Origin of the sequence: Plantibacter sp. VKM Ac-2885 (assembly GCF_015351205.1) — a bacterium.
Lineage (GTDB): Bacteria > Actinomycetota > Actinomycetes > Actinomycetales > Microbacteriaceae > Plantibacter > Plantibacter auratus.
In genome coordinates this window covers 681,343-899,545 of the sequence record NZ_JADKSK010000001.1, presented here as the reverse complement: position 1 = coordinate 899,545, position 218,203 = coordinate 681,343, and the positions used below count along the sequence as shown (strand labels likewise).

Below are 218,203 nucleotides of genomic sequence, written 5' to 3'. Positions count from 1 at the left end.
CCATGCTACGTTCGATGGTCTCCCAGAGCCGCAGGTAGCCGGCGCCGCCGAACGACACCGCCTGCGTCTTCGCCAGTTCGAGGAAACGCTCGAGGGCATCCTCGACCTGATGCTGTTGTCGATAGGGCACGTCGACGACGTGGTGGGTCTCCATATCACGAGGCTACTTCACGGAGCGGTGAGATTAGTACGCTAGCTGTCCATTCGCGTTCGCCCCGATCGTCGGGGAGAATGGACGTATGTCGGTACCCGAAGAACTCGTCGTCCTGCTCGCCGAGGACGGCACCCGCATCGGCACCACGCCGAAGGCGACCGTCCACACGCTGGAGACGCCACTCCACCTCGCGTTCTCCTGCCACGTCATCGGGCCCGACGGACGCATCCTCGTGACCCGGCGCGCGCTCTCGAAGCTCACGTGGCCGGGCGTCTGGACGAACTCGTTCTGCGGACACCCCGGCCCGGACGAGGACAGCGTGGACGCCGTGCTGCGTCGGGCGAGCGCCGAGCTGGGCCTGCCGATCTCCGCGCCGGAACTGGTGCTGCCCGACTTCCGGTATCGCGCCGTCGACGCCTCGGGCGTGGTCGAGTACGAGATCTGCCCGGTCTACGTCGCCTACACGGACGCGACGCCCGAGCCGAACCCCGACGAGGTCATGGAGTGGGCCTGGGCCGAGCCCGAATCGCTCCTGGCGTCCGTCGAGCAGGCGCCCTTCGCGTTCAGCCCCTGGCTGACGCTCCAGCTGCCGCTCGTCGTGCCGCTGCTCGCGGAGTCCGCGGCCCGCTGAGGCGCCCGGATCTGCGCGGATCGAGCCGGTTTCCGAACAGATTCAGGCGACTGAGCGAGGTCAGGCTCCGCGGAGCGCTTCGACGGCCGCGGCGATCCGCTTGTCGCGCGTCGCATCCGTCTTCGCCAACGCGACCGGCTCGGCCAGCGCGCGCTGTCGGCTGAACGACAGGGCTCCGTAGGCGGCGAGCGCCGGCTCGTCTCCCGCGAGCGCCGTCTCGAGCTCGGGCGGCAACGGGAACACGCGCGGTGCGTCGTCGACCTCGAGGTCCACGTCGACCTCGTCGCCTCCCGCGACCCCGGCGGCGGCGCGGTTGGCGGCGCTCAACGCGATCAGGTACCGGCCGCCCATCGGGGTGATGGTGCTGCGGTACGTGGTCGCACCGACGGTGACGACGACGGGCACGCGCTTGCCACGATCCAGGCCCTCGACGACGGCGTCGGGGACGAGGATGCCGGTGTTGTTGCCCTGGAGTTCGATGACGGTGCTGAATCTCATGCGCTCAGTATGGCCCGGGGTCGCCTCGCGGTGAAGACCAGGATGAGGGAGCCGGCGACGACCGCGATCCCGAGCACTTGTCCGAGGCTCAGCGCCTCGCCGAGGACCACGAGGCCTGCCAGCACGGCGACGACGGGACTCAGGAGGCCGAGGAACGACACGGACCCGACGGGCAGCGCTGCGATGCCACGGAACCACAGGGCGTACGCGAGGGCCGTGCCGACGAGGGAGAGGTAGCCGTACCCGCCGATCGCCGCTGCGTCCGGCGCGTCCGACGGAAGTCCCTCGACGAGGAGCAGCACCGGCACGAGGACGAGACCGCCGGCGACGAGCTGCCAGGCGGTCAGCGCGAGGCCGGAGACCGGTGCGCCGCTGCCGGCGTTCGGGTCGAGGTCCGGGCTCGTGCGCCGGCGTGCGCCGATCCGGCGGCCGACCTCCGGTCTCCCCCACCGCTTGCTCAGCACCGATCCGAGCGACATCGAGACCGCCCCCGCGAGTGCGGCGACGACGCCGACCGCGTCGAGACGCGCGTCGGCCTGCAGCACGATGAGGGCGACGCCCAGCACCCCGGCGAACCCGGCGACGACGCGACGTACGGTCAACGCCTCCCCCACCAGCAGGCTCGCGAGCACGGCGACGAGCACGGGCCCGATCGCCCCCATGGTCGCGGCGACCCCGCCGGGCAGTCGGTAGGCGGCGAGGAAGAGGAACGCGAAGAAGGCACCGATGTTGAGCGTGCCGAGCACGAGCGACCGCCACCACCAGCCACCGACCGGCAGGGTTCGCGTGATCGCGAGGAGCAGGAGGCCCGCAGGCAGCGCCCGGAGCACGGCTGCCAGCAGCGGTCGTCCCGGCGGGAGCAGTTCGCTCGTGACGAGGTAGGTCGTCCCCCAGCTGATCGGGGCGATGGCGGTGAGGGCGGTGATATGGAGTCGATTGCTAAGCACTGAGCAATAATAGCTCAGCACTAAGCGAATTGCTACGCTGGCTGCATGAGCACGCGCGTCGACGACATCCTGGGCCAGTGGCGGACCGAGCGACCCGATCTCGACGTCTCGCCCATGGCCGTCATCGGACGACTGTCGCGAGCAGCGACGGCGGTCGACGCACGCCTCTCCTCGACCTTCGCCGAGCACGGTCTCGACAGCGCCTCGTTCGATGTGCTCGCCACCCTGCTCCGCGCCGGCTCACCGCACGAGCTCGCGCCGAAGGACCTCGCCCATTGGTCGATGGTGACGTCGAGTGCGATCGCCCAGCGCGTGAACAAGCTCGTCGAGCGCGGTCTCGTGACGCGCCGCCCGAGCGAGCAGGACGGTCGCGGGACGGTCGTCGCCCTCACCCCGGCCGGCAAGCGCCTCGTCGAAGCGGCCCTGCCCGATCATCTCGCCGCCGAGGAGCGTGTCCTCGACGGCTTCTCCACGGCCGAGCGCGAGCAGCTGGCGTCGTTCCTGGAGCGCCTGGCGCGCACCGACCCCTGAGTGTCGCGGTGGAGGGTGGAGACGGATCCGCTCAGGCGATGCGGCGACCCTCGTTGTGCTCCTGCAGCCACCAGGTCGCGCCCTCGTCGTCGGACACCCAGCTCTCCCAGGTGTACGAGTCCTCGGTGATGCCGCTGAAGTTCCACCGGATGAGCTTGTCGTCGTTCCGTGTGCCGTCCTGGCGGATGCCGTCGGCGCGGTGCGGCGTCGCGACGAGCTGGCAGAACTCGCCGCGCCGCGGCTCGACGTAGTTCACGCGCCAGGCACCCATCAACCGGTCGTAGACGCGGAGAGCCGTGCTGACCGTCTCCCAGCCCGACGGTTCCGCGTCGTTCGCGACGAGCTGGACGTCCTGCACGGCGCGCCCCTCGAGGATGTACGACACGATCCAGCGGAAGTCGGACTCGACCCACTCGCCACTCTCGTCGTCGAGGCGCTTCGAGTGGACGTCCCAGGATCCGACGAACTGCCCGAACCGGACCATGCGACGCGGGTAGAGCGGCGTCGGCCCGTCGGCGGTGATCGCGCGGGCGAAGTCGGGTCGCTCTGACGTGCTCATGGCGGGGCCTTTCTGCTGGTCCACCTGCTCGCCCGTCGTCGGGACGCCCGCCTCAGTCCTGCGTCAGCGCTGCGTCTCGCCGACGTCGGTCCGGTGGAAGTTCTGGAAGGAACGGGAGGCGGTGGGTCCACGCTGTCCCTGATACCTGGAACTGTACTCGCTCGACCCGTACGGGCGCTCGGCCGGTGACGTGAGCCGGAAGAAGCACATCTGACCGATCTTCATCCCCGGCCAGAGCTTGATCGGCAGCGTCGCGACGTTGCTGAGCTCGAGGGTGACGTGGCCCGTGAAGCCCGGGTCGATGAAACCGGCGGTGGAGTGCGTGAGCAGCCCGAGACGACCGAGCGAGCTCTTGCCCTCGAGGCGCGCGGCGACGTCGTCCGGGAGGGAGACCCGCTCGTACGTGGACCCCAGGACGAACTCGCCGGGGTGCAGGATGAACGGCTCGTTCGGGAGCGTCTCGATGAGGCGCGTCAGCTCCGGCTGATCCTCCGCGGGATCGATGAAGGGGTACTTGTGGTTGTCGAAGAGGCGGAAGAAACGATCGAGGCGGACGTCGATGGACGACGGCTGGATCATCTCCGGCGAGTAGGGGTCGAGCGCGATGCGGGAGGCGTCGAGTTCGGCTTTGATGTCACGGTCCGAGAGCAGCACGGTGACAGTGTATCGGCCGGGAGCCCGAAGCCTCGGGCCGGTGACGACGCCCGGATTCGCTACGATGCTCGCACGGTGACGACCTCCGCGACCCGGCGGAGACGGGTCGCGCCGCCCCAGCGACCTGGAGGCCTCCGATGACCAGACCGCACGTCCTCATCCTGCAGCACGTCCCCTGGGAGCGACCGGCGGTGCTCGGGGAGGTGCTGACGGCGTCGGGGATCGGTTGGACGCTCGACACCATCGTCGAGCGTCGTGAGCTGCCGCCGGCGCGCGAGATCACCGGGTTCGACGGGCTCGTCCTCCTCGGCGGCCCGATGGGCGCGCTCGACGTGGAGGAGCACCCGGGTCTCGGGCTCGAAGCGCAGCTCGTGCGCGATGCGGCGGTGCTCGGCATCCCGGTGTTCGGGGTCTGTCTCGGGCATCAGCTCATCGCGACGGCCCTCGGAGCCACGCTTCACTCGGCGGCCGCGCATGAAGTGGGTGTCGGCGACGTCGAGCTCCTGACCGAGAGCGAACTCGGCATGCGTGGCGAGCGACTGCCGGTGCTGCACTGGCATGGCGACGTCGTCGAGGCTCCATATGGCGCGACGGTCCTCGCATCGTCGCCGTCGACGCCGAACCAGGCGTTCCGGATCGACGACCGGGTCTTCGCGACGCAGTTCCACCTCGAGGTCGACCCGCCGATGCTCGACCGGTGGCTCGCGGAACCGCTCATGCTCCGCGATCTGCCGTTCATCGCCGGGACCGCGGAGGAGGCGGCCGACCGGCTGCGGTCCGAGGTCGCCGCGGTGGCGGGGCCGATGCGCGAGGCCGGGGAGCGGTTGTTCGGGGCCTTCGCCGACGCGGTGCTCCGTCGGACGAGCGTCGACCCGTCCCTGCGGTAGGACTCGGATCGCGCCCCGGACACACCACCCCGGACACAGCGAAGCGGCCGGCCCCCGGAGGGACCGACCGCTTCGTGAACTCGAGTTCGAGTTAGAGGGCCTTGCGACCCGTGATCGTCCTGATCAAGAACGCGATGATCGCGATCGCGAGCAGCACGAGGCCGACCCACAGCAGGAAGTTGAGGGACTGGACGAACCCACCGGTGATGGCGAGAACGATGGCAACGACGATGACGATGATGAGCAGGATGTTCATGGTGAAGCTCCTTTCGCAGAACTCCGTCCACCGTATGGGGGCCTGACCATTCCGTCGCGGGGGTTGACATCGCCGGAAGTCGTTCCGCTACGCGCGCGGAGCGCCCCCGCGTTGCACGCCTCCACCCTCCTGCGTTTCGGCCTGCGCCAGCGCGGTGCGCTGACGCCAGCGCGGGCCACGCGCGTGAGCGCGGGTCTCCGGAGGGTCGCGCTCACGCGCGTGCGCCGCAGTCAGGCCTGATCCCAGGGGCTCGGACCAGCGCACCGCGCTGGCACCGATTCGGTACAGCTCGGTCGGCAGCACCGCGCTGACCAGGGATTCCCGAGCTGCGGGTCGCCCCGGCGAGCTCCGCTAGAGGAGCCCCGGCTGGTCCGCGGGGTCGCCGTCACCGGGCTCGGAGCCCGGGTCGTCGACCGTCGGCGCCGCCATCGGGTCGTCGCTCTCCGGCGCGTTGTCGGGCAGCGCTCGGGAGATCGCCTCCTGCGCGTCGCCGATCGGGTCGTCCATCTCGTCTCGTGGGTCGCTCATGCTGATTTCCTTTCCTCGTGTCCCGACGGTAACGCGGGACGCCTCACAGCCACACCCCCTGGCAGAACGGCCCGGTTCGTCCTACGAGCAGAGTGCCCGGGCCCGTCAGACCGGTGTCGATGACGTCGTCGACGCCGCTTCCGCGAGTCGCTTCGCCGCTGCGAGCACGCGTGCACTCGCGAACGGCTCGACCGTCGGCGCCCCGGCCGCGTCGAACACCTCGATCCCGGAGGCGTCGCGGTCGGACCGCGACCAGCCCGGCGACCCGTCTCGGACGAACGCCACGACCGCGCCGTGGATCCGATCCGCGAGCTCTTGCGGCGCATGCGGGCCCGCCACCCGGGTGACGTCCGGGTCGTCGAGCACGTCGAAGATGAACGGAACGTCGAGGCAGTGCTCCGCGATCCCGCTCACCGCCGAGCGCCACACGAAGTCGGAGACCCAGGTCTCGGCGTCGTCCCGCAGCGTCAGCCAGCGGATGACGCGTTCCCGGAACATGACGTCGCTCACGAAGCGCCCCGCGACGAGTCCCGTGCGTTCGCCGGGCTGGGTCGCGACGTATGCCTCGGCGAGCGGTTCCGGCACGCCCATCAGTTCCAGGGCTCGCGTCGGCGCCACGGCGTCGAAGTCGTCGAGTCGACCGGTGAAGAACCCGGCGAACTCCTCTCGGGTCGCGCTGACGAGCAAGGGCTTGTCCGCGCCTCGTCCCGCGGCCATGCCGGCTTCGACGGTGTCGACGACCAGCTCGCCGTCGACGACCGGGCCGAGGCCGAGGCGGCCGTTCATCGTCGTCATCCCGCGGAGTACGGACTCCGGGTCGGTCGCACCGCCGGGGACGAGTTCGAACCGCTGGGCCTCGATCAGCGTCGCCTCCGGGACGCTCGCGAAACCGGCCAGGGTCGCGGGCACCCCGAGGTGCTCGGCGAGTCGCGCGGTCAGGGCCTGAGCCTCGACGAGCGGCACGTCGCCGGGGACTCCGGACACGGAGATCGCCCGCTGGAACAGGTGTTGCGCGGACGGGACCGTGAGCAGGGTCATGACGGACCCGCCGCCCGCGGACTGGCCGGCGATCGTGACCCGCTGCGGGTCGCCGCCGAACGCCGCGATGTTGTCGCGCACCCACTCGAGCGCGAGGATCCAGTCGAGGACGCCGCGGTTGGCGGGAGCGTCGGGCAGCCAGCCGAACCCGTCGAAGCCGAGGCGGTAGGACACCGAGACCGTGACGACGCCGTCGCGGTTGAATGCCCTGCCGTCGTACCAGGGGCTCGCCGGCGACCCGGCGATGAAGCCGCCGCCGTGGATCCAGACGAGGACGGGTAGACCGGCACTGTCTGCGGCGGGTGTCGGGTCGGGCGTGAAGACGTTGACGTTGAGCGTCGAGTCGCCGGGGATCGACGGTTCCGGGATCGTCGTGATCTCGGCCATGGCCTTCCGCTGCGGTGTCGCGCCGTAGGCGGTCGCGTCGAGGAGGCCGTCCCAGGGGGCCTTGGGCTCGGGGGCCTGGAATCGTCTCGCTCCGGTCGGCGGCTCGGCGAACGGGATGCCGAGGAAGGCGACCGATCCGTCGGCGCGGCGCGTCCCGCGGACGGCTCCCGAGGTCGTCTGTGCGGTGGGCTGCTCTGGGCTGGAATCGGTCGTCATCGGCGGATCCTCCGGGTACTCGGCCGCGCGCTCATCCGACGAGCGTCGCGTGGTGACCCGCCCAGTATGCCGCGTCACCCCCCGAATCCCGTCCGATGTTCGGGCTTCACCCAGCCGACCCACCCGATGCGCCAGCGCGGTGCGCTGACCCGAGCGCGCCCCGGACACGTGAGCGCGGGTCTCTGGAGACCCGCGCTCACGTCCGATGCACCGCGCTCACGTCAGCGCACCGCGCTGGCCAACCCGACGGGTGCGGGGTTGGCCAGCGGGGTTACGCGACGATTGCCGCGCGGAGGGCTGCCGCGGAGGCCGCCGGGTCGTCGGCCGAGTAGATCGCACCGCCGGCGACGGCGACCTGCGCGCCCGCCTGCTGCACCGACGCGATCGTCGACACGTTCACGCCACCGGCGACCGAGAACGGCACGGCGGCAGCTTCACCGTCGGACAGGAGCGTCTGGAAGGTGAATCCTTCCTCCGCCTGCTCGTCGAGACCGGCGTGCATCTCGACGAATGCGGCACCGAGAGCGGTGACCTCCTTCGCGCGCTGCACCTTGTCGGCAACCCCGATGAGGTCGACGACGACGGACTTCCCGTGCGCCTTCGCGGCCTTCACGGCGCCGACGATGGTGCTGTCACCGGCCGTCCCGAGGACGGTGACGATGTCCGCACCGGCGGAGAAGGCGATGTCGGCTTCGAGCTCGCCGGCGTCCATGGTCTTGAGGTCGGCGAACACGATCTTGTCGGGGTGGGCGTCCTTGACCGCGGTGACGGCACGCAGGCCCTCGCTCTTGATGAGGGGCGTGCCGAGCTCGAGGATGTCGACGTAGGGCGCGACCTTTCCGGCGAGTTCGAGGGCTGCCTCGGTGGTGAGGACGTCCATGGCTACCTGGAGCTTCATGTGGTGCTGCTTTCTGTCGTGATGGGATGCGTCCGACGTCTGCCGGGCGCGTAGGAAGGGATCGGGGCGACTATTCGAGGTTCGCGTGGCGCGGCCACAGCTCCTCCGCGCTGACATCGGCGGACTGCCAGAGCGCGTGGAAGAACGCGTCGCCGAGCAGCATGACCGCCTGCTCGAAGAGGCTCCCCGAGTACTGCACGGAACGCGTGCCGCCGTGGTCGGTCTTCTGCGCGGCGGGGACGACGATCGTCTCGGCGGCCAGCTCGGCGAGCGGGGATCCGGGGTCGGTCGTGATGGCGATCACCTGGGCCCCGACGGAGACGGCCGTGTCCGCGGCACGCACCACACCCGTCGTCGTACCGGAGCCGCTGGCGACGAGCAGGACGTCACCCGAGGTGATGGCGGGCGTCGTCGTCTCGCCGACGACGTGCACGGTGAGCCCGAGGTGCATGAGGCGCATGGCGGTCATCCGGAGTGGGAGACCGGAACGACCGGCACCGGACACGAACACGCGGTCCGCCGTTCGCAGGCGGTCGAGTGCGCCGGCGAAGGGAGCCGGATCGGCCTCCAGCAGGCTCGACACGGTGCGATGCAGCTCGGCGTCGATCGCGATGAGCGCTCCCTGGACCGTCGAGGTCGCAGGCGTCGCCGACGTGGATGGAGGGACGGAGGGGTTCGACATCCCTCCATCCTGGGCGTGATCGGGTAGGTACACCGCTGCTCGCCCGAACGGTTCCACCTACCCGAACGGGTGGGTATGGGCCGATGGGATAGGGTGCGGACATGATCGAACGCGCTGTCACCTACCCGGTCGAGCTGCTCGACGGCCTGGCCTCCGTCGCATCCAGCTCGCTGTTGCGCATCGCCGGTGCGTTCCGGGAGGTCCTCGAGCCGGTCGTCGCCCATTCCGCGCTCGTGATCTTCACCGAGGACTGCACCGGCCGCCCCCGGAAGAAGGCCGGCGACCCGGCGATCGTCGAGGGCGTCACGATCGCCGAGCTCGACGCGGTCCGACAGCGCACCCCGCGCGGCCCGGTCACCACGGTGACCGCTGATGCCGGACCACACGCCGACCGGCCGACGTCAGCGGTGATCGCAGGAGCGGAACGTCCGATCGCGGCCTGGCTGGCCGACACCGGCGCCCTCCTCGTCCTGACCGACCCGCAGGGACCGATCGACGACCGCCTCGTCGGCGCCCTCTGGGAGGTCGTCGCGGCCGGTATCCGACAGCAGGTCGCGACGGCAGCCCCCGACTACCTCCGCGACTCGCGGGCCGCGTCGAGCGAGCGGGCCGGCGCGATCGCGGAACTCACCGACGCCCATGCGACGACGCTGGAGTCGATCCTCGCCGTCACCCGGTCGCGCCAGACGTCGGCGGAGGACGCCCGTGCAGCGGTGACCGAGATCGCCTCGGCCGCCATGGTCGAGCTGCGGGCGGTGTCCGACCGCGACCGCCAACTGGCCGAGGAACCGGTCGCGCGCGCCTTCGCCAGACTCCGCGAGGACCTCCGCCCGCTGGCCCGCTTCGGCGGCCCCGAGGTCCAGTTCATCGAGCCGCCCGTCGACGGTCGGGCCCTGCCCGGCGAGGTGGCGCATGCGGGACGGGCGATCGTCCGCGGCACGGTCCTCGCGCTCGTCGAGCAGTCCTCGGTCGGGCGGGTCCGGGTGCAGTGGGACTGCGACGGCAGCAACCTGCTCATCGGCATCCGCGACGACGGCCCCGGCGAGTTGACCGTCGACACCCCGAGCGTGCAGCAGCTCGGCGCTCGCGTCGCGGCACTCCGCGGCCGTCTCGATGTCCAGGCGACGCCCGGGTGGGGCTCGGAGCTGCACGTGACGCTGCCGCTCGACCCGCCGCCCGCGACGCAGACCCGCGCAGACTCGGCCGCCGCGCTGACCGAGCGCGAATGGAGCGTGGCCGAGCTAGCCGCCGGAGGAGCACGGAACCGGGCGATCGCCGAGACCCTCACCATCAGCGAGAACACCGTCAAGTTCCACATCGCGAACGTCCTGCGGAAGCTCGGCGTCGCGAGCCGTGTCGAGCTGGCAGCCGCCTTGGCTGCCAGCCGCTGATCCCCTCCGGGCTCCGCCGCCGCCTACCGCTTCGAGCTCGTGCGGCCCCGGTCGCGATCCCGGTCGCCGAACCGTCGCGTGATGAGCGCCCACCCGAGGATCCAGCTCCCGAGCGCCGTGACCAGCCACACCACCAGCGGTGCGAGCACCCAGGCCAGGACACCGCGGATGTGGAGGCCGCCGGGGAGGATCGACGCGACGAAGAGCGACACGAGCGTCGTCACGAGTCCGATGCCGCCGAGGATCGCCGAGGATCGCCGAAGCGTAGCGCCGCGCGAGGCGGAGGATGAACGGCCCGAGGACGCCCTGCGCGATCGTGAAGACGACGACGGCGATGATGAAGCCGCCGAGCGACAGACGGACGCCGGGCACGACCCAGTCGGCGACGAGCAGCCCGATCGCCGAGGACAGCAGACTGACGGCGATGCTCAGCAGGAAGCGGGTCATGTGCCGACCATAGCGCTGGGGTGTCGGCCGCGTCGAGCGCGCGACCGAGGGGAGGCGGATCGTCGCCTGGCGGACGGCCGGACGACGACATGCCTCCCCTCGGGAGCGCCGGGACGGCTCAGTCGAGCGCGAGTACCCGACCGGTGCCGACACCCTCGACGGCACGGACGAATGCGAGGCCGACCACGTCGGACGCGACGGGCGGGAAGCCCGGGAACGCGTCGTGGTACCCGGTTGCCTCGGCCAGCACCGTGGGGCTGACGGCGTTGATGCGGATGCCGCGCGGGAGTTCCGGGGCGGCACCGATCACGAAGGACTCGACCGCTCCGTTGGCCATCGAGGCCGCAGCGCCCGTCGCGATCGGCTCGCGGGCGAGGATGCCCGTCGTGAGCGTGAAGGAGCCACCGTCGCGGACGAACGGGGTCCCGATCCGCACGACGTCGAGTTGGCTGAGCACCTTGCCGAGGAAGGCCGCACGGTAGTCGTCGCGCGTCAACTCCTCGACGGGCTTGAACGGGACCGATCCGACGGCGACGATCACCGCGTCGACCTCGCCCACCTCGGCGAACAGCGCCTCGACCGACGCCTCGTCGGTGGTGTCGACGGCAGGCGCCGTCGAGCGCGACACCGCGATCACCTCGTGACGTTCCGCGAGGGCGTCCTGCGCCGCTCGTCCGACATGTCCACTCGCACCGATCAACAGGATTCTCATGCGGGCGACGCTAGCACCGGCGTCGGACGCCGGCTCCGTCAGTTGGCGTCGTCCATCCCGGTGACGTGGACGGCGTAGCCGTGGCACCCTGCACGAGTCCAGTCGTAGGCGTCGCCGAGCGGGGTGTCGCCGTACTCCGCCAACTCGGCCGCCGGGCCGTCCTCCGAGAGGACCATCGTTGGCCGTTCTGGGTCGAGCAGCGCACGATTGTTCGTCCACGCGTACCAGAATCCCTGATCAGCCATGCACTTCGCGATGATCTGCTGCTGTGCCTCCCAGATCCCGTTGTTCGCCTCACCCCAATCGTTGGTCGGCGGGATCACGATGGACGCCGGGTCGGTGGTCGCGTCGTACCAGCCCTCCGGCGTCTGCGAGTAGTCGACGCCGGCCGCCGGCGAGACGGGTTCGCCAGCGCCCGGCGTCGCTGTGGGATCCGCGGGCACCACGGGTTCGACGGGCGGGAGTTCGTCGAGCGAGGCCGCGGCTTCGATGACCGCTTCGAGGGACCGAGCGTCGTCAGCGGCCGCCTGGGCGTTCGACACCCCGATGAACACGCCGCCCGCTGCCACCGCGAGCACCCCGCTCATCGCGATGCCGAGCCCGATCCGTCGACGGAGCATTCCGGGACTCCGGCGGACGGGTGCCGCCTCCTGCGCCGCGTCCGTCCCGTCGTGGATCTCGTTCCCGCTCATACCGTCTCCCCCTGCATCGACGCCGCTGCGTCCCGTTCCGTCGTTCGGCGACCCCCCGGCCACCACCACACCGCGGCTCCGATGAACCCGAGCGCCGCACCCACGCCGATCGCCACGCTCATCACCCACCACGGTTCGAGCCCGGCCCCGTGCGAGCTCAGGCGGGACACGATGAGCACGCCGGTCGCGCTGACGCGGTACATGATGTCGCCCGCGAGCACGCCGATGAGGACCGCTGCGGGCGCCAGGAGCCCCGCGCCGAGCCATCGACTGCGTCGCCGCAACGACAGCACGAGCCCGACCATGCCCAGGACCGAGGCGATCGCCACACCGACCACACCCGCCGGCACCTCGACGACGTCGCCGATGACGAGCGCACGGAGGATGCGGACGAGGAGGAACAGTGCCGCTCCGGTGACCAGGACGCCGCCCGTGACCACGAGGGCTGCGAGGACGTCGCCGGCCCGCCGCATGCCGAGCGGCATCGGATCGACGCCGCGTCCCGCGCGCAACTGCCCGGAGCGCCACGAGAGGTCGTGCGGGATCCCACGGATGGCCCGCAGCATGATGTCACGCCGGAGCCGTTGCGGCGTGACGCCCGCCTCCTGGGCCCAGACGGCGTGCTCGTGCAGGTCGGATGCGATCTCGTCGCGCCGCTCCCCGGCGACGTCGGGCGAGAGGTCGCGGGTGTACCACCCGCACCAGTTCAGGACCCGGTGGGCGGCCGTGCGGTACTCCGGCGTCCGGATGGCGGTCACGCGATCGCCCCCTGCGTCCACGCCGCACCCGCCGGCCTCGCCACGGCGGCCTGCTCTCCGGCGATCCTCGCGTGCTCCCGATCCCGGGCCGTCGCGCCTTCACCGGTGATCCGGTACAGCCGCCGGCGGGGGCGACCCTCCGCCTCCGCGACCTCCGGGTCCTCCCAGGTCGCCTCGATCAGGCCGGCGTCCGCCATTCGCGACAAGGCTTTGTAGAGCGTCCCGTGGGCGGTGAGGGCGGCGTCCCCGGCTTCGGCGAGCTGCTTGGCGAGGGCGAACCCGTAGAAGCTCCCCTCGGTCGACTGCAAGACGGTGCCGACGTCGAGGATGTCGAGCTCGAGCGGGAAGAGCGTGCCGGGTCGTCTGCGTGCCATGGAGCCACTATAGGAAGATAGGTTCCGATACGTCAACTCCGGATCCGCGGACGCACCGGTCGAGGACGACTAGCTCCCGTCGCGGAGGTCCGTCGGGGGTGCTGCTCCGAACGCGATCTCGTCGAACCGCGCCTCACAGGGTGGACCGAGCGGCGCCTGCGAGAGGAAGCCGATGCGCACCGGGGCGTCGCTGTGCAGACGGAAGACCCGGACGAAGTCCCACGTGACACCGTCGGTCGAGCTGTGGAACGCCCATGCCTCGCCGAGACGACTGACGCGCATCCACACGTGGTCGGCCGTGACGTGCGTCGAGTTCACGTCGTCCGACCAGGTGTTCGTCACGACGCTCACCACCATCGCCTGCCCCTGCGGCGACTGCTCGAAGCAGAGCTTGGCCCAGTGCTCGTCGTCGATCCAGAGTGCGAGGGCACCGGCGTCGAAGGTGCTGCGCTCGCCCACGACCGCGACCCGTGCCGAGAGCGTGAAGTGGTCGGGTGCGTCGAAGGCGAGCGCCGTGGCACGCAACTCACGCGGCCCACCGAGCGAGCTGTTGCTCCAGTCGACGCCGGCGGAGGAGGTGAGGGTGAGCGCTCCGGCATCGGCGTCGAACGATGCGATTCCGGGGGTCGAGGTCCAGGCGAGGTCGGGAAGCCCGTCGATGCGGGTCACGTCGGTGTGCATGACCCGACCCTATCGGGACCGCACGTTCCCCTGAGTCGCGCGGATCTGCTCAGCATCCGGCTGATTCCGCGCAGATCCGGGCAGCTCAGCGAGGCGCCGGGACGTCGACGACGCGTTCCTCCCCGACGGCCACGGCGAGCGAACCGTTGGAGGCCGACGCCACGTCGGCCTGGAGCCGCTCCAGCTCCGCCGGCGGGACCCACAGTTCCAGCTCCGCCCGCGCCCCGTAGGTCTGATCGCCGAGCGTCGCGCCGTGGCTACCGGCCCAATCGCGCAGCAGGTTGTCGTACCGCCCGGCGTCGGCGTGCGGGACGACGAGGGTCGCGCGGGTCAGCGTCTCACGGCGCACGAGCGCGGCGAGGTCGAGCGTCTCGGAGGCCGCGGACGAGTACGCACGGACGAGCCCGCCCGCCCCGAGCTTGACGCCGCCGAAGTACCGCGTGACGACGACGACCACGTCGGTCAGCTCGCGCCGCCGGATGACCTCGAGGATCGGCATCCCCGCCGTGCCGGACGGTTCACCGTCGTCGGACGAGCGGGCCTGGTCGCCGAGCAGCCCGGTGACCATCGCGACGCAGTGGTGTCGTGCGTCCCACGTCTGCTTCTTCACCCGCGCGATGACCGCTTCGGCGTCCTCCGGGGAGGCGACCGGATGCGCCAGGCCGAGGAAGCGCGACTTCTTGATCACGAGTTCGTGCTCGACCGGCGCGGCGATCGTCGCCGGGTACTGCCGCGCGGTGGTCATCCGTCCGAGCGTACTCGGCCACTGCGCTGGAGGGGCCGGCCGGCTACGGACGCAGCACGTCGTCGGCCGGGTGGGCCTGCACGTGCCCACGGACGACGATCAAGCCGATCACGGCCACGAGCATGATGAGCAGGTTGGCCGGACCGGCGATCGCCAGGAACACGCTCTGACCGGCGGCGGCTCCCGCGTGGTCGATCCCACCGGTCGAGAGGAAGAGCGTCGGGTCGTAGAGTCCGTGGATCAGGATCGGCCAGATGAGGTTGCCGGTCACCCGGAGCGTCAGGTACATGCACACGCCGAATCCGAAGGTGTAGACGACGGTCACGAGCACGGTCGTGACCGGTTGGCCCGACAGGAGGTTGGACGCGTGCAGCAGCGCGAAGACCAGCGAGGAGATCACCATCACGATCCACTCCGAACCTCCGGCGTCGCGCAGCATCTTCACGACCAGACCGCGGGTCAGGATCTCCTCGGCGAACCCGATGAACACGCCGGACAGCATCGCGACCACGACCACGGAACCCTCGTAGCTCCCGTAGTCGATGCCGAGCAACCGCAGGACGACTGCGGCGAGGATCACGATCGGAGCAGCCCACATCCACCAGCGTCCGCGGATCGGCTGCTTCGCGAAGAGCTCCCGGAACCAGCCGACCGAGAGCACGAAGCCGGCCAGAAGGACGGAGCCGATGATGAGCGGCAGCATGAGCCCGAAGAACACGCTCTGCGGGGTCGCGAAGAGGTCCTCGCCGATCTGCGAGCCGAAGAGCTGACCGACGACCCAGCCGGCCCCGAGGTAGAGGGCGAGGTAGACGATGGCCAGCAGGAATGCCCGGCCGATACCGCCCTTCGCCCAGAAGTCGCGCCATCCGCTGGTGGTGAGTGTCCGCTGACCTCTGTGCCCGTGACCTCTGTGCTCGCCCATGCGTCGATCCAACCACTCAACGGGCCCGAGCGTCGGACAATCCGGGAGGTCAGTCGGCGAGCGCCGCCGCGGCGTTGCTCCAGACCGCGTAGAGGACGAAACCGCCGAGGGCGAGGAGCCCGAGCACCGGTTGAGCGAGGACGATGACCGCCCAGGCGGCCAGGAGGACAAGCGAGAGCAGCGAGGTGCCTGGCCGACGGACGGTCCGGACGAGCCCGCCGAGCAGCTGTGCCCGGAACCGCAGGCCCGGAGCGGCCGCCAGCCCGGCGAACACGCCGAAGGCTGCGACGACCGCGAGCAGCAGCACGACGACGAGCAGCGGCCCGAGCAGCATCGCGAACGGCGTCCCCCACACGGCGACGATGTCGATCACGACGACGAAGGTGAGCGCGCACACGAGCGACCACACGGCGAGCGCCGGTCGCCACGTCCGCAGGAGGCCGATCCCGACCTCCCGCAGCGGCCCGGCATCGGCGGCGTCGCGCGACCGCTGGAACGACCAGCAGCCGGCGGCGAAGGCGGGGCCGAGCGGGAGCGAGCACAGTAGCAGGAACGGCCAGCTCGTGAGCGGCTCGGCGACGAGGACGATCGCGGCCGCCAGCGGGAGCGCGCCGATCCCGACGCCGACGCCGACCATGAGGGATCGGCACACGACGCCGAACACCGACTCGAAGGTCTCCCGGCGCGGCTGCAGCAGTCCGCGCACGCCGCCGGCACGGCTGTCCGCCCGCCGCTCGGTCACCGCGGTCATCCCTTCATCCCGCTCGTCGCGATGCCCTGGATGAAGTAGCGCTGGCCGAGGAGGAAGATCAGCACGATAGGGATGACGGAGACGACGGACCCGGCCATGATGAGCGCGTACTCGGCGTCGTACTGCCCGACGAAGGAGCGCAGACCGAGCTGCACGGTCCAGAGGTCGTTGCTCGTCAGGTAGATGAACGGACCCATGTAGTCGTTCCAGGTGGAGACGAAGGTCAGCAGCGCGAGACTCGCGAGCGCCGGCTTCGTGAGCGGCAGGATGATCCGCCACCAGATCGCGTACTCGTTGAGGCCGTCGATGCGGGCGGCCTCGCTCAGTTCGTCGGGGATGGTCAGGTAGTACTGCCGCATGAGGAACACGCCGAAGGCGCCGAACGCCTGCAGCAGGATGATCGAGAGGTGCGTGTTCACGAGGCCGGCGTTCTGCATCATGATGTACTGCGGGATCATGTAGGCCTGCCACGGCACGGCGATCGTCGCGATGTAGGCCACGAACAGGACGTCACGTCCCTTGAAGTGCATCTTCGAGAAGCCGTAGGCGGCGAAGCTCCCGGTGAGCACCTGCAGGATCGTGATCGTGACCGACAGGAACAGGGAGTTCTTGAGGTAGGTCAGCATCGGGATGCGGGTCCAGATGTCGACGTAGTTCTGCCAGACGAACTCGGTGGGGATCCACTGGACGGGGATCGAGAACACCTCGTTGTTCTGTTTGAGCGACGACGAGACCATCCAGAAGAACGGGACGAAGATGATCGCGGTCAGCACGGTGAGCATCACGTAGATGAGCACGCGGCGCAGCGGCGAGATCGGACCGTGGCGGCGCACCCGGGTGCGCTTGCCTCCGGCCCCGGGGAGCACGGGCGGGGTGATGGCGTCGGTGACCTCGGCGATCGCGACCTCCGCCGACGACGGGACCGTGGACGAGGCACGCGTGGTGGCGCTGGTCGACATCAGCGTTCCTTCCTCTGCTGCAGCTTGAACTGGACGACGGTGAAGACGAGCACGATGACGAACAGCACGAGCGAGATCGCCGAGGAGTAGCCGAAGCGGTTCTCGGTGATGCCCTCGCGGTAGATGAGCTGCGAGAGGACGAGCGTGGACCGGCCGGGCCCGCCTCCCGTCATGACGACGATGAGGTCGAACACCTTGAAGCTCGCGATCGTCACCATGATGAGGACGAAGAACGTCGTCGGACGGAGCGACGGGATCGTGATGTTCCAGAACCGCTGCCAGGCGTTCGCACCGTCGACCTCGGCGGCCTCGTAGTACTCCTGCGGGATCGCTTGGAGCCCCGCGAGGTAGAGCACCATGTAGTAGCCCATGTCGCGCCACACGCTCGTGATGATCACGGCCGGCATCGCCCACGCGGAGCTCGTCGTCCAGCCGGGCGGGTCGGCGACACCGATGAGCTCGAGGAACTGGTTGATCGGGCCGGCGGTGGGGTTGAAGAGCATGTTCCACACGACGGCGACGGCGACGAGCGAGGTGATGTACGGGAAGAACATCGCGGTGCGGAAGAAGCCGAGGCCGCGGAGCTTGCGGTTGAGGAGCAGTGCCAGGCCGAGCGACGCGAGGATCGTGAGCGGGATGTGGCCGGCCGCGTAGTAGGCGGTGTTGCCGAGCGCGATCCAGAAGGACTCGTCACGCATCATGCGGGCGAAGTTGGCGAACCCGACCCACTCGGGCGGCGAGTACGAGTCCCACTTCATGAACGCGATGACGAACGCCGCGCACATCGGGATGAGGGTCAGGAGCGCGAAGCCGATGAAGTTCGGCAGGATGAAGCTCCAGCCGACGAGCGCATTCCTGCGGACGCGGCTGCTGGAGCGGGTGCGTTGCGGTGGGGCTGCGATCGCCATGACGAGCCTTTCGAGGACGGTGGTGCGGGGTCGGTGGGGACGCGCCGGGCGGACGCGGGGATCGCGGGGCCGAGCGTGCCGGCCCCGCGATCGCGACTAGTCGACGAGGACGTCGTTCTTGACGCGGTCCTGCATCTTCGTGATGGCGTCGTCGACGTCCGACTCGCCGACCATGATGAGGTCGTGCTCCTCGTCGAGGATGGAGCTGACGTCGGAGGAGTACTCGCTCACCGGCATCTCGAGGACGACGTCCTTCGGCTCCTGGAACGCCTTGACCGAGAGGTCGTCGGTCGGGAGGGCCGTGAACGCCGCGGTGACGTCGTCGGACTGGTACGCGGGGACGACCCCGATCGCGGCGATGGCCTTCGCGCCGGCCTCGCTCGCGGCGAACTCGAGGAAGGTCTTCGCGGCGGCCTGGTGCGTGGAGTTCTTGTTGACGGCGAACGCGGTCGGCGAGCCGAAGGTCACCGTCTCCCCACCGGCCTTGAGCTGCGGCATCTGCGCGACACCCCAGTCGACGTCGGTCGCGCCCGTCTCGATCGACTGCGCGATGCCTGCGATGTACCAGGTGCCCATCGGCATCATCGCGGCCTTGCCGGTCTCGAACATGGTGCGGTAGCTGATCTGCTGGGTCTTCGCCGTGCCGTAGTCGAGCGCGTAGCCCTGCTCCTGCAGGTCGAGGGTGAGGTCGTACTGGTCCTGCATGAAGCCGTAGTCGCCGCTGATCAGGTCGCCGCCGGTCTGGGCTGCGGCGATCGACTGGACGACGGAGCGCCAGTAGTGGTTGTACGTGCCGTAGACCTTGGAGTCGCCGTCGCCCGAGGTGAGCTTCGCCGCGATGTCCGCGTACTCGTCCCAGGTGAGGTTGTCGGGGTGCTCGATGCCGGCCGCGTCGAAGATGGCCTTGTTGTAGTACAGCAGCCAGAAGTCCTGTCGGTACGGCGCCGCGTAGTAGGTGTCGTCGAGGGCGAACGGCTCGATCCCGGCGAGCTTGTCCGCGCCGATGTCGTCGACGACGTCGCCCACATCGACGAGCTGGCCACGGTTCGCGTAGCGCGCGTAGTCGGTCACGTTCTTCATGGTGAGGACGTCGGTCTTGTCGCCGCCCGCGAGCATCGTCGTGACCTTGTCCGAGTAGTCGTCGGCGAGGATGTCGACGGGCTCGATCGTGATGTCGGGGTGCTCGGCCTCGAAGGCGTCGAAGAGCGCCTTGAACTCGGGCGTCTGATCGTAGTTCCAGACGGAGACGCTGAGCGTGACGGGTCCGTCCTCGTCCTGCTGGGCGGAGCCGGCACCCGAGCAGCCGGTGAGGGCGAGGCCGGCTACTGCGGCGATCGCGGAGATGGTCAGGATGGGTCGCTTCATTGCGGATGCTCCTCGGTGAGTAGTGGTGCTGTCGGTGGTGATGGCGGTGCTGGTGGCGGTGCAGGTGGCGGTGCTGGTGGAACAGGGATGCTGCGGGATGGAGAGGTCGGTGGGCGTCAGTGCGACGCGGGCAGGTCGAGCGAGGTCGTCGCCCCGTCCGGCCAAGTGATGGTGCGGCCGGTGGACCCGGCGTCGCCCGCGATCGCCGGGGCGACGACGCCCGGCTGCGTGGCGCCGTCCAGGAGGAGCGCGAACGCGTGCCAGTGGTCCGGGCGGACGGGTGCGTCGGTCTCGCACCACGGCGTGCCCGAGCGGGGTCCGAGCGGGGTGGCGTCGTCGAGGTCGCGGACGCCCGACCGGAGCGCGCCGGTCGGGAACGGGTCGCGCTCGTTCGGGAACGCGACGACGGCCGAACGCACACCGTCGGTGACGGCGACCGCCGAGGTCGGGTCGGTGGCGACGGCCAGGTCACGACCGCTGACGGTCCACCCGCCGACACGCAGTGCGCCGAGCGGAACCTGGTCGCCGGCGCCCGGGACGACGCGGACGAACCGCACCTCCCACGGGCCCCGGACGGCCGAGCAGAGGTCGATCCGCGCGCCGGTGCGGGTCCGCTCCGCCGCGTGGCCGTGCCCGTGGTCGGGACCGTCGACGTCGGCGTCGATCCAGCGTGCGACGCCCGACGACGTCGCCCAGCCGGTGGACGACCCGTCGGAGGTCGGCAGCGTCGTCAGCCCACCCCGGGAGAAGCCGGAACGGTGACTCGGGGAGCCCTCGGCGTCCAGGAGCACGACCGATCCGTCGAACGGGTCGCGGGCATCGGCCGAGAGCACGGGCGCGTTCGCCGTCGAATAGCCGAGACGCGCGTACAGCGGGGCGTCGCGTTGGGCGACGCCGTCGTTCGCATGGTCCGTCCCGTGGTTGACGACACGGACGATGCCGTCGGCGGTCGTCCCGCTGACGATCCAGCCCGGGGCGACGATGGTGCGGAGGACGTCGCCCCGCTCGATCGGCAGTGGTTCCTCGATCGCAGTCCACACCGGATGGTCGGCCGGGAGCGCGAGCCCGAGCATGCCCTTCGATGCCCAGTAGGGCGACCCGGGGCCGGAGTAGGACTGTGCGAGCTGCCGCCACTCCTGGTGCCAGCCGAGCGTCAGGATCCCGCGGTCGTCGGGGGCGCCGGCGGCGTCGAAGTGCGACACGACTCCGCTGGCCGCCCGACGGACGAGTCCCGGCGAGAGCGCGGTCGATCCGGCCATCGCACCGGCCCAGAACGGCGCCGCGGCGGCGAAGCGGTAGATGAGACTCCGCCCCTGGACGAGCGGTGAACCGTTCGCGCCGACGAGTGCGACGGCATCCTCCAGGTAGCGGTCGAGGTGGGCGTCGTAACGGTCGAGTCGAGCCTGATGCGGGTGGCCCGGCGCGAGCATCGTGCGCCACAGCACCGGGTAGAGGTGGAGCGCCCACCCGGTGTAGTGGTCGTAGGCGCGCGTGCCGCCGTCGGCGAACCAACCGTCCTCACGGAAGAACCCGTCCGCGATCGCGAGGTCCTCCTCGAGGTCCGCCTCGAGGTCCGCCTCCGAGAACGGGCCACCGACCGTGCGCAGGAACTCCTCGACGACGATGCGGAACCACACCCAGTTGATGGGCGGGTACGGCTGGCCGATGACGGTGGCGAGCCAGTCGATCGTCGTGCGCTTGGTCCGGTCGTCGAGACGGTCCCACAGTTCGGCACGGGTGAGGTGGAGTCCGATTGCGATGGCTGCGGCCTCGACCTTGGCCTGGTCGACCTCGTCCGGCCGCGGCCACCGCTCCGGGGAGTCCGGGTCGGTGCCCGACGCGAGGCCGGCGGCGTAGCGCTCGACGAGGTCGCCTGTCCGTGCAGGATCACCGGCGATGCGGAAGGCGGCGAGCATGAACGTCCGCGCGAACCCCTCCAGTCCGTCGATGTCGGAGCCGTAGCCGCCTGGCGCACCCGGGAACAGGATGCGGGCACGACCGGGCGAGGTGAAGGGTTCGGCACCGCCGAGCAGCCGGTCCGCGAGGTCCTCCCAGTGCCTGCGCGTCCAGCCGGTCGACGGTGACAGGGTGCGGTCCAGGGCGAGTGTCTCCGACACCGGGGCGGTCAGGAGCGCGACCATCAGGCGCTCACCCCCAGGTCGGCGACCCGGACGGCTTCGCGCGGGTCCTCGCCGTTGAGGAACCGCTCGAGGTCGTCGAGCGCCGCGTCCGTCATGCGCAGCGTCTCCCGGCCCAGGGAGCCCGCGATGTGCGGGGTGATCGAGACGTTCGGGAGGTCGAGCAGCGGCGAGTGCACGGGCAGCGGTTCCGGGTCGGTGACGTCGAGGATCGCGTCGAGGCGTCCACTCGCGCACTCCGCTGCGAGGGCGTCGGTGTCGAGCAGGCTCCCGCGGGCCGTGTTGATCACCGTGGCGCCGTCCGGGAGCGCTGCGAGCTGAGCAGCCCCGATCATGCGCTTCGTCTCCGGGAGCTCCGGGGCGTGCAGCGAGAGCACGTCGACGTTCGGCAGGAGCTCGTCGAGCGGGACGAGGCGGGCTCCGGCCGCGGTGACGGCCGTGGCGTCGGCGTAGGGGTCGGCGACGAGCACCTCGACCGCGTCGAGCTGCTGGAGCAGGGCGACGACGCGACGGCCGATGCGCGAGAAGCCGACGACGCCCACGCGGCGTCCGAGGTTGGACAGGTTCGTGGTCTCGAGCAGCGTGCGCCACTCGCGACGGTGCGCCCGAGGGTCGCGGGCGAAGACCTGTGCCCGCTTGCCGGCGAGCACGATCGAGGCGAAGGTGAACTCGGCGACCGGGATGGCGTTCGCCTCGGCGGCCGTGGTGACGACGATGCCGCGCTCCCAGACCGCGTCGGTCACGAGTGAGCGGACCGTGCCGGCGCAGTGGAAGACCGCGCGCAGCCGGGGCATGCGGTCGAGCCGCTCCGCCGTGAGCGGCGGGGTGCCCCACGAGGTGATGAGCACCTCGACCTCCGCGAGCCGTGCGGCGAGCGCCGGGTCGTCGAGGTCGCCGGTGGTCTCGTCGTCGCGGACCTCGCACAGCTCGTGGAGCCGGGCCAGGCGGGCGTCGTCGAAGAGCGTCGAGAACACGTCGGGCCACATGGCGACCAGGGCTGCGGGGCGCGCGGCGTTCGACATCTGGTGCTCTCCTTCGAGTGGGCCGCGGTTGCATGCGGTTGTCAGGTAGTGAATACTCCAATCCGATCGGAGTCAAAACAGTCGATCACAAACGAACAAGCTCGATCGAAGATGATCATGGAGACGTCGTGAATCCACCCTCGCAGACCGCACCCGCAACACCGGCCACCGATGAGCTGCGTCGGTCGCACGGCCCATTGGTGACGGCGTGGTCACAGCGCCCAGCGACCGCACTGCGGTCCATCGTGCCGGACGGCGACTGGAGCTCGATCGACCGACGGCTGCTCGACGCGTTCGTGGCGCAGGCCGCCACCGAAGCAGCGCGGGACGACCGTGCCGCGACGCCCTGGCCGCAGCCGCTCTTCTCGCAGTACAGCGCCTACCCGCTCGCCGGGGAGCGCATCTCCTACGAGACGGCGGTCGGCGACCGACTCGCACGCCTCTCCCGCTCCGTGGTCCTCGCCGCCGCGTCCGCAGCCGGTGTCGCGGTTCCGGCGCCGCACGACCCACTCGCCGAGGTCGCCGACGGCCTGTGGCTCCTCGCGGAGCAGACGACCTGGTGCTGGGCGGCCCACGACGACGCGTTCAGTCGGTTCGGGACGGTCACGCCGTCGCTCGACGAACCGTTCCTCGACCTCGGCGCCGGTGAGGCGGTCGCGGCCGTCGCCTGGGCGATCGCCGTCCTCGGCGACGAGCTCGACGAGCGCTACCCGGGCCTCACCGACCGGCTGCGAGCCGAGGCCGAGCAGCGGGTGTTCCGACCGTTCCTCGACCGCGACGACTGGCACTGGCTCGGCCTGGATGTCGACCCTGACGGCGAGCCGGTCGTCCTCCACAACTGGAACCCCTGGATCCTCGGCAACACGATCGCGGCGGCGGCTGTGCTCTGCAGCCCCGACCGCGCCGAGCTCGTCATCGACCGAGCGGTCGGCGGCATCGACCGCTACCTGGCGGGCCTCCCTCGGGACGGCGCGATCGACGAGGGCTGGGAGTACTGGTGGAACGGGGCGGCTCGCGCCCTCGAGGCGGTCGAGACCCTCGATCGTCTCGCCGGCGGTCGCCTCGCGCTCGACGACCTCGACCTGCTGCCCGAGTCACTGCGCTTCCCGCTGCGGATGCAGCTGTCCGCCGACTGGTACGTGAACGTCGCGGACGCCCGAGCACGCGGTGACCGCTCGCTCCCGTTCGACCTGCTGCATCGCTGGGGTCGGCGACTCGAGCTGCCGGACGTCGTCGCGTACGCCACGGCCCATCGCGATCCCGGCGCGCCCGTCGGCACGGACCGGGCCGGACTCGGGCGTCTCGTCCGCGTCTGCCTCGATCGTGCGTGGGCGGTCGCGGACGCCCGGAACGCGACGTTGCCGCTGCCAGCATCGGTCGACCTGCCGTCGATCGGCGTGGGTCTCGCCCGTGAGCACGACGGGCGATCCGACGGACTCGCGGTCAGCCTCAAGGGTGGCCACAACGACGAGAACCACAACCACAACGACCTCGGCAGCGTGATCGTCGCGCTCGACGGCGTCCCCGCGGTCATCGATCCCGGGCGGCCCACCTACGACGCGCGGACCTTCGGCCCGGACCGCTACGACATCTGGTGCATGCGCAGCGACTGGCACAGCGTCCCGGCACCGCGCGGTCTGCTGCAGCAGCACGGACCGGAGTTCGCGGCGCGCGATCGCCGGGGCGGAGACCAGGGCGCACAGGCGAGCTGGTCGATGGACCTCGCCGCGGCCTACGGGCTGGCGGAGCACGAACACTGGCGCCGGACCGCGACGCTCGACCGCACGGCGTCACGGGTCGTGATCGAGGACGTCTGGACCCTCGACGACCCGGCGGGCACGGCCGTCACCCTCATGCTGTGGGGTGACGTGACCGAGGTCGATCAGGCGAGTCTGCGCGTCCGTCGACCGGTCGCCGACGTCCGGGACGTGATGCTCCAGCATGACGCGACCGAGGTCGCGATCGAGGTCGTCCGGCTCGACGACCCGATGATGCGGTCGTCCTGGGGCGAGACGATCACCCGCGTGCGGCTGCTGCCGCGTCCCGATGCGGATCGTCTGCTCGTCACCGTGGAGGCCGCACGATGAGCGACGACGGCGACCGGGGAGCACCGGCCGGCGCCGGACCCTCGCAGGTCTTCGGCATCGAGCGCCGCGAACGGATCATGGACGAGGTCCGACGCAACGGTTCCGTCGTCGTCCGCGAACTCGCCGTCATCCTCGGCGTCACGGAGCTGACGATCCGACGCGACATCACGGCGCTCGCCGACCTCGGGCTCGTCACGCGGGTCCACGGTGGCGCCACCGCCCGGAGCTCCCTCGATCAGACGGTCGCGCGATCCGCCGACGCCGCCGGCCCCGCCAGGTACCGCATCGGCATGGTCGTGCCGTCGCTCAGCTACTACTGGCCGCAGATCGTCAACGGCGCCCGCGCCACGGCCGCCCTCAGCCGCTCGCAGCTCGTGCTCCGCGGCTCGTCCTACGATCCGGCCGACCAGCGCCGGCAGATGGCCGCGCTCGTCGAGACGGGTGGGATCCACGGGCTCATCGCCGTGCCCGACACCGCGGGCCAGGACGGGTACGCCCTCCTCGCCTGGCTCGACGCACTGCCGATCCCGGTCGTCCTGGCCGAGCGTCGCGCGCCGTCTTCGCTCGCGCTGCGCTCACTGGAGTGGGTGACGACGGACCACGAGTTCGGCGCGGTCCTCGCCGTCCGCCACCTGTACGAGCAGGGGCACCGTCGCATCGGCATCGCCGCGGCGCGGCACTCCCCCACCTCCGACCACCTGCGGCGCGGGTGGGCCAGGGCGTCCGCGGACCTCGGGCTGGACACGGGCCTGACGGTGAACGCCGAGATCGACGACGTCGAGAACGGCGCGAGGGACGCCCGGCTGGGTGCGCTCGTCGACGAGTGCCTCGCCACGGGGACCACCGCGCTGTTCGTGCACGCCGACCCGCAGGCGATTCTGCTGGAGCACCACTGCCTCGACCGCGGCGTGCGGATCCCCGAGGGCCTCGCCATCGTCGCTTACGACGACGAGGTCGCGGAGAACGGCGAACCGCCCATCACCGCGCTGCGCCCGCCGAAGCAACACATCGGTCGCATGGCCGTCGAGACGATGGTCGCCCGCCTGTCGGAGGGCCGTCGCCGCCCGACGCAGCGCACCCAGGTCCTCCCCGAGCTGCAGGTCCGAGCCTCGTCCCTGACCGCCCCGTCCGCCTGAATCGCCCGAATCTGCACAAAATCAGCCGGATCTCGCGCAGATCCGGGCGACTCAGCGGGTCAGCCGACGCCGTTCAGGACCGAGGAGGCGAAGGAGGCGGCACGGACGCCGAGCGTCGCGATGCGCTCCTGGCGGGCCGCCTCCGCGTCGAAACCGACGTAGGCGAGCGGTGGCAGCTTCCGCACGTTGGCCGAGCACTGGAAGTCGGCGCAGACGAGCGTGCCGACCGTGTCGCCGTTCTTGCCGGCCTGTCCGGCCCGCTTCGCGCTGTAGAACACGACGTCGTTGCTGAGCGTGATGTCCTGGCACCACGCGCACTGCGGCCGGGTGCGGGGCATCGCGTCGGCCTGCCGGAGCAGGATGCCGACGGGTTCGCCGTCGACGATCGTGACCACGTAGGCGCGTCGCGGTAGCTTCTTGTCGCGCCACCCGAGGAAGTCACGCACCTCGAAGTCGAGCGTGTCGAAGTCGACGGGCAGGCTCACGTCACTGACCTCCTTGCGCGACGCGTTGACGAAGGAGGCTCGGATCTGGGATTCGTTCAGGGGGATCATGGGTTCACCGGTTCCGGCTGGGCCGTCGTGGAGACGGCGGAGAGACCCTCCGCGCGTCGGTGCGCTGCGGTGGGTGCGTCAGGGTGCGCGGCCCCGTCGTCGTCGCTCGGACGAGCGCGACGGACGAGGCCGACGTCCTCACCGGGTGGGCGAGGTGGTCGACCGGGTGCGCTGCTCTCTCGGGCCGGCGTTGCGGACGCCGACGACCTCCAGACGCCCGACACGGGGCGGAGCGATGAGCATGGACACACAGGCACTGTATCAAGCGATGGCGCGCTCGCTCCCCTGGTCCGCACGTTCAGGCTCCTGGCGCGGCAGGATGGACGCATGACCCTCGACGTCGCCCTCCTCCGCACCGCGTTCCCCTCCCTCGCCTCGGGCATCGCCCACTTCGACGGCCCCGGCGGCACCCAGACGCCGCTCGCCGTCGGCCAGGCCATCCTCGACACCCTCACCGGGCCGCTGTCCAACCGGGGCTCGTCGGTCGCCTCCGAGCGTCGGGCGGACGACGCCGTGACCGCCTTCCGTGCCGCGTGCGCCGACCTGCTCGCCGCAGAGGAACGAGGCATCGTCTACGGTCGCAGCGCGACCCAGCTCACCTACGACTTCTCCCGACACCTGTCGCGCGGCTGGATCGCCGGCGACGAGATCGTCCTGTCCCGACTCGACCACGACGCGAACGTCCGCCCGTGGGTGCAGGCTGCGGACCGCGCGGGTGCGACCGTGCGCTGGATCGATCTGGACCCGGCGACGGGCGAACTCGACCTCGCCGACCTCGACGACCTCATCACCGAGCGGACGAGACTCGTCGCCGTGACCGCCGCGTCGAACCTCCTCGGCACCATCCCGCCGGTGCGGACGATCGCCGACCGGGCGCACGCGGTCGGCGCGCTCGTCTGGATCGACGGCGTCCACTACACAGCGCACCACGTCGTCGACGTCGAGGCCCTCGGCGCCGACTTCTTCGTCTGCTCGCCGTACAAGTTCTTCGGGCCGCACTGCGGTGTCCTCGCCGCGTCGCCGGCCTTGCTCGAATCGATCCACCCCGACAAGCTGCTGCCGTCGACGAACGTGGTGCCCGAGCGCTTCGAGTTCGGCACGCTGCCCTACGAGCTCATGGCCGGCGTGACGGCGGCCATCGGCGTGCTCGCGTCGATCGACCCCGGTGACGCCACGACGAGGCGCGACCGTCTCGTGGCCTCCGCCGCAGCCGTCCACGAACGAGAACTCGCGCTACGCACCCGCATCGAGGAGGCTCTCACAGAGCTCGGCCCGCTCGTCGAGCTGCACTCGCGAGCCGCCGAGCGCACGGCGACGCTGTTCATGACGTTCCCGGGCAGGCGTGCAGCCGACGCGGCCGCGTTCCTCGCCGCTCGCGACGTCCTCGCACCGGCTGGCTCGTTCTACGCGGTCGAGCCGTTCGCGGCACTGGGCCTCGACGACGTCGGCGGCCTCCGCGTCGGCGTCGCCCCGTACACCTCGGACGAGGACGTCGACCGCCTGCTCGACGGCATCAGGGCCTTCCTCGCCGACTGAACGGCTCGCGGGCTGACCGGCTCGCGGGCTGAACGGCTCGCCGGTTGAACGGTTGGCGAGGCGCCCCGGCGACAGCGACCTCAGGGCCGCTTGCCGCCCTCACGTCGCAGCACGACGAACCCGGCGACCATGACGACCGCCCCGAGGACGAGGGTGATGATCCGGAAGAACCCGAAGTCGTCGACACCGAAGATCAGGGGTCCGGCCAAGAGGAACGTGGCGCCGACGAAGTACCAGACGGAGGTCGTCCCACCGTTGAGCGACGTGGGCGGCGGCGTCGATTCGGGCTCCGCCGAGGCGGGACCGTCCTGAGGCACCTCGTCCCCGTGTGGTGCAGGTTCGGGCTGCGTCGATCCGGTCATCATTCGCTCCGATCCGCGTCGCGCTCGGTGGTGTCCACGACGTCGAGCCCCACGCTACGCAGCCCTCGAGCCCGGCGAATCCCCCAGGTGACGGAGATCAGGCCTCGCTGGCGAACATCCGGCCGTCGGGGTCGAGCTTCGTCAGGAGGGCGGCGGAGATCTCACCGAGCTGCTCGATCTGCGCCGGCGTCAGTGCGTCGAGCACGAGCGACCGCACGTGCTCGACCTGGCCCGGCGCAGCCTGGACGACCTTGTCCCAGCCCGCATCGGTGAGCGTCACGTTCGTCGCCCGTCGATCCTCCGGGCACGGCGTCCGCGCCACGAAGCCGGCCTCCTCCAAGCGCGTCAGCACCCGCGACAAGCGGGGCAGCGTCGCGTTCGTCCGTGCCGCGAGCGCCGAGGTGCGCAGCGTGCGGTCCGGCGTCTCGGACAGCATCGCGAGCGTGAAGTAGTCGAAGTGCGTCAGGTGCTCGTCCCGGGTGAGCTGGAGGTCGAGGGCAGCCGGCAGGAGTTCGAGCACCGCGGCGAAGCGCACCCAGGAGCGTTGCTCGTCGTCGCTCAGCCATCGCGTGTCGGTCATGTCTCCAGCGTAGCAATAGTTGCGCCTACAACTAACCGGTGTTACGTTAGTTGTATCAACAACCAATTGACCCGTGACCAGGCGGCCACGAGAAGGAGCATCGTCATGACGAACGTCACCATCTTCGGAACCGGCAACATGGGCAGCGCCATCGCCGGCGTCCTCGCAGCAGGCGGCGCCTCCGTCGACCACCTCGGGTCGGCCGAGACCGGCACGATCACCGGCGACATCGTCGTCCTCGCGGTCCCCTACCCGGCCCTCGCGACGATCGTCGAGCAGTACGCCGACCAGCTCGCGGGCAAGGTCGTCGTCGACATCACCAACCCCCTCGACTTCTCGACCTTCGACGCCCTCACCGTCCCCGCCGGCAGCTCGGCTGCAGCGGAACTGCAGGCGAAGCTCCCGACGTCCCACGTGCTCAAGGCCTTCAACACGAACTTCGCCGCGACCCTCGCCGCGAAGCAGGTCGGCGATGTGACCACCACGGTCCTCATCGCCGGGGACGACGCCGACGCCAAGGCGGCACTCCAGCAGCTCGTGACCGCCGGTGGCCTCGAGGCCGTCGACGCCGGGTCGCTGAAGCGCGCGCACGAACTCGAGGCGATCGGCTTCCTGCAGCTCGCGCTGGCGGCGTCGGAGAAGATCTCCTGGACCGCGGGGTTCGCGCTCGTCAAGTAGTCGTCGGATCGTGATCCGGGAGCAACGATCCTCCCGGATCACGACGGACTGGAGGACGATGGGCGCATGACCTTCCGCGCCCTCGCCCCCGGCCAGCGTTCCAGCGTCCTGCTCGGCGGGCCGCACGATGACGCGCCCGTGCTCCTCTTCGAGACCGACGAGCTCCTCGTCGAAGCACCGAACTGGTCCCTCGACGGCCGGACGCTGCTCCTCAACGGCAACGGGCGGCTCTGGGCGCTCGCGGTCGATGACCCGACCGCGGGGCTCACGCCGATCGAGTTCCACGGCCTTCCCGAGCTGAACAACGACCACGTCCTCGACCCCGATGGCGAGCACATCCTCCTCTCGGCGATGGACGGTCACATCTACCGCGGCGCGCTCTCCGGCGGGCCGGTCACGAAGCTCACCGCTGACGACGACCGGTGGCACTTCCTCCACGGCGTCTCGCCCGATGGCACGCGGATCGCGTACGTCGAGCTCGAAGGTTTCGAGCACCCCGGTCGACTCGCGATCGCTCCGGCGGTCGAGGGCGGCGGCCCCGTCACCGTCCTCGACACGGGCGACGGCCACCTCGACGGTCCGGAGTGGTCTCCCGACGGCCGGTGGCTGCTCTGCAACACGGAACACTTCGGCTCGGCCCCGGGCCATGCGCAGCTCGCACGGATCCCCGACGGCGGCGGCGAGCTCGAGCGACTCGTCGTGAGCGACACCGTCGACTGGTTCCCGCACCTCTCCCCCGACGCCCGCCTGGCCTCGTACATCGCCTTCCCCGCCGGCACGATCGGACACCCCGCCGACCTCGACGTCGAGGTCCGGCTCGTCTCGACCGACGACTGGGCGACCCCGCTCCGCCGCTACCCGCTGTTCGGCGGGCAGGGCACCCTCAACGTGAACAGCTGGGCACCCGACAGCTCACGGTTCGCCTTCGTCGCCTACCCGATCGACGACTGAGTCGCCCGACGCTGCACGGTTTCGACGAAGAATCGCACCGATCAGGGCAACTCGAGGGGCTCGTCGATAGGGTCGGAGCGTGACCGATGCCAGCAGCGCCCACTCCCAGACGCTCTCGCGCGGCATCCGGATCCTCGAGGTCCTGGCCGATGCGCGCACCCCGCTCACGATCGACGCCCTGAGCGCGACGCTCGGTCTGCACCGCAGCGTCACCTACCGGCTGCTGCGCACGCTCGAAGACCACCGCCTGGTCGTCCGCGACGGTACGGGACGGATCGCACTCGGATCGCGCCTGGCAGCCCTCGCCGCCGGCGTCTCCCACGATCTGCAGGCCGCCGGCCTGCCGGAGCTGACGGCGATCGCGAACGAGCTCGGCATGACATGCTTCCTCACGGTGCTGGACGGCGACGAGATCGTCACCCTCGTCAGTGTCGAGCCACGGCACACGATGGGGTCGATCGCCCAGCGGCCCGGCACCCGGCACCCGGTCGGCGTCGGCGCTCCCGGCAAGGCGATCGCGTCCCGTCTGCCTGCGTCCCAGTGGCCGGACGCCCTCGACGATGACCACCGCGCCGAGCTGGCGGTGGTCCGCGAACAGGGCTGGGCATCGAGCCACGACGAGGTCATCACCGGCCTCCGCGCCATCGCCGCCCCGCTCGCTGTGCACGGCTCGCCGGCCTCCGCCCTCGCGGTCGTCTACGTCTCCAGCAGCCGACCCGAAACCGAGATCGCGGCCCGCCTCATCGAGGGGGCCGCGACCATCGCGTCGTCGGTCTGACCGCGGCTACCTCCGCGCGCCGTAGACCTGACCACGGCTCTGCTCGTCCTCCGCCTCGCCACCGAGCGGGATACCCGTGCGGTCACGGAGGAGGAGGGTCGCCGCGAAGGCGATCACGATCATGCCGGCGATGTAGAACGCGACACTCGTCGACGACCCCGTGACCTGCACCAGCCAGGTCGCGATCGTCGGCGCGAACGCGCCACCGAGGATGGCCCCGATCGCGTAGGTGACCGACACCCCCGTGTACCGGATCGACGCGGGGAACAGTTCGGCGAAGTACGCCGCCTGTGGCCCGTAGGTGAAGCCGTTGCCGATCGTGAACAGCGCGAGCCCGAGGAACAACAGCCTCGGGTCACCGGTGTTGACGAGCGGGAAGAGCACGAAGACGGTGGCCAGGAACGCGACCCAACCGATGATGTAGGTGTTGCGTCGGCCGATCCGGTCGGAGAGTGAACCCGCGAACCACGTGACGATGAGCCAGACGATGGCCGACCCCGTCACCGCGAGCAGCACCGGCGTCCGCTCCATGCCCACCAGGCCACCGTCGGCGAGCGGCGTCGTCGCGTAGTTCTGGATGTAGCCACCCGTGGTCATGTAGCCGGCGGCGTTGTTGCCGGCGAAGGTGAGCGCCGCGAGCAGCACGAGCAGCCAGTGGTGGCGGAAGAGCTCGACGATCGGGACCCGGCGACGCTCCTTGTTGCGGGCGAGCGCCACGAAGACCGGGCTCTCGTCGACCTTCCGGCGCACGACGTAGCCGACGATGATCAGGACGAAGCTCAGCAGGAATGGGATCCGCCAGCCCCACTCGAGGAACGCCGCGCCGGGCGAGATCACGCCCGTCATGAGGGCGAGCATGCCGGAGGCGAGGAGCAGTCCGATCGGGACGCCGATCTGCGGGAAGGCACCGAACCGGCCGCGGCGACCGGTGGGGGCGTGCTCGACGGCCATGAGGACGGCGCCACCCCACTCCCCGCCGGTCGACAGCCCCTGCAGGATACGCAGGAGCACGAGCAGGGCGGGGGCGACGATCCCGATCTGGTCGTACGTCGGCAGCAGACCGATGAGCGTTGTGGCAGCACCCATGAGAAAGAGCGTGATGACGAGCATCTTCTTCCGGCCGATGCGGTCGCCGAAGTGCCCGGCGACGAACGCGCCGAGCGGCCGGAACAGGAAGCTGACGCCGACCGTCGCGAACGACAGCAGCAGCGCGGCCTGCGGTCCGGCGGGCTGGAAGAAGAGCTGCGAGAAGACGAGTCCAGCGGCGCTCGCGTAGAGGAAGAAGTCGTACCACTCGACCGTGGTGCCGATGACGGTGGCGAAGGCCACGCGCCGGAGTTCCGCGGGCGTCGTCGCTCGCGCCAGTGATGCGGTTGTCATTGTCTCGAGACCCCTTTGTCCGTCGCGGCCCGTCATTGGACCGCCAGAATGTACACCACATCGTATACAATCGTGGTCACCGCGCAAGAGGCAGTCGATGACGACGCACCGTATCGTGATCGCAGGCCGCAGTCGACGCAGATGAGGACGGGACGCGATGCAGGATCACGAACGACAGGCGATCGCCGACGAGCTGGCGGCGGCGCACGAGGAGCGGAGCGTCATCCCCCTCCTCACCGCCCGGCACCCCGGCATGACCATCGAGGACTCCTACGCCGTGCAGGCGCTCTGGGCCGAACGCCGCATCGCCGCCGGTCAGCGCGTCGTCGGCCACAAGATCGGCCTCACCTCGAAGGCGATGCAGCAGGCCACCGGGATCACCGAACCCGACTACGGGGTCATCCTCGACGACCAGGTCTTCGACTCGGGCGCGACGCTCGACTTCGACGCCTACTCCAACGTCCGCGTGGAGGTCGAGCTGGCCTTCGTCCTCGGCCGCCCACTGCAGGGCCCGCACTGCACGATCTTCGAGGTGCTCGACGCGACCGATCACATCGTCCCCGCGCTCGAGGTCCTCAACTCCCACATCGAACTCGACGGTCGCACGATCGTCGACACCATCGCCGACAACGCGGCGCTCGGTGCCATGGTGCTCGGCGGAACGCCCGTCCGCCCCGACGCGATCGACCCGCGCTGGGTCTCGGCCCTGCTGTACCGCAACCAGACCATCGAGGACTCGGGCGTCGCCGGCGCCGTCCTCGGACACCCGGCACTCGGCGTCGCGTGGCTCGCCGGCAAGCTCGCCCAGCACGGCGGGAGTCTCGCCGCCGGGGAGGTCATCCTGTCGGGATCGTTCACGAGACCGATGTGGGTCGAACGGGGCGACACCGTCCACGCCGAATACCAGGGACTGGGAGCCGTGACATGCCGATTCGAATGACCCTGCCGCCGACCTTCGGCGAGCGCCTGCGCACCGCGGATCGCCCCCTCATCGGAATGTGGGTGGTGTCTGGCAGCCCGATCGCGGCGGAGATCGCGGCGGGCAGCGGGCTCGACCTGCTCCTCATCGACGGCGAGCACTCGGCGAACACCCTGGAGAGCATCCAGCTACAGCTGCAGGTGGTGGCCGCCTTCCCGGTGTGTCCACTGGTGCGGGTGCCGTTCGGCGACGCGGTCGTCATCAAGCAGGTGCTCGACCTCGGGGCACAGAACCTCATCGTGCCCATGGTGTCGTCGGCCGAGCAGGCGGCGGCACTCGTACAGGCCGTGCGGTACCCGCCGCAGGGCGTCCGCGGGGTCGGCAGCGCGCTCGCGAGGTCCTCCCGCTGGAACCGGATCGACGACTACCTCGCGCAGGCGAACGATTCGGTGTCGCTCACGGTGCAGATCGAGTCCGCGGAGGCCGTCGAGCAGGCGGACGAGATCCTCGCGGTCGACGGCGTGGACGCGGTGTTCGTCGGTCCGGCCGACCTCTCGGCGTCGCTCGGACTGCTCGGCCAGCAGGGGCACCCCACCGTGGTCAGCGCTGTCGAGCGGGTGCTCGATGCCGCCGCCGCCGCGGGGAAGCCGGCCGGCGTGAACGCCTTCGACCCCGTCATGGCGGCGCACTACCTCGACCGCGGGGCGTCCTTCGTCCTCGTCGGTGCGGACGTGTCGCTCCTCGCCCGCGCATCCGAGCAGCTGGCCGAGCGCTTCATCGACGGCCGGAGCGACGCGACCCGCAGCGACGGGTACTGACCCTTCCCCACTGTGTCCGGATCGTATACGATTCTGGATACCGACAACGAGGACGTGTGATGAGCAGCCACCAGGGCATCGAAGGCCTCCCGAACAGCGGGGGCGGCAAGATCATCGCCGTCCACCTCAACTACCCGTCGCGAGCGGCCCAGCGCGGCCGCACGCCGGAGCACCCCTCGTACTTCCTCAAGCCGTGGTCCTCCGTCTCGAGCACGGGCGGCACCATCGAGCGCCCGGCCGGCGCGGAACTGCTCGCCTTCGAGGGCGAGATCGCGATCATCATCGGGTCCGCGGCCCGCCGCGTCCGCGTCGAGGACGCCTGGCAGCACGTCTCGGGCGTCACCGCGGCGAACGACTTCGGGCTCTACGACCTCCGCAGCGCAGACAAGGGGTCGAACCTGCGATCGAAGGGCGGCGACGGCTACACGCCGCTCGGCCCGTCCGTCATCTCCGCCGAGCAGATCGATCCGGCCGCCCTCCGCGTGCGCACCTGGGTCAACGGCGTCGTGGTCCAGGACGACACGAGCGACACGCTGCTCTTCCCCTTCGCCCAGCTCATCGCCGACCTCTCGCAGCTCTCGACGCTCGAGCCCGGCGATGTCATCCTCACCGGCACACCCGCCGGCTCCTCCGTCGTCGTGCCCGGCGACGTCGTCGAGGTCGAGGTCGACGCACCGACCGCACCCGGCACCCCGACGAGCGGTCGACTCGTGACGACGGTCGTCGAGGGCACCGAGCCCTTCGGCGGGTTCGGCGCGAAGCCGGTCGTCGACGACCATCAGCGGATCGAGGCCTGGGGGGACGCTGTGGCGGCGGGTCTGCCTGCACCGGCTGAGCCTCTCACCGCTGCATCGCCCGCCGAACCGCTCGACCCCGCGGTCGCCGAGCAGCTCGCCTCGGTCTCGACGGCGACGCTGAGCGCCAAGCTGCGGGCCCGCGGGTACACCGAGGTCTTCATCGAGGGCGTCCACGCCTCACGACCGGGCACGCGCATGGTCGGCGTGGCCCGCACCCTCCGCTTCGTCGCCTACCGGCCCGACCTCTTCGCCGAGCGTGGGAACGGCTTCAACGCGCAGAAGCGCATCTTCGACACCGTCGAGTCCGGCGAGGTCATCGTGATCGAGGCACGCGGTGAGCGCGGCACGGGCACCGTCGGCGACGTCCTCGCACTTCGGGCGCAGCAACGGGGATCGGCCGGGGTCGTCACCGACGGCGGCATCCGCGATGCCGAGCAGGTCGCGGCGTTCGACCTGCCGACCTTCTCGCAGGGTCCGCACCCGTCCGTCCTCGGGCGCCGCCATGTGCCGTGGGAGACCGATGTCGCGATCACCTGCGGTGGGGCGACCGTCCTGCCGGGCGACGTGATCGTCGGGGACGGTGACGGCGTCATCGCGATCCCTCGGGCGCTCGCCGCCGAGGTCGCCGCGGAGGCGGTCGTGCAGGAGGCGGAGGACGCGTGGATCGCCGAGCAGGTCCGTGGCGGTGCCGCCGTCGACGGACTCTTCCCGCTGAACGCCGAGTGGCGGGCACGATACGAGAGCGAGCAGGGACAATGAGCGGACCGCACCCGACGACCGGGCAGGAGGCGTCGCTCAGCAAGTCCGAGCGCGCCTACCGGTTCATCCGCGAGGCGATCGACGAGGGGCGCTTCGTCCCCGGGTACCGGCTGGTGCTCGGCCAGATCGCCGGCGAGCTCGACATCAGCGTCGTCCCGGTGCGCGAGGCGATCCGGCGGCTGGAGGCCGAGGGGCTCGTGACGTTCGAGCGCAACGTCGGCGCGCAGGTCGCGATGCTGCACGAGACCGAGTACCTCTTCACGATGCAGACGCTCGCCCTCGTCGAGGGCGCGGCGACCTCGATGAGTGCCGCCTACCTCACCGACGACCACCTGGCCCGCGCCCGCGAGATCAACGAGCGGATGCGCCGCACGCTCGACGACTTCGACCCGCACGCGTTCACGGCGCTGAACCTGGAGTTCCACACCGTCCTCTTCGAGGAGTGCCCGAACCCGCACGTCCTCGACCTCGTCCACCGCGGCTGGCGGCGGCTGAACGCGCTCCGCGATTCCACGTTCAGCTTCGTGCCCGGCCGCGCGCGGGAGTCGGTCGCCGAGCACGACGGCATCCTCGAACTCATCGCCGCCGGCGCGCAGCCGCTCGAGATCGAGATCGCCGCCCGCGACCACCGCACGGCGACCCTCGACGCCATGCTCGCGTACCAGGCGGAGCACCAGCCGCCCACCGCGGCCCGCCCGACGTCGTCACCGCCGTCCACCACCGACCGGAGGAACCACCCATGACCCAGCACGTTCCGGCAGCGTTGCCCGACCGTATCCGGCATTACATCGACGGCGCGTTCGTCGACTCGGTCGACGGCGACACCTTCGACGTCCTCGATCCGGTGTCGAACGAGACCTACGTCCAGGCCGCCGCCGGCAAGCAGGCGGACATCGACCTCGCCGTCGCCGCAGCGAAGCGGGCCTTCGACGAGGGTCCGTGGCCGCGGCTCCTCCCCCGCGAGCGCAGCCGGATCCTGCACCGGGTCGCCGACGCCGTCGAGGCGCAGGACGCCCGCCTCGCGGAGCTGGAGAGCTTCGACACCGGACTGCCGATCACGCAGGCGCTCGGTCAGGCGAAGCGCGCCGCCGAGAACTTCCGATTCTTCGCCGACCTGATCGTCGCCCAGCACGACGACACCTACAAGGTGCCCGGGCGGCAGCTCAACTACGTCAACCGCAAGCCCATCGGCGTCGCGGGGCTCATCACGCCGTGGAACACGCCGTTCATGCTCGAGAGCTGGAAGCTCGCTCCGGCCCTCGCGACCGGGAACACGGTCGTCCTGAAGCCGGCGGAGTTCACCCCGCTCTCGGCGAGCCTGTGGGCGGACATCTTCCGCGACGCCGGCGTGCCCGACGGGGTGTTCAACCTCGTGAACGGGCTCGGTGAGGACGCCGGCGACGCCCTCGTGAAGCACCCGGACGTGCCGCTCATCTCGTTCACCGGCGAGAGCAGCACCGGTCAGCTCATCTTCGCGAACGCCGCGCCGTTCCTGAAGGGGCTCTCGATGGAGCTGGGCGGCAAGTCGCCGGCCGTCGTGTTCGCCGACGCCGACCTCGACGACGCCCTCGACGCGACGGTGTTCGGGGTGTTCTCGTTGAACGGCGAGCGCTGCACCGCCGGAAGCCGCATCCTCGTCGAGCGGAGTGTCTACGACGACTTCGTCGAGCGCTACGCCGAGCGGGCCCGCAACATCGTCGTCGGGCACCCGAACGACCCGGCCACCGAGGTCGGCGCGCTCGTGCACCCGGAGCACTACGAGAAGGTCATGGGCTACGTCGAGATCGGCAAGACCGAGGGCCGCCTCGTCGCCGGTGGTGGTCGCCCCGAGGGGTTCCCGACCGGCAACTACGTCGCGCCGACGGTCTTCGCCGACGTACCGCCGACCGCCCGCATCTTCCAGGAGGAGATCTTCGGGCCGGTCGTCGCCATCACCCCGTTCGACTCCGACGAGGAGGCACTCGCGCTCGCGAACGACACGAAGTACGGGCTCGCCGCCTACATCTGGACGAACGACCTCAAGCGGGCCCACACCTTCTCGCAGAACGTGCAGGCCGGGATGGTGTGGCTGAACTCGAACAACGTGCGCGACCTCCGCACGCCGTTCGGCGGGGTGAAGGCCTCGGGGCTCGGGCACGAGGGCGGCTACCGCTCGATCGACTTCTACACCGACCAGCAGGCGGTGCACATCACGCTGAACCAGGCGCACTCCCCACGCTTCGGGACCGGCGGGCCGCTGCAGGCCGCGCACTGACCGCTCCCGGTCGACTTCCACCCAGCAACCGAGATCAGCAAGGACGCAGATCATGTCGAACCCCATCACCCCGTCGTCGGCCGAGCCCGTCGTGACCGCCGCCGACCCGATCGCCGTGCCGGTGAACCGCATCCCGACGCCCGCCGCCACCCCGCCGGACATCCTCCGCTGTGCGTACATGGAGATCGTCGTCACGGATCTCGCCGCGAGCCGGAAGTTCTACGTCGACGTCCTCGACCTCGTGGTCACGGAGGAGGACGAGACGACCGTCTACCTGCGGAGCTTCGAGGAGTTCATCCACCACAACCTCGTGCTGCGGCAGGGGCCGGTGGCGGCGGTCGCCGCGTTCAGCTACCGGGTGCGGAGTCCTGAGGACCTCGACCGCGCGGTCGCCTTCTACACGGAGCTCGGGTGCCGGGTGGAGCGTCGGGCCGAAGGCTATGTGAAAGGCATCGGCGACTCGGTGCGCGTCGAGGATCCGCTCGGGTTCCCCTATGAGTTCTTCTACGACGTGGAGCACGTCGAGCGGTTGGCGTGGCGCTACGACCTGTACACGCCAGGCGCGCTCGTGCGGCTCGACCACTTCAACCAGGTGACGCCCGACGTGCCGCGCGCGGTCGCGTACATGGAGGACCTCGGGTTCCGCGTCACTGAGGACATCCAGGACGAGGCCGGGACGACGTATGCGGCGTGGATGCGGCGGAAGCCGACCGTGCACGACACGGCGATGACGGGTGGTGACGGACCGCGCATGCACCACGTGGCGTTCGCGACGCACGAGAAGCACAACATCATCGCGATCTGCGACAAGCTCGGCGCGCTGCGGATGTCGGACGTCATCGAGCGCGGCCCCGGCAGGCACGGCGTCTCGAACGCGTTCTACCTGTACATCCGCGACCCCGACGGACACCGGATCGAGATCTACACCCAGGACTACTACACGGGCGACCCCGACAACCCGGTGGTCACGTGGGACGTGCACGACAACCAGCGTCGCGACTGGTGGGGCAATGCCGTCGTGCCGAGTTGGTACACGGACGCGTCGCTCGTCCTCGACCTCGACGGCGAGCCGAAGCCGGTGGTCTCCAGGACCGACGACTCCGAGCTCGAGGTCACCATCGGTGCCGACGGCTTCTCCTACACCCGCAAGGGCGACGAGGCCCAGGGCTTCAAGCTCGGCAACACGCTCTAGGCCTCGGTTCATTCGCCCATCTTTGGGCGACGCAATGTCCGCTCGCCCAAACATGGGCGAATGAACTGAGCCGGTCGCGGCACTTCCCTATGCTGGCTGGATGATGAGCCCGGTCGGCTACACCTCGTTCACCGGATCCGCACCCGACGGCGTGTGGGGTGAGGTCACGCAGCTGTTCGTCGCGGCGTTCACCGCCGAGCCGTACAACGAGGACGCGATCGACCTCGCGACCATCCGGCAGTGGGGCCCGGAGCATCTCGGGCACCGCGGCGGACGCCTCGTCATCGCCACGGTCGACGGCCGGGTCGTGGGCTTCGCGCTCGCCCACGGCCTCGATGCCGACCCGGCCTGGCTCGGCATCCTGGCGCAACTGGCCGACTCCAGCAGCACGGCTGCGACTGCGCTCGCGCGGCCGGAGGACGCCGTCGTGGTCCACGAACTCGCCGTCGCGGAGGATCAGCGCGGACGTGGGGTCGCCCGCGGCTGCCTGGCCGCGCTGCTGCAGGACCGGACGGAGACACAGACCTTCATCGGCGTCTACGAGCGCGCGAGCGACGCGGCAGCGATGTACCGCAGCTGGGGACTCAGCGAGCTCGGCCATGTACCGATGCCCGGCGACGCGATCGCCCTCCGCGTCCTGACCGCACCCACAATCGAGCTGGTCTCGCGCCTCCGATCCGCCACCACGGATTCGGCACGGAGGACCCGGCGGACGCTCTGGCTCAGCCCCTGGGAGTGGGGCTGTTGCGGCGGGCCGCTGGAAACCGGCCAACGGGTGACCCTCTCCGTCTGGCCCGTCGACGACGGACAGCGGACCTGGCTGATTGAGGCGATCGGTGCGGACCTCACGGCGCAGATCGACGGTGTCGAGATGCACCACGAGGAGAGTCCCGCGCCGGAGCGCCTGACGGGCAGGCTGGCGAAGCTGTCGAGGGTGTCGATCCCCTCGCGCCTCATCCACACCAAGCGACCACCGCTGCCGCCCGGAGTCTCTTCCACCCCGGCTCGCTTCTTCGGCTCGCCGGACAGCCCGATGATCGCGGCGATGCGACCCTCCGCGTACGTCACCCACCACGAGACCGTCCCCGGACCGCTCGTCGTCGAGGAGACACCGCGGATCCCACTCACGCGCGGGATCGATCACCCCGACGCCCAGGCAGGGGCAGAGGCAGCGGCGGCCGCGGCACGCGCAGCGGCGCAGGCGGCGGAAGCGGCCGCCCGAGCGGCGCAGACGACGGACCCGCCGCCACCGGGCGAGGTCGAGCCCCGGCTGGTCGGCTATCTCGTCGAGCTCGACCTGGACGTCGACTGAGCCGGACCGGCGTGGCTCAGCCCGCGCGCCCCAGGCCCCGCAGCGTCGCGTCGATCAGGCGTTCGGCGCGCTCCGGCGTCATCCGGTCCGACTGCTCCGCTGCTCGCGCGACCGCGATGCCGTCGAGCACCGCGAGCAGGAGCGCCGCGTCGTCCGCGGCCAGGCCGTCATCAGGGAACGCGGCGACGAGCAGCCGCAGGAGGACCTCCTCGGTGCGAGCCCAGTCAGCGGCGTGTATCACGCGCACCTCGGTCTCCGTGCTCGCCCGCGCGGCGAAGGCGACCCAGACGATCCCATCGGTCAGATCGTCACCCTCGATACAGGCGATCTCACGACAGAAGATCCGAAGTCGCTCCTCCTCGGAGTTCACAGCCCCGAGCCGCGCTGCCACGCGCTGACGGAACCGCTCGTTGACCTCGGTCATCGCCGCGACGACCAGTCGGTCCTTCGTCGGGAAGTGATGCTGGACCGCGCCGACGGAGACACCGGCCTCGCTCGCGACCGTGCGGATGGTCAGCGCATCGGCTCCGCGCGACGCCATGATCCGCAGCAGTGCATCGAGGATCCGATCCCTGTTCGTGTCCTGCTCGGTCATCGCCTCCGCTTTCGCCATCGCCCACTCGACAGGGTACGGTCTTCACATGACCAATACGAGCGTATTGCCGCCAGCGCCGCCGACCTCCCGACGCATCGCCGCACTCGACGTGGTCCGCGGACTCGCCATCCTCGGCACGCTCGGCACCAACATCTGGGTGTTCTCGCACCCCTGGGGTCTGCTCGGGATGCTCTCGGCACCGGTGACCCCGGAGACCGGCCCCGCGGCGGGCACGATCCAGCTCGCCCTCATGGCACTCACGCAGGGCAAGTTCCTCGCCCTCCTGACCCTGATGTTCGGCGCGGGACTCGCGATCCAGCACGCCACCGCACGCCGACGCGAGCAACGCTGGCCCGGTCGTTACCTGTGGCGCGCCACCCTGCTGCTCATCGACGGTGCCGTGAACTACGTCCTCATCGCGGAGTTCGACGTCCTCATGGGCTACGCGGTCACCGGCGCCATCGTCGCCTGGCTCCTGCTCACGAGGCCCCGCGCCCAGCGCGCCATGATCGCCGTCTTCGGCGCGCTGCACGTCCTTCTCATCAGCGCGATCGTCGCGTTCATCGCCACGACGCCGGCGGTCTCGGGCGACCTCCCTCTCCCCGCCGGACCGAGCCCCTACGCCACTGAATCGTTCCTCGGCCTGGCGGTCTTTCGGCTCGACAACATGGGGGTCTTCCGCGCGGAGCCCGTGCTGATTGGATTCCTCACGCTCGCGATGTTCCTCGCCGGCGCACACCTCTTCCAGGCCGGGGTCTTCGGTGAGACCGGTGGTCGACTCCGACGCCGCCTGATGATCATCGGTGCCTGCGCGCTGCCGGTCGACCTGCTGCTGGGGATCGCGGGCGGCACCGCGGGGCTCCTCGCCGAACGCTACCTGGCTGCGCCCCTCGTGGCGCTCGGCATCCTCGGCGCCACCGTCGAGCTCTGTCGTCGCTTCGGCACCGACGGCTGGGTGGCCTCGCGTCTCCGCGAACTCGGGAAGGTCGCGCTGAGCGCCTATCTCCTGCAGAACCTCCTCGGCGGCGCGATCTTCTACGGGTGGGGCTTCGGCCTCGCCGAACTCACCGCTCCGTGGCGTGTCCCGGTCACCGTCGCCGCGTTCGTCGTCATCGCCGCGCTCGTGACCGGCTTCGCCCACCTCTGGCTCCGGCGGTTCGCACTCGGTCCCGTCGAGTGGCTCTGGAAACGCGGCGCGGAGCTCGGGACGAAGCAGCCGGAGGGCCGACCCTCGCTACGGTGAGACCATGACCACCGTGCACCTGACCGGCCAGTTGATCTGCGCGACACCGACCGACGTGGCGATCGTCGAGACCCATCTGCCGGAGCATGTCGCTCTCACCCGAGCCGAACCGGGGTGCGTGTCGTTCGAGGTGACGCCGACGGACGACCCGCTCGTCTGGGACGTCGCCGAGGTCTTCGAAGACGACGGGTCGTTCGCAGCACACCAGGCCCGCGTCGCGTCCAGCGCGTGGGGACGCGCGACCGCGGGCATCGAGCGCCACTACCAGGTGACCCGGTCGCCAGCGGGTCAGACCGTCATGGACGTCGGCGACGACGACCTCGCCGACCTCCGCCGCAGACTCCACGACACTCGCTGGCCTGACCGTTGGCCGACCGCCGGTTGGGAGGCCGGCACCGACCAGGACGAGCTGCGACGGCTCGTCACCTACTGGGCGGACGACTTCGACTGGGCAGCACAGCAGCGGGACATCAACGCCCTGCCGTGGCACCGGGCCGAGATCGATGGGGCCACCATCACCTACCTCCGGTTCGACGCCGAAGCCCCGGGCGGCCTCCCCGTCGTCCTCACGAACGGATGGCCGAGCACCGCTCTCGAACTGGTCGGACTCGCCAGGCGCCTCGCGACACCGTCCCGCTTCGACGGGGACCCGGCGAGCGCCGTCACCGTCATCGTGCCCGCGCTGCCCGGACTGCCGTTCTCGCCGCAACGGCCGACCTTCGGCGATCAGACCCACGAGCTGTGGCACACCCTCATGCACGATCACCTCGGCTTCGCCCGGTACGCCGCCCATGGAGGCGACCTCGGGGCCGGGATCACCTCTCGGCTCGCGCAGGCGCATCCCGAGGCGGTCGCCGGCATCCACCTCCTCGCGGTCGCCGCGCCGCTCGAGGTCGACGCCGAGACGCTCACCGAGGAGGAGCGGGCGCATCTCGCCCGGGTCGAGGCCTGGGACGCCGAGGAGGGTGCGTACGAGCATCAGCACCACACGCGTCCACTCACGCTCGCTCCCGCACTGTCCGACTCCCCCGTCGGCCTGCTCTCGTGGATCCTCGAGAAGCATCGGGCCTGGAGCGATTGCGACGGCGACGTCTCGTCCCGGTTCAGCGACGAGTACCTCGCGACACTCGCCTCCGTCTACTGGTTCACGAACGCGATCGGCACCTCGCTCCGCCCGTACTACGAGTCCGCGACCGGGATCACGACCCGTGTCGACCGGGTCGACGTGCCGACCGCGGTCGCGCTGTTCCCGCACGACCTTGCGAGCCCACCGCGCAGCTGGGCCGAGCGGAGCTACGACGTGCGACGGTTCACGACGATGCCCCGAGGCGGCCACTTCGCGCCGCACGAGGAGCCCGAGCTCCTCGCGGAGGACATCCGGGCGTTCCTGACGACGCTGTAGCGGACGGCAGCGCGACGCTCGTCGTTGCCGGGAGGCTGCCCGACATGTCTCCAGTTCGTGATTGATCGGTCCGCGCGTCGTCCCCGACGCTCGTCGTCCCGATCCTGATCACCCCGCGCGCCGTCGAGCGCGCCCGTTTCACTGGAGTCCTTCTCATGTCGTCCACCCGGACAGCGCGTTATCTCGACGTGCTCGCACTTCCCCATGTCCCGTTGACCTTCGGGTCCGCTCTCGTCGGCAGATCCGCCTACGCGCTGGTGCTGCTGCCTCTGCTCTACGCGGTCTCCGAGGCGACGGGTTCGATCGCCCTCGCGGGTGTCGCGGTGGCCGTCTACGGCGCCACGGCGAGCCTCCTCGCACCGCTTCGGGCCTGGTTCATCGACCGCCACGGCGCGCGTCGCGTCCTGGCCATCCTGATCCTCGTCTTCGGTGGCGCCATCGCGGGCCTGGCCGTCGCGTCGCTCACCGCCGCTCCCGGAGCACTCCTGATCACGCTCGCGGGACTGGCGGGCGCGTTCGCTCCGCCTCTCGGCCCGACGATGCGTGTCGCCTGGGGTCGGCTCACGCCCGACGGTGAACTCCTGCGCAAGGCACTCAGCCTGGATGCGGTCATCGAGGAGCTCCTCTACCTCGCGGGACCCGCGGCGGCCGGGTTGGCCCTCGCCGTCATCACCCCGGGGACGGCGCTCCTCGTGCCCGCCGGATTCGTCCTCATCGGCGGACTCCTCTTCGTGAGCACGTCGACCGTCGGCAGCATGGCGCCGCAGTATCGCAGCGTCCCCCGGCAGGACCGTGGGCGGTCACTCCTGCTCGACGCCCGCTTCATCGCCATACTCCTGCCGGTGCTGGTCGCCGGGGCGGTCTCGGGCACCATCAGTGTCGCCGTACCGGTCGTGCTCGCGGAACACGGTGGTGCGGCCGCCGCGGGCATCGCCCTCGGGCTCTTCGCCGGCGGGAGCGCCCTCGGCGGGCTGCTCTACGGAACGCTCTCGGTCCCGGGGTCGGCCGTCCGCCAGCTGGTCGCACTCGCGGGGGCGCTCCTCGTCTCGGCATCGCTCATCGCCGCGGTGACCGGCTTCCTCGCCGTCAGCGTCGTCCTCGCGGTCGCCGGGCTGTTCTTCTCGCCGATCATGATCGTCTCCTACGTCGCCGCGCACGCAGCCGGTGGGCGGTACCAGCAGAACGCCGCGACGACCTGGGTGAACGCGGGACACAACATCGGTGCGGCAGCGGGCAGTGCGATCGCCGGCGTCCTCATCCAAGCGACCGGTGCACCCACCGCGGTCGTCGGCATCAGCGCGGCGGCAGCCGTCATCGTCCTCGTCGCGGCGGCGCTCGCCAGGCTCACGCCGGGTGAGTCGTCCACCGGGGGCGACTCACTGCAGGCGTGACCCGGGCCCATCTGTACGGTGAGAGCATGAGCACCGTCCGAGACGCCTACGCCCGTCGGTCCGCCGAGTACGCGAAGCTGCTGGGCACGATGGCGTCAGTGCACCCATCGGACCGGCAGCTCGTGACCTCCTGGGCCGACCGGGTCGCCGGTCCCGCGCTGGATGCCGGCTGCGGCCCGGGGCATTGGACGGCCTACCTCGCCGCGCGCGGGCTCGACATCCGCGGCATCGATCTGGTCCCCGAGTTCATCGCGCACGCGCGCGCCGAGCACCCGGAGACGCGGTTCGACCTCGGCAGCCTCGACACCCTCGACGCGGAGACCGGCTCGGTGGGCGGCGTCCTCGCCTGGTACTCACTGATCCACCACCGTCCCGACACCATCGACGCCTCGCTCGCGGAGTTCGCTCGCGTGCTCCGGCCGGGAGGTGAACTCCTGATCGGTTGCTTCGAGGGGCCGGCGGTCGAAGCGTTCGACCACGCTGTCGTGACGGCCTATCGCTGGCCGATCACGGAGCTGGCCGAGCACGTGCGCCGGGCGGGCTTCGAGGTCATCGAGACGCACACCAGGACGAGCTTCGATCAGCGACCACACGGGGCGATCCTGGCCAGGCGAGCCGACACGGTGAGGTGAGGCAGTTCGTCGCCCGGCCCGAGGCTGAGCGACGATCCGCCGCATCTCACTGCCGCTGCAGTTCCAGAGTACGCCGGGCACCGGGGCTTGCCGCAAGACCCCCTCCGGCCTCCAGAATGGGTGGCCGGGTCGCCTCCGACCACGAGAACGGGGTCCTCATGCACGACGTCATCATCAGCGGTGGAGGCCCGACCGGCATGATGCTGGCCGCCGAACTCCGCCTCCACGGCGCCGACGTCCTCGTCCTCGAGCGGGACGCCGAGCCGAGCCCTGTCGTGCGGTCGTTGGGCCTCCACCCGCGGAGCATCGAGATCCTCGACCAGCGCGGCATCCTCGACCGGTTCCTCGCCGAGGGCACGCGGTACCCGGGCGCCACCGGTCACTTCGCCGGCATCGTCCCGCCGCGACCCGTGCCGCTCGACACCACGCATGATTACGTCCTCGGTCTCCCGCAGCCGGTGACCGATCGACTGCTGACCGAGCGCGCGGTCGAGCTCGGCGCCGAAGTGCGTCGCGGGAGCGCACTTGTCGGCCTCGAACAGGACGACGACGGCGTCACCGTCGAGCTGGACGACGGTGAGCGCCTGCGGGCACGGTGGCTCGTCGGGTGCGACGGCGGGCGGAGTACCGTCCGAAAGATCCTCGGCATCGGCTTCCCCGGCGAGCCCGCGCAGACCGAATGGATCCTCGGGGAGATCCAGGTCGCCCTCCCGGCCGACGAGGTCGCCGCCATCGCCGAGGAGGTCCGGAAGACGCACCGCGGCTTCGGCATCGGGCCGGTGTCCGACGGCTTCTTCCGCGCGGTGGCGCCCGCCGACGCTCCCGCCGACGAACACCTGGCGACTCCCACCATCGAGGAGTTCCGGGCCCGGCTCGAGCGCTTCGCCGGGACCGACTTCGGCGCACACTCCCCGCGCTGGCTGTCGCGCTTCACCGATGCGACGAGACTCGCCGAGCGCTACCGGGTCGGCCGCGTGCTCATCGCCGGTGACGCCGCCCACGTGCACCCGCCCCTCGGCGGGCAGGGCCTCAACCTCGGGATCCAGGACGCGTTCAACCTCGGATGGAAGCTGGCCGCCGAGCTCGCCGGCTGGGCACCGGCCGACCTCCTCGACACCTACGCGACGGAGCGCCGCCCGGTCGCCGACGACGTCCTCACGCTCACCCGAGCGCAGAGCGTCCTCCTGTCCCCCGACCCCGGCCCGCAGGCGGTGCGTCGGCTGTTCTCGGAGCTGATGCGGTTCGACGACGTGGCCCGCTTCCTGGGCGAGCGGATCGCGTCAACCGGCATCCGGTACGACGTCGGAGGTCCTGTCGCAGCGGAGGACGACGGGTCGCTGCTCGGTCGACGGCTCCGTGACCTCCCTCTGACCGACGGCGGGCGTCTGTTCGCTCTCCTCCACGAGGGTCGCGGGCTCCTGCTCGATCAGACCGGGACCCACGGGCTGTCCGGTTGGGCGGACCGCGTCGACCGGGTCGTCACCACGACCCCGGAGTTCGCGGCCACGGCGGTGCTCCTGCGCCCGGATGGTCACGTGGTCTGGCTGGCCGACGGGCGGGAGCCGCTCGAGCCGGCCCTCCGGCGCTGGTTCGGCGAGCCGACGCAGTGAGGTGAGGCGGTTCGTCGTCCGCCCCGAGGCTCAGCGACGATCCGCCGCATCTCAGCGAGCGCTCAGTCGTGGTCGATGGAGGCGACCGCGTCGGCCACCTGCGACTTCCCCTCGGCCACGCGGTCGTCGTCGTCGGTGACGATCCCGATCGTCTCCTCGATCCGACCTCCGACGGCCTGGATGATGGCCGCGGGCTGCGGCGCCTCCGGCTCCTTGTCATCGCTCCCGTCCGAGTCCTCGGGGTAGACCCGGAGTCGGTCGTCGTCGCCGTCCGCCACCGTGCGTCTGGCGTGGTCGACGCAGAGCTTCGCGACCTCCTCGGCGTGCGCGTACATGACGGAGTGCGCAGCACCCGGAATCTCCCAGAGGCGTGAGGAGGGCAGGAGTTCACCGACCCGCTCCACCCACTCGCGCGGCGCGACGGCGTCGTACTCGCCGCGGATCACGAGCGTGTGCGCCTGCACCTTCGGCAGGGCCTCCTCGATCGGGTAGGTCAGCATCTCCGGCAGGACCCGCGAGAACCATTTGAACCCGCAGAAGACGTAGGCGCTGACGGCGAGGACCTTCACCGTGAGCGGTTCGTGCCAACTCGACTGCAGGAACCGGACCGCCTGGGTGAGCACGCGGCGCTGGCCCGGCACGACGACTGGCCCGATGAGGATGAGGGTCGACAACTCGGGGCGCCGGGAGACGAGGTCGCTGACCACCTGACTGCCCATCGAGTGGCCGACGATGATCGGGTCCTTGAGATCGAGCTCGTCGATGACCCGACCGACGAGGTCCGCGTACTCGCGGATCGTGAGCGTCGACGAGGGGTGCGGCACCCCGCCGAAGCCGGGGAGGTCGAGCGCGTGCACCGGCCCGAACTCGTTGAGGTGCGGCGCGAGGCGCTCGAAGTAGGTGGACGAGACACCGATGCCGGGGATGAGGATGAAGGAGCGATCCCCGCTGGATCCCACGGAGTTGACCCGGACGTAGACGTCGCCGTCGTAGACGCGATCGACCCGCACACTCCGCTTGCGACGCTTGCGTTCGATCCTCGACATGCCCCAAGCGTACAAGCGGGCGACGCCTGCACCGCCGGAGCTGTCAACCATGCGGGATTCGGATCGGCGAGCGCGATGATGGAGGCGACCGGAGCGGCAGTCCCACGCTCCCCGAGAGGTGGCACCACGATGACCGTTCCCCGCGTCCTGATCTCCGGAGCCAGCATCGCCGGCCCCGGCCTGGCGTTCTGGCTGAACCGCTACGGCTGGGAGACGACGGTCGTCGAGCGCGCGCCGGCGTTCCGCGACGGCGGCCAGAACATCGACGTGCGGGGCGCTGCTCGCGAGGTGCTGCGACGCGCGGGCCTCGAGGACGCGGCACGCGAGGCGACCACCGGCGAGCGCGGCACCCGGTTCGTCGGTGACGCCGGTGAGACGATCGCCGAGTTCCCGGTGTCGGACTCCGAGACCGACGGCGCGACCGCCGAGGTCGAGATCCTCCGCGGTGACCTGGCCCGCATCTTCATCGACGCGACAGACGGCACCACCACCTATCGGTACGGCGACCACATCACCGGACTCGACGACGACGGCGAACGGGTCCTCGTGTCCTTCGCACATGGCGAGGACGAGGCGTTCGACCTCGTGATCGCGGCGGACGGCATCCGATCGTCGACCCGCGAGCTGGCCTTCCCCGGCGAGGCGGTGACCAGATCCCTCGGCCTCGAGATGACCTACCTCACGATCCCTCGCGACGACGCCGACGTGCCGTGGTGGCAGTGGTACTCGGGCGTCGGCGGCCGCAGCGTCACGCTCCGACCTGACCGGCACGGCACCACCCGTGCGGTGTTGACGGAGGTCACGTCCGACCGCGGCGACGGCGTCGTCCCCGCGCGCCGCGACCTCGACGCGCAGCGACGGCATCTCAGGAACCGGTTCGTCGGACTCCCCTGGCAGGCGAACCGGATCCTCGAGCACCTCGACGACAGCGACGACGTCTACTACGAGTCCATCGGCCAGGTCAGGACGCCCCGCTGGGCATCCGGGCGGGTCGCACTGCTCGGTGACGCGGCCTGGTGCGCGTCGCCCGTCAGCGGCATGGGGACGAGCCTGTCGATCGTCGGCGCCTACGTACTGGCCGGTGAGCTGGCCGCGCACGTGCACCACCGGGACGCCTTCCGCGGGTACGAACGCATCATGCGCCCCTACGTCGAGCAGGCCCAGTCGCTGCCGCCGGGCACGCCGCAGCTCGCCAATCCGACGTCGAAGGCCGGCGTCGCGGCCTTCCGCACCGCACTCCGTGTGGCCGGGTCGAAGCCGGCGAAGCTCGTCGGTGCGCAGTTGTTCTCCCCGCCGGCCGACAAGATCGACCTGCCCGAGTACGAGCACCTGGCATGACGACCTCCACCGGCGAGCCCCGGCCGATCGCCTCGAGCGCACCGGCACTGTCCGGCCCGGTCGTCGCCGCGCAGGAATGGCGGGACCTGGCGTTCGTCCACTGGCGCGTCCCGGCGAGCGCCGTCGCGCCGCTGCTCCCGCCCGGGGTGGTCCCCGACGTCTTCGACGGCTCCACCTGGGTCGGACTCATCGCCTTCCAACTGGGCGACGCGAGAATCGGCCCACTGCCGCCGTCGCCCATCGGCGGTTCCTTCACCGAGGTGAACGTCCGGTTGTACGGGGTCGATGCCGAGGGGCGTCGTGGCGTCGTGTTCCGGTCGCTGGAGGCGTCGAGCCTGCCGGCGGTCCTCGCGGCTCGCGCGATGTTCGGCCTGCCCTACCAGTGGGCGCGGACCGCGCAACGGCCGACGGACGACGGCTGGGAGTACGCGTCGCGGCGGATCACCGGGTCGCCGACGACACGAGGTCCGGGCTTCCAGCTCGGCGTCGACGTCGACCGGGCGACGGCCGTCGACGACGAGTTGTCACAGTTCCTGACGGCGCGGTGGGGGCTCTTCCAGAGCCGCTTCGGTCGGACGCAGTGGTTGCCGAACGAGCACGAACCCTGGGTCCTGCACCCGGCGCGCGTCACCTCGTTGCGCGACGAGCTCTGTGCGGCGGCGGGCCTGCCGGGTGTCGTCGAGCACGAGCCCGACTCGGTCCTCTTCAGCCCCGGCGTGACCGCCCGATTCGGCATCGGCTCGTTCCTCGCCCGCTCGTAGTCGATGCTGACCTGTGGATAACCCGGTCTCGACCTTCCGCGCCACGTACGCTGCTGGGAATCGACGGACGGAGCGTGGACTTGAGACGACGGGTCTTCACGGCCGCCGTGCTGATTCTCGGCTGCTCGCTCGGTGTAGCAGGTCGGAGTCTGCTTCCTCCGTTCGTGATCGACCGTCCGTTCTGGAGGGACTTCTTGACCGGGCCCGCAATGGGCGGCCTGTTCGCGCTGGCCGGAGCCGTCATCGCGTTTGCAGCTGCCGCGGTCGCAGCTCGAATCTCGCGCCGCGCCGCGCAACGCCAGGAGTGGTGGGCACGCGCCGAGTGGGCTCTGAATCTGGCGACATCCGACCGCGGCTCCGAGCGCGACGTCGGGTTGGCAGCAGTCGAAGTGTTGTTCCAGGACGCGACGCGGACCGAAGCCGCACTCGTCAACGCGGTCACATCGGCACTCCTGTTCGAGCCACGCGTGGACAGGAACGACCGATGACGCTCACAATGAATCACGGAGGGACATGCAATGGACGAGCAAGCTGAGCGGCGCACGCATGAACTGAACGGTCTCGAGGCGCGTATCGAGTCCGGCAAGGCAGACCCGGTGACGGACTCGCAGCGTGCCGTAGCCGCGCGAATCCGGGTTGCGTACGACAAACGGCGGGGACAGGAGACCGCGGAGTGGATCAAGCGATTGGCGCGGAGCGCCTGAGCGCCTCGACCTCAGCCGCGCCGAGTCAATGTGAGACTGCGGCGAGCACGGCGGGGTCCTCGCAGCCGCGCGCGAAGCCTCGGATGCGGCGGTCGATGTCGCGCTGCAGGACGATCGCACCGATGCGCTCGGCGATCGGTGCCAGCCACCGCGGCTTGCACGTGAAGTTGTAGCGCCAGACGGCGAGGGTGCGCTGGTCGTCGCCCTCCACCGGGCTGAAACGCCAGCCGCCGGCGAGCCGCTCGAAGAACCATGAGCCCTTCGTCATCTTCATGCCGACGTTGGTCGGCGGGTGGTACGAGACGTACTCGCTGACCATCCGGAACCCGAACCGCTGGACGGTGAAGGTGCGGACGCCCTTGGCGGCCTCCTTCGCGCCGTCGAGGAAGTACTGCCGCCGGATGAACGGATCCCAGCGCATCCTGGTCTCGCCGGTGGTCTGGGAGATCGCGAACGCGACGTCGGGCGGGACAGGCACGGTGCAGCGGGATTCGACGACGGGCATGCCCCATCCTGGCACGAGTGCTTGACGAGTATCGCTTGTTCGTGTTCAATCAGTCACATGAGCCGATCGACCGCCGAGGACCAACGCGTCCGCACCATCGCGAGTGCGGTGGAGGTCTTCTCGATCGCCGGTTACCGCGCCACCCCCGTCGCGGACGTCGCCGCGGCGGCCAAGATCTCCCCCGCGTACGTCTTCCGCCTGTTCGACGGCAAACTCGGCCTCTTCGTCGCCGCGGTCGAGCACTGTTACGAGCAGGTCGCGAACGCGATGTCCGCAGCCGTCGAGGACCACCCGGAGTGGAGCCCGGACGACAAGCTCGACGCGATGACCCAGGCGTACATCGAGCTCATCCGCGACCGCAGCCTCATCGCCCTCCAGGTGCACGCGCAGAGCGCCTGCGACGTCCCCGAGATCCAGGAGGCAGTCCGCTCCGGGCTCGCACTCGTGGTGCGCGTCATGTCCCGTGACTCCGGGGCGGACGCCGGCGCCGTCCAGCGCAGTCTCGCCTACGGGCAGCTCTGCCACCTCGTCGTACAGGCGGGCCTCGGCGACGTCGACGCCGACTGGGCGCGCGTCGTCGACCACGGCATCCGGCACGACTGATCGACTCAGAGCCACCGACGGCACCCGCTGCTTTTCGTACCCACAGTTGTGACTGTTCAGTCACACACACCCATCACGAGATCGGAACACACCATGAACACGACACCATCCGCGACCACCACCCAGGTCGTCCTCCCAGGCCTCGTCGAGCCGTCCGGCCTCGAACTGGCCACTGTGCCGACGCCGACACCCGACGCCGGTCAGCTCCTCGTCGAGATGGAGGCGACCGGGGTCTCCTTCGCCGAGCAGTCGATGCGCAAGGGCCGGTACTTCGGCCAGCCGGCGTTCCCGTTCGTCCCGGGGTACGACCTCGTCGGACGGGTGCTCGAGGTGGGCACCGGTGGCGACGCGACCCTCATCGGCAGGCGGGTCGCGACCCTGACCAAGACGGGCGCATGGGCGACCCATGCCGTCGTGGCCGCGCGCGACAGCATCCTCGTGCCGGACGGCGTCAGCTCCGAAGACGCCGAGACGGTCGTCGTGAACGGCGTCACCGCCTGGCAGATGCTGCATCGCGCGGCGCGGGTCCAGCCGGGCCAGACCATCCTGTTGTTCGGTGCGAACGGCGGTGTCGGCGGAATCCTCATCCAGCTGGCGCGGCTCCACGGCGTCCGGGTCATCGGTGCGGCGTCACCCCGGCATCACGAGGCACTCCGCGCGGCGGGCGTCATCCCCGTCGACTACGCGGATCCCGAGCTCGCGACACGCGTTCGCGAACTGGCGCCGGACGGGGTCGCCGCCGTCTTCGACAACGTCGGCGGCGAGACGACCCGCACGGCCTTCGGGCTCCTCGCGCGCGGCGGTACGCTCGTGACCTACTCGATCATCTCAGCGGTCGGCGGCACGGGACCGCTGATGGCTCCGTTCCTGCTGGCGATCGGTCAGGCGCTGCTCTGGACCGCGCTCCCGAACGGCCGCAGCTCGACCTTCTACGACCTGTGGGCAGGCCACCGTCTCCGTCCCGCGCGCTTCCGCCGCCACCTGGAGGCCGACCTCGGCGAGGTCTTCCGACTCCTCGAGCACGGCGACATCACCGCCAACATCGCCGCCCGGTTCCCCCTCACCGAGATCGTCGCCGCCATGGAACTCGCCGAGTCGCGGACCCTCAACGGGAAGGTGGTCCTGCACCCCTGAGCCGGGCCGCAGGCTGAGGTGAGGCAACTGGTCGCCCGGAACGCTGGCAGGCGACCAGATGCCTCACCTCAGCGACGGAGCGCGGCGGGCAGCACCCGGTCGACGAGCTTGAGCAGCACGGCGAACACGATCGCGACGACGAGCACCATGAGCGCGTTCCGGACGGCGCCGTCGAAGCCGAGCTGCGTCGCATCGAGGAAGGGGTAGGGGTACCAGCCGGTGATGCCGCCACGGATGAAGGTGAAGACCACCCAGGCGAGCGGCCAGAGGAACGCCCAGGCGACGGGGCTCCAGGTGAAGCGCGGACGCGGACCGAACACGAGCCAGGCACCGAGCGTGAGCCACGGCGAGAGGTAGTGGAACCCGATCGTGATGACGAGCGCCCACCCCGTGAGGTTCACCTGCGGCGCGAGCACCACCGCGTAGACGATGCCGGTGATGACGATGCTGAGCAGGGCGTCGAGCCGCGCCACCCGCCAGAGCCGACCGTCACGCAGGGGGTCGATCGCCAGCAGGACGGACACCGCGAGCACGATGAGGTTGCTGAGGATCGTGAACGCACTGAAGATGCGAGCGAAGCGGGTCGCCAGTCCGACGGACATGTCCACGCCACCCGAGCGGGCGTCGGCGCCGCCGGTGATGACGAGGACGATCTGGATGACGAGCGAGATCGCGATGATCACGGCGATCAGGAGGTACACCACGCGGCTGGCGGTGACGACGGCTGCGGACGGCGCGACCTGCGTGGGATGGACGGTGGTGCTCACCCGCCAACCCTAACCAGCCCGCCGCACCCCACCTCCCTCAAGCCCTGACGCGTGCGCTTTCAGGCCAACAGCGGCAGTCGCCCGACGATCCGGTCCACCCGGTTGCGCGGCCCGACCAGGGCGACGGCCAGCGGGGCGAGTGCGTCCGGCGCGGTCGCCGCCACCGCCTCGAGATACTCGTCGTAGACGCGGGTGAGCTGGGCCGCCTCCGGCATGTCCACGACGAGCACACCGTCCGAGCCCGCCGCCTTCGCCCGGATCGTCGCCAGTTGCTCAGCCGGAGCGGACAACACACTGCACCCGGCCCACGGCAGTCCGGGATGAGCCGAGCCGTCGGCATCGAGGGCGTCCGGCCCGAGGAGTCCCTGCACGCTGGCTCCGATCGCAGCCGCGACGCAGGCCGCCGCATTCACGGCTCGACCGGCCGGGAGGTCCTGCTGCACGACGACGACCCACTTCAGCCGGGCGGACCGCGTGGGCGCCGCCGTGTCGATCTCCTCCGGCGCGAAGCCGACGAGCTGTTCTTGCGTCATGTCTCTCCCTGATGTCGTACGCGGATCGACCCTCAGGCTATGCGTGCGAACCCGCGGTCGTTCCGAGCCCGTACATCGTCCGGCCGAACTGGCACAATCGACCGCATGGACGAACTTGATACGGCGATCCTGCGCGAACTCCAGCGCGACGCCCGGCGCACCAACCGGGACATCGCTGCCGCGGTCGGCGTCTCGCCCACCACCGCGCTCGACCGGACCCGCGGCCTGTACCGCCGCGGCGTCATCCGCGGCGCGCGACTCGACGTCGATCTGCCGTCGCTCGGTCGCTCGGTCCAGGCGCTCATCGCGATCCGGATCCGACCGCCGTCGCGCGTCAACATCGACGCGTTCCGCAGCTGGGCGATCACCCTCCCCGAGACCATCGGCGTGTTCGTCGTCTCCGGGAACGAGGACTTCCTACTCCAGGTCGCCGTCACCGACAACGACGCGCTCTACGCCTTCGTCATCGACAAGCTGACCGAGCGCGAGGAGGTCGCGGACGTCCGGACGAGCGTCGTCTACGAGCACGTGCGACCGCAGGTGGTGATGCCTGCGGAGGCGACGAGCTGAGCGACTGTTGGTGACAGATCAGCCGACGTGCTCGCCGAGGAACCCACGGACGTCGTCGATCTCGGCCTGGTGGATCCCGTGGGCGAGCCCCGGGTAGGTGCGCTCGGTGAGGGTCGTGTGCAGCGGCAACCAGGCGTGGGTCCGCGCGACGGCCGGCGCGGCGATGACGCGGTCCTCGAGACCCCGTCCCCAGAACACCGCGGGCTTCGTCGCCGCCAGCACCTCGTCGCCGGGCTGCGGCGCACTCAGCACGAACCCGGCGAGGATGACCGGCGCCACGACCCGCTCGGGACGCGTGCGGAGCAGTTGCGAGGCCATGAAGCCGCCCTGCGAGAAGCCGATGGGCACGATGCGCGCCTCGGCCGACACGTGCTCGTCGATCCAGTCCCAGACGGCGTCCGTAGCGCGGGCGATCGGCTCGGGGTCAGGGTTGCCCGGCGTCGTGATCTCGAACCAGGCCGCCCCGCCGTGACCCATCTCGAGCGGCGCGCGCAGCGACACCCAGGGCATCCCGAGCGCGAGCGGCCCGACGAGGCCGGTGAGGTCGTGTTCGTTGGAGCCGTAGCCGTGGAGGAGCACCGCGACGGCGGGAGCGGACGTCGCGGCGTCGGCCCAGTCGGCGGAACGGACGTCACGCAGTGCGGTGGTCATCGGGACAGCAGCTCCTCGGTCGACAGGTCGGGCAGGGCCACGGTCACGCGGGTCCCCCATGGGTCGGAGACGGTCACGGAACGACCGTCCGCGTCGAAGGGGATCGTGCGGGCGCGCAGCCTCGCGGCCAGCGTATCGAGGTTCGCGAGGTCGGGGACGGTGATCGACACGTCGCCGAGGCCGAGGGCGGCCGCGCGCGGACCGGCGCCCTGGCTGTTCCAGACGTTCATCGCGATGTGGTGGTGGTACCCGCCGGCGGAGGCGAAGATCGCGCCGGGGTACTCGGTCTGCGTCGTCTCGAATCCGAGGGCGTCGACGTAGAAGGCTCGGGCGGTGGCGAGGTCGCCGACCTGCAGATGCACGTGCCCGACGGCACCGGCCAACGACGGCCCGGCGTCGAGGGCGTCCTCCGTGAGGTGCCGCTGCAGGTAGGCGTTCGGGTCGAGGTAGGTGGTGGTCATGGCGATCTGGTCGCCCGAGCGCACCCAGCTGCTGCGCGGGCGGTCCGTGTACAGCTCGACGCCGTTCCCCTCGGGGTCGGTGAAGTAGAACGCCTCGCTCACGAAGTGGTCGCTCGACCCGACGAACTGTCCGCGGGGGTCCTGCGCGGCCCGATAGACCGTCGCCGAGAGGCTCGACTCATCCTCGAACAGGAACGCGGTGTGGAACAGGCCGGCCTGCCGCCGGTCGACGGCCGGCAGGTCGGGCGTGTGCACGAGCCGGACGAGCGGGGTGTCGCCACGACCGAGCACCCGGTGCACCTCGCGGTCGCGGCTGCGCTCCTCGAGCGGCTCCATCGCGAAGGCGTTGGCGTAGTAGCCGGACATGAGGTCGAGGTCGCCGACGCGGAGCGTGACCGCGCCCATCGACGTCTCCGGGGCGAGCAGACGCTCGTCGAGCACAGCGGACATTCGGTCTCCGATCGGGTGATGGGGGTCGGTACAGGCTACCCCGTTTACTTGTAGATGTAACCAATTCCGGGTCGCCCTATTCCGCGATCTGCCGACACGCCTGTCAAGCCCTTGTCTCGCGCGCGCGAGGGGTGTGGGCTGGAGGACCACAACGAGAAGAGTGCTCACATGACCGATGCCAGCAGCGCGGCCGACCGCAGACGGAGTCGCCGCGGACTTCCTCCCATGAAGACCCTCCTCACCGACCTCCGCGAGGACGTCGTCCGCCTCGTCACCGGCGAGATCGCCCTGTTCAAGGCGGAGATGACGAAGAAGGCCAAGGATCTCGGGATCGGCGCGGGGATGCTCGTCGTCGCCCTGGTGCTCGTGCTCTTCGGCTTCGGGACGCTCATCGCGGCCGCCGTCCTCGGACTCGCCACCGTGCTCCCCGCCTGGCTCGCCGCCCTCATCGTCGGCGTCGTCCTCATCCTCGTCGCCGGGATCCTGGCACTCGTCGGCGTCAAGAAGCTCAAGGCCGGCGCGAAGCCCGTCCCCGAGCGCAGTGTCGAAGCCCTCACCGGCGACCACCTCGCAGATCAGCAGCACGACTCGAAGCACGACACCAAGGAGGCCGCAGCATGAGCGACCAGGATCTCGCCCGCCCCACTCCCCCCGAGGGCGCCGGACTGAACACCCTGCAGCTCGACGTCGAGCAGACGCGTGAGCACCTCGCGCAGACGCTCGACCTCCTCTTCCAGAAGTTCGACGTCCGCACGGCCGTGGCATACCACCTCCGCACCACCGCCATCGTCGTCGCCTCGGTCGCGGTCGTCGGTGCCGGCGTCCTGCTGTGGCGTGCGAACCGAGGGCACCGTGTCTGAACCCACCAAGGAGGACCGCCTCGAGCGCAGCACGCCGGACGATCCGCGGAACCGCGATGCGGACCACGCGGAAGAGACGATGAACCCGCAGCGCGTCTCCGTGCCCTGGGGCTACGTCCTGAAGCGGACGCTGCACTCCTTCACCTCGAACCAGTGCACCGACCTCGCCGCGGGGCTCACGTACTTCGCGATCCTGTCGCTCTTCCCGGCCGTCCTGGCGCTCGTCTCGATCCTCGGCCTCTTCGGGCAGAGCCGCAACGGCACCGACGCCCTCCTCGAGATCGTCGGCAACCTCGCCCCGGGCGACAGCCTCGGCTTCCTCACCGACGCGGTGAACCAGTTCGTCGAGTCACCCGCGATCGGCTTCGCGCTCATCGCCGGTATCGGCGGTGCCGTGTGGTCGGCATCCGGCTACGTCGGCGGCTTCGGTCGTGCGCTCAACCGCATGTACGGGGTCGAGGAGGGTCGCAAGATCTGGTCCCTGCGTCCGACGCAGCTCGGCGTGACCCTCGTCGTCCTGCTCGTCATCTCGGTGATCGCCCTCGCACTCATCGTGTCCGGCCCGGTCGCGCAGGCCATCGGACAGGCGGTCGGTCTCGGTGAGACGGGCCTCACGGTCTGGTCGATCGCGAAGTGGCCGGTCATGGCCGCCGCGCTCGTCTTCGTCATCGCCGTGCTGTACTCCGCGACGCCGAACATCAAGCCGGAGAAGTTCCGTTGGATCAGCATCGGTGCGCTCGCGGCGCTGCTGATCCTGCTCATCGCCTCGGTCGGGTTCGGCTTCTACATCGCGAACTTCAGCAACTACGACGCCACCTACGGCTCGCTCGCCGGCATCATCATCTTCCTGCTGTGGATCTGGATCGCGAACCTCGCGCTGCTGTTCGGCGCTCAGCTCGACATCGAGATCCAGCGCGGCCGTCAGCTCGCCTCGGGCGTCGCCGCGGAGCAGGAGCTGCAGCTGCCCCTGCGCTCGGACGCCGCGATCAAGGCACTCGCCGACCGCGACGCGAAGGACGCCCTCGAGGGCCGTCGGGTCCGGCGTGCAGCGGACCGCACGGACTGACCCAAACAGCCCGCGAACTGTCAGAAACGGCTAGTCGGACGGTGGTCCGACTAGCCGGAACTGACAGTTCGCGGGCTGCTGTGGGGTGGGACGGGGTTACGGCGTGGGCATACCGCCGTTGACGTTCAGGGTCTCACCGAGCACGTAGCTCGACTCCGCCGACGCGAGGAACACGTAGGCGGGCGCGAGCTCGGCCGGCTGGCCCATGCGGCCGAGCGGGGTGTCCTCGCCGAACTCGGCGATCTTGTCCTGCGGCTGACCGTCCGACACCTGGAGCGGCGTCCAGATCGGGCCGGGCGCGACCGCGTTGACGCGGATGCCCTTGGGCGCGAGCTGCTGCGCCAGTGCCTTCGTGAAGGCGTTGATGGTCGCCTTGGTCGACGCGTAGTCAACGAGGATGTCAGAGGGCGAGTACGCCTGGATCGACGTCGTGTTGATGATGGACGAGCCTGCCGGAAGGTGCGGGAGGGCGGCCTTCGAGAGCCAGAACATCGCGTAGACGTTGGTCTTGAAAGTGTCGTCGAACTGCTCGTCCGTGAGGGTGGTGAGGTCCTCGTTGAACATCTGCTTGCCGCCGTTGTTCACGAGGATGTCGAGTCCTCCGAGGCCCTCGACCGTCTGCGCGACGAGGTCGCGGCAGTAGGACGGGTCGCGCAGGTCGCCCGGCAGGGTGAGGACGGTGGCGCCGGCCTCGCGGACGATGCCGGCGATGCGCTGCGCGTCCTCTTCCTCCTCCGGGAGGTAGGAGAGGGCCACGGAGGCACCCTCGCGGGCGAAGGCGATCGCGGTGGCGGCACCGATACCGGAGTCGCCGCCGGTGATGAGCGCCTTGCGGCCGGTGAGACGACCCGAGCCGCGGTAGCTCTCCTCGCCGAGGTCGGCCTTCGGGTCGAGCTTCGCGTCGAGGCCTGGCTCGGGCTGGTGCTGCTTCTCGGCGGTGATGTGGGCGTAGAGCTTCGCCGGGTCGGTGAAGGTGTACTGGTCGTTGGCCATGGTGATGGTCCTCTCGTTCAGTGTTCGGTCGTGGTCGGACAGGTCGGAATGGTTCAGGTCAGATGCGGTCGGTCGCCGGGTCGGTCGCCGGGTCGGGCACCGAGGTCGATCGGCGTCCGTAGGAATTGACGGGTCGGCCGGTCGCGAGTCCGTCGAATCGGAAGATGCCGCCGCTGAGCGGTGCTTCCACCAGGTCCGCCTCGGTGAGGTTCTCGCGGGCCGTCCCGACGAAGAGCGTCGTGAGCTCGGGCCCACCGAAGGCCACCGAGGTGACGCCCGGGGCCGGCACGCTCAGCTCGTCCTCGACGGTGCCGTCCGGGCTCCACCGGAGCACGCGACCACCGCCGTTGACGCCGTTCCAGAATCGGCCGTCGGTGTCGAGCGCGAGGCCGTCGGAGTCGTAGCCGACGAGGAAGGGCTCCAGCGGCCCGAGTCGGCCGTCTTCTCCGGTTCTCGCCCGGTAGACCGTCTTCACGGTGGTGTCGGTCACGTAGACGGTGCGACCGTCGTCGGACCACTCGAAGCCGTTGGTGACGCCGAAGCCGCCGAGCAGCGTGCGGAGTCCGGTGTCGTCGAGCAGGTACAGGGCGGCATTCGGTTCGCCGGTGGTGACGTTCATGGAGCCGACGAGGAACCGGCCGAACGGGTCGACCTTCGCCTCGTTGCTGCGCAGACCGGCGTGGACGTGGTAGAGCTTCGCCAGGGTCTCGGCGATGAGCCCGTCGTCGTCGAGGGTGACGATGCGGTCACCGAGTGCGGCGATGTAGCCGCCCGCGGCACGCGGCTGCACGGCGCTCAGCGGCGGTGGGAGCTCGGTGACGCGGTCGTCACTGCCGTCCACGGCGCCATCCATCCGTCCGCGGTGGAGCGTGCCCGCGGTGATGTCGACCCAGACGACCTCGTCGGTGCGGGCGTCCCACCAGATGCTCTCGACGAGGATCGCGGGGGTGTCTCGGAAGACCTGTGGGTGAACATCCATTGCCTCCACGGTACGGATCCGGACGAGTGTCCCCGCGGGGCTTGCTTTCCCAGCATCGGGCGGGTACCCGCGTGCGTGGGCAGGCCCGGGAGCGCTCAATCCTGCTCGGTGAGCTCCTTGATCGTGAGGGCCGCGTTGATGAGCGCGAGGTGGCTCAGCGCCTGCGGCAGGTTGCCCCAGTGCGCTCCGTCGGCCGGGTCGATCATCTCGGCGAGGATCCCGACGTCGTTGGTCATGCCGACGAGCTCGTCCATGGCCGCGATCGCCTCGTCGTGACGACCGACGCAGGCGAGCGCGGAGGCCCGCCAGAACGCACAGGCGACGAAGGTGTACTCCTCCTGCTGCACGCCCGAGTACCGGTACAGCAGCGCCCCCTCGCCGAGTTCGGCCGTCAGCGCGTCGATGGTCGAGGACATCCGGTCACCGCGGTCGAACCCGCTCATCGCGTGCAGCAGCACGGAGGCGTCGAGATCGTCGCTCCCGGGGAACATGACGTACGCCCCGCGTTCCTCGTTCCACCCGTGCTCGTCGATCCACTCCCGGATGCGGGCCTGCTCGGTGCGCCAGCGGTCGGCACTGCCGGCGACCTGCCCGAGCTCCGCCAGGTGCACCGCATCTCCGAGCGCCTGCCAGCACCCCATCTTCGACGACACGTAGTGCTCCTCCTGGGGCAGCTCCCACATGCCGGCGTCGCGGTTCCGCCACAGGTCGCAGGTGCGGTCGGCGACCTCGGCGAGGAGACGGCCGGTCTCCACGTCGAGGACGTTGCCGGCGTCGACGTAGGTGCGGCAGATCGCGAAGAGGTCGCCGTAGACGCCGAGCTGCAGCTGCCCCTGGGCAGGGTTCCCGCTGACCACCGGACCGATGCCGCGCCAGCCGGCGACGTCGTGCTCGACCACACCGTCGGGCACACCGCCCTCGAGTCCGTAGAAGATGTGCAGCTCCGGCCCGTTCTCGCGGATGGTGCGCAGCAGCCACGACACGGCGGCGTGCGTCTCCTCACGGAGGCCGAAGCGGACGAGCGCGTGCGCGGTGTAAGCGAGGTCGCGCACCCAGGCGAAGCGGTAGTCCCAGTTCTTGGCTCCGCGCGGGTTCTCCGGCAGCGAGGTCGTGGCGGCCGCGGCGATGGCACCGGTCGGACTGAAGATGAGCAGTTTCAGGGCGAGAGCACTGCGCTGCACCTGATCCGCCCAGGGGCCTTCGTAGGAGAAGGCCCGGGACCAGGCGCGCCAGTTGTCGATGGTCCGATCGATGCCGACGTCGACGTTCGCCGGGACCGGCAAGTGGATCGGCTCACCGTGGGTCGCGACGATGATCAGCAGGTGACGGGACTTCTCGGTCGTCGTGAAGCGACCGGAGAGCTCCGTCGGCATGGCTCCGTCGACCTCGACCGCCTCCGGCCCGTACTCGTCGCCGACGACCGCGATCGTCGTCGCGCCGGAGCGGATGATGGGGCCGCGCGTGCTGTCCTCGATCCAGGGCGAGGCCGTCCCCAGCGCCGTCCCGGGCCGGACGCGCCAGGTGAAGTCGACGCTGCCGGACACCCCGTCGATCCGGCGCGCGAGTTCGGCCCAGGGCAGGCGACCCGCGATGCCGGTGACGAGCGCGTCCGTGATCGTCGCACGCCCGTGCTCGGTCGTGAAGGTGGTGCGCAACACGTTGGTGCCGGACACGTAGCGCCGCGTGACGGTGTACTCGCCGACCGGCTCGAGCTCGATGCACCCGCCGGAGTCGTCGTCGAGCAGCCGGGCGAACACCGGCATGGAGCCGAGGTCGGGGATCGGCAGCCAGTCGACCTGGCCACGGAGTCCGATGAGGGCGACGGTGCGGCCGTCCCCGATCGGTGCGTACGAACGGAGATCCTCGCCAGCTGCGGTCATGCGATTCACCCTACGAGCCGCGCCTCCGAATCGCCGGGGCTGGCGGCCCCGCCACGCGGCTGCTAGCGCGGGACGCCCGGTGCCGGGCGGGCGTCAACCCCTGGAGGCGGATCGCCCGGATCGGCTTGGCTGGACGGACCGCAACCACAGCATGCTGGCACGCACAGCAGCACAGGGAGGAACACCATGAATCAGCCCGCTCAGCAGCAGCAGCCGCCCGGGACCGAGGGTGAACTCACCCCGCAGGCCGACCATGGCGAGACCAGCTATCGGGGTTCGGGCAAACTCGAGGGCAAGGTCGCCATCATCACCGGCGGCGACAGCGGTATCGGCAAGGCGGTCGCCATCGCCTACGCCCGCGAAGGGGCGGACGTCGTCGTCAGCTACCTCGATGAAGACGAGGACGCGGCCGACACGGTCCGCTGGGTCGAGGAGGCCGGCCGGACCGCCCTTAGCATCGGTGGGGACCTCACGAGCCCCGAGCACTGCCGTGGGATCGTCCGCACGACGGTCGAACGCTTCGGCAAGGTCGACATCCTCGTGAGCAACGCCGCGTACCAGATGACGCGGGAGAGCCTCGCCGAGATCCCGGACGAGGAGTGGGACCACACGCTCGCCACGAACCTGAGCGCGTTCTTCCACTTGAGCAAGGCGGCCGTCCCGCACATGGCTCCGGGTTCCTCGATCATCGCGACGAGCTCGGTGCAGGCCGACTCGCCGTCGCCGCAGCTCATGCCCTACGCCATGACCAAGGCGGGTCTCGCGAGCATGACCGCGTCGCTCGCTCAGATGCTCGGCGGTGACGGGATCCGCGTGAACGCGGTCGCCCCCGGTCCGATCTGGACGCCCCTGATCCCGTCGACGATGCCGCCGGAGACGGTCGGGTCGTTCGGGACGGACACCCCGCTCGGCCGTCCGGGGCAGCCCGCCGAGGTCGCTCCGCCCTACGTGCTGCTCGCCTCGGACGAGGGGAGCTACATCTCGGGCGCCGTCATCGCGGTGACCGGCGGCAAGCCGATCCTCTGAGGACCGGCGCGCCGGGCGCCGCTCAGGCGTCGGGCGAACGCTCCGAGCGCTCGATCTCGGCGTGGATGCGGCGCAGCGCGAACAGCAGGTTCTCGCCGCCCGCATCCTCCGCCGGGTCGTCGTCGTCCGGCTCCCGACCCGCCGCACCGTTCGCACCAGCGTGGGCCGAGCGAACCGCCCGTCGCAGCGTCGTCAGCGCCCGGTCGGAGGCACGCAGCGCCTCGGAGAGCCGCTCGTCGTCGATCGCGGCCTCGACGAGGTCGGCCGAGGCGTCGATCGCATCGGCGAGCGCACTCCGGACGCCCTCGTCGAGGTCGACCGGCACCGGGATCCCCCAGAGCGCCGCACGCAGGGCGTCACCGATCTCCACGACCACCGGCGCGATCCGCTCGAGGGCGGCGAGCGCCCCCTCATCCCCGCGGAAGTCGTGCCGGTTCCACCGCGTGCGCGGATTGGCCCGGCGGCTCTCCGCGGCGTCCTTCATCAGCCCGCGCGCGGCGTCGACGTCGTGCCGGATGGCGAGCAGCGAGCTGTCCCAGGACGGCGGGTCGTCCGGGGTCGGTGCCGACTCGGATCGAAGGGTGTCCGACATGCTCCGGAGCGCACCGACCATCCGCGACCTCGCGGCCGAGATCCCCGCTGCCGACTCGCGGACGAACAGCGGCGGCATGATGAGCAGGTTCACCAGGAGCCCGACGAGCACGCCGAGGGCCATCTGTACGAGGTAGCCGACCGAGAAGTCGTTGGCGTTCGCTCCGCCGATGATGAGGACGAAGAGTGCCGCGATGGGGACGTAGTCACGGCCCTGTCCGAGCCCCGGCAGGCCCGCGAGCAGCGTGCCGACACCGACCGACAGCGAGACGGACACCCAGCCGGGCGCGGGCGAGATGATGAGCAGCCACGCGAGTCCGATGCCGAGGCCCAGGCCAATGAGGGTCTGCAGGCTCGAGCGCACCGAGTCCATGAGCGTCGGAGTGAGGCTCACGAGGGCGCCGAGCGGCGCGTAATAGGAGAAGTCGCCGAGCTCGCCCGGCAGCAGGCTGCCGAGGAACCAGGCGGCGGTGGCCGCGATGGCCACCTTGAGCGCGAGCATGAGGCGCCACGGACGCAGCGCGGGCATGATCCACGCGCCGACCCGTTGCTTCGGTGTGCGGATGCTCCCCGTCGGGGTCTCGCGCCCGGTCACCTCATCGCCGCTCATCACAGCCGCCATGGTGGTCTGGCCCTGTCGAAGCGTCAACCCCCACGCGCCGATCAGCTCCGCGGCCTAGCGTTGGTCTGGTCATCTCCGATGGCGACAACCAGGAAGGAAGCGAACATGACGAACGCATCTGCATCATCCTCACGTCCCGACGCGGAGGAGATCCCCGACGGTTCGGGCTCCGACGGTTCCGAGCCGAACGACGGCGAGGACACGGCGTCGGGTGGCGGCGCCGACGACAAGTAGTCGTCGCCGGCCCTTGGTCGTCGATGAACGACCGGGCGGCGCTGCCGACGACGCGTGGTCGTCGGGCGCCGCCCAGGGTCACCGCCTGCAGGTCAACGACTGCGGGTCGCCGTCCGGTTCTCCGCGCTGATCATCCACGCGAACTGCTCCAGCTGCTGGATGATCGCGTGGAGGATGTCCGCGCTCGTCGGGTCCTCATCGTCGACTTCGTCGTGGACCCGACGCATCGTGCCGACGACCGCCTCGAGTCGGACGGTGATCAGGTCGATCGTCTCTGAGGTGTCGATCTCGCCCTGCGGGTACTCGGGCAGCGTCGTGGTCTCGGCGACGATGTCGCTGCGGCCGTCCGGCACGGCGTGCAGGGCACGCATGCGCTCCGCGACGGTGTCGCTGAACTCGCGCGCGGCGTCGATGATCTCGTCGAGCTGCAGGTGCGTGTCGCGGAAGTTGCGTCCGATGACGTTCCAGTGCGCCTGCTTGCCCTGGATCGACAGCTCGATGAGGTCGACGAGGACGGCCTGCATGTTGGCGTCGAGTTCCTTCGACGCGACGAAGCCCTTCTCGGCGTTCTGCCGACGGGTGGGCTTCGGCCCGGATCCTCCGGGAGCCGATCGGGTCGTGCTCTCGGTCTTGCTGGTCTTCTCTGCTGTTGCCATGGTTGGCACCTCCTGCACGGCAGGTTACGCACCGTACCTGTCGATCCCGGGGCCCTTGACATCGACGCCGAAGCGTCCCATCCGCGCCCGCGCGGCCGCCAGCTGGGTTTTCGGAGCCGGGAGTCTTAAGGTGAAGCGACACCGCGATAGACACCGCGTGACGCACGACGAGGAGAGCACGGCCCGCCATGGGAAAACTGATCTACGGTTCTGAGGTCTCGATCACCTTCGAGGACCGGCTGCTTGCGCACCTGCAGTTCGTGATCGGTGCGAAGCTCCGCCGGAACGAGGCCTTCTACTTCGGTTGGAAGGACGACCCGCGCGCCGGCGACGGACGCAGCGTCATCTGGATCCACCCCTCGGTGCCGTTGCGTTTCAAGTACTCGGGCAGCGTCCCGATCGACCTCAACCGCGCGTGGATCGACGCGCTCAACGTCACGGCGAACTCCGCCCACGGCCTCTCGGTCATCGCGGAGCCCGCTCCGAGCCGGACAGGACAAGTCGCATGAGCCGCATGGAGATCGTCTACCAGGGACTTCCGTACTCGATCGCCGTCTCCGACCCGGACGAGTTCCGCGCCGAGGTGCTCGACAGCATTTCCGCCGGACAGTTCCGGTGGCTGCAGGTCGACCGCGGTGAGGGTCAGCTGGAGCCCATCACCATCCTGATCGGCCCCGGGATCGGCATCGCGATGGGCACACCGGACGGTCCTTCCCAGGACACGCCGTCCTCGGCACTCCCCCAGGGACAGGACCCCGACCTGCTGTCCTGACCGCCTCGGCAGCGGAAGCTGGCATAGCGCAGCCGACACCTGGAAATCAACAGTTCAGAGCGACGATTTCAAGTTTCCTACACTTGTTCGGCGGACATTGAAGTGGGTCTCCAGGCTGGCCGCTCGACACCGGCGCATCTCGCCGTGTCGATCGTCGGAGGCCCGGAGAAGGGCACAGCACATGGGCGCGATCGTATACGGCACGGGCGAGAACCGGTTCCACCTCGAAGACCGGATGCTGGCTCACGTCAAGACCATCACCCTCATGAAGCTCCGCCGGAACGAGTCGTTCTCGGTGACCCTGCGCGACACCTCGACGGAACGCGGCCGCGTCACGCTCTGGCTGCACCCGTCGATCCCGCTGCAGTTCAGCTTCGACTCGGACGAGACGTTCGAGATGGACCGGCCCCTGCTCGAGGACCTCATGCACGGCGCCAACGGCGGCGAGGTCACCGTCCGCGCTGACGCGGACGAACTGGCGTAGTCATCGGGACCGCTCACGGGTGCCGCACGAAACAGGAGGGACTTCGTGCGGCCCCGTGAGGGTTCCGGCGGCCGACAGCTCAGGCGGCGATCGTGAAGCGGACCGCGTGCAGCGCATCGGCCCGTGAGGAGCCGCCCACCCGCAGCTCGAACTCGCCCGCTTCGACGACCCGTCGTCCTCTGGCGTCGACGATGGAGCAGTCGGCGACGGGCAGTTCGATCGTGACCGTCGCCGTGTCGCCCGGTTGGATCGCGACCTGGCGGAACGTCTTCAGCTCCTGGTCGGCCCAGCTGACCGAGGTGACGAGGTCGCTGACGTACACCTGCACCGTCTCGAGGACGGGTCGCGAACCGCTGTTGTGCACCTCGACCTCGGCGCGCACAGTGTCGTCACGCCCGTAGACGGCCCGGTCGAGGCGCGGCTCCCCGTACTCGACGCTCGAGTAGGACAGTCCGTCGCCGAACGCGAACGCAGGCTCCTGGGTGAGGTCGGCGTAGCGATCGCCGTGCTGGCCGCGGATCTGGTTGTAGTACGTCGGCTGCTGGCCGGCGTGCCGCGCGAAGGAGATCGGCAGGCGACCGGTCGGCTCGATGAGACCGAGCAGGAGTTCCGCGATCGCGCGCCCACCCTGCATGCCCGGGCTCGCCGCCCACACGATCGCGTCGGCGTGCAGCGCGGACGGCGGCAGGACGAGCGGCTTCGAGGCGAGCAGGACCACGACGAGCGGCTTCCCGGTGGCCGCCAGGGCGTCGAGCAGTGCCACCTGTCCGCCGATGAGTTCGAGCGTCGCGGTGGAGCGGCCCTCCCCCACGAGCTCGATGCGGTCACCCACGACGGCGACGACCACGTCGGCGTCCTGGGCCAGCGCGACGGCTTCCGCGATGAGCGCATCGTCGGGTTCCGCGGGCGTGACGAGCGGTGGACGCGGCTGGCCGTCGGGGAAGGTCGCGCCCGCTGGATCGGGCGAGAGCGTGAGGATGTCGGCTCCGAACGCGGTCGTGACCGTGCTCCCGGCGGGTGCGACCGCACGCAGGCCGTCGACCACGGTGGTGATCATCTCGCGCGGCTGGCCGTCGGGCAGCCAACCGGCCTGGCCGGAGTTGCCCGCCCAGTCGCCGAGCTGCATCTGCGCGTCGTCCGCGAGCGGACCCACGACGGCGATGCGCTGCGGCCCGGCCTCGGACGTCGCGATCGCCCTGCCTGCCTCGTCCGCCCGATAGCCGCCGGCGAGCGGCAGCACGCCCTCGTTGCGGAGCAGGACGAGCGAGCGACGCGCGGTCTCGAGGTTGAGCTCGGTGTGCTCCGGCGAGCCGATCACCGCGAGCTGCTCGGCGGCGTCCGGGTGCCGCGGGCGCTCGAACAGGCCGAGCGCGAACTTCAGGGTGAGGATGCGTCGGACCGCGCGGTCGAGGTCGGCCTCCTCGAGCAGCCCGCGCTCGAGCGCCTCCAGGGCACCTTCGAAGAAGCCGGGCGTGGTCATCACCATGTCGTTGCCGGCGCGGATCGCGGCAGCCGAGGCGTGCACGTAGTCCGGGCTGACGTGCTGCTCCCACACCATGCGGCCAACGTTGTCCCAGTCGGTGATGAGCGTCCCCTCGTACCCCCACTCACCACGGAGGACGTCGTTGAGCAACCACTCGTTGACCGTGATCGGCACCCCGTCGATCGACTGGTAGCCGAGCATGAAGCTGGCGCAGCCCTCGCGGGCGACCCGCTCGAACGGCGGGAGGAACCATGACCGCAGTTTGCGCGGCGAGATGTCGGCTTCGCTCGCGTCGCGCCCACCCTGCGTCTCGGAGTAGCCGGCGAAATGCTTGGCCGTCGCGAGGATGGCGGTCGGGTCGGACAGGCCGTCGCCCTGGTAGCCGCGCACCATCGCGGAGGCCAGCTCACCGATGAGGAACGGGTCCTCACCGAAGGTCTCACCGACGCGCCCCCAGCGGAGGTCGCGGGCGATGCAGAGCACCGGCGAGAACGTCCAGTGGACACCCGTCGCGGCGACCTCGACGGCCGTGGCCCTGGCCACCCGCTCGAGCAGCCCGGCGTCCCAGCTCGCGGCCATGGCCAGTTGCGTGGGGAAGATCGTCGCGCCGAGGTGGAAGGAGTGACCGTGGATGCAGTCCTCCCCCACGATCAGCGGGATCCGCAGTCGCGTCCGCCCGACGAGTTCATGGGCGACCGCGAGACGCTCCGGTGACGCGTGCAGGATCGAGCCGACGTGGGTCTCGAGGACGTGCGCCTCGATGTCGTCGCGGGCGTCGAGCTGCATCATCTGCCCGACCTTCTCGCGGACGGTCATCCGCTCGACGAGGTCGTCGACGCGGGCCGCGATCGGCAGCGCGGGGTCGAGGTAGCGGGCGTCCTCGAGGTGAGGGGCGGTGTCGGTCTTCATCGTTCGGTGGCTCCAGCGCGTTCGGTGTGGGTCGTGTCGGTGATCGTGGACGGGCCGGTCGTCTCAGTGCGGACGGCGGTGACGCTCGCCCCGGGCTTGATGCCGCGCTTGCGCAGGGCCCTGGCGCGTTCACCCGCCGAGCGGAGCCTCGGGTTCACGTACTCGTCGATCCCGAAGTTGATGAGCGACAGCGCGACGCCGAGCAGGGCGATGCAGACACCGGCGGGGACGTACCACCACCAGAAGTCGGGGAACGCACCGTTCTGCTGCGCCCAGAACAGGATGGTGCCCCAGTTGAGGTTCGTGATGGGGATGACGCCGATGAACGCGAGCGTGGTGAGCCCGAGTACTGCAGCGGTGACCGTGCCGACGAAGCTCGAGGCGATGATGGCGGTGAGGTTCGGCAGCATCTCGACGGTGATGATCCGGAAGAGGGACTCCCCGTTCGCCTTCGCCGCCTGGATGAAGTCGCGGTTCCGCAGTGACATCGTCTGCGCGCGGAGCACCCGGCCGCCCCATGCCCACCCGGTGAGCGCCAGGACCCCGGCGATGAGGAACAGGCTCGGGTTGTCGTACTGGGACGCCACGATGATCATGAGCGGGAGACCCGGGATGACGAGGAAGACGTTCGTCAGCGCGGACAGCGACTCGCTCGTGAACCCCGAGACGTACCCGGCGGTGACGCCGATGGCGACGGCGATGATCGTCGCGAAGATCCCGGCGAGGAAGCCGACGAGGAGCACGCCCCTGGTGCCGTAGATCAGCTGGCTCAGGACGTCCTCACCCATGTGCGTCGTGCCGAGCAGGTGCGCGGCCGACGGAGCCTGGCGCAGCGCGGTGAAGTCCTTCTCGAGCGGACCGTACGGCGCGATGAGGTCGCCGAAGACCGCGACGAGGACGAAGAACCCGAGGATGCAGAGCCCCGCGATCGACTTGCCGTTCCGGAACATCGCGAACGACGACGCGAACCGGGCGGCGAACGAGCGACCAGCGGGCGTCGGCTTGGGCGCCTCAGCGGTGGCGAGGGCCTCGGTGGTGGGGATGGTCATGTCAGGACTCCATCTGGCGGGTGCGGGGGTCGAGCACCGCGTAGGCGACGTCGGCCAGGATGTTCGCGACGAGGACGGTGAGCGTGATGACGAGGAAGAGCCCCTGCATGAGCGGGTAGTCCTTCGCCGTCGTGGCGTCGAGCAGCAGCTTGCCGACGCCCGGGTAGGAGAAGACCATCTCCATGACGATCGTGCCGCCGACGATGAAGCCGAGCGACAGGGCGAAGCTCGACAGCTGCGGCAGCATCGCGTTGCGCGCCGCGTAGTCGACGAGCACCCGCCGGGTCGGCAGTCCCTTCGCCTGGGCGACGGTCACGTAGTCCTCGTCGAGGACGGTGACCATCATGTTGCGCATGCCGAGGATCCAGCCGCCCAGCGAGGCGAGCACGATCGTCGCCGCCGGGAGGAAGCCGTGCGCGATCACCTGCCCGAAGAAGTCGAGCGAGAACTCGGGCCTCGATCCCTTGCCGTAGGCGTGGGAGGCGGGGAACCAGCCGAGCAGGGTGGAGAACACCGCGATCGCGATGAGGCCCATCCAGAAGTACGGCACCGTCGAGAAGAAGGTGGACAGCGGGACGATGAAGTCCGCCTTGCTGCCGCGTCGCCATCCGATGAGGGCGCCGATGGACGTCCCGAGGACGAACGACAGGATCGTCGCGATCCCGACGAGACCAACGGTCCACGGGAGGGCGGCGGCGATCACGTCGGTGACGGGCGCGAGGCCCTTCGAGAAGGACCGTCCGAGGTCGCCTGAGAAGAGGAGCCGCCAGTAGTCGAGGTACTGCTCGAGCATCGACCTGTCGGCGTCGAGTCCGAACAGGGTGCGCAGTGAGTCCGCTGCCTCGGGGCTGATGCGGCCCTGGTTCTTGGCGATGTACGCCGAGACGGGGTCGCCCTTGAGCATCCGTGGCAGGAAGAAGTTGATCGTGATCGCGGCCCACGCGGTGAACGCGTAGAAGGCGGCGCGACGGAGGAAGAAGGTCATGCGATGGTCTCCGTTCCCGCGAAGTGGCGGTCGGGGTCGGGCGACGCGTTGCGGAGGGCGAGCGTGTACGGGTGTTGCGGGCGGAGGATCACGTCGTCGGCCGGGCCTCGCTCGACCACCTCGCCGTGGTGCAGGACCATGATCTCGTCGCTGAAGTGCCGCGCGGTCGCGAGGTCGTGCGTGATGTAGAGCACGCCGAGTTGTGACTCACGCTGCAGCTCGGCCAGGAGGTTGAGGACGCCCAGCCGGATGGAGACGTCGAGCATCGAGACGGGCTCGTCGGCGATGAGGAGGGACGGACGCGAGGCGAGCGCACGGGCGATGGCGACCCGCTGGCGCTGACCGCCGGACAGTTCGTGGGGCCGACGGTCGATCGTGCCGGCCGGATCGAGCTGCACGCGCTCGAGGAGGCGGTGCACCTCGTCCTCGACCTCGGCCTCGGGGACGACGTGGTCGAGGCGAAGCGGTCGCTCCAGGTGGTGGCGGATCGTGTGCGACGGGTTCAGTGAGGCGAACGGGTCCTGGAAGACCATGCGGACCTGCTGACGGTAGCGGCGGAGTGCACGACCACGACGCGGGATCGCCTTGCCGTCGAGCAGGATGTCGCCGCTCGTCGCCCGTTCCAACTGGGTGAGGATCTTCGCGATGGTCGACTTGCCGCTGCCGGACTGTCCGACGAGGGCGAGCGTCTGGCCGGACCGCAGGGTGAAACTGACGTCGTCGAGCGCGAGCATGTGGCCGGAACCACGGACCCGGTAGCGCTTCGAGACGTGCGAGAACTCGAGGGTGGTCATGCGGTCACTCCTGCCTGGGTGGCCGACGTGGCGGCACCGGTCCCACGGACGAAGTCGCCGCGCTCGCCGGTGAGGCTCGGGAAGGACGCGAGCAGCTTCCGCGTGTACGGGTCCTTCGCCTGTCGGTAGATGCGTTCCGCCGTGTCGATCTCGACGAGTCGGCCGGCGCGCATGACGGCGATGCGATCGGAGATCTCGAGGAGCAGCGGGAGGTCGTGGGTGATGAAGATGACCGAGAAGCCGAACTCGGTGCGGAGCTCGGAGATCTGTTGGAGGATCTCGCGCTGCACGAGCACGTCGAGCGCGGTGGTCGGCTCGTCCATGATCATCAGCTGCGGTTTCAGGGCGAGCGCCATCGCGATCATGACGCGCTGGCGCATGCCGCCGGAGAGCTCGTGCGGGTAGGACTTCAGGCGGTCGCGGCCGACCCCGACGATGTCGAGCAGCTTGCCCGCCTCCTCGCGGCGTTCGGCTCGCGACAAACCCCGGCGGTGCGTGGTGAAGACGTCGTCGAGCTGCCGCCCGATCGAGGTGACCGGGTTGAGGGCGTTCATCGCGCCCTGGAACACCATGGAGGCCTTGTCCCAGCGGAACGCGCGCATCTCCTCCTCGCCCAGCCGGCCGAGGTCGATGTCCTCGCCGGACTCGTCGTGGAAGACGGCGGTCCCACCCGTGATGACCGCCGGTGGTTTGAGGAGCCGTTGCAGGCCGTAGGCGAGGGTGGTCTTGCCGCAGCCGGACTCGCCCGCGAGGCCGAGGATCTCGCCGCGGCGGAGGGTGAGCGAGACGTCGCGCACGGCTTCGACGGGTGGTTCCACGTCGTAGGTGACGCTGAAGGAGGACACCGTCAGCAGGTCGTCGTTGGTCACTGCATGAGTCCGTTCTGTGCTGATCGCGGTGCATGCCGTTGCGCATGCGGGAGGTGACGGGCGGGGCGGATGAGCGCCCCGCCCGTCGGTGTGGTGCCCGTGTCTACTTCGCGGCTTTGAGCTGCGTGAGGATGTAGACCGCGGTCGGCTGCGTCGGGTCGGCGGGCGCGTAGGGATCGTCCTCGCTCGGCCATCCGGTGTAGTTCCGCGTGTTGTACGAACCGATGAACGGGCGCGTGCCGATCGGCATGGCCGGGACGTCGGAGACGAACAGCTTCTGCACGGTCTCAAGGGCGGCTGCGCGCGTCGCGTCATCCGTCGCGTTGGCGTAGGCGGCGAGCGCCGCGGTTGCCTCCGGGCTGTCGTACCGACCGAAGTTGAAGTCGGCCGCCTCACCCTCGGCGACGAGCCAGCGGCCGTCCATGATGTCGGAGTACAGGTCGTACGGCGTCGCGCCGGTGTCGGTCCAGTGCAGGATCGCCTGGAAGTCGCCGTCCGACTTCGCCGCCCACCAGGTGTCCTGGTCGGGGGTGTCGACCGTGGCGGTGACGCCCAGCGTCTTGACCGAGTCGGCGATGAGGCTGATGCCGGTCACGTAGTCGTTCCAGCCCTGCGGCACCGACAGCGTGAAGGTGACGGCCTCGCCGGACGGGTCGGTGAGGACGTCGTCCTCCCAGGTGTAGCCGGCGTCGGTGAGGACCTGCTTCGCGGCCTTCGCGTCGACGGTGTAGTCCTCGCCCTCGAACTCGGAGGCGATGAACGCGTCGCCCGCCGGGGTCGGGAGACCGGTCACCGAGCTGAGCTCGGGGACGCCGCCCTCACGGGCGATCTGCTGGTGCTGCTCGCGGTCGATGACGAGGTTCACCGCCTGGCGGAACGCGGGGTCGTTGAACGGCTTCGTCTGCGTGTTCACGAACATCGCGTCGACGGCGAGACCGGCGGCCGCCCAGTAGACGTTGTGTTCCTTGTCCTTGTCGAGGTACGCGGACTGCACGTTCGGGATGAAGGCCTGCGCCCAGTCGGCGTCGCCGTTCGCGAGGGCGGTGGTGAGGGCCGTGTTGTCGTTGTACGACACGTAGTAGAGCGTCGGCACGGCCGGCTGCTCACCCCAGTAGTCGTCGCGGGCGGAGAGTTCGACGCTCTCGGTGCTGAAGCTCGTCAGCGTGTACGGACCGGTGCCGACGGGCTCCGGGTTCTCGAAGGTGGCGGGGTCGTCGACGGACTCCCACACGTGCTTCGGGACGATCTGCTTGAGGAGCACCTTGTCCTGCTTCACGAACATGGGGTTCGTGAACGACAGGGTGACGGTGTCGCCTTCGGTCGCGACCGAGGTGAGGCCGAGGGCCGAGTTGTCGAGTTCGGGGTGGTCGATGAACTGCTGGAAGGTGAACGCGATGTCGTCGGCGCTGAACGCCTCGCCGTCGTTCCAGGTGACGCCCTCGCGAGCGGTCAGCGCGACGGACGTGTAGTCGTCGGACCAAGCGATCTCGGAGGCGAGCCACGGCTTCACCTCGGCGCTCGGGTCGACGAGGTTGACGATCGCGAGCGGCTCCAGGATCGCGTTGATGTAGCCGAGCTTCATCGCGGACGAGTCGCCGACGTAGGGGTTGTTGGACTCGGTGGCGATCGAGCCGTCCGGCTTCGCGATCGTCAGGGCGGCGCCGCTCTCGGGGCCGTCGCTCGACCCGCCGCCACCGGTGCATCCGGTGAGCAGCAGGACTGTGGCCGCGAACGCGGCCAGCAGTGGGGTTCTCAGCTTCATCGCTTTCTCCTCTTGGGTGTGCGCTGCGGCAGTGCGGCGCAAGTCGGGATTCGGTGATAACTTACTGACCATTCAGTAAGTTGGCAAGCGCGGTAGTGTCGGGCGCATCGAGGCCCCCGCGGAACGGACACCATGAGCACGGTGAAACGACAGAACACGGCGAAACGACCGGCCCCGCCACGCCCGGCGACCGTGGCGAGGCGAGCCGAGGTCGTCCGCTCGGCGCTCGACGTCTTCGGCGCCAAGGGGTACGCGAACGGCACCCTCATCGACATCGCCGAGCTCGTCGACATGACGCCGGCGGGCATCCTGCACCACTTCGGATCGAAGGACCAGCTCCTCCTCGAAGTGCTCAGCTACCGGGACGCGACGGACGTGCAGGACCTCGACGACCAGCACATCCCCGGCGGTATCGACCTGTTCAAGCACCTGATCCGCACCGCAGCCGCGAACGCGCAGCGCGCCGGGATCGTGCAGGCGTTCGTCGTCCTGTCGGCGGAGTCGGTGACCGAGGACCACCCGGCCAGGCACTACTTCGACGACCGCTACCGGACCCTGCGGCGGGAGATCGCGGAGGCGTTCGAAGTGGTGTGCGCCGAGCGGGGCGTGGATGCGCCCGAGACGATCCACCGTGCGGCGGCGTCGATCCTGGCGGTCATGGACGGCCTGCAGGTGCAGTGGCTCATCGACCCTGCGGACGTCGACCTCGCCGAGACCAGCGAGTACGCGATCCGGGTCATCGTCGAGTCGGTGCTCGGGTCGGGCGCGCTGGACGACTGAGTCGCCCGAATCGGTCCGTTTTCCGGCCGTTTTCGAGCGCTTCCGGGCAACTGAGTGGGCCGAGCAGGATTCGAGAAGCGCCGTGGGGCTCGCAGGGCTACCGTGAGAGGCGGACCACAGCCCCGGACGGAAGGACGTCGACATGGCCGAGAAGCAGTCGAGCACGAAGAGCGGATTCAGCGCCGAGGAACGCGCGGCGATGAAGGAGCGCGCCAAGGAGCTGAAGGCGGCCGCGAGTCGCGAGGAGGCACTGCAGGCCGTCGTCGACGCGATCGCGGACATGGAGGACGCCGACCGCGCGATCGCCGAGCCGTTGCACGAGCTGATCATGGGCGGCGACTCCGGCCTCGCGGCCAAGACCTGGTACGGCATGCCCGCCTACGTCGGTGCCGACGGCAAGGCGGTCGTGTTCTTCCAGGCGGCGGCGAAGTTCAAAGCGCGCTACGCGACCATCGGGTTCAACGACTCCGCGAAGCTCGACGACGGCGACCTGTGGCCGACCGCGTTCGGGGTCACCGCGTGGAACGACGCCGTCGCGAAGCGCGTCGCGGACCTGCTCACCCGGGCCGTCTGACCCCGTCCGGCCGCTGGGCCGGTCGCTCGTCGAGTGCCCTACTCCGGTCCCTGACCCTGCAGAAGGCCCCGCGGACCCGCGAATCGGGCACCCTTCCCCCGGTCCCGGAGCCTGTCGAAGGGCCCACGAAGAACCTCCCGCTCCGGTGATCCTGTCCCGGTCCCTGAGCCTGTCGAAGGGCCCACGAGGGACCTCCTGCTCAGGTGATCTTCTCCCGGTCCCTGAGCCTGTCGAAGGGCACACAGAAGAACCCCACGAATCGGGCGACGCTCCTCCGGCCCCTGACCCTGTCGAAGGGCACGCGGAAGAACCCCCCTAATCCGGGCGCCCTTCCACCGGCCCCTGATCCTGTCGAAGAGCACACAACCTCGCCAATCCGGCAGACCTCTTCCGGTCCCTGAGCCTGTCGAAGGGCACACGAGGAACCCCAGGAATCCGGCGCCCTTCCACCGGTCCCTGACCCTGTCGAAGGGCCCACGGAATACCCCGCCAATCCGGCCAACCTCCCCCGGTCCCTGAGCTTGTCGAAGGGTCCACGAGCACCTTCCACAACTATGCCAACTCAGCATCTGGAATGTCAGTGGTCCATGGTGGACTTGTTCCATGACCGAGACCACCGCCTCCGCAGTTCGAGCTGGTGACGAGTACGCCGCGCAGTTGGCGGAGTTCTCGGATGCCTTCGCGGACATCCACCGCCGCCGCGCGGCTCTGGACGCCGAGGAGGCCCGGCTCCTCGCCCGCTCTGCCGCCTACGCGGACGCCTTCGCCGACGCCACGGTCCCGGCGATCTTCCCGCCGGCCGAGCGCCTTGCGCTCTCCCGCCGCTCCACCTGCGCGGCCCTCGCCATGGCGACCCGAACGCCTGAGCAGACGGTCCAGCGGGCGACGAACGACGCCGAGCGGCTCGTGAACGACGCACCCGCCGTGCTCGCGTCCCTCGAGGCCGGGCGCATCTCGGCCCGGCACGCGCAGACGATCATCGACCAACTCAGTGACGTGCCGATCGCTGGGCGGGCAGCGTTCCTCGCGGAAGTCCTGCCGGTCGCCGAGCAGACGACCAACGCGAACCTCCGCAAGCGCGCCCGCACGCTCCGCGAGCGACTCCACCCCGAGTCCATCACCGCACGCGCCCGGCGGTCGGAGGCCGACCGCCGGGTCGAGTTCGAGCCCGCAGCCGATGGCATGGCGTGGGTGCACCTCTTCACCACCGCCCCGATCGCCCAGGGGCTCGTCGAGCGGGTCGAAGCAGCGGCGGCGAAGTCGCGAGCAGCAGGAGATACGCGCACCTGCGCACAACTGCAGGCCGACGCCCTAGCGGCGCTCGCGCTCACCGGAGTCACGCCAGACGACGTCATGTCGAGCCCGGTCCTCCCGCACCCCATCGAGGTGCAGGAGCACATCAAGCCGACCGTGCAGATCACCGTCCCGGCGCTCACCATGGCCGGCGTCTCCGACGCACCCGGCATGCTCGACGGCTACGGTCCGATCGACCCCGAGACCGCCGCCCGTATCGCGGTGAACGCCCCCAGCTTCACCCGGATCCTCGTCCAACCGGAAACGGGTGCGGTCCTCTCCGTCGGGCGGAACCAGTACCGGGTCCCGGCCGACCTCCAGCGGGCGGTCCGGCTGCGGGACGGCACTTGTCGGGCACCGGGCTGCGGCAGACGGGCCAGAGCGTGTGATCTCGATCATTCGGTCGCGTGGGAGGACGGCGGGACGACAGGTGTCGGCAATCTTGCCTGCCTGTGTCGACATCACCACCGCATGAAACACCTGCCCGGGTGGAACCTCGAACACAAACCCGGCGGGGTCCTCGACTGGACGACACCCGATGGGAAGCAGTATCGGACCGAACCCGATCCCGCGCCGTTCTGAGCGTGTCCACGTGTCGAAGGGTTCCTCGTGGGCACTTCGACAAGCTCAGTGACCGGGACCGGTGTGCCCGGAACGATGGGGCGTGCTCGTGGGCACTTCGACAGGCTCAGTGACCGGCAGAAGTGTGCCCGAACCGTTTCGGTCCCTGAGCTTGTCGAAGGGCGGCCGAGCCGCGCCACCTCGGTCAACCGAAGAGGTTCACCCGGATGAACCCGGTCCCTGAGCCTGTCGAGGGGTCCTCCGTGGGCACTTCGACAAGCTCAGTGACCGGCAGAAGTGTGCCCGAACCATTTCGGTCCCTGAGCTTGTCGAAGGGCAGCCGAGCCGCGACACCTCGACACACGGAAGAGGCACGCGCGGGTGACTTCCAGCCCGTCCCTCACCGCCCAGGCAGAGCCGGCCCGGTCGGTCGCCCTGACACCGCGAGCAAGAGGTCGAGCGCCGATCCGCGGACCTCGTCGCCCGCACCCCAGCTCACCCCGGCGTCCTCGGCGACGAGCCGGAGGCCCCGAGCGCGTTCCTTGCCGCCGCCCATCGAGACGCCGGTCCGGACCTGGTACTCCAACGCCACCAGGACCGCGGCTGTCGGGTAGTCCGCGCGGATGCCGAGCGGTCGACGGACGTCCTCGCCGTGCACGATGGCCTCGACGAGCCTGGTCGCGAGGTTCGCCGGCGGGGTGCATGTCAGCTCGGTGGTGTCCGCCAGGGCGCGGAGCGTCTCCTGCGGGTCGTTCCTCCGCTCCCGCTCGACCCCGCGTGCGTTGTCCAGGTCGAAATCGAACCGCGCCGCGATGAGCCGACGGGCGAATCCCAGCCGCGTCGTCTTCGCCGAGTCGACGAGATGAGCCACGACGTCATGCACATCCCATCCCGTGCACAGCGACGGCGTCCCCCACTGCTCGTCCCCCAGCACCGACAGGTCCGCGACGAGCCGCCGACGCTCCTCGTGGACGAGCGGCCAGACGGTCCCTGGCGAGACCCTCATCCGCGCCGATCCACCCACCATCAGCGGTAGTGCTGCTCGCCCCGAGCGGCCTTCTCGACCACGTCGGCGATGCGCGCGGCCCTGATCGCGGGCGTCTTGATGTTGCTCAGGCGGAAGAAGACACGGAATCGGTCGGTGCGGCCGAGCGTCGCGAAGTACGCCGCCGCCTCGGGGTTCGCATCGAGCGCCACCTGCAGGTCGTCCGGTGCGACGGCGTCCTTCTGCCGGTACGCCACGTCCCACCGCCCGTCGGCCTTGGCGCGTTCGATCTCCGCGAGCCCACCGGGACGCATCCGCCCCTCCTCGATGAGGCGGGCGACGTGCTCCCGGTTGATCTGCGACCACGGGCTGCTCTTCCGCCGCGGGGTGAACGCCTGCAGCGTGTAATCGTCGTCGAACCGTTTGCTCTGACCGTCGATCCATCCGTAGCAGAGGGCGACGTCCAGTGCCTCCGACCAGGTGATCCCCGACGCCTTCGAGGTCTTCTTCCGCAGCTTCAACCGCACGCCCGCGTCGCTCGGCGCGCCAGCGAGGTAGGCCTCCCACTCATCGAGCGTGAGGTCCAGGATCGGTTTCTCCTCGAAGCTCGCCACGTGAGCGAGCGTAGCGCGCACGGGCGACGCAGCCCAGACCCTGGTGCCGTCCGGGCCCCGGTGCCGACCGGACCGCCACCCACGACTGGATAGGGTCGGAGCATGCTGATGAACGACGAGACGCTGTCGCGCGCCGCCGACACCCTGCGAGCCTGGGCCCTCGACGAGGACCTCAAAGCGCGAGTCCTCGCCCAACCGGAGGCCGCCGCCGTCGCCAAGCGGGCCGCCCTGCGATACATCGCCGGCGAGGACGCGGCCTCCGCCTTGCGGCTCCTCGAAGCGAACGCCGATCGTGGGCATCGCTGGAGCATCGAGCTCGTCGGCGAGTCCGTCCGCGACGCACGTGTCGCCGACGAACAGACCGCGGAGTTCATCGACCTCGCCCGCCGGATCAGCGAATCCGACCAGACCGCGACGATCTCGCTCGACCTCTCCCACATCGGTTCGGTCGTCTCCCCCGAGCTCGGCCTGCGCAACGGCCTGGCGCTCGCACAGGCAGCCAGGGACGCCGGGACCTCGCTCATGATCTCCGCCGAGGGTTCCGACCGCACGGACCTCGTGTTGTCGATCTTCGAGCAGATCGCCGACGCCTTCCCGGAGACCGGCGTCACCCTGCAGGCGCGACTGCACCGCACCCCCGCGGACCTCGACCGGGTGCTGGACCGACCCGGGCCGATCCGCGTCGTGAAGGGCGCCTTCCTCGAATCGAGCGAGGTCGCCTACCCCCGCGATTCGGCGCCGATGACCGCGGCCTACATCAGCATGGTCACGCGACTCGTTGGGTCGGGTCACCGGGTCAACGTCGCCACCCACGACGTGAACCTCGTCGCTGCACTCGAGGGCGCTCTCGGCGACGACCTCCGGCAGCCGCACGTCGAGTTCGAGATGCTCCAGGGACTCGGCACCGAACTGCTCGACGACCTCCGCCGCCGCGGGTTCGCGACGCGCGAGTACCTCGTCTACGGACCCGAGTGGTGGCTCTACGTCCTCAACCGGATCGCCGAGCACCCCGAGCGGGTCATCGAGGCGATCGCGGACATCGGCCCGATCGCGCTCCTCGCCTGATCAGCCGAGCGGGTCGGACTCCAAGCGGTGGAAGTTGCGGTTCTGGTAGACGAGCGCCGGCGCATCCGTGCCGGGCGGGATGACCTCCAGCACCTCGGCGATGACGAGCATCGAGCTGCCGGCCGGGACCGTCTGCACGATCCGGCAGCGCAGCGCCGCACGGGCGCTCGGCAGATAGGGCTCGCCGGTCGCGAGTCGCTCCCAGTGCTGTTCCGGAGTGAAGCGCGGCTCCCCCGTCTTGGCGAACGCCTTCGCGACCTCCAGGTGGTGGTCGGCCAGGAGGTGGACGACGACCGTCCCCGCACTCAACAGTCCGCCCGCGGACCCCGTGGCTCGCGTGACCGAGAAGGACAGCATCGGCGGGTCGACGGCCACCGACGCGACCGATGACGCCGTCAGCCCGACGTCTCCCCGATCGGTCGAGGCACTGATCAGCGCGACGCCCGCCGGGTGGTCACGGAACGCCGTCTTGAACCCGTCGACGGTCGCGGCGCGGGCGAGGGCATCGGGATCAGCGGACGGCGTGGTGGGAATGGTCATGCTTCAACCGTAGAACCTCAATCGGTCTTGAGGTCAACTCAAGGAGCGGCGATCTCCGACTACTCGAACATCTCCGCCAGAAGCGCATGCGGGTCGCCGTCGACCCGGTGCTTCGAGCGGCCCTCGGGCCAGAACGTGACCCCGTCGTCATCCCAGCACGGGACGACGTGGAGATGGAGGTGGGGGACGCTCTGCCCGGCGTCGGCACCGGACGCACTCAGCACGACGACGCCGGTCGCACCGAGCGCCGCCCGCATCGCGCGTCCCACCCGCTGAGCGAGTGCCGTCGTCGCTCGCAGGGCTCGCGGATCGGCGTCGAGCAGGCCGACGCTGTGCGCCCGCGGCAGCACGAGGGTGTGGCCGGGCGCGAGCTCCGACTCGGGCAACGGCCGGAAGGCGACCGCCTCGTCCTCGCGCTCCACCCAGGTGATGTCGTCGGGCTCGTCACGCAGGATGCGGCAGAAGGTGCAGGTGTCGGGCATCGTCCCATTCTCGGCGCTCACCGCGGGCACGTCGATCACCTCAGGACACGCGGTCGCGCGCACCCCGGATCAGGCGCGGGCCGACGATCCACACCAGCCCGATGACGACGACCACGGCCCCACCCGCCCACAGCCCGACCGCAGGCGATGCGACGAAGTCGAAGACGAAGAGGACGATCCCCGCGAACAGCAGCGACGCCGCCCCGAGACACACCATGAGGATCCTGCTGGACAACCGCACCAGCTGTGGTTTCTCCAGTCGTCCGAAGACGAGCCGGTGCATGATGACCGGCGCGAGCGCCAGGAGCGTCACCGTCACGGCCAGGACCACGAGGACGAGGTACAGCACGTGGTCGAATCCACTGAGCTCGGTGAACCGCGGCTGGAACGGCAGCGTCAGCAGGAAGCCCGCGAGGATCTGCGTGCCCGTCTGCAGGACCCGGAACTCCTGCAGCAGCTCCGACCAGTTGCGGTCGGATCGCTCGTTCAGCGTCTCGTCGCGACCGTCCCCGGGCAGGGCGTCGGCCGGATCACTTGCGGCGGGCATGACCGGACACCGTCAGCGGGCGAGCTTGCGCGCCACCGCGACCACCGGCACGGCGACGACGAGGACCGACGCCGCCCGCGCGAACAACGATCGCTTCGGGAACTCGGCGCGCTTCCGATCTTCGGCCGTCGGCTCGGCCGCCTCGACCAGGTGGGTGCCGCCGGCGCCGCCCTCGGCGAGGTGGGCGAGTCGGCGCAGCGTCTCGATGTTGCGGATGTGCAGCCCGATGTCGAGGAGCCAGACCGGGATCAGCGCACCAGGGCCCGTCACGGCGTGCTCATGCAGGTGGACGATGCACCCGCGCCCGTGCGGCTCGACCTCGACCGCGACGCGGGCCTCACCGAGCGGCCACCCCTTCGGCTGGATGACGAACCGGTGCGGAGCATCCCACTGGAGCACGGTCGTCTCGTCGTTCAGCACCGCCGGCCAGACACCGAAGGAGTGGTGCAGCTTCCCACCCACGTGCGGCCACCGGTCACCGACGTCGCGCATTCGGGACGCACCGACCACCCACGCCGGGAAGAGCCAGCCGTCGGCGAGGACGGCGAAGACACGGTCGGGCGGGCAGTCGAGGATCCGAGTGGTGTGGGACACGGTGGTGTTCCTTTCGCTGGAGCAGGGACGAGGTCAGGAGGTCGGACGCGGTCGGTCGGGCGCGAGCGACGGCATGCGGTCGCGGCCAAAGACCGAGCGGAGGGCGCTGCGGGCGGCGTGCCAGCCGGCGAGACCGTGGACGCCCGGGCCGGGCGGAGTCGACGAGGAGCAGAGGAAGATCCCCGGCGTCGGCGTCCGCCACGGGTCGTTCGAGAGCACGGGACGCGCGACGAGCTGCACGAAGCTCGCAGCACCGGCCGCGATGTCACCGAGCACGTAGTTCGGGTTGTACCGCGCCATGTCGCGGGCGGTCATCGACGCCGACGTCAGGATCACGTCGCGGAACCCGGGGGCGAAGCGCTCGATCTGCCGGATGATCGCCTCGGTCTGATCGAGACCGGATCCGCTCGGCACGTGCGTGTACGCCCAGAGGACCTGAGCGTCACCAGGAGCGCGACCAGGATCGCCGACGTCGGGCTGCGAGACGAGGACGTAGGGCGACTCGCTGTGCCGGCCGCGGGCGACGTCGCGCTCGGCGGCGGCGATCTCCGGGCGAGTGCCGCCGAGGTGGAGCGTGCCGGCCCGGGCCAGTTCCGGGTTCGTCCACGGGACGGGACCCGAGAGCGCGAAGTCGACCTTGGCCACGCCGTCGCCGTACCGGAACCGGGAGAGACGACGGAGGTACGCGTCGGGCAGTCGACTGCCCGCGATCTCGGCGAGCGCCTTCGGCGTCGTGTCGAACAGGACGGCGCGGGCGGACGGCAGCTCGTCGATGGATCGCACCTCGGTTCCGGTGACGATCTCACCACCGTGGGCCAGCAGGTCGGCCGCGAGCGCGTCGACGATCGCTTGGCTGCCGCCGACGGGGATGGGCCAACCGCGGGCGTGCGCATACGCGCCGAGCGACAGGGCGGCGGCCGAGGTGGACAGGCTCGGCATCGGCCGGATGGAGTGGGCGGCGACACCGCTGAGCATGGCCGGGGCCGTCTCCTCGCGGAACCGGAGATTCCAGGCCGGGCTCCCCTGCTCGAGGGCGCGGAGGCCGAAGCGTGCGACCGTGACCGGGTGTCGCGGCACCTGCAGGAGCTTGCCGCCGGTGAACTGCGAGACGCGGTCGGCGTCGGCGGCGAGCGGGCCCATGAGCGAGCGCCAGGCCGCGCCGTCACGTCCGAGGGCGTCGGCGGTGCGGTCGATGTCGCGGTAGGCGATCCCGGCCCGTCCACCGTCGAGCGGGTGGGCGTAGGAGATCTCCGGCACGACGAGGTCGATGCGGCGCTCGAGGCCGAAGGATCGGAAGAACCCGGAGGCGAGCGCCATCGGGTGGACCGCGGAGCAGATGTCGTGGTGGAAGCCGGGCAACGTCAGCTCGGCGGTCCTGGCACCACCACCGATCGTGTCGCCCCGCTCGACCACCTGCACGTGCAGGCCGGCCCGGGCGAGGGTCACCGCGGCCGCAAGCCCGTTGGGACCCGCGCCGACGACCACCGCGTCGAACTGCTCGCGCCGCGCCATCGTGCTCAGCGCCGCTTCGCCGCGCCGGCCACCAGGGCGACACCCGCTGCGAGGGTGCCGGCGGCGGTCGCGTACACGGCCCGCCGGTGGCGGATCGCCCAGGTCTGCGGGCTCCACGAGTGGGCCTTGTCGCTGAACACGCCACGAGCGCCGTGGTCACCGGGGGCGGGCGTGTAGACGTTGTCGGGCATGCGCGGGTCGTGCTTGTCCGGCGCGAGCTGGCCGGAGTATCCGGTCCTGGCGAGGAACCAGTCGAGGAATCCGCCGGCGAAGCGGTCGCCGAGGATCGTGCCGACGGTGGACTCCCCCACCCAGGTGCGTCGCCGCGGTCGGTCTGCGACGTCGGCGATGGCGGTCGCACCGACCTCGGGCTGGTAGATCGGCGGCACCGGCTGCGGGTGCTCGGGCAGCTGCGACTTCACCCAGCTGAACTGAATGGTGTTGAGCGCCGGCATGTCCACGGTCGAGAGCTTGACGTTGCTGCCGTCGTGGAGGAGCTCGGCGGTGACCGACTCCGTGAAGCCTCGGGCACCGAACTTCGACCCGCAGTACGCGGCCTGCAGCGGGATGCCGCGGTGGGAAAGGGCGGAACCGACCTGGATCACGTGCCCACGGTCGCGCGGCGTCATTCGCGAGAGGGCGGCCCTGGTGCCGTTGACGAAGCCGAAGAAGTTGACCGCCACGGCACGCTCGAAGTCCGCCGGTTCGGTCGTGAGGAAGTCCCCGAAGACGCCGACCATGGCGCAGTTCACCCACAGCTCGATCGGTCCGAGTTCCGCCTCGACCCGGTCCGCCGCCTGCTCGACGGCCTCCCGGTCGGCGACGTCCGTCGGCACCGCGAGAGCACGACGCCCGGCCTGCTCGACCTCGGCGATGGTCGCATCGAGTCCGTCCTCGCCACGCGCCAGCACCGCGACGTCCCAGCCGCGCTTCGCGAGTTCACGGACGGTCGCACGACCGAGCCCTGCGGTTCCGCCGGTGACGACGGCGACCCCGCGGCTCATCGCGCCGACCGATCGGTTGCTGCGGACCGGTGGGCGGAGGGGCGCGGAGAGGTTGTCGTCGTCAGAGGCATGACGCCACGTTAGGCGAATCCACCCCGCCAAGGCGGCCCCTTGCTTTCCCAGGCAGGACGGATCGCCACCCGGCGATCGCAGCGGGATAGCCGTACGATGAGCGGAGACCACCCTTGAGCCCGGAAGGAATGCGGACATGAGCGACACCTTCGCCATCGTGTACAGCGCACTCGACCGGGTCGACGAGGACGACCAGCTGGTGGAGCCGATCCTCCGGCTCATGCCCCTCAGCGGCGTCTCGATCGCGACGCTCGGCGACACCCTGAGCCCCGAGACGATCGCCGCGAGCGACGAGCAGATCGCGCTCATCGACGAGCTGCAGTTCGACCTCTCCGAGGGCCCCTGCTGGGACGCCGTCGGAAGCGGCCGCCCGGTGCTCGAGGAGGCCGTCAAGCGGAACGGCTACGACTCCTGGCCGTCGTTCACCGAGGCGATCCGCGACCACGCGGTCGGCTCCATCTTCGCCTTCCCCCTCCGCGTCGGGCCGCTCCAGGTGGGCGCGGTCGAGCTGTACGACACCGAGGAGCGCACGCTGGACTCGCAGGCGGTCGAGGACATGATGTCCCTCACCCGCCCGCTCAGCCGGTACGTGCTCCGACGCACCCTCGAACTCGCGAGCCTCCCCGACACGACGCAGCTCAAGCCCCACGCCCGACGCCGGATCCATCAGGCGACCGGGTTCGTGATCGCGCAACTCGGCCTCACCCCTGACGACGCCCACCTGCTGATCCAGGCTCAGGCCTTCGCCCAGAACCGCTCGATGTCGGACGTCGCCGAGGACATCCTCGAACGTCGCACCGGCTACGTGCTGCGCGACGACACGATCGAAGACGAGCGATGAGCGCGCGCGGCGACGACGGGACCGGCTCCGAGCTCCGTCACTCGACCGCCCTCCTCGACGTGTTCGCGACGCTCGCCGACACCCTGGTGGACGAGTACGACGTCGTCGACCTGCTCCAGACCCTCGTCGACGCGACCGTGGACCTCCTCGACGTCCAGGCCTCGGGCATCCTCCTGGCCGACCCGAACGGTGATCTCGAACTGATCGCGTCGACGAGCGAGTCCGGGAAGCTCGTCGAACTCATCCAGCTGAGCGCGGACGAAGGCCCCTGCATCGACAGCTTCCGTGATGCGACGCCGGTGTCGATCCCCGAGATCGCCGCGGTCGCAGCCGACTGGCCGAGATTCGCCGAGGTCGCGGCGACCGCGGGATTCCGGTCGGCTCATGCCTTCCCGCTGCGACTCCGCCGGACCACCATCGGCACCCTCAACCTGTTCCGCACGACTCCGGAAGCCCTCGACCGGTTCGAGTCCCAGGCCGCACAGGCGATGGCCGACGTCGCGACCATCGGGATCCTGCACGAGCGGACCCTCCGCGAGAGTGACGCGACCCGCGAGCAGCTGGAGTCCGCGCTGCAGTCCAGGGTCGTCATCGAGCAGGCGAAGGGCGTCGTCGCCTACACCGCCGCGATCTCGGTCGAAGAGGCCTTCGAGCGCATCCGGAAGCACGCTCGCGGCGGACGTCGTGCCCTGGCCGACGTCGCCCGCGACATCGTGGAGCGACGCCTCGAGCTCTGAGGCCCGGTCACCGGCCCCGGTCGACCTTCAGCGCGGCTTCCGCGCGAACACATAATGCACGACGCCACTCGGTGATGCGGTCACCTCGACCGTGAACCGCTCCTCGAGGCCTTCGAGCCCGTCCCAGAGCCGCACCCCACGACCGAGCAGGATCGGGACGACGACCACATGGAGATGGTCGACGAGGTCGGCCTCGAGGAACTGGCGGACCGTCGTCGGTCCTCCGCCGAGACGGACGTCGAGTCCGTCGGCGAGCGACGTCGCGAACGACAACGCGTCGACGGCGGACAGGTCACGGAAGAGGAACGTCGTCTCACCGACCACCAGGTCCGGGCGTTCATGGTGGGTCAGCACGACGACCGGCGTGTGGAACGGCGGCTCCTCGCCCCACCATCCCCGCCAACTCTCGTCCTCCCATGGTCCGAGCTGCGGACCGAACTTGCGCCGGCCCATGATCTCGACGCCGATGCGATCACCCGTGGCCGCGGCGAACGCGTCGTCGACCCCGCGCGTCCCCGCGCCGACCGCTTCGTCCTCGTGCCCGCTCATCGACACGAAGGTGCGGGTCGGGAAGAACCACTGCATGAGCCGGTGCTGGGCGTGGCCGAAGGGGGTCTCGAAGGACTGGCCCTCGCCCGTGGCGAACCCGTCGAGCGAGACGGCGAGATTGTGGACCCGGAGCGTCGTCATGGGCACACGCTAGTCCGAACGTCCGGGCCCGTCGAGTAGCAGCTCGACGACGGAAAGGCAAGAGCGCGCCGAACGGCCGAACGGGAACGACACTCGAAGGAGGGCACGGCGGTCTGACGACCGGTCGACGCAGCCGGCCCGCCTGACATCGGGTGCCACGACGCGCCCAGAGAGGAGATGCTCGTGTTCACCGAGCTCGACGAATTCCTACGCGGCATGGAGTACCCCTGCCGCCCCAGCGACCTGACGCGTGAGGCCCGCCGCGACCTGCTCCCGCCCCACCTGGTCGAGGCGCTCCGCTCACTCCCCGAGCGCAGCTACACCAGCCGCTGGGACGTCCTGCACCGCACCTCGATCGCGGAGGCGCTGCCGATCAGCGTCTGAGCGATCGCGCACCACCGCTGAGCGGCACCGGCATCGCGCCGATGCCGCTTCTGCGTGTCAGGTCCGGTGACTCGCGCCGGTTCGCAACCCCCTCGGGGAACGTGGTGCTTCCACAGGACCGGGCCTACGGTGGAAACCGGAGAGCGGAGCAGGAGAACCCATGGGCAAGATGATCTACGACGCAGACGTGTCGGTGACGTTCGACGACCGGGTCCTCGCCCACCTGCAACAGGTCATCGGCGCGAAGTTGCGTCGCGGCGAAGCGTTCTACTTCGGGTGGAAGGACGATCCGCGGTCAGGCGACGGCCGGACGACGATCTGGCTCCACCCGGCGATGTCCCTCCGGTTCAAGTACGCGGGCAGCGTCCCGGTCGAACTCAATCGCGCCTGGCTCGATGCCCTCGCGGTCAGCGCCGACTCGAACCAGGGTCTCGTCCTCGTGCCGGAGCCGGGTCCGCGCACCTGAACCTCGCGGTCGCGCGCACCTCGCGGTCGTGATCGCAGCCCGGTCTGCCCTCACATCGAGCGTTCGTCGAACTCCAGATCGTCGACGTCGGTGAGTTCGGTCGCCCACTCCGGTCGCGCCGGCTGGAGCGCGGCGGTCCGCCGTTCGAGCTCGGCGATGATCTCCTCGTCGAAGGGTTCCTTCGAGGCGTTCTCCACAGGGGTCGAGAACAACTGGCTCGCGGGTCCGACAAGGAGGTGGGCGTACCCGAGGCTGCCACCGTCCGAGATGGTCGGCACCACAGCAATGTCGGACTCGCCGGTCTGGGCGAGGGCTCGCGCATACCGGAGGAGCGCCTTGCAGGTCTGGTCGGCCATCAGCAGGTACCCGCCGGCGTAGTGCAACTTCCTCATACGACCATTCTGGGAACCGAAGCGGTCGGGCCGTCAGACCTTGCATCCGCAACCCGGAGGGTATACCGGGAGGCACCGCGTGCCCGTGCGCTATCGTCTGGGCATGACCGACAGCGACCAGACTCCCAACACGCACGACGAGAACCGGCACGACCAGCTGACGACCGCCCCGAACGCGACCGAAGCCGACGCGGCTCCCCGCATCGACGTCACCGACCAGGGCGACGGCGTGACCCGGATCGACATCCGCGACGACGCGGCCGTGCGGCCGGGCGCGGACCCCGAGGAGACCGAGCAGGGCTGAGCCCCGCCCGCTGCACGCGGAAGCGCCGCCGACCCGAGGGTCGGCGGCGCTTCCGCGTGTGATGGACTCAGCGAGCGTCCGTGTCCGGCTGCTCGAGCACGTCCGGCTCGTCCGCCGTGTCCTCATCCGTCGACTCGTCCGGGATCTCGGTGGGCGGCGTGCCGACCACCATGTCCGGGTCGGTACCCAATGCGTCTGCTCCGGTGAAGTCGCTCATGTCGCTCCTGCTTCCTGTGGTGGTGGTTTCGATGTGGTACTGGTGTCGGTCTGCTGCTGGTCAGGCGACGACGACGTGCAATCCGCCCGTGATCTCGATCTCCTCGAGCATCTCGGCGGCCATGCGCTCGTCGATCGGTGGCTCGAACTCCGCGTCGAACGCGAAGACGATCGGCTGCTCGGGCGACACGGTGACCGGCTCGGACGATTGGAAGCGCCCACGGTGGAGCTGCAGTCGGAACGAGCGCTCGCCGAGCATGCGGGTGAGGATCACGCGTTCCAGTTGGGCGAGCGTCTGGTCGTCGACCTGTGATCGGAGCGCACCGAGGCGAAGGAATCCCATCGTCAGCCCCTTTCTCAGGTGTGCCACGCTAGCGCGCAGAGATGGGGGCGCCCGGGCCATTGCGCGGATGGCTCGGGCAGCGGACAATGCGCGTCGGCGAACAGTCATCGCCTTGTGGATAATCGGGCGCGCGCCAAGAATGTCTCGTATCCTGAGAGAGCGCTTCACCGGCCCGGACCCCGTCGGGATGCGCACAGCAGTCGGCCGCTCGCGTCGTCGGCCATCGCAGGGGTCGGAAGTCGAGGGATCCCATGGGACAACTGGTCTACGGCACCGGCGATGCACGCGTTCGGCTCGACGATCGAACGCTCGCCCATGTCAAGACGATCGCGCTCATGAAGCTGCGACGGAACGAGTCGTTCGCGCTCACGATCCGACAAGACTCCATCAGCGACGGACGCACGACGCTCTGGCTGCACCCGGCGATCGCCCTGCAGTTCTCCTTCGACTCCGACGAGGTCGGCGAGATGGACCGCGCACTGCTCGAAGGCTTCATGCACGAGGCGAACACCGGCGAGGTCGTCGTGCACGCGACGGTCGGCGACGACGCGACCGCCCAAGCGAAGTAGCCCGGACGGCAGCGCCGCCTGCTCAGCTGTCGCGGAGCATCGCGATGAGTTCGCTCTTCCGCTTGCTGGAGTAGCCGGTCAGGCCGATCTCCTTCGCGCGCTCGCGGAGCTGCGCGACCGTCCAGTCGTCGTACGACCCGGCCTCGCCACCCTTCTCCCCGATCGTCGAGCGTCCCTGCTTCGCCGCGGCGTTCGAGATCCGAGCGGCCTTGCCCTTCGACGCGCCGTCGTCGCGGAGCTTCTCGTAGAGCTCGGGGTCCTTCAGCGAAGGATTCTGCTTCCCGGGCATGTCGTCCTCCCTCATCGTCCGGTGGTCGGCCGATCGGCCTGCCACCAGCCTCTCGCTGCCCGACGGATCGGTGGAGGGGCTGGTGTCAGGGACACGGACGCGCTAGTTCAGGAACCAGTCCCTCGGGTGCTGGTCCGCGGTCGGCGGCGTGCGCTCGATCGTCGGGCGCGCCCACTGGGCCGCGTTCGCCAGCACTCGACGGATGTCGGGGTGGTGGTAGACCGGGTACTCCTGGTCGCCCGGCGAGAAGTAGAACACGCGCCCGCGACCGCGGTGGTACGCGACACCGGACCGGAAGACCTCGCCGCCGGCGAAGGTGGAGAGGAACACCTCCTCGTCGGGGCGCGGGATGTCGAACTGCTCGCCGTACATCTCCTGGCGGTCGATGACGATCGGGTGCGGGACACCCTGCGCGATGGGGTGGTCCGGGAGCACTGTCCAGACGAGCTCCCGCTCGCCGTCGTTCCGCCACTTGAGGGCGCAGCTCGTGCCCATCAGCCGCTGGAAGACCCGCGAGTAGTGCCCGGAGTGCAGCACGACGATGCCCATACCGGCGTGGACGTGGCGCACGACCCGCTCGACGACCTCGTCGGAGACCTGGTCGTGGGCGATGTGCCCCCACCAGAAGAGGACGTCGATGTTCGCGAGGACCTCCTCGGTGAGACCGTGCTCGGGATCCTGGAGGGTCGCGGTCGAGACGGACACGGCGTCGCCGAGCGACTCCTCGAGGCCCGCCGCGATCACGGCGTGGATGCCGTCGGGGTAGTGGCCGAGCACCACGGCGTCACCGCGGGACTCGTGGACGAACTCGTTCCAGACGCGGATGCGGATCGGTGTCGTGGTGCTCATGCGGGGACCTCCAGTTCGTGCCCGGCGGCGGCCGAGGCGTAGGCGGCGTCGATGACGCGGCTGCGGTGCAGTGCGTACTCGCCGTGGTGACCGGCGAACCGGAGTTCACCGCCGGCGGTCTCGCCCGCGCGGATGGTGTCGAGGAACTCCGCGATGACCGACTGATGGTGGCCGGCCGGGACCTGGACCGCGGGACGTTCGATCGTCGGCGCACCGGCGACGTCGCGGTAGATCGTGACCGTTCCCTCGGTGTTGTAGTTGTCGACGTGGAGGCGGACGCCGCCCTCCGAACCGAGGAGCTCGACCGAGATGTCCTCGTGGGCCTTCGAGTAGGACGCCCACGACGCCTCGAGGTGCAGGCTGCCGCCGTCCTCGAACCGCAGGAGGGCGGACGCGAAGTCCTCGACGTCGAAGGCGTGCGTGGACCGGCTCGAGACCGGACCGCCGCCGGAGGAGCCACCGCGACCGGCGCGGCCGAGCTCGTTGTACGCGACGGCCGAGACGTGCGTCACGCGCGGCTCGCCGAGGAGCGACAGCGCGATGTCGAGCACGTGGGAGCCGAGGTCGATGAGCGGCCCGCCACCGGCAGCAGCCTTATTCGTGAACCAGGAGTCGATACCGGGCACACCCTGACGACGGAGCCAGGAGGCGCGCGAGTGGTAGACGCGACCGATCGGCTCCTCGGCGAGGTAACGCGCGAGGTAGGCGACGTCGGCACGACGGCGGTGGTTGTAGGCGACCTCGAGGACGCGGTCGGCGGCGGTCGCCGCCTCCACCATCTCGGCGGCGAGGTCGGCGGTCGTGGCGAGCGGCTTCTCGCAGAAGACGTGCTTGCCGCTGCGGAGCGCGGCCACGGCGATCGGGTGGTGCAGGGCGTTCGGCACACCGATCGAGACGATGTCGAGGTCGTCGCGGGCGACGAGGTCCTCCCAGTCGGCGTAGGTCTCGGGGACCCCACGGCTCTCGGCCAGCTCGGCGAGGCGCGCCGGTTCCTGGCCGGACAGGGCGACGACGGTGGCACCGGGGAGCGCGGTGAAGGCGTCCAGGTGCGTGGTCCCGGCGAAGCCGAGGCCGATGACGCCGACCCGGAGGTCCGGAGCGTCTGCTGATGTCGGGGCGGTAGTGGTGCTCATGCTCGGACGGTTCCTTTCGGGGTGCGGAGCCGAGCACTGTCGTGACCGGCGGTGGTCGACCTTCGCCACTAAATATAGCGGCCATATCTAGTAATGCAACCCTGCTACAGTCACCCCATGGTGGAACCGGGGATCGAGACGGGCAGGGCGAGCGTCGAACTCGTCGCCGCCTACGCCTTCGACCACGGTGCGTTCACGGCGAGCGACGTCATGGACGGGACCGGCCTGACCCGTGCCACCGTGCTGAACGCCTGCGACGCACTCGCCGACCGCGGCTGGATCCGGGAGCTCGACGACGCCCGGGCCGCCGGTGACTACCGGCGGGGACGACCCGCCAGGCGCTACGAACTCGCCGCGGACACCGCGTTCGTGGTCGGACTCGACGTGGGCCAGCATCGGGTCGCGGCGCTCGTCGCGACACTCCGTGGTGAGGTCGTCGGCCGAGCCGAACGCCCCATCGCGGGTGGGGACGAAGACCCAGACCTCCGGCTCGCGACCGCGCGGACCGTCGTCGAGGAGGCGACGGTGCAGGCCGGCGCGACGCCGGGGCAGGTGCTCGTGACCGCCGTCGGCGTCCCGGCACCGGTGGACGCGCACGGCCGCTCCCCGCGCGGCGATCACGACTACTGGGCCCGGATGAACCCCGACTTCGCGAGCCGCCTCGGCCCCTGGGGCGACGTCGTGCTCGAGAACGACGCCAACCTCGCAGCCACGGCCGAGCGCGCCCTCGGAGAAGTGGCACGCGAGTCCATCGCCGTCCTCCTGGCCGAGGCGAGCTTCGGCGCGGGACTCATCGTCGACGGCGTGCTGCTGCACGGCGGGGCCGGCGGTGCGGGCGAACTCCGCGTGCTCGGGATGGTCGAGGGCGTCGGTTCGCCGGAGGGCCTCGACGGTGCGGCACGGTCGTGGCTGGAGGAGGATCAGCGATCCGGCGCGGTGCCGGCGGCCTCCCCGCTCGCCCGGATGCCGATCGGCACCCTCGATGTCGGCCGCATCATCGACGCCGCAGCCTCGGGCGACGCCTATGCCGGCAAACTCGTCGAACGTCTCGGGGAGCGCCTCGGGCGGGTGTGCGTCCTGCTCGGCAGCCTGCTCGACGTGGACGAGGTCGTCGTCGCCGGCGGCGTGGCCCGCGTCGCCTCACTCGTCATCGCCGCGGCGCAGACCTGGCTCGACGAAGGCACCTACGCGCCGACGCCGATCGTGCGGGCCTCGCGACTCGGCGCGGACGTCGTCGCCCTCGGTGCGATCACCCGGGCCGTCGCGACGATCCGCTCCCAGCCGTGGCGCTTCGCTACCGCGATCCCGCGCTGAGCGGCCTACACACGGTGCAGGGCGGCCCGGGCACAGCGCAGGGCCCCACCTTCCGCCAAGATCGGTGGGGCCCTGTGAGCGGTGTCACCGCAGTGCGAACGGTCGTTCCGGCCGTACTCGTTCAGAGCGTTCGCAGGGGACGGGCGACGCTGAGCGGGCCCGTGTGCTTCAAGATTCGCAGCAGAAACGCGTTCATCCAGCCCCAAACAGTTGTTAAGAATGGTTGTTCTTATCGATTGCTGAAGTTCTGCGCGAGCGCGGCTACTGCACCGACCATCCGCCGTCGGACGGCAGGATGACGCCGTTGACGTTGACGCCGTCGTCGCTCAGCAGGAAGGTGATGGACGCCGCGAGCTGCTCCGCGGTCGCGATCGTCGGGATCGCCGCCTGGAACGGTCCGAGCCGCGCCGAGCCGGCCTCGGAGACGTTCGGCGGGAAGGGGATCCCCGTGGCGACACCGCCCGGAGCGACCGCGTTGACCCGGACGCCGTGCGGTCCGTACATGAAGGCGGCGCTCTTGGTCATGCCGACGACCGCGTGCTTCGAGGTCGTGTAGGCGTTCCCCGAGGCGTTGCCACGAAGCCCGGCCTCGGACGCGATGTTGACGACCGAACCGGATCCGGCCGCGACCATCGACGGCAGCACGGCCCGGGTCAGCTTGAAGGCGCCGGTGACGTTCACGCCCATCACCCGCTCCCAGGTCGCGTCGGAGGTCTCGTGGAGCGGGGAGAAGTCGTCGTTGATGCCGGCGACGTTGGCCAGCGCGTCGATCCGTTCCCCCGCCGCGGCGACGATCGCGGCGATGTCGTCCTGCTTCGTGATGTCGCCGGCGACCGTCACGAGGTCGGCGTCCGGCAGGCTCGAGGCGAGGTCGGCGAGCTTGTCCTCGAAGAGGTCCACGGCCACGACCCGGCCGCCCTCGCGCGCGACGCGGGATGCCGTGGCACGGCCGATGCCGGAAGCGGCCCCGGTGACGATCACGGTCTTGCCGGCGAACCGACCGACGGTGATGCGCTCCTGCCACCCCTGGGGCGCGTCGTCGACGGGTGCGACGCCGTCGTTCGCGGCGAGGACAAGGTCGTCGATGAGTGACTGGGGCAGCTTGCCCTGGCTCAGGGCGACGAGCTGCTGGAGCGGGAGGCCCGAGATCGGGGCGAGCTGCGATTCCTCGGTGCCCAGCTGGGTGAGGAGGCCGCGGATGAGCGGACCGCCGGTGGGGTCGGCGAGCCATGCGGCGATCGGGGTGTTGGCGGTGAGGGCGCTCATAGGGTTCCTTTGTTCTCGGGAGGGCGATGAGCAGCGGGATCGCATGGGCCTCGATCCATACCGGACATCATTGTCCGGTACACGTTACGCCGTCCATGGCACGGCCGCCAGCCCTCACGGTCGGCTCCCAGCCGGGTCCACCGAACCGGTCGCGCGGCGTTACGCTACCGGGATGTCGTCCACGCCCCCGAAGCCGAACCGAGGCCCGAGCGCGGGACCCGAGAACCGCCGAGCGCTCGTCGCCGCAGCGCGTCAGGTGTTCGCCGCGGACGGCTTCAGTGCTCCCCTCAGCGCGGTCGCGAAGCGGGCGGGCGTCGGGCAGGGCAGCCTGTACCGGCACTTCCCCGACCGACTCTCCCTCGCGCTCGCAGTGCTCGACGAGAACGTCGGCGAGCTGGAGGAGCACACCGGGCGACCCGATGCCACCCTCGACACCCTGCTCGACGTCGTGATCGACCAGGCCCTCGTCACCTCGCCCTTCGTCGAGGCGATCCTGGGCGAGGGCGACGACCCGCGCGTCATCGAGCTCGGCACCCGCCTCGACCGCCTCGCGCACGCCCTGCATGCGAAGGAACTGGCTGCGCATCGCATCGCCGACCACGTCGAGCCCGACGACATCCTCATGGCGATCTCGATGGTGGGGGCTACCCTCACCCGCATCCCCGATTCCCATCGAGCCGACACCGCGGCGCGCGCGAAGGCGATGTTCCGCCGCTCGTTCGGCCGATGAACCGGGGCGGGACGATCGACGCGACTGGGTCGGTGGCACAGGACACCTGCGAACCGTGTGCCGACAGCCCATTGAGGCGTGCGAGGGACGACCGTAGGGTCGGAGGGACAGAGAAGGGGTCCGCCATGCAGGCCAGCGCGTTCGCGTCGATCGACGTCGACACCATCCGTCGCTCCCTCGGCGAACCGGATCCCGCGGCGACGGCCAAGATCATGGACGAGCTCGACGAGAACTGCCTCGCCTTCCTCGCTCACTCGCCGTTCTGCACCATCGCGACGTCCGACGCCGACGGCCGGTGCGACAACTCCCCGCGCGGGGACTACCCGGGGTTCGTCCGGGCGCTCGACACCCGCACGCTCGTGATCCCGGAGCGCCTCGGCAACCGGCTGGCCGACTCCCTGCAGAACATCGTCCAGAACGGCCACATCGGCATGCTGTGCTTCGTCCCCGGCATGAGCGAGACCCTCCGGATCAACGGCAGGGCCACCGTCACCGACGACCCGGCGCTCATGGCGATGCTCGAGCAGGACCACGTGACGCCGCAGCTCGCGATCGTCGTGCGCACCGAGGAGGTCTACCTGCACTGCGGGCGGGCACTCCTCCGCGGCGGGCTGTGGGACGCCGAGATGCAGGAGCTCGCGGCCGAGGTGCCGAGTGCGGGCCGGATCTGGGCGAGCATGTCGGGCCTCAGCACCGAGGTCGGCGACGCCATCGACGAGGCGGTCGCCGTCGGGAACCAGAGCCTGTACTGATGCGCAATCGCGCGGGCATGACCCCGCTCATCGTCCAGGAGATCGTGCGCGAGACGCCGACGATCGTCAGCGTCGTGCTCGCCGATCCGGAAGGTCGCCGGCTCCCGCCGTGGGACCCCGGAGCGCACATCGATCTGCAGCTCATCACCCGACACGAACGGCAGTACTCCCTCTGCGGTGATCCGGCGGACGAGTTCCGGTATCGGATCGCCGTCCTGCGGGAGGAGCACTCGCGGGGCGCCTCGCACTACATCCACAACTTCCTCAAGGTCGGTCGGAAGGTGTTCATCCGGCCGCCGCGGAACCTGTTCCCACTCTCGGACGCGAAGCGGCACCTGCTGCTCGCAGCCGGCATCGGGATCACGCCGCTGCTCTCGATGGCGCGGCGGTTGGCCGCGGGCGACGCCGACTGGACGCTCGTCTACGCGGTGCGCACGCGGGAGGACATCGCGTTCGCGCCGGAACTCGAAGCCCTGGGCGACCACGTGCGGATCCACGTCAGCGCGGAGAGCGGCCGGCTCGACCTGGCCGGCCTCCTCGCGGGACTCGAGCCGGGCACCGACGTGTCGGCCTGCGGGCCGCGCGGGTTCACGGACACCCTCACGAACCAGGCCGAGACGCTGCCCGAGGACTGCCGGTTGCACCTCGAGCGGTTCGAGCCGAAGCCCCGCTCCTACCTGCCGAACACGGCGTTCACCGTCGAGTGCGCGAGGTCGGAGCGGACCGTCGAGGTTCCGGCCGGACAGACGATGCTGCAGGCGATGCAGGCCGCGCGGGTCGGTGTCGCCGGGTCGTGCATGCGCGGCGTCTGCGGCTCCTGTGCCGTGCAGGTGGTGGACGGGACGCCGGAGCATCGCGACTCCCTGACGACCGACGACGCGTCGATGATCATGTACCCGTGTGTGTCGCGGTCGCTGACGCCGACGCTCGTGATCGACGCGTAGGTGGGGCGGCGCGCCCCCGGCCCCCGAGCACCCCATCCCGGTCCCTGAGCACCCCATCCCGGTCCCTGAGCCTGTCGAAGGGCGACGTACCCCCGTGGGCACTTCGACAAGCTCAGTGACCGGAGGAAGACACGACGACCAACAGCGGATCCGGTCCCAAACCGGACAACCCACCCCGATCCCTGAGCACCCCACCCCGGTCCCTGAGCCCGTCGAAGGGCAGTGCACCCCGTGGGCACTTCGACAAGCTCAGTGACCGGAGGAAGACACGACGACCAACAGCGGATCCGGTCCCAAACCGGACAACCCACCCCGATCCCTGAGCACCCCACCCCGGTCCCTGAGCCCGTCGAAGGGCAGTGCGCCCCGTGGGCACTTCGACAAGCTCAGTGACCGGAGGAAGAGGGCTCAGTGACCGGAGGAAGAGGGCTCAGTGACCGGAGGAAGAGCACCGTGACCTGAGGGGCATTCCCTCAGGCTCCGTGCAGTGCCGCTCGCCAGGTGGCGTCGGCGGAGGCCAGGACCGTACCGTCGGCGGCACGCACGACGACCGAGGTGCCCTCCGGGCCCTCCGTCCCCGCGATGCGGAACGCCGTGTCGACGAGCACCGGCGCCTTCGCCCGGAAGCGGACCGACGCGAGCCGACGACCACCGGCGTTCGCGGTGAGGGCGTCGAGCACCAGGATGCGGGTGAGCGGGCCGTGCACGAGGAGGTCGTCGAGCCCCTCGACCTCACGCGCCCACTGGCGGTCGTAGTGGATACGGTGTGTGTTGCCCGTCACGGCCGAGAAGCGGAACAGCTGGCGGGAGTCGAGCGAGCGGGTCACGGTCCAGTCGGCTCCGGCGTCGGGATCGACCGCGTCCTCGGCGGCTACCCCGGGTGCCGCCGTCCGTGGGGAGGGCACCGCGGGCTGCGCCTCGAGGAACACGTCGTGCCAGGTGCTGCGGACGGCGACCTCACCGTCGACGAGGTACTCACGCACGAGGTCGGCGAAGACCAGGCGGCCGGCCCGCCCCTGCTTCTCGACGAGCGATCCGAGGCTCGTGCGCTGCGTCACCACGTCGCCGTAGCGGAGCGACGCCAGGAACTCCGTGTCCTCCCCCGCGTACATGCGGCGCGGCAGGTCGATGACCGGCAGCACGCCGTCCTCCGCAGGTGAGCCGTCCTCGCGGAGCTGCGCGAACGGCGTCTCGAACGGGAAGTGGACGCCCTCCCAGCCGGCGGGGAGCTCCTCACCCAGGACCGGTTCCGGTGCCGCGATCGCGAAGGTGCTCCGGTACCAGGAGGCGGGACGGAGATCGAGCGTCTCCTCGCGGTCCACTAGATCACCCCGTCGGAACGCAGCGCGGCGATGCGGTCGGCGTCGTACCCGGCGAGCGCCGTGAGCACGTCGTCCGCGTGTTCGCCCATGTGGTTCGCGGGACGGTCGGTGGTCGCGGGGGTCGCGCTCAGTTTGATCGGCTGACCGAAGGATCGGAGGGTGCCGAAGGAGCCGTAGTCGCTCTCGACGACCATGTCGCGTTCGGCCGTCCCTGGGTCGTCGACGACCTCGCCGATGGTCTTCACGGCGGTGAGCGGGACGACGTCGCCGGCCAGTTCCTCGAGCTCGGCGCGGGTGCGGTCCGCGAACCAGGAGACGACGAGCGGCTTGACGCGTCGGGCGTAGACCTCCTCGTCGAAGCGCTTGCGCATGGTGTCGATCTCGGGGTCGGCGATCGCCTCGGGCGTGCCGAACAGCTCGCAGCTCGCCTTCCAGAGCTTGTCGGTGTACGCGCCGAAGAACACCTGTCCGTCGGCACAGGGGAACAGCTCGTAGGGCCGGACCCAGGCGTGTTCGTTGCCGGAGGGCGAGGCGACGGTGCCGTCGACGGTGTAGTCGACGACCGCGGTCTCGGTCATTGCGATGATGCTGTCGACCTGGGCGACGTCGACGAGCTGCCCCACACCGGTGCGCTCGGCGTGCCGGAGGGCGGCGAGGGTGCCGATGACGCCGAACATCGTCGCGGAGAGGTCGCCGATCGTGACGCCGACGCGCACGGGCGGCTGGTCCGCGTAACCGTTCATGGACCAGAGCCCGCCGGCGGCCTGTGCTGTGTTGTCGAACGCCGGACGGCGGCTCCGTGAACCCGTTTGCCCGTAGCCGGAGATCGCGGTGTACACGAGCTTCGGGTTGATGGCGGCGAGCGCCTCGTACGGCAGGCCGAGCTTCGCCATCGTCCCCGGGCGGAAGTTCTCGACGAGGATGTCGGCGCTCGCGACGAGGTCGCGCAGCACCTCCTTGCCGGCGTCGCTCGCGAGGTCGAGCGCCAGGCCGAACTTGCCGCGGTTGTACTGGCCGTAGTAGCCGCTGAACTCCTCGTCGCCGTCGCGCAGGTAGGGCGGGAAGCCCCGGGAGACGTCGGGGTCGTTCGGGTTCTCGATCTTGATGACGGTCGCGCCGAGGTCGGCGAGCATCGACGCCGCGTAGGGGCCGGCGAGGACGCGGGAGAGGTCGAGGACCACGACGCCCTCGAGCGAGCCGGGCGGGACGGCGAGTCGTTCCGTGGCCGCGAGGACCGCTTCGGTGTCGGCTCCGGTCGACGGCTGGTGCTCGGTCATGCGTGTCCTCCTGATCGCCGTACTCCGTACCGGTCAACGGTATCGGGCGGTGGAGGCCTCACCCATGTGCGAACCCCACACCTCCGGCGCCGATCCATGGACCGCCCGTCCGTCACCGACGATGACGGGTGTGCATCGCGACCGGGATAGGTGAGGCTAGGCTTACTTTATGCGCAGCGCGACCCTCCTCCGATCGAGACGCGCGCTCGCCGTCGGCACGCTGGCCGCCGCGCTCCTCGTCGTCGCCCTTGCAAGTCTGATGCTCGGGAGCAACCTCATCAGTCCCGTGGCCGTCCTCACCGCCCTGTTCGACCCCGCCCAGGACACCGGCGCCGTCGTCTGGGGGTCACGGGTGCCGCGCACGGTGCTCGGCGTCCTCGTCGGCGTCTGCCTCGGGATAGCCGGTGCCGTCATGCAGGGGCAGACCCGCAACCCGCTCGCCGACCCCGGCCTGTTCGGCGTCTCCGCCGGCGCGAGTCTCGCGGTCGTCGTCGGGGTCTACGTGCTCGGCACGAGCTCGGTGGTCACGACCCTCTGGCTCGCCCTGCTCGGCGCCACCGTCGCCAGTGTCGTCGTGTTCTCCGTCGCCGCACTCGGTCGCGGCCTGTCGAGTCCCGTCCCGCTCGCGATCGCCGGCACCGCCGTCTCGGCCCTCCTCGTCGCCCTGACCTCGTACCTCGTCCTGTCCGACGAGACGACCCTCGCCGCCTACCGCATCTGGGTGGTCGGTTCGCTGTCCGGCCGATCGCTCACGGGCGTCGACGCGGCCCTCGTCTTCGCCGGACTCGGCCTCGTGTTCGCGGTCGCCAACATCCGCTCGCTGAACGCCCTGGCGCTCGGGACGGAGCTGGCGAACGGTCTCGGCGAGAACCTCATCCGCGCGCGACTCGTCGGGCTCGCCGCGATCACCCTGCTCACGGCCGCCGCCGTCGCCCTGACCGGCCCGATCGCCTTCGTCGGACTCACCGCCCCGCACATCGCCCGCACCCTCGTGGGCGGGCATCACGGCTGGCTCCTCCCCGCCTCGGGACTCGTCGGCGGGAGCGTACTGCTCGCGTGCGACGTGATCGGTCGACTCATCGGTGGCACCGCCGAGGTGCCCGTGGGCGTCGTCCTCACCGTCGCGGGTGGGGTCGCCTTCATCGCCATCGTGCGCCGCGGACGGATGGCGGAGCTGTGAGCGCCGTGCGGGAGGGCAGCCGCTTCTTCGGCCGTCTGTGGCGAGGGCGGGTCGTCGGCGTCACGATCGCCTGCCTCGTCGTCGCGCTGGCGTTCGCCCTGCTCGGGATCGTCGCCGGTTCGTCGTCCCTGACGATCCCCGACGTGATCACCACCCTGCTCGGCGGCGGGACCGGTGGTCAGGAACTCATCGTGTTCGAGCTCCGCCTCCCCCGCGTCGTCGGCGGTCTCCTCGTCGGTGCGTCCCTCGGACTCGCCGGGGCGCTCACCCAGACGTTCGCACGCAACCCGCTCGCCACCCCGGACATCCTCGGTGTCACCTCGGGTGCCGCGCTCGGGGCCGTGGCCGCGATCGTCCTCGTCGGCGGCAGCTACTCCGTCGGGGCCGGCGCGCTCAGTCTCGGCCTGCCCGCCATGGCCGCGATTGGCGCGCTCATCACCTCGGCCGCCGTCTACGCGTTGTCCTGGCGCGGCGGGGTCGACAGCTTCCGACTCATCCTCATCGGCATCGGTGCCACCGCGACGCTCGGCGGCATCACGAGTTACCTCATCGCCCGGGCGCAGATCACCGAGGCGGCAGCGGCAGCGCAGTGGCTCGTCGGCAGCCTCTCGGGCATCTCCTGGTCGAGCGTGTGGCCGGTGCTCGTCGCGCTGGTGATCCTGACGCCGATCGCGGTCCTGCAGACGAGCAGCCTCGACATCAGCCAGCTCGGCGACGAGTTGTCGACCGGCCTCGGCGTCGCGGTCCAGCGGCATCGGATCGTCGTCATCGCGTGCGCGGTCCTGCTCGTCGCCGCAGCCGTGTCCGCGGCAGGGCCGATCGAGTTCGTCGCCTTCGTCGCACCGCAGATCGCCCGCCGCCTCGCCCGCACCGGTCGTCCGCCGCTGCTCGCCTCCGCGCTGCTCGGAGCCGTCATCGTCACGGGCGGCGACGCACTCGTCCGTGGCGTCCTGCCGGGCGAGATCCCGGTGGGCATCATCACCGCGATCATCGGCGCGCCCTATCTCATCTGGTTGCTGACGCGCCGCAAGGAACGGGAGACCTCCGCATGACCGACCCCGCCACGACCCCCTCGCTCGTGAAGGAGCGCCCGACGCCCGCCCTCGAGGCTCGGGGCGTCTCCCTGGCCTACGACCAGACGGTGGTCTTCGAGGGGCTCGACCTCCGCATCGAGACCGGTGAGGTCACGACCCTCATCGGCGCCAACGGCTGCGGCAAGTCAACCCTGCTGAAGGCGTTCGGTCGCCTGCTCACCCCGACCGCCGGCACGGTCGAGCTCGACGGTCGCGGCGTGCGCTCGATCCCGACCCGCGAGGTCGCGCGCCGCCTGGCGATCCTGCCGCAGAAGCCGCTGACGCCGTCGGCGACGACCGTCCGCGACCTCGTCTCTCGAGGGAGGCACCCGCACCAGAGCCTCCTCAAGCCGTGGACGCCCGCCGACACGATCGCCGTCGACGAGGCCCTCGCCGCCACCGGCCTCGAGACCCTCGCCGACCGCGACACGGCCTCCCTGTCGGGCGGGCAGCTGCAGCGGGCCTGGATCGCCCTGGTCCTCGCGCAGCGGGCCCCCACGATCCTGCTCGACGAGCCGACGACCTTCCTCGACCTCAGCCACCAGCTCGACGTCCTCCGACTCGTGCGGTCGATCAACCGCGAGCGTGGCGCCACGGTCGTCATGGTGTTGCACGACCTCACGCTCGCCGGCCGGTACTCCGACCGACTCGTCGTCGTGGGGGGCGGCCGGGTCATCGCCGACGGCACGCCCTGGGAGGTCCTCACGCCGGCCGTGCTCCGCGAGGCGTTCGACCTCGATGCGATCGTCATCCCCGACCCGAGCAGCGGCTCGCCGCTCATCGTGCCCGTCGACCCCGACGACGCGATCGCCCTCGACGCGGAGTGATCCGGGCGATCGGGCATTCCGATATCATTTCGTGACTTAGGTTCGGCTACCCTAAGTATCATGACGATCTCTTCACGCCTCCGCCGCGCCGCACTCGTACTCGTGCCGGCGCTCGCCCTGGTCGGCCTCGCCGGCTGCTCCCCCACCGCCGCATCCGACGCCGACAGCAGCGGCGCCTGGAGCTACACCGACGACACCGGCACCACGGTCAAGCTCGATGAGCAGCCGAAGCGCGTCGCGAGCTTCGCCGACTACGCGCTCGGCCTGCACGGCAACGGCATCGACCCCGTCGCGGTCTTCGGTCGCGTCGACGTCGCCACCGACAAGCGGTTCTCGGACTACGACCTCGGCGACACGGCCATCGTCGGCAACAGCTACGGCGAGATCGACCTCGAGGCACTCGCCGAGGCGGCACCCGACCTCATCGTGACCGGGATCTACCCGACCGACCGCGACGGCACGCTCGACCTCAAGGGTCCGTACTACGGTGTCGCCGACGTCGAGCAGCAGGAGCAGCTGGAGAAGATCGCTCCGGTCGTCGCCATCAAGGTCGGCGGCAAGGGTGCCGACGTCATCGCCTCGCTCAACAAGCTGTCCGAGGCGCTCGGAGCCGACGAGGACACCATCGCTGCGGCGAAGGAGAAGTACGACGCCGCTGCAGCAGACCTGACGGCCGCGGCGAAGGAGACCGACCTCGAGGTCACGCAGATGTATGCGGACGCGAGCGGCATCTACGTCGTCAAGCCGCAGGACGAGCCGGAGACGGAGCTGTACAGCGAACTCGGCGTGACGTACACGAACGCGAACCCGGACGGCTACTACTACTGGGACATCTACAGCTGGGAGAACGCGGGCCAGGCGATGACCGGTGACGTCCTGCTCGTCAACGTCGAGGGCTTCCAGCAGAGCGACCTCGAGGCGCAGGCGACCTTCGCCTCGCACCCGGCACTCGTCGCCGGTCAGATCCACTCCTGGAACACCGCCGCCCTCGACTACACGTCGCAGGCGAAGCAGATGGAGACGCTCGCCGGGATCCTCCGCGAGTCGAAGGCGCTGTAGCGGGCACCCGGTCCCTGAGCCTGTCGAAGGGCGCTGGTTCTCTCCTGCACCTCGACAAGCTCGGTGATCGGCCGGGGTGGGGCGCGCCGCTCGTGCGCACCCCACCCCGTGTGCTCCTCACGCACCGGATCGGCTTCGGAGTGTGCCGACCGCACATGGGCTGAGCCTCCAGACGGCCGGTAGCCTCGTCAGGCGTCCCGGCCGTCCGGGTGCGCCCAACACGAAGGAGTGCCATGGCCATCCAGAGCGCGCGCGAGAGCGACCCACGCGGAGCAGACACCACCGCCGTCGGCCAGAGCGACATCGATCGCGACGGCCTCGACTCCCGGGTGCAGCGTCGCCGCGCCATCCTCGCCAGCTCGGTCGGCACCGTCATCGAGTGGTACGACTTCACCCTCTACGGGCTGGCCTCCGCGCTCGTGTTCGCGCCGCTGTTCTTCCCCGGCGCCGGTGACCTCGCCGGCCTGCTCGGCGCGTTCGCCGGCTTCGCGGTCGGCTTCGGTGCCCGCCCGATCGGCGGCCTGATCTTCGCCCACTACGGCGACAAGCTCGGGCGCAAACCGACGTTGCTCATCACGCTCCTCTTCATGGGTGTCGCGACCACCTTCATCGGCCTCCTCCCCACCGCCGACAGCATCGGCATCTGGGCTCCGATCCTGCTCATCGTGCTGCGGATCTTCCAGGGCATGGGCTCGGGAGCCGAGTTCGCCGGCGCGATCACGATGGCGAGCGAGTCCGCCGACGTGAAGCACCGCGCGTTCGCCGCGTCGTTCCCCGGTGCCTCCGTGTACGTGGGCATGGCGCTCGCCACCACCGTCTTCGCCGTGGTCAGCACGCTCCCGATCGAGCAGTTCCAGAGCTGGGGCTGGCGGATCCCGTTCCTCGCGAGCGTCGTCATCGTCGCATTCGCGCTGTACTTCCGGCTGCGGGTCAAGGAGACGAAGGCGTTCGAGAGCGCCGAGGAGCGCGGCGCGGTCACCTCGGCACCACTGGTCGGCGCCATCCGCTCGCACTGGCGGGTGATCCTCTGCGGCATGGGGCTCTTCGCGTTCGCGCTGCCGTGGGTCTACGTCGTGCAGGTGTTCTCGCTGTCGTACGTGACGGGCACGCTGAGCGTGAACCCGACGGAGGCGCTCATCGGCCTCATCGTCGCCGAAGTCCTGACCATCCCGACGGCGCTGCTGTTCGGTCGCCTCGCCGACCGCATCGGTCGGAAGCCCGTCCTCATGGGCGCCGCGATCTTCGGCGTGGTCTACGCGTTCCCGATGTTCCTGCTCTACGACACGGAGCAGTCGGCCCTCGTCGCACTGGGCCTCATCCTGGGCCTCGCCGTCATCCAGGGGGCCACCATTGGCACCTCGGGAGCACTGCTCGCTGAGATCTTCCCGACCTCGATGCGGTGGAGCGGCATCGCACTCTCGCGGGAGATCCCGGCCGCCCTCGTCGGCGGGACGGTCCCGCTGGTCGCGACCGCGCTCGTCGCCGCGAGCGGTGGCGCACCGTGGTTGGTGGCGGCGTACCTGCTGGTGCTCAGCGCGATCGGCATCGTCGGAATCGCCTTCCTGCCGGAGACCCTGCCGCGCAAGCAGCGCGGCTGACCTGTTCCCCCGGTCCCTGCCCTTCGACAGGCTCAGGATCCGCCTGTCGAAGGGTTACGTCACCCGTGAGCACTTCGACAAGCTCAGTGACCGGCGGAGGTGAGCTCAGTGACCGAAAGAAGTGAGCTCAGTGACCGGAACCAGGCCAACCCGGCAGACCCGGTCCCTGAGCCTGTCGAAGGGCGACGTCACCCGTGGGCACTTCGACAAGCTCAGTGACCGGAAGAGGTGCGCTCAATAATTGGGAGGGCTCTGGCCCGCAGACCCGGTCCCTGAGCCTGTCGAAGGGCGGCGTCACCCGTGGGCACTTCGACAAGCTCAGTGACCGGAAGAGGTGCGCTCAGTAATTGGGAGGGCTCTGGCCCGCAGACCCGGTCCCTGAGCCTGTCGAAGGGCGGCGTCACCCGTGGGCACTTCGACAAGCTCAGTGACCGGAAGAGGCCGACCCGGTGACCCCCGGTCCCTGGCTAGTCCTCGTCCCAGGTCATGCGACGGCCCATCACGGGCACCGAGGCCAGCAGCTCGCGGGTGTAGGCGTCCTCCGGAGCGGCCAGGACGGTGGCCGTCGGGCCCGCTTCGACGACCCGGCCGGCCTGCATGACACTCACCGTGTCGCACATGTAGTTCACGACGGCGAGGTTGTGGGAGATGAACAGCACCGTGAGTTCGAGCTCGCGCTGCAGCTCGCGCAGCAGGTTGAGGACGACGCCCTGCACCGACACGTCGAGCGCCGAGGTGATCTCGTCGGCGATGAGGACCTCGGGTTCGGCCGCGAGCGCCCGGGCGATCGTGATGCGCTGCCGCTGACCGCCCGAGAACGCCGACGGCAGGTCCCCAGCCCGGTCCGGGTCGATGTGTACGCGCTCGAGCAGCTCGCCCACCCGGGACCGCTGCTCCGAGCGACTCCAGGAGCGCCCCGTCGCCCGGGACCCCTCGGCGATCGACAGTCCGATCGGCATGCGTGGGTCGAGCGCGGAGTACGGGTCCTGGAAGACGAGTTGCACGCGTCGACGCGCACGGCGGGCAGCGGACGAGCGCCCGACGATGTCGGCACCGTTCAGTCGGATGCCACCGGCGCTCGGCATGACGAGGCCGACGGCGGCCGCGGCGACCGTCGACTTGCCCGAGCCGGACTCCCCCACGAGGCCGTGGGACGTGCCCGGGCGGACCGTGAGGTCGAAGCCGTCGACCGCGGTGTGCGCGGACGCGCCGTGGCCGTAGCGGACCGTGAGGCCGGAGAACTCGAGACCGGTCATGCGCGCTGTCCTTCGATGGTGATGGGCTGGTCCCGATCGGCCAGGTCGTCCTCGTCGATCGCACCGATGACCGGGAGCGGCATGGTGCGGTCGGAGGTCATGTCGGGGACGCAGGCGATGAGCCCACGGGTGTACGGGTGTCGCGCCTCGTGGAGGCGGTCGGCGTCGAGCGATTCGACGATGCGGCCGTCCTTCATGACGAGGATGCGGTCGCAGAACCCGCTGACGAGCGCGATGTCGTGCGAGATGAGCAGGATCGCAGCGCCCGTCTGCTCCTGCGCCTCGTGGAGCACGCGGAGGACCTGGCGCTGCACCGTCACGTCGAGCGCCGTGGTGGGCTCGTCGGCGATGAGCAGCTTCGGGCGTCCCATGAGCCCCATACCGATCATGGCCCGCTGGCGCATGCCGCCGGACAGCTCGTGCGGGAACTGCTTCAGGCGCTTGGCCGGAAGCGGGATCCGCACCGACTCGAGTGCGGCCTCGGCGCGCTTCGTCGACTCGGCCGCCGACAGCCCCTCATGGACCTCGACGGTCTCGCGGAGCTGCTTGCCGATCGTGAGCGAAGGGTTGAGCGAAGTGAGCGGGTCCTGGAAGACCATCGCCAGCTCGAGGCCGAGGCGGCTGCGCTCGGCCTTCGTCAGCGGTGCGGTCATGTCGATCCCGCGGAAGCTCAGCTCCGAGGCCTGCACCGAGGAGTCGGGCCCAAGGAGGGCGGCGATCGCCATCGCGCTCACCGACTTGCCCGATCCGGACTCGCCGACGACACCGACGACCTCGCCGGGCATGATCGTGAGGCTGATCCCGTGGACGCGCTCGACGAGTCGGCCGTCGCGGTCCGGGAAGGCGACGCGGAGGTCGCGCACCTGCACGACGGGCTCCTGGTCGGCCGGTGTCGCGGCCGCAGTCGAGGCGGTCGCGGGAGCCGCGGTGCGACGACGCGCCGGCGCGGGCAGGCCGAGCAGCCGCTTCGACGACTCGTTCCAGAGCTCGCCGAGCTGCGTGAAGATGACGCCGCACACGACGAGCGCGATGCCGGGACCGATCGCCGCCATCGGATTGCCGTAGATGCGGGCGATCCCGAGGCCGAGGAGGCGACCCCAGTCGTACTCGGGCGCCTGCACCCCGAGACCGAGGAAGGACAGGCCGGCGAAGGCGAGCAGCGTGCCGGAGGCGGAGACCGCCGCGTTCACGAGCATCGGCGGCAGCATGTTCGGCATGACGTGCCGGACGAGCACCTCCGCCTGCCCGACGCCGGCGATCCGCGCGGCCTTCACGTAGTCGCGACCGATGAGCGACGACGCGAGCGTGTAGGTGAGGCGGGCGAAGGTCGGCACGCCGGCGAACCCGACGGCGAGCATCGCGCCGGTGGCGCTCGCGCCCCAGATCACCGAGAAGAACAGGGCCATCAGGAGCCACGGGAACGACAGCAGGATGTCGATGAGTGCGGTCACGAGTCGGCGGAGCGGTCGAGGCAGGACCGTCGCGACGGCCCCGAGCAGGACGCCGCCGATGACGGAGATCGCCGTCGCGCCGAGGGTCAGCAGCACGGACACCCGCGTGGCGACCATGACCCGGGCGAAGACGTCCCGGCCGAGCTCGTCGGTGCCGAAGGGGTGGGCGAGGCTCGCACCGGCGAGGCGGTCGGCCACGGACGTCGTGTCGGCGGCGGACCCCCAGACGGTCGGGCCGACGACCGCGACCACGATGATGAGGAGCGCTCCGATCGCGCCGGTCAGGCCGCGCGGGGTGCGGAGACGGTCGAGCACCGGGGACCGGCGTGAGGGCGTGGGCCTGGAGGTGGTCGGACGAGTGCTCATGAGCTCAGCCCTCCGTGATCGAGGAGCGCGGATCGATCGTCGCGAGCGCGATGTCGATGAGGAGGTTGAGGCCGAGGACGAGGATCGCGTACACGAGCACGATGCCCTGGATCATCGGGTAGTCCTTCGAGGTGATCGACGACACGATGCTCGTCCCGAGACCGGGGATGGCGAAGACCGTCTCGATGAGCACGGTGCCGGCGACCATGCCCGTGAGGATGATGCCGCCGATCGTGAGCGTCGAGGTCACCATGTTCGGCAGCGCGTGCCGGAGGTAGACGAGGTGTGTCGGGAGGCGCTTGCTCCGTGCCGTGGTCATGTACGGCATCTCGAGGACGGCCAGCATCTCCACGTGCACGATGCGGGCGAGATAGGCCATCGGGCCGACCGCGAGGGCCACCACCGGCAGGATCGCCTGGTCGAAGCCTCCCCAGCCGGCGGCCGGGAGCACCTTGAGCCCGATGCTGAACACCGCGATGAGACCGACGGCGAGCAGCAGGCTCGGGATGGCGATCAGCACGCCGAGCAGACCCGAGACGCCGAGGTCGGCGAGGCGACGGCGGCCGGTGCGCGAGGACACCGCGGTCGCGACGCCGATGGGGAAGGCGCCGATCGCCGCGAGGAGGAAGGACGCGACCGCGAGGGTGAGCGTCACCGGGAAGCGCTGCGCGATCGTGTCGGCGACCGGCCGCTGTGACCCGATCGCCGTCCCGAAGTCGCCGCGGAACAGCCCGCTGACGTAGTTGACGAACTGTTCCGGCACCGGCACGTTCAAGCCGAGGTCGGCGCGTGTCCGTTCCACGAGTTCCGGGGTCGCGCTGTTCCCGAGCGCAGCCCGCACCGGGTCTCCCGGCACGAGCTGCACGATCAGGAACGTCGCGACGATGACGATGGCGAGCGAGACGAGCACCCGGCCGAGTCGTCGGAGGATGAACGAGGTCCGCGGGGAGAGTCCGCCGAGGACGCCGCGACCCCCTCGACGCGCGACCGCCGGGCCGCCGGGGCCCGTGGCCGGGTCGGTGGCCTGCTCGGTGGTCACGGTCGAGGGGATCGTCATGATCAGCCGACCATCCGGATGCTCGTCGGGCGGATGAAGTTCGGACGCTCGACCTCGGCGCCGTTCAGGTACAGGAAGTCCTGCGCGTCGGCGATCGGGAACACGTCCGTCCGCTCGATGAGCTTCGCTTCGGCCTGCTGCCAGAGGTCGCAGGTCTCCTCCGGGCTGGCCGTCTTGGCCTGCTCGGCGAGCGCGTCGTACTCCGGGTTGTCGACGAACATGAAGTTGTTGCCGCCCTTGTCCGGGGTCTCGCCACCGAAGAAGGTGTTCACGATGACCGGTCCGCCCGGAGCGATCTGCACGAAGCCGGTGTCCCAGTCGAAGGTCGAGAACAACTGCTCGGACCAGGCGTTCGCGTCGTTGCCCGAGAGCTCCGTCGTGACGCCCAGCTCGTCCCAGGTCTGTTGCACGAGCTCGGCCGCTGCCGCGTGGCTCGGGGTGGCCGCGTCGTAGATGAACTTGATCGTCAGCGGCTCGCCGTCCTTCGACCGCTTGCCGTCGGAACCGAGCGTCCAGCCCGCCTCGTCGAGCAGCTCGCCGGACTTCTCGACGTCCGTCTCGGGGAGCGTCCACTGCGGGCCGTCGGCGACGCAGAGGTACGGGCTCTTCACGACGAGCGACTTCGACTCCTCGGCGGTGCCGTCGGTGACGACCTCACCGACCTGCTCGCGGTCGATCGCGGTGACGAGGGCCTCACGGACGAGCGGGTCGGAGGTGGGGCGCTCAGGACGCTCGTTGAAGAGCATCTCGCCGATCGGGTTGCGCACGCCCTCGCTGCCGAGACCGGCGGCCTCGACGCGGTCCTGGTCGGCGCCGCCGATGCTCGCGGCGTTCACGTCACCGGAGAGCAGCAGGTTCGCGGCGGTCCCGGGGTCGGTGACGACGCGGACCTCGAAGGTGTCCGGCAGGCCCTTCGTGTCGCTCGTGACGTCCTCGGGACCCCAGGTGTAGTCGTCGCGCTTCGTGAAGGTGTAGCTGGAGCCGGGGGTCGCCTTGTCGAGGGTGAAGAGGCCGGTGCCGTTCATCGTCTCGACGAGGGAGTCCGGGTCGTCGAGGCCGGCCTGGCAGACCATCTCGACGGTGCCGGTGTTGGCGAGGATGAACGGGTCGGGCGTCGAGCTCGTGACGGTGAGCTGGTTGCCGTCGGCGGTCGCGGTCATCCGCTCGGAGACCTGCGCGCCGTAGTAGAAGGTCGCGTTGGCCGGGTCGGCGTTGTAGGTGATGTTCGCCGCAGCGGTCTCCGCGGTGAACGGGGTGCCGTCGGCGCAGGTGATGCCGTCCTTGAGCGTGTAGGTGATGGAGGTGGAGGTGGCGTCCTCCTCCCAGCTCTCGGCCAGCCAGGGCAGGAGCTCGCCGTCGGCGTTGACGTACACGAGCGACTCGTAGTGGAAGCTGATGATCTCGCGGGCCTCGAGGCTGATGCCCGTCATGGGGACGAGGCTGCCCGGGTCGCCGCTCATCGCGGTGACGAAGGTGCCGCCGGAGACGTACTCGCCGGAGGAATCGGAGGATTGCGAGGAGGTGCACGCGGTGAGGGCCACCGCGGTGAGGGCCGCGGTGGCGAGTGCCGCCGCGGCTTTCCGCTTGCTGTTCATGCTGGATCCTTCGTACTCGGGTGGCCGTGGTGCGCGGGTGGCCGGATCAGATGGGGTGAGGTGCCGTGCTGGTGCTGGTGCTGGTGGAGAGCTGTGCTGGTGCGGTGGTGCGTCAGATGCGCTGTCGAGTCGCCGTGCCGATGCGGGCGAGGGGCCCCGCAGCCTTCACGGAGACCTTCAGGGTGGGGCGGGTCGCGTACGAGACGGGGGTCTCGAGCACGTCGACGATCTCGACCGAGCGCGGGTCTGCGCCGGCCTGGATCGCCTTCTCGATCGCGGAGCGTCCTGCCTCCTCGATGGCGGCTGCGCGGTCGGCGAAGTCGCAGAGCTGATCGGAGCGCCCACCGGCGAGCGCGATGGCCGCGCCCACGGCGTTGGCGACGTTGCCGCGCGCCGGGCGCAGGACCTCGCTCGCGCCGAGGACTACGTCCGGGACGAGGAATCCTCCGCCGCCGACGACGACGAGCGGGAGGCCGGTGCGGCCGAGCGACATGCGCTCGACGGCGGACTCGATGCGTTCGTGGGCGACGCCGAGCGCGTGCTCGAGCGCCTGGCGGGTCGCGCGGTCGAGGGGCGGGAGCTCGCGGTCGGCGATGCCGAACTGGAGCGAGGCCGCGTCGGTGAGGGTCGGGGTGGTGCCGCCGAACAGCAGCGCCTCCTCGGTGAGGCGGTAACCGACCGAGTCGTGCCGCGGGACACCGGTCGCGGTGTCGACGATCGTGCCGCCACCGAGGCCGACGCTCAGGATGTCGGGCATGCGGAAGTTCGTCCGCACGCCACCGACCTCGCGGGGCAGCGTCGACTCGCGGGGGAACCGGTCGACGAGCACGCCGAGGTCGCTCGTCGTGCCGCCGACGTCGATGATGATCGCGTTGTCGGCACCGGAGAGGAAGGCGGCGCCGCGGATGGAGTTCGCCGGCCCGGAACCGATCGTGAGCACCGGGTAACGCGCCGCGTACTCGACGGCCATGAGCGTGCCGTCGTTCTGGGCGAAGTAGGTGGTCGCGTCGAGTCGCTCCTCGGCGACGACGGTCGTGAGCGCGTTCGTGACGTCGCGGGCGACGGCGTAGAGGGACGCGTTCAGGACGGTCGCGTTCTCGCGCTCCAACAACCCGAGCGCGCCGATCTCGTGACTGAGCGACACCGGGATGTCGACCCCGACGTGGTCCTGGACGAGCGCCTCGACCTCGAGCTCCTGCTCGGGGAACGACGGGCTGAAGATGCCGCAGACGGCGACCGCGTCGAAGGTGCCCGCCAGGGCGTCGAGCTCCCGGCGGATGAGGTCGCGGTCGAGCGGGGCGATCGGGTAGCCGTCGACGAGGTGGCCGCCGCCCGCGAGGATGCTCCCCGCGAGGACGACGTCGCGCAGTTCCCGCGGCCAGCCGGCGAGCGGCGGGAGCGAGGTGGCGGCGGGCGAGCCCAGCCGGATGACGACGACGCGTCCGAGGTCGCGGCGGTTGACGATCGCGTTGGTCGCGTGGGTGGTGCCGAGCATGACGCGGGTGACGAGGCTCCGGTCGTCGCCGAGCTGGTCGAGGACCTCGGCGAGCGCCGCCCGGATACCGCCCGTGACGTCGCGGGTGGTGGGCTGCTTCGTCCATGAGACGACCTCGCCCGTGCCCGAGAGCGCGACGGCGTCGGTGTTGGTCCCGCCGACGTCGATGCCGATCGCGAGTTCGCCCGAGGTGTCGGTGACGGTGCTGGTAGTGGTGCCGGCGCTCATCGGGTCGCTCCAATGGTCTCGTCGGCGCTCACACCGAAGGGCTCGTAGTCGAGGTCGTAGCCGAACGCGCGCGGGCCGGCGAGTTCGAGGCCGCGCTCGGTGCGCCACAGCGGATCGCACGCCCAGGCGAGGACGCTCACCCGCTGCCCGAAGCGCAGCATCTCGGTGGAGATCGCGTCGCCCGTTTCGGAGTCGACGATCGTGACGAGGTCGGGGACGCTGACGATGACCGCTCCGTCCTCCATGACGACGAGGTTCTCGTTCTGGATCTCCACGCGGGTGAGGCGACCGCGGTGCTCGCCGATCCCCTCGACCGTGACGGAGCCGCGGGTGAACCCGCCCTCGGTGCGCCGCTCGATGTCGACGACCTTGCCGCCCGTGATCAGGGACGCGCCGAGTTCGTCCGTGAGCGCGCCGACGGGGTCGGTGGCGGTGAGGAGCCGGCGCCCGACCTGCACGGCGCGGCTGACGCTGCCCTCGATGACCGCGCCGCGGACGGTGTCGCGGTCCATGACGTAGTTGGCGCCGATCGAGATCGCGCCGCTGGCCACGGTGAGGGCGCGGGCGTGGCGCTCGAGCCAGGCGAGGCTGACGGGTCGCAGGATCGAGACGTTGCCGATCACATCGCTCAGGACCGCGTACCCGGGCGGGAGGTTCGCGACGTTCATCGCGGTCATCGGCGCTTCCGGGAAGGCGCGTCCCATGCCGTCGGCGTCGAGGATGCTGAGACCGAGGCTCGCGGCCCAGCCGACGGGGCCGACGCCGTTGCTGCCGCCGATCTCCGTCGCCATGATCGTGGTGATGCGCTTGCCGGTGAGGCGCTCGATCTCCTCGACGATGATCTCTGCCTGGCCGCTCGCGCCGAGCATCTCGAAGCCCACCGAAGGGGCACCGATGCCGGATATGGCGACGACCACGTCGTCCGCGTCGAGGTCGGCGACCTGTTTGACGGGGACCGGACCGAACTGCTCCAGGGCGATCTCGACGCCGAGCTGCGGGGTCTGCACCGCGCCGCCGCCACCGGTGCCGAAGATGGCGCATCCTGCGGCGAGCGCCGGCACGTCGGCCAGGGTGATGCTGGTGATCGGCGTGGCCGACGCTGCGGAGCGTGCAGCGGGGTGGTTCGTTGACATGTACCGAGCGTAGGCAGGGCGGGGAACCACGACAATGTTCCCGTGGCCCACACAATCGGGGCAGAATGTGCTCATGGCCCAAGTCACCGTCGCCGACGTCATCCTCCAAGCCGAGCATCTCGGTGCCCGCTGCGTCGCCGGTGCCCCCGCCGGCGTCCCGGTCACCGGGGTCGAGATCCTCGCGCTCGACGAGCTGAACGACGCGACCGAGCACTCCATCGCCATCGTGACGACCCCCGACGGCGCCGTCCCGAGGCCGTACCAGGTCGACATCGCCATCCGCCGGGCCATCGCCGCGGGCTGCGCCGGCCTGGTGTTCGTCGGTGCGTTCCCCGTCGCCGAGACCTCGCGGGCCCTCGCGGACCGCGGTGGTCTGCCGGTGATCATGAGCGGGGGCATCGCCTCCGACCTCGCCGTGCTCATGGACCGCACGATCCGCGGTGGTGCCGAGGAGGCGATGTCCCGCGCCGAGTTCGCGATCCAACGGGTGATCAGCGCGTCCGCGGCCGAAGCGGAACAGGCTTCGGGTGTCGGCGTGCGGGAGGCGATCCTCGAGGTCGCCAGTACGACGCTCGGGGTGCCGGTCACGCTCGTCGAGGACGCGAGCGCCAGCTGGCTCGAACCGGACGCGGTGTGCATCGGTGAGATCCCGATCGGCAGGGTCCACGCCGAGCGCGACGACCCGGCCGCGGCGATCGCCCTCCCGGTCATCGCCTCCGTCCTCTCGCGCGCCCTGCAACGGGAGCTGCACGGACGGTTCGGTTCGGTGCGCTCGCGGGCGGAGCTCATCATCGAGCTGATCTTCGCCGAATCGTCCCGTATCGACGGCTTCGCGATGGACGCGGTCCGGGCCGGCCTGCCGCTCCAGCTGTCGCACGCGGTGGCGTGGCTGACCCCGAAGCACGCGAGCGATCCCGACCGCCGGGCACCCACGGTCCTCGCGCCCTCCGTCGAGCTCTTCGCGCTGCAACTCGTCGACCAGCGCGAGGAGCAGTGGCACCTCGCGATGCGACGCGACGAGATCGTCGTCATCTCCTCCGAGGAGCTCGGCGCACCCGACCACCAGCGGCGACTACGCGACGTGATGGAGCGGATCGTCGCGCACGCTGCGACGATCGCGGGGCCGGAATGGACGTTCACCGTCGGGCTCGGGACGCCGCAGAGCGGGGCGGCGGGGCTCCGGCAGTCGGCGACCGAGGCGCGGGTCGCGGCTGAGGCCGCCATCGCGGGTGGTCGCTTCGGCACCATGGAGGCGACGGACGTCACCGGGTTGCGGCGGGTGCTCCTCGACTTCTACGCCTCACCGCTCAGTCGGACCCTGCTCGACGACATCCTCTCGCCGCTCGACGCCCTCGGGCCGGAGCGGGCCACGATCTCGGTGCGGACGCTCCTCTCCTACCTCAGCCATCGGAACTCGCTGGCGCGTGCCGGGGCCGAGCTGAACCTGCATCCGAACGCGGTGAACTACCGGATCAGGCGCATCGAGCAGTCGCTCGAACTCGACCTCGCCGACCCCGACGTCCGCTTCGCCGCGGAGCTCGCCTGCCGGGTGCGGCTCATCGGCATGCCGTAGGACCCGGTCCCTGCCCCTCGACAGGCTCAGGAACCGCGTGTCGAAGGGCCCACGCATAGCCCTCCCGTCGGCGACACGTCCTCTTCGCTGCATTTCGACAAGCTCAATGACCGGGCACAGGTCTTCCCGGTCCCTGAGCCTGTCGAAGGGCCCACGCGGTGCCTTCCCGTCGGCTACACGTCCTCCGTGCCGCATTTCGACAAGCTCAATGACCGGACGAGCTCCTCGCCACTCGGACGATGCCCGCGGCGAGCGTCGGCCAGAGCTCGGCGGGGATGAGGTGCCCCATGCCGGGGAGGACGTGGAGCTCGGCCGCCGGCATCGCCTGGGCGATGTCGACCGCGGAGGTCCAGTGCAGGACGTCGTCCTCGCGACCGTGGAGCACGAGGGTCGGGACGGTCACGTCGCGCAACCGCTCGAGTCGCTCGGGCGCACGCAGGAGCGCCGCCCACTGCCGACTGAAGCCCTCCGGCGCGTAGCCGCGGTCGTAGGCCTCGCCCGTCGCCCACACCTCCCACGCGGTGTCGGGCTGGTAGCGCGCGCCGGGCACGGGTGCGGCGAGCTCCGCCATCGCGGCGACGGACTCCTCCCGGGTGTACCGCACGGGCGCGACAAGCAGCTCGGGCCGCTCGCCGTGAAGGATGTAGCGCGGGTCCTGGCCGGGGATCGTGGACAGCAGGCCGAGGCTCAGCACGCGCTCCGGGTGGTCGAGGGCGACCATCTGGGCCATCATCCCGCCCATCGAGTGACCGACGAGGTGCGCCTGCTCGACATCGAGGTGGTCGAGCACCCGCAGGACGTCGTCGCCCATCTCGCCGAGCGAGTACCCGCCGTCGAGGTCGGTCTCACCACCGAACCGCTGCGAGAAGCCGACGTCGCGGTTGTCGAACCGCACGACGCGGAAACCCTCGTCCACGAGCATCTTCCGGAACGGGTCGCGCCAGGTGAGCAGCTGCGCGCCGCCGCCCGCGATGAGGACGATCACCGGATCGGCGGGGTCGCCCTCCACCTCGTAGTAGATCGAGACGTCGTCGGTGTCCGTGTACGGCATGCGGTGCTCACTCTCCTCGAACCTGCTCCCTGGCGGGCGTTCCGAGGCTAGTCCGCGGCCCGGCCGTGCACCATGTGTCAGAACACCACGGTTCCGGTGGAGACTGTGCCGACGCCCCAGCCGTCGGGACCGAGGGCAACGCGGGTAGGCTCGCGACATGAGCGCCGAACCCCTCTCCGGAGACGACACCCTGCAGCTGCCCGAGTTCGACACCCCGCCCGCCGAGCCCATGCTGCTCGCTCAGAAGTGGCTCGCCGCAGCGATCGAGCGGGACGTCAGCGAACCCCGATCGATGACCCTCGCGACCGCCACCTCGGTCGGCGTCGTCAGCGCGCGCACCGTCGATGTGAAGACCCTCGACGATCGCGGCCTGATCTTCGGCTCCTCGACCGAGAGCCGCAAGGGCGGGCAGCTCGCCGAGAACCCGAGCGCCGCCCTCCAGGTGTACTGGCGTGAGACGATGCAGCAGCTCCGCTTCGAGGGCCGCGTCGAGCAGTTGAGCGACGAGGAGTCCGACGCGCTGTTCGCCGACCGATCGCCCAAGTCACGAGCGGCGACGGCGGTCGCCCACCAGTCGACGCCGTTCCGCGACGGCCCGGAGGAGACCCTCGACGCCCTCATCGCGCAGGCGAACGAGTTGCTCGAGCGCGAGGGCGACGACGTCCCACGGCCGGCCACGTGGGTCGGGTTCCGGCTCGTCCCCGACATGATCGAGTTCTGGCACGCCAGCCGCGACCGCATGCACCGGCGCCTCCGCTATCTCGCAGCCGACGGCGGCTGGATCGTGGACCGCCTGCAGCCGTAACGGAGAGGCGACCACCGGCCGCCTCCCCACCCCGGTCATTGAGCCCTGACCCCGGTCATTGAGCCTGTCGAAATGCAACCGGACGAACCGCGCCCTTCGACAAGCTCAGGGACCGAGTAGTCCCGGTCATTGAGCCTGTCGAAATGCACCCGGACGAACCCCGCCCTTCGACAGGCTCAGGGACCGAAAGGCCCAACCCCGCCCTTCGACACTTCGACAGGCTCAGTGCGGCGCAGCTCTGGGACCGGGCAGACCGCGCTACCTCGGCGCGCGGACGACCACGACGCCGCCGACGGGCGGCTCGACGACCGCGGTGCCGTTGTCGGCGTCGACCGCGATGACGTAGGCACCGACGGCCACGCGCTGCACACCGGCGGTCGCCGGGTGCACGATGACGTCGAGTCCAGGCTCGACCCGCGAGACCTGCTGGTCGGCCGGGTCGGGGTCGGTCGTGAGCACGTGCGCCGGGTGCGTCCGCTCGGCGGCGGCCGCCGCCTCCCGACGGGTCAGCTCAGTCGACGGTGCGGCCACGTGCGCGGCCGTGCCCGCGGTCACGCCGGCACCGAGGGCCGCCGTCTCCGCGCCGTCGATCGCGTTCCGCGATTCGCCGCCCGACGGGGCGGTCGCGACCGAACCCGTGTCACCAGCCTCGACGTGATGCGCCGGGTGGCTGCGCTCGAGCGCGGCACCCTCGACGTCGACGTTCGGCAGGATGCGGTCGAGCCACTTCGGGATCCACCAGGCGCTCTTCCCGAGCAGGTGCATGACCGCCGGGATGAGGAGCATACGGACGACGAACGCGTCGACGAGCACGCCGAACGCCAGACCGAAGCCGATGGACCGGATCATCGCCGAGTGGGAGAAGATGAACCCGCCGAAGACGGAGATCATGATGATCGCCGCTGCCACGACGACCGTCCGGCCGGCGTGCAGCCCGCGCTGGACCGCCAGACGCGCCGGGGCCCCGTGCGCGAACGCCTCGCGCATGCCGGACACGAGGAACAGCTGGTAGTCCATCGCGAGTCCGAAGAGGATGCCGATGAGGATCGTCGGCAGGAAGCTCAGGATGGGTCCGGGGTCGTGCACGCCGAACACCGGGCCGAGCCAGCCCCACTGGAAGATCGCCGTGATGCCACCGAAGGTCGCCGCGAGTGACAGCATGAAGCCGAGCGTCGCGGTGAGCGGCACGAGGATCGAGCGGAACACGAGGATCATGATGATCAGCGACAAGCCGACCACGAGCGCCAGGTAGAGCGGGAGGGCGTCGGACAGCTGCTTCGAGACGTCGATGTTGCCGCTCGCACTGCCGGCCACGCCGAGTTCGACGCCGCCCGACAGCGGCGAGAGGTCACGCAGGTCGCGGACGAGCTGCTCCGTGGAGACGGCGTTCGGCCCCTCCTTCGGAATCACCTGGAAGGCGAGGACGGAGTTGTCGTCCGATGCGCCCACCGGCGCGACGGCCTTCACATCGTCCTGGTCGGCGATCTCCTGGCCGATCCGCACCTGCTCCTCGAGGACCTCCTCGTCGGTGGCGGCGTCGGGCAGTGTGGCGACGACGAGCAGCGGACCGTTGACGCCGGCACCGAACTTGTCCTCGATGAGCGTGTAGGACTGGTACTGCGTCGAGTCGACGGCCTCCGAACTGCCGTCCGGCAGACCGAGGCGCATGTCGAGCGCGGGGATCGCGACGACACCGAGCACGACGAGTCCGGCGACGAGCGTGCCGACGGCGCGCAGGGTGCCCATGGGCTTGGTCGGGACGGCGTCCGGACGCGGCGTGCCGATGGTGCCGCGTGCCTTCCGGCTGAGGATGCGGAGGCCGAGCAGCGACAGCAGGGCGGGCGTCAAGGTGACCGCGAGCAGGATCGCGACGGCGACGCAGATCGCGCCGACAGTGCCCATCAGGCCGAGGAACGGGATCCCCGTGACGTTGAGCGCCAGCAGCGCGACGAGGACGGTCGATCCGGCGAAGACGACCGCGTTCCCCGAGGTGCCGTTCGCGAGGCCGATGGACTCGTGCAGTTCGACGCCCGCGAGCAGCTGCTTGCGGTGCCGGTTCAGGATGAACAGCGAGTAGTCGATGCCGACCGCGAGCCCGAGCATGACGCCGAGCACCGGCGTGATCGAGAGCATGTCGACGACACCCGAGAGCGAGAGCGACGCGGTGACGCCGACACCGACGCCGACGATCGCGGAGACGAGCGGGAGCGATGCGGCGATGACCGTGCCGAGCATGACGAGCAGCGTGATCGCCGCGATGATGAGGCCGATCGCCTCACCCACCCCGAACAGCTGCGGCAGGCTCTGCGCGAGCTCGTTCGAGAACTCGACCTCGACGCCCGACGGGACGTCCTCCTTGACCTGGTCGATGACCGACTGCTTCGTCTCCGGCGTGACCTCCTGCTGACGCTTGTCGAAGACGACGTTGGCGACCGCGGTGGTGTCGTCGGTCGAGACGGTGCGGATGCCCGAGGAGAGGTCGAGGAGCTGGGAGGAGAGTTCGAGCTTCGTGCTCTGCTCGTCGAGCTTCGCGAGGTTCTCGGTGATGGTGGCCTGCTGGGCGTCGAGCGCCGTCTGCTGCTGCGTGATCGCGGTCTGCTGGGCGTCGAACTGGGCCTGTGCGGCGGCTGGGAGCGTGCCGCCGGCGGCCTGCTGCGCCTGGGCGAGCGCGGCGCTCAGCTGGGTCTGCGCGTCGGTCAGCTGCTGCTGTCCGGCGTCGAGCTGCGTCTGGCCGTCAGTCAGCTGGGTGCGGCCGTCGTCGATCTGCGTCTTGCCGTCGGAGATCTGCTTCGCCTGGTCGGCGATGGTCTCCTGCGTCTCGAAGGGGTTGACCGTGGAGTCGACGCCCTTGAGGTCGGCCGTCTCGTCGAGCAGCTCACCGATCGCGGTCTTCTGGCTGTCGGTGAAGGCGTCTCCGTCCTTCGTGTGGAACACCATCGCCCCGGTGCCGCCGGAGGCGCTCGGGAACGACTCCTCGAGCTGGTCGGTGACCTTCGCGGTCGGCGTACCCGGGATGGTGACGGCGCTCGAGAGGGTGCCGCCGAAGGCGAGGAACGCGCCGACCGAGATGCCGAGGATCACGATCCAGGAGATGAGGACGGCCCACGCGCGACGCGCGGAGAAGCGTCCGAGGCGATACAGCAGTTCAGCCAAGGGAGTCTCGATTCTTCGGGAGGTGGTGCTGGTGACGTGTGCGGGGACGGAGCGGGAAGCGGATCAGTGCGTGGACGCGTAGCCGGTGCGGACGCTCGCGATGAGCCGTTCCAGCAGGTCGGTCCAGAGGGCACGGGCTTCATCGTCCGTGGTGGCGCCGGTACTCGCGATCCAGTGATGGGCGAGCACTTCGACACCGTGCATGAGGGAGGACACCAGGAAGCCGGCCTCGAGTTCGTCGACGTCGGTGTTGCGCTCGGCCAGTTCGTGGGCGAGCTCTTGTGTGGTGCGGGAGAAGGTGGCCTGGAACAGCTGCTGCGGGCGCGAGTCGTCGGGTGCGAAGCCGCCGAGCGCGTTCCAGAGGAAGGCGATGACGCGGGGTATGTCGGTCGTGCGGAGCGCTGCGGCGACGTCCTCGAACATCGAGACGCGCGACCCCGGGCCTGCCGGTCGTGCGTTGACTGCGGACCGGAAGCTCTCGATCACGACGGCCAGCTCCTCGGTGCATGAGGTGGTGACGAGGTCGTCGATCGAGGAGAAGTGGTTGAACACCGTGCGGCGCGAGACGTCGGCGCGGTCGGCGATCACGTCGACGTTGAAGCCGGCGATGCCCTGCTCCGCGATCATGACGCGGGCGGCGTCGAGGATCGCCCGATGATGGCGCGCGCGGAGGGCGGCGCGTCGATCCTCGGCGGGGGCAGTGGTGGACACGTGGGTACACTACGTGCACCGATGCACTCAGTGCAACTTGTTGACGCAGTGTTCACCGATCTGTCAGGAAGGTGCACTGACTCGCCCGAATGTGCACCAATATCCGAGATTCTCGTGCAGGAATGGGCGACTCAGCGACGCCGGGACGGGTGCCGGGGTGGACGGACGGTCGGGTCGGGCGGACTGGGCGTCGGGTGGAGGGGTCACGGCTCCGGCAAGCTGAGAGCATGACGACAGACGAGAAGCTCGACGCACCACGAACGGGCTCGGTCCCCACGACGAACGCAGCCGCGTCCGATGCCCCGCGCACGCGGACCGCCTGGGCGGCCGTCGCCGTCATGATGGCGACGAGCTTCGTGCTCGTGCTCGCCGAATTCCTGCCGCCGAGCCTGCTGCCGTCGATGGCATCGTCGCTCGGGATCACCGAGGGCCAGGCCGGCCAGGCCGTCACGGCGACCGCGTTCATCGGATTCCTCACCGCACCGACGATCGGGATCCTCGTCCCGCGACTCGACCGTCGCCTCCTGCTCGTCCTGCTCGCAGCGGCCGCCGCGGTGTCGAGCGCGCTCGTCGCGATCTCCGCCGACTTCGTGATGCTGCTCATCGCCCGACTCCTGCTCGGCGCGGCCCTCGGCGCCTTCTGGGCGATGTCGATCGCGATCGCCGCCCGCCTGTCCGCGCCGCACCACCTCGGTCGGGCGATCATGCTCGTGAACACCGGCACCACCGTCGCGACGGTCGCCGGTGTCCCGGTCGGCACCTACCTCGGTTCGGTCATGGACTGGCGCCTCATCTTCGCCGGCGTCGCGGTCATCACCGCGGCGGTGGCCGTCGCGCTGCGGCTCGTCCTCCCGCCCGTCGCGCCGGCTCCGTCGAGCGGCGGTCTGCGGTCACTCGTCGACACGCTCCGGGTCCCCGGCATCCGCGTCGGCCTGACGGGGCACATCCTGACCGTCCTCGGGCACTTCATCGCCTTCACCTACATCCCGGCTCGCGATCGAGCGGGTGCCCGACCTCGACGCGGCCGGTGTGGCCGTCCTCCTCGCCGCGTTCGGTCTCGGCGGCGTGGTCGGCAACTTCGTGATCGGACTCCTCGTCGACCGCCACCTGGCGGCCCTGCGCTACGTCGTCCCGGCCTTCATCGGCGTCTCGATCGCGCTCGTGACCCTGTTCCCGGGGCAACCCTGGATCGTGACCATCGCGATCACCACCTGGGGCATGGGCTTCGGCGCCTGGCTGACGACCCTGAGCACGTGGATGGGTCGCCTCGTGCCGGACCGCATGGAGTCCGGTGGTGGACTCGTGGTCGCGGGGTTCCAGCTCGCGATCACCGTCGGTGCCGGTGCGGGTGGTCTGCTCGTCGACGCGGTCGGCATCGTCCCAGCGCTCACGGTCGCGGCGATCTCCGCGATCGTCGGCGGCATCGTGTTCGGGTCGGCGCGCACCGCGCGGTGATGCCGAGGGCGGTCCGACCGAGCACCTACGCGGCCTGCGCCGCCTCGGCACGCCAGCGCGCCGGCGTGAGGCCCGTGTACCGCTGGAAGGCGCGCGCGAAGCCGTCTTCGGACACGTAGCCGAGCGCGCCGGCGAGCTCGGCCACGGAAGCGTCGCCCGTGAGGATGAGCCCCTTGGCTGTCTCCATGCGAACGGTCGTGAGGTAGGCGCGCGGAGTGTGCCCGACGACCTCGCGGAACCGCTCGGCGAACGCCGACCGCGACATCATGGCGATGCGGGCGAGCGTCTCGAAGGTCCACGGTCGCCCCGGTTCGGCGTGCAGGGCGTCGAGGACCGCGCCGATGTGCGGGTCACCGATGCGCTGCAGCCAGCGGTCCGGCGCGCAGCCGGCCTCGTTCCACGTGCGCAGCGCGGCCGACACGATCGTGGTCGCGATGCGGCTGCAGATGACGGTGTCGCCCGGCCGCGGACGGCCAGTCGCCTGCGGGCACCCCATGCCTGCGATGAGCGCCACCATCGAGGGCTCCTGCCCGGCGAAGTCGGCGACGTACAGGTGCTCGGGCAGCGTCTCCGCCACCTGTTGGCGCTGACCCGGCGGGGTGAAGGCGACGTCGAGGAGCTCGGCGTCCTCGAGCGCGACCACCGTCGTGGCGTGGGCGCGGGGGAAGAAGACGAGGTCCCCGGCGTCGAGGTCGCGGGTGCCGTCTGCGGCGGTGAGGCGGACACGTCCACTGGAGAGGTAGACGAAGCCGGACGCCGTGTGCGGTCGTCGCAGCGGGTTGCCCGCGGCGAGGCGGTCGCGGTCGGTGCCGTGGATCGTCCACTCCAGGCTCGCGAGAGCGCGATCGAAGGTGTCGATCGTCGACGCTGGAGGGGTCGCGGTGAGGGTCACACCGATGCGAACGCGATCGCGTCGCCGGATGTTCCGCGACCCTGCCCGCTGGGTCGCCCGGATCGGTCCGATTTCGGCGTGGATCCGAGCAGATTCGGGCGACTCGGTCGCGGCTAGCGCCCGTCCACCACGGACATGAACCCCGCGAAGGCGAAGGCGGCGGGGATGAAGTAGAGCAGCGTGCGGGTGACGAGCCAACTGACCGCACCGACGGCCACCCAGATCGCATGGAAGCGCGCCCGGACGGTGAGGCGCCGGCCCTCCTCGCCGACGACCGTCTCCTTCCGGGTCCAGACCTGCTCAGCCTCCATGGCGTCCCGCGCCGCCTCGAGGACGCTCTCGGCATCCTGCCCCGCCACCCGTTCGTCGCGGTACCGCTCGGCCCTCGTGATGAGACGCGGGACGAGGTCGGTGAGGATCGCATCGATGGCGACCCAGGGGGCGGCGTACGAGAAGTCGGCGGCCGGCTTACTGAAGAAGACGACCCGATCGTCGACCATCTCCACGTTGTAGTACGCCGCGGTGCTGACGAGCGACGACATCACGTCGGGGGTCAGCACGTATCGCGCGTCCGTCCCGTACCCGGACGGCGCGTAGACGCGGAACCAGCGGTCGAAGTCGCCCTCGAGGGAGATCCGCAGACCCCGGTCGAGGCCCGGCGGCAGGTCGCTGCGGACGGTGTCGTTCGTCGTCGCGTCGAGCAGGAGGTGCGGGAGCGGGGCCGGCAGCTGCACGGTCAGGTAGTGCCAGTCCCGCGACCGCTTCACGTCGTCGACCAGGTTGCCGAACTCGACCCGGTCGCCGACGAACCGCGGGTGGGACTGCACCTGTGGTCCCGGCGTGGAGATGAACGCGTTGTTGTACTTCCCCGTCGTGGTGATGAGCGAGGAGAACATCGCCCGACCCTTCGGTTGCTCCTCGAAGCCGTTGGCCACCGCCGTCAGATGGGTCCGCCATCCGGCGAGACGCGCCTTCGGCGACGGCGGGCGTCGCGACCAGCGGTACAGGAACCAGGCACCGACGAGCAGCCCGACGAGGACGAGCGCGGCGACGACCAGGCCGATGACGTCATCAGGCTCGACGCGACGGTCGTGGTATTCGTCGACGCTGACCCCGACCGAGACGAGCGCGATCGCCAGGTACCAGAGGACGAGGCTGAAGTAGAGATGGAAGAGCACTCTCCGCCCGGTGGGCACCCGTTTGGGCCGGCCGGAGCGACGCTCGTCCGCCATCGCCGCGGCGACCTCGTGTTCGGGCGCCGTCAGCCACCGCAGTTCCACTGATCCAGATCCCCTCGACGCCCTCAGCCTCCCAGCGTAGGGCAGGGCGACTACCGGCTCGCAGCGTTGACGACGGCGCGGACCGACGCCTCCAGCACGGAGCGATGGCGCCCGGCTGCCCACACCGTCTGCGGGCCACGGCGGACCTCGAGGAGGGTCAAGGCCTCGGCGCCGCTTCCGGAACTGAGCGAGGTCTGATGCAGGGAGACGATCTCGACGTGGACGCCGTGGTCGGCGAGGAGACGGGTCGCCGCCTCGACCGGGCCGACGTCGGCGAAGGTGGCCTCATGTCGGTCGCCGTCGATCCGGAGACCGACCGTCGTCCGCGAGGTCTCGCCGGTCGTCGCCACATCGACCTCGAGCAGCTCGACCCGGGACGGCGTCGCCGACAGGTAGCTGCGCTCGAACGCCGCGAGCAACGCCTCGGCGTCCAGTTCGCGACCGGTCTCGTCCGCCTGCTGCTGGACGCGACGCGAGAAGTCCACCTGGAGACGACGGGGCATCTCGATGCCGTAGTCGCGCTCGAGCAGGTAGGCGATGCCGCCCTTGCCCGACTGCGAGTTCACCCGGATGACCGCCTCGTAGCTCCGGCCGAGGTCCGCGGGGTCGACCGGCAGGTAGGGCACGCGCCACGGGAGGTCCTCCGGACGGCTGCCGGTCGCCTCGGCCCGCGCTCGGTGTTCCGCGAAGCCCTTCTTGATCGCATCCTGATGCGTCCCCGAGAACGCGGTGTGGACGAGGTCGCCGACGTAGGGGTGGCGCGGGTGGATCTCGATGCGGTTGCTGTGCTCCACGACCCGACGGATGTGGTCGATGTCGGAGAAGTCGATCATCGGGTCGACGCCCTGGGCGTGCAGGTTGAGCGCGAGGGTCGCGAGGTCGACGTTGCCGGTCCGCTCGCCGTTGCCGAAGATGCACCCTTCGACGCGTTGAGCGCCCGCGAGGACCGCGAGTTCAGCGCACGCGATCCCGGTGCCGCGGTCGTTGTGGGGGTGGACCGACAGGATGACGGCGTCGCGACGGTCGAGGTTCCGGTGCATGTACTCGATCTGGTCCGCGTAGACGTTCGGGCTCGCCGCTTCGACGGTCGCCGGCAGGTTGAGGATCACCGGTCGGTCCGTCGAGGCGTCCCAGAGGGTCGTCATCGCGTCGCAGAGTTCGAGGGCGTAGTCCGGCTCCGTCAGGTTGAAGACCTCCGGGGAGAACTCGAACCGCACCCCGTCGAGATCGCCGGCGAACTCGAGGACGTCGGCGCCGCCGGCGAGGATGAGCGCGCGGAGTGAGTCGCGGTCGTGTCCGAGGACGACCTCCCGCCAGAGCGGCGCCGTCGCGGTGTACAGGTGGATGACGACCGGGTTCCGGATCCCACGGATCGACTCGACGGTGCGCTCGATCAGGTCGCGGCGGGCCGGTGTGAAGACCACGATCGTGACGTCCTCGGGAGCGATGTCGGTCTCGGCGATCAGGCGGACGAAGTCGTAGTCGGTCTGCGAGGCGGAGGGGTAGCCGACCTCGATCTCCTTGTACCCCATCGTGACCATCAGCTCGAAGAAGACCCGTTTCCGCTCGGAGTCCATGGGTTCGGCAAGCGCCTGGTTCCCGTCGCGCAGGTCCACCGGCACCCAGAGCGGCGCCTCGGTCAGTCGTCTCGACGGCCAGGTGCGGTCGAGGAGGGGGACGTCCACCCGCGAGTACAGGTCCTGGTAGCGATGGGACGGCATCTGGGAGTGCCGCTGTCGGTTCCAGCTCGGCGCGGAGGGCGGGACAGGACCGGCGGGGGTGGAGAGTCGGGAGTCTGCGGGGATCACGCGGCTACGCTAACACAACTTGTCAGACAAGCTGAGGACTATGATCGAGTCATGGACACGGTGCACCGCGAATCGCTCTCCGACCAGGTCGCACGCTTGCTGCTGCAACGCATCCAGGCCGGCGAGTGGGAGATCGGCCAGAAGCTGCCCGGCGAGACGACCCTGGCACCGCAGCTCGGCGTGGGCCGGTCGACCATGCGCGAGGCGATCCGTCAGCTGGCCGGCCAAGGCGTGCTCTCGACCCGGCAGGGATCGGGGAACTTCCTCGAGGCGCGCACGCCTGTCCAGGATTGGGACGCGCTCGTCCTGCGGACCGCGATCGGCTCGGTCGTCGAGGCACGCATCGCCATCGAGTGCGAGGCGGCTGCCCTCGCCGCGCAACGCCACACGGCGTCCGATCTGGCCGCCATCCGGGCAGCGCTGGCCCATCGGAACGCTGATCGCGCGACCATCGAGGGGCGGGTCGACGCCGACACGGCGCTCCACCGGAGCATCGTCGCCGCGAGCGGGAACGAGATCCTCACCGAACTGTTCGACACCTTCGCCGAGCGCAGCCGCGAGGCGATGATCCAGATGCTCCGCCTCAGCGGCGAGCCGGGGACGGACCACGACCAGCTCGTCCACGAGCAGATCGTGCAGGCGGTCGCCGATCGCGATGCCACCGCGGCGTTCGACCGCAGCCGCACCCATCTCGTCGCCCTCCGCGACGGGTTGACCCGTTCGGACTGATCGCAGCGCGCGCGTGACTATACGCCTGTCGGCGCACGGATGACACGCCCCCACGGATATCGATCGGCAGGCGCAGGCTGGGCGTGAGTACCGCTCCGCCGGGGCGGGCACCGAGCACTGCACCAACGCGCCGATCAGGCGTCGAACCAGTCCTCGCGGGGACGGGCGGGAACACGCAGCATGTCGAAGGCTCCGAACCGGAACAAGCCACCCAAACGCATCCGGAAGGACCGCTACGAAGCGGAACTGGAACGACTCCAGATCGAACTGGTCGCGATGCAGCGCTGGGTGATCGAGACCGGCGCACGGGTCGTCGTGGTCTTCGAGGGCCGAGACGCCGCAGGCAAGGGCGGCGCGATCAAGCGCATCGTCCAATATCTGAACCCGCGTTCGGCACGGGTCGCCGCCCTGCCGACCCCTGGTGAGCAGGAGCGCGGCCAGTGGTACTTCCAGCGCTACGTCCAGCACCTGCCCACGGCGGGCGAGATCGTGCTGTTCGACCGCTCGTGGTACAACCGTGCCGGCGTCGAACGGGTGATGGACTACTGCACCCCTGAGCAGTACCGGCGATTCCTCCGCCAGACTCCCGTGTTCGAGCGGATGCTCGTCGAGGACGGCATCATCCTCATCAAGTACTGGTTCTCGGTCTCCGACGACGTCCAGGAGCAGCGGTTCCGCTCGCGTCTCGACGACCCGATGCGTCGCTGGAAGCTGTCCGACACGGACCTCCAGTCGATCACCCGCTGGGAGGACTACTCGCGCGCCAAGGACGAGATGTTCGAGGCCACCGACCACGCGGACGCACCCTGGTGGACGATCGAGAGCGACGACAAGCGGGCGTCCCGGTTGAACGCGATCTCGCACCTGCTCTCTCAGATCCCCTACGAGCAGCGCGCCCCCGAGCCGATCGACATCCCCGAGCGGCCGGGCGCCGACGGGTACGACCGACCCGCGCGCGAACGGTACCGGTACGTGCCGGATCACGCCCACACGCTCGGGCACTGAGCATCGCGGGCACTGCACGTCGCGGAGGAGGGTCGGCCCGAGTCAGTCGGCGCTCGGGCCACCCTGTCGTGCGCGGTGGGCGCGGACCCGACCCCGACTGGCACAGGCCGGCGACGGACACCAGTGCCGCCTGCGGGAGGTGTCGAGGAACACCCAGCGACAGTCGACCTCGGCGCACTGATGCAACAACGCCCGGTCCGGCCCCTGCAGCATGACCAGTGCCTGGATGGCGATCGCGGCGAGCGCCGCGTCGAGCGGGACGCCATCCGGAGCGGGACCGCTCCACAGCGCTCCGGCCGACCTCGACGCGTGCCCACGCACCTGCGCGAGATCATCCGGGGCCGGTTCGCGCCCGGCGACCGCCGCCATCGCCAGCTCGCGGAGCGCTTCCCGCAACCGCACGAGGCGGTCGAGGTCGTCGGAGCTCAGCTCGCCAACCACCCCGAACCCGACCAGGCCGAGCCACCGCCGTCCCGCCTCGGGCGTCCCGATCCGCTCCACCGGCCGCGTTCCGAAGCTCTGTCCCTGCGTGGCGAGCAGGTTCAGCCAGGTGGCTCCGCCGTCGAAGCGGAAGTCGGTCTCGGTCGTCATGGTTCGAGTGTAACGTGTCAACCGTTACAGCTGGGACGAGGGAGGGAGCGACGATGCGGGAAGAGACGATGCACGAGGTGTTCGATGTGGCGGCCGGCCGCGAACGACTGGCGGAGCTACAGGACGAGACGACGACCTCGGCCTGGCGCGCGACGGTCGATGCGGCGGCGCCGGGCTTCGACGAGTGGATCGTCGGCGCCGTGTTCGGTGGGACGTACCAGCGCGAGGGCCTGACCCCACGCGACCGACAACTGCTCATCATCGGTGCGCTGACCGCGCTCGGCGGCGTCGACCCGCAACTCAGCGGTCACCTCACGACGTCGCTCCGGATCGGCATGACCCGGACGGAGCTCGCCGAGGCGCTCGTCCACCTCGTGCCGTATGTCGGGCTGCCCCGGGTGATGGCGGCCCTGCGACTCCTCCCCGAAGCGGCGACCGGCGTGGATGCCGACACGCGATGACCCGGGTGATCCGCACGGTGCTCGGCGACATCGACCCGGCCACCGCGGGCGTGGTCGACTCCCACGACCACCTCTTCCTGCGGACACCGGTCCTGGCCGGTGAGGACCTCGTCGAGGAGCCTGACGCCACGACCGCGGTCGAGCGGTTCGCAGCGGCGGGCGGCAGGACCGTCGTCCAGTGGACGCCTCGAGGTCTCGGACGCGGCCTCCCGGCACTCCGGCGGATCAGTGCGTCGACGGGGGTCCACGTCGTGGCGGCGACCGGACGACATCTGCGACGCGTCTACCCCGACGGTGCTGCGGAACCCGCGCGCTCGGCCGACGATCTCGCCGCGGCGTTCATCGACGACGTCGACCGGCACGGGTGCGGACTGATCAAGATCGGTGTCGGCGTCGACCGCCTCGCCGAGGACGAGCGGGTCGCGTTGCGGGCCGCCGCGATGGCGCATCACGCCACCGGTGTACCGATCGCGGTACACCTCGAGCAGGGAGCGGCGGCCAACCTCGTCCTGGCGGCGCTGGATGCCGACGAGGTGGACCCGAGGTCCATCGTCCTCGGACATCTCGGCCGCAACACTCACGTCGAGCAGATCCTCGATGCCGCGCGTTCCGGCGCGTGGGTGTGCCTCGACACGCCATCGCCGGCTCATCCGATGGACCCCGCTCGACTGGCGCGGATCCTCGAAGCCCTCATCGACGACGGGCATCTGCCCGCACTGCTCCTCGGCGCCGACACGACCACGTCCACCTCCCGCGCTCGGCCGGAGGAGTACGGTCCGGCGGCGCTCCTGACGACCGTCGCACCGCAGCTGGCGCGGGCCCTCGGCGCCGAAACGGTGTCGACGATCACCCGCGACAATCCCGCCCGCGCGTGGGCGTTCGAGCCCCGCGCACCACGCACCGTAGGGAGGTCGTGAGGATCCACGCGGAAGGCGTATGGAAACCGTGAGGACCGCCGTCGGAGGTCGTTGACGGGTGTTGGCTCTGAGCTGTCCCGAACGGGACACAGCACCACGCACCCGCACCACGCACCCACTGGAGTCCTCTTGCTCGACCTCGTCTACGTGCTCGGCGTCATCGCCGTGTTCGCTCTGGTCGGCCTCGTCGCCCGGGGAGTGGAGAGACTGTGATCGTCTTCGAACTCCTCGCCGCCGTCCTGGCCGTCGCCGCCGTCGTGTACCTCGTGTACGCGCTCGTGAAACCCGAGAGGTTCTGATGCAGACCCTCTTCGCGATCCTCCAGGTCTCTACCCTCGTCCTGGTCCTCGTGCTGCTCTACCGTCCGCTCGGTGAGTACCTCGCCCGGGTGTACACCTCCAGTAAGGACTTCGCCGTCGAGCGCGGCTTCTACCGCGTGATCGGTGTCGACGCCCGCTCCGAGCAGACCTGGCAGGCCTACCTCCGCGGGGTGCTCGCCTTCTCGCTCGTCGGCGTCCTCCTCGTCTACGCCCTGCAGCGAGCCCAGGCCGTCCTGCCCTTCGCGCTCGGCCTCCCCGCCGTCCCCGAGGGCCTGTCGTTCAACACGGCCGTGTCCTTCGTCACGAACACCAACTGGCAGTCGTACTCCCCCGAGGTCACGATGGGCTACACCGTGCAGCTCACGGGCCTCGCGGTGCAGAACTTCGTGTCCGCGGCCGTCGGCATCGCGGTCGCCATCGCCCTCGTCCGCGGCTTCGCGAGTCGCCGCAGCGGCACCATCGGCAACTTCTGGGTCGACCTCACCCGCGGCACCCTCCGCGTGCTCCTGCCGCTCTCCGTCGTCATGGCGGTCGTGCTCATCGCGGGCGGGACCATCCAGAACCTCAACGGCTTCACCGACGTCACGACCATCACGGGCGCGACGCAGACCATCCCCGGCGGGCCGGTCGCCTCGCAGGAGGCCATCAAGCTCCTCGGCACGAACGGCGGCGGGTTCTTCAACGCGAACTCCGCGCACCCCTTCGAGAACCCGACCGCCTGGACGAGCCTCGTGCAGAACATCCTCATGCTCGCGATCCCGTTCTCCCTGCCGCGCACCTTCGGCCGCATGGTCGGCGACCACAAGCAGGGCTATACGATCCTCGCGGTCATGGGCGTCATCTTCCTCGCCTCGTTCTCGATCCTCACGGCGCTCGAAGCCCGCGGCCTCGGAGCGGCACCGATGGCGGCCGGCGGCGCGATGGAGGGCAAGGAGCAGCGCTTCGGCGTCTTCGCCTCGACGCTGTTCGGCTCGACCTCGACACTCACCTCGACGGGTGCCGTCAACTCGATGCACGACTCGTACACCGCACTCGGCGGCATGATGCCGATGATCAACATGATGCTCGGCGAGATCGCCCCCGGCGGCGTCGGCTCAGGCCTCTACGGCATGCTCGTCCTCGCCGTCATCGCCGTGTTCATCGGTGGGCTGCTCGTCGGCCGGACGCCGGAGTACCTCGGCAAGAAGATCGGCCCACGGGAGATCAAGCTCGCGAGCCTGTACATCCTCGTGACGCCGACCCTCGTGCTCGCCGGCACCGCACTGAGCTTCGCCATCCCCGGCGTCCGCTCGGACGTGGAGACGACGTCGATCTGGAACCCGGGCCTCCACGGCCTCTCCGAGGTCCTCTACGCCTTCACCTCTGCGTCGAACAACAACGGTTCCGCGTTCGCCGGCCTCACGGCGAACACCCCGTGGTTCAACACGGCGCTCGGTGTCGCCATGCTCCTCGGCCGCTTCGTCCCGATCGTGCTCGTCCTCGCGCTCGCCGGTTCGCTGGCCGCACAGGACCGGGTCCCCTCGACCGCCGGAACGCTCCCGACCAACCGGCCGCAGTTCGTCGGCCTCCTCACCGGTGTCGCCGTGATCATCACCGCACTCACCTACTTCCCCGTACTCGCGCTGGGTCCCCTGGCGGAAGGGCTGTCATGAGCCAGGTCCACGACGCACACCGCGTGATCATCACCGCACTCACCTCCTTCCCCGTACTCGCGCCAGGTCCCCTGGCGGAAGGGCTGTCATAAACCATGTCCACCACGCACACGCTTCCCGCCCCGGCGGAACCCGAGCAGGAGCAGGACCACCACCACGAGCCCGCGAAGGCCGCGTTCGGCCCGGCACAGCTGCTCGCCGCGACCCCGGGCGCCTTCCGCAAACTCGACCCGCGACTCATGGTCAAGAACCCGGTCATGTTCATCGTCGAGGTCGGGGCGGCACTGACGACCGTCCTCGCGATCGCCGAACCGTTCCTCGGTGGTGCGCAGGAATCCGGCGGGTCGGCCGTGCCGGCGTCGTTCACCTGGGGCATCGCGATCTGGTTGTGGCTCACGGTCGTCTTCGCGAACCTCGCTGAGTCCGTGGCCGAGGGACGCGGCAAGGCGCAGGCAGACAGCCTCCGCAAGACGCGCACCTCGACCATGGCGAACCAGGTCACGGCCTACGACGCCTCGGCGGACCCGTCCGCGGAGCACGCCGCCGTCGGCCAGGTCTCCTCCGCGGACCTCACCCTCGGCGACGTCGTCGTGGTGACCGCCGGCGAGCTCGTCCCGGGCGACGGCGACATCGTCTGGGGCATCGCCTCGGTCGACGAGTCGGCGATCACGGGCGAGTCGGCCCCGGTCGTCCGCGAGTCCGGCGGCGACCGCAGCGCCGTCACGGGCGGCACCCGCGTGCTGTCGGACCGCATCGTCGTCCGCATCACCTCGAAGCCCGGCGAGACCTTCGTCGACCGCATGATCGGCCTCGTCGAGGGTGCGGCGCGGCAGAAGACGCCGAACGAGATCGCGCTCAACATCCTGCTCGCGAGCCTGTCGATCGTATTCGTGGTCGTCGCGCTCACGCTCAACCCCATCGCCTCCTATGCGGCTGCTCCGGTCAGCGTCCCGGTCCTCATCGCCCTGCTCGTCTGCCTCATCCCGACGACCATCGGCGCCCTGCTCTCGGCCATCGGCATCGCCGGCATGGACCGACTCGTGCAGCGGAACGTCCTCGCGATGTCCGGCCGCGCGGTCGAGGCCGCCGGCGACGTCACGACCCTGCTGCTCGACAAGACCGGCACCATCACCTACGGCAACCGCCAGGCGGTCGAGTTCATCGCCCTCCGCGGTGTCACGCCGGAGGAACTCGCGCAGGCCGCAGCCCGGTCCTCGCTCAGCGACCCGACGCCCGAGGGCAAGTCGATCGTCGACCTCGCGGCCGAGCGTGGCATCCACCTGGACGGGTCCGGGGCCGGCGAGATCGTCCCGTTCACCGCGCAGACCCGCATGAGCGGCCTCGACCAGCCGGACGGCGCACAGATCCGCAAGGGCGCCGGCTCGGCCGTGCTGGCCTGGGTGGAGTCGTTCGGCCCCCTCGCCGACGCGACCCGCGCCGAGCTCCAGGAGCACGTCGAGGCGGTGTCCGCCGGCGGCGGCACCCCGCTCGTCGTCGCGCAGACCGACACCACCGGCACCGCGCGGGTGCTCGGCGTCGTCCGACTGAAGGACGTCGTCAAGGCCGGCATCGCGGAGCGGTTCGCCGAGCTGCGCGCCATGGGCATCCGCACGGTCATGATCACGGGTGACAACCCGCTCACCGCGAAGGCGATCGCCGCCGAGGCCGGAGTCGACGACTTCCTGGCCGAGGCGACGCCCGAGCAGAAGCTCGAGCTCATCCGCAAGGAGCAGGAGGGCGGCAACCTCGTCGCGATGACCGGTGACGGCACGAACGACGCTCCGGCGCTCGCACAGGCCGACGTCGGTGTCGCGATGAACACGGGCACCTCCGCTGCGAAGGAGGCCGGCAACATGGTCGACCTCGACTCCGACCCGACGAAGCTCATCGACATCGTCCGGATCGGCAAGCAGCTGCTCATCACGCGAGGCGCCCTCACGACGTTCTCGATCGCGAACGACGTCGCCAAGTACTTCGCGATCATCCCGGCCATGTTCGCCGGGGTGTTCCCGGGGCTCGCACTGCTCAACATCATGCAGCTGCACTCCCCCGCGTCGGCGATCCTCTCGGCGATCATCTTCAACGCGATCATCATCGTGATCCTGATCCCGCTGGCCCTCCGCGGGGTGAAGTACCGCCCGCTCAGCGCCTCGAAGGTCCTCAGCCGGAACCTGTTGGTCTACGGGCTCGGTGGCGTGATCGCGCCGTTCATCGGCATCAAGCTGATCGACCTCGTCGTCACCCTCATCCCCGGCTTCTGAGCCGACGACCCAGATCAAGCTGATCGACCTCGTCGTCACCCTCATCCCCGGCTTCTGAGCCCCACCAAGCACACGAAAGCAGACAGAACATCATGAGTGCATCCCGCAGCGGCATCGCCCAGTACTGGGTCGCCATCAGGGCCATGCTCGCCCTCACCGTCGTCCTCGGCGTCGGCTACCCCCTTATCGTCACCGGCATCGGGCAGGCGACGATGTCCTGGCAGGCGAACGGATCCGCGGTCACCGAGGGTGGCACGACGGTCGGCTCGGCGCTCATCGGGCAGTCGTTCACCGACGCCGACGGCAAGCCGCTGGCGCAGTGGTTCCAGTCGCGTCCGTCGGCGGCCGGCGACGGCTACGACGGTGGCGCGTCGAGCGGCAGCAACCTCGGGCCGGAGAACACCGACCTCGTCGCCTCGATCGAGGAGCGCCGCGCGGCCATCGCCGCCTTCGAGGACGTCGATCCGTCGAGCATCCCCGCCGACGCGCTGACGGCCTCCGCGTCCGGTCTCGATCCGCACATCAGCCCGGCCTACGCGCTGCTGCAGGTGCCCCGTGTCGCCGCCGAGCGCGGCCTCGACGAGGACGAGGTCCGTGCCCTCGTCGAGCGTCTGACGCAGGGCCCCGACCTCGGCTACCTTGGGGAGTCCACGGTCAACGTCCTGCAGCTCAACCTCGCCGTGGCCGGACTGAACGGATAATCATGCAGCGCGGACGACACAGCGCGGCCCCCGGGGTCGGCAGGCAGAGCGCCATGCTCCAGGAGAACTGAACACCATGCAGCGCGGACGACTCCGGGTGCTCCTCGGCGCGGCCCCCGGGGTCGGCAAGACCTACGCCATGCTCGAGGAGGGGCACCGCCTCGCCGGGGAGGGCGTCGACGTGGTCGTCGCGGTCGTCGAGACCCACGGTCGGGCCGCGACCGCTGCCTTGACGGAGGGGCTCGAGACGCTGCCGCGTCGGGGCGTCGAGCACCGGGGTGTGACGCTCGACGAGATGGACCTCGAGGCCGTCCTCGCACGCCGCCCCGGACTCGCGCTCGTCGACGAACTGGCCCACACGAACGCCCCCGGCTCCACGAACGAGAAGCGCTGGCAGGACGTCGAGGCCCTGCTCGCCGCCGGCGTCTCCGTGCTCTCGACGGTGAACATCCAGCACATCGAGTCGCTGAACGACGTCGTCCGGCAGATCACCGGGGCGCCGCAGCGGGAGACGATCCCCGACGCCGTGCTGCGGGCGGCCGACCAGATCGAACTCATCGACCTCGCTCCACAGGCACTCCGCGACCGGCTCGCCGGCGGCCGGGTCTACCCGGCCGAACGGATCGACGCCGCACTGTCCAACTACTTCCGCCTCGGCAATCTCACGGCACTGCGCGAGCTGGCGCTGCTGTGGCTGGCCGACGAGGTCGACTCCGCCCTCCGCGACTATCGCGCCGAACACGGCATCGACAGCACCTGGGAGGCGCGTGAGCGGGTCGTCGTGGCCCTCACCGGCGGCCCGGAGGGCGAGACCCTGCTCCGACGCGGCGCCCGGATCGCCGCCCGTTCCTCCGGTGGCGAGCTCATCGCGGTGCACGTGACGACGCAGGACGGCCTCCGCACCGCGAACCCCGGCGCGCTCGCGCAGCAGCGGGCGCTCGTCGACACCCTCGGCGGCACCTTCCACCAGGTCGTCGGCGACGACGTGCCGCGCGCGCTCGTGGACTTCGCGAAAGCGGCGAACGCGACGCAGCTCGTCATCGGCGTCAGCCGGCGCAGTCGTCTGTCCGCCGCGGTCACGGGGCCCGGCATCGGCAACACGGTCATCCGCGAGTCGGGCAACATCGACGTCCACATCGTCAACCACGAGGCGGCTGGCGGCAGGTTCCGACTGCCGAAGCTCGGCGGTGCCCTGAGCGCACGGCGCCACATCGCGGGCTTCGCGCTCGCGCTCATCGGCGGGCCGCTCGTCACCTGGCTCCTCCACCTCGCCCGCACCGAGGAGTCGATCACGAGCGAGGTGCTGTCCTACCAGCTCCTCGTCGTGCTGGTCGCGCTCGTGGGCGGGTTCTGGCCGGCGGTGTTCGCGGCCGTCCTGTCCGGGGTCACGCTCGACTTCGTCTTCGTCCAACCGCTCTACACCGTGACCATCGACGACCCGGCGCACCTCGTCGCGCTCGTGCTCTACGTCGTCATCGCGGTGATCGTGAGCGGCGTCGTCGACCTCTCGGCCCGGCGCGCTCGCACGGCCAGGCGCGCGGCGGCGGAGTCCGAGCTGCTCGCGACGGTCGCGGGCAGCGTGCTCCGCGGCGAAGGCGCCCTGCAGGCGCTCGTCAGCCGGACCCGTGAGTCCTTCTCGCTCGCCGGGGTGCGCCTCGTCGCGGGTGAGCAGGTCCTCGCGGTCGACGGCGAACCGACCCGCGGAGGCGACTTCACGAGCATTCCGATCGGCACCCGCGCGGTGCTCGAACTCCACGGCGGGGTGCTCGCCGCGTCCGACCGCCGCCTGCTCGCCGTCATCGCAGCGCAGCTCGACGCCTCGCTCGAACACACCGATCTGCGCGCCACCGCCCAGGAGGTCGGCCCGCTGGCCGCGACCGACCGGGTGCGGAGCGCGCTGCTCTCGGCGGTCAGTCACGACCTCCGGCGCCCCCTCGCCGCCGCGACCGCCGCCGTCACCGGCTTGCGCGCGACCGATGTCGAGCTCACCACGGCTGACCGCCAGGACCTCCTCGAGACCGCCGACGACAGCCTGCGCACGCTCGCGGCCCTCGTCACGAACCTGCTCGACGTGAGTCGTCTCCAGGCCGGCGTCCTCGCCGTGACCGTCGCGCCGATCGACGTCGAGGACGCGATCCTGCCGGCGTTCGACGAACTGGGCATCGGGCCGCAGGACGCCGAGCTCGACCTCGCACCCGACCTCCCGCCCGTCCTCGCCGACGCCGGCCTCCTCCAGCGCGTCATCGTAAATCTCCTGACGAACGCGCAGCGTTTCAGCCCGGACGACACCCCCGTCCGGATCGCGACGAGCGGGTTCCGCGACGCCGTCGAGATCCGCATCGTCGATCACGGCCCGGGCATCGCGCCCGACCGACGCGAGGACGTGTTCGTCCCCTTCCAGCGCCTCGGCGACACCGACAACCTCACCGGGCTCGGCCTCGGACTCGCGCTGTCGAAGGGCTTCGTCGAGGGGATGGGTGGCACACTCGAACCGGAGGACACGCCGGGTGGGGGCCTCACCATGGTGGTGTCGCTGCCGGCGACACGTGATCAGGAAGGGACCGCTCGATGAAGATCCTGATCGCCGACGACGACCCCCAGATCCTCCGGGCCCTGCGCATCACGCTCACCGCCCGCGGCTACGAGATCATCACGGCCGAGGACGGCACCGCTGCGCTCAACGCCGCGACGACGCACCGCCCCGACCTGTACCTGCTCGACCTCGGCATGCCGGGGCTCGACGGGCGGCAGGTGATCGAGGGCCTCCGCGGCTGGACCGACGCGCCCATCCTCGTGGTGTCCGGTCGTGCCGGATCGACCGACAAGGTCGAGGCCCTCGACGCCGGAGCCGACGACTACGTGACGAAGCCCTTCGCGATCGACGAACTGCTCGCCAGGATCCGCGCCCTCACCCGGCGGGTCCCCGGCGCCGAGGCCGAACCCACCGTGCGGTTCGGCGACATCGTGGTCGACCTCGCTGCGAAGCAGGTCACCAGGCAGACCCCTGGTGCGTCCCCGGCCACCGTCCGCCTGACGCCGACGGAGTGGCAGGTGCTCGAGCTGCTCATCCGGAACGCCGGCAAGCTCGTGACCCGACAGATGCTGCTCACGGAGATCTGGGGTCCGACGCACGTGACCGACACCGGCTACCTGCGCCTCTACATCGCGCAGCTGCGGAAGAAGCTCGAGCCTGAGCCGGCCACTCCCCGCCACCTGCTCACCGAGGCCGGCATGGGGTACCGCTTCCAGCTCTGAGCGAGCGCTCGCGTCGCGACGGGCAGGGTAACAGGTTGCAGCGCCCGAGGCCATGCCCCCGGAATCGCAGCTTGCACGCGTACCGTCGCAGTCGCGTCCGGGCTTTCCGGACGAGACCCATGCAGGTACCGCAGAACCAGAGAGGATGGCGCCCATGACCCAGGTCATCGAAACCATCGACGTCGACGTTCCCGTCTCCGTCGCCTACAACCAGTGGACCCGCTTCGAGGACTTCCCCAAGTTCCTCGACGAGGTCGACTCGATCACGCAGGTCACCGACACCCTTACCGAGTGGACGGTCAGCGTCGCCGGACAGACCCGCACCTTCGAGGCGGAGATCACCGAGCAGCACCCCGACGAGCGCGTCGCCTGGACCAGCACTGGTGGCGAGGTCGACCACGCCGGCGTCGTGACGTTCCACCGCCTCGAGGAGGCCAAGACGCGCGTCACCGTGCAGCTCGACTGGGAGCCCAAGGGGCTCCTCGAGCACCTCGGCGCAGCCGTCGGTGTGGCCGGCCATGCGGTCAAGAAGGACCTCGGCAACTTCAAGCAGCTCGTCGAATCCGAGGGCCAGACCGGACAGGGATGGCGTGGCGATGTCAAGTGACGGCCCCCGCCCCGGTCCCCCGCACACGCACGACGACGACGTGAAGCACGATGTGCCGAAGCCCGAGGAGGTCGACCCCGAGACGGGGACCGACGCCGAGGGCGACCCCGTCGAGAACCCGTCGGGCTAGCAACACGCCCGTCACGCCGCATCACCGCCTCTAGGCTCGGAGCATGAGTGCTCGCGCCGGTCAGGCGAACCCCCGCCCCGCGCTGTCCGCCCCTCTTCGGCGGCGGCGCGGGGCGATCTTCGTCTTCATGCTCACCGTCGGCGTGGGCCTGTCGTCCTTCATCGTCCGGACGCCCGCCGTCCGCGACCTCGTGCACGCGAGCACCGCCGAGATGGGACTCATCCTCTTCGGGATCTCCGTCGGGTCGATGACGGGCATCCTGTCGTCCGCGGCGCTCGTCCGCCGGTTCGGTGCGCGTCGCCCGATCATCATCGGCGGGGCGGCGTTCGTCATCGGCCTCGCCCTCCTGGCGCTCATGGCGGGTGCCGGGCAGGGCGTCGGCGTCTTCCTCGGTCTGATCGGCATCGGTCTGGGCTTCGGCCTCGCCGAGATCGCGATCAACATCGAGGGCGCGATGATCGAGCAGCTGTCCGGGCGGTCCATCCTGCCCGTGCTCCACGGCTGCTACAGCCTCGGGTCCGTCATCGGCTCGGTCGCCGGCATCGCGCTCACGGCGATCGCCTTCCCGGTGATGATCCATCTGCTGATCGTCGCGACCGTCGCGCTGGTGGCGCTGCTCTGGGCGATCCCGAAGATCCCGGCCGAGACTGGACGACAGGCGGACACGGGTGCCGGCTCCCCCGGCATCCGAGCGCAGCTCGCGGTGTGGAGGCAGCAGCGCGTGATCTTCCTCGGGCTCATCGTGCTCGCCCTCGCGCTGGCCGAGGGCGCCGCCGGCGACTGGTTGCCGCTCATCATGGTCGACGGGCACGGCACCACCGCGGCCGTCGGATCGATCGTCTTCGCCGGGTTCGCACTCGCCATGACGATCGGTCGATTCGCGGGCGAACCCCTCCTCGCCCGCTTCGGCAAGGCCAACGTGCTGCGGGTGAGCGCGCTGGTGTCGGCGGTCGGGATCGCGCTCGTCGTGTTCTCCGACAGTGTCCTCGTCGCGGGACTTGCGGTCCTGCTGTGGGGGCTCGGTGCGGCGCTCGGCTTCCCGGTGACCCTGTCGGCGGCGGGTGAGAGCGACGATCCGACGACGACCGTCGGGGCGGTGGCCTCGGCCGGCTACGTCGCATTCCTCGTCGGGCCGCCGTTGCTCGGATTCCTCGGGGAGCACTTCGGTCTGCGCGGCGCGATGATCGTGGTGCTCGCCGTCGTCGTCCTGGCGTCGTTCCTGACGTCCGCGGCGAAGCCCCAGGAGCGGCAGCGTACGGCCTCGCCAGCCGGTCCCTGAGCCGCAGTCACCGGTCCCTGAGTAACACCATCCCGGTCCCTGAGCCTGTCGAAGGGCGCACTTCGACAAGCTCAGTGACCGGGACCGCTCGGAAGTGACCGGGACCGCTCAGCGGCCGGGGCCGCTCAGCGCGGGTGCCGCTTGGAGCGCCGGATGTATCCGGGCAGCAGCACGCGGCCGGAGACGCCCGTGCGGCGGGCGAGGATCTCGCCGAGCGTGACGCCGGCGGCGAGCGCGAGGCCGGTGAGGCCCGCCTGCAGCAGCTGTTCGATCCCCTCGGAACCCTGCTCGCCGTTCACGAGCGCGAGCATGCCGCGGTAGATCGCGAGCCCGGGCAGCAGCGGCACGATCCCACAGATGGTGAGGATGATCGCCGGGATGCGCAGCCGCGGGCCGAGCGCCTCCGCGGCGAAGCCGATGATGAGCGCGGCGAGCGCACTGGCTGCGGCGGGCGCGACGCCACTGCCGGAGACGAACACGAAGATGGAGAACGCGATCGCGCCGGTGACCCCGGCGAAGAACGCTGCACGGAGGGCCGCCTGCGAAGCCATCGCCCAGGCAGCGGAGGCCACGGCCGCGCCGACGATCTGCACGGCGACGGGCCACGGGCTCACCGGGAGGTCGAAGAGGACCAGGGAGATGCCGAGGCGCCGGGCGAGGTCGAGGACGCCACCGATGCCGACCACGATCCCGATGGTGAGGAGCATCACCTCGACGAGCCGTCCGCTCGCGGTGACCGGGAACCCGTTGATCGCGTCGTCGGCCGCTCCCACCAGGGATGCACCGGCGAGGAGGACGACGATGCCCGACGCGACGATGAGGGCGGGCGGCAGGGCCGAGAGGTCGTCCGGGACGTACGGGCTGAGGATCGAGATGAGCACGGCGACCGTCGTGGCGATGGCCGCTCCGGTGAGTTGGAGGAAGAAGACGGGCAGCTTCCAGACGTTCAGGGCCCGGAACGCGCTGTCGATGAGTGCCGTGGTGGCTGCGGCGAGCAGCATCGAGACCACGCCACCGCCGAGGAGGACCGCGACGACCGCCGCCATGGTCGACAGCAGCACGGTGACGAAGCCGCGGCGGTAGGTCCGTCGTGCGGTGAGGATGCGGTCGAGGTCGCGGTGGGCGGCGCCGAGGCGGGCGTGCAGTTCGTCGCGGAGGTCGGCCTCGTCGTCTCGGGCGACGTCGGTGACCGTCATGATCGGTTCGGATCGGTTGGTGATGCCCTCGGCGACCACGACGACCTTGGCGAGGCGGTCGAAGTCGGCGGAGGGCGAGCGGACCACGCGGAGCACGGTGACGCCCGGTGACAGCTCAGACCCGTCGTGCGCGATGAGGATGGAGGTGAAGGTGAGGTCGACCTGGCATTCGAGGTCGAACGCGCGGCACACCCGGCGGATGGCGTCGGTGACCTCGGCCGCTGCGGCTCCGAGCGCCAGCATCGACTCGCCGATCCGGCCGGCCAGCTCGAGCACCTCGCGCACGGGCCGTTCCGCGTTGAGGCGGACGACCGCCTGTTCGTCGACGCCCTCCGGCGCCGTTCCTCGGACTCCCCCGGCCAGCTGACTCAGCAGCGAACGCATACCCACCCGCTCATCGTACGAGCCGCCGGTGACGACCCGCTCGCCCTGGCGTCCGGCGGTCGTCTGTGCGAGGCGGCGGGCGAGTCTGAGTGACTCGCATCCTCGTGATCATCTCGAATGTCAGTGGTCCATGTTGGACTGGAGTCATGACCGAGACCGCCACGTTCGAGGGCCCCGAGGTGCACGAGCGCTCGGGGTATCCGGAGCACCCGGAACACCCGAGCGATGCGTTCGCGGCTCGGATGGCGTCGTTCACCGACCGCTTCGTCGACCTCGCCCGGCGGCGCGCGGCGCTCGACGCCGAGGAGGCGCGGCTGCTGGCCGAGGCCTTCTCCTACGCCGATGCGACCGCGTCAGCGCTCGTCTCCGCGAGCACCACCTCGACCGACGCCCGCGACCTCGCGAGGCGGTCGATGTGCGCGTCGCTCGCGATCGCCACGAGGATGTCCGAGCCGACGCTCCAGGCGCGGGTCGGCGACGCCGAGGCGCTCGTCCACCATGCACCCAGCGTGCTCCAGGCGCTCGCGGAGGGTTCCATCAGCGGCGGTCACGCCCGTGCGATCACCGACCAGCTGCGCGACGTCCCGGTGGAGGGCCGCGCGGTGTTCCTGGAGCAGGTGCTGCCTGTCGCCCTTCGGTCGACGACCGCACGCCTCCGGCAGCGCGCGAGGGTCGTGCGGGAGCGGCTGCACCCCGAATCGTTCACCGCCCGACGCACGCGCTCGATCGCCGACCGCCGTGTCGAGCTCGAGGCTGCGGCCGACGGCATGGCCTGGCTGCACCTGTTCACCACCGCCCCGCTGGCGCACGCGATCAGGAACCGCCTCGACGCCGTCGCGGTCCCGGCGCGGATCGCCGGCGACCCCCGCACGCTCGCGCAGCTGCGCGCCGATGCCCTCGCGTCGCTCGCCGTCGCCGGCACGGTGAGCGACGACGTCGGTCCCATCCCGGTCGACCCGGAGACGACCGGGACGTTCACGTGGCTCCCCGGTTCAGCGCCACTCGACGACGCCGCCAGGATCGCCGACGAGGCGGTCGCCGCCGGGGCCGACCCCCTGCTCGCCGAGCCCGTCGGCATCGAGGCCCGCATCCGAGCCACCGTCCAGATGACCGTCCCGGTACTGTCCACCCTCGGCGTCACCGACGAACCCGGCATGCTCGACGGCTACGGCCCGATCGACCCCGACACCGCCGCCCGACTCGCCGTCACGGCCCCTTCCATGACCCGCATCCTCACCCAACCGGAAACGGGAGCCGTCGTGTCCGTCGGCCGCGAGCAGTACCGGGTACCGGCAGATCTCGCGCGTGCCGTCCGCCTGCAAGACACCACGTGTCGGGCTCCGGGCTGCGGACGAGCCGCCCGGAACTGCGACCTCGACCACTCGGTCGCCTGGCAGGACGGCGGCACGACAGCGGTCGACAACCTGGCCTGTCTCTGCCGACATCACCACCGGCTGAAACACCTGCCGGGCTGGAAGCTCGAACACCGACCCGGCGGCATCCTCACCTGGACCACACCCGACGGCCGACGACACGAGACCAGACCCGAGCTCGCCGAGACGGGGTGAGTGCGAGCGCGCCCGACGCTCCCCGCACCCACGGTTACCATGGATACCCGTGACCAACCGCCGACTCCCGCTCCACGCGCAGCTGCGCCGGCGCATGCCGCTCGTCCGACTCGGGACGGATCCCGCCGACTCGGGGACGTCGCTCCGCCGTTCGCTCGGTGTCTGGCAGCTCACGATGATCAGCGTCGGCGCGACACTCGGCACCGGCATCTTCGTCGTCCTCGGCACCGCCGTCCCGCTCGCCGGGCCCGCCGTCTGGATCGCGTTCGCGGTCGCCGGGCTCGCAGCACTCCTGTCGGCCCTGTCCTACGCCGAGATGGCCGGTTCGGTGCCGGTCTCCGGATCCAGCTACTCCTACGCCTACGCGACCATGGGTGAGGGCGTCGCCTGGGTGTGCGGCTGGTGCCTCGTCCTCGAGTACGGGGTCTCCGTCGCCGCGGTCGCCGTCGGCGCCGGGCAGTACGTGAACGAGGCGCTCGCGGTGTTCGGCCTGGGACTGCCGCCGGCACTCGCGAACCCGATCGGCGTCGCCGACGGACTGATCAACCTGCCGGCCGCCGCCCTCGTCCTGCTCGCGATGCTGCTGCTCGTCCGCGGTGCGAAGGACAGCGCCTGGGCGAACACGATCATGGTGTTCGTGAAGCTCGCCGTACTGCTCGTCTTCGTCGTCATCGCGTTCTCGGCGTTCTCGCTCGGCAACTTCGAACCGCTCGCGCCCATGGGGGTCGCCGGTGTCGCGGCAGCCTCCAGCCGACTGTTCTTCTCCTACATCGGCTTCGACGCGGCGTCGACCGCCGGCGACGAGGCGACGAACCCGCGTCGCGACCTGCCGCGCGCGATCATCCTGTCGATGGTGATCGTCACCGCCGTCTACATCCTCGTCGCCATCGCCGCGATCGGTGCCCGGCCGTGGACCGAGTTCGCCGACGACGAGTCCGCGTTCGTCGGCATCCTCACCGAGATCACCGGTCAGCCGATCGTCGCCCTGTTCTTCTCCATCGGCGCGGTCATCGCCATCGCGAGCGTGGTGCTCACCGTCTACTACGGGCAGACGCGCATCCTGTACCGGATGGCGCAGGACGGCATGGTACCGCGGGTGTTCTCGCGCGTCGGTCGCCGCAGCGGGACGCCCGTCGCCGGGACCGTCATCGTCGGAGCGGTCGTCGCGGTGGTCGCGGCCCTCATCCCGCTCGGCGAGCTCGCCGACGCCACGAGCATCGGCACGCTGTTCGCGTTCGCCCTCGTGAACCTCTCGGTCATCCTGCTGCGTCGCCTGCGTCCCGATCTCGACCGCAGCTACTCCGTCCCGCTGTTCCCGGTGGTCCCTGCGCTCGGCATCGTCATGTGCCTCGGGTTGATGGTGTCGCTCGGAGGGACGACCTGGATCGTGTTCCTCATCTGGATGCTCGTCGGCGCAGCGCTCTACCTCGGATACGGGCGTCGGCACTCGACGGTCGGTGCCCTCAGCGACGCGGAGTACGCCGAGGCTATCGCCGCGGAGGACCCCTCGCGCAGGTAGTGCGCTGCGCCCAGATGACGCCCTGTTACGGGCGAGGCCAATTGCCAGGCGACGTCCGGGACTCGTGATGCAGGATCGTGCGTATGACCCGACAGATCCGCTTCAACGCCTTCGACATGAACTGCGTCGCCCACCAGGCGTCGGGGATGTGGCGTCACCCCGACGACCGCTCGAGCACCTACAAGGACCTCTCCTACTGGACGGATCTGGCGCAGCTGCTCGAGCGCGGCAACTTCGACGGCATCTTCATCGCCGACGTCCTCGGCACGTACGACGTCTACGGCGACAGCAACGAGGCGGCGATCCGCAACGGCGCACAGGTGCCGGTGAACGACCCGATCCTGCTCGTGTCGGCGATGGCCGCGGTGACCAAGCACCTCGGCTTCGGCGTCACGGCCGGCACCGCCTATGAACACCCGTACCCGTTCGCGCGGCGCATGTCGACGCTCGACCACCTGACGAAGGGGCGGGTCGGCTGGAACGTCGTCACCGGCTACCTGCCGAGTGCGGCGCGCAACATGGGGCACGACGACCAGCTCGAGCACGACGAGCGGTACGACGTCGCGGACGAGTACCTCGAGGTCCTCTACAAGCTGTGGGAGGGCTCGTGGGAGGACGACGCCGTCGTGCGCGACCGCGAGACGGGCGTGTTCACCGACCCGACGAAGGTCCACGAGATCGGCCACTTCGGCAAGCACTACACGGTGCCCGGCATCCACCTGTCCGAGCCGTCCACGCAGCGGACGCCGGTCATCTACCAGGCCGGTGCGTCGCCGCGCGGCATCCAGTTCGCCGCTGGCAACGCGGAGGCGATCTTCGTCGGTGCGTCGACGAAGGCGGGGTTGAAGGCGACGGTCGGCCGCATCCGCGACGCTCTGGAGGCCGCTGGTCGTGACCGGTACTCGGCGAAGATCTACACGCTGCTGACGATCATCACCGACGAGACGAGCGAGAAGGCCCAGGCGAAGCACGAGGACTACCTGCAGTACGCGTCGCAGGAGGGTGCGCTCGTGTTCATGTCGGGCTGGATGGGCATCGACCTGTCGCAGTACGACCCGGAGGAGCCGATCGGCAACGTGAAGAGCAACGCCATCCAGTCGGCGGTCGCCAACTACCAGGCGGCCAACGAGGAGGGTGGCGAGTTCAAGGTGAAGGACATCGCGCGCATGGGGGCGATCGGTGGGCTCGGTCCGCGGATCGTCGGCAGTGCGTCGGAGATCGCCGACACCCTGCAGGAGTGGGTGGAGGAGACCGACGTCGACGGCTTCAACCTCGCCTACGCGATCACGCCGGGCACCTTCGAGGACATCGTCGAGTTCGTCATCCCGGAGCTGCGTCGTCGTGGTGCCTACCCCGAGGAGTACGTCGAGGGCAGCCTCCGCCACAAGCTCCACGGCCGTGGCGACCGTCTCCCCGAGGAGCACACCGGGGCCCGCTACCGCTACGCGAAGTAGGTCCGGCCCCGCCGGTCCCGGAGCCTCAACCACCCCGGTCCCGGAGCCTGTCGAAGGGCGCTGGTCCCGGAGCCCCAACCACCTCGGTCCCTGAGCTTGTCGAAGGGCACCACGCACCCAACCGACAGCGACCCGCTCCCCCAACCATCCCGGTCCCTGAGCCTGTCGAAGGGCACCACGCAGCCAACCCGCTCCGTCCGCCGTCCCGCTCCCCCAACCACGCCGGTCCCTGAGCCTGTCGAAGGGCACCTGGACTCACCCCGCCCTTCGACGAGCTCAGGCACCGAGGAGCACTCCGATCAGCGCGCTCCGAGCCACTCCCGCACGGCCACCTCGAACGCCTCCGGCGCGACGTTCCACTCCAACCCGTGCGGCGCAGCGGCGACCTCGACGAGCTCGAACGAGGGTGAACGGTGAGCGACGGCCCGCGTGAGCTCCACGGGGATCGTCGTGTCGCCGGGCGAGTGGATAGCGAGCGTCGGCAAACCGTCGATCGGCCCGGCGGACAGCGCGCGGACCGGAACCGCGCCGCGCACCCCGGCGGATCGCGCCAGCACCGGCGTCGAGAGTGCGGCGAGCGCCGAGTGCACGAGCACCCGCGGCACCCCGGCGACCGCAGCCGCATGGAGCACCGTCTCGCTGAGGCCGAGCATCGGCGAGATGAGGATCGCCCCATGTACCACCTCGGGTCGCTCGCGTGCAGCCGCAAGGCTCAGGGCGGCGCCGTAGGACCACCCGCAGACGATGACCCGTCGCGCACCGAGCGCTACGGCGTCGTCGATGGCCGCGATGACGCGGTCGACGTCCGTGGCGTCAGCCCCGGAGCGACGCTCGGCGAACGCGGACCCGAGGCAGGTGACGAGCGACGGCAGGCCTGCGCGCTGCACGGCCTGCACGGAGCGGAGAGTCGCGAGCGGCGAGGCCCCGAGTCCGTGGGTGTGCACGACCCAGGTCATGTCATGTGCGGCGCTGTCGGCGTCGCCGTCGAATCGCCACGCCCCTGACCGCGCCCTCGGAACCCGCGCCTCGTCCACCCCGAGGTCCGCGGGCGTCACGGCTGCGCCGGTGAACCGCGCACGGGTCGCTCCGGCTGGAACCCGGCCGGCGATCACGGCTCGCATCACGGAACCGTCCGTCGTCTCGCGACCGATCACGGGCCCGACGATGACTCGCGAGCCGTCGTCGAACTCGAGCCCGTATCGTCCCGGCAGCTCGGTGGCAGCGTTCCGTTCGAGCCGCACGGTCTTCGGAGACGAGGTCGGCAACACGTCGCTGTAGTGCACGCGCCCCGCCCCGATGACGCGCCGGGCGACCATGGCGCTCGCGATCCCGAACCCGGCGACGGCAACGGCGGCGAGGCCGGCCACGACGACACCTGTACTGCGCTTCACGTCACACCCTCGATCCCGTCCCGCTCGGGGAACGGTGAACCAGCCTAGCTCCGGGCACCCCGGAGGTCCCTGGCACCCCCGACCCGACCCCGACGACCTCACCAGTCCTGGTCCCCGGTCCAGCACCACTCCCCGGTCCCCGGTCCAGCACCAACCCCCGGTCCCTGAGCCAGCACCAATCCCCGGTCCCTGAGCCAGCGCCAATCCCCGGTCCCTGAGCCAGCGCCAATCCCCGGTCCCTGAGCTTGTCGAAGGGCATACGACGACACCCCGCCCTTCGACAAGCTCAGGGACCGAGGGTGAGACTCACGGGCCGAACGGTGCCCGCACGCAGGGACCGGACGAAGGCCACCTCTTCATGTACGATTACTCAGGACGCTCCGGCGCCACGCGGATGTAGTTCAATGGTAGAACTTCAGCTTCCCAAGCTGATAGCGCGGGTTCGATTCCCGTCATCCGCTCCAAAGACCTGGTCAGGATGGATTTCCTCACGACCATCAGGTCATCTCCGGACTGCAGCGCGAGCAAGCGTCAGCCTCAAGCCGGTTGGTGATCGCCTCCCCGATCCGGAGCCAGGTGGACTCTCCCGACACGGCGACGGCCTTCGCGATCGAGAACGGGAGGTCCGCTTCGACGTCGCGACCGGGGTGATGAAGTTGCGACCGTTCCGTTGAGTGCTCAGTTGTGGGTGGTTGCGTGGAGTTCTGCTTGGGGGGTCGCCCATGCGGTGACCGGGTTGACGTCGGTGTCCGGGCGCCCAGCACTGCTCAGCCGGGTCGCGGCGTCTCGTCGGCTTCTGATGAGCATCGCTGTCAGGGTGAGCAGGATGCCCGCAACCGCCCAGATCCCGAGTCGGATGATCGGGGCGGAGACAGCGGCGCCGTCAAAATATTCGACGGATCGTAGGAGGTCGAGAGCGTCTCCTTGCGGGAAGACGTAGTACAGGGTCTGGAAGAAGTCGTTGAGGACGTGAATGCCGAGGGGCCCGCCGGAGGACGTATTGCCAAGAATGACCAGAGCCAGGGTCATGACCAGCGCGGCGATGGTTCCGCCGAGCGCGGCCACGCCGGTCACTGCCCCGCCAATGGCGACGGCGGTCAGCCAGAGGACCGCGAACACGGCAGGGGGATCAACGGTGATCGCGTTGAGGGCGGAGTCGATCCAGAGAGAGATCAATCCGGCGAGCATTCCCGAATAGGCGACGAGGACCACACTGCGCTCGACGAACTTCGCCGACGTGTCCACCGTTCCCAGGATGCGACCGAAGATCGTTGCACCAAGAGCCGCCCCGAGCCCCACGAAGAGGATCGCGTAGAACTCGATGGATCCAACCGGGTCGTTCTTCCCCAATGGGGCAAGATCGGTGGTTTCGTTGGCGGCACTGAGCTTCCCGGCAATGGAGTCGCCGATACCAGCGACCGCCTGACTGAGGCCGCGGCCCCCACCGCTGGCGACGTACGTGGTGACAACGGCGTCCGCCCCGGGGGTCGGCAGCACGATAGCGCCGTCCGTATCTCGATCGAGGACCGCAGCTCGCGCCTCCATCGCGGAGCCCACCACGGTGAGCTCGAGGGAGTCCTGCTGCTCGAGCGCGACGATTGTGGCTGCATCGCCCGTTACAGCGAGGTGGACGTTGTTCGGAGTCGGGTTGCCGAACGCACTCGAATAGCTGATGAGCATCGCCATCGCCAGCAGGAGGATGGCGAGACCGCCAAGGATGAGGTTCCGATATCGATGCGTGGATCCTGGTCCCTCAGAGGTCAGTGGGCCACCGGCCACTGCCGCTTCGAACTCCGGGTGCTGCGGAACGCTTTTGTGCTGCGGGGCCGGATCGTTTGCTTGCGTCATGGCTTCCTTTACGATTGTCAATTAGATGACGAATGTACATCATGCGGTCGAATCCTGGCAAGATGGAGGCATGTCGGAAAGAGCATTGACCGTGGAGGCAGGAGAACAGCGGGTGGACCCGCGGGTAACCCGGACTCGGGCTGCCCTCATTCGGGCATTGACGGCCCTGGTCTCCGAGTCACCGAAGGGCGAGACGATCGCGATGAGCACGGTGGCTGACCGGGCAGGCTTGAGCAGGCAGGCGCTGCACAACCACTACAGCAACGTCGGCGACCTCGCGACCGACGTTTGGATCAGCCGCCTGCTCAGCGACTGGCTTTCCCTCGATGAGGTTGCCGCGAATCTCGATGCGGCCCTCATCGAAGCCGTTCGAGCGCGCGGAATCGAGCCGCTACTCGCGGCCGGTCGAGAAGACCGCGCGTTCTTCGAGAAGCTTCGCGCGATCCCCCGCGGCGAGCGTGTTGCCGAGGTCATCGCGGCGGCGGTCACCGCCTGGTTGACGGAGTCGGACCGCGATCCAACCGGATCCACGATCGCGCTCGATGGCGATGCTCGCATCTTCACCATCGGCGGGATGGTGGCACTCGTGTCCACCTGGCAGACCGCGGACACCCCGCCGCCCATCGCCCAGCAGATCGCAACGCTCCGCGCTTTTGCGACCGGGGCAGCCGCCGTCACTACTGAATGAGCGCACCCGGTGCTCCAGCACTCTGAACGGCTTCCCGTCCGGCGCCGAGGGCACCGGACGGGAAGGATGTCAGTGGTCGTAGGCGACGTAGTGCAGTTCCGCGTCACGTCGCTCGGCGTAGAGCTTCACATACGCCTGCGCGATGACAGCGGGCTCGGCATCCGGGCGGCCTCCGCCGATGAGGGCGGTGATCGCGACGAACGCGACGTAGACTCCCGTGTCCGTCAGGGCGCTGTTGAGATTGAGCGTCCAGTTGCGGAGTCCCGCTGCAGCAATGTTGATGTTGCCACGAACCGGTGTCGGGGCAAGTGAGCCGCCGCCGGTTGTCACGAGGATGGTCCCGGTGCCACTGGAGATCATGTCCGGCAGCACTGCGCCGACGGCGGTGATAGCGCCGCCGAGATAGAAGTCGATCTGCGGCTGGAGGTTTTCCATGGTCACCTCCAGAGCATCGACGGATTCCAGGGTCCGGTCCGCCGGCGAGAACTCGAGGACGTCGATCGGGCCGAGTGCTTGCCGGATCGACGTGAGTGCATTCGTGATCGTGGCCGGCTCGCTGACGTCGGCAGTAAAACCCTGAGCATGGATGCCTTCACCTGCAAGGGTTCGCGCAAGTGCGTCGAGCTTGGTCTGGTCTCGGGCGACGAGCGCGACGTCGAAGCCCTTCTGCCCGAAGGCCCGCGCGATCTCCAGACCCAGTCCAGGGCCAGCGCCGATGATGGTGATGAGGGGCATGACGTCTTCCTCCGTGGCCCACCGCCGAGCCGGTTGTGTTCTGGTGCGGTAAGTTGAGATGATCCTCAACTCATGCCAAGCATATGTTGAGGTGCCCCTCAATTTCTACTGGAGTTGCCGTGACCACCACGCCTGGCCTGCGCCGAGACGCACAGGCGAACCTCGAGAAGCTGCGCGCGGCCGCCCTGGCCGTGTTCTCACGCCGAGGACTTTCCGCCCCACTGGAGGACATCGCCCGAGAAGCCGGCGTGAGCATCGGGACGCTCTACAACCGCGTGGGCTCCCGCGAGGAGCTCATCGACGCCGTGGTTGACAACCTCGCCGGAGAGAAGCTCAAGGCGCTCAGAGAGCGGACATTGGAAGCGGAGACTCCTCGCGCGCAGCTGGAGACGTTCATCACCGAGATGATCGACCTCCAGCTCAGCGACCCGGCAATGAACGACGCGATGCTGCGCCGCTATCCAGACGCCGTGCTGCTCATCAATGCATGCGAACGATCCATGGCACTCGGGGCCGAACTCGTGCAGAACGCCCACGACGCTGGCGCGTTGTCCGAGGAGTTCACCCCCGACGACCTCATGACCGTGCTGTGGATGGCGGGGATGGCCAGCCACGACCCTGCCGCCCCCCACGGCTGGCGTCGCGTTGTCGATCGCAGCGTCTCTGCCGCCTGGACCGATCAACCCAACCACTGAGTCTCGGCGTACCTCCTCGATCGAAACGCCATCACCGTCGTCGAAGTTGGCTGGAGCGCGCCGCTAGGGCATCGTCCTGCCGGAGTCCTTTCGGACGTCGGGCGCGGGTACCGTCTGCGGAATCGATGCGAGGGCGAGGCCGTCTGCGCCGTCGATCTCGAGAGCCTTGGGGAGGATGTCCCGTTCGATCGTCGTGGCCAGTGGCTTCTCCGTGACGAACAGCAGCAACACCGCCGCCGCGACGACCATGGGGACCATGTACATGAACACGGGCGCAAGAGCGTCGTTGTACGCGCCGACGATCACGGCGCGGATCGCATCGGGTAGCTCTCGTACCAGTGCTGGAGTGAACGAGTTGCTTCCCCCAGCCGCAGTGGCGGCGCCGGCAGGTAGGCGATCTGCGAGCAGATCCGTGAGGTTCGCAACGAACAGGCTGCCCACGATCGCAGTGCCCAGGCTGGCACCGATCTGTCGGAAATAGTTGTTTGCCGCGGTCGCAGTGCCCACTTGGGAATTGGGGAACGAGTTCTGCACGATCAGGATGAGGATCTGCATGCTCATGCCCAAGCCCAAGCCCATGATCGCCAGGTAGGAGCAGAGTATCCAGACCGGCAATGTCGGCGTCATCGTGGACAGGAGGAACAGGGACACGGCGATGATCGCCGTTCCCACGACCGGAAGCCACTTGTAGCGACCGAATCTGCTGACAAGCTGACCGGAAACGATTGAGCTGACCAGCAGGGCGGCCATCAAGGGAATCATCAGCAGACCCGCCTCTGTCGCGTCGACGCCGGTGACCATCTGCAGATAGGTGGGGATGTAGGCGATAGCGCCGAACATCGCAATGCCCGTGATCAAACCGGCGATCGTGGTCAGGTTGAAGTTGCGATCCTTGAAGAGCTGAAGCGGCATGATCGGCTCGGCGGCGCGACGCTCGACCAGGACGAAGGCGACGCCCGCCACGATGGTCGCGACGATCAGGGAGATGATGACGGCCGAGTCCCAGTCATAGGTCCTCCCACCCCAGGTGGTGACCAGGACCAGGCCGGTCGACGCAGCGGCCAGCAGGCCCATCCCGGCGAAGTCGACGTTGGGTCGCCCTGCCGTGTTCTTGGGCAGATGCAGGAACATCGCCGCAGAGACGATGGCGAGGACTCCCAGAGGGATGTTGATCCACAGGCCCCACCGCCACCCGGGCCCCTCTGTGAACCAGCCTCCGAGCAGGGGTCCGGCGACGGACGAGATCGCGAAGACGCCGCCCATGATTCCCATGTACCGGCCGCGCTCGCGGGCGGGGACGACGTCGGCGATGATCGCCTGCGACAGGATCATGAGCCCACCGCCGCCGAGTCCCTGCACGGCTCGACCGACGATGAGCACCGTCATGTCCTGTGCCATGCCACCGATGATGGAGCCGAGGACGAACAGGCTGATCGCACCGATGAACAGCCCTTTCCGACCGATCAAGTCGCTGAGCTTGCCATAGACCGGCAGCATGATCGTGGAGGCGAGGATGTAGGCGGTCGTCACCCACAGCATGCTGTCGACACCGTTGAGTTCCCCGACGATCGTCGGCAACGCAGTGGAGAACATGCTCTGATCGAGTGAGGAGAGCAGCATGGTCAGGATGAGGCCCGCGAAGATGAGCAGAATGTTGCGATTCGAGGCCGGCAACGCGGTTGTGCCGTGCTCGCTGAGAGAGGTGTCGGTCATGGTCAGTACGCCGTGCCCTTCGGCTGTCGAGGGTGATCGTTGGTGATGCGTTGGATGAGCTCGATGGAACTGCTCAGGAGATCCCGCGTGGACGCTCCTGGGCGCGCGCTCACCCATCGGCGCCTCACGTAGTGCAGGACGCCGGTGGCGAGTGCGACGACCATCCGGGCTTCGTCCTCCAGCTCGGGATGGTCGGCGCGGTGTCGTCCTTGGAGCTCATAGCGAGTGATGATGATCGCGACAAACTGGTCTTCGGATTCGCCCATGCGAGCCGTTTCTCTGGCGAGAAGCTCCGGAGTGCGCATGATCAACTCCCGTCGAGCCTTGAAGAGCGCGGCATCTGGTTCACGCTCCAGGAGCGATGAGGTGATCATCGTGAGGAAATCGGCAAGGACATTCGAGCCCGTCGGCCGAGTGAACGCGTCGATGTGTTCGTCGCTCGGCATCAGTGGTGCGCCGCCGACGATGACCCCCTCCTTCGATCCGAAGTAGTTGAAGAACGTGCGCTGTGACACCGCACTTGCCGCGCAGATCATGTCCACGGTGACGTTCTCGAAGCCGTGCTCGAGCGCAAGCGAGATGGCGGCACGTTCGATGTGTTCCTGTGTCGCCGCTCGCTTCCGTTCACGCAACCCGCCATCCATGTTCGCCTCCGCTTGTTCCGACATTCCTGCGATTCGTGCAGTCTATGCATTTATGCAGCGTCTGCACAAGTCGGTTCGTCGGGACCCTGGAGCTCGCGGCCGGAGAGGCCTTGCCGGAGTTCTGTGACAGACGTACACTCGTCATCTACTTGACGAATGTCAAAGAACAGTTTCGCCAAGTCGGGCGCAACCGAACAGCGTCGCCGAGAACACATGAAGGGTGTCACCATGCCGGGCAAGATCGATGTCCACCAGCACCTGCTTCCGCCTCGCTACCTGGAGGCACTGGCGGCGGCGGGAGATCTGATGGCAGGGAGCGGAGCCGGGGCGCAGGCCGTGGCTGGCGGGTCCGCGCAATGGAATCCGTGGGCTGAAAGCGGTGGGACAGCGGCGCGCACAGGTCCGCGGGCCGTCGGCGGATGGCTGATGCCTGATTGGGACCCTCAATCGGCGATTGCCATGATGGACGAGAAGGACATTGAGACAGGGATCCTGTCGATCAGCGCACCCGGTGTGCATTTCGGTGACGATGCCGCTGCCCGCGACCTCGCCCGCGAGCTGAACGACTACCAGGCCGAGCTGGTCAGAGAACACCCTGACCGTTTCGGACATTTCGCGGTGCTGCCGCTGCCGGATTTCGACGGCGCAGTCGCCGAAGCCGTACGGGCCCTCGACGAGCTCCATGCCGACGGCGTGCTCCTCCTGTCGAACGCGCACGGGCGTTACCTCGGCGATCCCGCGTACGAGCCGTTGTGGACAGAGCTCGCCGCGCGTTCGGCCGTGGTGTTCGTGCATCCCACGGCGCCGCCGATCCAGCAGTTGCCCGGAATGCCCCCTGCGCTGCTGGACTTCCCATTCGACACGACCCGCACCGCCGTGGACCTCGTCGCGCACGGGGTGTTCGACCGGCATCCGGAACTCCGCGTGATCCTGTCACACGCCGGCGGTTTCCTGCCCTACGCTGCAGATCGATTCAGCGCCGCCGCACTGTTCAACCCCGGCACGACGCCGGAAGACATCCAAGCGGGCCTTCGCAAGTTCTACTTCGACACCGCCCTCTCTGCCACCCCCACCTCGCTGCCGTCGCTTCTGGCATTCGCGGAACCCGAACACATCCTCTACGGCAGCGATTTCCCCTACGCGCACCCAGATTGGAGCGCCCGTTTCGACCACTCACTTGCCACCTACGACGGCCCAGGTGCGGAACGACTCGGCGCGGTGCACCGCTCCGCTGCTGAGCGACTCTTCCCCCGCTTGGCAACATAGTCTGCGACGCCGTCGAAACGCGCATACGAGCGGGCGCATCTGCATCATCGCCCAGCGGATCTTTGTTCCGTCGTGCCTGCTTTCGCTCGGCGATCAGGTGGTGACGACGAGCTTGCCTGAGTGCGTACCGTGTTCCATGTCGCGGTGGGCTTGCACGATGTCCTCGAGCGAATAGACCTGTGCAATGGGCACTCGCGCGGTGCCGGCTGCCACCGCCTCCAGGAATTCCTGCAGCACCGGCGAGGGAAGGTCGCTGGCTTCACCGGAGTATGCGGTGAGCCGGACCCCATTGGGAATGACATCCATCGGGTAGAAGTCCGGAATGGTCCAGACATCGGAGAGCATCCCGGTGAATGACACCGTTCCGTGAACGGCGGTGGCTCGGAGCGTGTCGGGCAGCGTGTCGGTACCGATGAGCTCGACGGCGCCGTGAACACCGCTCGGGATGATCGCGCGGACGTCCGCGGCGATGTTGCCTGTGTCGATGACGACATGGTCGGCGCCGGTGCGGTGCAGCAGCTCGGCACGGTCGGTGTTCCGGGTGGTGGCGATGACGGTCATGCCCTGGCCCTTCGCCAGGACGATACACGCGAGTCCGATCGACGACGTGCCACCCCGGATGAGGAGCGTGTCGCCCGGACGGGCGCCCACGCCCACCGTGAGCGACCCGTGCGCGGTTTGCAGCATCTCGGGGATCGCACCGAGGGTTGCCCACTCGAGGGTGCTGACGAAAGGCAGGACATTGCCGGCCGGGACGAGGGTGTACTCGGCATAGCCGCCGTCGAAGTCACGACCCATCCCTCCCATGAGCGCGGCGACCTGGGTACCGACTTCGTACTCTCCGCCGGGCGCTGCCTCCACGATCCCCACCGCCTCGATCCCAGGCACGCGCGGGAAGCTTCCGAAGCCACCCATCCCACGTCGGAAGTGCAGCTCGGACCGATTCAGCCCGAAGGCCTGAACCTGGATCAGCACCTGACCTGCCTCGGGAGTGGGTATCGGGATGTCACGAAGCTGCAGAACCTCTGGTCCGCCCGGGGCCTCGATGACCACGGCCCGCATCCACCGAGTCATCTCGCAACCTCCAACGCGGCCTGCACCCGTCCCAGCGCTGCGATTCCGATGGTCATCGCCTCGGTGTCAGCGCCGGTCAGCACGCTGTCCAGAGCCTGCGTGAACCGTTCTTGCGTGGTGTTGTACGCGTCGCGTCCTTGGGCCGAGAGCGCGCTCCGCACGCTGCGGCGGTCGGTCGGGTCCGGCGAACGCTCGATGAGACCGTCGGCCGCAAGACGATCGAGGAGCCGACTGGATGCGGCGATCGATGTCCCGACGCCGGTCGCGACATCCTGCACGCGTGCGCCGGCCGGCGACGCCTCGATGACCCGCAACACTTCCAAACGCGCCAGACTCAACACCCCCTCGCCGCGCATCCGTTTCTCGACCAGGTTCCACAGATTGGTCTCGTGCCTCACGAGGGCCGCGAAGTATTCACGGGCACGAGCCGATCGCTCGCTTCCGCCTGTCTCTGGAGCGGCCGTATCGAGGACGGTTACCGGGTTCGCACGCATACCTCCACTCTAGCCGGGTTACTTGACATGTAAAGTAGTTGCTCCACCGCACCGCGCCCCTCGACGATTGGATCTTCGTGACCACCGACCCCAGAACTGCTCTGCACCGGTTTGTCGACTTCATCAACACCGCAGATCCATTGATCGGTCGGGAGGTCATCTCGCCCGACGCGGAGTTCCTCACGCCGTTCTCTTCAGAACCGTTCCGGGGCCTCGACGGGTACCTGCAGATCCTGTCGATCATGCGGAGTGGCTTCTCCGACATCCAGTGGAGGATAGACCGGCTGGTCACCGAGGGAGACGTCGTCGCCGCACGCTTCGAACTCTGCGGCACGCACGACGGCGAGTTCCTCGGCAATCCTCCGACCGGACGGAAGGTCGCCGTGCACGCTACCAACTTCTACCGCTTCACCAACGGGCTGATCGTCGACGAAGTCGGACAGCCAGACCTGGCGGGACTGCTCGGGCAGATCGGGGCGCTTTCGTCTCACAGTCCCGGAGCCGAGTAGGGCGCCGAACCCCCCTTGCGTCGCGAGTACGAGAGCTTGAGGCAAGGGGCTCCCATAGCGCGCCGGAACCCGCGGACGACCGTCCCGAGTCCGTACCGATAACTATGACTATGCACACGCGACGCCCCAGGAGCGAAGTGCCGTCTCATCGTCATGAGCTCCCTCAACTTGCGCCGCTCAGTCACCACCGCGGTGTTCCCGCTTTTCTCACCCGAAATTCGAACACACCAGGTCCAACCGTGTCTCACACTCCCCCCGACATCACGCGGAACTTCGCTCCAGTGAGCTCCAGTGAGCCGACAGTTGGTAACTTCGGCTTCCCAAGCTGATAGCGCGGGTTCGATTCCCGTCATCCGCTCCAAGTCCCGCTACGGGCTCGTCGTCGAGTCGACGACATGCCCTCGATTCGAAACATCACCGTCGGCCTTCCCATCCGAGACGGTCACGTACTCGTCTTGAACGGCGTGGACACCGTGAAGAACCAGGCCTTCCACCGCGCGATCGGGGGCGGCATCGAGTTCGGTGAAACCGCTGAAGCCGCCCTGCGCCGAGAGTTCGTCGAGGAGCTCGGCGTCACTCTGGGCCACGTGACCCTGCTCGACGTTGCGGAGAACATCTTCGAATACGAGGGTGAGCCAGGCCATGAGATCGCTCACATCTTCGCCGTCGAGTCGGCCGAGATCGACGCCATCCCGCTCGACGCCCGACTCCACGTCCTGGACGAGGGAAGTCCTGTTCGGTGGGTGTCGATCAGCGAGACCGATCACCCCTTCTACCCGGCAGGTGTCACGCGCCTCCTCCGTTCCCCGGCACTCGCGGCCTCATCGCGCCAGGTCGTTCTCCACATGGACTCGCCGTGACAACACCTGGCCCGGCCACGCTTCAGCCCCGTCGCCGACCGTGAACGTCACGTCACGCTCATAGCCAGCGGCCTCATAGAACCGTACGAGATCCCCCGAGCCTCCCGAGTAGCAGTCGACCCGCATGCGACCGACCCCGGCGGCCTGCGCACGCTCCTCGGCGAATGCCAGCAATCGGCGACCGGTGCCCTTCACCCGCGGGTCGCGCGAGCCGATCAACACGCGGACGTAGACCTCCGGCTCGGTGGCGGCCGGCACGTACTCGAGCGCCTCGCCCAGCACGAGCGCTCCGCAGACGCCGACCGTGGGATGCTCGGCGACCCAGGCATCGGATGAGGCACACCACTGCTCGACACGCGTGATCCAGCGCTCCTGCCCAGATGCAGGTTCGGTACCCCACTGCCGTGTGTTGCCGATCCGCACGAACCAGGCGATCGCTGCATCGAAGAGTGCCAGCACCGCACCTGCGTCCGCCGGAACGGCCCGACGAATCTTCAACTGCACCCGATCGCCCATGCGCGATGCAGGCTCCAACCCACCCGTCATCGAGCTTTCCCAATACGCTTCGACATGTCGCCTGTTCTCTCGATCCGATGCCAGGTTGGCATGAGTCGCCCACGGGACGCCAACACCGCCGAGGTTTGAGCCGGCTCATCGCCGTGCGCCGGAGGTCGCCCGCACACCGAGCGGACTCGACGAGCTCGGGTCAGTCTGTCGAGCGTCGGAGGATGACCCACCAGATGAGCCCGGCGAGGCCGATCACAAAGAACACCGCACTGAGAATGTAGCCTTCAGCGCTACCTCCCCCCATGGCCGTGGTGACTGAAACGAGGAACGCTGGCAGCAGTCCGAGGACAGTGATCCAAGCGGCGATCCGACGCTGCAGCATGCGCCTGCGCGTGGTGGTCATGAGTGGCCTCTCCGGTGTTCGTTCGAGCATCCGTGTCAGACGTCTCCGCTGGACGATCCTCTCATCAAGGCGCTCAGCTGTGCGTCGTGTTCGCGCGCATCTCCTCGACGGTCATCTCGGGCGCGCCGCCGGCGGCCGCCTCCGGGTCCATCCAGACGAAGTCCCAGTGGTGGCCGTCGAGGTCGTCGAAGCTCCTCGAGTACATGAAGCCATGATCCTGTTCGCCGGCAGGCGTAGCCCCGCTCGCGATGGCCTTCTCGACAATCGAATCGACGTCGGCTCTGCTCTCGGCGCTGAGAGCGAGCTGCACCTCGGTGGAGGTGGTGGCGTCGATGATCGACTTGCTCGTGAACTCCGCGAAGAACTCCCGCGTGAGGAGCATCGCCGTGATCGTGTCGCTGATGACCACGCTGATCGCGTTCTCGTCGCTGAACCCCTCGTTGATCGAGTACCCGAGTGCCTCGAAGAACACCCGTGACCGGTGCAGGTCACTGACGGCCAGGTTGACGAAGATCATGGTGGACATCGGGGCCGTCTCTCTCGAGGGTGCCGGCGGCTCGTTGCCGTCGATCGCACTCGAATGATGGCGAGGATGCTCGACGACGTCAAGAGTCATCCGACGCGAAGGGGCTCGAGCAGCGCACGCCTGTGGTCACGACGGAACGTCCGCGCACGGATTCACGCCTACCTGTGGTGGACAGCAGCCACCGGACGTTCAAGCACACCACATCCACGAACGATCGCGGTCGACCTCTGGTCGTGAGTGAGCGGGAGACACCGTACCGATGCGGCGCTCAGCGAGGCAGTGGTCGCAGCTGGTCCTCGGTCACGGGGAAGGAGACCTCGTAGTACAGCTGCGTGGCGGTCATGTCGCCCCAGTCATCCTTCTTCACCCGAATCCCGGCGGTCGAGACCTCGGCGATCCGGACGCGCAACCAGGAGCCGTCCTCCAGCCGAAGCTCGTGCGGGTCGGCGAGATACCCCATGCCGATCTCGTCGAGCGCCTCCTCGGCATGGAACCAATCCAGCGCATCGGTTCGCTGACGCCCCAGGAGATCGATGACGACGAACCCCTCACCGACAGGCTTCATCCACCCCAGCCGCTCTCGATCCTCCGAGCGCCGATGTTCGATCCAGTCCGGTCCCATGCAGCGAGCGTAACGGCCACCGAGGAACAACACCTGACGGATGACTGACCGAACGCCAGCCCATCAACAGCACGAGGGGGCCGACTCGAAAGCCGGCCCCCTCGTGCGTCGTTCAGCGACGACGAGTGATCAGTGCTCGTCGTAGTGCTCGCCGTGCGCCGCGTGCTGGTGGCCGTCGTGCACGTAGTCGACGTGACCGTCGTGCTCGACCGCGTCGTGACCGCACGCCGCACCGTGCTCGTGGTCGGCGACGGTGTGCTCGGCGACACTCTCGTGCTCGTCGTAGTGACCGTCGTGCAGAGCGTGGTGATGCGTGCCGTGTACGTAGTCGGTGTGGTCGTCGTGCTGGACGGCCTCGTGGCCGCAGTCCGTTCCGTGCTCGTGCTCGGTGACGGAGTGCTCGGCGTGGATGTCAGTCGTGCTCATGGTTGCCTTTCGAAGGATGAGATCGGGTGTCGCGACGGGCGGCGACGCGTCATCAGTACATCTCATTCATAAGCGAATTGCAATACATGCAGCTAATCGATAGTGGTTCTCGCTATCCCTCGAGTGCGTGCTGCACGGCATCGTCGACGATGTGCGAGACGTGCACGTCAGCGACGTCGTAGTGCGCCTCTCGGCCGATCCGCTGCACCGAGACCAGGCCGGCTGATCGCAGCGTCCGCAGATGCTGCGAGACCAACGGCTGCGACAACTGGCTCTGCTCGGCGAGCTGACCGACCGTGGACGTGCCGCCTGCCAGGATGCGCAGCAACCGCAACCGCGAGGAGGAGGACAGTGCCTTGAACAACTCGGCGGCGGGTTCCAGATCCTCGTTCATCTGTACATATAAGCAGATGTGAATGCGTCAGGATCGCCTGAACTCTCGAGGACCCCGTTCGACGTCCGCCCGCCGGATCATCACTCCGACGATTAGGCTGGGCGACTGTGCTCGATGGACCGCTGATCGCCGAATGGCTCCCCGTCTCGGTGGCCGCGCTCGTCCTCCTGCTCGTGGCGGCGGGAGTGGCCGGCTGGGTCGACGCGGTCGTCGGCGGCGGCGGACTGATCCAGTTGCCCGCGCTCGTCATCGCCGTTCCGAGCGACGTCGCGACCCCGTTCATCCTGGGAACGAACAAGCTGTCGTCGTTCTTCGGCACCCTGTCGGCGAGCTGGGTGTACCTGCGCAAGATCAGGGTGCAGCTCGTGCTGCTGGCGCCGCTCGTCGCCGGGGCCTACGCCGGGTCGACCGTCGGTGCCGCCCTCTCGCGGTACGTGCCACGCGAGGTGCTGACGCCCATCGTGCTCGTGGCCGTGATCGCCGTGGCGCTGTACACCCTCTTCAAGCCGACCATGGGCCTGCACCACGAACCCCGCCATGACCGCGCCGCCGCCGTCGCCTGGCGGGCGGCGATGATCGGCCTGCTGGTGGGCTTCTACGACGGCATCCTCGGACCGGGAACGGGCTCGTTCTTCGTCATCCTCATCGTCGGCGTGCTGGGGTACGGCTTCCTGCAAGCCAGCGTGAACGCGAAGATCGCCAACCTCACCACGAACCTCGCCGCTCTCGTCGTGTACGGGGTGCACGGCGAAGTCCTGCTCGCGCTCGGTCTCGCCATGGCCGTGATGAACGTCACCGGCGGGTTCATCGGCGCCCGTATGGCGACGAAACGCGGAAGCGGCTTCGTGCGGATCGTGTTCCTGGTGACCCTGTCCATTCTCATCGTGAAGCTGGCCTGGGACACCGTGATGCAGTTCACCGGTTCATGATGCACCCGGCAGAGCGACCTCGCCGGCGGGTGTTCCGAGCAGTCGCCTCGTCCAGTCGGCCAGGGCCGCGATGGCGGCCCGCGAGATGGCGGCTCTCGGCACCATGCTCGTGAAGCCGTGGAACGCCCCCGGCCAGACGTGCAGTTCCGCGTCGCCACCCGCAGCCCACATCGCACTGGCAAAGGCGACCGTCTCGTCACGGAACACCTCGGCGCTGCCACAGTCGAGGTAGGTGCGCGGAAGCCCGGTGAGATCGGTCGCCCGCGCCGGCGCGGCGGAGATGGAAACGTCCTCACCGGCGCGACGGTGTCCGAGATAGGCCTCCCAGCCGAACCGGGTCATCTGCCGATCTGCGACCCCGACCCCGTCGATCTGCATCGTCGACACGGTGGCATCCCGATCGTCGAGCATCGGCGAGACGAGGATCTGCCCGAAGAGGGCCGGCCCACGGCGGTCCCGGGCGAGCAGGGCGGTGCCGGCCGCGAGCCCGCCGCCAGCGCTCTGCCCGGCGATCACGATGCGGTCCGGGTCGATACCGAGTTCATCCGCGTGCTCCGCGACCCAGACGAGTCCGGCGTAGCAGTCCTCGACCGGGTACGGGTCGGGGTACTCGGGGGCGAGGCGGTAGTCGACGCTGATGAGCACGACGTCGTGGTCGTTCAGGAGCCAGTCGTCGTAGGACTCGAGGTTGCCGAGGTGATGACCGAACATCATCCCTCCGCCATGGATCGTATAGACCGCCGTCGTCGCGCCGGAGCGCCCGATCCGCTGGACGACAGCGAGCGTGATCGGATCCCCGAGATGGCCGGGCACCGTGAGGGAGCGCCGCTCGAACCCGCGCGAGCGCAGCCGTTCGTCGAGGGCCTCCTCGGTCGTGTCGAGGCCGCGCATCCGCGGCAGCATCTCGGTCGTCAGCCTGAACGGCCCGCGCGCCTCGAGCGCGGCGAGGAAGGGGGTGAGTTCGGGATCGAACGGGGGACGGGGCATGAGGTCAGACATGGGATGGCTCCTGGGTTGCGGGCTGAGATGGGACGTGATGTGAACGGAGGACACCGACAGCCACGAGGGCTGCAGCGAGGACGGCGATGGTCGATCCCGCAATGAGGATCGCTTGCTGGAACGACGCGACGAGGGCCGGGGTGAAGTACTCGGTCGTGATGCCGCCGCCGACGACCGCAGCGAGGATCGTCCCGGTCGCGGCGATCCCGACAGCGGTGGCGATCTCGCTCGCGGTGTCGACCAGGGCCGCACCGATGGACGTGCGGTCCGCGGGAAGCCCGCGAAGGACGTTGTTGCCGGCGACGGCTCCGACCACCCGCATCCCGGCGGCGACGAGGATGAGTGCGACGAGCACCCACGGGTAGCCGAACCGGCTCAGCAGCGCGAACACGGCGAGCCCCGAGACGACCGCGGCGGCGCTCATCCATGCCGCACGATCGAGTCCCACGCGGTGCACGAACGGGCCGACGAAGCGACCGCTCGCCAAGAGCACCACGACCTGCGGGAGCATCGCGACAGCGGCCAAGGCCGGCGGCCACCCCCAGGCGAACTGCAGCTGCAGGGTCGCCAGGTACGACAAGCCGGCCATCGCCAGCCCGGCGGCGGCCTTGTACGCCAAGCCGGAGGCCACGAGCGGCTGAGCCACGAGACGAAGATCCAGCAACGGGTGGCGGGCGGTGCGCTCCCTGACGACGAAGCCGATCGCGGCGGTCACCGTTGCCGCAGCCGCGCCCCAGGCCGCAGGGACGTCGGTGCCGGCGACGAACAGGGTCGGGGTGAAGAGGACGCCGACGACGGTCGCGGTCCCGAGCGCAGCGCCGAGCACATCGATCCGGTCTCGGTGCAGGTGCGACCACTCGTCGGCACCGATCCCGGCGCGGATCCCGATCCAGGTGATCACCGCGATCGGGGCGTTGGCGACGATGAGCACCTGCCACGGCGCCACGGCGAGCACGAAGCCGCCGATCGTCGGCCCGGCGGCGAGGCCGACCAGCCCAGCGGTCGAGATGACCGTCAGCGCGCGGACACGCAGGTCGTCCCGGTCGAACAGGCGGAACGCCAAAGCCATCGATCCCGGAGTCGTCATCGCCGCGGCGACGCCCATCAGGGCGCGTACGGCGATCAACTGCTCCACCGAGCCCACGAACACGGTCAAGACGCTGACGACGGCGAGCAGCGTCAGACCGACGAGCATGACCCGACGCCGACCGAACCGGTCGGCGACCGCACCGAAGAGCAACATCAGTCCGCCGAACGTGACCGAGTACGCGCCCGACACCCACTGCAGTGACGCGGTTGAAGCGGTGAGGTCACGGCCGATGGTCGGGAGCGCGACGTTCAGGACGGAGTTGTCGAGCATCTCGAACAGGAACACGCCCGAGAGGCCGGCCAGCGCGACCCACGCGTCGCGGAGGCGTGGCGGCGAGTCTTCGACAGCCGTGGAGGTTGAGGGTTCGAGCATGGGCGCACTCCTTCGATGAAGAAGTGGCGACTCCCACGAGACGCTTGTGCGTTTCCGCCGGCCGAAGCACGACGGGATTTTTCCCTCTGCGACGAGGGTAACGCATCATCGCCCTCTCGTGGCGCTCGCGGATCAGCGCAGATACGCGTCGACCATGAACGGGCCTCGGATCGCCCTGAGCGTGTCGACCAACCGGTCGAGCGCGCGTCGGTTCCACGACGAGAGCTGGAGATCGTGGGGGCCAAGGGGTTCGAGCTTCCCGGTGCGGAGGCGGACGACCTCCCAGCCAGCCGACCGCAGCGCGCGGTCCTTCCGTCGGTCCGCTTCCTCGCGGCGCCCCACGTGCTCGAGTCCGTGCCGGCCGATGCTGTCGTACTCGATGGCGATGCGCAGTTCCGGGTAGACCAGGTCGGGCCACACCTCCAGGTGCTGGAAGAACGGACGCTGCACCCGCACGGCGTTCAGTCCTTCGGTCAGCGTGAGTCGCCCGTGGAGATCCGCGCGCAGCTGAGCCTCGACAGCGGACGCCGGTTTCGGCGCGCACTCGGACGTGAAGGCCTCCCCCACCGGCAGGTCAGGGGTCTTCTCGCACAGCGACGGCTTCGGTCGCGCGCGACGCTCCCGGATGATCCCGGCGACCGCGGGCACCGGATCGGTCACCGACTCCCGCATCGGCAACGCGACGACCCTCGACGGATCGGCCGCATCGGAACATTCGGGACACCAGGCGCTGCGGCGACGCTCGCGTCCGGGCCGCGAGCGCTGCTCGGCCGGCGTCGCGACGAACCGGTGACCCCGATCGCACTGCCACTGCAGCAGGACGTCGGCCGCCGGCGGCACCTGGCTCAGGACGATCCCGGCGTTGAGATCCGCATGGTACTGACGCCACAGCGCTGGGAACGACGCCCAGGCCTGCCGGTACGCGCCCACCGGGTACGGCGTTTCGAGACCCTTCGACCACTGACGGCGGGCCCACCACGCTTCCACACGTTCCGGCACGAGCCGAACCTACGACGGGCCGCCGACACCGACCACGACTGAGGACGCGATGGTCGTCACCCCAGCACCACGACTCGACCGTCAGACCGCGAAGTCGCTCGGCCACCCGTGCTCGGCGAGCGACCGGCGGACACGCTCCACGTCCTCATCGCTCGGCAGCTCCGCGGTGACCCGCGCGATCGCGGTCGCGACGTCGACCCGGCTGAGCGACGTGTCGCCCTCCGCCGCGAGGCGCGCACCCACCTCGGCCACCTCGGCGTCGCTCAGCCGACGACGGAGGAGCGCCACGAGCGGGACGAAGTCCTGGTCGGGGAATCCTGCAGGGTACCCGGCTCGGAGCCAGCGCACGATGCGGGCGACCAGCCCTCCGCGTTCCTCGAGGAGGGTCGCACGCGCCTCTCGGCCGGCGTCGTCCTGGTCAGTCGCCACCGCGCGGACGTCATCCGGGCTGCCGAGCGGCCAGCCCGCGCTCGCGAGCCGGGCGGAGACGCGGACGAGGTCCTCCGGGAGCGCCGGACCGAGGAGGAGCTGTTCGACCCGCGCCCGCAGGCGATCGTGGCCGACCGGCTCACCGCTCGCATCGGCGTTCTCCGCCTCGATGAGCAGTCCGTCGACGACCTGGTCCAGCTCCTCGGGGGTGAGGCTCCGTCGGAGGATGCCGAGCAGCGGCACGTAGTCGTGCTCGGGCACACCCGTCGGGTATCCGGCGCGGAGCCAGCCGACGACACGCGCCACCACACCGGACCCGTGGGCGGTGAGGTCTGTCCCGTTCTCGGATGACATCCTCAGTCCTTCGGCGTGAAGGTCGGGAACACGTGGTCGAAGTTGACCTCCTGCCCCAGACCGGTGGCCACGATGATCGTGAGTCCGACCAGCACTGCGGCGACGACGACGGCGAAGCACAGCACGCCGATGGCCCGGAGGAGCGCCGACGGGATCGTCGGCGCGGCCGACCCGCTCCGGTCGTCGGACCCGGCGCCTCCGGCGACCGCGAACGAGCGGACACCCAGCGCGAAGAGCGCGGGAAGCCCGGCGCCGAGCACGAGCGCGATGACGGCCACCTGGGCGGCGGCTTCGAGGAAGAGCATGAACATGTCCGACGTCCTTACGCTGCGGTCTTCTGCGACGAGCGGGCGGGGGCGTCCTGCCAGTTGTCGTTCACGTTGTGGGATCCGATGCTGTCGCGGCGCGACCGCAGGTAGATGGCGAGCGCGACACCCACGAGGATCGCGACCATGAGGATTCCGCCGATCGCCCCGCCCGCGAGGTGACCGACCCACCACATCACCGCGCCCATGAGCGCGGCGGCCGGGAGGGTGATGATCCAGGCGACGACCATCCGCAGGGCCACCCGCCAGCGCACCTGCGCACCTGGCCGTCCGACCCCGGAGCCGAGGATCGATCCGGTCGCGACGTGCGTGGTGCTGAGGGCGAAGCCGAGGTGGCTCGAGGCGAGGATGACGGCGGCGGAGGAACTCTCGGCGGCCATGCCCTGCGGTGTGTTCAACTCCACGATGCCCTTGCCGACGGTGCGGATGATCCGCCACCCGCCGATGTAGGTGCCGAGCGAGATCGCGAGGGCACAGGCGAGCTTCACCCAGAGTGGGACCGACTCGGTGTCGTCCCAGCCGCCGGCCGCGATGAGCGCGAGGGTGATGACGCCCATCGTCTTCTGTGCGTCGTTCGTGCCGTGGGCGAGCGACACGAGCGACGCGCTGCCGATCTGCCCGATCCGGAAGCCGCGGTGGAGACGCCCCTGGGCGAGGTTGCCGATGACGCGGAAGACGAGCCAGGTACCGATCGCGGCCACCGCGCCGGCGAGCAACGGCGACATGAGCGCCGGGAGGATGACCTTGCCGACGACGCCGTCGAGCTTCGTGCCGTCACCGGCCCAGTTCACGCCGTTCAACCCGAGGCCCGCGAGCGTCGAGCCGATGAGACCACCGAAGAGCGCGTGCGACGAGCTCGACGGCAGACCGAGGAGCCAAGTGAGCAGGTTCCAGATGATGCCACCGATGAGCCCGGCGAGCACGATCAGCAGGAGCGCCGAGCCGCCTCCCTCGAGGAGCGCGGGATCGGGAGCTCCCGACGAATCCTGGATCTTCACGACCGCGTTCGTGACGGTGAGCGCGACCTCGATGCTGAGGAACGCGCCCACGAGGTTCAGCACCGCCGAGAGGGTGACCGCGATCTTCGGCGACAGCGCACCGGTGGCGATGGAGGTCGCCATCGCGTTCGCGGTGTCGTGGAAGCCGTTGGTGAAGTCGAAGGCGAGTGCCGTGATCACGACGAGCGAAAGCAGGATGATGGGGTCCACGGCGACGAGCTTGCTCCTCGATCGCGGGATCGACAACGGGTGAGCGGGCGGATTCACCCGTTGTTCACGTTCCGTGGAAGCCGACTCCCTCCATGGCGAGCGAGTCGGTCATCGGCCTCCTGGCCCGCTAGGACGTCGGATGATCGGCGTCCTCGACGACCGCGACCTCCACGCCGGCGGCACGCAGTCGATCGAGCACCGCAGGAGGGGCCGAAGCGTCGGTGACGAGGACGTCGACGTCTTCGAGCGCACACACGATGGCCATGGAGCGCAGGGAGAACTTCGACCCTTCCGCGATCAGGATGACGCGCGCCGCCGATGCGACGATCGCCTGCTTGATCGCGGCGTCGCCCAGGTCGAACGCCGTCACGCCGGCCGACGGATCAGCTGCACAGCAGGTCAGGATGGCCGTGTCGAAGCGGAGTGAAGCGATGGTCCGCTCCGCGATCGGCCCGACGATCGTTCCCTCTGCGCCACGCACGGTTCCACCAGACAGGACGAGGCTGACCGTCTGACTCGACGACAGCGCGGCGATGCCCTGCACCGACAGGGGCATCGCGGTCACCCTGCGGTGGGCGAGTTCCGCGGCGGCAGCCGCTCCGGTCGTGCCGCTGTCGACGACCACCGCTTCACCGTCGTCGATGTAGGCCACGGCTGCCGCTGCAAGCCGTGCCTTCAGTCCTTCGTCATCGACCGCTCGAACGGAGAAGGGCAGCCCCTCGCCATGCAGGGCCGTTCCGACAGCACCACCCCTGACCCGCCGCAACGCACCGACCGCGGCAAGATGCTCGAGGTCGCGTCGGACGGTCATCGACGACGTGCTCAACTGCTTGGCAAGCTCGTCGACCTGGACGCGGCCGGAGCGACGGAGCTCATCGAGGATCTCGCGGTGGCGGACTTCCATCTGCATGGACATATCGTACCCGATGTGTTCGAATGAACATTGTGAATGTTCATAACTCGTCTCGTCCGATCACCATCAAGGATGTCGCTCGCATGGCGGGCGTCTCGCACTCCACCGTTTCGCGAGTGCTCAACGGAGTCGACCTCGTCACACCAGCGACGCGAGCGCGGGTGCTGGAAGCCATCAACTCCTCCGGGTGGACCCCTGACGAGACCGCAGCCGCGCTTGGACGTCGCAAGACCCCCAAACCCGGGCCGATGTCCTGAAGCCGCACCACCCGGTTCGACAACGCCCGTCCAAGCCCATTCCGTGTCACCGCACCCGACCGCCCTTCCAGATCGGAACAGCCCCATGACCACGTCCTCCCTCCGGAGCACGCCTCCGTCCGCGTCCCTGGACGCCCGACACGCTCGCGTCGCCGTCAGTGTCCTGTTCTTCACGAACGGCGCACTGATCGCCAACATCCTCCCGCGGTACCCGCAGATCAAGGCGGATCTCGACCTGACCAACGCCGCCTTCGGCACCGCGGTCGCCGCCTACCCCTTGGGCGCACTCATCGCCGGGCTCAGCGCAGGACTCCTCATCCGCCGCTTCCGCTCCTCCCGTGTCGCCATCGCCGCGACGCTCGTCACCGCCGTAGGGCTGCTGCTCACCGGAGTCGCGCCCGGCTGGCTCATCCTCGCCCTCGCCCTCTTCCTGGCCGGCGCCATGGACTCCATCACCGATGTCGCGCAGAACTCGCACGGCCTCCGCGTGCAGCGTCTCTACGGACGGTCGATCATCAACTCGTTCCACGCCGTCTGGTCCGTGGGCGCCGTGACCGGAGGCGCGATGGGCGCCGTCGCCGCGCAACTCGAGGTACCCCTGCTGGTCCACCTGACCATCTCCGGCGGGCTGTTCGGGATGGCAGCCCTCCTGTCCTACCGCTGGCTCCTGACCGGCCCCGAACCGGACCTCGGCGCCGAGGCCCTGCTGAACTCGGATGGCGACACCCGGCCGGAATCGGGCGCCACACCGACGGATGCGCCGAAGACCCTCGGCCTCGTGGCTCGCTACAGCGTCCTGCTCGCCCTCGTCGTCATCGCCTCAGCGGGAGCCATCGTCGAAGACGCGGGGAGCTCCTGGTCCGCGATCTACCTCTCCGACAGCCTCGGAGCATCCGCCTTCGTCGCCGGTCTCGGGTTCATCTCCCTGCAGGGGATGCAATTCGTCGGGCGCGTGTTCGGCGACCGCATGACCGACCGGTTCGGCCAGCGGACGATGGCCCGCGGTGGCGGCGTCCTCGTCCTCGTCGGCATGGGTGCTGCGCTCGCCTTCCCGAGCGTCATCGGCACCATCATCGGCTTCGGTATCGCGGGCTTCGGTGTCGCCACCCTCATCCCCTCGGCCATGCAGAACGCCGATGAGATCCCCGGCTTCCGCCCCGGCAGCGGGCTGACCATCATCGGCTGGCTCCTGCGGCTGGGGTTCCTCCTGTCCCCGCCCCTCGTCGGGGCGATTGCCGACGCCACGGCACTCCGATTCGGACTGATCGTGGTCCCCGCCGCCGGTCTGCTCGTGCTGCTCTTCGCCCGGGTCCTCTCGACGCGTCACCGCTGAGCGCCCAGGACGGTCACCCCCGTCCGGACACCGGCGGACAGCGCGAGTCCTCGCGCCGCAGGATGATGGGTCCATGTGGGATACGACGTCGCGAACGTTCGAGCTGCTGGGGATGCTCCAGCGCAACGGGTTCGTGGCCAGCGAGCGCCTGGCGCGCGACCTCGGGGTGACGACCAGGACCGTGCGTCGAGACGTGGCCAGGCTCCGTGATCTCGGCTATCCGATCGACACGCGCCAGGGGGTCGACGGCGGGTACTCCATCGAGGCCGGGGCGGTGCTCCCACCCATCTTCCTGTCGACCGAGGAGGCACTCGCCTGCGCGTTGGCCCTTCGGCGGTGGAAGGAGGACGCCGATCAGACCCTCGCCACCAGCTCGCTCGAGAAGGTCGCTGCGTCCCTGCCACCCCGGGTGCGCTGGGTGCTCGACGCGGTGGCGGAGGTCACCGTCGATGCCCCGGTGGACGGTCTGGATCCGATCGATCACCCGGCGGTCGACATCGGTCTCCTCGGCGAGTTGGCGAGGTCGTGTCTGCTCCGACGTCGAGTGGAGTTCCGGTACACCGGGCGAGACGGCGACTCGAGACCGCGCCGGGTCGAGCCGCGCGCCCTGGTCAACACCGTGCGGCGCTGGTACGTCGTGGCCTTCGACATCGACGCCGACGACTGGCGCACGTTCCGCGTCGACCGGATCTCCGACCTCGTGGTGTCCGAGCTGCCGGCCAGGACGCGGGTCCTCCCCGACGCGGACCTCGAGGGTTGGGTCACGCGACGGCTCCAGCTCGGATGGCAACAGGTCAGCGCCACCGTCCGCGTGCACGCCCCGAGCGAAGCGGTGCGGCGGTGGGTCGCTCCGGCCTGGGGATCCGTCCAAGCCGAGTCCCCCGAGGTCACGGTGGTGCGCGCGGGAGCAGACAGCTACGACGCGATCGCCAGATGGCTCCTGCTGATGCAGGCCGACGTCGAAGTCGTCGAACCCGACGAGCTGCGCAACGCGTTCGACCGGGTGGCCGAGCAAGCACACCGAGCCGGCCGGCCCAGCTCGGGCGGGCCGAACCAGCAGGCCGACCCGCCCAGTGCTACCGGAGCGGCCTGAAGAACTCGGACAGATCGTCCATGAGGAGCGCCGGTTCTTCGAGGGCGGCGAAGTGGCCACCGCGGTCGGTGACGTCGGTCCACCGCGTGATGGTGTTCTCGCGCTCGGCGTAGCGGCGGATCCCGACATCGTGCGCGAACATGATCGCGCCCGTCGGAACGCCGGACGGTTCGCTGACCGCTCCCCACGCCGAATGCTGCGCGTATCCGATGTACGCGGCGGTGCTGGCCGTCCCGGTGAACCAGTACAGCGACACGTTGGTCAGGATGCGATCGAGGTCGATGATCGTCTCCGGGAGCGCCTCGCGGGGCATCGTCCACGCCTGGAACTTGTCGATGATCCACGCCAGCTGGCCGGCCGGTGAGTCGGCGAGCCCCGCCGCGATCGTCTGGGGGCGCGTGGACTGGATCGCGATGTAGCCGAACTCGTCCTGCATGAAGGTCTGAACCCGCCCGAGACGGTCGAGCTCCAGCGGGGCGAAGGCGGCGAGGTCCGCTTCACTTGGAGCTCCCAACGGCATGCCCATCGAGCCGTTGACGTGCACACCGACCACGCGCGTCGGTGCCGCTCGCGCGACCTCAGGCGACACGGCAGCCCCGATGTCCCCGCCCTGCACGCCGTACCGTTCGTAGCCGAGCCGTTCCATGAGCGTCGCCCACGTCCGTCCGATGCGGGCCGCATCCCAACCACCCTCGGCGACCGGGCTCGAGAATCCGAATCCGGGCAGGGAGGGGATGACCACATCGAAGGCGTCCGCCTCGTCCCGTCCGTGCGCTTGCGGGTCGGTGAGCGGGCCGACGAGGTCCAGGAACTCGACGAACGAGCCCGGCCAGCCGTGTGTCAGCACCAGCGGCAGCGCCCCCTCCACCGACGACCGGACGTGCAGGAAGTGGATGGTCTGCCCGTCGATCACCGTTGTGAACTGCGGGAACTCGTTCAACGCCGCCTGCTGTGCCGTCCAGTCGAAGGTCTCAGCCCAGTACGCGACCAGTCTGCGGAGGTAGCCGACCGGGACTCCCGTCGCCCAATCGTCGCCCGGCAGGGCCGGCGGGAAACGTGTCTCCCTGAGCCGGCGGCTGAGCTCGTCCACCGCACTCGCGGGGATGTCGATTCGAAACGGCTGAACATCGGCGTGCATCACAGGTTCCCTCCATCGCGTGCGGGCTCGAGCGAGCCACGTCACAGGAGCGACGATAGGAACGAACGAGGACACGACCTGTCCTCGGGAGCATCGACGACACTCGCGCGCAGGAGGTCGGCGGCCGACACCGCTAGCGCAGAGCGCGGTCTCCTGCGCGTGCATCATGCAACCGACGCCGACGGGCAAACACCCCCGCCACCAGGCAGATGAAGGCGACCACCGCGAACAACGTCCCGAACCCACCGGGCACCGGTGCGTTGTTCGGCCCGAAGAGGCCGGACCACCACGCGATCGCGATGAGGAACAACGCCACGGCCGCGATGAATGACCGGGTGTCAGCCCGCCTCAGTCCCGTATCCATCGAAGACCCCTTTCCGTTCAACTGTTGATCACGGCGTCGTGACTTCCTCCAGGGAACGCCCCGACCGACGAGCTGTCAACCTCGACGGGCCTCACACATGGTTCCCCGACCGCGTCGCCGACGTGCTCTCCGCGACGAGACAGCCAGAACATGAAGCACGCAAGATGTGGCTCCGGGTGCGATGCTCGATTCATGCCATGGCCCGCGATCGAACCGCTGAAGTCCGAGCGCCTCACGCTGGAGCCGTTGTCGCTCGACCATGCCCGGCCGATGGTCGACGTCCTCTCCGAACCCACCCTGTACAGGTTCACCGGCGGAGAGCCGCCGACGTTCGACACGCTCTCCACTCGATATGCCTCCCAGATCCGCGGGCCGGCCGACGGCTCGCAAGCCTGGTTCAACTGGATCGCGCGGCGGCACGACACCGGCGCGCTCATCGGGTTCGTCCAGGCCACCGTCACGTCCCAGGGCCAGGACACGCTGGCCGAGATCGCGTGGGTCATCGATCCAGGCCATCAACGCCAAGGCTTCGCCTCCGAAGCGACGGCCGCCATGATCGGTTGGCTGCACGCTCAAGGGGTCACCCGGCTCACCGCGCACATCCATCCGGAGCACGCTGCGTCTCAGCGGGTGGCGTACCACCAAGGCCTCCGCCCGACATCGAGCATCGAGGACGGCGAGGTCCGTTGGGAATCGCCGTCTCACGACGAGCGCTCCTGAAGCCGAGGGTCCAGCTCGGCACGCCCGATAGCCTGTCTCCACCGAATCCAGCCCGATCGCTCCCGGAGAATCGACCATGACGCACACGCTCGACGCACAGCTCGACAGCATCTTCGCGGCTCGAGACCGGGCTGACATGGGTCCAACCATCGAAGCGCTGCTGCCCATCTACGACGAGCACCCTCACCACCCGAGAGTCCTCTACGAGCTCGGTGGCGCCTACGACACCGCGGGCGAGGAGGCGAGAGCACTCGACCTCTACGAGCGGGCCATGGAGAGCGGCCTGGCGGGAGACATCCGTCGCCGTTGCTACCTGCAGTACGGAAGCACCCTCCGCAACCTCGACCGGATCGATGAGTCGCTGGATGTCTTCGCACGGGCGCGTGCCGAGTTCCCGGAGTCAGTCGCGCTCGGAGCATTCGAAGCCCTCACCCTCCACGCCGCCGGGCGGTCGAACGCCGCGCTGTCGAGCCTCCTCGAACTCCTGGCCGAGCACGTCGACGCGGCTGAGCTCACGCGTTACAAGCCGGCCCTGCGAGGCAACGCCGAGTACCTCCGGTCACTGGACGAGGAGCCCCGGTCCACGACGGAGGACTGACGGCGCCGACGCCCCCAGACCATCGGCCTCACATCTTCACACCGCCTGGACGATGAGGGCGACACCGAACGCGACGATCAGGCCGTTGCCGACGATGGCCGTCCACCTCCGAAAGGACGCGCCCGTCCTCCGCCGGAGTCCGGCTCCGAGCGCGACCAGCAGCGCCTGCCAGCCGAAGGATGCGAGCCCGACGCCCACGATGAAGGCGACCGCCGTCGACCCTGATTCCGTGAACTCGGCCAGCCCGGTCAGGATCGCCGCGAAGTACACCAGGGTGGCCGGGTTGATCGCCGTCAGGCCGAGGAAGAGCAGGTAGCGCTGACGTGAGGTGCCCGAGCGCTCAGCCGGCCGATCCCCGGCTGACGGCTTCGCACGGAGGCCCTGCAGGAGTCCGTGCGCTCCGAGCGCGATGACGGCGACACCACCGAGGAGTTGCGGCCAGGGCGACCAGCCGCTCACGATGGGGCCGGCGAGCGCACCGGCAGCGACGGCGGCCGTGCAGTACGACACGTCCACCGTCGCCACGGCAGCCGCCGCAGGAAGTCCACGGCGCAGCCCGCGCGTGATGCCCTCCTGAAGGAGCAGGATCCCGATCGCCCCGAGTGGGGCGGCAAGAGCGAGGCCGGCGACGGACCCGGCGAGGAGGGCGACGAGAAGGTCCATGCCGACGACTCTGGCGCAGCACACCGGTCACGACAGTGCGTTCTGGCAGCAAGACGGCATACTGTGTCGCATGGACGATCTGGACAGTGCAATCATCGGCGTGCTGCAGCTGAACGCGAGGATATCGTTCAGTGAGCTCGGCCGTCAGATCGGCTTGAGCACGAACGCGACGGCGGCCCGTGTGCGTCGCCTGGAGCACAGCGGCGTCATCACCGGGTACCGAGCGATCCTCGGCTCCGATGCCCCGGTCGCCGAGGACGGCCTGGAGGCATTCATAGACGTCCGACTCGACCCCGCGCGCAAGTCCGAGGAGTTCCTGGAGTGGACCCGACGGATCCCCGAGATCAGAGACGCGGTGCACGTCACCGGCGCCTACGACTACCTCGTCCACATCCGCGTCGCCGGCACCGCCGCCCTCGACCGCCTCCTTCGCAGCATGAAGAACGACGGAGGGGCGACCCACACGCAGACGCGGCTGGCGCTCCGGTAGGCGGGAACCACGCGCGCCGTCGCATCGCGCTACCGCGGCCTGTCTCTAGACCGGCGCGAGCGGTTCGAGGGCTCCGTCCGGCAGCTCCACGGTGATCGGGTCACCGGGCTGCACGACGCCACCGACGAGCACGACGCCCATGACTCCCGTCTTGCGGACGGTGCGCCCCTCGGCGTCCGTACCGACGACCTGCTTGAGCAGGCCCGGTTCGAAGCGGTCGATCTGCACACACGGGTTCCGAAGCCCCGTCACCTCGACGACGGCGTCCGTCCCGAATCGGAGCACTGCACCCGCGGGGAGGTCGAGGAGGTCCAGCCCCTCGGTGGTGATGTTCTCGCCCAGCTCACCCGGGGTGAGGTCCGCGTCCACCTCCGCGAACAGCTCCTGGTGGATGAGGTGGACCTGCCGGAGGTTGGGCTGCGTGGGATCGCGTCTCACCCGGGACCGATGCTGCACCGTCGCACCGAAATGCGCGTCCCTCTCGACGCCCAGCCCGGCGACGAGCGTGATCGCGTCCCGTCGCGGCTTGGAGAAACGGTGCTCATCGTCGCTGCTGACCGAGACGACACGGGCGATTGTCATCACCCCAGTGTGCACGGGGGAAGCGCGGAACTCCACTGGCCTCAGCGACCGACGGGCTCGTCACCTGCGTGGGCTCCGTAGAACTCGGACTGACGCCGCATGAGCTCGCGCATCGACACCTCGGGTCCGACGCCGTACACGGTCCCGCCGAAGTCGAGCTGTCGCTGGATCGCCCAGATCTCATCGTGACGTTCGGGCGGGAGGATCGATGCCGGCGTCCCGACCGCGACCCATCCGATGGGAACAACGGCACCCGGCTCCAGCACGGTGTTGACCTGGACGACACCGTTGATCCGGACTTCGGCACCGTGCCCGACTCGGCTGCCGGGGAACAGCGAGGCACCCGTGGCGATGAACGCCTCGTCGGCCACCACGCTGCCGTTCACGTGCGTGTGCGGCCCGATCATGACGGCGGCTCCGATGAGCGCTGGGTGACCGGACCGTCCGCGGATCAGGGCATGCTCCATGACGACGGTGTCCTCGCCGATGACGACCTCGCCGTCTTCGGCGGACACCACCGCACCGTGCAGGATCCGAGCACCCGCCTCGATCCTGACATCGCCCACGATCATGGCGGACGACGCGACGGTCGCGGTCTCGTGGATCGACGGTTCGCGGTCCCGGTGTCTGATCAGCATGCGCTCACGATAGCGAAGGCGCCCGGTCCCGGATGGTCAGCGGTGCAGGATCACCTGGTACAGGTTGTGGTCCTGCCAGGTGCCGGCGATCCGCAGATAGGACGGCGCCATGCCGATGTGCTCGAACCCGGCTTTGCGGAGCACCCGTTGCGAACCGTGGTTGTGCAGCAGGGTGCTCGCCTCGACCCGGTGCAGGCCGAGATCGTCGCGCGCCACCCGGACGATCGCCTGCACGGCCGCCGTCGCGAGGCCCTTACCCGCGTACTCCGCGTCCACCCAGTAGCCCAACCCGGCGTTCTGGAACGGGCCGCGGACGATCCCCGACAGGTTGAACCTGCCAACGATGGTCGTACCGTCGAACAGGCCGAGCGAATATCCGCTCCCGGCGGCACTCGACGCAAGCTTGCTGGCGAGGTCCGCCGATTGCCCAGCTTCGGTGAAGAACTCGTCGGATCGAGCCGGCTCCCAGGGGGCCAGATGGTCGCGGTTCCGCGAGTACGCCGCAGCGAGCTCCTTCGCATCGCCGAGCTCCAAGGGCCGCATGTCGATGCCGTCGGCGAGGTTGATCACGGTGAACACCCGTCAACGGTAGTCGCCACCGGGTGCACTCGACCACCCCGATGCGACGAGGAGTGGTACCGCTGACGGACACTCAGCGGCTGGCGATGGGGTGGGCCGGGTACTCGCGCAGCACCAGGGCCGTGCTGACGGGACCGAACCGGCCGATGGCGTCGATGATCTGCTCGAGGCGTTCCGGCGAGGGGGCGTGCACATCGAGGACGAAACAGTCCTCGCCGGTCACTCGGTAGATCCGGTGGATCTCCGGCAGCTCGTCGAACTGGGCCAGTGACGCCTGGATCTGCGCGTGGGTCGTCCGGAGTCGGACGACGGCGTGCGTCGTGAGCCCGAGCTTCTGCGGCGACACCCGCGCCCCGTAGCCGGTGATGTACCCGGCGAGCTCCAACTTGCGGACCCTCGCCGACACCGCCGGCTGGGACAGATGCACGAGCCGGGCGAGGTCGGTCATCGTGGTGCGCCCGTCGACCTGGAGCACGTCGAGGATCGTCTGATCCGTTCGATCGAAGGAAAGCGAAGCATCGTCCGTCATCTGCTTAGTAAACAACGGATGATGACGCTCCAGCTGCTGAGACCGAGGGTTCGACTGGCACGCTGAGGGCAGATCGCCCGACCACGACGAAGGAATCCCATGTCGATCATCACCATGCCCGGGATCGGTGGATCCGACGACGCCCACTGGCAATCCCAGTGGGAGCGCGAGACGCCTGCGATCCGACGGTTCGCACCGGCTTCCTGGGACGAGCCGGATCTCGACGACTGGTCCGCTGCGCTCGACCGGGCGGTGGCGGACGAACCGGCGATCCTGGTCGCGCACAGCCTCTCGTGTCTGCTGGTCGTCCGCTGGGCGGCGGCGAACCCTGCACGAGTCGCCGGGCTGTTCCTCGTCGCCGCCCCCGATCCCGACGGGCCGCGGTTCCCGAGGGTCGCCGCTGCGTTCGCCGAGGATCTCGATGTCCGGCCATCCGCACCCGCGCTGCTCGTGACCAGTGACGACGACCCGTACTGTTCGGAGGCACGCGCGGCCGGGTTCGCCGCAACGTGGGGCGTGCCTCGGATCACTATCGGGCGCCAGGGCCACGTGAACTCGGCCAGTGGACTCGGCGCCTGGCCGGAGGGCCGGCGACTGCTGACCGCGTTCAGCGCGGGGGTCGGGAGTCGCGAGCGGTCAGCAGCGACGTGAGAGCCGCGATCGCCGGTTCGAACCGCGCTCGCGACGGCGTGGCGAACCCGACGACGAGGGCCTCCGGGCGCTCGTGGCTCCGGGTGTAGCGCGCGAGGCGGTGGACGCCGACGTGATCGGGTTGGGACTCGAGCCGGGACAGCACCGCTGGGGCGGCATCGCCGAGCGGAATGAGGCCGTGGAGCCCGGCGGCAAGACCGGGGACCTCGAGACCGACGCTGCGCAGCGCCTGCTGGAGATGGGTGCGACGGCGGGCGTACTCGCGGCGCTGACGGCGGATGTGGCGCTCGTACTCGCCGGTCCTGATGAGGTCGGCGAGAGCCAGTTGGTTCAGCATCGGCGCGCCGCCCGTGAGCGCTTCGGACGCATCGACGACCGGACGCACGAGGTCGCGCGGCAACGCGAGCCACCCGAGGCGGAGGCCTGGGGCGAGGGTCTTGCTCACGCTGCCGGCGTAGACCACGCGCTCCGGTGCCGACCGTTGCAACGCGGCGACCGGGCGGCGGTCGAAGCGGAACTCGCCGTCGTAGTCGTCTTCGACGATGAACCCTCTGTCGTTCGCCATCGCCCAGTCGACGACGAGTCGACGTCGCGCCGGGGCCAACGCCCCACCCAGTGGGAACTGGTGCGACGGCGTCAGCACGACGGCGTCCGTGCGGGCATCGAGCCGACCGAGGTCCGCGCCGTCCTCGTCCACGACGAGGTCGGACACGGTGAACCCCGACGTCGACCATGGGCGTTCGATGCCGAACAGCGACGGGTCCTCGATCGCGACGGACGACGCTCCGCCTGCCGCGAGCGCTGCCGCGAGGAGCGTGCTGGCAGTCCGGTAGCCGGCGCAGATCACGATGGCGTCAGCGGTCGTCTCCACCCCGCGAGCGCGGGCGAGGTAGGAGGCGAGTTCGGAACGCAGCGCCATGCTGCCGGCACCGTCGGAGTCGACGTCGGCAGCTGCGGCGCCGGCGCGCCGGATGGCGGTGAGCCAACGCGCGGTCGGAAAGGACCCCGCCTCAGGTCGCCCCGGCCTGAGGTCGAACTCCGGTCCGGCACTCGCTGCCGTCCGGCTTGCGCTGTGGAGTGGCGCGACGCTGCGCGCGACGAACGTGCCCGCGCGGGCTCTGGCCTCGAGAACACCTTCGGCGACGAGGTCGTCGGTGACGGCCACGATCGTGTTGCGAGCCACCCCGAGCTCGAGCGCGAGTTCCCTGGACGATGGCAATCGCATACCGGGTCGAGCCCGGCCATCGGCGATCGCGGCCCGGATGGCGTGTTCGACGGCACGGGTCTTCGGCAACGTCGGGTCCAGCTGGAGCATCAGGTCCACTGGACCAGGATATGGGGCTCGTTCTGGCCCTCATCATCGGTCCACCGCCTGAATAGGGTCGAACCGTATCTTCTGGAAGGACGTGCTCATGCGGGTGTTCATCGCGGGCGGTTCGGGCGTGCTCGGGCGCGCGCTCATCCCACTGCTCAGGACAGCAGGTCACGAGGCGATCGCGACGACCCGGTCGCTCTCGAAGTTCGCGCGCGTCGCCGACACCGGGGCGACACCGTTCCTGCTGGACGTCCTCGACCGGACCGCGACGGTGCGGGCGGTGGTCGAGACCCGGCCGGACGCGATCGTGCACCTCCTGACCGATCTGACCGCGGGAGACTCAGGGAGCAATGCACGATTGCGCACCGCGGGCACCCGCCACCTCGTCGACGCGGCCCACGAGGCCGGAACGTCGCGGATGGTCGCGGAGAGCATCTCCTGGGTCCACTCCCCCGGTCGTGAGCCCGCGACGGAGTCCGATCCGCTCGATCTGGACGCACCGGAGCCCCGGCAGACGACGATCTCCGCGGTGCGTGCACTCGAGGGCGCCGTGCAGGAGCTCGATGACGGCGGGGTCCTCCGGTTCGGCCAGCTCTACGGGCCCGGAACCTGGTATTCGACCGCCGGACGCTTCGGTGACGCCGCCCGCGCGGGCGGGCTCCCAGCCACGGAGACCGTCACCTCGTTCGTGCACACCTCCGACGCCGCCGCGGCACTCCTGCTCGCGCTCGGATGGGGTCGCGGGACGTGGAACATCGTCGACGACGAGCCCGCCAGCGGCCACGAGTGGGTGCCGCGGTTCGCCGCTGCAGTCGGCGCGCCGCCGCCGACGTCATCGATCTCAGGCGACATCGGCCGACCGGTGTCGAACGCGGCCGCCAGAGCGGCAGGTCTCACGTTGCGGTACCCGAGCTGGCGCGACGGGTTCTTCGCGTGAATCGGCACCGTTTCCGTCGCGGATCCTGGCGGCAGGCCGTCGTCACCCTCGCTGGGGTCCTACCGATGAGCGTCGCGTTGAACATCGGCCTCGACCCGCTCACCAGCGACTGGCCCCGCCTGGCCACGGTCGTCGCCAATGCGACCGTCCTCGTCGCGTCCCTCACGTGGGTCCTCCTACCGGCGCTCCATTGGGCGACGGGCGGGTGGGCCGCGCCGCGACCGAATCCGTCAGCCGAGCTCGCGGAGCCTGGACGCGACGTCGCAGACGTTCCGTCGCCGTGATCAGCGGACGCTGCAGGGCCCCGAGGCGGACAGCACGATTACCGGCCCCACTTCGGGCGCGTCGGCGAACTCCCCGAGACGCAGGTAGAACCCATCGTCAGATGTGAACGCCACGGCCCGGGTGGCATCTGACGATCCATCCGCGGCGACCTTCTTCTCCACCTTCCATCCCGCGCGTCCGGCGTACATCGCGGCCGCATCGTCCAACCAGGCGGCACGGTCGAAGTCCGCTACGACGCTGACCGTCAGGATCCCGTTGAACTGCGCGGCGCCACCGGTGCACTGGATGTCGACGTCGTCCTCGACCCCCGTCGACGCGCTGTCGGCAGGCAGCGTCGCCTCGAACTCGGCACGGAGCGAGAGCGCCTCCGACTTCGTGCTGTCGTAGTCCGGCCTGATCTGCAACGATCCACAGCCTGCGAGCGCGCAGGCGAGGACGATGCCGATGAGGCCGAGCATTGTCCGACGCATGATGCGATCCCTCCCCGAATGGACCAAGGTCTCCAGCGTAGGTGCCGAGGACGCCCGTCGGGCAGACTGGACCGGTGACCCGACCCGACCCGATCCGAGCCGAAACAACCCGAGCAGCCCTCCTCCGCGACCGCATCGTCCAGCAGGTCGCCGTGCAGGGCTTCGGCGCGCACGGCCTGCACGTGCTCGCCGGTGACGACGAAGCCGAGCATCGCTGGACCGAGGACGTCCGTGAGGACATCCACTCCGCAGCGAAGGGCGTCTGCGTGCTCGCCGCCGGCCTCGCCATCGACGACGGACTCATCACGATGGACACCACGCTGGGCACCGTGTTCCCGGAAGCCGACTTCGGTGAGGGCACCGCCGACGTCACCCTCCGGCACCTCCTGAACATGACGAGCGGCGTCGACCTCCCCTGGTCGCCGACCCTGCTGTCCGACTGGCCGGACCTGGCCCTCGAGTTCCTGAGCAGGCCGTCCCGCGGTCGCGTCTTCCAGTACTCGAACGCCAGCACCTACACGGCGATGCGCGCGCTCGAGACCCGGGTCGGCGACGTCGGCGACTACCTCGAGCAGCGACTCCTCGCTCCACTCGGCATCCACGACGCGCCCTGGGAGCGGTGCCCCCGCGGATTCATCGCATCCGGCGGCGGGCTGCAGCTCCGCACCACGGAACTCGCGCGCATCGGCCACCTCATCCGCGACCGCGGCCGGTGGGCAGGCGAACAACTCCTGTCACCGGAGTGGATCGACGCCATGCACACCGACTGGGTGCCCTCCGGAACCGGCATCGGCTACGAGCGGTATGCGCTCGCCGGATGGGATGGTCCGGGCGCGGCCTGGCGACTCCACGGCGCCTACGGGCAGCTCGTCATCTTCGCCGGCGATGCCGTGGTCACGATCACCGCCGAGGACCACGAGGGTGCCGACCGCATCGCGGCCTCCGTGTCCTCGCTCCTCGCCGACACCACGGGCTGAGCCCGGCTGCGGGCGCGGGCGCGGGCGCGGGTCAGCTTCCTGCGCGGAGCACTCCCGCCGCCGCTTCGACGGTCGAGACGAACGTGGCGCCGACGCTCCGGTGCCCGGACCGGATCTCCTGCTGCGGAGCATCGGAGAGTACGACCACGTCGATGTCGAGGATGCGACAGACACGCGCCTTGTACGCGATGTCGACGCGGTCCCCAGCTCGCGGGCACAACACGACCGCGCTCGGTGGGAAGCGCTCGTTCGTGAGCATCTCCCCCCAGGACGACGCCGCGATCGTCACCTGCAGATCAGGTGCGTGGGCGTCGAGCCACGACACGGCAGACGCGCGGGCGCGGTCGTCACTGTCCAGCACGCCGACTGTTCGCATCGATACCTCGTCACCCGCCGTCGCACCCGGAGTCACACCCCGGTGGTGTCGGCGCCATCCGTAAGGTACCAGCGCCAGGACGAGCTTGCGTGCCAGCAGTCCTGGCGGGCATCATGGCGACGTACCGCGGTGTCGTGGTGATCGTCGAAGCCCAGGCCGACTTGTCTGCCGATCGATCCCCCGCTCCGCCTCGGAGGCATCGTCCATGACGACTGCTCGCTCATTCCCGCCCTCCATCCTCGGCCCCTTCCGCGCAGCCGCCAGCCGGTATCGCGGTGTCCTCGGCCGGCCCGGGGCGCCGCAGTTCTTCCTCGCTGCGGCCCTCGCCCGGCCCGGCGTCGCCATGACCGGACTCGGGCTGCTCTTCTCGATCCAGCACGCGACGGGGTCGTTCGCGGTCGCAGGTGCGGGGACGGGGGCGTTCGCCCTCGCCGAGGCGGTGGTCGGTCCGCAGATCGCACGACTCGTCGACCGGTGGGGCCAGACGGAGACCGTACCGGTGGCCGTGCTCGTGCACGTCAGTGCAGTCGTCGTCGCGATCACCACCGCAGGACATGCGCCGATCGGCATCACCCTGGCGACCGTCGTCATCGCGGGCGCCGCGATCCCGCAGCCCGGCGCCCTATCGGCGGCACGCTGGTCACGGCTCCTCCCGGAGCCCGAGGCGCTCCGGACCGCCTTCTCCCTCGAGGCGAACGTGAACGACGTCGTGTTCCTGTCGGGACCGATCCTCGTGACGCTCATGAGTTCCTTGCTCGCGCCGTGTGCGGGATCCGCAGCTGCGGGGATCCTCGTGGCCGCCGGCTGTGTCACACTCTCCCTCCAACGCTCCACCGCACCGCTACCGCGACGTCGACCGGAGCGTGGGGCGGACACCCACCGATCCACCCTCCTCGCCCCGCCGTTCCTCGCAGCGCTCGGGGTGAACCTCGGGCTGGGGTGCTTCTTCGGTGCGGTGCCACTCCTCGTCACGGCGGCGGCGACCACGGAGGGACGGCAACCGTTCATCGGACTCGTCCTCGCGCTCTCCAGCGCCGCGAGCATCGTCGCCGGCGCGCTGTACGGGGCGATGCGATCGACCCCGCGGCCGCAGACCGTGCAACTGATCGCGTCCGTCGTCCTCACGCTCGCCGTCCTCGTCGGCACCGTCTGGCCGACCCTGCTCGGGCTGGCGATCATGCTCCTCGTCGGCGGGACCGCGATCGCGCCACTGCTCGCGTCCTCCTCGCAGATCGTGCAGGCGACGGTCGTCCCACGGGAACTGACGCAGGGCTTCACCTGGATCAACTCGGCCTCCGCCGCGGGAATCGCGGCGAGCGCCGCGCTCACCGGTTGGCTCGTCGCACAGGGAGGCGTCGAGGCCGCGATGCCGACGCTCACGGTCCTCGTCCTGATCGCGGTCGCGTCAGCAGGTTTTGCGCAAGCGCGAGCGAAGGCGGGCCGACGTCGCGAAGATGTCTCGCTCAAGCCTCACCGGTGAGGCCCGAGGACTGTCAGCTGGGGATGCGACGTCGACCGGATCACACGCTAGAGCGCGCCACCGACACCGGTCACCGACATCGTGTGCAGCCGTGGTGTTGCAGAGCCCGTCGCACTCGTCAAGCGGGCTCGGGAGGTCGGTGGGCGGAGGTACCGTCACGGACATGGGTTCCTCTCGTACGTCCTCCGGTTCCGTCGACCGCATCGCTCGCGATGACTTCGGATGGGAGACGTTCCTGCCAGGACAGCGGGAGGCGATCCAGTCGGCCGTCGCGGGGCGCGATACGCTCCTCGTCCTCGCCACGGGCGGCGGGAAGTCGGCGGTCTACCAGGTCGCCGGTGCTCAGCGCGGTGGTGTGACCCTGGTGATCTCGCCGCTGGTCGCGCTGCAGGCCGATCAAATCGCCTCGATCGAGGCGGCGCCTGCCGCCCCTCCGGCCGTCGCACTCAACGGCTCGCTCGGGCCGCATGCGATCGCGGAGGCCTGGGAGCGCATCGACGAGCGCGGGCCCGTCTACGTGCTGCTGGCTCCGGAACAGCTCGCGAACGAGGAGACCGTCGCCCGGCTCGGCGCGGCCGGTGTCTCACTCATGGTCGTCGACGAGGCGCACTGCGTCTCCTCATGGGGAACCGACTTCCGACCCGACTACCTGCGCCTCGCAGACGTCCGCCGCGAACTCGGCGATCCGCCGGTGCTCGCCATGACGGCCACCGCATCCGGCCCCGTCCGCGCCGAGATCATCGAACGCCTGCGCATGCACGATCCGGACGTCCAGGTGCACGGCGTCGACCGCCCGGAGATCCGCCTCGTCGTGCACCGGCACGAGAGCGAAGCGGAGAAACGAGCCGCGGTCGTCGACGAGGCCCGCGCCTGGACGGCGCCCGGACTGGTCTATGTGGCGACGCGCCGCGACACCGAGCGATACGCCGAGGAGATCGCGGCCGAAGGACGACGGGTGGCCGCGTACCACGCCGGCCTGAAGACCTCGGAACGTCGCGCCGTCCACGATCGCTGGCGAGCCGGCGAACTCGACGTCGTCGTCGCGACCTCGGCGTTCGGGATGGGGATCGACCGCGCCGACGTGCGCTTCGTCCTCCACGCCACGACGACCGAGTCACTCGACGCCTACTACCAGGAGGTAGGACGGGCCGGACGGGATGGTGAACCTGCCACCACCGCGCTCCACTACCGCGCAGAGGATCTCGGTCTCCGTCGTTTCTTCACCAAGCGTTCGGTGTCGGAATCCGCACTGCGCGCCGTCTGGCGGGCCGTCCGCGCTGCTCCGGGTTCGAGCGTCGGCGATCTGACCAAGCAGCTCGATCGGCCGCGCCGCACGGTCGCCCGCCTCGTCAACGACCTCGCGGACGCCGGCCTCGTCGACACCGCCGACGGCGTCCAGGCGATCGACGAGATCGGTCCGAAGCGCGCGATCGGCGCTGTGCGCCAGACGCTCGAGTCACGCGAGCGGATCGCTGAATCGCGGCTCGCCATGATGCGCGCCTACGCCGAGACGTCGCACTGCCGCCGGCGGGTGCTGCTCGAGTACTTCGGTGTCGAGGCAGCGGAATGGTGCGGGAACTGCGACGGCTGCGAACGGCATGAGGCACACCAGGAGGAGGAGCGCGCCGGGTCAGGAGATGCCGTCGCCGGTTCGCCGCTGCATGTCGACCAGGCGGTGCACCACGAGGAGTTCGGTCCCGGCACCGTGATGGGTGTCGAGCCGGATCGCGTCACCATCTTCTTCGATGCCGAGGGCTACAAGGTCGTGGCGCTCTCAGCGCTCGAGACCGGTGTCCTCACCACCCGCGAGCTCGCCTCGGCCTGAGCGCTCGGGCGCCTGCGCACCGCGAACCGGTACGCCTGCGTCGCGCAGGCGACCCCGAAGGTCGTCGACCGTCGTGAACCGACGCGTGGACATCGACAGCCGCGCTGCTCCGACGAGTTTCGACGCAGAGTCGTCGGTGAAGAGCACCTCCGCGCCCCTCACTCCCAGCACGTCGAGCACGTGCTGGAACGCTCGGACGTCGGGTTTCGCGAAGCCGATGTCCGCCGAGTTGAAGATCGCGTCGAAGTGGTCGGCGATGCCCGACGCTGCGAGTTCAGCAGCGATCGTGTCCGTGCCGTTCGTGAGCACCGCCGTCGTCAAGCCCGCGGTTCGGATCTCGTCGGACAGCTCCAGGAGCGCGTCGTCGACCGACCACGTCTGAGCACCCCATTCCTCAGCTGCCGCCTGGTCACCGACGAGGTGTCCGATCCGGCTGACCCATTCGGCTCTCGTGATCCGGCCGGTGGTGACCTCGTCGATGAGCGGAGCCGCGAAGGCGATCCCGGCGAGCACCCCGGGCTCGAGCCCGTTCCTGACCTCGATGTCGACCACCAGGGCCGGATCGAAGTGTCGGATCACGCCGTCGAGGTCGAACAGGACGACGCGGATCATGACGTGGCTCGTATCTCGCCGACCGCCGGCTCGCGCCCCGGGGCGTCGTCGATGACGCGATCGATCCAGTCGCGCCGCGGCAGCGTCGGGATCTCGTCACGGGCGAACCAACCGAGTTCGAGCAGCTCCTCGGGGTCCGCGGTCGCCTCACTGAGGAGCTCGCAGTCGTAGGCGGTGGTGACGTAGCCGACGTGGTCGCCGTTCGGGTAGCGCACCATCATCGGTTCACCGCCGTACACCCCGACGATCCCGCGGATGTGGACCCGGGCGCCGGTCTCTTCGAGGACCTCGCGCAGGAGCGCGTCGGCGGGCTCCTCACCCGGCTCGACGCCGCCGCCGATCAGACTCCAGAGGCCGGAGTGGTGGTGGCGACCGAGGAGGAACCGGTCCCCCTCCCGGATCACCGCGGTGACCCCGGGGAGCATGAGGAACCCGGTCCCGATGTGGGAGCGGATCGAGGCGACGTAGTCGGACATCGGCATGCGGGGAGTCTACGGAACAGGCCTGACCGGAATGTGTCAGTCGGCGTGCTCCGGCGGCCACACCACGGCGAAGTGCTCGAAGACGATGTCCTCGGACTCCGACCACTCCGCGCCACGGGCAGCACTGGTCCGCTCCCAGTAGCGCCGGTGTTCGCGCTGCCAGCTCTTGAGCGTGCGGTCGTCCTCACCTTCGGCGAACGCGAACGCGGCGTCTGCACTCCCGAACGGTCCGATGCGCAGCGCGGTGCTGCGGATGATGATCCGCGGAGCACCGGTGCTGTCGCACGCGATCCAGTACGACCCGATCCGAGGAAGCGGGTCGCCGCGGTGCGCGAACTCCGAGACGAGTTCGGCGGTGGCCCGCTTCCGCCCGGTCAGGACGATGTCGAGCAGCTCGTCGGCCAGCCTGGCTGTGTCGCCGAAGTGCTCGACCGTGTAATCGGCGTCGTCCGCGCCCGCGCCGCCGCGATGCTCGGCGTACGCCTGCCACATCGCAGTCGCAGCGTCATGGTCGGGCGACGCGACCGGTGCTGCGTCGTTCGGGGAGTTCATACCGTCGATCGTGCCAGACCATCCGACAGACCTCGTCGGCTGCAGCTCAACGCAGGCGACCGCCGGTGAACGCGCTCGCGGCCGCGGACACGGTGTCGAGCGGGGTATCGATCGCGACCTCGCCGATCTGGAACCCGAGCTTGCCGAGCATGGAGAACGACCGCGGCGGGAGGGTCGTCCAGACGCCCGGTGACTGCGCGGTGAGACCAGGCACGAGGTGGAAGGTCAGGATCCGCCACTTGCCGCGGGAGCGGATCGAGACGCGCTCGATCGCACCCCATGGGAGGAAGACCTCACCCTGCGGGATGACGCCACGAAGGCCATTCGCGTCGAGTGTGAGCACCGTACGAGCCACCGACTGCGCGCCGCGGACCGTCGCGAACTGCACCACCGCGAACAGCATGAACCACGAGACGACGCTGAAGGACAACCCGGCCAGCATGCCGAGGGCGAATCCGCCGGAGGCCGTGGTCAGCACCGCGAGGAACATCCCGAGCATCGGGATCAGCGCCGCGGCGATCAACGTGAACACGAACGCCGGACGGGTCGCCCGCTCAGTCCGAACCGGGGCCGATCCGACGACCAGCGGGGGGAATGACTGCGGCGCACCGTTCATGACGACAGTATGCCCGTAGCCGAATCCTGCTGGGACGGTCGCCGGTCGATCGAGCCGTGTTCAACACGCGCATCGTGCGGCAGCGGAAGGGCTGCTTCAGTTCGGCGACGGGCGAGCGGTCACTCCAGCACGACGTCCGGCTGACGCCATGCGGCGATGTGTAGGAAGACGCGGGCGAGAGGCACCCGTTCTTCGCGGACCCCGTGCGCGACAGCCGCCACGGCGCTCAGCCCCTCGGGCGTCGCTCGAAGGATGACGGCGCGTCGATCATCCGCGACCTCGTTGCGATGACGACGGATGAAGCCCTTGTCGCAGAGCTGATCGATCAGGTAGGCCGCTCCCGCATGGGACACCTCCAGGGGCTCGGACAGCGCGCCCGGACGCACCCCATCGTGGGTGGCGATGTACACGAGGGCGGCTCGTTGGCGGGCGGCCATCCGACCCTGGGTCGCGGCCACGGGCATGTAGGTCACGAGCTTCGCGCCCGCCGTGCTGGCGTCGAGGAGGAGGTCGAGTGGGTCTACAGCGGACGGATGCGCATCGACGCCCGTCGTCTGCAGGATCGCGCCGAGTTCGCGCGCGAGCTCTCTGCTTTCGCCCAGCAGCGTGAGCGCTCCTGCCCGCAAGGCTTCGGCTTGCTCATGCCCGTGGCCGGTGAGGATGACCTCGACAACCCGTCCGTCCCGGTCCGATGATCGCGTCGTCACCAGGCCGGCTTCCTTCAGGCGGGCGATGAGACGGGAGATCGCGCGGCGACCGAGTCCGCTGATGTCGGCCAGCGAACGCGTCGTGATGACGGAGTCACGCGCGATCACGATGAGTGCGACGATCTCCTCGATCTCGGCCCAGCGTGTACCGAAGACCTCGTCGACGGCTCTCGTGAGTCGGTCGTTGAACTGCCCGAGCAGCTCGATCGCCCGGGCGTGCGCTTCGTCTTGCATCGATCTCTCCTACCAGCGCAATCCAACCAACTCTATCGAGTGGCACCACTGCGTCCGCTGTGGAGGGATCGGGGAACCGGTCGCGCGTTCGCCGTCGAGAGCGAGCGGTCGCTTCATGGAGGTGTTCGCGGGTCAGGTCGATGAGGAATCGACCGGCGTGGCTGTGGAGCCGTTATGGACGGCCGCCACCATTCACCGGAGTCCGCTCGTCGGTCCCGCGGATGACGAAGGCGACGGCGATGAGCGCGAACACTCCGGCGATGAGGTTGATCGTGGCACCGATGCCCGCAAGCGGTCCGGGCGTGCCGTGGGAGAGCGCGAAGGTGGAGAAGTCCCACATGCCGTGCAGCACCATCGCCCAGATGAGCGTGCCGGTCACCCGGCGGAGGATGTAGAACACCGTCCCGGCGATGAAGGCGAACACCACCTGCTGGATGGTGGCTCCGAGCGCCTGGCCTGTCGCGTTCAGCAGGTGCATCGCTCCGAACAGGAACGAGGTGAGGAACCACACCCAGCCCTCGCTGAGGCGACTCCGCAAGCCGGTGAGCAGCAGGCCCCGGGTCGTGATCTCCTCGGTGAACCCGACGAGGAGGATCACGAGCGCAGCGGCGAGGAACGCGCCGTCGAACGCGGCCCAGTCCGTCGAGATGAGGTTGAAGACCAGGGCGACGACCATGAGGATCGGCGCGATGATCGGCCATCGCACGCTCCGATGGCGGTCGAAGAGTGCCGGGCGCCACCACCCGAGCAGCGTCGTCGTGAGGGCGAGGAGCACCGTGGCGATGATCAGCGAGAGACCGGCCCCGAAGAAGAGGTTGCTTCCGCTCGCACCGAGCTCGTCGTACCGGACGCCGGAGACCAGCTGGACGGTGAAGACCACCGCGATGTACCCGAGGTAGATGGCCAAGCCGATCCAGACGCGGGGCCGGACCTTCAGTGCTGTGGACATGGGGCGTTCCTTCGACGAGGGTGCATGCGGGTGGTGATCGCCGGCGTCAGTCGCCGAGCTCTTTCAGGAGGTCGTTGAGCCCGAGGCCTCCGATGTTGAGCGCCTCGAACTCCAGGCTGCTGCCCGTGGTCGCGTCCTGGAGCTCGATGATGCGCACGGTGCCATGGTGACGACGCGAGACCTTGAGGTCGCTGCGCTCGATGTGCGCCACCGGATGCAGATGTTTCCACCCGCCCACGAGACCGGTCGAGGTCCGACCGAGGACGTAGACCCTGGTCGCGGAGACCGCGAGCACGATTGACGGATAACTCCCGTGGGACGCGCTGTTGGCCCGCTGCGCGATCATCCCGCCAGCCACACCCCAGGCCGTCTGATTGTTGCCGCCCAGACCGACACCGGCAGCAGCACCCAGGACACCGGACAGCGTCGACCCGCGGGGCATCACCACCGCGACATCGAGGATCTCGTCATCCGGGATGACCGCCTGGGCTCCCTCACGTGCATGCTCTTCTCTGGACATGCGATCGACCTCTTTCATCTGGCCCCCGTTCGAGGGGCTCGACAGTTGTTGGCAATAACGTAGCGAAGTTCAGGACAAGACCGAAGGACTTGATTTTCTCCGAGGAAGGAGGATCATGTCTCGCCTCGACGGCGGGAGGTCGTCAGCCGCCAGGCGATGAACGGTTGCCGAAGGATGTCAAGACCGTTCGGAACTGTCTCGCATCGCGCTATCGTGTTCCCACGCCCGGGTTCCCCCGGATCATGTGGAGGCGATGATGATGGCGAAGCGACCAGCCGGCGTCACGCTGATCGCCGTGCTCACCTGGATCTCAGCAGCCCTCCACATCCTGCTCGGCATCCTGGTCTTGCGGGGCATCCTGTCGGCAGACGGCGTCTCGGACCTCTCGGCGTGGATCGCCATCGGCGTCGGCATCGTGATCTTCTGCGTCAGTGTCGGCTTGTTCAGCGGCAGCAACATCGCTCGGATCCTCGTGACGCTGTCCCTGTCGGCGTCCATCGTCGCGGCCGTCGTCCTCGTGGCGGACGACCCCGCCGGTCCGATCGCCGGTCCGATCATCTCGGCGGCCACAGCCGTGATCGGGATCATCCTGCTGTACACCGGCCGCGCCGGAGACTTCTTCCGATCCTGAATGAGGAGGCATCATGGGTACTGACGAGACGTCGCGCGAACCACTCGACCACGATGCCGACCAGCCCATCGACCGCTCGCGACGAGCATTCCTCAAAGGCATGGGATTGGCGGCCGCGGGCGCCGCGGTCGGCACGCCCGCCGGCATCGGGATCGGCGTGACGGTGAGCGAGGCCGAACGGGCGGCAGCGACCCCGGACTTCGTGGCCTTCGACCCACGCACGGAGCCCGGCTTCGACCACCTCATCGTCCTGATGGGCGAGAACCGCTCCTTCGACAACCTCCTCGGCTACCTGTACGACCAGGACGACCTCCCGGAGGGAGAGACTTTCGAGGGCCTCAACTTCGGCGAGTACAGCAACCCCTCGCCACTCGGCGGACGCATCTCGGCGCACCCCTACGAAGGGTCCACCGACGAGATCATGCGTCAACCCGACCCGGACCCGGGCGAGGAGTATCCGCACGTCAACAGTCAGCTCTTCAACGTCGTCGACCCCCCGACGAACGGCGACCTCCTCCTGCACCAGATGGAGGCTCCATTCAACGCCCCACCTGCCGGTGCCAAGCCGAACATGCAGGGCTTCGTCAACGATTACGTCGTGAACTTCCTGCGCCTCAAGCGACGACCCGACGAGGTGCCGGACAATCTCGGCAAGGTCATGGGGAGCTTCACCCCAGACATGCTGCCGGTGCTGTCGACCCTCGCCCGGGAGTTCGCCGTCTACGACCATTGGTTCGCCGGTGTCCCGTCGCAGACGTTCTGCAACCGCTCGTTCTTCCACGCGTCGACCTCCCACGGCTTTGTCACCAACCGGCTGAACGGCGACTACGACAAGTGGCTTGACGCCCCTCCGGCACCGACGATCTTCAACCGGCTCGACGACGCGGGTATCCCGTGGAAGATCTACATCGACAAGCTCCAGCTCATCTCGTACACCGGCATGATCCATGCGCCGGTGCTCGAGAAGCATTGGAAGACCGACCATTTCGCGACGATGGAGCAGTTCTACGAGGACGCCAGGGAGGGGAAGCTTCCGGCCTACTCGTTCATCGAGCCGCGCATGACCTACAACCACAACGACTTCCATCCGCCGTTCGGGAACCTTCGCGCCAGTCTGATCGAGGGCCAGCCGGTGTACGACAGCGCGCTCTCCGACGTCCGGGCCGGCGAGGCCCTCGTGAGCGACGTGTACAACGCGGTCCGGCGCAGTTCGAGCACGACGGGATCGAACGCCCTGAACACGCTCCTGCTCATCACCTTCGACGAACACGGCGGGACCTACGACCACGTCCCGCCGCCGATCGCGGTGCCACCGGACGACAGCGGCCCGGGTGAGATGGGGTTCGCGTTCGACCGCCTGGGTGTCCGTGTGCCGGCGATCGCGATCTCCGCCTACACCAAGGCCGGGACGATCATCCACGACGAGATGCACCACGGGGCGGTCATCGCCACGCTCGCCAGACTGCACGGCCTGAAGCCCCTGACCAAACGGGATGCCGGAGCGAACAACCTGTTCAACGCGATCAACCTCGACCGCCCCCGGCATCCCAGCGAATGGCCCCACACGCATCCGCAGTACATCCCGCCGAACCTCGAAGCCGAGCAGTACACCGACGACCACCCGCACAAGGACAAGCCGCTGAGCCCGCCCGCGCAGTCGTTGCTCGGCCTGCTGCTCGCGAAGTTCGGCGAGGTCATGCCAGAGGACGTCCCGACCTTCGCGGACGCCTATCGCTACCTGACCAGGTTCGGCAAGGGCCTGTTCGGAAAGGCCGGTTGACCCCGTGACGATCGAGACCCCTCGACGACGACCAGCCACCGTGACCGTCGCCGTCGCCGTGCTCTACCTCGGTGGCATCGCACAGATCGGCCTCGGTGTCGTCTCGATCTTCCTGCGGTACTCGACCGAGGTGCAGGCCGATGGACTGACCCTCGCCGTGACCCTGACCGGCGCCGGGATGGTGCTGTTCGGCCTGTTCATGATCGCCATCGCTTCCGGGGTCGCCCGCGGGAGTTCACTGTCGCGGGCGATCGCCTCGGCCGTCGTGGTCCTGGCCCTCGCGCTCGCCGTCGCCGACCTGGTCGTCGCCGGCGACGGCGACTGGACCGGTGTGGTGGTCCAGTCGGTCGTCGCGGCGGCGGTGCTCCTCCCACTCTGGCTCGGTGGCGGCCGAAGCTACTTCGCCGCCCGCTGAGCCACCATGCGTTCCTCATCGCGTCTCGCGATGCGTCGGTGGGCGAACCGGACGATCTCGATGAGCGCGATGGAGACGAGCGAGGTGCCGAGGACGAGGAGCGCGGTCGGGAGCGTCAGGTCGACGAACTGCAGGAAGTCCCGCGCGATCGGGACCGTGTAGACCACGACCAGGGCGACCATCATCACGCCGATGACCGCGCCCTTGAACCGGGTCACGGGGCGGGAGAGGACGACGAGGATCCACAGGCCGATGAGCGTCAGGATGAGCGTCGAGCCGGTCCGGACCTCCGCTTCCGGGACACCGAGCCCTGCCGCGAGGCGCGCATAGGCCGTGATGCCGAGCGTCACCGCCAGGCCGGCGGGCACGGCGAAGCTCAGTGATCGGCGCAGGAAACCGGGGATGTACCGCTGGGCGTTGGGCAGGAGCGCCAGGAAGAACGCCGGGAGTCCGATGGTGAGTCCGTCCGAGATGGACAGCTGCCGTGGGAGGAACGGGAAGGGGAGCATGAGGATGCCGAACACGATCGCCAGGAACGTCGCGTACGCGGTCTTGGTGAGGAACAGCATCGAGACGCGCTCGATGTTCGCGATGACCTGCCGTCCTTCCGCGACGACCGACGGCAGGTGCGAGAACCGACCGTCGAGCAGGATGAGGCGCGCGACGGCCTTCGTCGCGGCCGCGCCCGAGTTCATCGCGATGCCGATGTCGGCCTCTTTGATCGCCAGCGCGTCGTTCACCCCGTCCCCCGTCATCGCGACCGTATGGCCGGCCCTGCGCAGCGCGACGACGATCCGTCGCTTCTGATCCGGTGTGACCCGCCCGAACACGAGGTGCTCGTCGAGCACCCGGAGGAGCGCGTCGTCATCGTCCGGGAGGTTCCGCGCGTCGAAGCCACTCGGCGCATCGAGGCCGACGTCCCGGGCGATCGCCGCGACCGTCTGCGGGTTGTCGCCCGAGATGATCCGCACGCCGACCTCCTGGGCCGCGAAGTAGGCGAGGGTCTCGGCGGCGTCCGGACGGATGTCCTCCCGGAAGGTCAACAGCGCGACGGGCACGGCGTCATGCGGGACGGTCTCATCGGTGGTGGGCGTTCCGTGGGCGAGGACGAGGGTGCGGCGGCCGGTCGCCGCGAGCCGTTCCGCCTCCGCGGCCAACTCGCGGCGGCCGGCGTCGTCCGTCGTGGCCGGGAAGACCATCTCGGGGCCACCCAGGATCCACATGCCGTCGGGGAACACGACGGCGCTCCACTTGCGAGCGGACGAGAACGCGATCCGATCCGTCGGCGCCACCTCCGGCTGATCGGTGAACCGAGCGGTGAGACTCCGAGCCGTGGCGTTCGCGTCGCTCTGCACGCCGTACCAGGCGAGCACTCGTTCCCAGCCGGCCTGCTCCCGGATCGGGTGGACCGCGTCGAAGACGATGTCGCCCTGCGTGAGCGTGCCGGTCTTGTCGAGGCAGATGAGATCCACCCGGGCGAGCGCCTCGACCGCTGGCAGTTCCTGCACGAGCACCTGTTTGCGGGCGAGTTTCACCGCCCCCGCGGCGAAGGAGATGCTCGTCATGAGCACGAGCCCCAACGGCACCATCGCCACGATGGCCGCGATCGTGGCGGTGGCCGCGTCACGCCAGGCCCCGCTCGACGTCGCATCGGACCAGCCCCCGACCGCGTTCATCTGCGCGTTCAGGACCAGGAGGGCGACCGGCCCGACGATCCACGTCACCCATTTCAAGACCCGGTTGATCGACGACCGGAGCTCGGAGGCGATGAGGGAGAAGCGTTTGGCCTCGGTGGAGAGCGAGTTCGCGAAAGAGTCGGCACCCACGCGGTCGACGACCGCGCAGCCCTCCCCCGCGACGAAGGTCGAGCCCGACAGGACGCGGTCGTCGACCGACTTCTCGACGGCGTCGGACTCGCCGGTCAACATCGACTCGTCGACCTGCAAGCCGTGCGTCTCCACGACGAGGGCATCGGCGGGCACCTGGTCACCGGCCCGCAGCACGATGAGGTCGTCCATCACGACGTCGCCGACCTCGATGTCCGCTTCGACGCCGTCGCGGAGGACGCGGGCACTCGGCGAGTTGAGCAACGCCAGCCGGTCGAGCGACCGCTTCGCCCGGAACTCCTGGACGCTGCCGATCACGGCGTTGGCGATCGCGCTGAATCCGAAGAGCGCGTCCTGCCACCGGCCGATTGCGAGCAGCACGAGGAAACACGCGAGGATGATGCCGTTGAAGAGCGTGAGCACGTTCGCGCGGACGATGCTCCAGACGCTCCGACTGGTCTCCTGGGTGAACGCGTTCGTGCGCCCTGCCGCGACACGTTCGGCGACCTCGGTGGCACTCAGACCTGTACGCATGCACGCCTCCCGAAGCTGTTCGAACGTGTCTCGAATCGTACTAGGGTGATCGTCACGCGGCAGCGATCACCGCCGCACCCATCGTGCGCCCATCGTCATCAGACGGCTGTCGCCCCAGGAACGGAAAGGCGCACCCGCGATGTACACGATCAGCATGCTGTTCCTGTTCCTGGCCGTCTACGCCTTCCTCGGTTGGATCGCCGAAGTCCTGTACGTCCTCGTGCGGGAGCGGTCCCTGCAGAACCGCGGATTCCTCACCGGGCCGACCGTTCCGATCTACGGGTTCGGGGCGATCGCGCTCATCCTGCTCGTATACCCGTACGTCAGTAATCCGTTCCTCGTGTTCATCGCGAGCGTGGCCATCACCAGCACGCTCGAGTTCGTCACCCACCTCGTCCTCGACAAGGCGTTCCACATCAAGCTCTGGGACTACAGTCCGCGACGCTTCAATCTCCAGGGGCGGATCTGCCTCGAGAACTCGCTCTTGTTCGGCTTGCTCGGGGTCCTCCTCATCTACGTCATCCACCCGCCGCTCGTGCGCCTCCTGGTCGCGATCCCCCATGACGTCGCGATCGCGGTCGCCTGGGCCCTGATCGGCATCCTCCTGGTCGATGCCGCCCACTCGATCACCACCTTGGCCAAGCTGCGCCCGGTGCTCGCAGAGGTCTCCGGGACCCTCGCCCAGACCCATGACCGCATCGAGCGGGGTGTCATCCAGCTCGAGCAGACCATCGAGGAACGCCGATCCACAGGGGACTTCGCTCGACTCGCCACACTCGGGCGGCTCATGAAGGCCTTCCCGAACGCGAAATCCAGCACCCGCGATCCGAGCACGAAGCCGTACCCCTCGACCTGACCCGGGCTGACCACAGAACGCAGCGCACCGGCGGCCGCGGACGTCAGCGCGCGGTGAGGCCCGAGCCGTCCGCATCGGCGACGAACGAGGTGGAACCGTAGTCGTCACCGATACTGAACGTGATCTGCGGCGGTCCGGCCGAGCGGGCGAAGGTGGGGCTGTCGACGTCGGTGTCGGTCGAGCGGACCAGGTAGGCGAGCGCGTCACCGACGGGGAGGTCGACCTGTTCGGCACCGTCCTGCATCAGCGTCCAGACGCGGTCGAGCGCGACGTCCGACCAGGAGAACTGCTCGGCCGCCGATTCGGGTTGGATGCTCGCCGCGCCGTCGTTGGTGACCTGGCCATACCGGTACTCCCACCGATCGGTCATCGTGTCCCCCACGGTGAGTGGCGCCTGGACGATGACGAAGTCGGCGGCGACCGTGATCGACACCACACGATCATGACCGATCGCCTCCTGGAGCGCCCGTTGCGCCTCCGCGAGCGCCTCCGGACGACGGAGGTCGGGTCGGAGGCGTCCGTCCTCGAGGGCCACGATCGCCTGCGCGACGGACTGGTGGTACGGCACGACCACGATGGCCGCTGCCGCGATGGCGACGATCGCGAACAGGGCGATGCGGCCGGGACGACCGGCCCGGCCGACGCCGAGCAACGGTCCGCGTCGCCGTCCGTCGACGATGCGCCGGTGCGGCTCGACGGGGAGGAACGGAACTGATCCGCGTGGCGGCACACGGAGGCGTGACCGCTCCGCCGGAGCGAGCTCGCCGGCGTCGATGAAGGCTACCTCCGGCCCGCCGTCGAGCAGGATGGCGACATCACGCTCCGTGCCGGGCTGGAACATCGGGATGGCGGTCACCGGGACGACGGTGCGCATCGTACTCGCGAACGCCGCTCCGTGGAGCGGCTGGACGGTCAGGTCGAGTTCGCACAGCGGCTGGTCGTTGATCTGGGTGCCGGTCTGACGCAGGGCGTCGATGCGGGCGACCCCGAGCCGACGAGCGTCCTTGGCCTGCTGGACGGCCTGAGGCGAAGCACCGACGGCGTTACCCACCGACCGGGCCACGAGCGTGAGCACCGAGGTCATGATGAAGACGGGGAGTGCGACACCGGCGACTGCGTACCCGACGTCGGGCGGACCGACGGTGATCACGATGACGCCGCCGAGCAGAGCACCGAGAGCCGCGAAGGCGATCAGACGAAGCATGCCTTCGACCTTATCGAAGCGCTCGATCCCACCACCGCCGGCGGTTCAGCCGGGTCCATCGCTCGCCGCGGCGAGTAACGGCACGATGACGTCGCTGATCGGCGTGGGGATGCCGTGCACGCTCCCCCGCCGCTGGATCACCGCGTTGCGGACGTCCCATTCGAGCGGTCGCCCCTGTTCGCGGTCGGCGAGGATCGACGTCCCGCGGTCGACCGGAGCGGCACGGAACTGGTCGAGGAGCCGCCGAGGTTCGTCGTCGGTCAACCGCGCACCCTCCGCGCGCGCGACGGCGGCGCATTCCTCGAGGTAGCCGAGCATCAAGCGGCCGATGTCATCGCGCCGGTACATGCCGGATCGGCGTCCGGTCAACGCCATGAGTCCGGCGGCGGCGTTCTGCAGCAGCTTCCGCCAGGCGAGGGTCGTGAAGTCGGTCGAGACCTCGACGGCGCAGCGGGAGCCTCGCAACGCGTCCTCGACCACGACGGCACCGGGTGCCTCCGGCAGGGACAGGCGCGGCGGGCTCAACAGGGTGACCGGACCGCCGGGCTCACGGGTGGCCGGGAACCACACGACCGCGGGGACGACCGTTCCCTCCCGGACGAGTGGCTCCACCATCTCGCGTTGCTCGACACCGTTCTGCAGGACGCACACGACCGTCTCCGGGCCGCACAGCGCGGCGAGCCAGTCCGCAGCGGCAACCGTCTGGGTCGCCTTGACCGCAAGGAACACGAGGTCCACGGTGCCTGGAGACTCGGCTGGATCCGTGACCACCGGCCCGGGGACCGTCACCGTCCCGTCGTCGACCTGGAGCTGGAGTTCCGCCCGCTTCGACCGCCCCGCGATGAACGGCGTCCGTCCCTGTTCGTGGAGCGCTGCGGCGACCACGGTGCCGATCGCGCCCGGCCCGATCACCGCGATGCGGTCGGGTCCACCGGGCGTCACGCCGCACTCGATCCGGACAGGGCGTCGCGGGTCGCGGCGATGACCGCCTGGGGGAACCGCCGGAGCTGGTCGAGGTCGACCCATTCCTCCGCGGCGTGCAGTCCGCCGCCGGCGGGTCCGCACACGACGGTCGGGATCCCCGCCGCCTGCCAGAGCACCGACTCCATCCAATACGGCGCTCCGACCGCAGCCGGTGCGGCCTCCGCGTCCCGGAAGAGCTCTGCCTCGAGGACACCGGCGAACCGCGCAGCCGGCCCATGCTCGTCGGCCTCCCAGGCCTCGCGCTGATGGGTCAGCCGAGCGCCCGTGCGGAGACCAGGCGTCCTCGCGGCGACCGCGTCGAGCATCGCCTGGACCTCGACGAGGGCATCCTCAGCGCGTTCACCCGGCAGCGTGCGTCGCTCGATGACGAGGGTCGCGTCGGCGGCGATCGTGAACGGAGCGCTCCCCGCCCGGACCACGGTCGCGGTGAACGAGCCGTACTCGAGCAGCGAGTGCGCGGGTCGTCTGCGGAGCTCGTCGTCGGCCCGCTCCACCTCCTGCAGCAGCGCGCCGAGGGCGCGGATCGCATCGATGGCCAGACCGGGCTGTGACGAGTGCGCGGCCGTCCCCTGCAGCGTGACCTCGACGACCGCGTACCCCCGGTGCGCCGCTACACGGTCCAGCCAGCTGGGCTCGGCGATGAGGCACACGTCCGCCGTCACACCACGATCGGCGAGGTGTCGGAGGACGGCTGCGGCCCCCACGCTCGCGTCCTCTTCGTCGGCGACGCCCGTGAAGACGACGGTGCCGGGGTGGTCGGCCGCGGCGAGTCGCTCCGCGGCGACGATCAACCCCGCCAGGCCGGACTTCATGTCGCTGGCGCCGCGTCCGAAGAGCTTGCCGTCCGCGATCCGGGGGGTGAAGGGGTCGACCATGCCCTCGACCCCGACGGTGTCGAGATGGCCGTTGAACACGACCGTCGGCCCCGGCTGCGATCCCGCGTGCACGGCCACGACGCTGACGCGCTGCGGGTCCTCCTGCGCGGGAATGAGGTCGACTAAGAACCCGGCGCCCTCGAGTCGCTGCGCGATCACCGCCGCGATCCGTCCTTCACCGGGAGCCCCTGGGACGAGGCTCGGACTGACGGAGTCGATCGAGATGAGCAGGCGGGCGAGCTCGAGCGCGTCGTCGCCAGGGCTGAGGTCGGACATCTCACGACGATAGCGGGATGCCCTGCCCGCGCGTGAGTGGTCAGCGCCTCGGCATCACTCCGCCTTCGGCGCGCGCCACGTGCCCGCTCCACCGAAGGAGACCGACTCGAGCGTCGCACCCTCCGGCACCATGATGAGCTGGCACCCTTCCGCCTTGCCGTCGGACACCTCGCCGAGACCGGTGCAGTCGAAATCCCCACCGAAGTTGAGGACGTTGATGGGCGATGCCTCACCGTCCGACGCCTTGGCCTTCCAGAAGTTCTCGTTGAGGTCGCCGTCCGAGCCGTCGTTGAAGGCCACCTCGTACGTCACGAAGTAGGGCGTCTGGCCGGCGAGTTCGTCGAGCTTGAGATCCGCGACGTCCTCAGCGGTCCGCTGCTCGATCGACGTGACCGTCATCATGCCTTCCGAGATCCTGACCTCGTCGCCGATCTCGCCGCCGGAACTCCCGCACGCACTCAGGAGCAGCAGTGCAGGAACGGCCAAGGCCGCTGCCGAGGTGCGGATGATGCGCTGCCGGTGTGTGTGCCCCATGGTGATACTCCCCCTGATCGACGGTTGTTGCTCTCAGGGTCCAGCTTGGGGCACGCCGCGACCACGGCTCAATGGGGACTGCTCCCCACCGCCGGCCCGTGGACGTCGACACCTGGGCGGATCGCGGCACTGACGGCGAAGACCAGAACAGGCGCCCGTCTCCGTGAGGGGACAGACGCCTGAGCGCATCACCGACCGCGACGGGCCGCTGATCAGGACTAGCGGTTCTTGACCCGCGTGACTGCGTCGGTGTTCTCCGAACGCGCATTGCCGGCCTTCTTGTCGGCCTTGGCGGTGCGCTTCTCCTTCAGCGTCTTCGCCGGTGCGGTCTTGCCGCCTTCTTTCCGTGCTGACTTCTCGCCCATGATGGTGCTCCTTTGCGAGTCACGGTGACCCGGTACCGCTGAGGGTACAGCCACATCCTGTCCGCCGGTCCAGCCGCCGCATCCTTGTTAGCATTCGGGGATGACGAACCCGACACAGATCACCGACGTCCCGATCGGCGGCGAGGGCATCCGACTCGGGCAGTTCCTGAAGTTCGCCGGTCTGCTCGACTCCGGCGGAGACGTGAAAGCGGCGATCGCCGACGGCGCGGTGCGGGTCAACGGCGAGATCGATCGCCGACGCGGCCGGCAGTTGCAGCTCGACGACGTCGTCTCCCTCGAGGGGCGCAGCGTCCGCGTCCGCCCCTAGCCCTGTGAGAGGAACCTTGTGAGCCCGAGCACACCCCGACCCATCGCCGTCACCGGATCGACCGGTGTGCTCGGCGGCCTGGTGGCGCACGATCTCGCCGCTCGCGGGATCCCGCAGCGTCTGCTGGTGCGCACCCCGGCGAAGGCGCCGCGGCACCCGCAGAGCACCGTGCACCCGTTCAGCTACACGGACCAGGACGCTGCCCGCGCGGCACTCGAGGGCGTCGACACCCTGTTCATGGTGTCGGGCTCCGAGAGCGCCGACCGGGTCGACCAGCACCGGTCGTTCATCGATGCGGCCGCCGCCGCAGGCGTGCAGCACCTGGTGTACACCTCGTTCGCTGCGGCGGCACCGGATGCCGTGTTCACGCTGGCGCGCGACCACCATGCGACCGAGGAGCACATCCGATCGTCCGGCATGCGGTGGACGTTCCTGCGCGACGGCTTCTACCTCGACTTCATGGAGGCCCTCGTGGGTGAGGACGGTGTCATCCGCGGGCCGGCCGGGGACGGTCGCGCCTCCTTCGTCGCTCGCGCCGACATCGCACGGACCGCCGCGGCGATCCTCGTCGACCCGGCGTCCCACGCCGGTCGCACCTACGACCTCACCGGACCGGAGGCGCTCTCGATGGCCGAGGTCGCCGCCACGATCGGTCGCGTCCGCCATCGCGAGGTCACCTTCCACGACGAGACCATCGAGGAGGCCTACGCGTCGCGAGCCTCCTACGGCGCACCCGACTGGGAGGTCGACGCCTGGGTGAGTACGTACACGGCCATCGGCAGTGGCGTGATGGCCGAGGTGAGCCCGTCGATCGAGGACGTCACCGGTGTCCCACCGATGGACCTCGAGACCTACCTGCGCGCGAACGCGGGCTGAGGACTCCTCCTACCGAGGATCATCCGCTCGCGAGGCGGTCACCGCCGCGGTGGAGTTCGCGGGGAAGGTCAGCGTCGCCACCCACCATGCGTCGGCGTCGGGCAGGTGCAGGACGACGATCCCGTCGACCGCCCCCTGGCTCACGCGGTAGCCGAGGATCCGCGGCGGGAAGCCGGGCACCGCCGGGGTGTGCTGCTCCGGTGCCATGAGCTGGGCGCGCTGGCCGACCCGTTCGCCGTCAGCGCTGGACTCGATCAGGCCGGACAGTTCCAGGAGCTGCCGCTTGCCGTTCCGGCCGGAGGCACTCGCCGAGACGCCACTGAGCGCGAACACGAAGTCGGGCCGCCGGGTGTCGGGACGGAATGCGAGCAGACGCACGCTGTTGCGCACGGCGACGAGCAGCCACCAGGCGAGCAGCAGGGTCAGGAGCGACATCGTGACCGCCCAGAACCACTGCCAGAAGTCGGGTCCGGCCGGCGCCTCCAGCGCCACCTCGCCGGTCTGGTCGCGCACCCACACGTCGAGCGTGTCGCCGACCTGGATCGTGTCGCTGCGGATCTCGTCGGACCCGACCGTACCCGGGACGTCGTACGTCACCGTGACGGTGCGGTACTCCTCCCAGTGCTTGCTGCGGCGGGACCCTTCGAGCACCCGCTCCGTCCCCTCGTCGACCACCTGCCCGGTGGTCGTCGTGTAGCTCGCAGTGAGGTCGGCGGCGAGGTCTTTGACGTTCCCGAACCCGATGAACCCTGCGACGGCCGTGAGGAAGACGAGGATGATCACCAGGGCGGTGCGCCCTCGCACCGCGCGGTTGAGGTACGTGCGGTCGATCGTGGTGGTGCTCACTGCGGCCTTCCGGTTCTGGCCCGCTCCGGGCCGACACCGACCCTATGAGCGCCCGCACCAGAAGAGCGATGGGGAGTGCTCCCCATCGCCGCCGCCACGGATCACAGGCCGGCGATCACAGGCCGTAGAACCCCAACTCCCAGTCGAGCGCTTCCGTGGGGCTGAGGTCGACGTGCGTCAACTCGGACACGTCGTTGGTCGTGAAGTAGATCGACGTCCCAGGGCTCACGAAGACGCTCGCGAGGTCCTCGCCGACGACGTCCAGGTCGACGAAACCGCCCCCGGACAGCGCGGTGCGCTCCATCGTGTCCTTCAGGGTGGTGATGATCGTGCTCGGGTCGAGGTCGTAGACGAGCCCGCCGAGCGTGAGAGTGCTGCTTTCCATCGTGATGTCCTCAATGAGGTCATGGTGCGCGAACGGCAACCGTACGCCATCGAGCGGTGCGAACCCGTCTTACGACTCCACAGCGACGCGCTTTCAACGGAACTAGGGCAGATGCCCGAGGTAGGCATCGGGCCTCAGCGAGGAACGTGAGTGGTCGAGCACGGACACGAGCACCGTGCGCAGCGGAGGAACCATGTTGATCACGAGTGCCAGTCACAGCCCGTTCACATCCGTCGAGACGAGACGGTTCATCGAGCAGGAGCTCCAGCGGGACCTCGAGGGGGAGCGTCGCCACCGGGAGCGACGACTCGAGGAGGCCGCGGCCGATTCCGACGAGGGTGGGACCATGGAGTGGTGAGCCTGCCCACCACCAGCCCGACGATGATCGGGCGCGCCTCCGACCTCAGCGCGCTGCAGGCCGTGTTCGACGCCGTCGCCGCCGGCGAGTCACGCAGTGTGGTCCTGAGCGGCGAGGCCGGTATCGGCAAGACGCGCCTGCTCACCGAGTTCACGCGGTCGGTCCGATCGTCGGCGCTCGTCATCACGGGCCAGTGCGTGGACCTCGGTGACGTCGCTGCACCCTACGCACCGGTCCTCGGCCTCATGAAGGACCTCGTCGGGCAGCGCGGGCGCGACGCGGTGCTGGAGGCCGCGGGCCCGGGCAAGGCCTCCCTCGCGACGCTGCTGCCGACACTCGGTCCCGATGCGGAGGATCAGCGGGAGGGCGGCGTCGGGCGGCTCCACGAGACCGTCGCCGTGCTGTTCGAGGCGCTCTCCCGCGACCGGCCGGTCGTGGTCGTCGTCGAGGACGTCCACTGGGCCGACGGCGCGACGCTCAGCCTGCTCGCGTTCCTCGTCCGTGCCCTCACCTGCGATCGCGTGATGATCTTGCTCACGTTCCGGAGCGAGGACGTCTCCCGCGGACACCCGTTGCGCGGGTTCCTCGCCGAGCTCGACCGCACGAGGCGCGTCGAGCGGCACAGTCTCGAACGGTTGAGCCGCAGCGACGTGCTCCGCCAGGCGATCGCCATCCGTGGCACGTCGCTCGACACGGTATCGATCGACAGCGTGTACGCGCGGAGCGAGGGCGTCCCGTTCTTCGTCGAGGAGCTGCTCGGTCTCGACCAGGACCGCGACGGCGAGGGCGACGAGCTCCCGGACACGCTCCGCGAACTGCTGCTCGCGCGCTACGAGCGACTCGCGCCCACCACCCAACAGCTGCTGCGCGTGATCTCGGCCGGCGGCGTCTGCGTCGAGCACGCCCTCCTGGAGCGGGTGTTCACGGGCGGCCCCGACGCTCTCGACACCGGTGTGCGGGAGGCGATCGGGTCGAACGTCCTCGTCGCGGACGCGACCACGTACGAGTTCCGACACGCACTGGTCCGGGAGGCGATCCACGACGATCTGCTGCCCGGCGAACGGAGCCGGTTCCACGCGGGGTTCGCCGAGGCGCTGGAGGCAGGCGTCGGTGGTGAGCCGGTCGCTGCGGCGGTGTCGCACCACTGGATGCTCGCCCGCGACTTCGGACGGGCCTTCCCCGCGACCGTGCGCGCCATGGAGCAGGCTCACGCTGCATACGCGTACAGCACGGAGTCGCAGCTCGGCGAGCGTCTCCTGGAGATCTGGGACCAGGTCCCCGATGCCGCGGCACTCGTCGGCCGCTCGCGTTCGGAACTCATGCGACGGACGGCGAGCGCCTTGCGGAACGCCGGCTGGACGGACCGGGCGATCGCCATGGTCGACGAGGTGCTCGCGACGCCCGAGGACCGCGACGACCTCGACCAGGCCAAGCTCCTCCGCGACAAGGCCTTCTACCTCGCCAACCTCGGGCGACCAGGCTCGGTGGACCTCCTCGAACAAGCGCTCGACCGGGTCCCGCCGGGCACCCCCGGCGATCTGCGTGGTGTGCTGCTGACGAGTCTCGGCGCGCGGCACATGATCATCGGGCGGCTGGAGCGGGCGATCGAGTACGCCGACGAGGCCGCTCGGGAGGCCGTCCGCACCGGTTCCGCGCGGAACGCCTCGGTCGCCGCGAACATCGGTGGGATCGCGCGCATCCACCACGGTGACCTGGAGAGCGGCAGCAGGATGCTCGCGACCGCTGAGACGCTGGCGGACGGCGACGGCAGCGCCCTGCTCCGGTACCGGGTGAACGCGTCCGACATGGCGAACCTGCTCGGCTCGTACGAGGAGGCGCTCGCGTCGGCATTGGAAGGCGTCGCACGGGCGAAGGAGCTGGGTGTCGAGCGCAGCTCGGGCCTCATCCTGTCGTCGAACGCGGTCGACCCGCTGGTGGCGCTCGGACGCTGGGACGAAGCGGAGGAGCGTGTGCATCGGGCCCTGGCGCTGCAGCCGCCGCTCGCGTTCTCGGTGTACCTCCGCCAGTCGCTGATCCTGCTCACCCTCTGGCGAGGCGACACCGAGAGCGCGGCGACCATGTACCGCCGGTGGCGGAAGGGAATGCTCTCCCTGTCCGGCCTGGAGGTGCAGACGAGGTTCGGCGTCGCCCGTGTTGTGATGCAGGTCGGTTTGGCGGCCGGCGACCTCGCCGGGGCCTGGTCGCCGGCGGGGGTCGGCGTGTTCGATGCAACGGACCACCGCCCGATGCCGGCGTACGACCTGCCGGCGCTGGCGGACGCGGCCCGCGTCCTGGCTCGGGTCCGTGTCGCGCTGGCCACCGGCACCCTCGACGTGGCGTCCGGCCCGTTCGCGGGTGTCGACGACGATCAGCTCCGGCAACTGGAGGAACGCTGGCGGGCACTGCTCGCCGAGGAGCGGTTCTGGCCGACCGCACCGCTGTGGAGCGCGCTGGTCGACGCCGAACTCGGCGGGCCGGACGGCACCGGTGACGACGTCGGTGCGTGGGAGGCGGCTCGTGCGATGGCCGAGCGTCCGTTCGCACCGGCCGCGCTCGCGCCCTACACGGCGCTCCGACTGGCTGAGGCGCGCGTGGCCGCCGGTGATCGTTCCGGCGCACAGAACACGCTCGTCGTCGCGGTCGCCGAGGCGACGACGCTCGGTGCCGGCCTCGTGCTCGACGGTGCGCGGGCGTTGGCGGAGCGAGCGTCGCTGAACCTCGACGGCCGCCCCCGAGCGCGTGGCACGAGCGGCTCCATCGAGTTGACCGCCCGGGAGCGCCAGGTGCTGCAGCTCATCGCGGAAGGCCTGAGCAACCGTCAGATCGGCGAGCGCCTGTTCATCAGCGCGAAGACGGCGAGCGTCCACGTCTCGGCCATCCTGCGGAAGCTCGGTGTGGCGACCCGGACCGAGGCCGCGATGGTCGCCGGAGCGAGCGGATTGCTCGCGGCGAGCGCCGGCCACGCCGACGGGCCTTGACGTCCGCCTGGCGGTGAAGTGGGTCCCGGCCGGAATCGAGGGGAAGCCGGCCGGGAACCCCGACAGGGCGAAAGGGTCCTGTCGGGCATCAGCGTAATCACGGAGCCGGGTGTCGCGTGGCCCGTTGCGCTCTGTGGATAGCCGGGCGCTCCAAGCATCTGTACTGATGACCGCATCGTCATCCGGAGCACGCGCGACATCGGTCCGCATCACCGACGAGCCGCACTGGCCGCTATGGTTCTCGGGTGGCGAGAGACGGATCGAGGTCGGCCGGCGGCAGAGCCCGCCGCCGTGGGCAACTCGCCGCAGCGCGTCCCGTCCAGGTCATCTCGATCGCGTTCGGGGCTGCGACCCTCGTCGGCACCCTGCTCCTGATGCTTCCCATCTCGAAGACCGGCCCGGGCGGCGCGAACCTCATCGAGGCGCTGTTCACCGCGACGAGCGCCATCTGCGTCACCGGCCACATCATCGTCGACACCCCGGTGTTCTGGACGCCGTTCGGGCATGCCGTCATCCTCGCGCTCATCCAGATCGGCGGCATCGGGGTGATGTCGTTCGCGACACTTCTCGGTCTACTCGTCGCCCGGCGGCTCGGTCTGCGGACGCGGCTCACCGCGGTCAGTGAGACCCACACGTTGGCGATCGGCGACGTGCGCCGGGTCCTGCGCGGCGTCATCCTCATCGCGCTCGGCGTCGAGGCCCTCTGCGCGATCATCCTCGCCCTGCGCTGGATGATCGGTTACAACTGGGCACCGGGCGATGCGATCTGGTACGGGGTGTTCCACGCGGTGTCGGCCTTCAACAACGCCGGCTTCGCCCTGTTCAGCGACAGCATCATGGGGTACGCGACCGACCCGTGGATCTCGCTGACCATCTGCGGGGCGGTCATCCTGGGCGGGCTCGGATTCGGCGTGATCCTGGAACTCCGACGGCGGTTCCGAACGCCCTCGCGGTGGACGCTGAACACGATGACCGTCGTCGTCGGCACCGTGATCCTGCTCGTCCTCGGTTGCGGGTTCATCACCGCGTTGGAGTGGTCGAACCCGGCGACGCTCGGTGCGCTCGCTCCGGCCGACCGGCTGCTGGCGGGGTTCACCGCCGGCGTCCTCCCCCGCACCGCCGGGTTCAACAACCTCGACGTCAGTCAGATGCACCCGGTCACGTGGCTCGTCACCGACATCCTCATGTTCATCGGCGGTGGCCCGGCGAGCACCGCCGGCGGACTCAAGATCACCACCTTCGCGGTGCTGTTCTTCATCATCGTGACCGAGCTGCGCGGCGGTGCGGCGGTGAACATGTTCGGCAAGCGTCTCCCGCGGTCGACGCACCGGGAGGCCATCACCGTCGCGCTCCTGTCCGTCGGCCTCGTCGTCGGCGCAACGGCCGCGATCATGCTGATGACCGACTACAGCCTCGACCGCGTCCTGTTCGAGGTCATCTCCGCCTACGCGACGGTCGGACTCTCCACCGGCATCACCGCCTCTCTCCCGGTCGCCGCGCAGCTGATCCTGGTGGTCCTCATGTTCGTCGGCCGCATCGGCCCCATCGCCCTCGGTTCCGCGCTCGCGCTTCGGACCGAGACCCGTCTGTATGAACTCCCGAAGGAGCGTCCGATCATTGGCTAGACCGTTCAGCAACAAGCGTCAGCGCGGCGTCGAGTCCGTCGTCGTCATCGGCCTCGGACGGTTCGGGCGCGCCCTCGCCACCGAGCTCGTCGAATCGGGCACCGAGGTCCTCGGGATCGACACCGACGAGGACATCGTCCAGTCGCTGAACGGCGTCCTCACCCACGTGGTGCGTGCCGACACCACCCGTGAGGGCGTGTTGGACCAGCTCGGCATCGACGAGTTCGACCGGGTCGTGATCGCCATCGGCACCGACCTGCAGGCGAGCATCCTGACCGCGTCGCTCCTGAAGCGCCGCGGCACCACGAGCATCTGGGCGAAGGCCGTCAGCGAGCAGCACGGGCTCATCCTCGAGCAGATCGGGGTCGAGCACGTCGTCTACCCCGAGTCCGACATGGGGCGTCGCGTGGCGCACCTCGTCCGCGGCGGCGGGATGCTCGACTTCCTGGCCGTCGAGAAGGATTTCGTCATGGCCAAGACGACCGCACCGGCCGAGGTCGTCGGGCAGACCTTGACCGCAGCGCGCATCCGCGACCGGTTCAGCGTGACCGTCGTCGCCGTCCGGCACGACGACCGGTGGACCTATGCGACCGGCGACACGATCCTCACCGCCGGCCAGCGCCTCCTGGTCCTCGGACCGACGGACAAGACGGAGCGGTTCGCAGCGCTACCGCGGTAGACCCCGTAGCCGTCGGGGACGAAGGCTCGCACGTGCGGCGTCACCTTCGTCAGATCGATGAGCGCCGGTTCCTCAGCGCGAAGAGGGCGAGCGTCCACGTCTCGGCCATCCTGCGCAAGCTCGCCGTGGTGTCCTTGCGATACTGGGCGGATGTCACAGCTGAGCCTGCAACCCATCGAGCGCCCTCGGGACGACGACGCGTTCGTCGAGTTCTTGAGCACTCACGAGTTCCCCTTCCACGTGCGGCCGCGACCGACAACTGAGGATGCGCGTGCACGCCTGGTGGCCGGCGTCGTCGACGGGCCCGGCGCCTTCGGATGCTGGGTACTCGCAGACGGTGAGGTGGTGGGAGTCGTCACCCTCGAGGATCTGGAGGAGGACACGGCGTTGATCGACCTGCGGCTCGCCGAAAACGCACGAGGGCGCGGGATCGGAACAGCGGTGCTGCCGGTCATCGTCAACGAGGTGTTCGGGCGGTTCCCGTCGGTCCGCAAGCTCGAAGGGCAGACCCGCGAGGACAACGTCGCCATGCGTCGTGCCTTCCGTCGGGCCGGCTGGGTGAAGGAGGCCCACTACCGCGAGGGCTGGCCCGTCGACGGCGGACGTCCGCTCGCCTCGGTCGCCTACGCGATCCTCCGCAGCGACGTGCAGTCGGGCACGACGACGCCGGTCCCCTGGGACGACGAGCCGTGAGGCGGGCCGGCGCGCGTGTCTCGGCGCGGACCGGGAACCGCCCTTGTGAGGACCGTCCGATCACTCTCGTCCGGTCCGGTCACCCCTGCTCGGGAGGAGACCACCAGGACGAGCCGTCTTCGACGGGCGCGGGCCCAGCCACGGCGGCCAGCGCACGCAAGTACTGATCACCCGTGCGGACGAGGGTGATGGTCCGGAGTCGATAGCCCAACGGGCCGGCGTGCCACGTCGCATCAGATCGAACCTCGAGCAGATACAACCAGCGACGTCTCAGTTCGGCGGGCACACCGACCCACAGGAGGTCGGGTTTGTTCCGGCGTTCGAGCGCGCAGAGGACTCCCTCCGCGAGGAACGACCGCAACATGCCGCGGGTCGAGTCCAGATCGGGCGTCGGCCGACCGGGCGGAGGGTTCACGGGCCACTCGGGTCGAGTTTCGGAGAAACGGCGTTGGAACGATCGATCGAACCGGACTCTGGCGATCTCGCGGACGCGGATGACCGTGTAGCCGTCGAAGAACCCTCCTGTGGCTATCGGTGCGACGAGCACCCACTTGTGACCGATGGCGACGACGAACCCATCGAGGGTCTCGTCCGGGGCGGACACCCGGTTCAGCTTCACGATCGTGGAGCTCTGCTGGGCGAGACCGAGCCGCTTGAGGATCTTTGAGCGCGTCTGCATGGCTCATTCTCCCGCGAGAAGCCGGGCATCGCCCGTCACGGCAGCAACAGCAGACGCAATTCCCTCCGGGCCGCCTCGTCGACGCCGACTGTTTCGAAGACCCCGTCCGCATCGGCGACGAACGCCCGCACGTGCGGGGTCACCTCGTCGAGGAAGGCGTCGACCTGCTCCGACGTCCACGACGCCTGGCGGTCGTGGGTCGGGCCGCTGTGGGGTGCCGTCCCCGCCACTGTGGAGCCGTCTCCAAAGAGGCGATGGCGAACCGGCAGCTCCTCACCCGCGCCGCAGTTCGGCCTTCACCGGCCGAGATTGACGATGGCCCGCTGATAGGCGTCGAGGTTCGCACGCCGCCCGACGGCGACAGCCTCGACTGCGACGGCGTGGATCTCATCCGGCGTGTAGCGGTAGACGAGTCGGTACCTCGGCTTTCCGGATCCGTCCGGGTCGAAGTAGAGCTTGCGACAATCACCCAGGTCCCCGGTGCCGACCCGCGAGTCGAGCTTCACGCCCGCGATCTTCCCGTCCCGGACGAGGACGAGCATGTCCAGCGCCATCTTCTTCGTGGCGAGGTCCGGGAGCGCGTCGATGTCTTGCTGAAAGCCCGGGAGAAGAGCAGTCAGCTTGAGGGACGCCGCCATCAGCGGTAGACGTCAGGATCGAGGCCGAGACCGAGAGCGACATCAGCCAGGGACCCCGACCCACCAACGGCAGCGCGCTCGCGCACCAAGTGTGCGATCTCGATGTCTTCGATCACAGGCAGCAACTCCGTGTAGAGCTCGAACGGGATGACGACGCCCTCGGCACGACGGTGACCGCCGAACACCATGGGCTGCGCCATCACACCCTCGGAGCGGAACCTGCGCAACGCGTTCGGCAACTCGGTACGCGCTTCAGACGTGGGCAGCACCGGCTGGATGGGCATCGCGGAAGAGATCGACATGGCGCAAGTGTACCAACTTCTCGTCCCGAAACTCGTACGACTTTGAGGACACCTGTGGGCTAGCGATTGCTCGCAGCACGCTGGACGGCTCCGAACGTGCCGGCCGCGCACAGTCAAGGCAGCAGGAGCTGACGCAGCCTCTGTCGGGATGCTTCGTCAACTCCCAGGGTGTCGAAGACACCGTCCGCATCGGCGACGAAGGCTCGCACGTGGGGCGCCACCTCGTCGAGGAAGACGTCGACCTGCTCCGAGGTCCAGGAGGCCTGGCGGTCGTGGGTCGGGCCGCCGTGGGGCGCCGTCCCGGCCATGGCACGGACCGATGCCGCGTAGTCGTCGACGATGGCGTCATCGGGGACGCCGGCGTTTGCGAGGAGCAGCGCGCTGATCATGCCGGTGCGGTCTCGGCCGGCTGCGCAGTGCACCAGGACCCCGGGGTCGGATGAGGCGACCGCCTTCAGCGCACCGCGGACGAGCTCCGGCAGGATGCGCACGTTGTGCTGCCAGTACTCCGGGGAGTCGAGGATCGGAAGACACACCTCGCGGAACTCCGGATGGGTCTGATCCTCGGTCGGCGCGAGCGTCATCACCAGCTCGGCTGGTGGCCGGACACCCGGGTCGGTTTCGCGCGCTCCGGTCTCATCGGCGCTGCGGAGGTCGACCACGGACCGCAGCCCCCATCGCATCGCGGCGTCCCACCCTGCAGCGGTGAGGAGCTCGCGTCGGGGACCCCGCGCGATCCGCCCGAACGCTGTCAGGCCGGTGGACGACAGCGGTGTCGGCAGGCCGCCGAGATCCCTGAGGTTGCGCAGGCCGTCCCAGTCCAGATTCCGCATCTGGCAGAGCGTACCCGAACCGACCGGGCGGCTTCCGACTGCGAGTTAGCGCTTGCTGGCTGCGCGCCGGATGGCGCCGAAGACGATCGTGCCGATGATGAGGACGATGCCGATGATCCCGAGCCACAGCAGGCCCTTCAGTGCGAAGCCGACGATGGAGAGGATCGCCCAGATGACGAGGAGCACGATGATGATCTGCATGGCTTGGGTTCCTGATTCCGTGTGGTGATGGTGGTTCAGTGGATGCGGAGCTCGGCGACGAGCGGACACGCGAACGGGTCTCGGGCCCCGAGACCGACGCGGTTGAGGTAGCGGACGACGATCCCGTAGGAGCGTAGCAAGGTGGTCTCCGTATAGGGGACGTCGAGCGCGGCGCAGTGGTCGCGGACCAGCCGTCGAGCCTCCTTGAGCGCGGGGCGCGGCATCGAGGGGAACAGGTGGTGCTCGACCTGGTAGTTCAGGCCGCCCATGAGGAACGACACCCACCATCCGCCGGCCACGTTCCGCGACGTCAGGACCTGCCGGGAGAAGAAGTCGACGTTCGCGTCATTGGCGATCGTCGGCATCCCCTTGTGGTTCGGGGCGAAGGAGGCACCCATCATGACGCCGAACACCGCGAGCTGCACACCGAGGAACGCGCACGCCATGCCGAACGGCAGGAACCAGAACACGACCGTGAGGATGATCCCGAAGCGTGCGACGAGCATCACGCCCTCGATCACCCGGTCGCGCACGCCGGCCCGCGTCCCGACACCGCTGACGACGGAGCGGATCGCGAGCCAGTGCAGGTTGACGCCTTCGAGGGTGAGGAGAGGGAAGAACAGCCAACCCTGGTGGCGGTAGAAGATCTTCGCCGCCCGGTTCCGCACGGTGTCGACGTCCTCCGGCAGGAAGCGGATCGTGTCGGGCTGGATGTCGGGGTCCTTGCCCACCGTGTTCGGGTTGCCGTGGTGACGGGTGTGCTTGTTCATCCACCACGAGTAGCTCAGTCCGACCAGGAAGGTCCCGAGGAAGCGACCCGCCCAGTCGTTCCAGGCGCGGGACTCGAACACCTGCCGGTGCGCGGCCTCGTGGGACAGGAAGGCGAACTGGGTGAACAGCACGCCCAGAGCCGCCGCCACCACCAGCTGCAGCCAGGAGTCACCGAGGAACGCGAAGGCGACCCAACAGCCGGCCGTGGCCAGCACGAGGACGGCGAACAGCGTCCAGTAGAAGCCGTAGCGCCGTCGGAGCAGACCGGCCGACTTCACCTCGGCGAGGATCGCGGAGTAGCTCGAGGTGCCGCCAGCCCGCGTTCTCCCGCTGGGTCCGGTCTTCCGGAACCCGCTGCTGCGTTCGACCGTCATCGGACGCCCTGCGCCGGTGGGACGGGCGGTCTCGTCGACCACGAAGGTCGCCGACGGCGCGCGAGAAGAAGGCCGACGGGGTGCGTGCTCATGAGGCTCCTGGGCATCATCAGAAAGGACGGACAATCCGGCAACCGGGGTCTGGGGCAGCGCTCGTTCAGCGTAGAACGGTCTCGCGACCCGGTGCAAATCCGCACGAGCGGGTCTCGACCACCGGCGGTCATGGACGACCTCCGGCCTCGGTTACGGTTGATCCGCTGATCAACAGATGAGGACGAACACGCCCATGGACGACACGCGCGAAGCACGGCTCATCGAGACGTTCGTGACCCTCACCGACAGCCTCGTCGCCGACTACGACGTCGTCGACGTGCTGCAGACACTGGTCGACCGGGCGGTCGAATTGTTCGACGCTGCCGCCGGGGCCATCCATCTGGCCGACCGCGACGACGTCCTCCAGGTCGTCGCGTCCACGAGCGAGCGGAGCGAGTTCATCGGCCTCATGCAGCTCAACGCAGGCGAGGGACCCTGTATCGCTGCGGTGACGAGCGGTCTCCTGGTGACGGCGGAGAGCGCCGAGGAGCTCCAGGAGCACTGGCCGAGGTTCGCCGAGGCGTCACAAGAACGCGGATACGCGGGCGTCCACGCGATCCCCATGCGGCTCCGCGACACGACCGTCGGGTCACTGAACCTGTTCCGCGAGACCGAGGGTGCCCTCAACGGTGCCGACGCCCGAGCCGCCCAGGCGCTGGCCGATGTCGCGACGATCAGCCTCCTCCAGCAGCGGACGATCGAGAACGCGACGCTCGCCACCGAGCAACTCCAACGTGCACTCGACAGCCGGGTCGCCATCGAACAGGCGAAGGGGTATCTGGCCCGTGCGGCGGGGGTCGACATGGACACGGCCTTCGGGATGATCCGGCAGTACGCACGCACCCGTCAGCGGCGGCTCGGTGACGTCGCAGCAGCGGTCGCACGTGAGGAGCTGCCGCTCGACGAGGTCGCGGCGGCCGGCTCCCCCGGAGCGGACGGCGCCTGACCACCGCTGCGGCCGTGGGGCGGCTGGTCGATCCTCCACAACCCACTCCAAACTCAGCCGGAACAGGGCAGGATGGAGGTTCGAACATCACCGAGCACTCTCGAAGGAACACACCCATGGCAGGCCTCAGCCTCTCCAAAGGCAACAACCTCTCGCTCACGAAGACCAGCCCAGGGCTGACCATCGCCACGGTCGGTCTCGGGTGGGACCCGCGCACGACCGTCGGCGTCGCGTTCGACCTCGACGCCTCCGCCATCCTCGTCGCCGAGAACGGCAAGATCCGCAGCCCTGCGGACTTCATCTTCTACAACCAGATGTCGACGCCCGACGGCTCGGTCGTGCACCAGGGCGACAACCGCACCGGCGAGGGTGACGGCGACGACGAGCAGATCACGATCGACCTCCGCGCCGTGGAGCCCGACGTCTCACGCATCGTCATCGCCGTTTCGATCCACGACGCCGACAACCGCCGCCAGAACTTCGGCCAGGTCCGCGACGCCTTCTGCCGGGTCATGGACCAGGACCAGCAGGAGATCGTCCGCTACGACCTCACCGAGGACGCCTCGCAGGAGACGGCGATGCTGTTCGCCGAGATCTACCGGTACAACTCGGAGTGGAAGTTCCGTGCCGTCGGCCAGGGCTACACCACCGGCCTGGCCGGCATCGCGGGCGACTTCGGCGTCCCGCTCGACTGAGTCGGCACGATCACCCACGCAGCCCTCGGTCGGATTCGGCCGAGGGCTGCGTGGTTTACAACATCCCGCTCACGCCTTCCGGCGACGTCCTGCCGAGCGCGGCGGAGCTGCCCGGAGGTGCTCGCTGACCCGACCGAGGATGCGGGCGAGCTCGCTGACATCGTCGCCGTCGAGCGGCGCGAAGAGCAGATCCCTGACGGCCTGGATATGGCCAGGGAACACTGTGGCGAGCACGTCCCGGCCGGCCGTCGTGATCGCCACGACCGTGCTGCGCTCGTCGTCCGGTGACGGCGAGCGGGTGATGAGCCCCCGCTGCTCGAGCAACTGCGCCTGGTAGGTGAGGCCACTGCGGCTGTAGACCACGCCGTCGGCGAGATCCGTCATGCGCTGGAGACCGTCCGGCGCATCACCGAGGCGCGCCAGCAACTGGAACTGGACGTAGCTCAACTCCCCCGCTTCGCGAAGCTGCTGCTCGACCGCCGGACGCAGGAGGCTGCTCACCTCGGTGAACGCGAAGTACGCGCCGAGCTCGGTCGGGGTGAGGGATGCAGGAGTGTCGGCCATGCATCCATTCTAGGTGTTGCTTCGAGTTCGAAGCAGTGTTATCGTCATGGCAGTTGCTTCAAATTCGAAGCACTTGACGAAGGAGAGCATCATGCAGGCAGTCCAGTTCCACGAGGTCGGCGGACCCGAGGTCCTCCACTACAGCGACATCGAGCAGCCGATTCCAGCCGCGGGGCAGGTGCGCATTCGCGTCGCCGCGTCGGCGTTCAACGCGGCCGACAACGGCATGCGAGCCGGCTTCCTGCCGATCCCGGTCCAACTCCCCCACGTCCCCGGCTACGACGTGGCGGGCACGGTCGACGCGCTCGGTGAGGGCGTCGAGGGGCTCACGGTCGGCGACGCGGTCATCGGCTTCCTCCCGATGGAGCTCGACGGCGGCGCGGCGGAGTACGTCGTCGCACCGGCGGACGCCGTCGTCGCAGCACCGACGACCATCCCGCTCGCGGACGCCGCCGCCCTCCCCTCGGTCGCCCTGACCGCCTGGCAGGCGCTGTTCGACGACGGCGGTCTCGAGTCGGGTCAGCGCGTCCTGATCGTCGGCGCCGGCGGGGTCGTCGGCAAGTACGCGATCCAGCTCGCCAAGCGCGCCGGGGTGCACGTCATCGCGACGGCCAGCCCGCGCAGCGAGACGGCCGTGCGGGCCGCCGGAGCGGACGAGGTGGTGGACCACACGGCCGCCGACCTGCTCGACGAGGTCTCCGAGCCGGTCGACGTCCTCCTCAACCTCGCGCCGATCGATCCGGAGCAGTTCGAGGCGCTCGTCGGACTCGTGCGCGACGGCGGCGTGGTCGTCAGCACCACGGCGTGGATGCCGACGCCCGGGGACGAGTCACGAGGTGTCCGCTCGGCGACAGTCTTCGTCCTGCGGAACCGCGACCGCCTGTCGACCCTCGTGTCGCTCGTCGACGAGGGATCGCTGACGG

The 218,203-nt window shown here is 69.7% G+C and carries 238 protein-coding genes, 1 tRNA gene and 1 pseudogene (2 of these 240 running past the window's edge); 109 read left to right on the top strand and 131 right to left on the bottom strand.

Translation table 11 applies throughout. From position 1 onward, the window contains the following. Positions 1–154, bottom strand: the 5' end (the start) of a protein-coding gene (locus ITJ66_RS04435; protein WP_079001229.1) for a polyprenyl synthetase family protein. It extends 920 nt beyond the left edge of the window; the window shows 154 of its 1,074 coding nt (coding positions 1–154); its start codon is at positions 152–154; its stop codon lies beyond the left edge, outside the window. A gap of 85 nt (positions 155–239) precedes the next feature. Here ITJ66_RS04435 and idi point away from each other — a divergent pair, with 85 nt between their 5' ends. Then, positions 240–785, top strand: coding sequence for an isopentenyl-diphosphate Delta-isomerase (gene idi, locus ITJ66_RS04430; RefSeq protein WP_079704925.1), 546 nt, complete (start codon positions 240–242; stop codon positions 783–785). 60 nt (positions 786–845) lie between these two features. On the opposite strand, the gene ITJ66_RS04425 is transcribed toward idi, so the two are convergent. Together ITJ66_RS04425 and ITJ66_RS04420 are read right to left on the bottom strand one after the other, a co-directional pair. Beyond that, positions 846–1,283, bottom strand: a complete 438-nt coding sequence (locus ITJ66_RS04425; RefSeq protein ID WP_191940384.1) for a YdeI/OmpD-associated family protein — start codon at positions 1,281–1,283, stop codon at positions 846–848. Then, positions 1,280–2,230 carry an EamA family transporter gene (locus ITJ66_RS04420; protein WP_194643692.1) on the bottom strand — a complete coding sequence of 317 codons (951 nt, stop codon included), beginning with the start codon at positions 2,228–2,230 and terminating at the stop codon, positions 1,280–1,282. Before ITJ66_RS04420 ends, ITJ66_RS04425 begins: the two co-directional genes overlap by 4 nt. Before the next feature lie 45 nt (positions 2,231–2,275). On the opposite strand from ITJ66_RS04420, the gene ITJ66_RS04415 reads away from it, so the two are divergent. Continuing rightward, entirely contained in the window at positions 2,276–2,761 is a 486-nt protein-coding gene (locus ITJ66_RS04415; protein ID WP_137242426.1) for a MarR family winged helix-turn-helix transcriptional regulator, read from the top strand. Between the two features lie 31 nt (positions 2,762–2,792). Here the strand turns inward: ITJ66_RS04415 and ITJ66_RS04410 are convergent, their stop codons facing one another. Both ITJ66_RS04410 and dcd read right to left on the bottom strand, forming a co-directional pair. Next, complete coding sequence (locus ITJ66_RS04410) at positions 2,793–3,320, bottom strand: hypothetical protein (RefSeq protein WP_137242427.1); 528 nt, start codon at positions 3,318–3,320, stop codon at positions 2,793–2,795. Between the two features lie 63 nt (positions 3,321–3,383). Beyond that, positions 3,384–3,974 carry a dCTP deaminase gene (dcd, locus tag ITJ66_RS04405; RefSeq protein ID WP_056009122.1) on the bottom strand — a complete coding sequence of 197 codons (591 nt, stop codon included), beginning with the start codon at positions 3,972–3,974 and terminating at the stop codon, positions 3,384–3,386. A gap of 137 nt (positions 3,975–4,111) precedes the next feature. Between dcd and ITJ66_RS04400 the strand changes: the two genes are divergently transcribed. Further along, positions 4,112–4,861: a type 1 glutamine amidotransferase gene (locus ITJ66_RS04400; protein WP_194643690.1), complete on the top strand. Its 750-nt coding sequence runs from the start codon at positions 4,112–4,114 to the stop codon at positions 4,859–4,861. A 91-nt stretch (positions 4,862–4,952) separates the two neighbouring features. Here the strand turns inward: ITJ66_RS04400 and ITJ66_RS04395 are convergent, their stop codons facing one another. The 5 genes from ITJ66_RS04395 to hxlB all read right to left on the bottom strand — a co-directional run bounded on the left by ITJ66_RS04395 (position 4,953) and on the right by hxlB (position 8,866). Next, positions 4,953–5,117, bottom strand: coding sequence for a hypothetical protein (locus ITJ66_RS04395; RefSeq protein WP_162852292.1), 165 nt, complete (start codon positions 5,115–5,117; stop codon positions 4,953–4,955). A 351-nt stretch (positions 5,118–5,468) separates the two neighbouring features. Continuing rightward, complete coding sequence (locus ITJ66_RS04390; protein ID WP_159453388.1) at positions 5,469–5,645, bottom strand: hypothetical protein; 177 nt, start codon at positions 5,643–5,645, stop codon at positions 5,469–5,471. A gap of 105 nt (positions 5,646–5,750) precedes the next feature. After that, positions 5,751–7,286: a carboxylesterase/lipase family protein gene (locus ITJ66_RS04385; protein ID WP_194643688.1), complete on the bottom strand. Its 1,536-nt coding sequence runs from the start codon at positions 7,284–7,286 to the stop codon at positions 5,751–5,753. Positions 7,287–7,557: 271 nt separating this feature from the next. Then, entirely contained in the window at positions 7,558–8,184 is a 627-nt protein-coding gene (gene hxlA, locus ITJ66_RS04380; RefSeq protein WP_064297125.1) for a 3-hexulose-6-phosphate synthase, read from the bottom strand. 70 nt (positions 8,185–8,254) lie between these two features. Beyond that, entirely contained in the window at positions 8,255–8,866 is a 612-nt protein-coding gene (gene hxlB / locus ITJ66_RS04375) for a 6-phospho-3-hexuloisomerase (RefSeq protein ID WP_194643687.1), read from the bottom strand. Positions 8,867–8,967: 101 nt separating this feature from the next. On the opposite strand from hxlB, the gene ITJ66_RS04370 reads away from it, so the two are divergent. Next, positions 8,968–10,257, top strand: coding sequence for a LuxR C-terminal-related transcriptional regulator (locus ITJ66_RS04370; RefSeq protein WP_194643685.1), 1,290 nt, complete (start codon positions 8,968–8,970; stop codon positions 10,255–10,257). A 23-nt stretch (positions 10,258–10,280) separates the two neighbouring features. Here ITJ66_RS04370 and ITJ66_RS19730 read toward each other — a convergent pair whose 3' ends face one another. The 14 genes from ITJ66_RS19730 to ITJ66_RS04300 all read right to left on the bottom strand — a co-directional run bounded on the left by ITJ66_RS19730 (position 10,281) and on the right by ITJ66_RS04300 (position 22,731). After that, positions 10,281–10,481, bottom strand: a complete 201-nt coding sequence (locus ITJ66_RS19730) for a hypothetical protein (RefSeq protein WP_228501474.1) — start codon at positions 10,479–10,481, stop codon at positions 10,281–10,283. Positions 10,482–10,822: 341 nt separating this feature from the next. Beyond that, entirely contained in the window at positions 10,823–11,416 is a 594-nt protein-coding gene (locus ITJ66_RS04360; protein ID WP_194643682.1) for a short chain dehydrogenase, read from the bottom strand. A 38-nt stretch (positions 11,417–11,454) separates the two neighbouring features. Continuing rightward, positions 11,455–12,108, bottom strand: coding sequence for a hypothetical protein (locus ITJ66_RS04355; RefSeq protein ID WP_194643679.1), 654 nt, complete (start codon positions 12,106–12,108; stop codon positions 11,455–11,457). Next, entirely contained in the window at positions 12,105–12,866 is a 762-nt protein-coding gene (locus tag ITJ66_RS04350) for a hypothetical protein (protein WP_194643677.1), read from the bottom strand. Before ITJ66_RS04350 ends, ITJ66_RS04355 begins: the two co-directional genes overlap by 4 nt. Beyond that, complete coding sequence (locus ITJ66_RS04345) at positions 12,863–13,240, bottom strand: PadR family transcriptional regulator (RefSeq protein ID WP_194643675.1); 378 nt, start codon at positions 13,238–13,240, stop codon at positions 12,863–12,865. Before ITJ66_RS04345 ends, ITJ66_RS04350 begins: the two co-directional genes overlap by 4 nt. Before the next feature lie 69 nt (positions 13,241–13,309). Continuing rightward, positions 13,310–13,921, bottom strand: a complete 612-nt coding sequence (locus tag ITJ66_RS04340) for a DUF1349 domain-containing protein (protein ID WP_194643673.1) — start codon at positions 13,919–13,921, stop codon at positions 13,310–13,312. 85 nt (positions 13,922–14,006) lie between these two features. Next, a complete protein-coding gene (locus tag ITJ66_RS04335) occupies positions 14,007–14,666 on the bottom strand; it encodes a YigZ family protein (protein ID WP_194643671.1) in 660 nt (219 codons plus the stop codon). A gap of 43 nt (positions 14,667–14,709) precedes the next feature. After that, entirely contained in the window at positions 14,710–15,588 is an 879-nt protein-coding gene (locus ITJ66_RS04330; protein ID WP_194643668.1) for a CPBP family intramembrane glutamic endopeptidase, read from the bottom strand. A gap of 49 nt (positions 15,589–15,637) precedes the next feature. Next, a complete protein-coding gene (locus ITJ66_RS04325) occupies positions 15,638–16,339 on the bottom strand; it encodes a hypothetical protein (RefSeq protein ID WP_194643666.1) in 702 nt (233 codons plus the stop codon). After that, positions 16,336–17,298, bottom strand: a complete 963-nt coding sequence (locus ITJ66_RS04320) for a carbohydrate ABC transporter permease (RefSeq protein WP_137242439.1) — start codon at positions 17,296–17,298, stop codon at positions 16,336–16,338. The genes ITJ66_RS04325 and ITJ66_RS04320 overlap by 4 nt, the downstream gene beginning before the upstream one ends. After that, positions 17,298–18,206, bottom strand: coding sequence for a carbohydrate ABC transporter permease (locus tag ITJ66_RS04315; RefSeq protein WP_124768540.1), 909 nt, complete (start codon positions 18,204–18,206; stop codon positions 17,298–17,300). Before ITJ66_RS04315 ends, ITJ66_RS04320 begins: the two co-directional genes overlap by 1 nt. Positions 18,207–18,302: 96 nt before the next feature. Continuing rightward, positions 18,303–19,571: an ABC transporter substrate-binding protein gene (locus tag ITJ66_RS04310; RefSeq protein WP_194643664.1), complete on the bottom strand. Its 1,269-nt coding sequence runs from the start codon at positions 19,569–19,571 to the stop codon at positions 18,303–18,305. Positions 19,572–19,687: 116 nt separating this feature from the next. Beyond that, positions 19,688–21,712 carry a DUF2264 domain-containing protein gene (locus ITJ66_RS04305; RefSeq protein ID WP_194643662.1) on the bottom strand — a complete coding sequence of 675 codons (2,025 nt, stop codon included), beginning with the start codon at positions 21,710–21,712 and terminating at the stop codon, positions 19,688–19,690. After that, positions 21,712–22,731: a hydroxyacid dehydrogenase gene (locus ITJ66_RS04300; RefSeq protein ID WP_202938617.1), complete on the bottom strand. Its 1,020-nt coding sequence runs from the start codon at positions 22,729–22,731 to the stop codon at positions 21,712–21,714. Before ITJ66_RS04300 ends, ITJ66_RS04305 begins: the two co-directional genes overlap by 1 nt. Before the next feature lie 128 nt (positions 22,732–22,859). Here ITJ66_RS04300 and ITJ66_RS20100 point away from each other — a divergent pair, with 128 nt between their 5' ends. Next, positions 22,860–24,818, top strand: coding sequence for a heparinase II/III family protein (locus ITJ66_RS20100; RefSeq protein ID WP_194643660.1), 1,959 nt, complete (start codon positions 22,860–22,862; stop codon positions 24,816–24,818). Next, positions 24,815–25,954 (top strand): substrate-binding domain-containing protein, encoded by a 1,140-nt coding sequence (locus ITJ66_RS04290; protein WP_194643658.1) that lies wholly within the window; start codon positions 24,815–24,817, stop codon positions 25,952–25,954. Before ITJ66_RS20100 ends, ITJ66_RS04290 begins: the two co-directional genes overlap by 4 nt. A 59-nt stretch (positions 25,955–26,013) precedes the next feature. On the opposite strand, the gene ITJ66_RS04285 is transcribed toward ITJ66_RS04290, so the two are convergent. After that, positions 26,014–26,508, bottom strand: coding sequence for an FBP domain-containing protein (locus tag ITJ66_RS04285; protein ID WP_194643655.1), 495 nt, complete (start codon positions 26,506–26,508; stop codon positions 26,014–26,016). Between the two features lie 327 nt (positions 26,509–26,835). Here ITJ66_RS04285 and ITJ66_RS04280 point away from each other — a divergent pair, with 327 nt between their 5' ends. Further along, positions 26,836–28,044, top strand: a complete 1,209-nt coding sequence (locus ITJ66_RS04280) for a cysteine desulfurase-like protein (RefSeq protein WP_194643654.1) — start codon at positions 26,836–26,838, stop codon at positions 28,042–28,044. An 80-nt stretch (positions 28,045–28,124) separates the two neighbouring features. Here ITJ66_RS04280 and ITJ66_RS04275 read toward each other — a convergent pair whose 3' ends face one another. Together ITJ66_RS04275 and ITJ66_RS04270 are read right to left on the bottom strand one after the other, a co-directional pair. After that, positions 28,125–28,406, bottom strand: coding sequence for a hypothetical protein (locus tag ITJ66_RS04275; RefSeq protein ID WP_194643652.1), 282 nt, complete (start codon positions 28,404–28,406; stop codon positions 28,125–28,127). Positions 28,407–28,503: 97 nt separating this feature from the next. Then, positions 28,504–28,986, bottom strand: coding sequence for a MarR family winged helix-turn-helix transcriptional regulator (locus tag ITJ66_RS04270; RefSeq protein WP_194643649.1), 483 nt, complete (start codon positions 28,984–28,986; stop codon positions 28,504–28,506). Between the two features lie 105 nt (positions 28,987–29,091). Between ITJ66_RS04270 and ITJ66_RS04265 the strand changes: the two genes are divergently transcribed. The 3 genes from ITJ66_RS04265 (at position 29,092) to ITJ66_RS04255 (ending at position 31,393) form a co-directional block, all read left to right on the top strand. Next, entirely contained in the window at positions 29,092–29,664 is a 573-nt protein-coding gene (locus ITJ66_RS04265; RefSeq protein ID WP_191940362.1) for an NADPH-dependent F420 reductase, read from the top strand. 66 nt (positions 29,665–29,730) lie between these two features. Beyond that, positions 29,731–30,615, top strand: coding sequence for a PD40 domain-containing protein (locus tag ITJ66_RS04260; protein WP_194643647.1), 885 nt, complete (start codon positions 29,731–29,733; stop codon positions 30,613–30,615). 79 nt (positions 30,616–30,694) lie between these two features. Next, positions 30,695–31,393: an IclR family transcriptional regulator gene (locus tag ITJ66_RS04255; protein ID WP_194643645.1), complete on the top strand. Its 699-nt coding sequence runs from the start codon at positions 30,695–30,697 to the stop codon at positions 31,391–31,393. A 6-nt stretch (positions 31,394–31,399) separates the two neighbouring features. Here the strand turns inward: ITJ66_RS04255 and ITJ66_RS04250 are convergent, their stop codons facing one another. After that, on the bottom strand, positions 31,400–32,773 hold the full coding sequence (locus ITJ66_RS04250) for an MFS transporter (protein ID WP_194643644.1): 1,374 nt from the start codon (positions 32,771–32,773) through the stop codon (positions 31,400–31,402). A gap of 157 nt (positions 32,774–32,930) precedes the next feature. On the opposite strand from ITJ66_RS04250, the gene ITJ66_RS04245 reads away from it, so the two are divergent. The 7 genes from ITJ66_RS04245 to ITJ66_RS04215 all read left to right on the top strand — a co-directional run bounded on the left by ITJ66_RS04245 (position 32,931) and on the right by ITJ66_RS04215 (position 40,824). Beyond that, the gene (locus ITJ66_RS04245) at positions 32,931–33,713 is read left to right on the top strand and encodes a 2-keto-4-pentenoate hydratase (RefSeq protein WP_194643641.1); all 783 of its coding nucleotides are present in this window, start codon (positions 32,931–32,933) and stop codon (positions 33,711–33,713) included. Continuing rightward, a complete protein-coding gene (locus ITJ66_RS04240) occupies positions 33,698–34,510 on the top strand; it encodes an HpcH/HpaI aldolase/citrate lyase family protein (protein ID WP_194643639.1) in 813 nt (270 codons plus the stop codon). The genes ITJ66_RS04245 and ITJ66_RS04240 overlap by 16 nt, the downstream gene beginning before the upstream one ends. Before the next feature lie 59 nt (positions 34,511–34,569). Beyond that, positions 34,570–36,066 (top strand): fumarylacetoacetate hydrolase family protein, encoded by a 1,497-nt coding sequence (locus ITJ66_RS04235; protein ID WP_194643637.1) that lies wholly within the window; start codon positions 34,570–34,572, stop codon positions 36,064–36,066. After that, positions 36,063–36,809, top strand: coding sequence for a GntR family transcriptional regulator (locus ITJ66_RS04230; protein ID WP_194643635.1), 747 nt, complete (start codon positions 36,063–36,065; stop codon positions 36,807–36,809). Before ITJ66_RS04235 ends, ITJ66_RS04230 begins: the two co-directional genes overlap by 4 nt. After that, entirely contained in the window at positions 36,806–38,320 is a 1,515-nt protein-coding gene (gene hpaE, locus ITJ66_RS04225) for a 5-carboxymethyl-2-hydroxymuconate semialdehyde dehydrogenase (protein WP_194643632.1), read from the top strand. The genes ITJ66_RS04230 and hpaE overlap by 4 nt, the downstream gene beginning before the upstream one ends. A 52-nt stretch (positions 38,321–38,372) precedes the next feature. Next, on the top strand, positions 38,373–39,512 hold the full coding sequence (gene hpaD, locus ITJ66_RS04220; protein ID WP_194643631.1) for a 3,4-dihydroxyphenylacetate 2,3-dioxygenase: 1,140 nt from the start codon (positions 38,373–38,375) through the stop codon (positions 39,510–39,512). A 100-nt stretch (positions 39,513–39,612) separates the two neighbouring features. Continuing rightward, entirely contained in the window at positions 39,613–40,824 is a 1,212-nt protein-coding gene (locus ITJ66_RS04215; RefSeq protein WP_194643629.1) for a GNAT family N-acetyltransferase, read from the top strand. Positions 40,825–40,840: 16 nt separating this feature from the next. Here ITJ66_RS04215 and ITJ66_RS04210 read toward each other — a convergent pair whose 3' ends face one another. Continuing rightward, complete coding sequence (locus ITJ66_RS04210; RefSeq protein ID WP_194643627.1) at positions 40,841–41,419, bottom strand: TetR/AcrR family transcriptional regulator; 579 nt, start codon at positions 41,417–41,419, stop codon at positions 40,841–40,843. 46 nt (positions 41,420–41,465) lie between these two features. Between ITJ66_RS04210 and ITJ66_RS04205 the strand changes: the two genes are divergently transcribed. From ITJ66_RS04205 to ITJ66_RS04185, 5 genes are all read left to right on the top strand, one after another. Then, positions 41,466–42,662, top strand: coding sequence for a DUF418 domain-containing protein (locus tag ITJ66_RS04205; protein WP_194643625.1), 1,197 nt, complete (start codon positions 41,466–41,468; stop codon positions 42,660–42,662). Positions 42,663–42,666: 4 nt separating this feature from the next. Beyond that, positions 42,667–44,064 carry an alpha/beta fold hydrolase gene (locus ITJ66_RS04200; protein WP_194643623.1) on the top strand — a complete coding sequence of 466 codons (1,398 nt, stop codon included), beginning with the start codon at positions 42,667–42,669 and terminating at the stop codon, positions 44,062–44,064. A gap of 155 nt (positions 44,065–44,219) precedes the next feature. Further along, entirely contained in the window at positions 44,220–45,455 is a 1,236-nt protein-coding gene (locus tag ITJ66_RS04195) for an MFS transporter (protein ID WP_194643620.1), read from the top strand. 26 nt (positions 45,456–45,481) lie between these two features. Beyond that, entirely contained in the window at positions 45,482–46,087 is a 606-nt protein-coding gene (locus tag ITJ66_RS04190; protein ID WP_194643618.1) for a class I SAM-dependent methyltransferase, read from the top strand. Between the two features lie 158 nt (positions 46,088–46,245). Next, the gene (locus tag ITJ66_RS04185; RefSeq protein ID WP_194643616.1) at positions 46,246–47,697 is read left to right on the top strand and encodes an FAD-dependent monooxygenase; all 1,452 of its coding nucleotides are present in this window, start codon (positions 46,246–46,248) and stop codon (positions 47,695–47,697) included. A gap of 62 nt (positions 47,698–47,759) precedes the next feature. On the opposite strand, the gene ITJ66_RS04180 is transcribed toward ITJ66_RS04185, so the two are convergent. After that, complete coding sequence (locus tag ITJ66_RS04180) at positions 47,760–48,743, bottom strand: alpha/beta fold hydrolase (protein WP_202938638.1); 984 nt, start codon at positions 48,741–48,743, stop codon at positions 47,760–47,762. A 129-nt stretch (positions 48,744–48,872) separates the two neighbouring features. On the opposite strand from ITJ66_RS04180, the gene ITJ66_RS04175 reads away from it, so the two are divergent. The 4 genes from ITJ66_RS04175 to ITJ66_RS04160 all read left to right on the top strand — a co-directional run bounded on the left by ITJ66_RS04175 (position 48,873) and on the right by ITJ66_RS04160 (position 51,546). Further along, positions 48,873–50,081: an FAD-dependent monooxygenase gene (locus ITJ66_RS04175; RefSeq protein ID WP_191940346.1), complete on the top strand. Its 1,209-nt coding sequence runs from the start codon at positions 48,873–48,875 to the stop codon at positions 50,079–50,081. Further along, positions 50,078–50,842 carry a YqjF family protein gene (locus ITJ66_RS04170; RefSeq protein ID WP_194643614.1) on the top strand — a complete coding sequence of 255 codons (765 nt, stop codon included), beginning with the start codon at positions 50,078–50,080 and terminating at the stop codon, positions 50,840–50,842. The genes ITJ66_RS04175 and ITJ66_RS04170 overlap by 4 nt, the downstream gene beginning before the upstream one ends. Before the next feature lie 107 nt (positions 50,843–50,949). Then, on the top strand, positions 50,950–51,330 hold the full coding sequence (locus ITJ66_RS04165; protein ID WP_192019250.1) for a hypothetical protein: 381 nt from the start codon (positions 50,950–50,952) through the stop codon (positions 51,328–51,330). Between the two features lie 30 nt (positions 51,331–51,360). Further along, positions 51,361–51,546: a hypothetical protein gene (locus ITJ66_RS04160; RefSeq protein WP_194643612.1), complete on the top strand. Its 186-nt coding sequence runs from the start codon at positions 51,361–51,363 to the stop codon at positions 51,544–51,546. A gap of 25 nt (positions 51,547–51,571) precedes the next feature. Here the strand turns inward: ITJ66_RS04160 and ITJ66_RS04155 are convergent, their stop codons facing one another. Next, complete coding sequence (locus ITJ66_RS04155) at positions 51,572–52,051, bottom strand: SRPBCC family protein (protein ID WP_192019249.1); 480 nt, start codon at positions 52,049–52,051, stop codon at positions 51,572–51,574. Positions 52,052–52,108: 57 nt separating this feature from the next. Between ITJ66_RS04155 and ITJ66_RS04150 the strand changes: the two genes are divergently transcribed. Both ITJ66_RS04150 and ITJ66_RS04145 read left to right on the top strand, forming a co-directional pair. Continuing rightward, complete coding sequence (locus tag ITJ66_RS04150) at positions 52,109–52,654, top strand: TetR/AcrR family transcriptional regulator (RefSeq protein WP_079704875.1); 546 nt, start codon at positions 52,109–52,111, stop codon at positions 52,652–52,654. A gap of 93 nt (positions 52,655–52,747) precedes the next feature. Then, a complete protein-coding gene (locus ITJ66_RS04145; RefSeq protein WP_194643609.1) occupies positions 52,748–53,788 on the top strand; it encodes a medium chain dehydrogenase/reductase family protein in 1,041 nt (346 codons plus the stop codon). A gap of 68 nt (positions 53,789–53,856) precedes the next feature. On the opposite strand, the gene ITJ66_RS04140 is transcribed toward ITJ66_RS04145, so the two are convergent. Together ITJ66_RS04140 and ITJ66_RS04135 are read right to left on the bottom strand one after the other, a co-directional pair. Next, positions 53,857–54,555 (bottom strand): Pr6Pr family membrane protein, encoded by a 699-nt coding sequence (locus ITJ66_RS04140; protein ID WP_194643607.1) that lies wholly within the window; start codon positions 54,553–54,555, stop codon positions 53,857–53,859. A gap of 59 nt (positions 54,556–54,614) precedes the next feature. Beyond that, a complete protein-coding gene (locus ITJ66_RS04135; protein ID WP_194643605.1) occupies positions 54,615–55,088 on the bottom strand; it encodes a DUF2000 domain-containing protein in 474 nt (157 codons plus the stop codon). Between the two features lie 105 nt (positions 55,089–55,193). Between ITJ66_RS04135 and ITJ66_RS04130 the strand changes: the two genes are divergently transcribed. Then, positions 55,194–55,658, top strand: coding sequence for an Lrp/AsnC family transcriptional regulator (locus tag ITJ66_RS04130; protein WP_194643603.1), 465 nt, complete (start codon positions 55,194–55,196; stop codon positions 55,656–55,658). Positions 55,659–55,676: 18 nt separating this feature from the next. On the opposite strand, the gene ITJ66_RS04125 is transcribed toward ITJ66_RS04130, so the two are convergent. Next, the gene (locus ITJ66_RS04125; protein ID WP_194643601.1) at positions 55,677–56,309 is read right to left on the bottom strand and encodes an alpha/beta hydrolase; all 633 of its coding nucleotides are present in this window, start codon (positions 56,307–56,309) and stop codon (positions 55,677–55,679) included. After that, positions 56,306–57,220 carry a VOC family protein gene (locus tag ITJ66_RS04120; RefSeq protein WP_194643598.1) on the bottom strand — a complete coding sequence of 305 codons (915 nt, stop codon included), beginning with the start codon at positions 57,218–57,220 and terminating at the stop codon, positions 56,306–56,308. The genes ITJ66_RS04125 and ITJ66_RS04120 overlap by 4 nt, the downstream gene beginning before the upstream one ends. Positions 57,221–57,388: 168 nt before the next feature. Here ITJ66_RS04120 and ITJ66_RS04115 point away from each other — a divergent pair, with 168 nt between their 5' ends. The 3 genes from ITJ66_RS04115 to ITJ66_RS04105 are packed head-to-tail and all read left to right on the top strand — an operon-like array spanning position 57,389 to position 59,146. Beyond that, a complete protein-coding gene (locus tag ITJ66_RS04115; protein WP_192019243.1) occupies positions 57,389–57,841 on the top strand; it encodes a phage holin family protein in 453 nt (150 codons plus the stop codon). Further along, on the top strand, positions 57,838–58,080 hold the full coding sequence (locus ITJ66_RS04110; protein WP_064297084.1) for a DUF3618 domain-containing protein: 243 nt from the start codon (positions 57,838–57,840) through the stop codon (positions 58,078–58,080). Before ITJ66_RS04115 ends, ITJ66_RS04110 begins: the two co-directional genes overlap by 4 nt. Further along, the gene (locus ITJ66_RS04105) at positions 58,073–59,146 is read left to right on the top strand and encodes a YihY/virulence factor BrkB family protein (RefSeq protein ID WP_370582567.1); all 1,074 of its coding nucleotides are present in this window, start codon (positions 58,073–58,075) and stop codon (positions 59,144–59,146) included. Before ITJ66_RS04110 ends, ITJ66_RS04105 begins: the two co-directional genes overlap by 8 nt. A gap of 96 nt (positions 59,147–59,242) precedes the next feature. Here the strand turns inward: ITJ66_RS04105 and ITJ66_RS04100 are convergent, their stop codons facing one another. The 3 genes from ITJ66_RS04100 to ITJ66_RS04090 all read right to left on the bottom strand — a co-directional run bounded on the left by ITJ66_RS04100 (position 59,243) and on the right by ITJ66_RS04090 (position 62,998). Beyond that, complete coding sequence (locus tag ITJ66_RS04100; protein ID WP_085512035.1) at positions 59,243–60,139, bottom strand: SDR family oxidoreductase; 897 nt, start codon at positions 60,137–60,139, stop codon at positions 59,243–59,245. 58 nt (positions 60,140–60,197) lie between these two features. Next, the gene (locus tag ITJ66_RS04095) at positions 60,198–61,118 is read right to left on the bottom strand and encodes an SMP-30/gluconolactonase/LRE family protein (protein WP_194643596.1); all 921 of its coding nucleotides are present in this window, start codon (positions 61,116–61,118) and stop codon (positions 60,198–60,200) included. Positions 61,119–61,213: 95 nt separating this feature from the next. After that, positions 61,214–62,998, bottom strand: coding sequence for a glycoside hydrolase family 15 protein (locus tag ITJ66_RS04090; RefSeq protein ID WP_194643595.1), 1,785 nt, complete (start codon positions 62,996–62,998; stop codon positions 61,214–61,216). A 186-nt stretch (positions 62,999–63,184) separates the two neighbouring features. On the opposite strand from ITJ66_RS04090, the gene ITJ66_RS04085 reads away from it, so the two are divergent. Further along, positions 63,185–64,024 (top strand): SDR family oxidoreductase, encoded by an 840-nt coding sequence (locus ITJ66_RS04085; protein ID WP_194643593.1) that lies wholly within the window; start codon positions 63,185–63,187, stop codon positions 64,022–64,024. Between the two features lie 22 nt (positions 64,025–64,046). Here the strand turns inward: ITJ66_RS04085 and ITJ66_RS04080 are convergent, their stop codons facing one another. After that, positions 64,047–65,225 carry an FUSC family protein gene (locus ITJ66_RS04080; protein WP_194643591.1) on the bottom strand — a complete coding sequence of 393 codons (1,179 nt, stop codon included), beginning with the start codon at positions 65,223–65,225 and terminating at the stop codon, positions 64,047–64,049. Between the two features lie 117 nt (positions 65,226–65,342). Between ITJ66_RS04080 and ITJ66_RS19975 the strand changes: the two genes are divergently transcribed. Beyond that, a complete protein-coding gene (locus tag ITJ66_RS19975; RefSeq protein ID WP_255467562.1) occupies positions 65,343–65,471 on the top strand; it encodes a hypothetical protein in 129 nt (42 codons plus the stop codon). A 92-nt stretch (positions 65,472–65,563) separates the two neighbouring features. Here the strand turns inward: ITJ66_RS19975 and ITJ66_RS04075 are convergent, their stop codons facing one another. Then, the gene (locus ITJ66_RS04075) at positions 65,564–66,127 is read right to left on the bottom strand and encodes a Dps family protein (protein WP_194643589.1); all 564 of its coding nucleotides are present in this window, start codon (positions 66,125–66,127) and stop codon (positions 65,564–65,566) included. A gap of 188 nt (positions 66,128–66,315) precedes the next feature. On the opposite strand from ITJ66_RS04075, the gene ITJ66_RS04070 reads away from it, so the two are divergent. The 3 genes from ITJ66_RS04070 (at position 66,316) to ITJ66_RS04060 (ending at position 67,383) form a co-directional block, all read left to right on the top strand. Then, entirely contained in the window at positions 66,316–66,636 is a 321-nt protein-coding gene (locus ITJ66_RS04070; protein ID WP_064297077.1) for a hypothetical protein, read from the top strand. Then, positions 66,633–66,899, top strand: a complete 267-nt coding sequence (locus ITJ66_RS04065; RefSeq protein WP_192019236.1) for a hypothetical protein — start codon at positions 66,633–66,635, stop codon at positions 66,897–66,899. The genes ITJ66_RS04070 and ITJ66_RS04065 overlap by 4 nt, the downstream gene beginning before the upstream one ends. Before the next feature lie 181 nt (positions 66,900–67,080). Next, positions 67,081–67,383 carry a hypothetical protein gene (locus ITJ66_RS04060; RefSeq protein WP_085512050.1) on the top strand — a complete coding sequence of 101 codons (303 nt, stop codon included), beginning with the start codon at positions 67,081–67,083 and terminating at the stop codon, positions 67,381–67,383. A 79-nt stretch (positions 67,384–67,462) separates the two neighbouring features. On the opposite strand, the gene ITJ66_RS04055 is transcribed toward ITJ66_RS04060, so the two are convergent. The 6 genes from ITJ66_RS04055 to ITJ66_RS04030 form a co-directional block, all read right to left on the bottom strand. Further along, positions 67,463–69,775 carry a glycoside hydrolase family 3 N-terminal domain-containing protein gene (locus ITJ66_RS04055; RefSeq protein WP_194643587.1) on the bottom strand — a complete coding sequence of 771 codons (2,313 nt, stop codon included), beginning with the start codon at positions 69,773–69,775 and terminating at the stop codon, positions 67,463–67,465. Continuing rightward, positions 69,772–70,824 carry an ABC transporter permease gene (locus ITJ66_RS04050; protein WP_079704857.1) on the bottom strand — a complete coding sequence of 351 codons (1,053 nt, stop codon included), beginning with the start codon at positions 70,822–70,824 and terminating at the stop codon, positions 69,772–69,774. Before ITJ66_RS04050 ends, ITJ66_RS04055 begins: the two co-directional genes overlap by 4 nt. Position 70,825: 1 nt before the next feature. Beyond that, positions 70,826–71,809, bottom strand: coding sequence for an ABC transporter permease (locus ITJ66_RS04045; RefSeq protein ID WP_194643585.1), 984 nt, complete (start codon positions 71,807–71,809; stop codon positions 70,826–70,828). After that, on the bottom strand, positions 71,806–72,603 hold the full coding sequence (locus ITJ66_RS04040; protein WP_056009243.1) for an ABC transporter ATP-binding protein: 798 nt from the start codon (positions 72,601–72,603) through the stop codon (positions 71,806–71,808). The genes ITJ66_RS04045 and ITJ66_RS04040 overlap by 4 nt, the downstream gene beginning before the upstream one ends. Further along, positions 72,600–73,472 (bottom strand): ABC transporter ATP-binding protein, encoded by an 873-nt coding sequence (locus tag ITJ66_RS04035; protein ID WP_191940331.1) that lies wholly within the window; start codon positions 73,470–73,472, stop codon positions 72,600–72,602. Before ITJ66_RS04035 ends, ITJ66_RS04040 begins: the two co-directional genes overlap by 4 nt. A 103-nt stretch (positions 73,473–73,575) precedes the next feature. Continuing rightward, positions 73,576–75,234: an ABC transporter substrate-binding protein gene (locus ITJ66_RS04030; RefSeq protein ID WP_194643583.1), complete on the bottom strand. Its 1,659-nt coding sequence runs from the start codon at positions 75,232–75,234 to the stop codon at positions 73,576–73,578. Between the two features lie 132 nt (positions 75,235–75,366). Here ITJ66_RS04030 and ITJ66_RS04025 point away from each other — a divergent pair, with 132 nt between their 5' ends. The 3 genes from ITJ66_RS04025 to ITJ66_RS04015 all read left to right on the top strand — a co-directional run bounded on the left by ITJ66_RS04025 (position 75,367) and on the right by ITJ66_RS04015 (position 78,463). Continuing rightward, on the top strand, positions 75,367–76,014 hold the full coding sequence (locus ITJ66_RS04025; RefSeq protein WP_194643581.1) for a TetR/AcrR family transcriptional regulator: 648 nt from the start codon (positions 75,367–75,369) through the stop codon (positions 76,012–76,014). Positions 76,015–76,156: 142 nt separating this feature from the next. Beyond that, a complete protein-coding gene (locus ITJ66_RS04020; RefSeq protein WP_194643579.1) occupies positions 76,157–76,588 on the top strand; it encodes a hypothetical protein in 432 nt (143 codons plus the stop codon). Between the two features lie 603 nt (positions 76,589–77,191). Beyond that, the gene (locus tag ITJ66_RS04015; RefSeq protein WP_194643577.1) at positions 77,192–78,463 is read left to right on the top strand and encodes an HNH endonuclease signature motif containing protein; all 1,272 of its coding nucleotides are present in this window, start codon (positions 77,192–77,194) and stop codon (positions 78,461–78,463) included. A gap of 379 nt (positions 78,464–78,842) precedes the next feature. Here the strand turns inward: ITJ66_RS04015 and ITJ66_RS04010 are convergent, their stop codons facing one another. Together ITJ66_RS04010 and ITJ66_RS04005 are read right to left on the bottom strand one after the other, a co-directional pair. Next, entirely contained in the window at positions 78,843–79,448 is a 606-nt protein-coding gene (locus ITJ66_RS04010) for a maleylpyruvate isomerase family mycothiol-dependent enzyme (protein ID WP_194643575.1), read from the bottom strand. 20 nt (positions 79,449–79,468) lie between these two features. After that, a complete protein-coding gene (locus ITJ66_RS04005) occupies positions 79,469–80,041 on the bottom strand; it encodes a YdeI/OmpD-associated family protein (RefSeq protein WP_192019229.1) in 573 nt (190 codons plus the stop codon). 102 nt (positions 80,042–80,143) lie between these two features. Here ITJ66_RS04005 and ITJ66_RS04000 point away from each other — a divergent pair, with 102 nt between their 5' ends. Next, positions 80,144–81,106, top strand: a complete 963-nt coding sequence (locus ITJ66_RS04000; protein WP_228501472.1) for a proline dehydrogenase family protein — start codon at positions 80,144–80,146, stop codon at positions 81,104–81,106. Here ITJ66_RS04000 and ITJ66_RS03995 read toward each other — a convergent pair whose 3' ends face one another. The 6 genes from ITJ66_RS03995 to ITJ66_RS03970 are packed head-to-tail and all read right to left on the bottom strand — an operon-like array spanning position 81,107 to position 85,785. After that, the gene (locus tag ITJ66_RS03995) at positions 81,107–81,646 is read right to left on the bottom strand and encodes a flavin reductase family protein (RefSeq protein ID WP_082916284.1); all 540 of its coding nucleotides are present in this window, start codon (positions 81,644–81,646) and stop codon (positions 81,107–81,109) included. It lies immediately after the preceding gene. Positions 81,647–81,705: 59 nt separating this feature from the next. Beyond that, positions 81,706–82,128, bottom strand: a complete 423-nt coding sequence (locus tag ITJ66_RS03990) for an HIT family protein (protein ID WP_194643573.1) — start codon at positions 82,126–82,128, stop codon at positions 81,706–81,708. 40 nt (positions 82,129–82,168) lie between these two features. Beyond that, entirely contained in the window at positions 82,169–82,675 is a 507-nt protein-coding gene (locus ITJ66_RS03985; protein ID WP_086472945.1) for a DUF6328 family protein, read from the bottom strand. Between the two features lie 12 nt (positions 82,676–82,687). After that, positions 82,688–83,269 (bottom strand): SRPBCC family protein, encoded by a 582-nt coding sequence (locus tag ITJ66_RS03980; protein ID WP_194643571.1) that lies wholly within the window; start codon positions 83,267–83,269, stop codon positions 82,688–82,690. A gap of 33 nt (positions 83,270–83,302) precedes the next feature. Continuing rightward, entirely contained in the window at positions 83,303–84,781 is a 1,479-nt protein-coding gene (locus ITJ66_RS03975) for an NAD(P)/FAD-dependent oxidoreductase (RefSeq protein WP_194643569.1), read from the bottom strand. Between the two features lie 5 nt (positions 84,782–84,786). After that, positions 84,787–85,785, bottom strand: a complete 999-nt coding sequence (locus tag ITJ66_RS03970; RefSeq protein ID WP_194643567.1) for an SDR family oxidoreductase — start codon at positions 85,783–85,785, stop codon at positions 84,787–84,789. Between the two features lie 208 nt (positions 85,786–85,993). On the opposite strand from ITJ66_RS03970, the gene ITJ66_RS03965 reads away from it, so the two are divergent. Beyond that, on the top strand, positions 85,994–86,698 hold the full coding sequence (locus tag ITJ66_RS03965; protein WP_137242493.1) for a GAF and ANTAR domain-containing protein: 705 nt from the start codon (positions 85,994–85,996) through the stop codon (positions 86,696–86,698). Further along, entirely contained in the window at positions 86,695–87,435 is a 741-nt protein-coding gene (locus ITJ66_RS03960; protein ID WP_124768481.1) for a GAF and ANTAR domain-containing protein, read from the top strand. Before ITJ66_RS03965 ends, ITJ66_RS03960 begins: the two co-directional genes overlap by 4 nt. Before the next feature lie 27 nt (positions 87,436–87,462). On the opposite strand, the gene ITJ66_RS03955 is transcribed toward ITJ66_RS03960, so the two are convergent. Next, on the bottom strand, positions 87,463–88,125 hold the full coding sequence (locus ITJ66_RS03955; protein ID WP_194643565.1) for a dihydrofolate reductase family protein: 663 nt from the start codon (positions 88,123–88,125) through the stop codon (positions 87,463–87,465). Positions 88,126–88,308: 183 nt separating this feature from the next. Between ITJ66_RS03955 and ITJ66_RS03950 the strand changes: the two genes are divergently transcribed. Beyond that, positions 88,309–88,509 carry a DUF2795 domain-containing protein gene (locus ITJ66_RS03950; RefSeq protein ID WP_161578564.1) on the top strand — a complete coding sequence of 67 codons (201 nt, stop codon included), beginning with the start codon at positions 88,309–88,311 and terminating at the stop codon, positions 88,507–88,509. A gap of 160 nt (positions 88,510–88,669) precedes the next feature. After that, entirely contained in the window at positions 88,670–88,975 is a 306-nt protein-coding gene (locus tag ITJ66_RS03945) for an ATP-dependent DNA ligase (protein ID WP_137242495.1), read from the top strand. Positions 88,976–89,025: 50 nt separating this feature from the next. Here the strand turns inward: ITJ66_RS03945 and ITJ66_RS03940 are convergent, their stop codons facing one another. Beyond that, on the bottom strand, positions 89,026–89,367 hold the full coding sequence (locus ITJ66_RS03940; RefSeq protein WP_085512067.1) for a hypothetical protein: 342 nt from the start codon (positions 89,365–89,367) through the stop codon (positions 89,026–89,028). Between the two features lie 103 nt (positions 89,368–89,470). On the opposite strand from ITJ66_RS03940, the gene ITJ66_RS03935 reads away from it, so the two are divergent. After that, entirely contained in the window at positions 89,471–89,671 is a 201-nt protein-coding gene (locus ITJ66_RS03935; protein ID WP_194643563.1) for a hypothetical protein, read from the top strand. Positions 89,672–89,738: 67 nt separating this feature from the next. On the opposite strand, the gene ITJ66_RS03930 is transcribed toward ITJ66_RS03935, so the two are convergent. Together ITJ66_RS03930 and ITJ66_RS03925 are read right to left on the bottom strand one after the other, a co-directional pair. After that, on the bottom strand, positions 89,739–89,888 hold the full coding sequence (locus ITJ66_RS03930) for a hypothetical protein (RefSeq protein WP_159453395.1): 150 nt from the start codon (positions 89,886–89,888) through the stop codon (positions 89,739–89,741). Between the two features lie 60 nt (positions 89,889–89,948). Continuing rightward, positions 89,949–90,230 carry a hypothetical protein gene (locus ITJ66_RS03925; RefSeq protein ID WP_064297054.1) on the bottom strand — a complete coding sequence of 94 codons (282 nt, stop codon included), beginning with the start codon at positions 90,228–90,230 and terminating at the stop codon, positions 89,949–89,951. A 251-nt stretch (positions 90,231–90,481) separates the two neighbouring features. Between ITJ66_RS03925 and ITJ66_RS03920 the strand changes: the two genes are divergently transcribed. After that, positions 90,482–90,799 carry a hypothetical protein gene (locus ITJ66_RS03920; RefSeq protein ID WP_137242498.1) on the top strand — a complete coding sequence of 106 codons (318 nt, stop codon included), beginning with the start codon at positions 90,482–90,484 and terminating at the stop codon, positions 90,797–90,799. Positions 90,800–90,821: 22 nt separating this feature from the next. Here the strand turns inward: ITJ66_RS03920 and ITJ66_RS03915 are convergent, their stop codons facing one another. The 3 genes from ITJ66_RS03915 to ITJ66_RS03905 all read right to left on the bottom strand — a co-directional run bounded on the left by ITJ66_RS03915 (position 90,822) and on the right by ITJ66_RS03905 (position 93,070). Further along, a complete protein-coding gene (locus ITJ66_RS03915; protein WP_137242499.1) occupies positions 90,822–91,088 on the bottom strand; it encodes a Rho termination factor N-terminal domain-containing protein in 267 nt (88 codons plus the stop codon). Between the two features lie 102 nt (positions 91,089–91,190). Continuing rightward, positions 91,191–91,937, bottom strand: a complete 747-nt coding sequence (locus ITJ66_RS03910) for a ThuA domain-containing protein (RefSeq protein ID WP_194643561.1) — start codon at positions 91,935–91,937, stop codon at positions 91,191–91,193. Next, a complete protein-coding gene (locus ITJ66_RS03905) occupies positions 91,934–93,070 on the bottom strand; it encodes a Gfo/Idh/MocA family protein (RefSeq protein WP_194643559.1) in 1,137 nt (378 codons plus the stop codon). Before ITJ66_RS03905 ends, ITJ66_RS03910 begins: the two co-directional genes overlap by 4 nt. Positions 93,071–93,187: 117 nt before the next feature. On the opposite strand from ITJ66_RS03905, the gene ITJ66_RS03900 reads away from it, so the two are divergent. Further along, the gene (locus ITJ66_RS03900; protein WP_194643557.1) at positions 93,188–94,384 is read left to right on the top strand and encodes an ROK family transcriptional regulator; all 1,197 of its coding nucleotides are present in this window, start codon (positions 93,188–93,190) and stop codon (positions 94,382–94,384) included. A 261-nt stretch (positions 94,385–94,645) separates the two neighbouring features. On the opposite strand, the gene ITJ66_RS03895 is transcribed toward ITJ66_RS03900, so the two are convergent. Further along, entirely contained in the window at positions 94,646–95,650 is a 1,005-nt protein-coding gene (locus ITJ66_RS03895) for an SDR family NAD(P)-dependent oxidoreductase (RefSeq protein WP_191940318.1), read from the bottom strand. Positions 95,651–95,822: 172 nt separating this feature from the next. Between ITJ66_RS03895 and ITJ66_RS03890 the strand changes: the two genes are divergently transcribed. The 3 genes from ITJ66_RS03890 (at position 95,823) to ITJ66_RS03880 (ending at position 98,076) form a co-directional block, all read left to right on the top strand. Continuing rightward, complete coding sequence (locus tag ITJ66_RS03890; RefSeq protein ID WP_138946160.1) at positions 95,823–96,380, top strand: TetR/AcrR family transcriptional regulator; 558 nt, start codon at positions 95,823–95,825, stop codon at positions 96,378–96,380. 125 nt (positions 96,381–96,505) lie between these two features. Next, entirely contained in the window at positions 96,506–97,132 is a 627-nt protein-coding gene (locus ITJ66_RS03885) for an MSMEG_1061 family FMN-dependent PPOX-type flavoprotein (RefSeq protein ID WP_191940317.1), read from the top strand. Continuing rightward, positions 97,132–98,076 carry a PDR/VanB family oxidoreductase gene (locus ITJ66_RS03880; RefSeq protein WP_194643555.1) on the top strand — a complete coding sequence of 315 codons (945 nt, stop codon included), beginning with the start codon at positions 97,132–97,134 and terminating at the stop codon, positions 98,074–98,076. Before ITJ66_RS03885 ends, ITJ66_RS03880 begins: the two co-directional genes overlap by 1 nt. A gap of 473 nt (positions 98,077–98,549) precedes the next feature. On the opposite strand, the gene ITJ66_RS03875 is transcribed toward ITJ66_RS03880, so the two are convergent. Both ITJ66_RS03875 and ITJ66_RS03870 read right to left on the bottom strand, forming a co-directional pair. Next, positions 98,550–99,398, bottom strand: a complete 849-nt coding sequence (locus ITJ66_RS03875; protein ID WP_194643553.1) for a MaoC family dehydratase N-terminal domain-containing protein — start codon at positions 99,396–99,398, stop codon at positions 98,550–98,552. Continuing rightward, positions 99,398–100,675: a CaiB/BaiF CoA-transferase family protein gene (locus tag ITJ66_RS03870; RefSeq protein ID WP_194643552.1), complete on the bottom strand. Its 1,278-nt coding sequence runs from the start codon at positions 100,673–100,675 to the stop codon at positions 99,398–99,400. Before ITJ66_RS03870 ends, ITJ66_RS03875 begins: the two co-directional genes overlap by 1 nt. A gap of 169 nt (positions 100,676–100,844) precedes the next feature. Between ITJ66_RS03870 and ITJ66_RS03865 the strand changes: the two genes are divergently transcribed. From ITJ66_RS03865 to ITJ66_RS03845, 5 genes are all read left to right on the top strand, one after another. Beyond that, positions 100,845–101,855 carry an iron ABC transporter permease gene (locus tag ITJ66_RS03865; protein WP_191940313.1) on the top strand — a complete coding sequence of 337 codons (1,011 nt, stop codon included), beginning with the start codon at positions 100,845–100,847 and terminating at the stop codon, positions 101,853–101,855. Beyond that, positions 101,852–102,907, top strand: a complete 1,056-nt coding sequence (locus tag ITJ66_RS03860; protein WP_370582566.1) for a FecCD family ABC transporter permease — start codon at positions 101,852–101,854, stop codon at positions 102,905–102,907. The genes ITJ66_RS03865 and ITJ66_RS03860 overlap by 4 nt, the downstream gene beginning before the upstream one ends. After that, positions 102,904–103,755, top strand: coding sequence for an ABC transporter ATP-binding protein (locus ITJ66_RS03855; RefSeq protein ID WP_085512078.1), 852 nt, complete (start codon positions 102,904–102,906; stop codon positions 103,753–103,755). The genes ITJ66_RS03860 and ITJ66_RS03855 overlap by 4 nt, the downstream gene beginning before the upstream one ends. A gap of 60 nt (positions 103,756–103,815) precedes the next feature. Further along, the gene (locus ITJ66_RS03850; protein WP_138946154.1) at positions 103,816–104,814 is read left to right on the top strand and encodes an ABC transporter substrate-binding protein; all 999 of its coding nucleotides are present in this window, start codon (positions 103,816–103,818) and stop codon (positions 104,812–104,814) included. A 233-nt stretch (positions 104,815–105,047) separates the two neighbouring features. Beyond that, on the top strand, positions 105,048–106,412 hold the full coding sequence (locus ITJ66_RS03845; RefSeq protein ID WP_194643549.1) for an MFS transporter: 1,365 nt from the start codon (positions 105,048–105,050) through the stop codon (positions 106,410–106,412). Between the two features lie 467 nt (positions 106,413–106,879). Here ITJ66_RS03845 and ITJ66_RS03840 read toward each other — a convergent pair whose 3' ends face one another. The 6 genes from ITJ66_RS03840 to ITJ66_RS03815 form a co-directional block, all read right to left on the bottom strand. Continuing rightward, positions 106,880–107,668 carry an ABC transporter ATP-binding protein gene (locus tag ITJ66_RS03840; protein ID WP_194643547.1) on the bottom strand — a complete coding sequence of 263 codons (789 nt, stop codon included), beginning with the start codon at positions 107,666–107,668 and terminating at the stop codon, positions 106,880–106,882. Beyond that, on the bottom strand, positions 107,665–109,485 hold the full coding sequence (locus ITJ66_RS03835) for a dipeptide/oligopeptide/nickel ABC transporter permease/ATP-binding protein (RefSeq protein ID WP_194643544.1): 1,821 nt from the start codon (positions 109,483–109,485) through the stop codon (positions 107,665–107,667). The genes ITJ66_RS03840 and ITJ66_RS03835 overlap by 4 nt, the downstream gene beginning before the upstream one ends. A 4-nt stretch (positions 109,486–109,489) precedes the next feature. Then, entirely contained in the window at positions 109,490–110,542 is a 1,053-nt protein-coding gene (locus tag ITJ66_RS03830) for an ABC transporter permease (protein ID WP_137242513.1), read from the bottom strand. Between the two features lie 2 nt (positions 110,543–110,544). After that, positions 110,545–112,137, bottom strand: coding sequence for an ABC transporter substrate-binding protein (locus ITJ66_RS03825; protein WP_086472923.1), 1,593 nt, complete (start codon positions 112,135–112,137; stop codon positions 110,545–110,547). Positions 112,138–112,249: 112 nt separating this feature from the next. Next, positions 112,250–113,860 (bottom strand): hydantoinase/oxoprolinase N-terminal domain-containing protein, encoded by a 1,611-nt coding sequence (locus ITJ66_RS03820; protein WP_194643542.1) that lies wholly within the window; start codon positions 113,858–113,860, stop codon positions 112,250–112,252. Then, complete coding sequence (locus ITJ66_RS03815) at positions 113,857–114,993, bottom strand: DUF917 domain-containing protein (RefSeq protein WP_194643541.1); 1,137 nt, start codon at positions 114,991–114,993, stop codon at positions 113,857–113,859. Before ITJ66_RS03815 ends, ITJ66_RS03820 begins: the two co-directional genes overlap by 4 nt. A gap of 73 nt (positions 114,994–115,066) precedes the next feature. Here ITJ66_RS03815 and ITJ66_RS03810 point away from each other — a divergent pair, with 73 nt between their 5' ends. Beyond that, complete coding sequence (locus ITJ66_RS03810) at positions 115,067–116,566, top strand: CdaR family transcriptional regulator (RefSeq protein ID WP_194643538.1); 1,500 nt, start codon at positions 115,067–115,069, stop codon at positions 116,564–116,566. A 205-nt stretch (positions 116,567–116,771) separates the two neighbouring features. Here the strand turns inward: ITJ66_RS03810 and ITJ66_RS03805 are convergent, their stop codons facing one another. Continuing rightward, on the bottom strand, positions 116,772–117,617 hold the full coding sequence (locus ITJ66_RS03805) for an alpha/beta fold hydrolase (RefSeq protein ID WP_194643536.1): 846 nt from the start codon (positions 117,615–117,617) through the stop codon (positions 116,772–116,774). A gap of 157 nt (positions 117,618–117,774) precedes the next feature. Here ITJ66_RS03805 and ITJ66_RS03800 point away from each other — a divergent pair, with 157 nt between their 5' ends. Beyond that, complete coding sequence (locus ITJ66_RS03800) at positions 117,775–118,422, top strand: pyridoxal 5'-phosphate synthase (RefSeq protein ID WP_194643534.1); 648 nt, start codon at positions 117,775–117,777, stop codon at positions 118,420–118,422. A gap of 258 nt (positions 118,423–118,680) precedes the next feature. On the opposite strand, the gene ITJ66_RS03795 is transcribed toward ITJ66_RS03800, so the two are convergent. Then, positions 118,681–121,575 carry an MMPL family transporter gene (locus tag ITJ66_RS03795; RefSeq protein ID WP_194643532.1) on the bottom strand — a complete coding sequence of 965 codons (2,895 nt, stop codon included), beginning with the start codon at positions 121,573–121,575 and terminating at the stop codon, positions 118,681–118,683. Positions 121,576–121,638: 63 nt separating this feature from the next. Beyond that, positions 121,639–122,286 (bottom strand): TetR/AcrR family transcriptional regulator, encoded by a 648-nt coding sequence (locus ITJ66_RS03790; protein ID WP_191940300.1) that lies wholly within the window; start codon positions 122,284–122,286, stop codon positions 121,639–121,641. Between the two features lie 89 nt (positions 122,287–122,375). Here ITJ66_RS03790 and ITJ66_RS20095 point away from each other — a divergent pair. Both ITJ66_RS20095 and ITJ66_RS20090 read left to right on the top strand, forming a co-directional pair. Then, positions 122,376–123,224 (top strand): annotated as a pseudogene (locus tag ITJ66_RS20095) (MFS transporter); the annotation flags it as partial. Positions 123,225–123,291: 67 nt separating this feature from the next. After that, positions 123,292–123,741 (top strand): MFS transporter, encoded by a 450-nt coding sequence (locus ITJ66_RS20090; RefSeq protein ID WP_370582565.1) that lies wholly within the window; start codon positions 123,292–123,294, stop codon positions 123,739–123,741. A gap of 25 nt (positions 123,742–123,766) precedes the next feature. Here the strand turns inward: ITJ66_RS20090 and ITJ66_RS20085 are convergent, their stop codons facing one another. The 3 genes from ITJ66_RS20085 to ITJ66_RS03770 all read right to left on the bottom strand — a co-directional run bounded on the left by ITJ66_RS20085 (position 123,767) and on the right by ITJ66_RS03770 (position 127,634). Beyond that, positions 123,767–124,633: an AraC family transcriptional regulator gene (locus ITJ66_RS20085; RefSeq protein WP_370582564.1), complete on the bottom strand. Its 867-nt coding sequence runs from the start codon at positions 124,631–124,633 to the stop codon at positions 123,767–123,769. A 113-nt stretch (positions 124,634–124,746) separates the two neighbouring features. Next, the gene (locus tag ITJ66_RS03775; protein ID WP_194643531.1) at positions 124,747–125,913 is read right to left on the bottom strand and encodes a hypothetical protein; all 1,167 of its coding nucleotides are present in this window, start codon (positions 125,911–125,913) and stop codon (positions 124,747–124,749) included. Positions 125,914–125,963: 50 nt separating this feature from the next. Continuing rightward, positions 125,964–127,634: a 2-isopropylmalate synthase gene (locus ITJ66_RS03770; RefSeq protein ID WP_194644771.1), complete on the bottom strand. Its 1,671-nt coding sequence runs from the start codon at positions 127,632–127,634 to the stop codon at positions 125,964–125,966. A gap of 138 nt (positions 127,635–127,772) precedes the next feature. Between ITJ66_RS03770 and ITJ66_RS03765 the strand changes: the two genes are divergently transcribed. Together ITJ66_RS03765 and ppk2 are read left to right on the top strand one after the other, a co-directional pair. Next, entirely contained in the window at positions 127,773–128,450 is a 678-nt protein-coding gene (locus ITJ66_RS03765) for a FadR/GntR family transcriptional regulator (protein ID WP_194643529.1), read from the top strand. Positions 128,451–128,630: 180 nt separating this feature from the next. Next, on the top strand, positions 128,631–129,455 hold the full coding sequence (gene ppk2, locus ITJ66_RS03760; protein WP_137242521.1) for a polyphosphate kinase 2: 825 nt from the start codon (positions 128,631–128,633) through the stop codon (positions 129,453–129,455). Positions 129,456–129,497: 42 nt separating this feature from the next. Here ppk2 and ITJ66_RS03755 read toward each other — a convergent pair whose 3' ends face one another. Continuing rightward, positions 129,498–130,046, bottom strand: a complete 549-nt coding sequence (locus ITJ66_RS03755; RefSeq protein ID WP_194643527.1) for an ABATE domain-containing protein — start codon at positions 130,044–130,046, stop codon at positions 129,498–129,500. A 53-nt stretch (positions 130,047–130,099) separates the two neighbouring features. On the opposite strand from ITJ66_RS03755, the gene ITJ66_RS03750 reads away from it, so the two are divergent. The 11 genes from ITJ66_RS03750 (at position 130,100) to ITJ66_RS03700 (ending at position 141,629) form a co-directional block, all read left to right on the top strand. Then, complete coding sequence (locus tag ITJ66_RS03750) at positions 130,100–130,507, top strand: carboxymuconolactone decarboxylase family protein (RefSeq protein WP_228501470.1); 408 nt, start codon at positions 130,100–130,102, stop codon at positions 130,505–130,507. Next, on the top strand, positions 130,504–131,424 hold the full coding sequence (locus ITJ66_RS03745) for a phosphotriesterase (RefSeq protein WP_194643525.1): 921 nt from the start codon (positions 130,504–130,506) through the stop codon (positions 131,422–131,424). Before ITJ66_RS03750 ends, ITJ66_RS03745 begins: the two co-directional genes overlap by 4 nt. A gap of 209 nt (positions 131,425–131,633) precedes the next feature. Beyond that, on the top strand, positions 131,634–131,723 hold the full coding sequence (gene kdpF, locus ITJ66_RS03740; protein ID WP_056009336.1) for a K(+)-transporting ATPase subunit F: 90 nt from the start codon (positions 131,634–131,636) through the stop codon (positions 131,721–131,723). Continuing rightward, positions 131,723–133,396 (top strand): potassium-transporting ATPase subunit KdpA, encoded by a 1,674-nt coding sequence (kdpA, locus tag ITJ66_RS03735; RefSeq protein ID WP_194643523.1) that lies wholly within the window; start codon positions 131,723–131,725, stop codon positions 133,394–133,396. Before kdpF ends, kdpA begins: the two co-directional genes overlap by 1 nt. Positions 133,397–133,491: 95 nt before the next feature. Beyond that, the gene (gene kdpB, locus ITJ66_RS03730; RefSeq protein ID WP_137242525.1) at positions 133,492–135,657 is read left to right on the top strand and encodes a potassium-transporting ATPase subunit KdpB; all 2,166 of its coding nucleotides are present in this window, start codon (positions 133,492–133,494) and stop codon (positions 135,655–135,657) included. Between the two features lie 92 nt (positions 135,658–135,749). Beyond that, a complete protein-coding gene (gene kdpC / locus ITJ66_RS03725; RefSeq protein WP_194643521.1) occupies positions 135,750–136,358 on the top strand; it encodes a potassium-transporting ATPase subunit KdpC in 609 nt (202 codons plus the stop codon). Between the two features lie 76 nt (positions 136,359–136,434). After that, positions 136,435–138,930 (top strand): DUF4118 domain-containing protein, encoded by a 2,496-nt coding sequence (locus tag ITJ66_RS03720; RefSeq protein ID WP_194643519.1) that lies wholly within the window; start codon positions 136,435–136,437, stop codon positions 138,928–138,930. After that, positions 138,927–139,613, top strand: a complete 687-nt coding sequence (locus ITJ66_RS03715) for a response regulator (RefSeq protein WP_159877263.1) — start codon at positions 138,927–138,929, stop codon at positions 139,611–139,613. Before ITJ66_RS03720 ends, ITJ66_RS03715 begins: the two co-directional genes overlap by 4 nt. Positions 139,614–139,767: 154 nt before the next feature. Further along, positions 139,768–140,220, top strand: coding sequence for an SRPBCC family protein (locus ITJ66_RS03710; RefSeq protein ID WP_191940288.1), 453 nt, complete (start codon positions 139,768–139,770; stop codon positions 140,218–140,220). Next, a complete protein-coding gene (locus ITJ66_RS03705) occupies positions 140,210–140,350 on the top strand; it encodes a hypothetical protein (protein ID WP_159877259.1) in 141 nt (46 codons plus the stop codon). Before ITJ66_RS03710 ends, ITJ66_RS03705 begins: the two co-directional genes overlap by 11 nt. 43 nt (positions 140,351–140,393) lie before the next feature. After that, positions 140,394–141,629, top strand: coding sequence for an MFS transporter (locus ITJ66_RS03700; RefSeq protein ID WP_194643517.1), 1,236 nt, complete (start codon positions 140,394–140,396; stop codon positions 141,627–141,629). A gap of 125 nt (positions 141,630–141,754) precedes the next feature. On the opposite strand, the gene ITJ66_RS03695 is transcribed toward ITJ66_RS03700, so the two are convergent. Next, positions 141,755–143,209, bottom strand: a complete 1,455-nt coding sequence (locus ITJ66_RS03695) for a threonine/serine exporter ThrE family protein (RefSeq protein ID WP_228501718.1) — start codon at positions 143,207–143,209, stop codon at positions 141,755–141,757. A gap of 146 nt (positions 143,210–143,355) precedes the next feature. On the opposite strand from ITJ66_RS03695, the gene ITJ66_RS19715 reads away from it, so the two are divergent. The 3 genes from ITJ66_RS19715 (at position 143,356) to ITJ66_RS03680 (ending at position 147,750) form a co-directional block, all read left to right on the top strand. Then, a complete protein-coding gene (locus tag ITJ66_RS19715; RefSeq protein ID WP_228501468.1) occupies positions 143,356–144,777 on the top strand; it encodes an HNH endonuclease signature motif containing protein in 1,422 nt (473 codons plus the stop codon). Between the two features lie 94 nt (positions 144,778–144,871). Then, positions 144,872–146,296: an APC family permease gene (locus ITJ66_RS03685; protein WP_194644768.1), complete on the top strand. Its 1,425-nt coding sequence runs from the start codon at positions 144,872–144,874 to the stop codon at positions 146,294–146,296. An 83-nt stretch (positions 146,297–146,379) separates the two neighbouring features. Further along, positions 146,380–147,750, top strand: a complete 1,371-nt coding sequence (locus ITJ66_RS03680; RefSeq protein WP_124768438.1) for an LLM class flavin-dependent oxidoreductase — start codon at positions 146,380–146,382, stop codon at positions 147,748–147,750. Between the two features lie 299 nt (positions 147,751–148,049). Here ITJ66_RS03680 and ITJ66_RS03675 read toward each other — a convergent pair whose 3' ends face one another. After that, positions 148,050–149,141: an alpha/beta fold hydrolase gene (locus ITJ66_RS03675; RefSeq protein ID WP_194643513.1), complete on the bottom strand. Its 1,092-nt coding sequence runs from the start codon at positions 149,139–149,141 to the stop codon at positions 148,050–148,052. 390 nt (positions 149,142–149,531) lie between these two features. Here ITJ66_RS03675 and ITJ66_RS03670 point away from each other — a divergent pair. After that, positions 149,532–149,605: transfer RNA gene (locus ITJ66_RS03670), tRNA-Gly, on the top strand. Between the two features lie 214 nt (positions 149,606–149,819). Here the strand turns inward: ITJ66_RS03670 and ITJ66_RS03665 are convergent. Next, positions 149,820–150,989, bottom strand: a complete 1,170-nt coding sequence (locus tag ITJ66_RS03665; RefSeq protein ID WP_194643511.1) for an ABC transporter permease — start codon at positions 150,987–150,989, stop codon at positions 149,820–149,822. Between the two features lie 70 nt (positions 150,990–151,059). On the opposite strand from ITJ66_RS03665, the gene ITJ66_RS03660 reads away from it, so the two are divergent. After that, a complete protein-coding gene (locus tag ITJ66_RS03660) occupies positions 151,060–151,677 on the top strand; it encodes a TetR/AcrR family transcriptional regulator (protein WP_191940281.1) in 618 nt (205 codons plus the stop codon). A 69-nt stretch (positions 151,678–151,746) separates the two neighbouring features. On the opposite strand, the gene ITJ66_RS03655 is transcribed toward ITJ66_RS03660, so the two are convergent. Continuing rightward, positions 151,747–152,412 carry an SDR family oxidoreductase gene (locus ITJ66_RS03655; RefSeq protein ID WP_191940280.1) on the bottom strand — a complete coding sequence of 222 codons (666 nt, stop codon included), beginning with the start codon at positions 152,410–152,412 and terminating at the stop codon, positions 151,747–151,749. An 83-nt stretch (positions 152,413–152,495) separates the two neighbouring features. On the opposite strand from ITJ66_RS03655, the gene ITJ66_RS03650 reads away from it, so the two are divergent. Beyond that, positions 152,496–153,107: a TetR/AcrR family transcriptional regulator gene (locus ITJ66_RS03650; RefSeq protein WP_194718743.1), complete on the top strand. Its 612-nt coding sequence runs from the start codon at positions 152,496–152,498 to the stop codon at positions 153,105–153,107. Between the two features lie 63 nt (positions 153,108–153,170). Here ITJ66_RS03650 and ITJ66_RS03645 read toward each other — a convergent pair whose 3' ends face one another. Together ITJ66_RS03645 and ITJ66_RS03640 are read right to left on the bottom strand one after the other, a co-directional pair. Beyond that, positions 153,171–154,820, bottom strand: a complete 1,650-nt coding sequence (locus ITJ66_RS03645; protein WP_194643507.1) for an MDR family MFS transporter — start codon at positions 154,818–154,820, stop codon at positions 153,171–153,173. A gap of 2 nt (positions 154,821–154,822) precedes the next feature. Next, positions 154,823–155,488 carry a TetR/AcrR family transcriptional regulator gene (locus ITJ66_RS03640; RefSeq protein WP_228501466.1) on the bottom strand — a complete coding sequence of 222 codons (666 nt, stop codon included), beginning with the start codon at positions 155,486–155,488 and terminating at the stop codon, positions 154,823–154,825. A gap of 132 nt (positions 155,489–155,620) precedes the next feature. Between ITJ66_RS03640 and ITJ66_RS03635 the strand changes: the two genes are divergently transcribed. Next, positions 155,621–156,730 carry an amidohydrolase family protein gene (locus tag ITJ66_RS03635; protein WP_228501464.1) on the top strand — a complete coding sequence of 370 codons (1,110 nt, stop codon included), beginning with the start codon at positions 155,621–155,623 and terminating at the stop codon, positions 156,728–156,730. Positions 156,731–156,823: 93 nt separating this feature from the next. On the opposite strand, the gene ITJ66_RS03630 is transcribed toward ITJ66_RS03635, so the two are convergent. Both ITJ66_RS03630 and ITJ66_RS03625 read right to left on the bottom strand, forming a co-directional pair. Next, complete coding sequence (locus ITJ66_RS03630; protein ID WP_228501462.1) at positions 156,824–157,792, bottom strand: zinc-binding alcohol dehydrogenase family protein; 969 nt, start codon at positions 157,790–157,792, stop codon at positions 156,824–156,826. A gap of 8 nt (positions 157,793–157,800) precedes the next feature. Further along, a complete protein-coding gene (locus tag ITJ66_RS03625) occupies positions 157,801–158,298 on the bottom strand; it encodes a MarR family winged helix-turn-helix transcriptional regulator (protein WP_191940276.1) in 498 nt (165 codons plus the stop codon). A 77-nt stretch (positions 158,299–158,375) separates the two neighbouring features. On the opposite strand from ITJ66_RS03625, the gene ITJ66_RS03620 reads away from it, so the two are divergent. Together ITJ66_RS03620 and ITJ66_RS03615 are read left to right on the top strand one after the other, a co-directional pair. Then, positions 158,376–158,807, top strand: a complete 432-nt coding sequence (locus ITJ66_RS03620; protein ID WP_191940275.1) for an ester cyclase — start codon at positions 158,376–158,378, stop codon at positions 158,805–158,807. A gap of 395 nt (positions 158,808–159,202) precedes the next feature. Further along, positions 159,203–159,667 (top strand): NUDIX hydrolase, encoded by a 465-nt coding sequence (locus tag ITJ66_RS03615; RefSeq protein WP_191940274.1) that lies wholly within the window; start codon positions 159,203–159,205, stop codon positions 159,665–159,667. On the opposite strand, the gene ITJ66_RS03610 is transcribed toward ITJ66_RS03615, so the two are convergent. From ITJ66_RS03610 to ITJ66_RS03585, 6 genes are all read right to left on the bottom strand, one after another. Continuing rightward, a complete protein-coding gene (locus ITJ66_RS03610) occupies positions 159,629–160,183 on the bottom strand; it encodes a GNAT family N-acetyltransferase (RefSeq protein WP_194643503.1) in 555 nt (184 codons plus the stop codon). The two genes, ITJ66_RS03615 and ITJ66_RS03610, sit on opposite strands and share 39 nt — an antisense overlap. Positions 160,184–160,373: 190 nt before the next feature. Next, complete coding sequence (locus ITJ66_RS03605; protein ID WP_159877247.1) at positions 160,374–160,577, bottom strand: hypothetical protein; 204 nt, start codon at positions 160,575–160,577, stop codon at positions 160,374–160,376. Positions 160,578–160,650: 73 nt separating this feature from the next. Continuing rightward, entirely contained in the window at positions 160,651–161,103 is a 453-nt protein-coding gene (locus tag ITJ66_RS03600; protein ID WP_194643501.1) for a VOC family protein, read from the bottom strand. A 268-nt stretch (positions 161,104–161,371) separates the two neighbouring features. Beyond that, positions 161,372–161,725 (bottom strand): hypothetical protein, encoded by a 354-nt coding sequence (locus ITJ66_RS03595; RefSeq protein WP_194643499.1) that lies wholly within the window; start codon positions 161,723–161,725, stop codon positions 161,372–161,374. A gap of 129 nt (positions 161,726–161,854) precedes the next feature. Beyond that, on the bottom strand, positions 161,855–162,151 hold the full coding sequence (locus tag ITJ66_RS03590) for a hypothetical protein (protein WP_194643497.1): 297 nt from the start codon (positions 162,149–162,151) through the stop codon (positions 161,855–161,857). A 112-nt stretch (positions 162,152–162,263) separates the two neighbouring features. After that, positions 162,264–162,545 (bottom strand): helix-turn-helix transcriptional regulator, encoded by a 282-nt coding sequence (locus ITJ66_RS03585; protein WP_064295041.1) that lies wholly within the window; start codon positions 162,543–162,545, stop codon positions 162,264–162,266. Positions 162,546–162,652: 107 nt separating this feature from the next. Between ITJ66_RS03585 and ITJ66_RS03580 the strand changes: the two genes are divergently transcribed. Continuing rightward, entirely contained in the window at positions 162,653–163,474 is an 822-nt protein-coding gene (locus tag ITJ66_RS03580; RefSeq protein WP_194643495.1) for a TSUP family transporter, read from the top strand. On the opposite strand, the gene ITJ66_RS03575 is transcribed toward ITJ66_RS03580, so the two are convergent. The 7 genes from ITJ66_RS03575 to ITJ66_RS03545 form a co-directional block, all read right to left on the bottom strand. Beyond that, positions 163,469–164,473 (bottom strand): alpha/beta hydrolase, encoded by a 1,005-nt coding sequence (locus ITJ66_RS03575; RefSeq protein WP_137242552.1) that lies wholly within the window; start codon positions 164,471–164,473, stop codon positions 163,469–163,471. The genes ITJ66_RS03580 and ITJ66_RS03575 overlap by 6 nt on opposite strands. Then, a complete protein-coding gene (locus ITJ66_RS03570; protein ID WP_194643493.1) occupies positions 164,466–165,935 on the bottom strand; it encodes an MFS transporter in 1,470 nt (489 codons plus the stop codon). Before ITJ66_RS03570 ends, ITJ66_RS03575 begins: the two co-directional genes overlap by 8 nt. 132 nt (positions 165,936–166,067) lie before the next feature. Next, positions 166,068–166,934: a hypothetical protein gene (locus ITJ66_RS03565; protein ID WP_194643491.1), complete on the bottom strand. Its 867-nt coding sequence runs from the start codon at positions 166,932–166,934 to the stop codon at positions 166,068–166,070. Between the two features lie 81 nt (positions 166,935–167,015). Then, positions 167,016–167,717, bottom strand: a complete 702-nt coding sequence (locus ITJ66_RS03560) for a DUF3349 domain-containing protein (RefSeq protein WP_194643489.1) — start codon at positions 167,715–167,717, stop codon at positions 167,016–167,018. A gap of 2 nt (positions 167,718–167,719) precedes the next feature. Then, a complete protein-coding gene (locus tag ITJ66_RS03555; protein WP_192004308.1) occupies positions 167,720–168,028 on the bottom strand; it encodes a hypothetical protein in 309 nt (102 codons plus the stop codon). Between the two features lie 11 nt (positions 168,029–168,039). Then, positions 168,040–169,251 carry an inorganic phosphate transporter gene (locus ITJ66_RS03550; RefSeq protein WP_194643487.1) on the bottom strand — a complete coding sequence of 404 codons (1,212 nt, stop codon included), beginning with the start codon at positions 169,249–169,251 and terminating at the stop codon, positions 168,040–168,042. 127 nt (positions 169,252–169,378) lie between these two features. Then, on the bottom strand, positions 169,379–170,161 hold the full coding sequence (locus ITJ66_RS03545; RefSeq protein WP_191940263.1) for a DeoR/GlpR family DNA-binding transcription regulator: 783 nt from the start codon (positions 170,159–170,161) through the stop codon (positions 169,379–169,381). Between the two features lie 26 nt (positions 170,162–170,187). On the opposite strand from ITJ66_RS03545, the gene ITJ66_RS03540 reads away from it, so the two are divergent. The 3 genes from ITJ66_RS03540 to ITJ66_RS03530 all read left to right on the top strand — a co-directional run bounded on the left by ITJ66_RS03540 (position 170,188) and on the right by ITJ66_RS03530 (position 172,847). Continuing rightward, a complete protein-coding gene (locus ITJ66_RS03540; RefSeq protein ID WP_194643484.1) occupies positions 170,188–170,421 on the top strand; it encodes a LacI family DNA-binding transcriptional regulator in 234 nt (77 codons plus the stop codon). Positions 170,422–170,506: 85 nt separating this feature from the next. Further along, positions 170,507–171,754, top strand: coding sequence for an MFS transporter (locus ITJ66_RS03535; RefSeq protein ID WP_194643482.1), 1,248 nt, complete (start codon positions 170,507–170,509; stop codon positions 171,752–171,754). 73 nt (positions 171,755–171,827) lie between these two features. Continuing rightward, positions 171,828–172,847: a YafY family protein gene (locus ITJ66_RS03530; protein ID WP_194643480.1), complete on the top strand. Its 1,020-nt coding sequence runs from the start codon at positions 171,828–171,830 to the stop codon at positions 172,845–172,847. Here the strand turns inward: ITJ66_RS03530 and ITJ66_RS03525 are convergent. Together ITJ66_RS03525 and ITJ66_RS03520 are read right to left on the bottom strand one after the other, a co-directional pair. Beyond that, entirely contained in the window at positions 172,831–173,985 is a 1,155-nt protein-coding gene (locus ITJ66_RS03525) for an epoxide hydrolase family protein (protein WP_194643478.1), read from the bottom strand. The genes ITJ66_RS03530 and ITJ66_RS03525 overlap by 17 nt on opposite strands. A 133-nt stretch (positions 173,986–174,118) precedes the next feature. Further along, positions 174,119–174,349, bottom strand: coding sequence for a hypothetical protein (locus ITJ66_RS03520; RefSeq protein WP_194643476.1), 231 nt, complete (start codon positions 174,347–174,349; stop codon positions 174,119–174,121). A 192-nt stretch (positions 174,350–174,541) separates the two neighbouring features. Between ITJ66_RS03520 and ITJ66_RS03515 the strand changes: the two genes are divergently transcribed. Then, positions 174,542–175,069, top strand: coding sequence for a GNAT family N-acetyltransferase (locus tag ITJ66_RS03515; RefSeq protein ID WP_194643474.1), 528 nt, complete (start codon positions 174,542–174,544; stop codon positions 175,067–175,069). Positions 175,070–175,145: 76 nt separating this feature from the next. Further along, entirely contained in the window at positions 175,146–175,667 is a 522-nt protein-coding gene (locus ITJ66_RS03510) for a tetratricopeptide repeat protein (RefSeq protein ID WP_191940257.1), read from the top strand. A 36-nt stretch (positions 175,668–175,703) separates the two neighbouring features. Here the strand turns inward: ITJ66_RS03510 and ITJ66_RS03505 are convergent, their stop codons facing one another. Continuing rightward, positions 175,704–176,330, bottom strand: a complete 627-nt coding sequence (locus ITJ66_RS03505; protein WP_194643472.1) for a LysE family transporter — start codon at positions 176,328–176,330, stop codon at positions 175,704–175,706. A gap of 70 nt (positions 176,331–176,400) precedes the next feature. Here ITJ66_RS03505 and ITJ66_RS03500 point away from each other — a divergent pair, with 70 nt between their 5' ends. Beyond that, a complete protein-coding gene (locus ITJ66_RS03500) occupies positions 176,401–176,820 on the top strand; it encodes an Lrp/AsnC family transcriptional regulator (protein ID WP_194643470.1) in 420 nt (139 codons plus the stop codon). A gap of 45 nt (positions 176,821–176,865) precedes the next feature. Here the strand turns inward: ITJ66_RS03500 and ITJ66_RS03495 are convergent, their stop codons facing one another. The 4 genes from ITJ66_RS03495 to ITJ66_RS03480 form a co-directional block, all read right to left on the bottom strand. Next, positions 176,866–177,402 carry an MOSC domain-containing protein gene (locus ITJ66_RS03495; protein ID WP_194643468.1) on the bottom strand — a complete coding sequence of 179 codons (537 nt, stop codon included), beginning with the start codon at positions 177,400–177,402 and terminating at the stop codon, positions 176,866–176,868. 41 nt (positions 177,403–177,443) lie between these two features. Continuing rightward, complete coding sequence (locus tag ITJ66_RS03490; RefSeq protein WP_086472868.1) at positions 177,444–178,040, bottom strand: gamma carbonic anhydrase family protein; 597 nt, start codon at positions 178,038–178,040, stop codon at positions 177,444–177,446. A gap of 36 nt (positions 178,041–178,076) precedes the next feature. After that, positions 178,077–178,583, bottom strand: coding sequence for a GNAT family N-acetyltransferase (locus ITJ66_RS03485; protein ID WP_194644765.1), 507 nt, complete (start codon positions 178,581–178,583; stop codon positions 178,077–178,079). Positions 178,584–178,692: 109 nt separating this feature from the next. Next, positions 178,693–179,148: an Lrp/AsnC family transcriptional regulator gene (locus tag ITJ66_RS03480; RefSeq protein ID WP_085512140.1), complete on the bottom strand. Its 456-nt coding sequence runs from the start codon at positions 179,146–179,148 to the stop codon at positions 178,693–178,695. Between the two features lie 99 nt (positions 179,149–179,247). Here ITJ66_RS03480 and ITJ66_RS03475 point away from each other — a divergent pair, with 99 nt between their 5' ends. Continuing rightward, positions 179,248–179,799, top strand: a complete 552-nt coding sequence (locus ITJ66_RS03475) for an alpha/beta hydrolase (protein ID WP_194643466.1) — start codon at positions 179,248–179,250, stop codon at positions 179,797–179,799. Here the strand turns inward: ITJ66_RS03475 and ITJ66_RS03470 are convergent. After that, complete coding sequence (locus ITJ66_RS03470) at positions 179,756–181,114, bottom strand: PLP-dependent aminotransferase family protein (protein WP_228501708.1); 1,359 nt, start codon at positions 181,112–181,114, stop codon at positions 179,756–179,758. The two genes, ITJ66_RS03475 and ITJ66_RS03470, sit on opposite strands and share 44 nt — an antisense overlap. Before the next feature lie 97 nt (positions 181,115–181,211). On the opposite strand from ITJ66_RS03470, the gene ITJ66_RS03465 reads away from it, so the two are divergent. Both ITJ66_RS03465 and ITJ66_RS03460 read left to right on the top strand, forming a co-directional pair. After that, a complete protein-coding gene (locus ITJ66_RS03465) occupies positions 181,212–182,051 on the top strand; it encodes an NAD(P)-dependent oxidoreductase (RefSeq protein WP_194643462.1) in 840 nt (279 codons plus the stop codon). Between the two features lie 65 nt (positions 182,052–182,116). Next, a complete protein-coding gene (locus ITJ66_RS03460) occupies positions 182,117–182,335 on the top strand; it encodes a hypothetical protein (protein WP_194643460.1) in 219 nt (72 codons plus the stop codon). Here ITJ66_RS03460 and ITJ66_RS03455 read toward each other — a convergent pair whose 3' ends face one another. Further along, the gene (locus tag ITJ66_RS03455) at positions 182,336–182,806 is read right to left on the bottom strand and encodes a hypothetical protein (RefSeq protein WP_192019417.1); all 471 of its coding nucleotides are present in this window, start codon (positions 182,804–182,806) and stop codon (positions 182,336–182,338) included. Between the two features lie 74 nt (positions 182,807–182,880). Between ITJ66_RS03455 and ITJ66_RS03450 the strand changes: the two genes are divergently transcribed. Continuing rightward, positions 182,881–183,783 (top strand): serine hydrolase domain-containing protein, encoded by a 903-nt coding sequence (locus ITJ66_RS03450; RefSeq protein WP_370582562.1) that lies wholly within the window; start codon positions 182,881–182,883, stop codon positions 183,781–183,783. Between the two features lie 31 nt (positions 183,784–183,814). On the opposite strand, the gene ITJ66_RS03445 is transcribed toward ITJ66_RS03450, so the two are convergent. Beyond that, on the bottom strand, positions 183,815–184,159 hold the full coding sequence (locus ITJ66_RS03445; protein WP_194643458.1) for a hypothetical protein: 345 nt from the start codon (positions 184,157–184,159) through the stop codon (positions 183,815–183,817). Positions 184,160–184,364: 205 nt separating this feature from the next. Between ITJ66_RS03445 and ITJ66_RS03440 the strand changes: the two genes are divergently transcribed. Both ITJ66_RS03440 and ITJ66_RS03435 read left to right on the top strand, forming a co-directional pair. Continuing rightward, complete coding sequence (locus ITJ66_RS03440; RefSeq protein ID WP_194643456.1) at positions 184,365–185,639, top strand: MFS transporter; 1,275 nt, start codon at positions 184,365–184,367, stop codon at positions 185,637–185,639. Between the two features lie 163 nt (positions 185,640–185,802). Further along, positions 185,803–187,464, top strand: a complete 1,662-nt coding sequence (locus tag ITJ66_RS03435; protein ID WP_194643454.1) for a RecQ family ATP-dependent DNA helicase — start codon at positions 185,803–185,805, stop codon at positions 187,462–187,464. On the opposite strand, the gene ITJ66_RS03430 is transcribed toward ITJ66_RS03435, so the two are convergent. The 7 genes from ITJ66_RS03430 to ITJ66_RS03400 form a co-directional block, all read right to left on the bottom strand. Next, positions 187,414–188,076 (bottom strand): HAD-IA family hydrolase, encoded by a 663-nt coding sequence (locus tag ITJ66_RS03430; protein WP_194643452.1) that lies wholly within the window; start codon positions 188,074–188,076, stop codon positions 187,414–187,416. The two genes, ITJ66_RS03435 and ITJ66_RS03430, sit on opposite strands and share 51 nt — an antisense overlap. Next, entirely contained in the window at positions 188,073–188,558 is a 486-nt protein-coding gene (locus ITJ66_RS03425; protein ID WP_228501460.1) for an NUDIX domain-containing protein, read from the bottom strand. Before ITJ66_RS03425 ends, ITJ66_RS03430 begins: the two co-directional genes overlap by 4 nt. A gap of 36 nt (positions 188,559–188,594) precedes the next feature. Then, positions 188,595–189,110: an ASCH domain-containing protein gene (locus ITJ66_RS03420; protein ID WP_194643449.1), complete on the bottom strand. Its 516-nt coding sequence runs from the start codon at positions 189,108–189,110 to the stop codon at positions 188,595–188,597. A 46-nt stretch (positions 189,111–189,156) separates the two neighbouring features. Beyond that, positions 189,157–189,726 (bottom strand): hypothetical protein, encoded by a 570-nt coding sequence (locus tag ITJ66_RS03415; RefSeq protein WP_228501459.1) that lies wholly within the window; start codon positions 189,724–189,726, stop codon positions 189,157–189,159. A gap of 119 nt (positions 189,727–189,845) precedes the next feature. Further along, positions 189,846–190,667: a MarR family winged helix-turn-helix transcriptional regulator gene (locus ITJ66_RS03410; RefSeq protein WP_194643445.1), complete on the bottom strand. Its 822-nt coding sequence runs from the start codon at positions 190,665–190,667 to the stop codon at positions 189,846–189,848. A gap of 172 nt (positions 190,668–190,839) precedes the next feature. Next, positions 190,840–191,616, bottom strand: a complete 777-nt coding sequence (locus ITJ66_RS03405; protein ID WP_228501457.1) for a CPBP family intramembrane glutamic endopeptidase — start codon at positions 191,614–191,616, stop codon at positions 190,840–190,842. A gap of 46 nt (positions 191,617–191,662) precedes the next feature. Further along, positions 191,663–192,136 carry a hypothetical protein gene (locus tag ITJ66_RS03400; protein WP_194643443.1) on the bottom strand — a complete coding sequence of 158 codons (474 nt, stop codon included), beginning with the start codon at positions 192,134–192,136 and terminating at the stop codon, positions 191,663–191,665. Between the two features lie 259 nt (positions 192,137–192,395). Between ITJ66_RS03400 and ITJ66_RS03395 the strand changes: the two genes are divergently transcribed. From ITJ66_RS03395 to ITJ66_RS03385, 3 genes are read left to right on the top strand one after another with little or no spacing between them, the layout of a single operon-like run. Next, a complete protein-coding gene (locus tag ITJ66_RS03395) occupies positions 192,396–192,767 on the top strand; it encodes a hypothetical protein (protein WP_194643441.1) in 372 nt (123 codons plus the stop codon). Positions 192,768–192,780: 13 nt separating this feature from the next. Next, positions 192,781–194,547: an alkaline phosphatase family protein gene (locus ITJ66_RS03390; protein WP_086472851.1), complete on the top strand. Its 1,767-nt coding sequence runs from the start codon at positions 192,781–192,783 to the stop codon at positions 194,545–194,547. Between the two features lie 4 nt (positions 194,548–194,551). Then, positions 194,552–194,962, top strand: a complete 411-nt coding sequence (locus ITJ66_RS03385; protein ID WP_370582561.1) for a hypothetical protein — start codon at positions 194,552–194,554, stop codon at positions 194,960–194,962. On the opposite strand, the gene ITJ66_RS03380 is transcribed toward ITJ66_RS03385, so the two are convergent. Next, a complete protein-coding gene (locus ITJ66_RS03380) occupies positions 194,944–197,322 on the bottom strand; it encodes an HAD-IC family P-type ATPase (protein ID WP_194643439.1) in 2,379 nt (792 codons plus the stop codon). The genes ITJ66_RS03385 and ITJ66_RS03380 overlap by 19 nt on opposite strands. A gap of 139 nt (positions 197,323–197,461) precedes the next feature. On the opposite strand from ITJ66_RS03380, the gene ITJ66_RS03375 reads away from it, so the two are divergent. After that, positions 197,462–198,178 carry a putative ABC transporter permease gene (locus ITJ66_RS03375; protein ID WP_194643437.1) on the top strand — a complete coding sequence of 239 codons (717 nt, stop codon included), beginning with the start codon at positions 197,462–197,464 and terminating at the stop codon, positions 198,176–198,178. A 43-nt stretch (positions 198,179–198,221) separates the two neighbouring features. On the opposite strand, the gene ITJ66_RS03370 is transcribed toward ITJ66_RS03375, so the two are convergent. From ITJ66_RS03370 to ITJ66_RS03350, 5 genes are all read right to left on the bottom strand, one after another. Continuing rightward, positions 198,222–199,382 (bottom strand): hypothetical protein, encoded by a 1,161-nt coding sequence (locus tag ITJ66_RS03370; RefSeq protein ID WP_194643435.1) that lies wholly within the window; start codon positions 199,380–199,382, stop codon positions 198,222–198,224. Positions 199,383–199,427: 45 nt separating this feature from the next. Next, positions 199,428–200,324, bottom strand: a complete 897-nt coding sequence (locus ITJ66_RS03365; protein WP_370582560.1) for an oxidoreductase — start codon at positions 200,322–200,324, stop codon at positions 199,428–199,430. Beyond that, a complete protein-coding gene (locus ITJ66_RS03360; protein ID WP_194643430.1) occupies positions 200,321–201,517 on the bottom strand; it encodes a M20/M25/M40 family metallo-hydrolase in 1,197 nt (398 codons plus the stop codon). Before ITJ66_RS03360 ends, ITJ66_RS03365 begins: the two co-directional genes overlap by 4 nt. Before the next feature lie 54 nt (positions 201,518–201,571). Further along, positions 201,572–202,051 (bottom strand): hypothetical protein, encoded by a 480-nt coding sequence (locus ITJ66_RS03355; protein ID WP_194643428.1) that lies wholly within the window; start codon positions 202,049–202,051, stop codon positions 201,572–201,574. Positions 202,052–202,269: 218 nt separating this feature from the next. Then, positions 202,270–202,416, bottom strand: a complete 147-nt coding sequence (locus ITJ66_RS03350; protein WP_157579891.1) for a hypothetical protein — start codon at positions 202,414–202,416, stop codon at positions 202,270–202,272. A 100-nt stretch (positions 202,417–202,516) separates the two neighbouring features. Between ITJ66_RS03350 and ITJ66_RS03345 the strand changes: the two genes are divergently transcribed. Both ITJ66_RS03345 and ITJ66_RS03340 read left to right on the top strand, forming a co-directional pair. Further along, positions 202,517–202,744: an RNA-binding S4 domain-containing protein gene (locus ITJ66_RS03345; RefSeq protein WP_064295072.1), complete on the top strand. Its 228-nt coding sequence runs from the start codon at positions 202,517–202,519 to the stop codon at positions 202,742–202,744. 18 nt (positions 202,745–202,762) lie between these two features. Next, positions 202,763–203,620, top strand: a complete 858-nt coding sequence (locus ITJ66_RS03340; RefSeq protein WP_194643425.1) for an SDR family oxidoreductase — start codon at positions 202,763–202,765, stop codon at positions 203,618–203,620. A gap of 9 nt (positions 203,621–203,629) precedes the next feature. Here ITJ66_RS03340 and ITJ66_RS03335 read toward each other — a convergent pair whose 3' ends face one another. After that, entirely contained in the window at positions 203,630–204,466 is an 837-nt protein-coding gene (locus ITJ66_RS03335) for a hypothetical protein (protein WP_194643423.1), read from the bottom strand. Between the two features lie 115 nt (positions 204,467–204,581). Beyond that, positions 204,582–204,851: a hypothetical protein gene (locus tag ITJ66_RS03330; RefSeq protein WP_194643421.1), complete on the bottom strand. Its 270-nt coding sequence runs from the start codon at positions 204,849–204,851 to the stop codon at positions 204,582–204,584. A 193-nt stretch (positions 204,852–205,044) separates the two neighbouring features. Here ITJ66_RS03330 and ITJ66_RS03325 point away from each other — a divergent pair, with 193 nt between their 5' ends. The 5 genes from ITJ66_RS03325 (at position 205,045) to ITJ66_RS03305 (ending at position 211,184) form a co-directional block, all read left to right on the top strand. Beyond that, positions 205,045–205,209 (top strand): hypothetical protein, encoded by a 165-nt coding sequence (locus ITJ66_RS03325; protein WP_194643419.1) that lies wholly within the window; start codon positions 205,045–205,047, stop codon positions 205,207–205,209. Next, positions 205,206–208,187, top strand: coding sequence for a helix-turn-helix transcriptional regulator (locus tag ITJ66_RS20040; RefSeq protein WP_194643417.1), 2,982 nt, complete (start codon positions 205,206–205,208; stop codon positions 208,185–208,187). Before ITJ66_RS03325 ends, ITJ66_RS20040 begins: the two co-directional genes overlap by 4 nt. Before the next feature lie 245 nt (positions 208,188–208,432). Further along, positions 208,433–209,812: a TrkH family potassium uptake protein gene (locus ITJ66_RS03315; protein ID WP_191940235.1), complete on the top strand. Its 1,380-nt coding sequence runs from the start codon at positions 208,433–208,435 to the stop codon at positions 209,810–209,812. Then, positions 209,805–210,491 carry a TrkA family potassium uptake protein gene (locus ITJ66_RS03310; protein ID WP_228501455.1) on the top strand — a complete coding sequence of 229 codons (687 nt, stop codon included), beginning with the start codon at positions 209,805–209,807 and terminating at the stop codon, positions 210,489–210,491. Before ITJ66_RS03315 ends, ITJ66_RS03310 begins: the two co-directional genes overlap by 8 nt. A gap of 150 nt (positions 210,492–210,641) precedes the next feature. Then, complete coding sequence (locus ITJ66_RS03305; protein WP_194643415.1) at positions 210,642–211,184, top strand: GNAT family N-acetyltransferase; 543 nt, start codon at positions 210,642–210,644, stop codon at positions 211,182–211,184. 79 nt (positions 211,185–211,263) lie between these two features. On the opposite strand, the gene ITJ66_RS03300 is transcribed toward ITJ66_RS03305, so the two are convergent. From ITJ66_RS03300 to ITJ66_RS03270, 7 genes are all read right to left on the bottom strand, one after another. After that, on the bottom strand, positions 211,264–211,863 hold the full coding sequence (locus ITJ66_RS03300; protein WP_191940232.1) for a hypothetical protein: 600 nt from the start codon (positions 211,861–211,863) through the stop codon (positions 211,264–211,266). 35 nt (positions 211,864–211,898) lie between these two features. Then, positions 211,899–212,093, bottom strand: a complete 195-nt coding sequence (locus tag ITJ66_RS03295) for a hypothetical protein (protein WP_191940231.1) — start codon at positions 212,091–212,093, stop codon at positions 211,899–211,901. 66 nt (positions 212,094–212,159) lie between these two features. Further along, entirely contained in the window at positions 212,160–212,501 is a 342-nt protein-coding gene (locus tag ITJ66_RS03290; RefSeq protein WP_228501453.1) for a hypothetical protein, read from the bottom strand. After that, the gene (locus ITJ66_RS03285; RefSeq protein WP_191940230.1) at positions 212,501–212,803 is read right to left on the bottom strand and encodes a hypothetical protein; all 303 of its coding nucleotides are present in this window, start codon (positions 212,801–212,803) and stop codon (positions 212,501–212,503) included. The genes ITJ66_RS03290 and ITJ66_RS03285 overlap by 1 nt, the downstream gene beginning before the upstream one ends. Before the next feature lie 113 nt (positions 212,804–212,916). Continuing rightward, positions 212,917–213,636, bottom strand: coding sequence for a tyrosine-protein phosphatase (locus tag ITJ66_RS03280; RefSeq protein WP_191940229.1), 720 nt, complete (start codon positions 213,634–213,636; stop codon positions 212,917–212,919). 45 nt (positions 213,637–213,681) lie between these two features. Then, the gene (locus ITJ66_RS03275; RefSeq protein ID WP_162852293.1) at positions 213,682–213,837 is read right to left on the bottom strand and encodes a hypothetical protein; all 156 of its coding nucleotides are present in this window, start codon (positions 213,835–213,837) and stop codon (positions 213,682–213,684) included. A 35-nt stretch (positions 213,838–213,872) separates the two neighbouring features. Further along, on the bottom strand, positions 213,873–214,982 hold the full coding sequence (locus tag ITJ66_RS03270) for an acyl-CoA desaturase (protein WP_194643413.1): 1,110 nt from the start codon (positions 214,980–214,982) through the stop codon (positions 213,873–213,875). Between the two features lie 286 nt (positions 214,983–215,268). On the opposite strand from ITJ66_RS03270, the gene ITJ66_RS03265 reads away from it, so the two are divergent. Together ITJ66_RS03265 and ITJ66_RS03260 are read left to right on the top strand one after the other, a co-directional pair. Continuing rightward, positions 215,269–216,021 carry a GAF and ANTAR domain-containing protein gene (locus tag ITJ66_RS03265; RefSeq protein ID WP_194643411.1) on the top strand — a complete coding sequence of 251 codons (753 nt, stop codon included), beginning with the start codon at positions 215,269–215,271 and terminating at the stop codon, positions 216,019–216,021. Between the two features lie 116 nt (positions 216,022–216,137). Further along, entirely contained in the window at positions 216,138–216,716 is a 579-nt protein-coding gene (locus ITJ66_RS03260; RefSeq protein WP_085512164.1) for a TerD family protein, read from the top strand. A gap of 69 nt (positions 216,717–216,785) precedes the next feature. On the opposite strand, the gene ITJ66_RS03255 is transcribed toward ITJ66_RS03260, so the two are convergent. Then, complete coding sequence (locus ITJ66_RS03255; RefSeq protein ID WP_194643409.1) at positions 216,786–217,280, bottom strand: MarR family winged helix-turn-helix transcriptional regulator; 495 nt, start codon at positions 217,278–217,280, stop codon at positions 216,786–216,788. Between the two features lie 91 nt (positions 217,281–217,371). Here ITJ66_RS03255 and ITJ66_RS03250 point away from each other — a divergent pair, with 91 nt between their 5' ends. Next, positions 217,372–218,203 carry the 5' portion of an NADP-dependent oxidoreductase gene (locus ITJ66_RS03250; RefSeq protein ID WP_194643407.1) on the top strand. Its footprint extends 101 nt past the window's final position, so only the first 832 of its 933 coding nucleotides appear in the window; the start codon lies at positions 217,372–217,374; its stop codon lies off the right edge, out of view.

Excerpts from the sequence above, each read along its gene's own strand:
- idi (WP_079704925.1), top strand. The coding sequence starts at position 240 with ATGTCGGTACCCGAAGAACTCGTCGTCCTGCTCGCCGAGGACGGCACC.
- ITJ66_RS04425 (WP_191940384.1), bottom strand. The coding sequence starts at position 1,283 with ATGAGATTCAGCACCGTCATCGAACTCCAGGGCAACAACACCGGCATC.
- ITJ66_RS04415 (WP_137242426.1), top strand. The coding sequence starts at position 2,276 with ATGAGCACGCGCGTCGACGACATCCTGGGCCAGTGGCGGACCGAGCGA.
- ITJ66_RS04410 (WP_137242427.1), bottom strand. The coding sequence starts at position 3,320 with ATGAGCACGTCAGAGCGACCCGACTTCGCCCGCGCGATCACCGCCGAC.
- ITJ66_RS04400 (WP_194643690.1), top strand. The coding sequence starts at position 4,112 with ATGACCAGACCGCACGTCCTCATCCTGCAGCACGTCCCCTGGGAGCGA.
- ITJ66_RS04395 (WP_162852292.1), bottom strand. The coding sequence starts at position 5,117 with ATGAACATCCTGCTCATCATCGTCATCGTCGTTGCCATCGTTCTCGCC.
- ITJ66_RS04390 (WP_159453388.1), bottom strand. The coding sequence starts at position 5,645 with ATGAGCGACCCACGAGACGAGATGGACGACCCGATCGGCGACGCGCAG.
- ITJ66_RS04385 (WP_194643688.1), bottom strand. The coding sequence starts at position 7,286 with ATGACGACCGATTCCAGCCCAGAGCAGCCCACCGCACAGACGACCTCG.
- hxlA (WP_064297125.1), bottom strand. The coding sequence starts at position 8,184 with ATGAAGCTCCAGGTAGCCATGGACGTCCTCACCACCGAGGCAGCCCTC.
- hxlB (WP_194643687.1), bottom strand. The coding sequence starts at position 8,866 with ATGTCGAACCCCTCCGTCCCTCCATCCACGTCGGCGACGCCTGCGACC.
- ITJ66_RS04370 (WP_194643685.1), top strand. The coding sequence starts at position 8,968 with ATGATCGAACGCGCTGTCACCTACCCGGTCGAGCTGCTCGACGGCCTG.
- ITJ66_RS04360 (WP_194643682.1), bottom strand. The coding sequence starts at position 11,416 with ATGAGAATCCTGTTGATCGGTGCGAGTGGACATGTCGGACGAGCGGCG.
- ITJ66_RS04355 (WP_194643679.1), bottom strand. The coding sequence starts at position 12,108 with ATGAGCGGGAACGAGATCCACGACGGGACGGACGCGGCGCAGGAGGCG.
- ITJ66_RS04345 (WP_194643675.1), bottom strand. The coding sequence starts at position 13,240 with ATGGCACGCAGACGACCCGGCACGCTCTTCCCGCTCGAGCTCGACATC.
- ITJ66_RS04340 (WP_194643673.1), bottom strand. The coding sequence starts at position 13,921 with ATGCACACCGACGTGACCCGCATCGACGGGCTTCCCGACCTCGCCTGG.
- ITJ66_RS04335 (WP_194643671.1), bottom strand. The coding sequence starts at position 14,666 with ATGACCACCGCGCGGCAGTACCCGGCGACGATCGCCGCGCCGGTCGAG.
- ITJ66_RS04330 (WP_194643668.1), bottom strand. The coding sequence starts at position 15,588 with ATGGGCGAGCACAGAGGTCACGGGCACAGAGGTCAGCGGACACTCACC.
- ITJ66_RS04325 (WP_194643666.1), bottom strand. The coding sequence starts at position 16,339 with ATGACCGCGGTGACCGAGCGGCGGGCGGACAGCCGTGCCGGCGGCGTG.
- ITJ66_RS04320 (WP_137242439.1), bottom strand. The coding sequence starts at position 17,298 with ATGTCGACCAGCGCCACCACGCGTGCCTCGTCCACGGTCCCGTCGTCG.
- ITJ66_RS04315 (WP_124768540.1), bottom strand. The coding sequence starts at position 18,206 with ATGGCGATCGCAGCCCCACCGCAACGCACCCGCTCCAGCAGCCGCGTC.
- ITJ66_RS04310 (WP_194643664.1), bottom strand. The coding sequence starts at position 19,571 with ATGAAGCGACCCATCCTGACCATCTCCGCGATCGCCGCAGTAGCCGGC.
- ITJ66_RS04305 (WP_194643662.1), bottom strand. The coding sequence starts at position 21,712 with ATGGTCGCGCTCCTGACCGCCCCGGTGTCGGAGACACTCGCCCTGGAC.
- ITJ66_RS04300 (WP_202938617.1), bottom strand. The coding sequence starts at position 22,731 with ATGTCGAACGCCGCGCGCCCCGCAGCCCTGGTCGCCATGTGGCCCGAC.
- ITJ66_RS04290 (WP_194643658.1), top strand. The coding sequence starts at position 24,815 with ATGAGCGACGACGGCGACCGGGGAGCACCGGCCGGCGCCGGACCCTCG.
- ITJ66_RS04285 (WP_194643655.1), bottom strand. The coding sequence starts at position 26,508 with ATGATCCCCCTGAACGAATCCCAGATCCGAGCCTCCTTCGTCAACGCG.
- ITJ66_RS04280 (WP_194643654.1), top strand. The coding sequence starts at position 26,836 with ATGACCCTCGACGTCGCCCTCCTCCGCACCGCGTTCCCCTCCCTCGCC.
- ITJ66_RS04275 (WP_194643652.1), bottom strand. The coding sequence starts at position 28,406 with ATGACCGGATCGACGCAGCCCGAACCTGCACCACACGGGGACGAGGTG.
- ITJ66_RS04270 (WP_194643649.1), bottom strand. The coding sequence starts at position 28,986 with ATGACCGACACGCGATGGCTGAGCGACGACGAGCAACGCTCCTGGGTG.
- ITJ66_RS04265 (WP_191940362.1), top strand. The coding sequence starts at position 29,092 with ATGACGAACGTCACCATCTTCGGAACCGGCAACATGGGCAGCGCCATC.
- ITJ66_RS04260 (WP_194643647.1), top strand. The coding sequence starts at position 29,731 with ATGACCTTCCGCGCCCTCGCCCCCGGCCAGCGTTCCAGCGTCCTGCTC.
- ITJ66_RS04250 (WP_194643644.1), bottom strand. The coding sequence starts at position 32,773 with ATGACAACCGCATCACTGGCGCGAGCGACGACGCCCGCGGAACTCCGG.
- ITJ66_RS04245 (WP_194643641.1), top strand. The coding sequence starts at position 32,931 with ATGCAGGATCACGAACGACAGGCGATCGCCGACGAGCTGGCGGCGGCG.
- ITJ66_RS04240 (WP_194643639.1), top strand. The coding sequence starts at position 33,698 with ATGCCGATTCGAATGACCCTGCCGCCGACCTTCGGCGAGCGCCTGCGC.
- ITJ66_RS04235 (WP_194643637.1), top strand. The coding sequence starts at position 34,570 with ATGAGCAGCCACCAGGGCATCGAAGGCCTCCCGAACAGCGGGGGCGGC.
- ITJ66_RS04230 (WP_194643635.1), top strand. The coding sequence starts at position 36,063 with ATGAGCGGACCGCACCCGACGACCGGGCAGGAGGCGTCGCTCAGCAAG.
- hpaE (WP_194643632.1), top strand. The coding sequence starts at position 36,806 with ATGACCCAGCACGTTCCGGCAGCGTTGCCCGACCGTATCCGGCATTAC.
- hpaD (WP_194643631.1), top strand. The coding sequence starts at position 38,373 with ATGTCGAACCCCATCACCCCGTCGTCGGCCGAGCCCGTCGTGACCGCC.
- ITJ66_RS04215 (WP_194643629.1), top strand. The coding sequence starts at position 39,613 with ATGATGAGCCCGGTCGGCTACACCTCGTTCACCGGATCCGCACCCGAC.
- ITJ66_RS04210 (WP_194643627.1), bottom strand. The coding sequence starts at position 41,419 with ATGACCGAGCAGGACACGAACAGGGATCGGATCCTCGATGCACTGCTG.
- ITJ66_RS04205 (WP_194643625.1), top strand. The coding sequence starts at position 41,466 with ATGACCAATACGAGCGTATTGCCGCCAGCGCCGCCGACCTCCCGACGC.
- ITJ66_RS04200 (WP_194643623.1), top strand. The coding sequence starts at position 42,667 with ATGACCACCGTGCACCTGACCGGCCAGTTGATCTGCGCGACACCGACC.
- ITJ66_RS04195 (WP_194643620.1), top strand. The coding sequence starts at position 44,220 with ATGTCGTCCACCCGGACAGCGCGTTATCTCGACGTGCTCGCACTTCCC.
- ITJ66_RS04190 (WP_194643618.1), top strand. The coding sequence starts at position 45,482 with ATGAGCACCGTCCGAGACGCCTACGCCCGTCGGTCCGCCGAGTACGCG.
- ITJ66_RS04185 (WP_194643616.1), top strand. The coding sequence starts at position 46,246 with ATGCACGACGTCATCATCAGCGGTGGAGGCCCGACCGGCATGATGCTG.
- ITJ66_RS04180 (WP_202938638.1), bottom strand. The coding sequence starts at position 48,743 with ATGTCGAGGATCGAACGCAAGCGTCGCAAGCGGAGTGTGCGGGTCGAT.
- ITJ66_RS04175 (WP_191940346.1), top strand. The coding sequence starts at position 48,873 with ATGACCGTTCCCCGCGTCCTGATCTCCGGAGCCAGCATCGCCGGCCCC.
- ITJ66_RS04170 (WP_194643614.1), top strand. The coding sequence starts at position 50,078 with ATGACGACCTCCACCGGCGAGCCCCGGCCGATCGCCTCGAGCGCACCG.
- ITJ66_RS04160 (WP_194643612.1), top strand. The coding sequence starts at position 51,361 with ATGGACGAGCAAGCTGAGCGGCGCACGCATGAACTGAACGGTCTCGAG.
- ITJ66_RS04155 (WP_192019249.1), bottom strand. The coding sequence starts at position 52,051 with ATGCCCGTCGTCGAATCCCGCTGCACCGTGCCTGTCCCGCCCGACGTC.
- ITJ66_RS04150 (WP_079704875.1), top strand. The coding sequence starts at position 52,109 with ATGAGCCGATCGACCGCCGAGGACCAACGCGTCCGCACCATCGCGAGT.
- ITJ66_RS04145 (WP_194643609.1), top strand. The coding sequence starts at position 52,748 with ATGAACACGACACCATCCGCGACCACCACCCAGGTCGTCCTCCCAGGC.
- ITJ66_RS04135 (WP_194643605.1), bottom strand. The coding sequence starts at position 55,088 with ATGACGCAAGAACAGCTCGTCGGCTTCGCGCCGGAGGAGATCGACACG.
- ITJ66_RS04130 (WP_194643603.1), top strand. The coding sequence starts at position 55,194 with ATGGACGAACTTGATACGGCGATCCTGCGCGAACTCCAGCGCGACGCC.
- ITJ66_RS04125 (WP_194643601.1), bottom strand. The coding sequence starts at position 56,309 with ATGACCACCGCACTGCGTGACGTCCGTTCCGCCGACTGGGCCGACGCC.
- ITJ66_RS04120 (WP_194643598.1), bottom strand. The coding sequence starts at position 57,220 with ATGTCCGCTGTGCTCGACGAGCGTCTGCTCGCCCCGGAGACGTCGATG.
- ITJ66_RS04115 (WP_192019243.1), top strand. The coding sequence starts at position 57,389 with ATGACCGATGCCAGCAGCGCGGCCGACCGCAGACGGAGTCGCCGCGGA.
- ITJ66_RS04110 (WP_064297084.1), top strand. The coding sequence starts at position 57,838 with ATGAGCGACCAGGATCTCGCCCGCCCCACTCCCCCCGAGGGCGCCGGA.
- ITJ66_RS04100 (WP_085512035.1), bottom strand. The coding sequence starts at position 60,139 with ATGGCCAACGACCAGTACACCTTCACCGACCCGGCGAAGCTCTACGCC.
- ITJ66_RS04095 (WP_194643596.1), bottom strand. The coding sequence starts at position 61,118 with ATGGATGTTCACCCACAGGTCTTCCGAGACACCCCCGCGATCCTCGTC.
- ITJ66_RS04090 (WP_194643595.1), bottom strand. The coding sequence starts at position 62,998 with ATGACCGCAGCTGGCGAGGATCTCCGTTCGTACGCACCGATCGGGGAC.
- ITJ66_RS04085 (WP_194643593.1), top strand. The coding sequence starts at position 63,185 with ATGAATCAGCCCGCTCAGCAGCAGCAGCCGCCCGGGACCGAGGGTGAA.
- ITJ66_RS04080 (WP_194643591.1), bottom strand. The coding sequence starts at position 65,225 with ATGAGCGGCGATGAGGTGACCGGGCGCGAGACCCCGACGGGGAGCATC.
- ITJ66_RS19975 (WP_255467562.1), top strand. The coding sequence starts at position 65,343 with ATGACGAACGCATCTGCATCATCCTCACGTCCCGACGCGGAGGAGATC.
- ITJ66_RS04075 (WP_194643589.1), bottom strand. The coding sequence starts at position 66,127 with ATGGCAACAGCAGAGAAGACCAGCAAGACCGAGAGCACGACCCGATCG.
- ITJ66_RS04070 (WP_064297077.1), top strand. The coding sequence starts at position 66,316 with ATGGGAAAACTGATCTACGGTTCTGAGGTCTCGATCACCTTCGAGGAC.
- ITJ66_RS04065 (WP_192019236.1), top strand. The coding sequence starts at position 66,633 with ATGAGCCGCATGGAGATCGTCTACCAGGGACTTCCGTACTCGATCGCC.
- ITJ66_RS04060 (WP_085512050.1), top strand. The coding sequence starts at position 67,081 with ATGGGCGCGATCGTATACGGCACGGGCGAGAACCGGTTCCACCTCGAA.
- ITJ66_RS04055 (WP_194643587.1), bottom strand. The coding sequence starts at position 69,775 with ATGAAGACCGACACCGCCCCTCACCTCGAGGACGCCCGCTACCTCGAC.
- ITJ66_RS04050 (WP_079704857.1), bottom strand. The coding sequence starts at position 70,824 with ATGACCATCCCCACCACCGAGGCCCTCGCCACCGCTGAGGCGCCCAAG.
- ITJ66_RS04045 (WP_194643585.1), bottom strand. The coding sequence starts at position 71,809 with ATGACCTTCTTCCTCCGTCGCGCCGCCTTCTACGCGTTCACCGCGTGG.
- ITJ66_RS04040 (WP_056009243.1), bottom strand. The coding sequence starts at position 72,603 with ATGACCACCCTCGAGTTCTCGCACGTCTCGAAGCGCTACCGGGTCCGT.
- ITJ66_RS04030 (WP_194643583.1), bottom strand. The coding sequence starts at position 75,234 with ATGAAGCTGAGAACCCCACTGCTGGCCGCGTTCGCGGCCACAGTCCTG.
- ITJ66_RS04025 (WP_194643581.1), top strand. The coding sequence starts at position 75,367 with ATGAGCACGGTGAAACGACAGAACACGGCGAAACGACCGGCCCCGCCA.
- ITJ66_RS04020 (WP_194643579.1), top strand. The coding sequence starts at position 76,157 with ATGGCCGAGAAGCAGTCGAGCACGAAGAGCGGATTCAGCGCCGAGGAA.
- ITJ66_RS04015 (WP_194643577.1), top strand. The coding sequence starts at position 77,192 with ATGACCGAGACCACCGCCTCCGCAGTTCGAGCTGGTGACGAGTACGCC.
- ITJ66_RS04010 (WP_194643575.1), bottom strand. The coding sequence starts at position 79,448 with ATGAGGGTCTCGCCAGGGACCGTCTGGCCGCTCGTCCACGAGGAGCGT.
- ITJ66_RS04000 (WP_228501472.1), top strand. The coding sequence starts at position 80,144 with ATGCTGATGAACGACGAGACGCTGTCGCGCGCCGCCGACACCCTGCGA.
- ITJ66_RS03995 (WP_082916284.1), bottom strand. The coding sequence starts at position 81,646 with ATGACCATTCCCACCACGCCGTCCGCTGATCCCGATGCCCTCGCCCGC.
- ITJ66_RS03990 (WP_194643573.1), bottom strand. The coding sequence starts at position 82,128 with ATGCCCGACACCTGCACCTTCTGCCGCATCCTGCGTGACGAGCCCGAC.
- ITJ66_RS03985 (WP_086472945.1), bottom strand. The coding sequence starts at position 82,675 with ATGCCCGCCGCAAGTGATCCGGCCGACGCCCTGCCCGGGGACGGTCGC.
- ITJ66_RS03975 (WP_194643569.1), bottom strand. The coding sequence starts at position 84,781 with ATGGCGCGGCGCGAGCAGTTCGACGCGGTGGTCGTCGGCGCGGGTCCC.
- ITJ66_RS03970 (WP_194643567.1), bottom strand. The coding sequence starts at position 85,785 with ATGAGCCGCGGGGTCGCCGTCGTCACCGGCGGAACCGCAGGGCTCGGT.
- ITJ66_RS03965 (WP_137242493.1), top strand. The coding sequence starts at position 85,994 with ATGAGCGACACCTTCGCCATCGTGTACAGCGCACTCGACCGGGTCGAC.
- ITJ66_RS03960 (WP_124768481.1), top strand. The coding sequence starts at position 86,695 with ATGAGCGCGCGCGGCGACGACGGGACCGGCTCCGAGCTCCGTCACTCG.
- ITJ66_RS03955 (WP_194643565.1), bottom strand. The coding sequence starts at position 88,125 with ATGACGACGCTCCGGGTCCACAATCTCGCCGTCTCGCTCGACGGGTTC.
- ITJ66_RS03945 (WP_137242495.1), top strand. The coding sequence starts at position 88,670 with ATGGGCAAGATGATCTACGACGCAGACGTGTCGGTGACGTTCGACGAC.
- ITJ66_RS03940 (WP_085512067.1), bottom strand. The coding sequence starts at position 89,367 with ATGAGGAAGTTGCACTACGCCGGCGGGTACCTGCTGATGGCCGACCAG.
- ITJ66_RS03935 (WP_194643563.1), top strand. The coding sequence starts at position 89,471 with ATGACCGACAGCGACCAGACTCCCAACACGCACGACGAGAACCGGCAC.
- ITJ66_RS03930 (WP_159453395.1), bottom strand. The coding sequence starts at position 89,888 with ATGAGCGACTTCACCGGAGCAGACGCATTGGGTACCGACCCGGACATG.
- ITJ66_RS03925 (WP_064297054.1), bottom strand. The coding sequence starts at position 90,230 with ATGGGATTCCTTCGCCTCGGTGCGCTCCGATCACAGGTCGACGACCAG.
- ITJ66_RS03920 (WP_137242498.1), top strand. The coding sequence starts at position 90,482 with ATGGGACAACTGGTCTACGGCACCGGCGATGCACGCGTTCGGCTCGAC.
- ITJ66_RS03915 (WP_137242499.1), bottom strand. The coding sequence starts at position 91,088 with ATGCCCGGGAAGCAGAATCCTTCGCTGAAGGACCCCGAGCTCTACGAG.
- ITJ66_RS03910 (WP_194643561.1), bottom strand. The coding sequence starts at position 91,937 with ATGAGCACCACGACACCGATCCGCATCCGCGTCTGGAACGAGTTCGTC.
- ITJ66_RS03905 (WP_194643559.1), bottom strand. The coding sequence starts at position 93,070 with ATGAGCACCACTACCGCCCCGACATCAGCAGACGCTCCGGACCTCCGG.
- ITJ66_RS03900 (WP_194643557.1), top strand. The coding sequence starts at position 93,188 with ATGGTGGAACCGGGGATCGAGACGGGCAGGGCGAGCGTCGAACTCGTC.
- ITJ66_RS03895 (WP_191940318.1), bottom strand. The coding sequence starts at position 95,650 with ATGAGCGCCCTCACCGCCAACACCCCGATCGCCGCATGGCTCGCCGAC.
- ITJ66_RS03890 (WP_138946160.1), top strand. The coding sequence starts at position 95,823 with ATGTCGTCCACGCCCCCGAAGCCGAACCGAGGCCCGAGCGCGGGACCC.
- ITJ66_RS03885 (WP_191940317.1), top strand. The coding sequence starts at position 96,506 with ATGCAGGCCAGCGCGTTCGCGTCGATCGACGTCGACACCATCCGTCGC.
- ITJ66_RS03880 (WP_194643555.1), top strand. The coding sequence starts at position 97,132 with ATGCGCAATCGCGCGGGCATGACCCCGCTCATCGTCCAGGAGATCGTG.
- ITJ66_RS03870 (WP_194643552.1), bottom strand. The coding sequence starts at position 100,675 with ATGACCGAGCACCAGCCGTCGACCGGAGCCGACACCGAAGCGGTCCTC.
- ITJ66_RS03865 (WP_191940313.1), top strand. The coding sequence starts at position 100,845 with ATGCGCAGCGCGACCCTCCTCCGATCGAGACGCGCGCTCGCCGTCGGC.
- ITJ66_RS03855 (WP_085512078.1), top strand. The coding sequence starts at position 102,904 with ATGACCGACCCCGCCACGACCCCCTCGCTCGTGAAGGAGCGCCCGACG.
- ITJ66_RS03850 (WP_138946154.1), top strand. The coding sequence starts at position 103,816 with ATGACGATCTCTTCACGCCTCCGCCGCGCCGCACTCGTACTCGTGCCG.
- ITJ66_RS03845 (WP_194643549.1), top strand. The coding sequence starts at position 105,048 with ATGGCCATCCAGAGCGCGCGCGAGAGCGACCCACGCGGAGCAGACACC.
- ITJ66_RS03840 (WP_194643547.1), bottom strand. The coding sequence starts at position 107,668 with ATGACCGGTCTCGAGTTCTCCGGCCTCACGGTCCGCTACGGCCACGGC.
- ITJ66_RS03835 (WP_194643544.1), bottom strand. The coding sequence starts at position 109,485 with ATGAGCACTCGTCCGACCACCTCCAGGCCCACGCCCTCACGCCGGTCC.
- ITJ66_RS03830 (WP_137242513.1), bottom strand. The coding sequence starts at position 110,542 with ATGACGATCCCCTCGACCGTGACCACCGAGCAGGCCACCGACCCGGCC.
- ITJ66_RS03825 (WP_086472923.1), bottom strand. The coding sequence starts at position 112,137 with ATGAACAGCAAGCGGAAAGCCGCGGCGGCACTCGCCACCGCGGCCCTC.
- ITJ66_RS03820 (WP_194643542.1), bottom strand. The coding sequence starts at position 113,860 with ATGAGCGCCGGCACCACTACCAGCACCGTCACCGACACCTCGGGCGAA.
- ITJ66_RS03815 (WP_194643541.1), bottom strand. The coding sequence starts at position 114,993 with ATGTCAACGAACCACCCCGCTGCACGCTCCGCAGCGTCGGCCACGCCG.
- ITJ66_RS03810 (WP_194643538.1), top strand. The coding sequence starts at position 115,067 with ATGGCCCAAGTCACCGTCGCCGACGTCATCCTCCAAGCCGAGCATCTC.
- ITJ66_RS03805 (WP_194643536.1), bottom strand. The coding sequence starts at position 117,617 with ATGCCGTACACGGACACCGACGACGTCTCGATCTACTACGAGGTGGAG.
- ITJ66_RS03800 (WP_194643534.1), top strand. The coding sequence starts at position 117,775 with ATGAGCGCCGAACCCCTCTCCGGAGACGACACCCTGCAGCTGCCCGAG.
- ITJ66_RS03770 (WP_194644771.1), bottom strand. The coding sequence starts at position 127,634 with ATGCCGTCCCATCGCTACCAGGACCTGTACTCGCGGGTGGACGTCCCC.
- ITJ66_RS03765 (WP_194643529.1), top strand. The coding sequence starts at position 127,773 with ATGGACACGGTGCACCGCGAATCGCTCTCCGACCAGGTCGCACGCTTG.
- ppk2 (WP_137242521.1), top strand. The coding sequence starts at position 128,631 with ATGTCGAAGGCTCCGAACCGGAACAAGCCACCCAAACGCATCCGGAAG.
- ITJ66_RS03755 (WP_194643527.1), bottom strand. The coding sequence starts at position 130,046 with ATGACGACCGAGACCGACTTCCGCTTCGACGGCGGAGCCACCTGGCTG.
- ITJ66_RS03750 (WP_228501470.1), top strand. The coding sequence starts at position 130,100 with ATGCGGGAAGAGACGATGCACGAGGTGTTCGATGTGGCGGCCGGCCGC.
- ITJ66_RS03745 (WP_194643525.1), top strand. The coding sequence starts at position 130,504 with ATGACCCGGGTGATCCGCACGGTGCTCGGCGACATCGACCCGGCCACC.
- kdpA (WP_194643523.1), top strand. The coding sequence starts at position 131,723 with ATGCAGACCCTCTTCGCGATCCTCCAGGTCTCTACCCTCGTCCTGGTC.
- kdpB (WP_137242525.1), top strand. The coding sequence starts at position 133,492 with ATGTCCACCACGCACACGCTTCCCGCCCCGGCGGAACCCGAGCAGGAG.
- kdpC (WP_194643521.1), top strand. The coding sequence starts at position 135,750 with ATGAGTGCATCCCGCAGCGGCATCGCCCAGTACTGGGTCGCCATCAGG.
- ITJ66_RS03720 (WP_194643519.1), top strand. The coding sequence starts at position 136,435 with ATGCAGCGCGGACGACTCCGGGTGCTCCTCGGCGCGGCCCCCGGGGTC.
- ITJ66_RS03715 (WP_159877263.1), top strand. The coding sequence starts at position 138,927 with ATGAAGATCCTGATCGCCGACGACGACCCCCAGATCCTCCGGGCCCTG.
- ITJ66_RS03710 (WP_191940288.1), top strand. The coding sequence starts at position 139,768 with ATGACCCAGGTCATCGAAACCATCGACGTCGACGTTCCCGTCTCCGTC.
- ITJ66_RS03705 (WP_159877259.1), top strand. The coding sequence starts at position 140,210 with ATGTCAAGTGACGGCCCCCGCCCCGGTCCCCCGCACACGCACGACGAC.
- ITJ66_RS03700 (WP_194643517.1), top strand. The coding sequence starts at position 140,394 with ATGAGTGCTCGCGCCGGTCAGGCGAACCCCCGCCCCGCGCTGTCCGCC.
- ITJ66_RS03695 (WP_228501718.1), bottom strand. The coding sequence starts at position 143,209 with ATGCGTTCGCTGCTGAGTCAGCTGGCCGGGGGAGTCCGAGGAACGGCG.
- ITJ66_RS19715 (WP_228501468.1), top strand. The coding sequence starts at position 143,356 with ATGACCGAGACCGCCACGTTCGAGGGCCCCGAGGTGCACGAGCGCTCG.
- ITJ66_RS03685 (WP_194644768.1), top strand. The coding sequence starts at position 144,872 with ATGCCGCTCGTCCGACTCGGGACGGATCCCGCCGACTCGGGGACGTCG.
- ITJ66_RS03680 (WP_124768438.1), top strand. The coding sequence starts at position 146,380 with ATGACCCGACAGATCCGCTTCAACGCCTTCGACATGAACTGCGTCGCC.
- ITJ66_RS03665 (WP_194643511.1), bottom strand. The coding sequence starts at position 150,989 with ATGACGCAAGCAAACGATCCGGCCCCGCAGCACAAAAGCGTTCCGCAG.
- ITJ66_RS03660 (WP_191940281.1), top strand. The coding sequence starts at position 151,060 with ATGTCGGAAAGAGCATTGACCGTGGAGGCAGGAGAACAGCGGGTGGAC.
- ITJ66_RS03655 (WP_191940280.1), bottom strand. The coding sequence starts at position 152,412 with ATGCCCCTCATCACCATCATCGGCGCTGGCCCTGGACTGGGTCTGGAG.
- ITJ66_RS03650 (WP_194718743.1), top strand. The coding sequence starts at position 152,496 with ATGTTGAGGTGCCCCTCAATTTCTACTGGAGTTGCCGTGACCACCACG.
- ITJ66_RS03645 (WP_194643507.1), bottom strand. The coding sequence starts at position 154,820 with ATGACCGACACCTCTCTCAGCGAGCACGGCACAACCGCGTTGCCGGCC.
- ITJ66_RS03640 (WP_228501466.1), bottom strand. The coding sequence starts at position 155,488 with ATGTCGGAACAAGCGGAGGCGAACATGGATGGCGGGTTGCGTGAACGG.
- ITJ66_RS03635 (WP_228501464.1), top strand. The coding sequence starts at position 155,621 with ATGTCAAAGAACAGTTTCGCCAAGTCGGGCGCAACCGAACAGCGTCGC.
- ITJ66_RS03630 (WP_228501462.1), bottom strand. The coding sequence starts at position 157,792 with ATGCGGGCCGTGGTCATCGAGGCCCCGGGCGGACCAGAGGTTCTGCAG.
- ITJ66_RS03625 (WP_191940276.1), bottom strand. The coding sequence starts at position 158,298 with ATGCGTGCGAACCCGGTAACCGTCCTCGATACGGCCGCTCCAGAGACA.
- ITJ66_RS03615 (WP_191940274.1), top strand. The coding sequence starts at position 159,203 with ATGCCCTCGATTCGAAACATCACCGTCGGCCTTCCCATCCGAGACGGT.
- ITJ66_RS03610 (WP_194643503.1), bottom strand. The coding sequence starts at position 160,183 with ATGGGCGATCGGGTGCAGTTGAAGATTCGTCGGGCCGTTCCGGCGGAC.
- ITJ66_RS03605 (WP_159877247.1), bottom strand. The coding sequence starts at position 160,577 with ATGACCACCACGCGCAGGCGCATGCTGCAGCGTCGGATCGCCGCTTGG.
- ITJ66_RS03600 (WP_194643501.1), bottom strand. The coding sequence starts at position 161,103 with ATGTCCACCATGATCTTCGTCAACCTGGCCGTCAGTGACCTGCACCGG.
- ITJ66_RS03595 (WP_194643499.1), bottom strand. The coding sequence starts at position 161,725 with ATGGGACCGGACTGGATCGAACATCGGCGCTCGGAGGATCGAGAGCGG.
- ITJ66_RS03590 (WP_194643497.1), bottom strand. The coding sequence starts at position 162,151 with ATGAGCACGACTGACATCCACGCCGAGCACTCCGTCACCGAGCACGAG.
- ITJ66_RS03585 (WP_064295041.1), bottom strand. The coding sequence starts at position 162,545 with ATGAACGAGGATCTGGAACCCGCCGCCGAGTTGTTCAAGGCACTGTCC.
- ITJ66_RS03575 (WP_137242552.1), bottom strand. The coding sequence starts at position 164,473 with ATGTCTGACCTCATGCCCCGTCCCCCGTTCGATCCCGAACTCACCCCC.
- ITJ66_RS03570 (WP_194643493.1), bottom strand. The coding sequence starts at position 165,935 with ATGCTCGAACCCTCAACCTCCACGGCTGTCGAAGACTCGCCGCCACGC.
- ITJ66_RS03560 (WP_194643489.1), bottom strand. The coding sequence starts at position 167,717 with ATGTCATCCGAGAACGGGACAGACCTCACCGCCCACGGGTCCGGTGTG.
- ITJ66_RS03555 (WP_192004308.1), bottom strand. The coding sequence starts at position 168,028 with ATGTTCATGCTCTTCCTCGAAGCCGCCGCCCAGGTGGCCGTCATCGCG.
- ITJ66_RS03545 (WP_191940263.1), bottom strand. The coding sequence starts at position 170,161 with ATGCAGATGGAAGTCCGCCACCGCGAGATCCTCGATGAGCTCCGTCGC.
- ITJ66_RS03540 (WP_194643484.1), top strand. The coding sequence starts at position 170,188 with ATGAACATTGTGAATGTTCATAACTCGTCTCGTCCGATCACCATCAAG.
- ITJ66_RS03535 (WP_194643482.1), top strand. The coding sequence starts at position 170,507 with ATGACCACGTCCTCCCTCCGGAGCACGCCTCCGTCCGCGTCCCTGGAC.
- ITJ66_RS03530 (WP_194643480.1), top strand. The coding sequence starts at position 171,828 with ATGTGGGATACGACGTCGCGAACGTTCGAGCTGCTGGGGATGCTCCAG.
- ITJ66_RS03525 (WP_194643478.1), bottom strand. The coding sequence starts at position 173,985 with ATGCACGCCGATGTTCAGCCGTTTCGAATCGACATCCCCGCGAGTGCG.
- ITJ66_RS03520 (WP_194643476.1), bottom strand. The coding sequence starts at position 174,349 with ATGGATACGGGACTGAGGCGGGCTGACACCCGGTCATTCATCGCGGCC.
- ITJ66_RS03515 (WP_194643474.1), top strand. The coding sequence starts at position 174,542 with ATGCCATGGCCCGCGATCGAACCGCTGAAGTCCGAGCGCCTCACGCTG.
- ITJ66_RS03510 (WP_191940257.1), top strand. The coding sequence starts at position 175,146 with ATGACGCACACGCTCGACGCACAGCTCGACAGCATCTTCGCGGCTCGA.
- ITJ66_RS03505 (WP_194643472.1), bottom strand. The coding sequence starts at position 176,330 with ATGGACCTTCTCGTCGCCCTCCTCGCCGGGTCCGTCGCCGGCCTCGCT.
- ITJ66_RS03500 (WP_194643470.1), top strand. The coding sequence starts at position 176,401 with ATGGACGATCTGGACAGTGCAATCATCGGCGTGCTGCAGCTGAACGCG.
- ITJ66_RS03495 (WP_194643468.1), bottom strand. The coding sequence starts at position 177,402 with ATGACAATCGCCCGTGTCGTCTCGGTCAGCAGCGACGATGAGCACCGT.
- ITJ66_RS03490 (WP_086472868.1), bottom strand. The coding sequence starts at position 178,040 with ATGCTGATCAGACACCGGGACCGCGAACCGTCGATCCACGAGACCGCG.
- ITJ66_RS03485 (WP_194644765.1), bottom strand. The coding sequence starts at position 178,583 with ATGCGGCCCTTGGAGCTCGGCGATGCGAAGGAGCTCGCTGCGGCGTAC.
- ITJ66_RS03480 (WP_085512140.1), bottom strand. The coding sequence starts at position 179,148 with ATGACGGACGATGCTTCGCTTTCCTTCGATCGAACGGATCAGACGATC.
- ITJ66_RS03475 (WP_194643466.1), top strand. The coding sequence starts at position 179,248 with ATGTCGATCATCACCATGCCCGGGATCGGTGGATCCGACGACGCCCAC.
- ITJ66_RS03470 (WP_228501708.1), bottom strand. The coding sequence starts at position 181,114 with ATGCTCCAGCTGGACCCGACGTTGCCGAAGACCCGTGCCGTCGAACAC.
- ITJ66_RS03465 (WP_194643462.1), top strand. The coding sequence starts at position 181,212 with ATGCGGGTGTTCATCGCGGGCGGTTCGGGCGTGCTCGGGCGCGCGCTC.
- ITJ66_RS03460 (WP_194643460.1), top strand. The coding sequence starts at position 182,117 with ATGAGCGTCGCGTTGAACATCGGCCTCGACCCGCTCACCAGCGACTGG.
- ITJ66_RS03455 (WP_192019417.1), bottom strand. The coding sequence starts at position 182,806 with ATGCGTCGGACAATGCTCGGCCTCATCGGCATCGTCCTCGCCTGCGCG.
- ITJ66_RS03445 (WP_194643458.1), bottom strand. The coding sequence starts at position 184,159 with ATGCGAACAGTCGGCGTGCTGGACAGTGACGACCGCGCCCGCGCGTCT.
- ITJ66_RS03440 (WP_194643456.1), top strand. The coding sequence starts at position 184,365 with ATGACGACTGCTCGCTCATTCCCGCCCTCCATCCTCGGCCCCTTCCGC.
- ITJ66_RS03435 (WP_194643454.1), top strand. The coding sequence starts at position 185,803 with ATGGGTTCCTCTCGTACGTCCTCCGGTTCCGTCGACCGCATCGCTCGC.
- ITJ66_RS03430 (WP_194643452.1), bottom strand. The coding sequence starts at position 188,076 with ATGATCCGCGTCGTCCTGTTCGACCTCGACGGCGTGATCCGACACTTC.
- ITJ66_RS03425 (WP_228501460.1), bottom strand. The coding sequence starts at position 188,558 with ATGCCGATGTCCGACTACGTCGCCTCGATCCGCTCCCACATCGGGACC.
- ITJ66_RS03420 (WP_194643449.1), bottom strand. The coding sequence starts at position 189,110 with ATGAACTCCCCGAACGACGCAGCACCGGTCGCGTCGCCCGACCATGAC.
- ITJ66_RS03415 (WP_228501459.1), bottom strand. The coding sequence starts at position 189,726 with ATGAACGGTGCGCCGCAGTCATTCCCCCCGCTGGTCGTCGGATCGGCC.
- ITJ66_RS03410 (WP_194643445.1), bottom strand. The coding sequence starts at position 190,667 with ATGCAAGACGAAGCGCACGCCCGGGCGATCGAGCTGCTCGGGCAGTTC.
- ITJ66_RS03405 (WP_228501457.1), bottom strand. The coding sequence starts at position 191,616 with ATGTCCACAGCACTGAAGGTCCGGCCCCGCGTCTGGATCGGCTTGGCC.
- ITJ66_RS03400 (WP_194643443.1), bottom strand. The coding sequence starts at position 192,136 with ATGTCCAGAGAAGAGCATGCACGTGAGGGAGCCCAGGCGGTCATCCCG.
- ITJ66_RS03395 (WP_194643441.1), top strand. The coding sequence starts at position 192,396 with ATGGCGAAGCGACCAGCCGGCGTCACGCTGATCGCCGTGCTCACCTGG.
- ITJ66_RS03390 (WP_086472851.1), top strand. The coding sequence starts at position 192,781 with ATGGGTACTGACGAGACGTCGCGCGAACCACTCGACCACGATGCCGAC.
- ITJ66_RS03380 (WP_194643439.1), bottom strand. The coding sequence starts at position 197,322 with ATGCGTACAGGTCTGAGTGCCACCGAGGTCGCCGAACGTGTCGCGGCA.
- ITJ66_RS03375 (WP_194643437.1), top strand. The coding sequence starts at position 197,462 with ATGTACACGATCAGCATGCTGTTCCTGTTCCTGGCCGTCTACGCCTTC.
- ITJ66_RS03370 (WP_194643435.1), bottom strand. The coding sequence starts at position 199,382 with ATGCTTCGTCTGATCGCCTTCGCGGCTCTCGGTGCTCTGCTCGGCGGC.
- ITJ66_RS03360 (WP_194643430.1), bottom strand. The coding sequence starts at position 201,517 with ATGTCCGACCTCAGCCCTGGCGACGACGCGCTCGAGCTCGCCCGCCTG.
- ITJ66_RS03355 (WP_194643428.1), bottom strand. The coding sequence starts at position 202,051 with ATGGGGCACACACACCGGCAGCGCATCATCCGCACCTCGGCAGCGGCC.
- ITJ66_RS03350 (WP_157579891.1), bottom strand. The coding sequence starts at position 202,416 with ATGGGCGAGAAGTCAGCACGGAAAGAAGGCGGCAAGACCGCACCGGCG.
- ITJ66_RS03345 (WP_064295072.1), top strand. The coding sequence starts at position 202,517 with ATGACGAACCCGACACAGATCACCGACGTCCCGATCGGCGGCGAGGGC.
- ITJ66_RS03330 (WP_194643421.1), bottom strand. The coding sequence starts at position 204,851 with ATGGAAAGCAGCACTCTCACGCTCGGCGGGCTCGTCTACGACCTCGAC.
- ITJ66_RS03325 (WP_194643419.1), top strand. The coding sequence starts at position 205,045 with ATGTTGATCACGAGTGCCAGTCACAGCCCGTTCACATCCGTCGAGACG.
- ITJ66_RS03305 (WP_194643415.1), top strand. The coding sequence starts at position 210,642 with ATGTCACAGCTGAGCCTGCAACCCATCGAGCGCCCTCGGGACGACGAC.
- ITJ66_RS03300 (WP_191940232.1), bottom strand. The coding sequence starts at position 211,863 with ATGCAGACGCGCTCAAAGATCCTCAAGCGGCTCGGTCTCGCCCAGCAG.
- ITJ66_RS03290 (WP_228501453.1), bottom strand. The coding sequence starts at position 212,501 with ATGGCGGCGTCCCTCAAGCTGACTGCTCTTCTCCCGGGCTTTCAGCAA.
- ITJ66_RS03285 (WP_191940230.1), bottom strand. The coding sequence starts at position 212,803 with ATGTCGATCTCTTCCGCGATGCCCATCCAGCCGGTGCTGCCCACGTCT.
- ITJ66_RS03280 (WP_191940229.1), bottom strand. The coding sequence starts at position 213,636 with ATGCGGAATCTGGACTGGGACGGCCTGCGCAACCTCAGGGATCTCGGC.
- ITJ66_RS03275 (WP_162852293.1), bottom strand. The coding sequence starts at position 213,837 with ATGCAGATCATCATCGTGCTCCTCGTCATCTGGGCGATCCTCTCCATC.
- ITJ66_RS03270 (WP_194643413.1), bottom strand. The coding sequence starts at position 214,982 with ATGACGGTCGAACGCAGCAGCGGGTTCCGGAAGACCGGACCCAGCGGG.
- ITJ66_RS03265 (WP_194643411.1), top strand. The coding sequence starts at position 215,269 with ATGGACGACACGCGCGAAGCACGGCTCATCGAGACGTTCGTGACCCTC.
- ITJ66_RS03260 (WP_085512164.1), top strand. The coding sequence starts at position 216,138 with ATGGCAGGCCTCAGCCTCTCCAAAGGCAACAACCTCTCGCTCACGAAG.
- ITJ66_RS03255 (WP_194643409.1), bottom strand. The coding sequence starts at position 217,280 with ATGGCCGACACTCCTGCATCCCTCACCCCGACCGAGCTCGGCGCGTAC.